223 protein-coding genes, 5 tRNA genes and 1 pseudogene (2 of these 229 cut by a window edge) are annotated in these 224802 nt (G+C 56.2%); 101 read left to right on the forward strand and 128 right to left on the reverse strand.

Features of this window, described 5'->3' with window-relative positions:
- A protein-coding gene (gene hisI, locus ACR3EQ_RS04400) for a phosphoribosyl-AMP cyclohydrolase (RefSeq protein ID WP_170615069.1) crosses the window boundary here: on the forward strand, nt 1–211 show its 3' portion. 179 nt of this gene lie to the left of the window's left edge; only the last 211 of its 390 coding nucleotides appear in the window; the start codon falls outside the window, past its left edge; it ends in the stop codon at nt 209–211.
- 6 nt (nt 212–217) lie between these two features.
- Here hisI and gluQRS read toward each other — a convergent pair whose 3' ends face one another.
- The 4 genes from gluQRS to ACR3EQ_RS04420 all read right to left on the reverse strand — a co-directional run bounded on the left by gluQRS (nt 218) and on the right by ACR3EQ_RS04420 (nt 4199).
- Nucleotides 218–1135 (reverse strand): tRNA glutamyl-Q(34) synthetase GluQRS, encoded by a 918-nt coding sequence (gene gluQRS, locus ACR3EQ_RS04405; RefSeq protein ID WP_480489833.1) that lies wholly within the window; start codon nt 1133–1135, stop codon nt 218–220.
- Entirely contained in the window at nt 1132–1746 is a 615-nt protein-coding gene (locus tag ACR3EQ_RS04410) for a methyltransferase domain-containing protein (protein WP_170615067.1), read from the reverse strand. Before ACR3EQ_RS04410 ends, gluQRS begins: the two co-directional genes overlap by 4 nt.
- 37 nt (nt 1747–1783) lie before the next feature.
- The gene (gene trmFO / locus ACR3EQ_RS04415) at nt 1784–3124 is read right to left on the reverse strand and encodes a methylenetetrahydrofolate--tRNA-(uracil(54)-C(5))-methyltransferase (FADH(2)-oxidizing) TrmFO (protein WP_480489835.1); all 1341 of its coding nucleotides are present in this window, start codon (nt 3122–3124) and stop codon (nt 1784–1786) included.
- Nucleotides 3125–3386: 262 nt separating this feature from the next.
- A complete protein-coding gene (locus tag ACR3EQ_RS04420) occupies nt 3387–4199 on the reverse strand; it encodes an enoyl-CoA hydratase (protein ID WP_480489837.1) in 813 nt (270 codons plus the stop codon).
- Between the two features lie 30 nt (nt 4200–4229).
- Between ACR3EQ_RS04420 and ACR3EQ_RS04425 the strand changes: the two genes are divergently transcribed.
- Entirely contained in the window at nt 4230–4673 is a 444-nt protein-coding gene (locus tag ACR3EQ_RS04425) for a PaaI family thioesterase (RefSeq protein ID WP_480489838.1), read from the forward strand.
- Between the two features lie 59 nt (nt 4674–4732).
- Here ACR3EQ_RS04425 and ACR3EQ_RS04430 read toward each other — a convergent pair whose 3' ends face one another.
- A complete protein-coding gene (locus ACR3EQ_RS04430) occupies nt 4733–4960 on the reverse strand; it encodes a DUF1127 domain-containing protein (RefSeq protein WP_170615063.1) in 228 nt (75 codons plus the stop codon).
- 99 nt (nt 4961–5059) lie between these two features.
- On the opposite strand from ACR3EQ_RS04430, the gene ACR3EQ_RS04435 reads away from it, so the two are divergent.
- Nucleotides 5060–6463 carry an aminotransferase-like domain-containing protein gene (locus ACR3EQ_RS04435; protein WP_170615062.1) on the forward strand — a complete coding sequence of 468 codons (1404 nt, stop codon included), beginning with the start codon at nt 5060–5062 and terminating at the stop codon, nt 6461–6463.
- Between the two features lie 3 nt (nt 6464–6466).
- Here the strand turns inward: ACR3EQ_RS04435 and ACR3EQ_RS04440 are convergent, their stop codons facing one another.
- Nucleotides 6467–6832: a nuclear transport factor 2 family protein gene (locus ACR3EQ_RS04440; RefSeq protein WP_480489840.1), complete on the reverse strand. Its 366-nt coding sequence runs from the start codon at nt 6830–6832 to the stop codon at nt 6467–6469.
- Nucleotides 6833–7074: 242 nt separating this feature from the next.
- Between ACR3EQ_RS04440 and rplM the strand changes: the two genes are divergently transcribed.
- Both rplM and rpsI read left to right on the forward strand, forming a co-directional pair.
- Nucleotides 7075–7533, forward strand: coding sequence for a 50S ribosomal protein L13 (gene rplM, locus ACR3EQ_RS04445; RefSeq protein WP_039536983.1), 459 nt, complete (start codon nt 7075–7077; stop codon nt 7531–7533).
- Between the two features lie 6 nt (nt 7534–7539).
- Nucleotides 7540–8025 (forward strand): 30S ribosomal protein S9, encoded by a 486-nt coding sequence (gene rpsI / locus ACR3EQ_RS04450; RefSeq protein ID WP_170615060.1) that lies wholly within the window; start codon nt 7540–7542, stop codon nt 8023–8025.
- Nucleotides 8026–8137: 112 nt separating this feature from the next.
- Here the strand turns inward: rpsI and ACR3EQ_RS04455 are convergent, their stop codons facing one another.
- The 9 genes from ACR3EQ_RS04455 to ACR3EQ_RS04495 all read right to left on the reverse strand — a co-directional run bounded on the left by ACR3EQ_RS04455 (nt 8138) and on the right by ACR3EQ_RS04495 (nt 16768).
- A complete protein-coding gene (locus ACR3EQ_RS04455) occupies nt 8138–8809 on the reverse strand; it encodes a YrbL family protein (protein ID WP_170615059.1) in 672 nt (223 codons plus the stop codon).
- A gap of 134 nt (nt 8810–8943) precedes the next feature.
- Nucleotides 8944–10104, reverse strand: a complete 1161-nt coding sequence (locus tag ACR3EQ_RS04460) for an ABC transporter substrate-binding protein (RefSeq protein WP_170615058.1) — start codon at nt 10102–10104, stop codon at nt 8944–8946.
- 29 nt (nt 10105–10133) lie between these two features.
- Nucleotides 10134–12020 (reverse strand): AMP-dependent synthetase/ligase, encoded by a 1887-nt coding sequence (locus ACR3EQ_RS04465; RefSeq protein WP_170615057.1) that lies wholly within the window; start codon nt 12018–12020, stop codon nt 10134–10136.
- A gap of 3 nt (nt 12021–12023) precedes the next feature.
- Nucleotides 12024–12797 (reverse strand): ABC transporter ATP-binding protein, encoded by a 774-nt coding sequence (locus ACR3EQ_RS04470; RefSeq protein WP_170615056.1) that lies wholly within the window; start codon nt 12795–12797, stop codon nt 12024–12026.
- The gene (locus ACR3EQ_RS04475) at nt 12794–13558 is read right to left on the reverse strand and encodes an ABC transporter ATP-binding protein (RefSeq protein WP_170615055.1); all 765 of its coding nucleotides are present in this window, start codon (nt 13556–13558) and stop codon (nt 12794–12796) included. The genes ACR3EQ_RS04470 and ACR3EQ_RS04475 overlap by 4 nt, the downstream gene beginning before the upstream one ends.
- The gene (locus ACR3EQ_RS04480) at nt 13555–14652 is read right to left on the reverse strand and encodes a branched-chain amino acid ABC transporter permease (protein WP_170618990.1); all 1098 of its coding nucleotides are present in this window, start codon (nt 14650–14652) and stop codon (nt 13555–13557) included. The genes ACR3EQ_RS04475 and ACR3EQ_RS04480 overlap by 4 nt, the downstream gene beginning before the upstream one ends.
- A 2-nt stretch (nt 14653–14654) precedes the next feature.
- A complete protein-coding gene (locus ACR3EQ_RS04485) occupies nt 14655–15530 on the reverse strand; it encodes a branched-chain amino acid ABC transporter permease (protein WP_170615053.1) in 876 nt (291 codons plus the stop codon).
- 273 nt (nt 15531–15803) lie between these two features.
- Entirely contained in the window at nt 15804–16328 is a 525-nt protein-coding gene (locus tag ACR3EQ_RS04490; RefSeq protein ID WP_170615052.1) for a hypothetical protein, read from the reverse strand.
- A gap of 350 nt (nt 16329–16678) precedes the next feature.
- Nucleotides 16679–16768: transfer RNA gene (locus ACR3EQ_RS04495), tRNA-Ser, on the reverse strand.
- 101 nt (nt 16769–16869) lie between these two features.
- On the opposite strand from ACR3EQ_RS04495, the gene ACR3EQ_RS04500 reads away from it, so the two are divergent.
- Entirely contained in the window at nt 16870–17211 is a 342-nt protein-coding gene (locus ACR3EQ_RS04500; RefSeq protein WP_480489843.1) for a hypothetical protein, read from the forward strand.
- Nucleotides 17208–17441: a hypothetical protein gene (locus tag ACR3EQ_RS04505; protein WP_480489845.1), complete on the forward strand. Its 234-nt coding sequence runs from the start codon at nt 17208–17210 to the stop codon at nt 17439–17441. Before ACR3EQ_RS04500 ends, ACR3EQ_RS04505 begins: the two co-directional genes overlap by 4 nt.
- Nucleotides 17442–17546: 105 nt before the next feature.
- Here the strand turns inward: ACR3EQ_RS04505 and ACR3EQ_RS04510 are convergent, their stop codons facing one another.
- The 3 genes from ACR3EQ_RS04510 to ACR3EQ_RS04520 all read right to left on the reverse strand — a co-directional run bounded on the left by ACR3EQ_RS04510 (nt 17547) and on the right by ACR3EQ_RS04520 (nt 19301).
- Nucleotides 17547–17888 carry a hypothetical protein gene (locus ACR3EQ_RS04510; protein ID WP_480489847.1) on the reverse strand — a complete coding sequence of 114 codons (342 nt, stop codon included), beginning with the start codon at nt 17886–17888 and terminating at the stop codon, nt 17547–17549.
- Between the two features lie 285 nt (nt 17889–18173).
- On the reverse strand, nt 18174–18413 hold the full coding sequence (locus ACR3EQ_RS04515) for a hypothetical protein (protein ID WP_480489849.1): 240 nt from the start codon (nt 18411–18413) through the stop codon (nt 18174–18176).
- A gap of 273 nt (nt 18414–18686) precedes the next feature.
- Nucleotides 18687–19301, reverse strand: a complete 615-nt coding sequence (locus ACR3EQ_RS04520) for a hypothetical protein (RefSeq protein ID WP_480489851.1) — start codon at nt 19299–19301, stop codon at nt 18687–18689.
- Nucleotides 19302–19440: 139 nt separating this feature from the next.
- On the opposite strand from ACR3EQ_RS04520, the gene ACR3EQ_RS04525 reads away from it, so the two are divergent.
- From ACR3EQ_RS04525 to ACR3EQ_RS04535, 3 genes are all read left to right on the forward strand, one after another.
- A complete protein-coding gene (locus tag ACR3EQ_RS04525) occupies nt 19441–19986 on the forward strand; it encodes a hypothetical protein (RefSeq protein WP_480489853.1) in 546 nt (181 codons plus the stop codon).
- A gap of 68 nt (nt 19987–20054) precedes the next feature.
- Nucleotides 20055–20252 (forward strand): hypothetical protein, encoded by a 198-nt coding sequence (locus ACR3EQ_RS04530; protein WP_170426897.1) that lies wholly within the window; start codon nt 20055–20057, stop codon nt 20250–20252.
- Between the two features lie 82 nt (nt 20253–20334).
- Entirely contained in the window at nt 20335–20703 is a 369-nt protein-coding gene (locus ACR3EQ_RS04535) for a hypothetical protein (protein WP_480489855.1), read from the forward strand.
- 734 nt (nt 20704–21437) lie between these two features.
- Here ACR3EQ_RS04535 and ACR3EQ_RS04540 read toward each other — a convergent pair.
- Together ACR3EQ_RS04540 and ACR3EQ_RS04545 are read right to left on the reverse strand one after the other, a co-directional pair.
- Nucleotides 21438–22142, reverse strand: coding sequence for a hypothetical protein (locus ACR3EQ_RS04540; RefSeq protein ID WP_480489856.1), 705 nt, complete (start codon nt 22140–22142; stop codon nt 21438–21440).
- A 100-nt stretch (nt 22143–22242) separates the two neighbouring features.
- Complete coding sequence (locus ACR3EQ_RS04545) at nt 22243–22416, reverse strand: hypothetical protein (RefSeq protein WP_480489858.1); 174 nt, start codon at nt 22414–22416, stop codon at nt 22243–22245.
- A gap of 173 nt (nt 22417–22589) precedes the next feature.
- Between ACR3EQ_RS04545 and ACR3EQ_RS04550 the strand changes: the two genes are divergently transcribed.
- The 3 genes and pseudogenes from ACR3EQ_RS04550 (at nt 22590) to ACR3EQ_RS04560 (ending at nt 26281) form a co-directional block, all read left to right on the forward strand.
- Nucleotides 22590–23462, forward strand: a complete 873-nt coding sequence (locus ACR3EQ_RS04550; protein ID WP_480489860.1) for a TauD/TfdA dioxygenase family protein — start codon at nt 22590–22592, stop codon at nt 23460–23462.
- 400 nt (nt 23463–23862) lie between these two features.
- A pseudogene (locus ACR3EQ_RS04555) lies at nt 23863–25223 on the forward strand (transposase).
- 386 nt (nt 25224–25609) lie between these two features.
- The gene (locus ACR3EQ_RS04560; RefSeq protein ID WP_480489862.1) at nt 25610–26281 is read left to right on the forward strand and encodes an SOS response-associated peptidase; all 672 of its coding nucleotides are present in this window, start codon (nt 25610–25612) and stop codon (nt 26279–26281) included.
- An 8-nt stretch (nt 26282–26289) separates the two neighbouring features.
- Here the strand turns inward: ACR3EQ_RS04560 and ACR3EQ_RS04565 are convergent, their stop codons facing one another.
- From ACR3EQ_RS04565 to ACR3EQ_RS04610, 10 genes are all read right to left on the reverse strand, one after another.
- Nucleotides 26290–26757 (reverse strand): hypothetical protein, encoded by a 468-nt coding sequence (locus ACR3EQ_RS04565; protein WP_480489863.1) that lies wholly within the window; start codon nt 26755–26757, stop codon nt 26290–26292.
- A 291-nt stretch (nt 26758–27048) separates the two neighbouring features.
- A complete protein-coding gene (locus ACR3EQ_RS04570; protein WP_480489864.1) occupies nt 27049–27504 on the reverse strand; it encodes a hypothetical protein in 456 nt (151 codons plus the stop codon).
- A 1-nt stretch (nt 27505) separates the two neighbouring features.
- Nucleotides 27506–28291, reverse strand: a complete 786-nt coding sequence (locus tag ACR3EQ_RS04575) for a hypothetical protein (protein ID WP_480489865.1) — start codon at nt 28289–28291, stop codon at nt 27506–27508.
- Nucleotides 28288–28818: a hypothetical protein gene (locus ACR3EQ_RS04580; protein WP_480489867.1), complete on the reverse strand. Its 531-nt coding sequence runs from the start codon at nt 28816–28818 to the stop codon at nt 28288–28290. The genes ACR3EQ_RS04575 and ACR3EQ_RS04580 overlap by 4 nt, the downstream gene beginning before the upstream one ends.
- A 3-nt stretch (nt 28819–28821) precedes the next feature.
- Entirely contained in the window at nt 28822–28977 is a 156-nt protein-coding gene (locus ACR3EQ_RS04585) for a hypothetical protein (RefSeq protein ID WP_480489868.1), read from the reverse strand.
- 3 nt (nt 28978–28980) lie between these two features.
- The gene (locus tag ACR3EQ_RS04590) at nt 28981–29889 is read right to left on the reverse strand and encodes a hypothetical protein (protein ID WP_480489870.1); all 909 of its coding nucleotides are present in this window, start codon (nt 29887–29889) and stop codon (nt 28981–28983) included.
- A 193-nt stretch (nt 29890–30082) separates the two neighbouring features.
- On the reverse strand, nt 30083–30490 hold the full coding sequence (locus tag ACR3EQ_RS04595; protein ID WP_480489872.1) for a zincin-like metallopeptidase domain-containing protein: 408 nt from the start codon (nt 30488–30490) through the stop codon (nt 30083–30085).
- A gap of 72 nt (nt 30491–30562) precedes the next feature.
- Complete coding sequence (locus ACR3EQ_RS04600; protein ID WP_480489874.1) at nt 30563–30955, reverse strand: ArdC-like ssDNA-binding domain-containing protein; 393 nt, start codon at nt 30953–30955, stop codon at nt 30563–30565.
- A gap of 33 nt (nt 30956–30988) precedes the next feature.
- Complete coding sequence (locus ACR3EQ_RS04605) at nt 30989–31333, reverse strand: hypothetical protein (RefSeq protein ID WP_480489876.1); 345 nt, start codon at nt 31331–31333, stop codon at nt 30989–30991.
- Nucleotides 31330–31536 carry a hypothetical protein gene (locus ACR3EQ_RS04610; protein ID WP_480489877.1) on the reverse strand — a complete coding sequence of 69 codons (207 nt, stop codon included), beginning with the start codon at nt 31534–31536 and terminating at the stop codon, nt 31330–31332. The genes ACR3EQ_RS04605 and ACR3EQ_RS04610 overlap by 4 nt, the downstream gene beginning before the upstream one ends.
- A gap of 595 nt (nt 31537–32131) precedes the next feature.
- Between ACR3EQ_RS04610 and ACR3EQ_RS04615 the strand changes: the two genes are divergently transcribed.
- Entirely contained in the window at nt 32132–32809 is a 678-nt protein-coding gene (locus tag ACR3EQ_RS04615; protein ID WP_480489879.1) for an SOS response-associated peptidase, read from the forward strand.
- A 28-nt stretch (nt 32810–32837) separates the two neighbouring features.
- Here ACR3EQ_RS04615 and ACR3EQ_RS04620 read toward each other — a convergent pair whose 3' ends face one another.
- The 3 genes from ACR3EQ_RS04620 to ACR3EQ_RS04630 form a co-directional block, all read right to left on the reverse strand.
- Nucleotides 32838–33185 carry a TSCPD domain-containing protein gene (locus ACR3EQ_RS04620; RefSeq protein ID WP_480489881.1) on the reverse strand — a complete coding sequence of 116 codons (348 nt, stop codon included), beginning with the start codon at nt 33183–33185 and terminating at the stop codon, nt 32838–32840.
- Nucleotides 33186–33189: 4 nt separating this feature from the next.
- Nucleotides 33190–33492 carry a DUF736 family protein gene (locus tag ACR3EQ_RS04625; RefSeq protein ID WP_480489883.1) on the reverse strand — a complete coding sequence of 101 codons (303 nt, stop codon included), beginning with the start codon at nt 33490–33492 and terminating at the stop codon, nt 33190–33192.
- Nucleotides 33493–34134: 642 nt separating this feature from the next.
- Nucleotides 34135–36411 (reverse strand): type IV secretory system conjugative DNA transfer family protein, encoded by a 2277-nt coding sequence (locus tag ACR3EQ_RS04630; protein WP_480489885.1) that lies wholly within the window; start codon nt 36409–36411, stop codon nt 34135–34137.
- 90 nt (nt 36412–36501) lie between these two features.
- Here ACR3EQ_RS04630 and ACR3EQ_RS04635 point away from each other — a divergent pair, with 90 nt between their 5' ends.
- The 9 genes from ACR3EQ_RS04635 (at nt 36502) to ACR3EQ_RS04675 (ending at nt 47118) form a co-directional block, all read left to right on the forward strand.
- The gene (locus ACR3EQ_RS04635) at nt 36502–37269 is read left to right on the forward strand and encodes a hypothetical protein (RefSeq protein WP_480489887.1); all 768 of its coding nucleotides are present in this window, start codon (nt 36502–36504) and stop codon (nt 37267–37269) included.
- 1027 nt (nt 37270–38296) lie between these two features.
- Nucleotides 38297–38713 carry a TerB family tellurite resistance protein gene (locus ACR3EQ_RS04640; protein WP_480489888.1) on the forward strand — a complete coding sequence of 139 codons (417 nt, stop codon included), beginning with the start codon at nt 38297–38299 and terminating at the stop codon, nt 38711–38713.
- Between the two features lie 20 nt (nt 38714–38733).
- On the forward strand, nt 38734–39111 hold the full coding sequence (locus ACR3EQ_RS04645; RefSeq protein ID WP_480489890.1) for a hypothetical protein: 378 nt from the start codon (nt 38734–38736) through the stop codon (nt 39109–39111).
- Nucleotides 39112–39972: 861 nt separating this feature from the next.
- The gene (locus ACR3EQ_RS04650) at nt 39973–40764 is read left to right on the forward strand and encodes a hypothetical protein (protein WP_480489892.1); all 792 of its coding nucleotides are present in this window, start codon (nt 39973–39975) and stop codon (nt 40762–40764) included.
- A gap of 7 nt (nt 40765–40771) precedes the next feature.
- Nucleotides 40772–42625: an AAA family ATPase gene (locus ACR3EQ_RS04655; protein ID WP_480489894.1), complete on the forward strand. Its 1854-nt coding sequence runs from the start codon at nt 40772–40774 to the stop codon at nt 42623–42625.
- A complete protein-coding gene (locus tag ACR3EQ_RS04660) occupies nt 42622–43269 on the forward strand; it encodes a 4Fe-4S single cluster domain-containing protein (RefSeq protein WP_480489896.1) in 648 nt (215 codons plus the stop codon). The genes ACR3EQ_RS04655 and ACR3EQ_RS04660 overlap by 4 nt, the downstream gene beginning before the upstream one ends.
- A gap of 80 nt (nt 43270–43349) precedes the next feature.
- Entirely contained in the window at nt 43350–43781 is a 432-nt protein-coding gene (locus tag ACR3EQ_RS04665; protein WP_480491743.1) for an FHA domain-containing protein, read from the forward strand.
- A gap of 92 nt (nt 43782–43873) precedes the next feature.
- Complete coding sequence (locus ACR3EQ_RS04670) at nt 43874–44542, forward strand: PP2C family protein-serine/threonine phosphatase (RefSeq protein ID WP_480489897.1); 669 nt, start codon at nt 43874–43876, stop codon at nt 44540–44542.
- Entirely contained in the window at nt 44539–47118 is a 2580-nt protein-coding gene (locus ACR3EQ_RS04675; protein WP_480489899.1) for a serine/threonine protein kinase, read from the forward strand. The genes ACR3EQ_RS04670 and ACR3EQ_RS04675 overlap by 4 nt, the downstream gene beginning before the upstream one ends.
- Before the next feature lie 416 nt (nt 47119–47534).
- On the opposite strand, the gene ACR3EQ_RS04680 is transcribed toward ACR3EQ_RS04675, so the two are convergent.
- Nucleotides 47535–48665: a zinc ribbon domain-containing protein gene (locus tag ACR3EQ_RS04680; protein WP_480489901.1), complete on the reverse strand. Its 1131-nt coding sequence runs from the start codon at nt 48663–48665 to the stop codon at nt 47535–47537.
- Nucleotides 48666–48958: 293 nt separating this feature from the next.
- Nucleotides 48959–49519 carry a hypothetical protein gene (locus tag ACR3EQ_RS04685; RefSeq protein WP_480489903.1) on the reverse strand — a complete coding sequence of 187 codons (561 nt, stop codon included), beginning with the start codon at nt 49517–49519 and terminating at the stop codon, nt 48959–48961.
- Between the two features lie 566 nt (nt 49520–50085).
- Between ACR3EQ_RS04685 and ACR3EQ_RS04690 the strand changes: the two genes are divergently transcribed.
- Together ACR3EQ_RS04690 and ACR3EQ_RS04695 are read left to right on the forward strand one after the other, a co-directional pair.
- Nucleotides 50086–50406 (forward strand): hypothetical protein, encoded by a 321-nt coding sequence (locus tag ACR3EQ_RS04690; protein WP_480489905.1) that lies wholly within the window; start codon nt 50086–50088, stop codon nt 50404–50406.
- 81 nt (nt 50407–50487) lie between these two features.
- Nucleotides 50488–50811, forward strand: coding sequence for a hypothetical protein (locus ACR3EQ_RS04695; RefSeq protein WP_480489907.1), 324 nt, complete (start codon nt 50488–50490; stop codon nt 50809–50811).
- Between the two features lie 334 nt (nt 50812–51145).
- Here ACR3EQ_RS04695 and ACR3EQ_RS04700 read toward each other — a convergent pair whose 3' ends face one another.
- From ACR3EQ_RS04700 to ACR3EQ_RS04755, 12 genes are all read right to left on the reverse strand, one after another.
- A complete protein-coding gene (locus tag ACR3EQ_RS04700; RefSeq protein WP_480489909.1) occupies nt 51146–52171 on the reverse strand; it encodes a chorismate transformation FkbO/Hyg5 family protein in 1026 nt (341 codons plus the stop codon).
- Between the two features lie 172 nt (nt 52172–52343).
- Complete coding sequence (locus ACR3EQ_RS04705) at nt 52344–53063, reverse strand: SDR family oxidoreductase (protein ID WP_480489911.1); 720 nt, start codon at nt 53061–53063, stop codon at nt 52344–52346.
- Entirely contained in the window at nt 53060–53488 is a 429-nt protein-coding gene (locus ACR3EQ_RS04710) for an ApeP family dehydratase (protein ID WP_480489913.1), read from the reverse strand. The genes ACR3EQ_RS04705 and ACR3EQ_RS04710 overlap by 4 nt, the downstream gene beginning before the upstream one ends.
- Complete coding sequence (locus ACR3EQ_RS04715) at nt 53488–54264, reverse strand: beta-ketoacyl synthase chain length factor (protein ID WP_480489915.1); 777 nt, start codon at nt 54262–54264, stop codon at nt 53488–53490. Before ACR3EQ_RS04715 ends, ACR3EQ_RS04710 begins: the two co-directional genes overlap by 1 nt.
- A complete protein-coding gene (locus ACR3EQ_RS04720; RefSeq protein WP_480489917.1) occupies nt 54261–55451 on the reverse strand; it encodes a beta-ketoacyl-ACP synthase in 1191 nt (396 codons plus the stop codon). The genes ACR3EQ_RS04715 and ACR3EQ_RS04720 overlap by 4 nt, the downstream gene beginning before the upstream one ends.
- A gap of 10 nt (nt 55452–55461) precedes the next feature.
- Nucleotides 55462–57633: an MMPL family transporter gene (locus ACR3EQ_RS04725; protein WP_480489919.1), complete on the reverse strand. Its 2172-nt coding sequence runs from the start codon at nt 57631–57633 to the stop codon at nt 55462–55464.
- Nucleotides 57630–58235, reverse strand: coding sequence for a hypothetical protein (locus ACR3EQ_RS04730; RefSeq protein WP_480489921.1), 606 nt, complete (start codon nt 58233–58235; stop codon nt 57630–57632). The genes ACR3EQ_RS04725 and ACR3EQ_RS04730 overlap by 4 nt, the downstream gene beginning before the upstream one ends.
- Entirely contained in the window at nt 58135–59046 is a 912-nt protein-coding gene (locus ACR3EQ_RS04735; RefSeq protein ID WP_480489923.1) for a hypothetical protein, read from the reverse strand. Before ACR3EQ_RS04735 ends, ACR3EQ_RS04730 begins: the two co-directional genes overlap by 101 nt.
- Entirely contained in the window at nt 59039–59338 is a 300-nt protein-coding gene (locus tag ACR3EQ_RS04740; protein ID WP_480489925.1) for an ApeI family dehydratase, read from the reverse strand. The genes ACR3EQ_RS04735 and ACR3EQ_RS04740 overlap by 8 nt, the downstream gene beginning before the upstream one ends.
- Nucleotides 59339–59363: 25 nt before the next feature.
- Nucleotides 59364–59765, reverse strand: coding sequence for a hypothetical protein (locus ACR3EQ_RS04745; RefSeq protein WP_480489926.1), 402 nt, complete (start codon nt 59763–59765; stop codon nt 59364–59366).
- Nucleotides 59766–59786: 21 nt separating this feature from the next.
- On the reverse strand, nt 59787–60518 hold the full coding sequence (locus tag ACR3EQ_RS04750; RefSeq protein ID WP_480489928.1) for a glycosyltransferase family 2 protein: 732 nt from the start codon (nt 60516–60518) through the stop codon (nt 59787–59789).
- A gap of 11 nt (nt 60519–60529) precedes the next feature.
- Nucleotides 60530–61264, reverse strand: coding sequence for a class I SAM-dependent methyltransferase (locus ACR3EQ_RS04755; RefSeq protein WP_480489930.1), 735 nt, complete (start codon nt 61262–61264; stop codon nt 60530–60532).
- 198 nt (nt 61265–61462) lie between these two features.
- On the opposite strand from ACR3EQ_RS04755, the gene ACR3EQ_RS04760 reads away from it, so the two are divergent.
- Entirely contained in the window at nt 61463–62260 is a 798-nt protein-coding gene (locus ACR3EQ_RS04760) for a lysophospholipid acyltransferase family protein (RefSeq protein WP_480489932.1), read from the forward strand.
- A 10-nt stretch (nt 62261–62270) separates the two neighbouring features.
- Here the strand turns inward: ACR3EQ_RS04760 and ACR3EQ_RS04765 are convergent, their stop codons facing one another.
- The 6 genes from ACR3EQ_RS04765 to ACR3EQ_RS04790 form a co-directional block, all read right to left on the reverse strand.
- Complete coding sequence (locus ACR3EQ_RS04765) at nt 62271–63611, reverse strand: AMP-binding protein (protein ID WP_480489934.1); 1341 nt, start codon at nt 63609–63611, stop codon at nt 62271–62273.
- A gap of 637 nt (nt 63612–64248) precedes the next feature.
- The gene (locus ACR3EQ_RS04770) at nt 64249–64536 is read right to left on the reverse strand and encodes a phosphopantetheine-binding protein (protein ID WP_480489936.1); all 288 of its coding nucleotides are present in this window, start codon (nt 64534–64536) and stop codon (nt 64249–64251) included.
- A 348-nt stretch (nt 64537–64884) separates the two neighbouring features.
- Complete coding sequence (locus ACR3EQ_RS04775; RefSeq protein WP_480489937.1) at nt 64885–65433, reverse strand: recombinase family protein; 549 nt, start codon at nt 65431–65433, stop codon at nt 64885–64887.
- 153 nt (nt 65434–65586) lie between these two features.
- Nucleotides 65587–67356, reverse strand: coding sequence for an alpha/beta hydrolase (locus ACR3EQ_RS04780; RefSeq protein WP_480489939.1), 1770 nt, complete (start codon nt 67354–67356; stop codon nt 65587–65589).
- 785 nt (nt 67357–68141) lie between these two features.
- Complete coding sequence (locus ACR3EQ_RS04785) at nt 68142–68468, reverse strand: hypothetical protein (protein WP_480489941.1); 327 nt, start codon at nt 68466–68468, stop codon at nt 68142–68144.
- Nucleotides 68469–68779: 311 nt separating this feature from the next.
- On the reverse strand, nt 68780–72868 hold the full coding sequence (locus tag ACR3EQ_RS04790) for a hypothetical protein (RefSeq protein WP_480489943.1): 4089 nt from the start codon (nt 72866–72868) through the stop codon (nt 68780–68782).
- A 351-nt stretch (nt 72869–73219) separates the two neighbouring features.
- Between ACR3EQ_RS04790 and ACR3EQ_RS04795 the strand changes: the two genes are divergently transcribed.
- The gene (locus ACR3EQ_RS04795) at nt 73220–73411 is read left to right on the forward strand and encodes a hypothetical protein (protein WP_480489945.1); all 192 of its coding nucleotides are present in this window, start codon (nt 73220–73222) and stop codon (nt 73409–73411) included.
- 19 nt (nt 73412–73430) lie between these two features.
- Here the strand turns inward: ACR3EQ_RS04795 and ACR3EQ_RS04800 are convergent, their stop codons facing one another.
- From ACR3EQ_RS04800 to ACR3EQ_RS04815, 4 genes are read right to left on the reverse strand one after another with little or no spacing between them, the layout of a single operon-like run.
- A complete protein-coding gene (locus ACR3EQ_RS04800) occupies nt 73431–74189 on the reverse strand; it encodes a hypothetical protein (RefSeq protein ID WP_480489947.1) in 759 nt (252 codons plus the stop codon).
- A 36-nt stretch (nt 74190–74225) separates the two neighbouring features.
- The gene (locus ACR3EQ_RS04805) at nt 74226–74573 is read right to left on the reverse strand and encodes a ProQ/FINO family protein (protein ID WP_480489949.1); all 348 of its coding nucleotides are present in this window, start codon (nt 74571–74573) and stop codon (nt 74226–74228) included.
- Nucleotides 74570–75448 (reverse strand): hypothetical protein, encoded by an 879-nt coding sequence (locus ACR3EQ_RS04810; RefSeq protein WP_480489950.1) that lies wholly within the window; start codon nt 75446–75448, stop codon nt 74570–74572. The genes ACR3EQ_RS04805 and ACR3EQ_RS04810 overlap by 4 nt, the downstream gene beginning before the upstream one ends.
- A 25-nt stretch (nt 75449–75473) precedes the next feature.
- Nucleotides 75474–75734 carry a hypothetical protein gene (locus ACR3EQ_RS04815; protein WP_480489952.1) on the reverse strand — a complete coding sequence of 87 codons (261 nt, stop codon included), beginning with the start codon at nt 75732–75734 and terminating at the stop codon, nt 75474–75476.
- 97 nt (nt 75735–75831) lie between these two features.
- Here ACR3EQ_RS04815 and ACR3EQ_RS04820 point away from each other — a divergent pair, with 97 nt between their 5' ends.
- The 11 genes from ACR3EQ_RS04820 (at nt 75832) to ACR3EQ_RS04870 (ending at nt 85322) form a co-directional block, all read left to right on the forward strand.
- Nucleotides 75832–76428 carry a hypothetical protein gene (locus ACR3EQ_RS04820; protein WP_480489954.1) on the forward strand — a complete coding sequence of 199 codons (597 nt, stop codon included), beginning with the start codon at nt 75832–75834 and terminating at the stop codon, nt 76426–76428.
- A complete protein-coding gene (locus ACR3EQ_RS04825) occupies nt 76425–77576 on the forward strand; it encodes a tyrosine-type recombinase/integrase (RefSeq protein ID WP_480489956.1) in 1152 nt (383 codons plus the stop codon). The genes ACR3EQ_RS04820 and ACR3EQ_RS04825 overlap by 4 nt, the downstream gene beginning before the upstream one ends.
- A gap of 289 nt (nt 77577–77865) precedes the next feature.
- Complete coding sequence (locus ACR3EQ_RS04830; RefSeq protein ID WP_170615051.1) at nt 77866–78708, forward strand: DUF2059 domain-containing protein; 843 nt, start codon at nt 77866–77868, stop codon at nt 78706–78708.
- Nucleotides 78708–79508 (forward strand): DUF2059 domain-containing protein, encoded by an 801-nt coding sequence (locus ACR3EQ_RS04835; protein ID WP_170615050.1) that lies wholly within the window; start codon nt 78708–78710, stop codon nt 79506–79508. Before ACR3EQ_RS04830 ends, ACR3EQ_RS04835 begins: the two co-directional genes overlap by 1 nt.
- A gap of 207 nt (nt 79509–79715) precedes the next feature.
- Nucleotides 79716–80327, forward strand: coding sequence for a 50S ribosomal protein L21 (locus ACR3EQ_RS04840; protein WP_480489958.1), 612 nt, complete (start codon nt 79716–79718; stop codon nt 80325–80327).
- An 11-nt stretch (nt 80328–80338) separates the two neighbouring features.
- Nucleotides 80339–80608, forward strand: a complete 270-nt coding sequence (rpmA, locus tag ACR3EQ_RS04845) for a 50S ribosomal protein L27 (protein ID WP_010440093.1) — start codon at nt 80339–80341, stop codon at nt 80606–80608.
- A gap of 96 nt (nt 80609–80704) precedes the next feature.
- A complete protein-coding gene (locus tag ACR3EQ_RS04850; RefSeq protein ID WP_480489960.1) occupies nt 80705–81313 on the forward strand; it encodes a LysE family translocator in 609 nt (202 codons plus the stop codon).
- Nucleotides 81310–81846, forward strand: a complete 537-nt coding sequence (locus ACR3EQ_RS04855) for a GNAT family N-acetyltransferase (RefSeq protein ID WP_170615047.1) — start codon at nt 81310–81312, stop codon at nt 81844–81846. The genes ACR3EQ_RS04850 and ACR3EQ_RS04855 overlap by 4 nt, the downstream gene beginning before the upstream one ends.
- Before the next feature lie 37 nt (nt 81847–81883).
- Nucleotides 81884–82918, forward strand: coding sequence for a GTPase ObgE (obgE, locus tag ACR3EQ_RS04860; protein WP_170806342.1), 1035 nt, complete (start codon nt 81884–81886; stop codon nt 82916–82918).
- Nucleotides 82906–84012: a glutamate 5-kinase gene (gene proB / locus ACR3EQ_RS04865; protein WP_170615045.1), complete on the forward strand. Its 1107-nt coding sequence runs from the start codon at nt 82906–82908 to the stop codon at nt 84010–84012. The genes obgE and proB overlap by 13 nt, the downstream gene beginning before the upstream one ends.
- A 47-nt stretch (nt 84013–84059) precedes the next feature.
- The gene (locus ACR3EQ_RS04870; RefSeq protein ID WP_480489962.1) at nt 84060–85322 is read left to right on the forward strand and encodes a glutamate-5-semialdehyde dehydrogenase; all 1263 of its coding nucleotides are present in this window, start codon (nt 84060–84062) and stop codon (nt 85320–85322) included.
- On the opposite strand, the gene ACR3EQ_RS04875 is transcribed toward ACR3EQ_RS04870, so the two are convergent.
- Nucleotides 85319–85915 carry a histidine phosphotransferase family protein gene (locus tag ACR3EQ_RS04875; RefSeq protein WP_170618987.1) on the reverse strand — a complete coding sequence of 199 codons (597 nt, stop codon included), beginning with the start codon at nt 85913–85915 and terminating at the stop codon, nt 85319–85321. The two genes, ACR3EQ_RS04870 and ACR3EQ_RS04875, sit on opposite strands and share 4 nt — an antisense overlap.
- A gap of 42 nt (nt 85916–85957) precedes the next feature.
- On the opposite strand from ACR3EQ_RS04875, the gene ACR3EQ_RS04880 reads away from it, so the two are divergent.
- The 5 genes from ACR3EQ_RS04880 (at nt 85958) to tsf (ending at nt 89752) form a co-directional block, all read left to right on the forward strand.
- Nucleotides 85958–86140 (forward strand): DUF3553 domain-containing protein, encoded by a 183-nt coding sequence (locus ACR3EQ_RS04880; RefSeq protein WP_170615042.1) that lies wholly within the window; start codon nt 85958–85960, stop codon nt 86138–86140.
- A gap of 109 nt (nt 86141–86249) precedes the next feature.
- On the forward strand, nt 86250–87005 hold the full coding sequence (olsB, locus tag ACR3EQ_RS04885) for an L-ornithine N(alpha)-acyltransferase (RefSeq protein WP_170615041.1): 756 nt from the start codon (nt 86250–86252) through the stop codon (nt 87003–87005).
- A gap of 4 nt (nt 87006–87009) precedes the next feature.
- Nucleotides 87010–87846, forward strand: coding sequence for a lyso-ornithine lipid O-acyltransferase (gene olsA / locus ACR3EQ_RS04890; RefSeq protein ID WP_170615040.1), 837 nt, complete (start codon nt 87010–87012; stop codon nt 87844–87846).
- Nucleotides 87847–88014: 168 nt separating this feature from the next.
- Nucleotides 88015–88800 carry a 30S ribosomal protein S2 gene (gene rpsB / locus ACR3EQ_RS04895; protein WP_170615039.1) on the forward strand — a complete coding sequence of 262 codons (786 nt, stop codon included), beginning with the start codon at nt 88015–88017 and terminating at the stop codon, nt 88798–88800.
- Between the two features lie 76 nt (nt 88801–88876).
- The gene (gene tsf / locus ACR3EQ_RS04900) at nt 88877–89752 is read left to right on the forward strand and encodes a translation elongation factor Ts (protein ID WP_170615038.1); all 876 of its coding nucleotides are present in this window, start codon (nt 88877–88879) and stop codon (nt 89750–89752) included.
- Nucleotides 89753–90135: 383 nt separating this feature from the next.
- Here the strand turns inward: tsf and ACR3EQ_RS04905 are convergent, their stop codons facing one another.
- Together ACR3EQ_RS04905 and aroQ are read right to left on the reverse strand one after the other, a co-directional pair.
- Complete coding sequence (locus ACR3EQ_RS04905; RefSeq protein WP_170615037.1) at nt 90136–90891, reverse strand: autoinducer binding domain-containing protein; 756 nt, start codon at nt 90889–90891, stop codon at nt 90136–90138.
- Complete coding sequence (aroQ, locus tag ACR3EQ_RS04910) at nt 90888–91340, reverse strand: type II 3-dehydroquinate dehydratase (protein ID WP_170615036.1); 453 nt, start codon at nt 91338–91340, stop codon at nt 90888–90890. Before aroQ ends, ACR3EQ_RS04905 begins: the two co-directional genes overlap by 4 nt.
- 175 nt (nt 91341–91515) lie before the next feature.
- On the opposite strand from aroQ, the gene ACR3EQ_RS04915 reads away from it, so the two are divergent.
- Complete coding sequence (locus tag ACR3EQ_RS04915) at nt 91516–92745, forward strand: serine hydrolase domain-containing protein (protein WP_170615035.1); 1230 nt, start codon at nt 91516–91518, stop codon at nt 92743–92745.
- A gap of 51 nt (nt 92746–92796) precedes the next feature.
- Nucleotides 92797–93666, forward strand: coding sequence for an acyl-CoA thioesterase (locus ACR3EQ_RS04920; protein WP_170615034.1), 870 nt, complete (start codon nt 92797–92799; stop codon nt 93664–93666).
- A gap of 252 nt (nt 93667–93918) precedes the next feature.
- Here ACR3EQ_RS04920 and ACR3EQ_RS04925 read toward each other — a convergent pair whose 3' ends face one another.
- The 11 genes from ACR3EQ_RS04925 to ACR3EQ_RS04975 form a co-directional block, all read right to left on the reverse strand.
- The gene (locus ACR3EQ_RS04925) at nt 93919–95148 is read right to left on the reverse strand and encodes an acyl-CoA dehydrogenase (protein ID WP_480489966.1); all 1230 of its coding nucleotides are present in this window, start codon (nt 95146–95148) and stop codon (nt 93919–93921) included.
- 125 nt (nt 95149–95273) lie between these two features.
- Nucleotides 95274–95963 (reverse strand): phosphate regulon transcriptional regulator PhoB, encoded by a 690-nt coding sequence (gene phoB / locus ACR3EQ_RS04930; RefSeq protein ID WP_170806354.1) that lies wholly within the window; start codon nt 95961–95963, stop codon nt 95274–95276.
- 12 nt (nt 95964–95975) lie between these two features.
- Complete coding sequence (gene phoU / locus ACR3EQ_RS04935) at nt 95976–96677, reverse strand: phosphate signaling complex protein PhoU (protein ID WP_170615031.1); 702 nt, start codon at nt 96675–96677, stop codon at nt 95976–95978.
- A 16-nt stretch (nt 96678–96693) separates the two neighbouring features.
- Complete coding sequence (pstB, locus tag ACR3EQ_RS04940) at nt 96694–97491, reverse strand: phosphate ABC transporter ATP-binding protein PstB (protein WP_170677121.1); 798 nt, start codon at nt 97489–97491, stop codon at nt 96694–96696.
- A gap of 12 nt (nt 97492–97503) precedes the next feature.
- Entirely contained in the window at nt 97504–98865 is a 1362-nt protein-coding gene (pstA, locus tag ACR3EQ_RS04945) for a phosphate ABC transporter permease PstA (protein ID WP_170615029.1), read from the reverse strand.
- Nucleotides 98862–100334, reverse strand: coding sequence for a phosphate ABC transporter permease subunit PstC (gene pstC, locus ACR3EQ_RS04950; RefSeq protein ID WP_480489967.1), 1473 nt, complete (start codon nt 100332–100334; stop codon nt 98862–98864). The genes pstA and pstC overlap by 4 nt, the downstream gene beginning before the upstream one ends.
- An 83-nt stretch (nt 100335–100417) precedes the next feature.
- Nucleotides 100418–101458, reverse strand: a complete 1041-nt coding sequence (locus ACR3EQ_RS04955) for a substrate-binding domain-containing protein (protein WP_170615027.1) — start codon at nt 101456–101458, stop codon at nt 100418–100420.
- A 182-nt stretch (nt 101459–101640) separates the two neighbouring features.
- Nucleotides 101641–102702: an ATP-binding protein gene (locus tag ACR3EQ_RS04960; RefSeq protein ID WP_170615026.1), complete on the reverse strand. Its 1062-nt coding sequence runs from the start codon at nt 102700–102702 to the stop codon at nt 101641–101643.
- A 34-nt stretch (nt 102703–102736) separates the two neighbouring features.
- Nucleotides 102737–103261, reverse strand: coding sequence for a gamma carbonic anhydrase family protein (locus ACR3EQ_RS04965; protein WP_170615025.1), 525 nt, complete (start codon nt 103259–103261; stop codon nt 102737–102739).
- Nucleotides 103258–103899, reverse strand: coding sequence for a guanylate kinase (gmk, locus tag ACR3EQ_RS04970; RefSeq protein ID WP_170615024.1), 642 nt, complete (start codon nt 103897–103899; stop codon nt 103258–103260). The genes ACR3EQ_RS04965 and gmk overlap by 4 nt, the downstream gene beginning before the upstream one ends.
- A 17-nt stretch (nt 103900–103916) precedes the next feature.
- Nucleotides 103917–104807 (reverse strand): YicC/YloC family endoribonuclease, encoded by an 891-nt coding sequence (locus ACR3EQ_RS04975; RefSeq protein WP_170615023.1) that lies wholly within the window; start codon nt 104805–104807, stop codon nt 103917–103919.
- A 239-nt stretch (nt 104808–105046) separates the two neighbouring features.
- Here ACR3EQ_RS04975 and ACR3EQ_RS04980 point away from each other — a divergent pair, with 239 nt between their 5' ends.
- Nucleotides 105047–105721 (forward strand): PAS domain-containing protein, encoded by a 675-nt coding sequence (locus tag ACR3EQ_RS04980; RefSeq protein ID WP_480489970.1) that lies wholly within the window; start codon nt 105047–105049, stop codon nt 105719–105721.
- A 66-nt stretch (nt 105722–105787) separates the two neighbouring features.
- On the opposite strand, the gene ACR3EQ_RS04985 is transcribed toward ACR3EQ_RS04980, so the two are convergent.
- Nucleotides 105788–107158 (reverse strand): class II 3-deoxy-7-phosphoheptulonate synthase, encoded by a 1371-nt coding sequence (locus ACR3EQ_RS04985; RefSeq protein WP_480489972.1) that lies wholly within the window; start codon nt 107156–107158, stop codon nt 105788–105790.
- A 169-nt stretch (nt 107159–107327) separates the two neighbouring features.
- Here ACR3EQ_RS04985 and ACR3EQ_RS04990 point away from each other — a divergent pair, with 169 nt between their 5' ends.
- Nucleotides 107328–108332 (forward strand): GlxA family transcriptional regulator, encoded by a 1005-nt coding sequence (locus tag ACR3EQ_RS04990; protein WP_170615020.1) that lies wholly within the window; start codon nt 107328–107330, stop codon nt 108330–108332.
- 20 nt (nt 108333–108352) lie between these two features.
- On the opposite strand, the gene ACR3EQ_RS04995 is transcribed toward ACR3EQ_RS04990, so the two are convergent.
- Complete coding sequence (locus tag ACR3EQ_RS04995) at nt 108353–109444, reverse strand: PQQ-dependent sugar dehydrogenase (RefSeq protein ID WP_170615019.1); 1092 nt, start codon at nt 109442–109444, stop codon at nt 108353–108355.
- 163 nt (nt 109445–109607) lie between these two features.
- On the opposite strand from ACR3EQ_RS04995, the gene ACR3EQ_RS05000 reads away from it, so the two are divergent.
- The 6 genes from ACR3EQ_RS05000 (at nt 109608) to ACR3EQ_RS05025 (ending at nt 115578) form a co-directional block, all read left to right on the forward strand.
- Nucleotides 109608–110789 carry an ABC transporter substrate-binding protein gene (locus tag ACR3EQ_RS05000; RefSeq protein ID WP_170615018.1) on the forward strand — a complete coding sequence of 394 codons (1182 nt, stop codon included), beginning with the start codon at nt 109608–109610 and terminating at the stop codon, nt 110787–110789.
- Between the two features lie 128 nt (nt 110790–110917).
- Nucleotides 110918–111706, forward strand: a complete 789-nt coding sequence (locus ACR3EQ_RS05005) for an ABC transporter ATP-binding protein (protein ID WP_170615017.1) — start codon at nt 110918–110920, stop codon at nt 111704–111706.
- A complete protein-coding gene (locus ACR3EQ_RS05010; RefSeq protein WP_480489975.1) occupies nt 111703–112545 on the forward strand; it encodes an ABC transporter ATP-binding protein in 843 nt (280 codons plus the stop codon). Before ACR3EQ_RS05005 ends, ACR3EQ_RS05010 begins: the two co-directional genes overlap by 4 nt.
- Before the next feature lie 273 nt (nt 112546–112818).
- The gene (locus tag ACR3EQ_RS05015; protein WP_170615015.1) at nt 112819–113829 is read left to right on the forward strand and encodes a branched-chain amino acid ABC transporter permease; all 1011 of its coding nucleotides are present in this window, start codon (nt 112819–112821) and stop codon (nt 113827–113829) included.
- Complete coding sequence (locus tag ACR3EQ_RS05020; protein ID WP_170618984.1) at nt 113826–115139, forward strand: branched-chain amino acid ABC transporter permease; 1314 nt, start codon at nt 113826–113828, stop codon at nt 115137–115139. The genes ACR3EQ_RS05015 and ACR3EQ_RS05020 overlap by 4 nt, the downstream gene beginning before the upstream one ends.
- Before the next feature lie 187 nt (nt 115140–115326).
- Nucleotides 115327–115578 carry a hypothetical protein gene (locus tag ACR3EQ_RS05025; RefSeq protein WP_170677152.1) on the forward strand — a complete coding sequence of 84 codons (252 nt, stop codon included), beginning with the start codon at nt 115327–115329 and terminating at the stop codon, nt 115576–115578.
- A 15-nt stretch (nt 115579–115593) separates the two neighbouring features.
- Here the strand turns inward: ACR3EQ_RS05025 and ACR3EQ_RS05030 are convergent, their stop codons facing one another.
- Nucleotides 115594–117141: a helicase HerA-like domain-containing protein gene (locus ACR3EQ_RS05030; protein ID WP_170615012.1), complete on the reverse strand. Its 1548-nt coding sequence runs from the start codon at nt 117139–117141 to the stop codon at nt 115594–115596.
- Between the two features lie 452 nt (nt 117142–117593).
- On the opposite strand from ACR3EQ_RS05030, the gene ACR3EQ_RS05035 reads away from it, so the two are divergent.
- Nucleotides 117594–118196, forward strand: coding sequence for an invasion associated locus B family protein (locus ACR3EQ_RS05035; RefSeq protein ID WP_170615011.1), 603 nt, complete (start codon nt 117594–117596; stop codon nt 118194–118196).
- 77 nt (nt 118197–118273) lie between these two features.
- On the opposite strand, the gene ACR3EQ_RS05040 is transcribed toward ACR3EQ_RS05035, so the two are convergent.
- From ACR3EQ_RS05040 to ACR3EQ_RS05055, 4 genes are read right to left on the reverse strand one after another with little or no spacing between them, the layout of a single operon-like run.
- Nucleotides 118274–119482: a beta-ketoacyl-[acyl-carrier-protein] synthase family protein gene (locus tag ACR3EQ_RS05040; RefSeq protein ID WP_170615010.1), complete on the reverse strand. Its 1209-nt coding sequence runs from the start codon at nt 119480–119482 to the stop codon at nt 118274–118276.
- Between the two features lie 9 nt (nt 119483–119491).
- Nucleotides 119492–119749 carry an acyl carrier protein gene (locus ACR3EQ_RS05045; protein WP_170615009.1) on the reverse strand — a complete coding sequence of 86 codons (258 nt, stop codon included), beginning with the start codon at nt 119747–119749 and terminating at the stop codon, nt 119492–119494.
- 32 nt (nt 119750–119781) lie between these two features.
- Entirely contained in the window at nt 119782–120873 is a 1092-nt protein-coding gene (gene lpxD, locus ACR3EQ_RS05050) for a UDP-3-O-(3-hydroxymyristoyl)glucosamine N-acyltransferase (protein ID WP_480489978.1), read from the reverse strand.
- 35 nt (nt 120874–120908) lie between these two features.
- A complete protein-coding gene (locus ACR3EQ_RS05055; protein WP_170615007.1) occupies nt 120909–122513 on the reverse strand; it encodes a L,D-transpeptidase scaffold domain-containing protein in 1605 nt (534 codons plus the stop codon).
- A 356-nt stretch (nt 122514–122869) separates the two neighbouring features.
- On the opposite strand from ACR3EQ_RS05055, the gene mepK reads away from it, so the two are divergent.
- A complete protein-coding gene (gene mepK / locus ACR3EQ_RS05060; protein ID WP_170615006.1) occupies nt 122870–123439 on the forward strand; it encodes a peptidoglycan L,D-endopeptidase MepK in 570 nt (189 codons plus the stop codon).
- Nucleotides 123440–123584: 145 nt separating this feature from the next.
- On the opposite strand, the gene ACR3EQ_RS05065 is transcribed toward mepK, so the two are convergent.
- From ACR3EQ_RS05065 to iscR, 10 genes are all read right to left on the reverse strand, one after another.
- Nucleotides 123585–123661 (reverse strand) — tRNA-Arg (locus tag ACR3EQ_RS05065).
- A gap of 66 nt (nt 123662–123727) precedes the next feature.
- On the reverse strand, nt 123728–124948 hold the full coding sequence (locus ACR3EQ_RS05070) for a cysteine desulfurase (protein ID WP_170615005.1): 1221 nt from the start codon (nt 124946–124948) through the stop codon (nt 123728–123730).
- A gap of 11 nt (nt 124949–124959) precedes the next feature.
- Entirely contained in the window at nt 124960–125526 is a 567-nt protein-coding gene (locus tag ACR3EQ_RS05075) for a Yip1 family protein (protein WP_480489980.1), read from the reverse strand.
- Nucleotides 125523–126008: a YIP1 family protein gene (locus ACR3EQ_RS05080; protein WP_170615003.1), complete on the reverse strand. Its 486-nt coding sequence runs from the start codon at nt 126006–126008 to the stop codon at nt 125523–125525. Before ACR3EQ_RS05080 ends, ACR3EQ_RS05075 begins: the two co-directional genes overlap by 4 nt.
- Nucleotides 126008–127288 (reverse strand): SufB/SufD family protein, encoded by a 1281-nt coding sequence (locus tag ACR3EQ_RS05085; RefSeq protein WP_480489982.1) that lies wholly within the window; start codon nt 127286–127288, stop codon nt 126008–126010. The genes ACR3EQ_RS05080 and ACR3EQ_RS05085 overlap by 1 nt, the downstream gene beginning before the upstream one ends.
- Complete coding sequence (sufC, locus tag ACR3EQ_RS05090) at nt 127288–128043, reverse strand: Fe-S cluster assembly ATPase SufC (protein WP_480489984.1); 756 nt, start codon at nt 128041–128043, stop codon at nt 127288–127290. The genes ACR3EQ_RS05085 and sufC overlap by 1 nt, the downstream gene beginning before the upstream one ends.
- 51 nt (nt 128044–128094) lie before the next feature.
- A complete protein-coding gene (locus ACR3EQ_RS05095; RefSeq protein ID WP_170615000.1) occupies nt 128095–128298 on the reverse strand; it encodes a hypothetical protein in 204 nt (67 codons plus the stop codon).
- Nucleotides 128298–129818, reverse strand: a complete 1521-nt coding sequence (sufB, locus tag ACR3EQ_RS05100) for a Fe-S cluster assembly protein SufB (RefSeq protein ID WP_170614999.1) — start codon at nt 129816–129818, stop codon at nt 128298–128300. Before sufB ends, ACR3EQ_RS05095 begins: the two co-directional genes overlap by 1 nt.
- Nucleotides 129819–129836: 18 nt before the next feature.
- Nucleotides 129837–130880 (reverse strand): cysteine desulfurase family protein, encoded by a 1044-nt coding sequence (locus ACR3EQ_RS05105; RefSeq protein WP_480489986.1) that lies wholly within the window; start codon nt 130878–130880, stop codon nt 129837–129839.
- A 59-nt stretch (nt 130881–130939) separates the two neighbouring features.
- Nucleotides 130940–131398, reverse strand: coding sequence for a Fe-S cluster assembly transcriptional regulator IscR (gene iscR / locus ACR3EQ_RS05110; protein ID WP_170614997.1), 459 nt, complete (start codon nt 131396–131398; stop codon nt 130940–130942).
- A 177-nt stretch (nt 131399–131575) separates the two neighbouring features.
- Here iscR and ACR3EQ_RS05115 point away from each other — a divergent pair, with 177 nt between their 5' ends.
- The 6 genes from ACR3EQ_RS05115 to ACR3EQ_RS05140 all read left to right on the forward strand — a co-directional run bounded on the left by ACR3EQ_RS05115 (nt 131576) and on the right by ACR3EQ_RS05140 (nt 137209).
- A complete protein-coding gene (locus ACR3EQ_RS05115; RefSeq protein ID WP_170614996.1) occupies nt 131576–132229 on the forward strand; it encodes an alpha/beta hydrolase in 654 nt (217 codons plus the stop codon).
- Nucleotides 132229–132474: a hypothetical protein gene (locus tag ACR3EQ_RS05120; protein ID WP_170614995.1), complete on the forward strand. Its 246-nt coding sequence runs from the start codon at nt 132229–132231 to the stop codon at nt 132472–132474. Before ACR3EQ_RS05115 ends, ACR3EQ_RS05120 begins: the two co-directional genes overlap by 1 nt.
- A complete protein-coding gene (locus ACR3EQ_RS05125) occupies nt 132471–133628 on the forward strand; it encodes an HD domain-containing protein (RefSeq protein WP_170614994.1) in 1158 nt (385 codons plus the stop codon). The genes ACR3EQ_RS05120 and ACR3EQ_RS05125 overlap by 4 nt, the downstream gene beginning before the upstream one ends.
- 385 nt (nt 133629–134013) lie before the next feature.
- Nucleotides 134014–134349, forward strand: coding sequence for a DMT family transporter (locus ACR3EQ_RS05130; protein WP_321252898.1), 336 nt, complete (start codon nt 134014–134016; stop codon nt 134347–134349).
- Between the two features lie 76 nt (nt 134350–134425).
- The gene (gene typA, locus ACR3EQ_RS05135; RefSeq protein WP_170614992.1) at nt 134426–136243 is read left to right on the forward strand and encodes a translational GTPase TypA; all 1818 of its coding nucleotides are present in this window, start codon (nt 134426–134428) and stop codon (nt 136241–136243) included.
- Nucleotides 136244–136708: 465 nt separating this feature from the next.
- The gene (locus ACR3EQ_RS05140) at nt 136709–137209 is read left to right on the forward strand and encodes a hypothetical protein (RefSeq protein ID WP_480489988.1); all 501 of its coding nucleotides are present in this window, start codon (nt 136709–136711) and stop codon (nt 137207–137209) included.
- Nucleotides 137210–137373: 164 nt separating this feature from the next.
- Here the strand turns inward: ACR3EQ_RS05140 and ACR3EQ_RS05145 are convergent, their stop codons facing one another.
- From ACR3EQ_RS05145 to recA, 4 genes are all read right to left on the reverse strand, one after another.
- Nucleotides 137374–137997, reverse strand: a complete 624-nt coding sequence (locus tag ACR3EQ_RS05145; protein ID WP_170614991.1) for a transglutaminase-like cysteine peptidase — start codon at nt 137995–137997, stop codon at nt 137374–137376.
- Nucleotides 137998–138368: 371 nt separating this feature from the next.
- Nucleotides 138369–138656, reverse strand: a complete 288-nt coding sequence (locus tag ACR3EQ_RS05150; protein WP_170614990.1) for a DUF1330 domain-containing protein — start codon at nt 138654–138656, stop codon at nt 138369–138371.
- Between the two features lies 1 nt (nt 138657).
- Nucleotides 138658–141327 carry an alanine--tRNA ligase gene (alaS, locus tag ACR3EQ_RS05155; protein ID WP_480489990.1) on the reverse strand — a complete coding sequence of 890 codons (2670 nt, stop codon included), beginning with the start codon at nt 141325–141327 and terminating at the stop codon, nt 138658–138660.
- Nucleotides 141328–141509: 182 nt separating this feature from the next.
- Entirely contained in the window at nt 141510–142574 is a 1065-nt protein-coding gene (recA, locus tag ACR3EQ_RS05160; protein WP_170614988.1) for a recombinase RecA, read from the reverse strand.
- A 192-nt stretch (nt 142575–142766) separates the two neighbouring features.
- Here recA and ACR3EQ_RS05165 point away from each other — a divergent pair, with 192 nt between their 5' ends.
- Nucleotides 142767–143360 (forward strand): sulfotransferase family 2 domain-containing protein, encoded by a 594-nt coding sequence (locus tag ACR3EQ_RS05165; RefSeq protein WP_480489992.1) that lies wholly within the window; start codon nt 142767–142769, stop codon nt 143358–143360.
- A gap of 5 nt (nt 143361–143365) precedes the next feature.
- Here the strand turns inward: ACR3EQ_RS05165 and ACR3EQ_RS05170 are convergent, their stop codons facing one another.
- From ACR3EQ_RS05170 to guaB, 3 genes are all read right to left on the reverse strand, one after another.
- A complete protein-coding gene (locus ACR3EQ_RS05170) occupies nt 143366–145657 on the reverse strand; it encodes an ATP-binding protein (RefSeq protein WP_480489994.1) in 2292 nt (763 codons plus the stop codon).
- 96 nt (nt 145658–145753) lie between these two features.
- Nucleotides 145754–146926 (reverse strand): RsmB/NOP family class I SAM-dependent RNA methyltransferase, encoded by a 1173-nt coding sequence (locus tag ACR3EQ_RS05175; RefSeq protein WP_480489995.1) that lies wholly within the window; start codon nt 146924–146926, stop codon nt 145754–145756.
- A 95-nt stretch (nt 146927–147021) separates the two neighbouring features.
- On the reverse strand, nt 147022–148470 hold the full coding sequence (gene guaB, locus ACR3EQ_RS05180; RefSeq protein WP_480489997.1) for an IMP dehydrogenase: 1449 nt from the start codon (nt 148468–148470) through the stop codon (nt 147022–147024).
- 216 nt (nt 148471–148686) lie between these two features.
- On the opposite strand from guaB, the gene ACR3EQ_RS05185 reads away from it, so the two are divergent.
- The 7 genes from ACR3EQ_RS05185 to ACR3EQ_RS05215 all read left to right on the forward strand — a co-directional run bounded on the left by ACR3EQ_RS05185 (nt 148687) and on the right by ACR3EQ_RS05215 (nt 158161).
- The gene (locus tag ACR3EQ_RS05185; RefSeq protein ID WP_480489999.1) at nt 148687–150732 is read left to right on the forward strand and encodes an ASKHA domain-containing protein; all 2046 of its coding nucleotides are present in this window, start codon (nt 148687–148689) and stop codon (nt 150730–150732) included.
- 24 nt (nt 150733–150756) lie between these two features.
- Nucleotides 150757–151614, forward strand: coding sequence for a class I SAM-dependent methyltransferase (locus ACR3EQ_RS05190; RefSeq protein ID WP_170614982.1), 858 nt, complete (start codon nt 150757–150759; stop codon nt 151612–151614).
- 523 nt (nt 151615–152137) lie between these two features.
- Entirely contained in the window at nt 152138–154195 is a 2058-nt protein-coding gene (locus ACR3EQ_RS05195; RefSeq protein ID WP_480490001.1) for a hypothetical protein, read from the forward strand.
- Between the two features lie 68 nt (nt 154196–154263).
- Entirely contained in the window at nt 154264–154587 is a 324-nt protein-coding gene (locus tag ACR3EQ_RS05200) for a hypothetical protein (protein WP_480490003.1), read from the forward strand.
- A complete protein-coding gene (locus ACR3EQ_RS05205; protein ID WP_480490005.1) occupies nt 154550–155674 on the forward strand; it encodes a hypothetical protein in 1125 nt (374 codons plus the stop codon). Before ACR3EQ_RS05200 ends, ACR3EQ_RS05205 begins: the two co-directional genes overlap by 38 nt.
- The gene (locus tag ACR3EQ_RS05210) at nt 155671–157722 is read left to right on the forward strand and encodes a glycosyltransferase (protein WP_480490007.1); all 2052 of its coding nucleotides are present in this window, start codon (nt 155671–155673) and stop codon (nt 157720–157722) included. Before ACR3EQ_RS05205 ends, ACR3EQ_RS05210 begins: the two co-directional genes overlap by 4 nt.
- A 4-nt stretch (nt 157723–157726) precedes the next feature.
- Nucleotides 157727–158161, forward strand: coding sequence for a hypothetical protein (locus ACR3EQ_RS05215; RefSeq protein WP_170614977.1), 435 nt, complete (start codon nt 157727–157729; stop codon nt 158159–158161).
- Nucleotides 158162–158506: 345 nt separating this feature from the next.
- On the opposite strand, the gene ACR3EQ_RS05220 is transcribed toward ACR3EQ_RS05215, so the two are convergent.
- The 6 genes from ACR3EQ_RS05220 to ACR3EQ_RS05245 all read right to left on the reverse strand — a co-directional run bounded on the left by ACR3EQ_RS05220 (nt 158507) and on the right by ACR3EQ_RS05245 (nt 164042).
- Nucleotides 158507–158580 (reverse strand) — tRNA-Gly (locus ACR3EQ_RS05220).
- Nucleotides 158581–158629: 49 nt separating this feature from the next.
- Entirely contained in the window at nt 158630–159457 is an 828-nt protein-coding gene (locus ACR3EQ_RS05225) for a polyphosphate kinase 2 family protein (RefSeq protein WP_480490009.1), read from the reverse strand.
- A gap of 126 nt (nt 159458–159583) precedes the next feature.
- Nucleotides 159584–160645: a methyltetrahydrofolate cobalamin methyltransferase gene (locus ACR3EQ_RS05230; protein ID WP_170614975.1), complete on the reverse strand. Its 1062-nt coding sequence runs from the start codon at nt 160643–160645 to the stop codon at nt 159584–159586.
- Between the two features lie 9 nt (nt 160646–160654).
- Nucleotides 160655–161581 (reverse strand): methylenetetrahydrofolate reductase, encoded by a 927-nt coding sequence (locus tag ACR3EQ_RS05235; protein WP_170614974.1) that lies wholly within the window; start codon nt 161579–161581, stop codon nt 160655–160657.
- 27 nt (nt 161582–161608) lie between these two features.
- Complete coding sequence (locus ACR3EQ_RS05240) at nt 161609–161905, reverse strand: virulence factor (protein ID WP_170614973.1); 297 nt, start codon at nt 161903–161905, stop codon at nt 161609–161611.
- Nucleotides 161906–162155: 250 nt separating this feature from the next.
- Nucleotides 162156–164042, reverse strand: a complete 1887-nt coding sequence (locus ACR3EQ_RS05245; protein ID WP_480490011.1) for a PhoX family protein — start codon at nt 164040–164042, stop codon at nt 162156–162158.
- A 180-nt stretch (nt 164043–164222) separates the two neighbouring features.
- On the opposite strand from ACR3EQ_RS05245, the gene ACR3EQ_RS05250 reads away from it, so the two are divergent.
- Complete coding sequence (locus tag ACR3EQ_RS05250) at nt 164223–165335, forward strand: Ppx/GppA phosphatase family protein (RefSeq protein ID WP_170614971.1); 1113 nt, start codon at nt 164223–164225, stop codon at nt 165333–165335.
- On the forward strand, nt 165335–166051 hold the full coding sequence (locus ACR3EQ_RS05255) for an RlmE family RNA methyltransferase (protein ID WP_170614970.1): 717 nt from the start codon (nt 165335–165337) through the stop codon (nt 166049–166051). The genes ACR3EQ_RS05250 and ACR3EQ_RS05255 overlap by 1 nt, the downstream gene beginning before the upstream one ends.
- 2 nt (nt 166052–166053) lie before the next feature.
- On the opposite strand, the gene ACR3EQ_RS05260 is transcribed toward ACR3EQ_RS05255, so the two are convergent.
- Nucleotides 166054–166242 (reverse strand): hypothetical protein, encoded by a 189-nt coding sequence (locus tag ACR3EQ_RS05260; RefSeq protein ID WP_170614969.1) that lies wholly within the window; start codon nt 166240–166242, stop codon nt 166054–166056.
- 171 nt (nt 166243–166413) lie between these two features.
- Entirely contained in the window at nt 166414–167277 is an 864-nt protein-coding gene (locus ACR3EQ_RS05265; RefSeq protein WP_170614968.1) for a YihY/virulence factor BrkB family protein, read from the reverse strand.
- 159 nt (nt 167278–167436) lie between these two features.
- Between ACR3EQ_RS05265 and ACR3EQ_RS05270 the strand changes: the two genes are divergently transcribed.
- The 4 genes from ACR3EQ_RS05270 to cls all read left to right on the forward strand — a co-directional run bounded on the left by ACR3EQ_RS05270 (nt 167437) and on the right by cls (nt 172830).
- Nucleotides 167437–168516, forward strand: a complete 1080-nt coding sequence (locus ACR3EQ_RS05270; protein WP_170614967.1) for an AI-2E family transporter — start codon at nt 167437–167439, stop codon at nt 168514–168516.
- A 236-nt stretch (nt 168517–168752) separates the two neighbouring features.
- Nucleotides 168753–170354 carry an arylsulfatase gene (locus ACR3EQ_RS05275; RefSeq protein ID WP_321252850.1) on the forward strand — a complete coding sequence of 534 codons (1602 nt, stop codon included), beginning with the start codon at nt 168753–168755 and terminating at the stop codon, nt 170352–170354.
- 65 nt (nt 170355–170419) lie between these two features.
- Nucleotides 170420–171394, forward strand: a complete 975-nt coding sequence (locus tag ACR3EQ_RS05280) for an HAD family hydrolase (protein WP_170614966.1) — start codon at nt 170420–170422, stop codon at nt 171392–171394.
- Between the two features lie 23 nt (nt 171395–171417).
- Nucleotides 171418–172830 (forward strand): cardiolipin synthase, encoded by a 1413-nt coding sequence (gene cls, locus ACR3EQ_RS05285; RefSeq protein ID WP_170614965.1) that lies wholly within the window; start codon nt 171418–171420, stop codon nt 172828–172830.
- Here the strand turns inward: cls and ACR3EQ_RS05290 are convergent.
- Nucleotides 172810–173259, reverse strand: coding sequence for an ion channel (locus ACR3EQ_RS05290; RefSeq protein ID WP_170614964.1), 450 nt, complete (start codon nt 173257–173259; stop codon nt 172810–172812). The genes cls and ACR3EQ_RS05290 overlap by 21 nt on opposite strands.
- Before the next feature lie 181 nt (nt 173260–173440).
- Between ACR3EQ_RS05290 and ACR3EQ_RS05295 the strand changes: the two genes are divergently transcribed.
- The 3 genes from ACR3EQ_RS05295 to ACR3EQ_RS05305 are packed head-to-tail and all read left to right on the forward strand — an operon-like array spanning nt 173441 to nt 177529.
- The gene (locus ACR3EQ_RS05295) at nt 173441–174088 is read left to right on the forward strand and encodes an ABC transporter ATP-binding protein (protein ID WP_170614963.1); all 648 of its coding nucleotides are present in this window, start codon (nt 173441–173443) and stop codon (nt 174086–174088) included.
- Entirely contained in the window at nt 174085–176499 is a 2415-nt protein-coding gene (locus ACR3EQ_RS05300; RefSeq protein WP_480490013.1) for an ABC transporter permease, read from the forward strand. The genes ACR3EQ_RS05295 and ACR3EQ_RS05300 overlap by 4 nt, the downstream gene beginning before the upstream one ends.
- Nucleotides 176489–177529 carry a lipocalin-like domain-containing protein gene (locus tag ACR3EQ_RS05305; RefSeq protein ID WP_170614961.1) on the forward strand — a complete coding sequence of 347 codons (1041 nt, stop codon included), beginning with the start codon at nt 176489–176491 and terminating at the stop codon, nt 177527–177529. Before ACR3EQ_RS05300 ends, ACR3EQ_RS05305 begins: the two co-directional genes overlap by 11 nt.
- Before the next feature lie 12 nt (nt 177530–177541).
- Here ACR3EQ_RS05305 and ACR3EQ_RS05310 read toward each other — a convergent pair whose 3' ends face one another.
- The 5 genes from ACR3EQ_RS05310 to ACR3EQ_RS05330 form a co-directional block, all read right to left on the reverse strand.
- A complete protein-coding gene (locus ACR3EQ_RS05310; RefSeq protein WP_170614960.1) occupies nt 177542–177973 on the reverse strand; it encodes a universal stress protein in 432 nt (143 codons plus the stop codon).
- Nucleotides 177970–180579 carry a TRAP transporter permease gene (locus tag ACR3EQ_RS05315; RefSeq protein WP_480490015.1) on the reverse strand — a complete coding sequence of 870 codons (2610 nt, stop codon included), beginning with the start codon at nt 180577–180579 and terminating at the stop codon, nt 177970–177972. Before ACR3EQ_RS05315 ends, ACR3EQ_RS05310 begins: the two co-directional genes overlap by 4 nt.
- Nucleotides 180580–180690: 111 nt before the next feature.
- Nucleotides 180691–181659 (reverse strand): TAXI family TRAP transporter solute-binding subunit, encoded by a 969-nt coding sequence (locus tag ACR3EQ_RS05320; protein ID WP_170614958.1) that lies wholly within the window; start codon nt 181657–181659, stop codon nt 180691–180693.
- A gap of 253 nt (nt 181660–181912) precedes the next feature.
- Nucleotides 181913–182338, reverse strand: a complete 426-nt coding sequence (locus ACR3EQ_RS05325; RefSeq protein WP_170614957.1) for a VOC family protein — start codon at nt 182336–182338, stop codon at nt 181913–181915.
- 31 nt (nt 182339–182369) lie between these two features.
- The gene (locus ACR3EQ_RS05330) at nt 182370–182975 is read right to left on the reverse strand and encodes an rRNA large subunit pseudouridine synthase E (protein WP_170614956.1); all 606 of its coding nucleotides are present in this window, start codon (nt 182973–182975) and stop codon (nt 182370–182372) included.
- A gap of 215 nt (nt 182976–183190) precedes the next feature.
- Here ACR3EQ_RS05330 and ACR3EQ_RS05335 point away from each other — a divergent pair, with 215 nt between their 5' ends.
- On the forward strand, nt 183191–183778 hold the full coding sequence (locus ACR3EQ_RS05335) for an HNH endonuclease (protein ID WP_170614955.1): 588 nt from the start codon (nt 183191–183193) through the stop codon (nt 183776–183778).
- Between the two features lie 3 nt (nt 183779–183781).
- Here the strand turns inward: ACR3EQ_RS05335 and ACR3EQ_RS05340 are convergent, their stop codons facing one another.
- Nucleotides 183782–184246, reverse strand: coding sequence for a disulfide bond formation protein B (locus tag ACR3EQ_RS05340; protein ID WP_170614954.1), 465 nt, complete (start codon nt 184244–184246; stop codon nt 183782–183784).
- Nucleotides 184243–184821, reverse strand: coding sequence for a YqaA family protein (locus tag ACR3EQ_RS05345; protein WP_170614953.1), 579 nt, complete (start codon nt 184819–184821; stop codon nt 184243–184245). Before ACR3EQ_RS05345 ends, ACR3EQ_RS05340 begins: the two co-directional genes overlap by 4 nt.
- A gap of 145 nt (nt 184822–184966) precedes the next feature.
- On the opposite strand from ACR3EQ_RS05345, the gene ACR3EQ_RS05350 reads away from it, so the two are divergent.
- A tRNA-Leu gene (locus ACR3EQ_RS05350) sits at nt 184967–185052 on the forward strand.
- Nucleotides 185053–185593: 541 nt separating this feature from the next.
- Here ACR3EQ_RS05350 and ACR3EQ_RS05355 read toward each other — a convergent pair.
- From ACR3EQ_RS05355 to ACR3EQ_RS05365, 3 genes are all read right to left on the reverse strand, one after another.
- A complete protein-coding gene (locus ACR3EQ_RS05355; protein ID WP_170614951.1) occupies nt 185594–185809 on the reverse strand; it encodes a hypothetical protein in 216 nt (71 codons plus the stop codon).
- A 280-nt stretch (nt 185810–186089) separates the two neighbouring features.
- Nucleotides 186090–186755, reverse strand: coding sequence for an alpha/beta fold hydrolase (locus tag ACR3EQ_RS05360; protein WP_170614950.1), 666 nt, complete (start codon nt 186753–186755; stop codon nt 186090–186092).
- Nucleotides 186752–187384 carry a DNA-3-methyladenine glycosylase family protein gene (locus ACR3EQ_RS05365; RefSeq protein ID WP_170614949.1) on the reverse strand — a complete coding sequence of 211 codons (633 nt, stop codon included), beginning with the start codon at nt 187382–187384 and terminating at the stop codon, nt 186752–186754. Before ACR3EQ_RS05365 ends, ACR3EQ_RS05360 begins: the two co-directional genes overlap by 4 nt.
- Nucleotides 187385–187480: 96 nt before the next feature.
- Between ACR3EQ_RS05365 and ACR3EQ_RS05370 the strand changes: the two genes are divergently transcribed.
- Nucleotides 187481–188707, forward strand: coding sequence for an MFS transporter (locus tag ACR3EQ_RS05370; protein WP_170614948.1), 1227 nt, complete (start codon nt 187481–187483; stop codon nt 188705–188707).
- Nucleotides 188708–188715: 8 nt separating this feature from the next.
- On the opposite strand, the gene ACR3EQ_RS05375 is transcribed toward ACR3EQ_RS05370, so the two are convergent.
- Genes ACR3EQ_RS05375 through cysS form a run of 3 tightly spaced genes read right to left on the reverse strand, consistent with a single transcriptional unit; the run spans nt 188716 to nt 192526 of the window.
- Nucleotides 188716–189492 (reverse strand): squalene/phytoene synthase family protein, encoded by a 777-nt coding sequence (locus ACR3EQ_RS05375; RefSeq protein WP_170615109.1) that lies wholly within the window; start codon nt 189490–189492, stop codon nt 188716–188718.
- Nucleotides 189493–189494: 2 nt separating this feature from the next.
- Nucleotides 189495–191129: a citramalate synthase gene (cimA, locus tag ACR3EQ_RS05380; protein ID WP_480490018.1), complete on the reverse strand. Its 1635-nt coding sequence runs from the start codon at nt 191127–191129 to the stop codon at nt 189495–189497.
- Nucleotides 191129–192526, reverse strand: a complete 1398-nt coding sequence (gene cysS / locus ACR3EQ_RS05385; RefSeq protein WP_170618970.1) for a cysteine--tRNA ligase — start codon at nt 192524–192526, stop codon at nt 191129–191131. Before cysS ends, cimA begins: the two co-directional genes overlap by 1 nt.
- 218 nt (nt 192527–192744) lie before the next feature.
- Between cysS and ACR3EQ_RS05390 the strand changes: the two genes are divergently transcribed.
- On the forward strand, nt 192745–193089 hold the full coding sequence (locus tag ACR3EQ_RS05390; protein ID WP_170614945.1) for an MmcQ/YjbR family DNA-binding protein: 345 nt from the start codon (nt 192745–192747) through the stop codon (nt 193087–193089).
- 261 nt (nt 193090–193350) lie between these two features.
- On the forward strand, nt 193351–193650 hold the full coding sequence (locus ACR3EQ_RS05395; RefSeq protein ID WP_480490020.1) for an aminotransferase class I/II-fold pyridoxal phosphate-dependent enzyme: 300 nt from the start codon (nt 193351–193353) through the stop codon (nt 193648–193650).
- A gap of 217 nt (nt 193651–193867) precedes the next feature.
- Here ACR3EQ_RS05395 and ACR3EQ_RS05400 read toward each other — a convergent pair whose 3' ends face one another.
- A complete protein-coding gene (locus tag ACR3EQ_RS05400; protein ID WP_170614943.1) occupies nt 193868–194386 on the reverse strand; it encodes a porin family protein in 519 nt (172 codons plus the stop codon).
- A 426-nt stretch (nt 194387–194812) separates the two neighbouring features.
- Between ACR3EQ_RS05400 and ACR3EQ_RS05405 the strand changes: the two genes are divergently transcribed.
- Nucleotides 194813–196357 (forward strand): trimethylamine methyltransferase family protein, encoded by a 1545-nt coding sequence (locus tag ACR3EQ_RS05405; RefSeq protein ID WP_480490022.1) that lies wholly within the window; start codon nt 194813–194815, stop codon nt 196355–196357.
- Between the two features lie 50 nt (nt 196358–196407).
- Here ACR3EQ_RS05405 and ACR3EQ_RS05410 read toward each other — a convergent pair whose 3' ends face one another.
- Nucleotides 196408–196653, reverse strand: a complete 246-nt coding sequence (locus tag ACR3EQ_RS05410) for a penta-EF hand family protein (RefSeq protein ID WP_170614941.1) — start codon at nt 196651–196653, stop codon at nt 196408–196410.
- A 527-nt stretch (nt 196654–197180) separates the two neighbouring features.
- Nucleotides 197181–200801, reverse strand: a complete 3621-nt coding sequence (locus ACR3EQ_RS05415) for a vitamin B12-dependent ribonucleotide reductase (RefSeq protein WP_170614940.1) — start codon at nt 200799–200801, stop codon at nt 197181–197183.
- 544 nt (nt 200802–201345) lie between these two features.
- On the opposite strand from ACR3EQ_RS05415, the gene ACR3EQ_RS05420 reads away from it, so the two are divergent.
- Complete coding sequence (locus ACR3EQ_RS05420) at nt 201346–201780, forward strand: hypothetical protein (protein ID WP_170614939.1); 435 nt, start codon at nt 201346–201348, stop codon at nt 201778–201780.
- A gap of 9 nt (nt 201781–201789) precedes the next feature.
- Here the strand turns inward: ACR3EQ_RS05420 and ACR3EQ_RS05425 are convergent.
- The 4 genes from ACR3EQ_RS05425 to pdxH all read right to left on the reverse strand — a co-directional run bounded on the left by ACR3EQ_RS05425 (nt 201790) and on the right by pdxH (nt 203638).
- A tRNA-Pro gene (locus ACR3EQ_RS05425) sits at nt 201790–201866 on the reverse strand.
- 43 nt (nt 201867–201909) lie between these two features.
- Nucleotides 201910–202377 (reverse strand): DUF192 domain-containing protein, encoded by a 468-nt coding sequence (locus tag ACR3EQ_RS05430; protein WP_170614938.1) that lies wholly within the window; start codon nt 202375–202377, stop codon nt 201910–201912.
- A 6-nt stretch (nt 202378–202383) separates the two neighbouring features.
- Nucleotides 202384–202890, reverse strand: a complete 507-nt coding sequence (locus ACR3EQ_RS05435) for a cold-shock protein (RefSeq protein WP_480440326.1) — start codon at nt 202888–202890, stop codon at nt 202384–202386.
- A 142-nt stretch (nt 202891–203032) separates the two neighbouring features.
- Nucleotides 203033–203638, reverse strand: a complete 606-nt coding sequence (gene pdxH, locus ACR3EQ_RS05440; protein WP_170618969.1) for a pyridoxamine 5'-phosphate oxidase — start codon at nt 203636–203638, stop codon at nt 203033–203035.
- A gap of 134 nt (nt 203639–203772) precedes the next feature.
- On the opposite strand from pdxH, the gene fabI reads away from it, so the two are divergent.
- The 5 genes from fabI (at nt 203773) to trpE (ending at nt 209787) form a co-directional block, all read left to right on the forward strand.
- On the forward strand, nt 203773–204579 hold the full coding sequence (fabI, locus tag ACR3EQ_RS05445) for an enoyl-ACP reductase FabI (protein WP_170614935.1): 807 nt from the start codon (nt 203773–203775) through the stop codon (nt 204577–204579).
- A 4-nt stretch (nt 204580–204583) separates the two neighbouring features.
- A complete protein-coding gene (gpt, locus tag ACR3EQ_RS05450; RefSeq protein WP_170614934.1) occupies nt 204584–205093 on the forward strand; it encodes a xanthine phosphoribosyltransferase in 510 nt (169 codons plus the stop codon).
- A 66-nt stretch (nt 205094–205159) separates the two neighbouring features.
- Nucleotides 205160–206335: an aminotransferase gene (locus ACR3EQ_RS05455; RefSeq protein ID WP_170618968.1), complete on the forward strand. Its 1176-nt coding sequence runs from the start codon at nt 205160–205162 to the stop codon at nt 206333–206335.
- Nucleotides 206336–206421: 86 nt separating this feature from the next.
- Entirely contained in the window at nt 206422–208263 is a 1842-nt protein-coding gene (locus ACR3EQ_RS05460; protein WP_480490024.1) for a SurA N-terminal domain-containing protein, read from the forward strand.
- A gap of 12 nt (nt 208264–208275) precedes the next feature.
- The gene (trpE, locus tag ACR3EQ_RS05465) at nt 208276–209787 is read left to right on the forward strand and encodes an anthranilate synthase component I (protein ID WP_170824516.1); all 1512 of its coding nucleotides are present in this window, start codon (nt 208276–208278) and stop codon (nt 209785–209787) included.
- A 55-nt stretch (nt 209788–209842) separates the two neighbouring features.
- Here trpE and ACR3EQ_RS05470 read toward each other — a convergent pair whose 3' ends face one another.
- Nucleotides 209843–211255: a divergent polysaccharide deacetylase family protein gene (locus tag ACR3EQ_RS05470; RefSeq protein WP_480490026.1), complete on the reverse strand. Its 1413-nt coding sequence runs from the start codon at nt 211253–211255 to the stop codon at nt 209843–209845.
- A 195-nt stretch (nt 211256–211450) separates the two neighbouring features.
- Between ACR3EQ_RS05470 and ACR3EQ_RS05475 the strand changes: the two genes are divergently transcribed.
- The 6 genes from ACR3EQ_RS05475 to lexA all read left to right on the forward strand — a co-directional run bounded on the left by ACR3EQ_RS05475 (nt 211451) and on the right by lexA (nt 216275).
- Nucleotides 211451–212032, forward strand: a complete 582-nt coding sequence (locus tag ACR3EQ_RS05475) for an aminodeoxychorismate/anthranilate synthase component II (protein WP_170614929.1) — start codon at nt 211451–211453, stop codon at nt 212030–212032.
- Nucleotides 212029–213048 (forward strand): anthranilate phosphoribosyltransferase, encoded by a 1020-nt coding sequence (gene trpD, locus ACR3EQ_RS05480; RefSeq protein ID WP_170614928.1) that lies wholly within the window; start codon nt 212029–212031, stop codon nt 213046–213048. Before ACR3EQ_RS05475 ends, trpD begins: the two co-directional genes overlap by 4 nt.
- A complete protein-coding gene (gene trpC, locus ACR3EQ_RS05485; protein ID WP_170614927.1) occupies nt 213045–213857 on the forward strand; it encodes an indole-3-glycerol phosphate synthase TrpC in 813 nt (270 codons plus the stop codon). The genes trpD and trpC overlap by 4 nt, the downstream gene beginning before the upstream one ends.
- Nucleotides 213857–214330 carry a cyclic pyranopterin monophosphate synthase MoaC gene (gene moaC, locus ACR3EQ_RS05490; RefSeq protein ID WP_170614926.1) on the forward strand — a complete coding sequence of 158 codons (474 nt, stop codon included), beginning with the start codon at nt 213857–213859 and terminating at the stop codon, nt 214328–214330. Before trpC ends, moaC begins: the two co-directional genes overlap by 1 nt.
- Nucleotides 214327–215499: a molybdopterin molybdotransferase MoeA gene (locus tag ACR3EQ_RS05495; RefSeq protein WP_170614925.1), complete on the forward strand. Its 1173-nt coding sequence runs from the start codon at nt 214327–214329 to the stop codon at nt 215497–215499. Before moaC ends, ACR3EQ_RS05495 begins: the two co-directional genes overlap by 4 nt.
- Nucleotides 215500–215576: 77 nt before the next feature.
- Nucleotides 215577–216275, forward strand: a complete 699-nt coding sequence (gene lexA, locus ACR3EQ_RS05500) for a transcriptional repressor LexA (protein WP_170614924.1) — start codon at nt 215577–215579, stop codon at nt 216273–216275.
- Nucleotides 216276–216279: 4 nt separating this feature from the next.
- Here the strand turns inward: lexA and ACR3EQ_RS05505 are convergent, their stop codons facing one another.
- A complete protein-coding gene (locus ACR3EQ_RS05505) occupies nt 216280–218313 on the reverse strand; it encodes a ComEC/Rec2 family competence protein (protein ID WP_480490029.1) in 2034 nt (677 codons plus the stop codon).
- A 78-nt stretch (nt 218314–218391) separates the two neighbouring features.
- Here ACR3EQ_RS05505 and gltX point away from each other — a divergent pair, with 78 nt between their 5' ends.
- Together gltX and gltA are read left to right on the forward strand one after the other, a co-directional pair.
- Nucleotides 218392–219792: a glutamate--tRNA ligase gene (gltX, locus tag ACR3EQ_RS05510; protein WP_170614922.1), complete on the forward strand. Its 1401-nt coding sequence runs from the start codon at nt 218392–218394 to the stop codon at nt 219790–219792.
- Nucleotides 219793–219913: 121 nt separating this feature from the next.
- Nucleotides 219914–221209 (forward strand): citrate synthase, encoded by a 1296-nt coding sequence (gene gltA, locus ACR3EQ_RS05515; protein WP_170614921.1) that lies wholly within the window; start codon nt 219914–219916, stop codon nt 221207–221209.
- A gap of 51 nt (nt 221210–221260) precedes the next feature.
- Here the strand turns inward: gltA and ACR3EQ_RS05520 are convergent, their stop codons facing one another.
- Nucleotides 221261–222325, reverse strand: a complete 1065-nt coding sequence (locus ACR3EQ_RS05520; protein ID WP_170614920.1) for a PA0069 family radical SAM protein — start codon at nt 222323–222325, stop codon at nt 221261–221263.
- A 317-nt stretch (nt 222326–222642) separates the two neighbouring features.
- Between ACR3EQ_RS05520 and ACR3EQ_RS05525 the strand changes: the two genes are divergently transcribed.
- Both ACR3EQ_RS05525 and ACR3EQ_RS05530 read left to right on the forward strand, forming a co-directional pair.
- Nucleotides 222643–223341: a corrinoid protein gene (locus tag ACR3EQ_RS05525; protein WP_170614919.1), complete on the forward strand. Its 699-nt coding sequence runs from the start codon at nt 222643–222645 to the stop codon at nt 223339–223341.
- Nucleotides 223342–223502: 161 nt separating this feature from the next.
- Nucleotides 223503–224171: a DUF1638 domain-containing protein gene (locus tag ACR3EQ_RS05530; RefSeq protein ID WP_480490031.1), complete on the forward strand. Its 669-nt coding sequence runs from the start codon at nt 223503–223505 to the stop codon at nt 224169–224171.
- A 40-nt stretch (nt 224172–224211) separates the two neighbouring features.
- Here the strand turns inward: ACR3EQ_RS05530 and ACR3EQ_RS05535 are convergent, their stop codons facing one another.
- Nucleotides 224212–224622, reverse strand: coding sequence for a SufE family protein (locus ACR3EQ_RS05535; RefSeq protein ID WP_170614917.1), 411 nt, complete (start codon nt 224620–224622; stop codon nt 224212–224214).
- 138 nt (nt 224623–224760) lie between these two features.
- Between ACR3EQ_RS05535 and ACR3EQ_RS05540 the strand changes: the two genes are divergently transcribed.
- Nucleotides 224761–224802, forward strand: the beginning of a protein-coding gene (locus tag ACR3EQ_RS05540) for a hypothetical protein (protein ID WP_170614916.1). Its footprint extends 483 nt past the window's final position; only the first 42 of its 525 coding nucleotides appear in the window; the start codon lies at nt 224761–224763; its stop codon lies off the right edge, out of view.

The raw sequence follows: 224802 nt of genomic DNA on the forward strand, positions 1-224802 counted from the left end.
TTGGTCCAGGTCCCGTCAGTCCTTCTGGGTCAAGGGTGAAACCTCGGGGAACGTCCAGGAACTGGTGGATTTCCGGGTCGATTGCGACCGGGATTGCCTGTTGGTTCTTGTGCGCCAGAAAGGACCGGCTTGTCATACCAACAGACGCAGTTGTTTCTACACTGCCGTAAGAGATGGTGAGGAAGTCGAATTGATGGCCCCGATGTCGTAGCGGCCGCTATAGTCCGACCATCGCACGAATATCACCGGGGCTGACCCCTTCGGCGCGGTATTTGGCGATCGCCCTGGCATCATCACGCTTGGCCAACCGTTTGCCGGTATCATCCCGGATCAGGCGGTGATGGTGGTAGAATGGCGTCGGAAGACCAAGCAGCGCCTGCAGCAGAACATGTATTTGGGTGGCTTCGAACAGGTCCTGTCCGCGAACAACATGCGAGACGCCCTGTGCCGCATCATCCAGAACGACGGAAAGGTGGTATGAGGTTCCCATATCACGCCGAGACAGGACTACATCACCGATGCAGGTTTCCATCTCCTCCGGAGTGAACTCAATCACTCCGGTCTCGCCGTTCGGGCCTTCACCCAATTCCGTGAAACTCGCTACCGATTTCACCGGTCCTCCTGGTATCCTGCGGTCTTTGAAAAGGCTGGCGGCTTTTTTGGTTGCTGCCGAGATGTCCAGACGAAGCGGGATGTCCGATGGCCGCCTGTCTCGGCCTGAACCTCGTTCTTTCAGAGTTCCACGACACGTTCCGGGGTAGATGATTCCATCCGGACCATGCAACGGCGCACCTTCTTGTGGAGCGCTGGCGGCAGCCAGAATGTCCCTTCGATTGCAAGTACAAGGGTAAAGCAGGCCCTGAACCCAAAGATCATCAAGCGCTTTTTCATAAATCGCCGAACGCGCGGATTGGCGTATGACTGGTTCAGGCCAATGCAGGCCCAGCCATCTCAGGTCCTCATAAATCTGGTCTTCCCACATCAACCGCGATCTGGAACGGTCGATATCTTCAATGCGCAGAAGAAACTCTCCGCCTTCGGCAATGGCCATTTCACCGGCAAGCAAGGCAGAGTACACGTGCCCCAGATGTAACGGACCTGTGGGTGACGGAGCAAACCGGGTTACAAAAGTCACGTCTTTTCTACGACATACACTTCGGACTTCAGGTCCAGGCCGGGCAGGTGCGGACCGTATTCGCGGAACAATAGGCGCGCCGCGCCCATATCCAGCCAGTCATTCAATCGAACGGTGTAAGTATGATCCGCAAGCGCATGATCGTTAAAAGAAAATGCAAGCAACCCGCCCTTGGGAAGCGCATGCATCAGCATATCCAATGTCTCGGGCGGGGCTGCGCCGATGCCGATCACGCCAATCGCTGTGATTGCCTTGTACTCACCAGCCGTCAAAGGTTTTGAGTTTGTGATGTCGAAGGTCTTCAGGTTGCGATAAACCCCTTTCGCCTTGGCCCCTTCAAGCATCTGCGGCGTCGGGTCAGCACCGTCGACGATCTGAAAACCGGCATCCCGCAATGCGACCCCGGACAGGCCTGTACCGCACCCGTAATCAAGAATTGGTGTCTGCGCCTCGGGCATTTTGGACCAAAGCGCTTCGGCGACACGTCCCGGCGTGGCATAGCCATTGGCGCCAACCTCGTCATCGTAGGACGGGGCCCATTTCTGATAATGTGCCCGGGTTTCCTGTGGGCCATCCAGATCGTAAGTGTCTTTGAGGTATTTGTCGCTCATACCGGTATGTTAGGCCCGGTTTGCCCGGCGCGTCCAGTCACCAATGCGCAAGCCAGTTCTTCCATTCAGCTTTAGCTCGGTCCGTATAGGCTTTGTAACGGTCCTTTCGCCCGCGCCGTCCGCCTTTGAGGCCGTCAACTGGGCGAAACAGGCCGAAATTTACGTTCATCGGCTGGAAAGTCTTGGCCTCGGCCCCTCCGGTGATGTGATGGATCAGGGCACCCATGGCACTGTCTTGCGGCACTTGAGGTTTCGAAAGACGCATGATTTCAGCGGCGGCCAAACGACCGGCCAACAGACCCATCGCCGCGCTTTCGACATAGCCTTCAACACCCGTGATCTGGCCAGCAAATCGGATATTTGGCTTGGATTTCAGTCGCATCTGCGAATCCAGCAATGTCGGAGAGTTGATAAAGGTATTTCTGTGAATGCCACCCAAACGCGCGAAGCTGGCGTTCTCCAACCCCGGGATCATGCGAAACACCTCGGTCTGGGCCCCGTACTTCATTTTGGTCTGGAAGCCGACGATGTTGAAAAGCGTTCCCAGCGCGTTGTCGCGGCGCAACTGAACCACCGCATGGGGTTTCACGTCCGGTTGATGCGGGTTGGTCAGGCCAACTGGCTTCATGGGCCCGTGCCGCAAGGTTTCACGACCGCGTTCCGACATGACCTCAATCGGCAGGCAGCCATCAAAATACCCTGCAGTTTCACCTTCGTGAAACTCGGTTTTGTCCGCAGCCAGCAACGCGTCGATGAACGCCTCATACTGATCGCGATCCATGGGGCAGTTCAGGTATGCCGTTCGTTCCTCTTCGGTTTCGCCCTTGTCATAGCGCGACTGCATCCAGGCCCGGCTCATATCGATGCTGTCGGCGTAGACGATGGGTGCGATGGCATCGAAAAAGGCCAGCGCCTCGGCTCCGGTCACTTTGCGGATGGCTTCACCCAATTCCGGCGACGTTAGCGGCCCGGTCGCAAAGATCCATTGTCCGTCATCGGGCAGGGCGGTGATTTCCTCTCCGGTGATTTCGATACGAGGGTGCGCCCGCAATTTGGCGGTGACCGCCTCGGCAAACGGATCGCGGTCAACCGCCAGTGCGCCACCGGCGGGCAACCGATACGCATCGGCGGTTGTCATGATCAACCCGTTTGCGGCGCGCATTTCCCAGTGCAGCAGACCGACGGCGTTCTGTTCATCGTCATCCGACCGGAAAGAGTTCGAACAAACCATCTCGGCCAGATTGCCGGTTTGATGCGCAAATGTGCCCACCGTGGGCCGCATTTCGTGAATCACGACTTCCACGCCAAGCTCCGCAGCCTGCCAGGCCGCCTCGGACCCGGCCATGCCGCCGCCCACGATATGCAGTTTCTGTGTCATAAGCTGCCACATACGGCAGAGTGCTGACCGACGCAACAGAACTACGCGCTTCGTATAACGTCCGGATCACGAGGGGGTTCTTGGGGTCGCCGCTGCGGGAATGTCTACGCCGGTGAGAGAGACCAGCTCGGAGGGACCTTCCGCCCACGGCGACCCAAAAGTATCGTTGAGGCCTTAGCCTCGACCCAGCTTTGCCACAGTGTCGCCCTTTTGAAAAGTGCAAAAATACGGACAGTGAGGAAAAAAATGTAAAACAATTGCCTCATTGGTGCCAATTTGGCGGCCGTTTTTCGATAAAAGCCGAGATACCTTCCTCGGTATCCCGATGCAGCATATTTTCCGCCATTACGTCGCCGGCATAGGAATAGGCCTGCTGGATCGGCATTTCGAGTTGCTGGTAAAACGCCTCTTTCCCAATTTTTACGGCGGTTCCGAGCTTGGTCGCCAGGTGTTCGGCCAAAGACATCGTTTCATGTTCCAACAACATTTCCGGCACTGCCCGATTCACAAGCCCCAGCTCAGCTGCCCTTTCGGAAGAAATGAAGTCGCCGGTGGTCAGCATCTCGAATGCATGCTTGCGCGGGATGTTCCGGCTAAGCGCAACCATCGGCGTTGAACAGAAAAGCCCGATGTTTACCCCATTGACGCCAAACCGCGTGCCTTCGGCCGCTATCGCCAGATCGCAAGTCGCGACAAGCTGGCAGCCCGCGGCGGTCGCGATGCCATGTACCTGCGCGATGACGGGCTGGGGCAGAGACTGGATGGACATCATCATTCGGGCACACCGCGCGAACAGGTCCTGAAAATACCCCCGCCCACGGTCCGGAGCCTGGCGACCGGCGGTCATCTGCTTCAGGTCGTGTCCTGCGCAAAATGCCTTCCCGGCACCGGAGAGGATCACTGCGCGGATCGAGGCATCGGATTTCAGTGCGTCAAGCTCGGCCTGCAGCGCCGCCAGCATTTCGTCGCTCAGGGCATTCAGGCGTTCGGGCGCGTTCATTTTCAGATGTGCGATTGCGCCGGTGTCGTTACGTTCCAGAATTGCCATCTTGCCCTCCTGCTGGCTGTGCGCCAACTCTAGGGCGACAAGGCGAGGAGTGGAAGTATGTCGTTGGCGCTGAACAAAAAAGAACTGTCTGATTATCTGGCGCAGGTCTTTCCGCAGGTTCGCGAGGATTTCATGGTCGAGGAATTGTCTGACGACTCGGTCAAAATGCGCCTGATTGTTGCTGACCGGCACCTTCGGCCCGGCGGTACCGTTTCGGGCCCTTCTATATTTGCGCTCGCCGATGTCAGTGTCTATGCAATGGTTCTGGCCAGAAAAGGGCGGCAGGCCTTGGCGGTTACGACCAGCGCTTCAATGGATTTCCTGCGCAAACCCGATGGCGGCGCGGACATGATTGCACATTGTAGTTTGCTGAAACTGGGGCGGACATTGGCTGTCGGTGATGTTCTGATGTTTTCAGAAGGCTCGGACAAACCCGTAGCGCGGGCCAGCATGACATACTCTCTGCCGCCGGAAGGATCGGCTGCGGCCGCTTTTGGATAAAAAAGGCCGGGGGCATGCCCCGGCCAGGGAAGAGGTCCCAATAATGGGACTGGGGATCTCTAGTTCATCCAGAAATAGCGTTTGGTTTCGCGATAGGCCTGATGCCGGGTCAAACCGACATCCTGCAGCAATTTATCGTCCAGCTTTCCAAGATTGACGCGGCTGCGGCGGCGTTGTTCCCATTTGGTGACCGTCGCAGCAAACCGCACTGCCAGCGCGGCGATCAGCGGCAGCCGGGGGCTGTCGGTCAGCAGCATAAGGGCGGGGTTGTGCATTGCGCGTGTCATGTCATGGTTCCTTTCAAATTGTATTGACACAAAGCGTAAATGTTCGGTACATATGATTGATACATTCAGGATTGTGTCAAAATCAAAGGAAGAATTGTAATGGATACAATTTGGCCAGAGTCATTGCCGAAATCCAAAGGTCCCAAGTATACATTGGTGGCCGACACAATCCGAAAAGCCATTGATAACAATATACTGGAAGTTGGTGCGAAACTACCTCCGGTCCGCGAGCTTGCGTATCGACTGCAAATCACGCCCGGCACTGTTGCACGCGCATATACGATTCTGACGGATGAGGGCTTGCTACACGCCGAGGTCGGGCGTGGTACATTTGTAGCCCCGCCACAATCGCCCATTCTGGACGATGTCTGGGCCAGGCAGCTGCATTTGCGGGATGACAAGTACAACGCAAATGTAAGTCTGTTCAGCCCGCGCCTGGCCGATGCAGGGCAGGTGGCTTTGATCCGGGAATGCCTCCAGAAGGTGGCTCAGTCCGATCCCGGCCTTTTCCTGAACTACCCAACGCGTGACGCGTACAAGCCGATGCGTCAGGCGGTGGTCAACTGGCTTTCAGATCTGCCGCTGGGCGCATTGACCCATGATGATATTGTACTGACACACGGCGGACAGAACGGGCTGTGCCTGGTGTTTCAGACTATCTTGCGTGGCCCCAAGCCGGTCGTTCTGGTCGAAGACTTGTCTTACGCCGGGTTCCGCCGGGCCGGAGAGTTGATGCGCGCGCAAGTTGTCGGCGTCAAAATGGACCGGTGGGGAATTGATCCGGACGCGATGGAGCATGTTTTGCGCCAGACCCCGGCACAGGCTGTTTGCGTCTCGCCCGAAGTACAAAACCCGACCGGGTCACACACGCCACTGGAACGGCGAAAAGAGGTTGTCGAGGTCGCCCGCCGCTATGACGTTCAGATTATCGAGGACGATTGTTATCGCATGGGGGACGCCCGCGAGCCAAGCTATCGCGCGTTGGCGCCAGAAAGGGGATGGCACGTTTCTTCGATCTCGAAAACTCTGACGCCGGCTCTGCGGGTCGGGTTCGCCATCGCACCAAGGGAGCGTAGCGTGGATCTGCGCCGTTCGGCAGAATACGGATATTTCGGCCTGGCGCAGCCGCTGGCCGAACTGACACGTCTGTTGCTGTCAGATCCCCGGACCCGAAAGGTGACGCAGGATGTGCGCAAACGGATGGGGGAATATGTGCGCGTGGCGGTAAACGCACTGGGCGGCTTCGATCTGAACTGGGCACCGGACGTGCCGTTTGTCTGGCTAAACCTTCCATCGGGGTGGCGCGCCGCAGCCTTCAGCCGCGCGGCGGAGCGTGAAGGAATTCAACTGCGCTCGGCAGATGAATTCGCACTGCGCGATGGTCGCGCCCCGAACGCGGTACGCATTGCCATGAACGGGCACGTGTCACTTGAACGATTTGAAGATGCGATGCACCGCTTACGGGCTCTGCTAGACAACCCACCCGAACAAATCAGTGTCTGATTGCTAAGGCAGAGGCGATGGGTCCCCGAAGAATCCGGCCAAATGCGTAATTTTTCCTTGTGCATCCAGATGAACAAAATCATGTCCCGCAACCATGACCGAGCCATCGGGCGCCACCATGTGCCACGTAAAATGGACCACGTCATGATGTGATGTCGGGCCGCTGGTAATGTCGACGCGGCCATTCGCATCCTTCAGGACATTCCCAATATGCGCGCACAATTCCTTTCGGCCCGAAACATCAGCGGTTGGATCTACATATCGACCATTTTCTGCGAAACACTGCGTCAGCAATTCAAGGCGCTTATTCGCATCAGTTTCCTGCCAGGCAGCTCCATACTTGGCTATTGTCCGGGTCAGTTCCTTCATTCGACTTCTCCGCATCCAAGAGACATGACATACCTGTGACTGTATCAGTGTGGTGAATGATGGCCATTTTGGACCAAGTTTTTTGGGGTAAAATAATACCTATTTTTTAACCTGCTGTAATTACTTAATTAAATCACGTTTGCATGTATTGACCGGGGATTGCAGTAGGTCTAAACCCCATCCATCGAATTCGGGCCGCTCCTCCAGGGGCGGTCTTTCACATCAAACAGGACTATCCTGCCATGAAAACCTTTTCTGCAACACCTGCAGACATCGACAAGAAATGGATCCTGATCGACGCCGAGGGCGTTGTTCTGGGCCGTCTTGCCTCGATCGTCGCCATGCGTCTGCGTGGCAAGCACAAAGCGTCGTTCACCCCGAACATGGACATGGGCGACAACGTCATCGTAATCAACGCTGACAAAATCCAGATGACCGGCAAGAAGCGCGAAGAAAACTTCTACTGGCATACTGGCCACCCGGGCGGCATCAAATCGCGCACCAAGCAGCAGATCCTCGAGGGTGCACACCCCGAGCGCGTCGTGACCCAGGCGGTCAAGCGCATGCTGCCGGGCAACCGTCTGGCGCGCCAGCAGATGACCAACCTGCGCGTTTATGCCGGTGCCGAGCACCCGCACGAAGCCCAGGCCCCCGAAGTTCTGGACGTTAAGTCCATGAACAAGAAAAACACCCGGAGCTAATGACCGATGGCTGATCAGATCAATACTCTCGAAGAGCTGAGCGCCGTCGCAGGCGTTGAAACCGTGGCCGAAGAAGTCATCGTGCGTGAACCCGTACGTGACGAGCTGGGCCGTTCCTACGCCACCGGCAAGCGTAAAGACGCTGTTGCCCGCGTTTGGATCAAGCCGGGTTCCGGCAAGGTTACCGTGAACGGCAAGGATCAGGACGTCTACTTTGCACGTCCCGTTCTGCAGCTGATCCTGCGCCAGCCGTTCCAGGTTGCCGGCGTGGAAGGTGAGTTCGACGTTGTCGCAACCGTCAAAGGCGGTGGCCTGACCGGTCAGGCCGGTGCGGTCAAGCACGGCATCTCGAAAGCCCTGCAGCTGTACGATCCCAGCCTGCGCGGCGCCCTGAAAGCCGCTGGCTTCCTGACCCGCGACAGCCGCGTTGTGGAACGTAAGAAGTTCGGTAAGCGCAAGGCACGCCGTTCGTTCCAGTTCTCGAAGCGTTAATAAGCTACAGAGATTCAGAATTCAGACGGTCGCAAGAAATTGCGACCGTTTTTTTGTTCAGGCGCTTGCGCCAGTTGCAGGTGATAAACCGCTGGTTTCGTTTGAACGCAGGTTAATGTTCAGCTTTGCTTTGTTGCACCGCCGCTTCGGCGAGGCCCATGAACCTTTGCCTAATCTGATCAAGTTTGCGCTTGTTCATACGGCGCGACCAGCGTCGTATGGGTATCATCTGCTTGCTGCCAAAACTGTCGATCCATACCCATCGCCCGGACCCGTCCGAGAACGACTGATAGACAATATTTCCAGCATTCTTGTTGCTGATAAGGACCTGTTCTTCGACCAACATGTCAAAGTGTTTGTTCAGTGAATCCAGATGCTCCTGCGTGAGACGCCCGCTTTGGGCCAGCTCCTTAAGGCTGGGTGACAATTGGCCGTCCGGTTCCGAGATACGCTCATACATCAGCGCAAGACCCAGATTGGTTTGGATGACGCCGCGGACTTCACAGACCGGAATAGGTTCGTCTCGGTTCTGATAGCGAACCATCAGGTCAAAGGACTCATGAAATTCGCGCAAGAACCCTTTGAACACAGTAGACCGGCGAAAATGACGGTCGAACCACGTGTCCGTCACCAGGTTCGCGTTTTCGTCCTGGGTATGCGGTTGCGGAATTTTCAGAAGCGTGTCCGGCGAGTCAGGGTGTTGATAAACAAACTGACGGTTTCCCTGCGCTATGACTTCGCAGTTTTGCAGGTTCAGCCGATTTTCGATTCGAGATGTAGCCATACCGCCAGATAATAACAGTTTCGTAACAGCGCAAGCTTAGCGGGTGCCGAGATCAGCGCCATGCCTCCAATACGCAAGACCCGCCCAAGCGGGCGGGTCGTTGTTGTTGAATTCAGGTAAGGAGTGTCCCTGAGCTATTCCTCATAAACCAGTTTCCAGGCTCCGTTTTCAACCACGTTGACATAGACTGAATCGGCGCCCTGATGATCATCGGGGCCGAATGACATGTGATTCCCGATCAACTCGTCCTGATAGTCCAACGTTTCCATCGCGGCGATGAAGCTGTCGTGCGTCAGATCAGGGCCTGCGGCCTCAAGCGCCATGACCATCATTTCCGCCGCTGAATACCCCAGCATCGCAAAGCCCACCGGGTCTTCGCCGGTAGCCGCTTTGTATTCTTCAATGAAGGCTGCGGGCGCAGGTTCATCTGCCCGCGCCCACAAGTCCTGCCAGGAGGCTGCGGCGTAAAAGCCTTCGGTCACGCCGCCGGGCACCTGGGCGACCACAGTCAGGAAGCTGGCCGAGGTGCCGAGGAATTTCATATCCTCAAGGCCCATCTTCTTGGCAGTGCCCACAACGGTAATCGCCTGCCTTACCCCAAGCGCTATCGTCACGATATCGCAGCCTTCATCCCGCAATTTGCTGAGCGAGCCGACGAAATCCGTCTCATCCGGCTTGTGCGTGGTCTCGGCGGCAAAGCTGATGCCTGCTTCTTCCGCACCTGCCTTCGTTCCTTCAAGGATTTCTTCCCCGAAGTCTGTTGGCAGATACATGCTGCACACCGCCTGAGACCCGAACTGATCGGCCAGATACTTCACACCAACACGGCTTTGATCGAAGTAGGTCGAGAAGGACGTGAATTTGTTGCGCATGGGCTCCTGCAACATCTGACGCGCGGCTGTCAGAGGGGCAACGTTGGGAATCCCCTTTGGATCCAACAGCTTGAACCCCGCCAAGTTCATTGGTGTTCCCAGCGATTGCAACATGGCAAAAACCTTGTCGCGATTCAGCAGCTTGTTATAGCCCTGCATGGCGCGTGGCATCTGATAGCCGTTGTCTTCGACGACAAAGCGGATAGTCCGGCCATGAACGCCACCTTCGGCGTTCACGCGGTCAAAGACCACATTTGCGCCCTTTGTGGCAGGAACACCAACTGCAGCGAAGATCCCGCTCAGATCATTGACCGAACCGATGACGATTTCACTATCAGTGACGCCCTGCGTTTCGGCCATCGCCAGATTCGGCGAAACCGAAAGGGCGGCGAATGCTGCCAGTCCTTTCATCACGTTCTTCATGTTCATCCTCCCTTTGGGGTACACCATGTCTATTCGTACATATTTTCAATGAGATGTGCGTACTTCTTTTCAACAAAACTCCGTTTGAGTTTCATCGTGGCGGTCAGTTCGTCATCATCGGCAGTTAGCAGAACGTCGATGAGGCGAAAGTCCTTGATCTGCTCAACGCGGGCAAAGTCGTCGTTGACCGACGAAACCTCGGCGCCGATCAGATCCCGTATTTCGGGGGCTGCACACAGGGACGCAAAGCTTGAAAACGGGATTTTCCGGCCTTGCGCGTATTTTTCTACGTTTTCCTGGTCAATCATGATCAGGGCGGTCAGATACTTGCGCTGATCCCCGATGATGACCGCGTCCGAAATGTAGTGGCTGAACTTAAGGCGGCTTTCAATTTCGGCCGGGGTGACGTTCTTGCCGCCAGCTGTGATGATGATATCTTTCAGGCGTCCCGTGATGGACACAAAGCCATCTTCGTCGATGCGGCCCATATCGCCTGTTTTAAGCCAACCGTCGGCCGTAAATGTCTCGGCCGTTTTCGCGTTGTTGCGCCAGTAACCCTGGAAGATGTTCAACCCTTTGATCTGAATTTCACCTTCGTCCGAAATCCGGATGTCGTTGTTCGCGACAGCCTTGCCGATAGAACCGATCTTGTTGTCTGTCAGCGTGTTGATGGACGCCAGCCCGGCTGTTTCCGTCATGCCGAACCCTTCGATCAACGGCACGCCGATGGCCCAGTACCAATTCAGCAGCTCTTGCGAAATCGGCGCTGCCCCTGTGCCACCGCGCCGAATTCGATCCAGCCCCAGCATGCGCCTGAGATTTCGCAGCACCAGCCCGTCCCAAAGCCAGAAGGACGCGGACACACCCATCGGAACAGGCCTGTCGGAAAGCAGGTATTCAGCGCGGCGGTAGCCGGCCTTCAGGGCCATTCCATAGGCTGCGCGCCCTATCGGCGTAGCCTCCTGCGCCATGATCTGAACGTGTGAGAAGATCTTCTCCCATACCCGCGGAACCGCCGTGAAGGTTGTGGGCGAAACCTCCTGCAGGTTGGCAAAAACCGTCTCCGGGCTTTCCGCGAAGTTCACCGTGCACTTCGCGGCCAGGGGGAAGAATACCGATACATCCCGTTCCAGAATGTGACACAGAGGCAGGAAACAAAGCTGTTCGTCACTGGCCATGGTCGGCATGGAGTGCGCTCCGGCTTCGATGGCGGCCAGAATGTTCTCGTGACTCAGCATTGCGCCTTTCGGCATTCCGGTGGTGCCGGACGTGTAGACCAGCAATGCCGTATCCGGAGGTGAGGCTTTGGCAATTTCTGCCGAAAACCGATCCGGTTCTTCTGCAGCGGCCTGTCTCCCGATCTCATACAGGTCATCGACCATCAGGCAATGTGGATGATCCAGGTCGTGCAGGCCTTCGTCCTCAAGGATGATGACCTTCAAAAGACCGGGGACGTCGCCTTGTATCTCGAGATACTTGTCCAGATGCTCTTCGTTTTCGACAATCAGAAATCGGCTGCCGCTGTCATTTATCAAATAGTTCAACTGCTTGGCCGAGTCAGTTGTATAAACCCCTGAAGCGATGCCACCGACGGCCTGAATGCCCATGTCGAACCAGGCCCATTCTTTGCGGTCCTCGGAAAGGATTGAAACGACCTCGCCCCGTTGCAGGCCAAGTTTCCGCAGTCCAAGCCCGATCCATTCGGCATGTTTCCAGTAGTCATTCCACGAGTAGGACTTCCAGATACCATAATCCTTTTCGCGGTGTGCCGTCCGGCTACCCAGTTCCAAACAACGTTTTCGGAACAACTGACCGATGGTGATGCAGCCATCCACGCAAACCGGGCGCTGACCTGGCATTGCATTGTACTGAACACCGTTGATCGTAGTCTGAGGGGGCAGGGGGCTGATATTCATCGCCTACCTCCACGTCTTTCTGCGTTTCCAACGCCGGTTTTCGCGCGCACCGTCCTCTTGCACGCCCAGATAGAAGTTCCTGATATCGTCGGATTTCATCAGATCGCCGGAAGGGCCGTCCATGACGATGCGGCCGACTTCCATCACGTATCCATAATGTGCCAGTTCCAGCGCTGCGTTTGCGTTCTGTTCAACCAGCATCATTGTCATGTTCTGTTCTTCGTTCAGACGTTTCAGGATGCCAAAAATCTCCTGCACCAAAATGGGTGATAGCCCCAGCGACGGCTCATCCAACAGCATGATCTTCGGGTTCGCCATCAGTCCGCGCCCGATTGCCAGCATTTGCTGTTGCCCCCCCGAAAGCGTCCCGGCCTCCTGATGCCGCCTTTCTTTCAGGATCGGGAAATAGGAAAAAACCAGTTCCCGGTCCTGCTCGACACGTGTTCTGTCGGTCGAAGTATAGGCTCCAAGGCTCAGGTTCTCGTCCACTGTCAGCAACGGAAAAACTTCGCGCCCTTCAGGGACGTGCACAATTCCTTTCCGAACGACGATGTGCGGTTCGGCCCCCTGAATGTCGCAACCTTCAAAGCTGATCTGCCCCTTTTCCGGGTCCATTACACCCGAGATCGTTTTCATCAGGGTCGTTTTGCCAGCACCATTCGCGCCCAGGATGGAAACGATCTGGCCCTCGTGTACCTCCAAAGATACACCGCGTATAGCCATGATAGGGCCGTAGAAGCTTTCTACATTGCGGATGGTCAGGATCGGTTCGCTCATGAAGCCTTCCCCAGGTACGCTTCGATAACGGCCGGATGCGACTGAACTTCTGCCGGTGTTCCCAAGGCCAGCCGGGCACCATCCGCCATGGCCAGAACCCGATCTGACACGCCGGACACCAACCCCATATCATGTTCCACCATCAGCACAGTGATTCCCATTTGCCGCCTGATATCGTCGATCCACCATCGCATGTCAGTTGTCTCTTCAACGGAAAGACCCGAGGCCGGTTCGTCCAGCATCAAAAGGCCGGGTTCGGTGGCCAATGCCCGCGCTACCTCGACGACTTTGCGGACACCGTAGGGCAGGCTCGATATCATCTTGTCGCGAAAGGCCTGCAGGTCGAGGAATTCAATGATCTCTTCAACCTTCTCACGGTTTTCAACCTCCTGTCTTTTTGCGGACGGTGTGAACAGAACCTGAGAAAGCAAATTAGCTTTACGATGCCGATGCCGCCCGACCAGCAGGTTTTGCAGGACCGTGGCATGCTCGAACAGTTCGATATTTTGGAATGTGCGCGCAACACCAAAACCGGCAACGCTAGAGGGTTTAACCCTCAGCAGATCATGTCCGTCGAATTTGATGGATCCGGAAACTGGATCATAAAACCGGGATATCAGGTTGAAAACGGTAGATTTTCCCGCACCATTCGGACCAACGATTGCGAAAACCTCACCCTTTTCAACTGAAAACGACAAGTCATTTACGGCCGTCAGTCCGCCAAACTTGAGGGTGACGTTTTCGAAGTTCAGAAAACTCATCTCAGACGCTCCGTTCTGAGATAGGATTTCTGCCTTTTGAACATATCTCTTCGGTAGAAGGGAAACAGCTCAAACCATGTGCGTATTTTCAGCCAACGGCCGTAAATGCCCATCGGTTCAAATAGAATGAACCCGATCAGGATCATCCCGAAAATACCAAACTCCAGTCCCGGAATGGCGACCGTGTTCCCGCCGATCAAGGCCCCGACGTATTCCTTAAAAATGGAAAGGAATTGCGGCAGGAAACCAATGACGATCGCGCCCAGAAAGGCACCGTGGATTGATCCAAGCCCGCCGATCACGATCATCATCAGCAACTGAATCGAAATCAGGACACTGAAAGTCTCGTTATTAAATGCGCCGGCAAACATGCCCATCAGCGCGCCAGCCCAGCCCGTGACCATGCAGGACAAGGCGAACGAGATCATTTTGGTTCGGGCAATATCCACGCCCATGGCCTGTGCGGATACCTCGGAATCCCGCACGGCGATAAAACTGCGCCCCAAAGGCGAGCGCAGAAGGTTGATATAGCCCAATGTGACAACAACCGAAATTGACAGAACCAGCCAGTAGAACCAGGACGGCGTTGCCCAGCGATCCACCGGATGCCCGAAAATCTCGACCCCGCCCAAATACTTACCCGAGACACCTCCGGTAATGGGTTCGGCCAGCACTATTATGTCATCCATGAGAATGGACAAAGCCATCGTGAAGATCGCCAGGTAAATCCCATGCAACCGCAGGGCAGGGATGGCAACAGTTACTCCGGCGATGCCGGTCAGAACCCCGGCCAGCGGAAACGCGACCACAAAGGGAATTCCAGCCTCGATCAGAATGACATTGGCGTAACATCCAACGGCCAGAAAGGCAGCGTGACCCAGGCTGACCTGACCGGTGTGGCCGGTCAGCAGCATCAATCCCAGTCCTGCGACCGCCCAGATCAGAACGTTTGTCAGTTCACCAAGATAGAAATCGTCCAGCCACCAGGGTGCGGCGGCGGCGATGGCAAGCAAGGCCAGATACATTCCCAACTGGTACCCGTCCTTCCACGGTCTGATGTCCTGCAAGTAACTTGTTTTGAAAACAACACGCATGATCAGACCTTCTTGATACGTACTTGGCTGAACAATCCGTTGGGTCGGAAAACCAGCACGGCCAGAAGCAAGGCGTAAGGGGCGATCTGGCTGTAACCCGCCGCGATGTAACGGCTTGCAAACGGTTCGATGACCCCAACAATCAACCCACCCGCCAAAGCGCCGGGCAAGCTTCCGAAGCCGCCGATAACCGCAGCCGCGAAGGCCTTGATGCCAAGCAATCCTGTTGTCGGGTCGACCGACCCCTTGGCGGCGAACAGAACACCCGCAATAGCTGCGACAACACCTGCCAGTGCCCATACAAAGCCCTGAACGCGCCGCACCGGGATGCCCATGTAATAGGCCGCCAGTTGGTTCTGCGAAGCCCCCTGCATCGCCAGCCCGAGCTTTGTTCTGTTGAAAAACGCATAAAGACCCCAGGTCAGAACAAAAGTGACGCCAATGACGGCCACGTCTTCCATCCCCAGAACCAGTCCGCCGAACCGGACCTCTTTGCCCGCCAACGGGTTTTGCAGAGTTTGCGGCTCGTGCCCCCAGATCAAACCGGCGGCGAACCGGATGACAAAGCCCAGAGCAATTGTCAGGATTACAACGGCAGTCTGACTTTCACCAAACAGGCGTCGGATAATCAGACGCTCGAGCAGATAGCCCAAAGCGCCCATCACCGTGAAGGAAATTGGCAGAGCAAGCCAGAAAGGCAGTCCCATATATTCGGTATTCGTCAGGCCGATGGTCACGAACGCCCCAAGCATCATGAAATCGCCCTGTGCGAAATTCACGGCCTCCGTTGCTTTGTAGATCAGCACAAAGCCAAGCGCGATCAGACCGTAGACACATCCGTTTGCCAACCCGCTGACCAGCAACTGCGCGTTGTCCAAAATCACCTCCCACGTCCGGTATGTCCGGCATCATTGGTGCCCGGTCGTTCGAAGGACGCCGCGGCTTGAAAATACTATGGCGCGATAATCACCGTTTCGTCACTCTTTTTTCGCGGCCCCAGTAGGTTGACGGCAAAATTTCCCGAGATAAGCCTTTCTGAAATTTGATTTTTCCAGCGCTCATTCTCCGCAGAGGGCCTTGGGAAAATGGGAACAAGTGCATTGTTGGATAATGCAAGACGGGGGCCGGTCCGGAAACCGACCCCATCAGATTTATTGCTGCGTGAACAGCTGCTGCAGTTCCTGAATTTTCAAAGCAATCGTTTCCGGCGAAGCCTTGATTTCATCCAGAATCTTGATCGTCTGTGTCTTGACGTCTTGAGTCAGAGTGCTTTCCTGAACCGCTGCAACCATCTTGTCATAGTCAAAGTTCTGCAGGGTCAATGCGCCTTCTTCGATCCAGGACGAAAGCAACTCTTGGCCTTCGCTGCTCAGCGATGCGACCTGCTCGCCGGCCTGATCGGCCAGGTCTGTTGCGGTCTGTCCGGCCTGCTCGGCAAGCTCTGCCGCCTGATCCGAGATGGATGAGGCGGCTTCACTGGCCTGCTCCGTTGCGTTTTGCAGCGCTTCGCTGGCGGCATCCTGCACGGCGGATGCAGCTTCGCTGGCCGCGTCGGCTGCATCCTCGGCGGCCGATTGCAACTGTTCTGCCGGTGTCGGCTCGGGTTGGTTCAGGATGTAATAGGCGCCTGCGCCAATGGCGGCGATGGCGATTCCGATAATTAAAGTGCGCGACATGAGTGTCTCCTTCAATTCTACTCGGTCGAGATGGGTCAAATCTATCCTCGGGCAAAGGGGGAAATCTCTGGATTTCTTTGCAAATTCGGATCTTGGGCCACAGCACGCTGATCCGACTGTGCAACAGCGGCAAGAATGTGCCGCTACGTTGGTCCTGGGTGTTGGCTTTCTTGAAAAAGACCGATCCGGTGATTGACGTCGGGCTGTTTAGAAAGAAACACTCTCATGTTTTTCAGGCAATGATTTTGTCTTCTTTCAACCGCGTACAGGCGAATGTTAACGCGACAAAAGCCACAACACGCCGATGCACCAACCTCCTAAGTCGGCTCAAACAATACTTGTGGGGAGTATGGCGGAGAGACAGGGATTCGAACCCTGGGTGGGCTTGCACCCACAACGGTTTTCGAGACCGCCCCGTTCGACCACTCCGGCACCTCTCCGCGGTCAGTAAGACAGGCGTTTAAGGAGATTCGGGAGGGACCGCAAGTAGGTATGTGCAGCGAATTTGGCAGCAAAATACTTTTCTTAAGTGGAGCCAGCCATGCACAGCCCGAAACCCCAACCGCGAGAAAATCTTAAGGAAACCATCGCAAATCTGCACCCGCACGTTCGACCTGAAACCATGATACAAATTGCTAATGCCGGTTCAGAAACGCTCCAGCACCTGTCCATACCTGCAACCGTCCTGCGATCTACCGCAATAGCCGTCTTCGAACATCTGACCCCGGGCAATGCCGGCACCGAGATGGGAAGGGTCTGCGACCGGCTACGCACCAAATGCGGGTGGTCGAATGCGGATCTGAAAAAACTCAGAGAACTGGTCCGCAACGAAATGATCGCTAGCGATGCGTTGCTAGCGATCAAGGAGCAGTTAGGGAAATGATCGCAGACGGTGAAACGCGCCTCTGGATCGCAGTGCTGAAACAAGCGGCCGCCGATGCCCAATCGAAGGCGTCTGTTCAGACCCTCGAAAGAGACAGGGCGCGCAGGTTCCTGGTGTCGCACGACAGTGTCTACGTCGCCGCGCTCGTCGGCGTCGATCCGGATGTCTGGATGAAATCTGTCAGCACCCTCAGGGGGCAATGGGCTGGCTCAGAAGATCACGTGTCGTAGACTTTCATTCAACTACGCTGGCAGTCCAGACGCGCCGCATCCTGGCCACCCGCAGCGTTGCGCACCCTCTACAGTCATAGGTGTTTTTTGGACTGAGACCCTGCCTCAGAACTTCCTCGGTTGCTGGATCACGTTTTCAATGATCCCTGGGCTGCGGCTGGGCTGCGCGCGCTGCATCGGCGATACGACCCGAGGCGGCCCCATAAACATCCTCGTCGGTGCATCCCGCGCCATCATCGGCGGCACAGGAGGCTCCTGTAGTGGCATGACAGGGCGATCCATGGGAGGAACCATCCCTGCGCCCTCAGGACCGGCCGCAGAGGCCGCTGTGGCGGTCGTTTGCACCTTGTTGGGCATAGTGCCGCGTTCCTCGGGTTTCAGGCGGCCCTTGGCGCTCTTGAGCGAGCCTGATGAGCCACCGCTTCGCGTGAACTTGCTATTTTGCATCGAGCGGTCCTTTCGTGCCAGCAGGCCCGGAAACGGTACCTTGCGTCGTGGCGATACCCTGAGCGGCTGTCTTCATCGCCCGCGGATCAATTGGAGCCTCACCAGTCGGTGAGTTGCTTTTCACGATCGATCGCAGCTCCGTATCCGGGATTTGGTCAGGTCTGAGCGGCTTCCCGGTCGGATCGGTCGGGTAGGGCTCCTGTCCGCCTGTCCGCCAGGGCGAACGGCCTGCGCTGCGATGGTTCCTGAGGCTACCGCTCATCCCACCGGGGCTTGAGAACGGCTTCATTTCTTTTCCTTCCGCTTGCGACGCGGGCGAGGCGGTTCTTCCGCCATGACGGCGCGCAGGTCTTCTTCACTGATGCCAGGGCCTTCGTAGGTATGGCTGATCACCGTGGTAATGGTTGCCTTGACGGGGTCGTCTTCCGGGTCGCACTGCAGTGACATGTGCTGGTTGCGCGGCTCAGTCAGGCTGCTGCCGCGCAGGGACCCTGTCTTGCCACCCAGGTTTTTGAAGTCACTCATGTCGATCTTGCCTCCATTCTGTTTTGACAAACGAAACGTGCAGCCCGCGTCCAGAGCCTGTTCGGTGGGCTGACGCGGTAGGTCAGCGTGCCATCCTTTCGCAGCCGATGGAGCGCCTTGCGAACGCTCCTGGCAACGGATGCCGGCGCGCTATGGCTAATCGCCCCATCCCAGGACACGATGGGATCGAGATCTGCGACGACGGCGATCAACTCGTTCGTCGCCATCGGGCGTCCTGCTGCCTCAAGAGCAGCAAGGAGCCTGCGCTGGAGTTCACCGTGTCCGCGGCTCATCGAGGTCTACCTCATCTGCGCTGTCATCTTCTGATGTGGGCGCATCGACGTCTTCGTCGCTCTCAGAGCCATGGTTCGATGCGAGGGCTTCCAGTTCGCGCATCTCCCGCAGGCCACGCTCGAAGTACATTGCAGCAGTGCCAGCGCGTTCAGCGATATCATCGGACACAGACGCCGTGTCGTCGCCGTACAAGACGCCCCTGACAGCAGCCTTGGCTTCTTGCTTCAGCTGCCGAAACGTGGACGAGCTGCCACCGTCGCGCGCGAATTCCCCCTTAGCCACATCAGCCTCCTCAAGTTGCACTGAGGACAGACTCTCACAGACCCGATTCACCGCATAGGCCGAGGGTCCACTTAACTCGGAAATTTCAGCGTTTTTCGGACACCCAACGGAAATCAAAGAGGAATAACCGACATGTTCAAACTCATTCGAGCCCTGTTCCGATCCCGTGAGCCTGACTATGCAGAATTGCTGCAGCGGACTGACGCGCATGTACGAGTGCAACGAGCTAATGGTGACGTGATTGAGATCAATCCGACCAACGGCGTGCAGCGACAGAAACATGATCGTCAGCCGCCCCAGCCAGAAACGCATGGTGGCAGGCCACACGGGCGACCGAACGGACGTGATGATTCACATCGAGGAAACAGACCAAGATGACCGGGGAACCGCGGTTCGCTGCGGTTTCTTTTTCGGACCCCCTAGGGAACGAGAAACAAGGGAGAAACATCCAATGTTCTTACTCGACCAAGGGTCCATCTGGATGACGGACCCATTCAGTGTTCACGATGAAGCGCGGTTCCTGCAATGGATCGACTTTTGGCCTGAAGCGGACGCTGTGCGTGCGCCTGACGGGCGTTGGGTCGTCGTGCCCAGCTCTGAGATCATTCACGAAGGGTACTACAACGACGACCCGTGGGTACAGTTGCCAGTCTGGCTCTGCAACCCACAAAGCCCAGCTCCGGAATACATGGAGGATTGGGAAGACGTCGAAGTCTGGAAGAATGCCTGGTACCTGCCTGAAGAGGCAGGTGGCGTGCGGGATGAGATGATCTTCCTGCACGAGCTGTCGAACCACGTCGCAGATCGCGAAAGCTGCGTCCTACGCATGCTGTGGAACGACTACGGCTACCTGGGCGGCAAAGCCTGGGCACTCGTCGGCGGCAGCGGTTCACCTGAGAGCCGGGTCGCCAGCGTCGATCTCGATGAAGCCTACAGCAGAGGTGCGGACCTTGAAGGAGGACGCCTGATGCTCAGCTACTACGAAGATGCCGCGTGAACACTGAGGGCGCAGCGCTGCTGCGCCTTTTTCGGACACCCTTCGGACAAACGAAAGGAGTAACCGAAATGAACGAACCAGATTTCGAGATCGGCAATCACGGCAGCGTCATATTGTTCGATGCGAAAAGTGAACGCGCAAAGGAATGGGTGGCTGAACACCTCCCATACAGCGCACTCACCTTCGCAGGACGATATGCCGTTGAAGCGAGATTTGCCGGTCCTGTGATCGACGGCCTCGTCGGAGACGGGCTGACCTATTGCTGATGTCCAGACCGCTCTGCCGAGCCGAGTGGTTTTTTCGGACACCTGTCAGGGGCATTGGAACAGCCCCCTGAAAGGAGTCAGAATGAATGACGAAAGCTTGAAGGAAACATTCGATGCCGCCCTGACATCGATCCACGAACTGACAGACGCCCTGATTGACGACCATGACGGGTCAGCCTCAGAACGCATCTACGAAGACGCTCTGAGCGTCGAAGTCAGGCCACCCTGGTACAGAGTTGGAGACGCACCTGCAGACCCGGAACACTACAGGATCCTGCTCACGACAGGTGGACCTGCTGTCAGGATTGTAGGTGAGCTGAACAGCTGGCTGGAACCGGAAACGGCTGAACTTGAAGTACAGGATTGGTTCAAACCCTGGAGCCGTTTCCCAACATCAAAAGAGGATGATGAAGCCCTGATGCAGTACGTATCATGCTTCGCCTTCGCCTGATGAAGAACTACCGCCTCACAACGGTGAGGCGGCCTTTTTTGGGCTCGATTGTCTGCTAAGCGGTCACTAAGACAGAACGCAGCGAACGGCTGCTTTGAGCCCTTAGTTCTGTCTAAGATTTCCGCCCGAAGACCGGCGCCATGGCCATAAACGCCCATGGGATTCAATCAGTGGGTGAAGTTAAAATGTCTAACAGATCACCCGAAATGTTCAGTCTCGCGCAACCTTGGTGCAGGCGATCACTAATTTTGCTTTAAAACTATTGCCGATCAACGGCTCTCAGATTTAACACTATCATCCATAGTGTTAAATGTCGGAAGTGCGGGACGAAGTGAGCGTTCGATATGAAGGAATGAGTGTCCGACAGGGGCTACGACTGCGCTGCCTTTGGCATGCTCGCATCTTTTAACAGGCGCGAAGCGCCCCGCCCAGGGGCGGGCGGTCGCTCGAATTCACGCGATAAATCTCGCTACGCTCGACCCCGTTGAATTCTCAAACGCGCTTTCATAGTGAAGAAAATCGCGTCCGCTTTTGGCTCCTTGAATGATCGTGGTTCGAGGCCAGCGCCTCTGAAAGTGGTCCACCAAATGGGATAGATTGTCACGCAAGTTGAACGATCTCAGGCGACGTTTTGAAATTTCGGAATAGTTTTGCACATCAATCGAAGCCAGGGCGGGGTGCCATGCAGGTCAAAAAATTGCCAGTCCCACTGACGATGCCGCCCGCCGGCAATCTCAGCCCCGTTCGTCGCTGCCTTGAAGGCTTTCGATCTGATGAGCCAATTGCGATTTTTCCTGGTCGCTAAGGTGTTCCGACAATTGAATAATTGTCTCGAACAACTCTGTCTCGGCACCGGTTTTCAGCCCCGCAGCGGGTGCATAAGGATGCCACCCCACTTGTGCATAGTCCCGCTCTGTTCTCGTCTTTTGAAATGCTTTAAGTTCGTAAACCTGCGCCAATTCTGATACAGACTCGTCCTCAGTATACTCAATCGTCGCTTCTGAAGGTGGTGCAAACAGGTTTTTAAACAAGAAGCGCAACGAAAGCCCAAATGGCAATTCTGCAACTCCCTCCTGCATCCCGACATTGTTGAGGATTGCGGTCGTCCTATTCAGGTCATTTGGTTGAAACCTGATCGAGTCGTCCGCCCATTCATAGGGCACCGGTCCGTCCGCCTCAAAGACGAATGAGACCGGTGTGTAATATTTATTGACGTCGATGGGCTGCGGACCGACAGCATAACCGTGTTCGGATCTGCTAATGACGACCGGCTTATCACGGTCCCAATGTGTATGTGGCGCAGTGATCAGGAATGCGTTTAACTGATCATTCTCTGGCGCCACCGCCGCCGCAAGGCAGTTTCGAATGAGCACAATCCCCGGATTGTCATTGCCATTCGCGGCGGGCTCTTTCCCATACATTTCCCGAATTTTTGCCAAGGCGCAGCCTGGCGACGAAGCAACCTTCGTCCCGACAATGTTAGAAAAGACCTCGCCGTGGCAGAAACTCCTGAGAGCATTTCCGTCCACGCGGGAGCGATTAGAAATTATGAGAGGCCGGACCGCATGCGGCGCCCAGTGCAGCAGCATCCAGAACGCCTTCGCGTTTCAGCGCTTCCACTATCTCTTGGCGGGACTTCGGGTCAAGGTCCTTAACCATCGACAAAATTTTGGACTTGGCGTCGGGGTTAGATTTGGTTTCAAGTTCGGGCATGGTAGTCCCTTTCAAATCTCACTAACGTGGTTTGCTACTATCAACACTAAAGCTATTTTGAGTCAAGCGGCCCGGAAGTTTAGTCGATCATCGACAGATTTTCGAGGCGCACAATTGACCTGGTTGAGCGCGTGATTGACGATGTGGTCATGTTTAAATGGGAGACGTAGCCAGTGGAACAGAGCAGTCTGTCAAAACACGTACCAATCGAACGGCAAAAGCGTCGCAACTATCGTAGCTTCTCCGTTGAACCGATCAGCCCTCACATCGGAGCGGAGATCCGAGGTGTCGATCTTGCCGACCTCAATGATGAATTGATCGAGGACATCAAAGCCGCGTGGCTGGATTGGATGGTTCTCGTCTTTCGTGACCAGTCGTTGGACCGAGAGGCGCACAAGGCCTTCGGTCGCTGCTTTGGCAAGCTTCATGTCCACCTGGTCAACCAAAACCGGCCAGATCACGACACAGAAATTTTCAAAGTGCAAACGACGGATCAGAACATCTATACGGCCGGCGAAGCTTGGCATTCCGACGTGACCTGTGACGAAGTTCCGCCATTGGCATCCGCGCTCTATATGACGAAAATTCCAGAATGCGGCGGCGGCGATACGCTGTTCGCCAATATGTGCATGGCGTATGAGATGCTGTCTCCCTCAATGAAGGCTTTTCTGGCGGACAAGACAGCCGTCCACAATGGCGGCAAGCCTTATGATGGGGATGGCCCGCCGAGTGATGGGTACCCAAAACACGAGCACCCGGTGGTTGCAACTCACCCCGTTACGAGGCGCAAGGTGCTTTACGTAAACGAAGGTTACACGACGCATATTGTCGGACTGAAAGGCTTCGAAAGCCGGGTTCTTCTCGAAATGTGCCATAATTTGCTCAGGACTGAGCCGAAGCTCCACTGCCGCGTTAGTTGGGAACCAAACACACTGACCTTTTGGGACAATCGCTGCACTCAGCACCATGCGGTTTGGGACTACTTCCCCTATTCTCGTTATGGCGAGCGTGTTTCTATCGTCGGCACGCAGCCACCTGTAGCCTGACGTTTTTAGCGAGACACTTAGTCTAGAGCTTTTCTCTGTGCGCTTCATTGGGTGGTTTGCCTTTGAAGACACCATGTGGTCGAGCGCAGTTGTGGAAGTTTTCTCACTCAGTTCAGGGCCAGCGCCTCCGACAAGCGGCAGCGGGTATAGAACAGCACTGCTTGACGACATCTGAGAATTTCTGTCAGCGACCTTTCAAACCCACATGTTTAACGAAATTTCCAATTCCGTTAAGCGATTTTGAGGCCAATGCGCCTGCGGTTCATCTTGGAGTTGAGTCAGTGGCTTACTCGGCCAAGTTTGGTCAATGACCGCTTCGTCCGGATGTTGTTGAAAAACTCCTGCTTGATCGAGGTACAAGTGGCTGATTCACTTCCGACATAGATGGAGGTTGATCGCGATGATGGGACCAAGGCAGGAAGCACAGGGCGCGTTGTTCTACGAGTTCTCGCTGGAAGACCACGTGCCGCGGGATCACCTGCTGATAGGTATTGACCGCTTCGTCGATCTTGGTGATCTGCGTCGGCATTTGGCGCCATTCTACAGCGCCACCGGTCGCCCCTCGATTGATCCCGAACTGATGATCCGGATGCTGCTTGTGGGCTACGCCATGGGCATTCGCTCCGAGCGGCGTTTGTGCGAGGAAGTGCATCTGAACCTGGCCTATCGGTGGTTCTGTCGCCTTGATCTGGCTGATCGCGTGCCGGATCATTCTACCTTTTCCAAGAACCGGCACGGGCGGTTCCGTGACAGTGACCTCTTCCGGCATCTGTTCGAGCAAGTGCTGGCGCGCTGTATCGCTGAGGGGCTGGTCGGTGGCGAAAGCTTCGGTGCGGATGCTTCGTTGATCAAGGCGGATGCCAGCCGCTACACCAAGGTGGACTTCTCGGATTGGTCCGCATCGGATGCGGTGAGCCGGGCAACACAGGAATATCTCAACACTCTTGATGACGCTGCCTTCGGCACAGCGACCCCAGTGAAGCCAAAGGCGATCTCGCCTGCCGACCCGGCGGCCAGGTTCACCAGCGCCAATGGTGACAGGCCCTTCTTTGCCTACAGTACGAATTACTTGGTCGACCTGGACAATGCCGTCATCGTGGATGTCGAGGCCACCACGCCGATCCGACAGGCCGAGGTTGGTGCCGTGCGCGACATGCTGGCGAGAACGCGAGGCCGTTTCGGCCTGCACCCGGGGCTTCTGGCGGCAGATACGGCCTATGGCACGGCAGACATGCTCGGCTGGCTTGTCGAAGAGCAAGACATCGAGCCACACATTCCGGTCTTCGACAAATCCGAGCGCAAGGACGGCGCGTTCCCGGCCACCGAATTCACCTACGATCCCGAGACCGATGCCTACCAGTGCCCCGGGGAAAGGAGCTAAGGCCCTACTGGCGGAACATCTCAAAGGGACGGCCGGCATTCGGCAAGGATGGCTTCAAGAAATACTATGCCCGCAAACAGGATTGCGCGGCTTGCCAGTTGAAGCTCCGGTGCACGCCTAACCAGGTGACCCGGAAGATCTCACGGTCACGACACGAGGATGCACGTCAGAAGGCGCGCGACATCGCCAAAACCGATGCCTATGTCGCGTCGAGCTACGCCAGAAAGAAGGTTGAGATGCTCTTTGCCCACCTCAAACGCATCATCGGCCTCGACCGCCTCCGCCTCAGGGGACCAAACGGCGCCAAAGATGAGTTTCACCTCGCTGCAACCGTCCAGAACCTCCGAAAGCTTGCCAAGCTGAGACCAATGCCAGCGTGATCAGTCGTCCGAACCCAGTCGCTCATTTGGCAAGCCGATAAATCAAACCGCCTTTTTCAACAGCATCTCCGCTCAACAGCCATTCACACAGAACGCAGCGAATAGCCGCTTAGTTCTGAGCTGCCGACCGCCTCAGTCGCCAGGTTCATGCCCTGAGCGCATAAGCTGTCGCCGAGAGGGCGGAAACGGCCATCCGACGCAATCTACTCTACAATTGCTTCGAACCAGAAACCTGGCAATTCGTTCTTCCGCCACGCGTTATTAGCCTACCGCTAGAGAGCAGGGTTACTCTTCGTCTTGGTGGCGTGACCAGGAACGCCACCTCTCAGGGGTGGTGATTTTTTCTTGCCCAGTCGTGTAGGCTCGCGAGTCAGCGAGGTGGCCTGATGTGTAATCTTTATTCGAACACGATCCCTGCAGATGCGATGCGCCAGCTGTTCGACGTCGCCGTCGATCGCGACAGGCTCGGCAATGCAGAGCCGCTACCCGCGATCTTCCCGAAGCACATGGCGCCCATCGTCCGCAAAGACGAGGACGAGGCGCGTGAGCTTGTTTCGCTGTCATGGGGATTCCGCACGACGAAGAAATCGAAAAAAACAGGTGCGATCCTGCAACCCAACGCCTGGAACAACGCCCGCGATAACAAAGTGCTGAAGAGCGGGCTCTGGAAATACAGCTTCGAAGAGCGGCGCTGCCTCGTCCCGGCAAGCTCGTTCTGTGAGGCCCAGGGACGCAATCCGGCGACGTATCACTGGTTCGCTCTCAAAGGCGCTGAGGCGCGGCCTCAGTTCGCCCTGGCGGGGATGTGGCAGATCTCCCGGTACGAAGGGAAGGAGGGGCCTGAGGAGGTCCCTGCATATACGATGATCACCACGTCAGCGAACAATGTTGTCCGGCCAATACACCCACAGAGGATGCCCGTGATCTTAAACCCACAAGATTACGATCAGTGGCTGGATGGGGATACTGAAGACGCCTTCGCGCTCCTCAAGCCCTACGAAGGTGACATGGAGATCGTCAAATCAGGCGTCGGGGAGAAGTCCGATAGCGCTGGTTAGCAGCAAGATCAGGAGCCCTTGCCCGCGGAACTTTCCATCTCTTCGGTCATTTCCCTGATGTACTCAAGCATCAGGAGATTGGCATTGTCGTAGTTCCAGAAAATGCCGCCGGTATCTCCGATAACAGCCGCAGCTTTTTGGTTACCCTCTGACAGATAAGCGGGAGCTACCAGTTCTACGATAATAGACCCGATGCAAGTGTCCACGTTGCGCTGGCTATTGATATACAACTTCATCCGGAAATGCACTTTCTCATCGTCATCCAGAACATCGTATCCCAGCTCAGAAAGCTTGTCCTCGGCGTAAGTTCTGGCTTCACCAATGTTTGTCCAACAACCATCTACGGCCCCATCTACGACCTCAACAGCGACGCTGTTGAAGTTCTCTGGGTTGACGACATCTTCAAGAACCCACGCGTTTGCACTCGCGGGGATCGCCAATGCTGCCGCTAACGCGAATGGTATGATCCTTAGCATAGCTTTTACCCTCCAAATGCTTGGCCTGACATGTAGTCTGCGCACTCGAAGCAGCGTGTGAATTCACGCCATTCAACAGAGCATTGGCGCTTTTCTGGCCGAAAAAGACAAAAACCCGTACTGCCGGCTGGATAGAGGGGACAAAGTGGCGACAGTACGGGCCGTTCCGTGAGTGATGTAAGAGGAATACGTGTCGGCAGGAAAAGCGGACGTGCGGCGGACTGTCACTATGGAACGGGCGAAAGCCCAACGCATTGGTGCTGTTTCGAGATCGGAACTGCGTAACAAGGCTCAGGCAGATGCGGCTGGGATCATTGGTTGCCATGCGGCACAAGGTTGCTCCGTCATCAGAACGATCTCCCGTTTGTGCATGAGCCGCGACAGGAGCCGTTCGGGGGTCAGGTTGCTCGGGAGGGCAACGTCAGGAAGCACACAGAGCACCAGGCAGGCGAAATGCTCCCCGTCCATGAGCGCGATCGCCCCATCGTCGTAACCCTCCGTGACGCGTCCGGTGGTGAGCGCCCAAGTGTCCTTCAATGCGCCACCGCCCACATATCCTTCGGAGGAGGCGAAGGACCGGTCGCTGCTCTTGAAGATGTCGCAGAGCGCAACGATGTCGCCCTCCTTGATGTCTTTCTGCCAGTCCGCAACGTGGACGAGACCGTTCTCCTTCGGATCATCAAGGATCGCCCGGGCGACGTCACGCACGGGCACGACGCCGGTGGGTGTATCGATGCCCCACAACATGTCATCTTCCCTTGGGCATACTGTCGTAGGCTTGCTGCCACGCGGCGTGATCAGGGTCCCAGCCGGGCTTGTCAGGCTCCAGCCACGCAGGAACTTTGTCGATCGCGGCAGCGACAGAAATGGCGAGGGATCGGGCAAGAGGCGGGACGCCTCTCAGATCTTCGTCGATCTGATCCGGAACGGCCTCCAGTGCTTCTCTCAATTGCGTCGTCACGAGCTTATCGTCGTCGGCAACGCCCCAACGAGGAACGGCATTCGGCTCGCGTGCTTCGAGCAGAATGTCGAGAACAAGCGACCGCAGGATTGCGAGGTAATAGACGCGGTGGTCGCGCCCGCCTTCGGGTAGCTGACCATCGTCTGTCAGCCTGAGCGTGAAAAGCCGCGCAAGCCCACGCGAGGGGGTCAAGGCTTGCTTGGCGTCGAGCCAGCGTGCGATGGAACGGCGCATCTCAAGCTGTCCTACGGCTTCATCCATCATCACGAGCAAGGACCACGGGCACTCATCCCAGGCACGGTCAAGGAAGACCTCTGCGAGCTTCATGGCCGCAGCTGGCGTGCGTGCCTCTGCATTGGCGATGTAGACGACGCGTCCGGCGTCCACAGGGATGCCCCCGTCGATCCGGGCCCTGAGGCCCGTAGGGTGATCGAAGCGTGGCCTGCGAGCCCGTATGACCTCGGACAAGGTGACGACGCCTGTCAGCCGCAAACCATCCCATGACAGATGTGCAGCCGCACGTGGAACCTGCGATGGAGTGGAAAGGGTGGAGGCAGGTACGAGCTGGTTCATGAGGCAGGCGCTGGATGTCTGAAGTTCATCATGTCGGGCTGGTAGGTGCGCCAGCGCGCGATGGCCTGTGGCGTCCAGAGTTTCTGGCAGATCGCCCAGCCCTGAGCAGCTGCCATCACGAGGTCATCGTATTTTGCGTGCTGGATGTTGGGTGGGTTGATCAGCATCCGACCGGCCGCGCCAACCCGGGCTGACAGCGACTCCGCTTCCTTCTTCAGTTCAGAAGCCAGCTCAACTTGTTTGGCAATATGGATGCGCCTCGACTGGAAGCCGCTGTCGAGCGAAAGAATAGCAGCCGTGCGCGACACCGACAGCAAGTCGTCCTGGCTGGGCTCTAGGTTATGCGCATCGGCACCTGTCACGGAAAACCCAAAGACAGGCGGGCCGATCCGATCCTTGGCGGCCTGGAAGATGGGTCGACCACTGCCACTTGCATCCAGCGCGACATGCGCCGTCGCGGCTCCACAATCGCCGAGCAGGTATTTGCGCAACGCGACGATGCGATCGACGATTTCGGTGTAGCGCAATCCCTAGTGTCGTTCGATATGCGGGATGTCGGCAATCGGCAGAGTGGTCTTCTCCTCGAAGCCGCGCCGGACAAAGATCAAAAAGGCAGCGAAGTCACCTCGTGTCGCAAGCGCAGGGTCCACAGAGATCAGCGTGTTCTGCCCGGAGAGTGACGTCATGCGCTACGCTCCTCTGACCAGTGGGGGAGGCGAGAGCGCCTCGACGCCGTCATCCAAAGCGCCGTCGAGGGCTTGCAGGTCGAAGACCGTGTCGCCGATGGACTTGAACCTGGGAGGTTGTGTGAAGTCGTTCAGATCCCCGTATTCCGAGCCAAAGGTTGCTGCGCCCAAAGTGTGATACTCGCCTTCGAGGAAATCCCGGGTCAGGCGCGGGTTCATGGAAATGGAGATTGATGTCGATGTCGCCGAGTTCACCTTCGGTTCGGTGATCAGGCGATGAAACAGGCCTGTCGCTGCCCCAGGTGATGACACGACGCATAATGCTGAATACTGCGGGTCTTTGGTGGCGCGCATTGGGGAAATAACCGCCGCAGCTTCATCGCCGCCCTGATCGAGAAAGCCCGCTTCGTCGAGGATGGCGAGGTCGAGGGTGCGACCCCGGCCTGATGCAGTAGCCGTGTAGCTGGCTATGACGCCCCCTCGCTTGGTCCGAAGACGATCTGCAGCGACGTTGTGGAGAGGGTGGCCAGCGGCCTTCAGGAACCCTGCAGCTTCCTTCACGACCTCTGAGGCTTGCTCAACGGTTCGAGCAAAACAGCCCACGGTCGGTTCGCGCGAGAAGTCGAAATCGCGCGTGGGCTCTTGCCCGGGAAGCTGGCTCAAGGTGACGGACTTTCGGTTCGCAACCCACCATGCAGCGAGGCCCGAGCAGATGGTTGTCTTCCCAGACCGGCGAGGTGCGCGAAGGGCGTGCGTGCTTATGACCACCCCATTGCGCGTGGGTGGGTTCGCGGCCATGTCCAGCCACTCGCGTTGCCAGGGATCCAAGGAGATGTCGCATTTCTCCTCAAGCCAGAGGCTTGGAAATTTTGCGTAGCGCGCCTGATCTTCGAAGAGCTTCAGAAAGGACATGCAAGGACGGTACCTATCAGGGAATCTCCGGTCGATGCAGAGGTGCCACTTAACTCGAAAAAACCATCAGTTTGTGCCGAAGCTGGTAGGTTTCATTTGATGATTGCAAAGGCCGCAGAACCGTGTTTTCGGACAGCCTGAGGAAATAGCATCTAGCAAAGAATATGCGGTTACCCTGCGGGGTCGGATATACCTAAGTGATGGATGTAACGTATGACCCAGGTGTCGCCAACGCGCTCAATGCTGGCGTCCTCGCATGTTGCGCGACGAACAGACAGTCAGCGGCGATGCGGCGGGCCTTGTCCTCAATATGGCCCGGCTGAAAGCCAAGCTGCGCCCCCATCATGGCCGCAGATATCTCGGCAACCAGTTCCTCCATGGCGTAGATCGCATTCCCAAACTTCGACCCAGCCTTTTCTTTCGTGCGATCGCACCGATCCGCGTGACCGGTCGCATGGGACAATTCATGAAAGAGCGTCGAATAGAATAACTCCGCCGCCATAAACTTCGGGAATTCGGGCATGTGGACCTGATCCTTTGAAGGGATATAGCATGCTCGGTCCCCGCCTTCCGCATACCCTACGCCCATGTTCTCAATCATCGCGGCAGCGACATGCGAAAGCTGTTCGATGGGCCGCGTTGCCAGCGGCTCGGTCTCCTCTGGTGTAGGAAACTAGTCTTCCAACCCGTCGATCTGCTGCACGTTGAACACCCGGTAGGCTTTGAGATAGCCGCGCGTCTTCGCTTCTGCCTCGCCCTCCTGTCCGTCTTCCTTCGCTTCAAATGTGCCGTATTTGACGACGAGGGATGACTTCTCGCCTTTGCGCACCATGCCACCCAAGTCTTTCGCCTGTTTGAACGTCATCCAAACTGGGTTCCGGTAACCCTCAGCCCATGCTTTGAGGCTCAAAAGAACGTAGTTGATCCCCCTGTAGCTGTCTCCAGTCACCCGCAAGGGCAGGGCCGCAGCATTTGTCTGCCAAGGGCATTCCCAAGGTTTCACACCCTGTTCCAAAGCTGCAATGATCTGGTTTGTCACCTCTTCGTAGACGTCATATTTGGGCATGACGGCCTCCTTTCCGATGTTGCTTGGGTCTGCTCAATCCGAGGGTTTGTTTTCATTCAGCCCGTCGAATAGGTCGCCGTGGTCGATCTGCCAAGACGCGGACGGAAGCGGATCAACGCCCGTGGTTTCGATGATGACTTTTGATTGCCGTTCACGTTTCGCGCCGGAATCCGCGCGGTAGCTCTCGCTTATCAGAACGTGAAATCGGTTCGCTTGGACTGGGTCGCTCGAAAGGCAATAGCGCTTTGTAGACCCTCTACGCCCAAGCCATTGCGCATGGTCGTCTTCGCAGCGCAGGTATTCGATGCAATCAAGAATGTTACGCTTGTCAGTGGCTGTGATGTGCAGCCCTTCGATCAGCCGAACAGCAGGTTTCATGAGCCACCCGCCGTCATCGCCTTTTCGATCAGGCTGGTTTCGCCGCCGCAGTCTTCGCAATCGGCATTGCCATGGACGGTGACGATCTCCCACATCTGCAGTTCCGTGTTCCACTCGACGCTGGCGTCGCGACGGACGTCCTGACTGTCACAGGTCGCGCAGTGGATGGTGATCGGTGGGGCCGGGGACCGGGATAAATCCATGACATTTCTCCTTCGTGGTGTTGCTTGGGTCTGTCGCCCAATGGGTCGGGGTTGAGGGACAGCGCGAATGCGCCTGCTCCTGAAACATCGAATGCGATGAAAGAAAGGATCAGTAGACAGCGGACAAAATCGACATGACTGGCGCGGGCAGGCGGCGGAGCCGACAACACGGGAATGTCTATTTTGCTTGCTGTCGGCGGCATCCCTGCCGCACACGTCCCGCAGCGGCGTTCGGCTTGTCCGAACCCCCAGGGACCCAAGCTCATGTGAGCTGATCTGTTGCTTTGATGTTCTTGTTGTGTTCTTTAGCGATTTATGCGAAAACCCAAAGCCTACCCCGGGTGCAAGCTAGTAAAGGACATCACCGAACGCCTCATAATTCTGGTCTGCTGGGACTGCAAGCGGATTGGTGTCTATCCTCGCGACCGTTTCGCTGATCTGGTTGGACCAGACACCTATATGCCTGATGCCAAGACACTCATCGCCGCCCGCGTCTGTGAAAAAGCGCTAGATCGAAACGCGTTGCTGTTCGACCGATGCCAAATCCAATATTATCGGCCCGATCTCAGACATCGCGATCAGGGAACTCCATAGCATGTGCAACCTCTACTCCAACACCACAGCCGTTGAGGCCATGCGAAGGCTGTTCAAGGTCGATCCACGCCATGACCAACTTGGCAACGCAGAACCGAGATCGGCGATCCATCCAAAAGGCACTGCGCCGGTTGTCGCGCTGGATGACCAGGGAAATCGCGAACTGATTGAGATGTCGTGGGGGTTTCGAACACCAAAGGTGTCGAAACGCACCGGCAAACCGATCAAACCGGCAGCCTGGAACAATGCCCGAGACGACAAGCTGATGAAATCTGGCCTTTGGAAAGCGAGTTTTCAGGAGCGTCGGTGCCTGATTCCTGCGTCGAGTTTCAACGAGACGAAGGGCCAAAGGCCAGCGACAGACTATTGGTTTGCGTTGGTTGGTGAAGAAGAAGAGCGGCCCCCATTTGCGATTGCGGGGCTTTGGCGTCGAGAGATAGAAGATCTTCTTGAGCCGGAGCATCCGCGCTGCGTGCATACAATGGTGACGACCGAAGCCAATGACCTTGTGCGTCCGATTCACGCAAAGGGTCGAATCCCAGTGATCCTGCAGCCAGAAGATTACCAAACCTGGTTGACGGGATCGCCGGAGGAGGCCGCGGCGCTTCTTCGGCCCTACCCGTCAGAAAAAAAATTCGGATTGTTCTGCAGGTCATTGGTGAAAAGCGCGATGCCGTAACGGATTTCGGCCGCTAAGTGACCGGCCGTCATGGCTGCGCTTTCACGAGCTCGTCGGCGATCAGTCCAATGATGCTGGCATAAGCGATGGAACCATCCGGGCACTCAGCCCGGGCCAGTGACTTGGCAATACCGGCTGGGCGAGGTCCGTGCTGCAATAGCAGCGAGATCAGGACGCAGGCGTCTTGCCTCTGGAATTCCAGCGCAGAACCGGATTTGAAACCAGCCGAGTAGAAAACCTCGCGCGGCCTCCCATCCTCATTGGGATCGTATCCAACGGACAGGCGGATGGTGTGCCCTTCGGGCGTCACGATGCGGCGCGTTTCCGTCAAGCGACGCTTGGGCAAATCGTGCCGTGGATCGGGCGTCTCCTTCATGCCTTTATCCTCGCATGTTTCGCTGTGTTGTCGCTGAAAAAAGCCGCCCGGGAGGGAGTCGACGGAGTTTGCCGTGAGTGGCACTCGGGTCTTTGCGACCGCTGCTCAATGCCCGGTGTGCCCAGGCCGATCCAATGCGGATCACCTGCTTGCGTGGGGTGCGGGTGGTGATCTCGAAGTCCGGGTGCGTCTCCTTGGTCTTGTGGGGGTTCTTCGTCAACGTGATGTCCACGTCGAAGGTCAGTGATGCGATCCAGCCGGTGATTGCGTCGTCGTCAGTGCGGGTGATTTTTCCATCGATTGCCATTTGGCTTCTCCTTTGTTTCGATGGGGATAAGCCGGAAGGGACCGAATGAAGGATGCAGGCGGAAAAACGGAGGGCCCTCCGGAAACCGTTTTTCTACTTGCTGAAGCTCAAAAAGTATCTCGTGATCGGAGCCGAAGGCGGAGATCTTCAATACCGAGCTGAAGGAACATTCTTCAGGCGTTCCTTTCATCCCCATCAAAAGAGAAACAAAGGAGGAGGCCAGTGGTGATTGCCAAGATCACACTGATGACATTTCGCAAATACCAGTGATCGCAAAGCGGTTTCCAGTCGTGAATCCGCGTACCACCAACCCACAAGGCGACGGGTGCGCTTGGACGGGTCAGAACATTCGCTGCTCGAAGCCGGGGCGGTTTCCTAGATTGGCAGGGCAGGCGCGCGAAGGTCGAGATTCTTGGATTACGGGTCGGAAACGGCCATATTGGAGCTGAGAATTCCCAATTAAGCGAAAACCCTTTAGGAGGATTGCAATTCCGTGTTGCTAACGGGACAACACCCAACAATTTGCTGTGGTGATATCAGGGAAATAGCTTAATTTTATTGCAGGGATCTAAAGCGAACACCCCTAAGGGCGCTCGACATTAAAGGGCATTTGGCTTTCCCACCCACCGAAGGCAGACCGCATCACGATGGCTCATCCGATTTAGATGGGCGCTTCTGGCTGCTCTGACTACGCATGGGTATTCCGCTCTCCGAGAGGCGGAAAGGCACAGGGAGGCTGACCTGTCCGCTATCGAGAAACCGGCCTATCGCGTTGAAATCAGATAGGGACATAAGATCCTGGCGGGAGACTTCTCCGCCGATCCAGTCAGCCAGCAAATCAGCGTCGTAGGGACCTGATCTCATCGCCACGATGTTCCCGGTGTTTCCAAGAATCGATTGGGCCAAGCTTCCGTTGAGGCGTTTGAGACGATTTAGAGACTGTGTTGCCAACGTCATCTCTAGACCGAATTTCCGGCACTCTGCAATGATCTCAGCGACCACCTCCCCTGAATAGCTTTGAAACTCGTCGAGATAAACGCGTACGGGCCTGCGATCGGACCGGCGCCGACGACCGCGTGCCAACGCGGCGGAGAAGAGCGCGGAAGAAAAGATACTGCCGAGGATCTGGGCCTCCGTCTCGCCAACCTGCCCCTTGGCTAAGTTGACTAGGCAGACTCCTCCTGAGTCGAGAATTTCGTTGAAATCGAGCGTGGACTCCTGGCCGCACAGGATTGGGGTGATCACGGGGTTTCCCACGATTTGGGTGAGTTTTGACACGATGTATGGAGCAATATTCTCAAGCGATGCCTCCCCACCCGCTTTCACAGCCATGCCGCGCCAAAAGCGAGCGACCTGTTCGTCGTTACAGTGTTTGAGTAGTTCTCGACGGAAACTCGCTTCTACGAACACCCGGTCCATGTCGCCAATTGTGTACCTGCCAGTGCCGCAATCGGTCAGGAGCAAAAAGGCATTTCTGAAGTAAGCCTCGAACATCGGTCCGAAGCCCTCGGGCACGTCTTTGTAGAGCGAGTATTTTAGGATCCGAATCAATTGGTTGCATATGAAGCTCCTGCGATACGCCTCATCAGCCGATTGCAGTAAGTTGAGGACGTAACGATTCTCTCGGTCGGCGGTATCGGCACACCAAACCGGGATGTCGGGGTAAAATCCGACAACCTCTAAAGCATCTTCATAGAGATCGCCGTGGGGATCAATCAGAATCACGCCGTGCCCCCTTTGGATATCGTCAGCTATCATGTTTTGAATCAACGTCGACTTTCCAGTGCCGGTGGCACCGCAAATCAGAACGTGACGAGATCGCGCCGCGTCGCCAAGACAGACGGCCGAGCCGCTCGCATCGCGTCCTAGGAAAGCACTAGCCTCCGGTTTGTGGCCCTCAACGCTTCCGACAAAGCTGCATTTCTGGAGAACGACTTGCGAAATGCACATGGCAGGTCGCCTTTGCCCGCGCACGAGGCAGCCGGTAAGATCCAAGTCTGCTTCGTCTGCTTCCCTACTAGCCGCGGGCGGCAATGAAAACAAAGTAGCCAAAGCAGATGGAAGCGGATCGAAGGCCGGTAGGCCGGGAGTCACAGAAAGTGAGAGCGTTATGCCTGTCTTTGCCGAAAGCCACTCCTCAATCAGCTCGGTCATCGTTGCGACGCGTTCGAGCTCTATACCTGATCGCAACCAACGTCCACGCGACTCAAGGATGTCGCGATAGATGTTGGAGAGCGTTCTCAATTCTCTGCAATCGAGGTGGCGTGACGTCAAAGCAAGCCGAAACCGCGCCCGGGTCTTTGTTGCTAGAAGCAGGAGCAGGGCTTCGGAAAGTGCTTCATCCGCACTACTGGCACCCAGAAACACAGCTTGACCATTGCCTTGGCGCCTTGGTCCCTCCACAAGCAGACGCGGATCAGGCGCGCCGAGCAAATTGTATGTTGTAACGGGAAATGCCCTCAACGGAACTGCTCGAAGTTTCGGGAGTGACGCTGGCGAGGTGCAGGCCCTAGAGGCGACGTCGAAACTCGGGAAGGCAAGCTCAAGGACATGTCGAAACTCGTCGGCATCGGCCGCACTATGGAGGATGGCTCCGGCGGAGAACTCCAGAACCGGACTTGTTCGATCTAACTTTCCAAAATCAAGCCAAAGGCTTTCGCCAACTTGAAGCTTATCAGCGAACTGCCAGATGGCAGAGTCGTTCGCAGACTGCGTCGGAGGGTGGAGAGGTCCCGAGGTAAACCCAAAAGAATGTGAAACAACATCTGGCGAAATGCGGGCCACGGTCTCTTCAGCTGCGAGCATCGCGTACTTGGCGCTGGCGGGAAAAGGGTTCATAGGCATCTCCTGCAGAATTTTTGATTTATGAAAGGGAGGCTTTCGGAACGGTTGAATCTCTGGTGGGCGATCCTCCAGCATGCTCAGCTCGCGAGTTGAACATTGCATTGGCACACGGTTTTCGTGTCTCATCTTCAACGCAAACTTTGAGACAAGGACCAAGCAGAATTAATGGCTATCGAACTGGACATTCCACTGGTGCGCCAACTGATCGAGACGCGCTTTGGCTCTGTGGATGCGTTCGCCGTCGAATGGGAACATCGGGTTGAGACACGCAAGCAACGGTCTGGTGGAGCGCGGGACCGAGCCACAATATATCGTTGGCTGAAACAGGGAATTCCATCAAAGCGCGACGATCTATTTGGCTTCGCGGCTGCTTTAGATGTTGATCCTTTTGCGCTTCTGCGCTTGGATTCCAGATTCGTAGAGCGCAACTTTGCTAGGGAGCGTCTTCTGTTTCAGCTTGGTAGCACAGCCAGGTCTAAGCTTCACCCATTTTGGGAGGTCTTTATACCATCTCCGGCCTGGCCGAACGAAGAACTGCCAAGCAACTTCTTTGGAAGAGGATGGTCCAAATTTCATTTCGATCACGAAGCAACCGAAATCGCAAACGTCTTTGCAGGTGTTTCAATTCAACCTGAGACCTGCAAGGATCAAATCTCACCAAGAGTTTTTATGTTTGCGTACCGGCGCGCAGAAGCTGTGGACATGCTTTGGCGTCCCTACGGTGTGGTTATTCACCGATACGATAGCACACGACTTCTATCTGAGAATGGCGCCTACGTAGAGCATCGCACGCCATACTCAACTCTAGACTTTCTAGTCGAAACATACTTTGGACGTGGGCCGGCCCAGTTCCAAATTGCTTCATTGCATGAGTTTTCTGCAAGCGTCACCATTCCATCAGAAAGCTCGCTAGCAGTTAGATTCCCTGCTTAAGTACGCGATCGATCCTTCTCGGCTGCTTTGCGGCTGCGCATCAGATAACGCATCGCTTCGTGCGCCTCCCAGACTTGCCCGTTGAACGTCAGTTCTTTGCCTTCCTATTGCGCCTCATCTCAACAGCACGACTTGTATAGCCAACGTCACGGCGGCAATTCTCTGCCAGTTGCCGGAAACAATCTGGAATTTTCAGGAGACTGGATCGAAGACTACGACGAAAACCACCCACATAGCGGTCTGTAATGGCACTCACCTCGCGGGTTTGTCATAGCCAAAACCAAAACCGGCGAAGTGTCCGTTGAAACGGGGACTGGTTCACGCATCGAGTAACTCTGTCTCAAAGCGTTTGGTTAAAATGAGACACCAAGACAGCGGGTTCGTGCAACATACACGCTTAAATCGTTAGTGAGACGAAGCAGCATGACTACGACGATGCCGGAACTGGAGCCACTCGCAAGATTGTGGTGGGCGCCCAAAAGGACAGCCAGCCATTTCTTTGCTGGAGGTAGCACAAGCTATGGGCTTCAACTTTATATTCGTCACTGGAGGATTGTCGTGCTTACGATCATCAATCTGCCTGTTAGCACAGAAAAAAGTTGACTCGCTAGCAGTCTGGGCAGTTCACTAGCCATATTTAAATAGCAAAAGAGAGAGAAATTGAATGTCTGGTAAAGAGTTGGTCGAAACTGTCTACGGAAAGCGGCACAAGTACGAAATCATGCGAACACCTGGTGGCTTATTGAGCAGTTCCAGTTTTTCGATCTATCGAGACGGTTCGTATTGGAAAGGGTCCTATGACTCCCTTGCAAGGGCTGTTGAAGTTGCCAAAGACGCAGGGTAGCGCGACCGCATGCTCCTAATTGCTAGTTCTTTTTTAGTACGGATCCTCTCGAAGCGAAAGTGTTAGCCAAACAGAGCGCCGCGCAAGCGGCTGCGGCAGCTAAGGGTGTATTAAACAAGCCAAGCTAAGGGGCAATTGCGAAACACCAGAACCACTTTTATTTTGGGGGCCTATGGGAAGCAAATGAGTTTGTTCAGTAAACTAACGGGTGGGGGAGAGACAAATCTCGACTCCAAGGCAGCAATTCTGCTGGCCTGCATTACGATGATCGCTGCGGACGGCGACATTGACGACGACGAATTGTCAATCCTTCACCGTATTAATGGACCGAACGAGACACCAGCTTGGGATAGTGCTCTGAAGGCTTGGAAAAGGCACGACTTCGACGAGTGCATCACTTTGGTGGCCAAGTTCATTGATCGAGAACACGTCAATCCGCTCATGGCCAACCTGATCGACATTGCGATGGCCGATGGGTATCTGGCAGGTGATGAGCAGCAGCTACTTGAAGCTTATATGGAAGCGCTTTCACCTGATCAGGCTCGCGTCGAGATGTACATCGAAGTCATCGGAGACAAGAACTCCGTTTCGACCATATAGTATCTCGGAACCGCGGGTAGATGGTCGAGGTTTTAACGCTGGGGATCATGGTGAGTGGCTTTCTCATCTTGGTTGGTGCCACTTTCGTAGGCAAGCGTTTGCTGGCGCTGACCATGGCCGGAGCTTTCCTGGGGCTGGCTTTCGAACCCGTACTATTGAGAGCTTCGCCGGAGCTTTTGGCTGGCGTACCCGCTTGGGTCCGCATCGCAGGAGTAACGATTGTAGGACTCTGGGCCCTGCAGGCGCTGCTTTCCTTTCTGTTTGGCAGGAAAGTTGCGGATACAGCAGTTGGAAACATCGTCTCGCAATTTGTCGTAGCAGTTGCCCGCGCGGGAGTTTGGCCGTTTCGATGGCTGCAGAGGACATTGAACTTCATAGGGCGAAACGATGGTGGCTGAAAGTACCCTGAGGTGAAGCTTCATAATAGTGGGTTCGCTGTCGGACACGTCGAGGTCTAGGATATGTAATTGGGAGAATCCAAAAATGGGAAATGGAATGCTGTCGAGGATCAACTGGGGTAGCACCCTAATCTTCATGCTCTGGCGCGTAGCATTCGGAAGTGTCGGCCTATACCTATTTTTTGCGGTTACAGGCGGTGCGAGCGGCATAAATCCTATAGCTTTGCCATTTGCGGTCCTCATTATGTCGGTTATGTCATTTGTGTTTGCGTGGATGTCTCAGCAAGGTGTCCCACTTGTGGGGTTGTTCAGCATGGTCTGCAGCATCCCGATGTACATTGGAGATCCGATGGTCTGGGTTCTTCACAAAATCCAAGCCAAGTGGGTTCCAGTCGCCGAACCGGGTTTCTTCAATCCACCGTTCGTTTGGGTTCTCAATGAGTAATTTCCGCGAAGGGGTGCCACGCGATGAGCGGTCCAAAGTGCGGTGAGTGGTCCGTCGATTCTAACCTAGAGCGCGAGCGCAGGATCGGAGTCGAACTCCGCGCTAGTATCGATAGTACGAGGCTCGCGCTCATCGCGTTGCATGCGAAATGGACTGCGGCGACCAAGAAATATGGAAGCGAGTTTCCCGGCCTACCGTCACAGGACTTAGGTCGAGCTTCTGACGACGCCGACAATGACACTCTACGTAGGGTGTTGGACCAACTGCGGTCGAAATTGACTTCTCTCGAAAGTCAACTTGCCGACGCAGAGTCTGTGCATAGGATCAGAGATCTGCTCTCGAAAGCTTCAGCGTTTGAAAAAGCCACAAAAGTCTCGGACACAAGTCGTCAATACAGAAACGCGGACACTGTGGAAATGCGGAAAGCGAAGCTTTCTGCGACCTTGTCTTTGCTTGATCCGAGCGCAGCCGGCGACCAGCGGCGCGCAATCGAACTATTAAGCGAAGAGGCACTCGCAAAAACTGACGTTTCCAAGTTCGAAAGCGCCTTGCTCGAACTCCGACTGGGGATTCAAAGATCCAATCGGAATAAGAAAGAGCGAGATCGGGTCGCAGCGAAAGTTGAGGAACTTCTTGATCACCTAACCGGATTGGAAGGTCAGGAAGTCTCGCGACTCAAACATGAACTTCTTCAAGCGCGTGAAGGCGAATCTAAACTCCGTTCCGGCATCGAAGCAGAGGTTGCTTCTGCTGCCGCGGCAGCAACTGCGAAGGAGGACCGGCACTACGCGTCCAAGGTTCTGATCGAAGAACTGGAGAAACTCGGATATTCTGCAGAAGACAACATGCAGACGGTTTTGGTAACGGGCGGTGAGTTGCAGATCAACAATGCTGATCTCAAGGAGTATGCCGTGTGTTTCGCAGTCGATAACCAACGGGGGCAATTCGATGTCCACCTAACTCGCAGTTCGGATGCCGCTGACTCGATTAGTGGCGAGCGTCGGCTACGCGATCGGAGTATGGAAGAGAAGTGGTGCGGCGATCTCGCCTCAGTGCTCGCGTCGGCGGCCGCGCGAGGCGTAGTAACCCGAATAACAGAGCGAGAGAAACCGGGCGTCGTTCCGGTCGCGGTGCGGCATGAGGCTGAGCGTCGCCGAAGCACCGTCGCTCCCCGCGCGCGCTCAATGCGGCTCCCAAGTAGCGAATGAAAAGCTTATGACGATCCAAAACCCCAAAAGCCAAAGCCGCTGGCCTTATTGGATAAGACAAGTCGAACAGTACCTCGATGTCAGTTCTCACTTTGTGATCTCCGGAAACATCCGAGACTTGCACTTGATTCCGACAAAGGACGGCGACTTGTTCTGCTCAACAGTGGAGAGCCTCGGAGAAGCGCTAGCGCCACGAGGTTTAGAAGTCATGTTGGTCTATGACCCAGTAGACGGTTTGCGCGCGCATCCAGAAGCCGGATTTGCGAGGGTGGTTGATGCAATAGGTCGTGATCATCTCACTCAGAAGGCACCCGGTCCGCTGTCCATGGGGGACCTCGCTGGACTTATATCGGGAATGCAGGTCTGCGGCGATCTAAGAGTTTGCTTGATCGTTGACTACGCTTCGCGGCTAGTATCCAGAGGTACAGACCTTACCGAAGTCGAAAGAGAATTCTTCACGAGTTGCTTGAAGTTGGCAGATACAGCTCAGGAAATTCGCGCGCCTCGAGATAACGGAGAACTGCTCTTCAACCCTGTATTCTGGTTGGTGGATTCTCCCAACGATCTTCCTGATTGGTTTGTCGTTGGAAACGAACGAGTTAAGGGAATTCCCATCGAACTGCCAAGTCGCGAGGTTCGGAATCAAGCGGCGACGCGTCTGGTTCAAGACCTTCCGGGTGCCAAAGAGCTTCCAGAGTTTCGACGCCTAAAGGTGTCAGAACGTCTCGTAGACCTGACCGATGGGATTTCGCTGACGGGTATGCTTCAAATCCGAACGATTGCGCGACAATCAGGAACTCCCGCTGATCAAATAGAGGATGCAGTAAGAAGCTTTAAGGTAGGGGTTTCGGACAATCCCTGGAAGCAATCCCACTTGCGGGAGCGTCTGCTGCAAGGCGAGGCCCAAATCGGAGGGTCGATCAAGGGACAGTCGGTCGCAGTCGAGAAGACCCTCGATATCCTAAAGCGATCGGTGCTCGGTCTAACTGGCGCTCAAGCAAGTTCATCAGCTGGCCGGCCTAGAGGCATCTTGTTCTTTGCCGGTCCGACTGGCGTAGGGAAGACTGAGCTTGCCAAAGCCGTCACAAAGCTGATCTTTGGAGATGAACAGGCATATACACGGTTCGACATGAGTGAATTCTCCTCCGAGCACTCGGAGGCAAGACTTATTGGTGCGCCACCAGGGTACGTTGGCTTTGATGGTGGCGGCGAACTCGTAAATGCGGTTCGTCAGAAACCGTTCTCTTTGATACTGTTCGACGAAATTGAGAAGGCACATCCAAGGATTCTTGATAAATTCCTACAAGTCCTTGAAGACGGTCGCTTAACGGACGGTCGTGGGCGCACAGTCTTCTTTTCAGAAACTGTTCTCGTATTCACGTCGAATCTTGGCATGTACTCAATAGACCAGCACGATAATCGAGTGCAAAATGTCTCTATGGAATGTACCTACCAGGAAATTGATGGCCGAATAAGATCGGCGATCTCGGAGCACTTTCGGTTTCAACTACAAAGACCCGAGCTGCTCAATAGATTTGGTGACAACATCGTCGTCTTCGATTTCATTAGGGCAAAAGTAGCTGACGAGATCTTTGATAGAATGCTGTCGAACGTTGCGTCGCGTATTAAGAGAGAGCTTGGCTTAGAGGTTTCGCTTTCGGAAGAGGTTATCCGAACCGTCAGACAGTACTGCACTTCCGATCTGACAAATGGCGGTCGAGGCATTGGAAACAAACTCGAGACAGCTCTAATCAATCCACTTTCGCGTGAACTTTTCCGAAGCGATCTGACGAAAGGGCGCGCGATAAGCTTGGTCGGATTGGAGATCTCTGAGAATTCCGTAGTGGCTCAACTCGAATGAAAATTCGCCTCAATAAGGCACATTTCCCGGTCCGAAGTCTTGGGCCTGGTGAACGGGTCGGGATCTGGTTCCAGGGATGCAGCATCCGATGCAGTGGCTGTGTTTCTCTTGACACGTGGGGACTGCGCCCTTCGACCGCTGTCGATGCCAATGAAGTAATCGCGTGGTGTTGGTCTCATCTTGCAGGGAGCGCTGAAGGGCTGACAGTTAGTGGCGGCGAGCCCTTCGAACAACCGGAAGCGCTTACCTACATAATTGAAGAGCTTAAGTACTTGGGGGAGGCATCAGAAATCAGCTTTGACGTACTTTGCTATACTGGCCTTCACTATGGTGAAGTGTCTCGCCGATTTGCGCAGGTTCTGAGGTTGCTGGACGCGATCGTCACCGGGCCGTTCGAACAGCACCTGCCAACTAAGAAATATCTATGTGGGTCAGATAACCAGGAGCTTCGAATACTAAGCGAGAAGGGTAGAGAGAGTTTTGAACGGGGGGGTAGGTTGTCCCAGGAGAAGCGGATGGGTGTTAGCGTAGCCGACGATTCCGTGTATCTTACCGGAATTCCACGCGAGCATGATTTGGAGAAGCTTCGCAGAGCATTGGCCTCACGCGGTGTCAGTCTTGGGAAAATGTCATGGCGCGAGTGAGAGTCTGCAAGTTCTGCCGGCACCCGAACCCGGCGGATGAGTTCTTCTGTCAAGGGCATATGGGCGACGAAAACTGTGGCATGCCCTTGCAAGGTCTGCCGATTATCGACGAAGGCCAAATTGCTGAGGAACCTTTCGAAGAAACACGATCCAAGAGTGGCTACGGCGAAACATCCCAAAATGGTCAAGACGCGGAAGAGGGGACTATCGCTATACTTGAGTGTCCTTGGGGGCCACTGAGAATAACTGGTGCGCTTGGCATTGGCAGAGACATAACTTTTTGCACTGCGGCTGCAAGTTTCTCTGGCTACATGACCGTCTCCGGGGTCCATGCACGAGTCTTCTATTCACAGGGAGAATGGTTTGTCCGGGATATGGGTTCAACGAATGGGACATTCTTGAATGGAGTACAATTAACGGTCCACGAAGACAATCTGATAAGCGATGGGGATCAATTGCATTTTTCCAAGAGCTTCAGAGCAGTTTTTCGCACTATTCAGGGGTACGAATGAAAATAAGCGGAGCCGCAGTAACGAATACTGGTGGTACTCGCGTTTCGAACGAGGACTGCTTGCTGGTAGGCTCGTGGAAGGAGCAACGTTCGATGATTGTTCCATACACCTTCGAGTTTTCGACGCCTCGAAGTGAGGTAGTGCTGGTTGCTGATGGTATGGGCGGGCATCGTGCAGGAGAGTACGCAAGCAATATGGCGGCGAATGCCTTTATTTTAAACGATCAGCCCATGACCGATACCGTCAGTCTTGAAGCTTTTATCAAGAGAATAAATCGGTCGATCTTCGATGCATCCACGGAAGACCCGAACCTAGAAGGAATGGGAACGACCGTTGCGGGCTTGGTTTGCAACGCTGAGGGTTTACTTTGGTTCAATGTTGGGGACAGCAGGGTCTTCCGACTTCGAGATGCATTCCTGATGCAATTGAGTGTTGACGATGTTGCCCCGAGAGCAGTGGTACCTGGAACTGCAAAGGCAGGATTGAACCAAGCACTCGGTGGCGCGCCCCAGTTCATTGATATTGAACCGCACATCGGAACGGAGCCTTTGGTAGATGGGTGGAGATACCTCATCTGCAGTGATGGATTGACTGACGTCGTATCGGCCTCGACCATCGAGGACATGATCTCGGATAGCGACGAAGCGTCAGTGCGGATGCTCCTTGATATCACACTCGCGGAAGGAGCTCCGGATAACGTTTCGATAATAATGATTACTGTTAGGGCCGAGACTACGGATCGCATGGGGGAAGTAGGATGACTGACCGGACGGTGCGCGAAGGAGCAGACGATGCTACAGCAGGTCGGACGGTGCGAGAAGGATCGGTTATTGGGGGGACAGTTCGAGAGCACACTGGTGGCGGAACGCTTCGCGAAGAGAGCGGTTCACCTATACCGGAAGGCTGCTCTGGTCGTGCCTGGCTACCCTCGGCGTTGGCCAGCAGGTTCGAAGTTGTAGAGGAGCTCCCGGCCCGCGGAATGGAAGCGGATCTTCTGGTTGTTGCAGGCGAAGATGGTCGCCGCTTCGTGGCGAAGATCTATCGCCGAGACAAGAAGCCTAAAGAAGAAGTCCTTCGCATACTGAAACAAGCAAGATTTGAGCATGTCGTGCGTCTGGAGGAGTTCGGCGAGGAAAACGGCACCTACTGGGAGTTGATTGAATACATCGAGCATTCCAGCCTCAGAGCGCTAATCGATCAGAAGGGCCCGAAACTGCCCGATGCGACAGTCAGGCGGATCCTACGAGAACTCAATGATGCGCTCACTCATCTACATGGACTGCCGATCGAGCATCGGGACCTCAAGCCGGACAATGTCCTAGTCAGGACCCGACAGCCTATTGATCTTGTGCTGGCCGATTTCGGAATCGCATCCTTGATGGATGCATCTGTCAGAGAGACTAGCGCTCACAGGACGATAAGTTACGCGCCGCCAGAAGCGATAGGTGTTTTTACAGACGAAGACGACAGGAGCCGTCGCAACGTCGCAGTCGTCCGGACCCGCTGGGACTACTGGTCGCTTGGAATGATCCTCGTGGAGATGTTGGTAGGAGAACATCCTTTCAAAGGCCGATCGGAAGGAGTGATTGCGCATCGTCTCGCAACTCAGAATGTCGATGATCTGGTCGAAGGCATTGAAAAAGAGGGGTGGCGAAAACTCTGCCGTGGCCTACTTCGGCGTGACCCGCTCAAGCGTTGGGGTTCCGAGCAGGTCAGCCTGTGGTTGGCGAACGAACGCGATTACCGGTTGGCCGTCGAAGACGAGGTTGAACCCAACGAGTTTCAAGCCCCGCCCATACTGTACTATGGAAAACCGTGTCCTCTCCCTAAAGAACTTCTGATACATTTGCGAAAGGATTGGCACAAAGCTGAGGAATACTTTGCGTCGGGCACGAACCTCAATGAATTGGTTGAATGGCTGCGCTTCAAGCTCGGTATGGAAGACCTAGCCGACGCAATCAAGGGTACGGACACCGACACTACCCTTAAGACAATTGAAAGTCGGACTTTTTCCTATATTCAGACGATTGCCAAATTTACTGGTGATCATCGAGTTGAATACAAGGGCCGAGAGCTTTCGCCTGAAACGATCAAGCAGACTGCGGAATGCGCTTCAAAGGGTGACAGAGCGGCTGGCACACGACTCCTTGAATTGCACGAGAAAGGAGTTGTGCTAGTCGCCGGGAAGTTTGAAACGGCATCCGAATTTTCCAAGATTGCCAGCAATTGGCATGACGCCATTTACGATTACCGCAGCAAGGTTCAGGACATCGAACGTAACGGCGCTCGGGCGCCGGCGCTTGAAGGCGACACGCTAGTTAAACTGCTCGCTGCCTCTGTACCTGTCTCTTCGGTCGTGCACGAACTGAGAAGTGCCGCCCACCGCGCCATCACATCGGACGCCCGAGAATGCTCGTGGTTCCGCAACCTCGGTGATCCTAGCAAAGCTTCCTTGGGCGCGATTGTGATCATGCCCCATGTCATTCGTGACGCCGAGGCGGGTGCCAGAAAAAGAAGGTCCGAGGCAAGAGTCAAAGAAATTGAAAGGAGAAGGTTTATCGCTAAAGCGATCGCTGGGGGCGTCATCGCGGTAGTTGTTTTGGCAATTGGGTATTACAAGTTGAAAGAGATCCAACTGAATCGACAGGCCCTCATTCTTGCCTCCGAAAAAATTGAGAGCATTATTCCCCAAGATGCACCTCCTGGCTCATTTTTCATGAGATTTGTCGATGGTTCTGGGGGGAACTTCCAAATATTTCAAAAAGACGACAAGATGTTTTTGATAAACCCCTCGGGAACAAAATGCTCGTGGGTTCTTTCAGCCGAAACAACCGGGGTTGGGAGTCAGGTCATTTACGACGGTATCGTTGATCGAAATTTTGTTGGAAAATTCTTTAAAGGGCACTGTGGCGGTGATATGAAAATTGGAATGCGACTCCTGGGTGAAAAAGCATTATCTTTACAATGGATTAAGGGAGAAGAGGTAATTGCAGATGGTACATTTGACAGAAGTGCGTACGATTCCTCTGAGCGGAACCGCATTTCAACGCAATCCGCGCGAGTATGGGCATCAGACTACAACACTAACAGCAATCGAGTTCAATTTGAGCCTTGGGCAAATTCAATAATCATTCATGTCGAGTGGGAAGGAAACTTCGTTCCCAGCGACAACGCAGAGTTCCAAATTATTTTTCCTAATGGTGGAACTGGAAATTGCCTCCAACGATATTGCTCTTTGGCAAAAGATAATAACGGATCTTATTCGAAGGGCACTTATATCTTAAATGCCAAAACGCGTCATCGGAATTTAGCATCATCGAGGTTTGTTGTACGTTGAAGTACGCAGGACGCAAAAGTAAGTGGGCATTTGACAACTTATCTCAGCGATGGCCAGAATATTTCTGGCTTAGGGAAAACAGTGTTCCGACCCCACATTGATCAGTTGAGGCGTTTGTTTTTGAGTTTCCAGCGCTCGGCGAGTTGGCCATCTTCAAATACATCAGCGGCTTCTACAATCCACGACGCAGGCATTCCGCGCTCGGCTAGAAAAGCCCCGTGGCCTTCGAGCGAAACGTCGCATTAGTGAACAAAAGGAGCGGCATCAAACCGTTGCAGGTCCAGTTACGGATCCTTATGATCACTATTCGCCACAAATTCAGTCAGTCCCGCCTACTAGCCCGACAATGACGCTAGTGCATGATCGAATTTTGGTCCATCGGGGCGGCATACTCCTAGCAGTTTGCGGTCCTTCGATCACATTTGAGAGCGCCCAATTTCTTCGAGACGCTTAGTGATAACTGAATTGGCAGCGTCTGCTTCAGATCTTTTCATCTTCACCTCGAGGTACTCGCCGCTGTGCTCAACTACCTTCAACACTGCCGCTTCTCGCCGCAACCACCAAAGGCCAAGTGCTGCGGCCAAAAATCCTAGAGTTCCTATGAAAGAACCAATGAGGTAGGAGATCACGACACCCACTAGACAGATACCGTAACCTGTTATCGGAGTATCTGCGTAAACGTGAGAACTCCACGTGTTATATAAGTCGATCGCGTACCTAGGGCTTTCCACGGGCTTATTGACCGCGACGACGGCTCGGCCCGTAACTGCGACGTTCTTCCCGGCGAAGAGAATGTCGTCATGCGGCTCTTGGCTTCTGGCGGCGATACTTGGTGGCGATGCCTGTGCATCGCTGTTTCCAAGTTGGCCGAGAATTTCGTCCAGTTTCTCGGATGCCGATCGGCCATCTGTCATCGTCCTCCCTTGACACAACAGTTCAAGTTGCTCCGAGCAGTTCCTGATCTCGCCGCGAAAATGCTCCGCGTAGTCGTCCATTGGAGGCGAAGACTGCTCAGCCAGATCTACAAGTTTGTCAAGCTCAGATATCGACCACTCCATGTGGGCGGGATCTTGTCTCATGTCCTTGTCGCTGAAAAGCTTAGTATAGTCCTGAGCTATTTCAACGTATCTCCGAGCCAAGTATAGGGCCTTTTGTTCAGTGTTTGCCTCAGTCCATCTATTGGAAACAGAGTCGGGTAGATCTGGTGTTGACTCGATTTCCCCTCCGGCAAGCTCTGCTTCTCTGGATCTCATAGCATACCGAATCTTTTTGTATTCCTCGTACTCATCAAGCTCCCCGTAACTTAATAGATTCCCAATTATACTTGGAGCCGTTAGGGAGCCCTTGTGCTCCGGTAAAACGTGCTTCACGTAATCATGAATTAGCCACTCCAAGCTCAGGCTATCCATCGAACGGTGATAAAATTCGGGATAGCCTAACTTAACGGCGTTATTTAGAACTTGACCACAAAAGCGACAGCTTTTGGCTTCTGACTTGACCATTTCGGCGCAGTTCGGGCATTTGAATTCATCAGCTTGGTTGGTCAATTTTTTAACCTCTCGAAATACAAAGTTGTATGATTATTCTCTGGAGTTTATGCTCCAAACACGCCTCCAAAAGCTCCCTGCGATTTAACGATCTCGTACTTGTATCGCTTGCCATATACATTTTCCACGACGTCCCTAGTCGACATTCGCTAACCCTCCGAAAAATGACTTTATTTTACTTCGCTGGAAGACCCAAGCAAGAGCGTTGCGCGCAAACAGACCAACGCGTCTGCAGCTTCAAACGGGATACCCACCCTGTTTCAACGGCGCGCGCGTAGCGTTTAGAGATCTGTTCATCTATTTTGATTTTGGGACCGGCAGCAGTCCGGCTGGCGGGGCCGGCAGAGCGTAGATGCGAAGCTCCCTGCTTCAGCAACGGTTGCAACCGAAAGGCTCGGCAAGACCTTAAGAAAAAAGTCCCCGCAGCATAATGCAGACGGGGCCAAGTTGATCCTCACCACAAGGATGTTTTGAACACATTCAATGAAAGCATGAACCGCGCGCCATCTGTCTCCCTTAGGAATCGCGTCGAGGTCACGAGCCAACACGGCCCGGCGGTTTCTCAATGCCACGAAAATCGGTGTGGACGGATGATTGGCCCGCGCCCCGCGCTGCGGGCGGCGGATACCAATCGGACCATGCCTGTAAAACCAAATGGCCAGATTGATCGCCTCAAGGTCTGCATCGCGGTAGATCACATCGAGCGGCATACACACGGCGTGAGTTTCCAGATCGCGATTGCGCTTTCGGGAAAGGCGTCGTCGGTTCAGCACATAGCCGCAGTCACACCATTCGCGCGCATTGTTCCACCAAAGACGCGTGCCTGGTGTGCCGTATTGCAGGAGCTGCGTCATGGAAAGAGCTCCAATTGAACTCCGGTCAGGCGTTCCAACTGGTTACGGTCGGTACGACCGGTTGGGTCTATCCGCGTAGCAATACGGCGGGTGGTGCGCAGCATCCGATGCAATTTCTTTTTTCACCATATCCGGGCAGCCATTGGAAATGAGACCTAGCGTTTCCCGATCTTTTGAGCGCAGCAATGTGCAACAGCCGAGATTGGCCGCGTGACGGCACCTATAGGGTCCATGCTGCGAAGTGTGGGTCGCTTTGTAGGGTCGGTCTCACGTTCTTTTTTCGCGCATATTGGACACTCTTCTGTAACACTAACCGCGAGAGCTGCAGCTCTCCGTCCCACCCTGGACGAAAGCATGAAGGGCGCGCAGGAGTTGTGTCCTGCAAGGCTGCATAAAAAGCTGATGCGCCACCGTTAACACCCTCTACACCAAGCAGGATTGCATCATAGGGGTCGCTTGGTGCGGTAGGAGCAGGCTCGGCGGAGCCTGTGCTTTTTCCCTGAAAACACAGCGTTTTCAGCGTCTTTTTCGGACCGCCTACGGAGAACACAATCAAAGGAAATGAAATGACCTGTGAATGCCCCGGGAACGTCGCAACGATTGCAGAAGACCTGCCGCCACCGCTGCAGACATACGAAGCAATCGCTCAGACGCTTCCCCCACAAAGCACAATCGAAATCATCACCACGAGTGTGAAATCCTTCGGAGGCACAGTGATGCAAACCATGACAAATGCTCCGCACTTTGTCGGTTCCACATCATGGGGCTGGGCCGCACTAGGCCTGTTTGCACTGCTGATCGTCCTGTGGCGCACCCGCAGAACCGTCAGCGTGACGAACAACTACTATGCCCACCCGAAGAACAAGTTCCGCAAACGCAAGGACTGAGCCCATGGCACAGCGACAGCTGTGCCTCTTTTTTCCGGACAGCCATTGGAAGTGAACCCGTTGAAATGAAAGGTTAATTCAATGCAAAATGGAAAATTCATGTCGCATCGAGAGAAATCCAAACTGTTCGCACAGCTGGATGCACTCTTTAGACAATTTGAACCCGCACGCTTGGCTATCAGCGTACGTGTGTTCACATTCCTACTAGGCGCTGCAGTGCTCTCAGCACTCGCACTGGCCGGACTTCAGATGTTCAAACCTGAACAGTTCATGGATCTGCCCGCCATCGCACAGAATGTGGCGATCTGGACCACCAACCTGCTTCCGTGGGTCGGTGCTGGATTGCTCGCAGTCTGTGCCGGTGAGTGGATCGGTGTGGCTATCACAGGAAGAGATCCTGAATAAACCAATGCGTGCCCCGCAAGGGGCACTGCACGCTTTTTTCTGCGATTTCAATAATATCCGGACACCCTACGGAAAACCCTGGCATATGGTTGGTAATATGCAAGCACCCATCCGAGGTGCCGAAAAGTAATCCCTTTTTTTCGCATGCCCAAGTGAGGACCAGAGGTCCGGGCCCCATGTAAATTTAGTTTGTTGAGCAAGGACGCGTGACGACGCTAGTCAACTCTATCTGGACCAGATCCGCGGGTGCGCGAATATAGAGCAACCGCGCTCGCCATTTGCAGGAAAAGTAGGTCAAAGAATTTTGAAGAGGCAGATTAGTGGGGTCGAATTGCTAAGAGGTTTTCTGGTTTACGCAGCCTTCAACTTCGATCAGCAGATCCTTGCGGCAAATATCAACATTCATGAAAAACAGTTTCCGCCTGTCCAGCTTCCATTTCTTCGTCAGAATGTCGCTAATCAAACCGTAGTCTGAAGCACGTCTGAAATAGACCTTGAGGTGATCCACGTCTTTCAATGTAAAGCCATGTGACTGGCCGGTCACATTTTCGTCTACGGAAGAAAGTATGCACTCAACATTTTCCATCATGATGTCGATCTGCTTAACTAGATTTCCTTCGCCAACGGTTTCAGAGCCTCGGATGCTGGCAGTACCTGACAGGAAAAGGCAGGTTCTGAGTGCATCACCCTGCTTCGGTTCCTTTAGAACCGTCGCTCTGGCAAAGCTGGGGGCTTTGGGGCCATAGTATCTGGGATAAAGGTAGGCAGGTGTCTGCAAAGGGTTTTCAATATGTCGGTACTGACAATTTCTTGACGCGACAATGTATCCGAGGATGTCGTTAGAATGCGATCCTATCCCAGTTGCCGCAGGCATTAAATTTTCGCTTAGATGAAATGCCTCAAATGCTCTAGCCCGACCTGCGCAGAACGATCGGTATCGTTCAATTTCTCCTTTTGGAACCTCGTTAATTCGCGGAATGAAATTCCAAGACCTTAATAAAGTGGTGAAACCCGAGTCCAGTAAGTACGAAAACAATTCATTGTAGGAATGATTGACAGTTGCTTCGACATTCTCGATCGTGCCTAGCTTACCAAATACAATTACGTTTTCACCAACGTCTATGTACCGGAGGTCGCTGTTGGATATACTTCCGTATTGGATGTTTCTTCCCGAATCTGCCCACCAGTTCTCGCAAAAGTCCACTTTGTGTGTCGGCGTGCCCATGGCCACGCTCATTTCACGCTCGTTGACTGGAGAGACATTTGCAGTGCAGTCGACGTAATGCACTCTGAAAACCGGTGCATCACCCGGACTTGCCGACGAATTCGATTTGCTTAAGAAATAGTCTATTCCGCGCATATTCAATCTCAGCAAAGTGGCGGCATAGTGCCGCCAGGTGATAGGTTTCATTTGTTCTATTAGAGGTCCAGCCAGGCTGGTACACCGCATTTGAAAACCGTCGACGGCAACAGATTTTATACGATTGCTACTAGAACCGTTCCGACCCGTGAGAGACATCCAAAACAGTCATTTACGATGCGCCACCATCTATGCAAATCTGTTGACCAGAGATAAAACCAGCTTCCTCACCAGCTAAAAACTCAATCAATGCCGCCACCTCATTGACATAACCCGCTCTTTTGACCGGAGTCTGGCTAACAAGTTTATCATAGTTTTCCAACGCCGCTGTTTCGTCTGTCTCGATTAAACCCGGAGACACTACATTTGCGGTAATGCCACGGGATCCGTATTCGTAAGTCAGCGATTTTATCAACGGCAGGAAACCTCCCTTTGCAGCAGCATAGTTGGCCTGCCCCCGATTCCCCTTAACCCCAGACAGGGAAGAAACAGCGATCACACGTCCCCATCGGGACCTAATCATTGGCAAAATCAAGGGGCGAAGCGCCGAAAAAAAGGTGTTAAGATTGATATCAATGACCGAGGTCCAATCGTTCGGAGACATGGCTGCAAAAGGCATATCCTTCTGCCGTCCCACACAGTGGACAAATACCTGAACCGGCTGATCGACGCTTAGTTGCGCCAAAGTCTCAGAGGCTGATTCCCCCGCGCACAGATCCACAGCAACCGCTTCAGCACTTCCACCGCTTTGATGAATCTGTTCGACGCAGGCCTGCGCTTTGTCCAACCGGGAGTTTGCATGGACAATCACATGCAAGCCGCTGGAGGCAAGCCGCTGGCAGATCGCGGCTCCAATCGGACTGGATCCACCTGTTACCAATGCTCGTTTCAAGACCGGTTCCCTTCGAGTTTCAACAGCGCCCTTCCTGCCAGCAATTCGATTTCTCCAATGCAGACAGAAAACGCGTAGATCGCGCCACCAAGATCACTGTGCAATTGTTCAGCCGATACGTTTAAGGACTTTCCGTTTCTCGGTACTACTTCTGAAAATAGGCTTACGTTCTGTAACGCGACCAGAAGTCCCCTATGCTCACCTTGCATCTGATACAATGACTGATGGGCAGCCGCAGCTTGCGCTCCAAGCTCACACAGGACCGTTGAGTATAGAACGCCGTTCATCAAAAGCGGGTAACTATCATCATTGTGATCAATGGCGCTGCATTCGATCGAGTGTTCGTCCGCCATAAGAATCTTTTCGATTAGGCGCATACGACCTGAATGCGGCATTTGATCGAGCGCGCGCTGAAATCTCGACATCAGGTTACCTCGACTAATAGCGAAGCACCCGAGTTGAAAGGCAGCGCGACTGGCCCTGATCCAATATCTAATAACCGCTCCAAAACAGGCAACATCGCTAAACACGGGTTGATATCACTAAAGTTCGACTGGTTTCTTTGTTGCTTGTCATCTCCCGAATGGTACTCGACATCCAGCCTGGCAATTGTTGATTCAGTCGCTAGTGGTGACAACGCCAAGGCCACTGCGCCCGGCACACTCACATGGTGCGAGGTAGATAACGGAAAAGGCAAAGGAGCGTCATAAAGCACCAGTCCAACAGAAGCTTTTTCCAACCGAACCTGTACCGATGCCTTAAGCAGACTGGCGGCCGCGGTCGCTGCACCAGCACAAATGCTTGTCACCGCACCTTGGGACTTTCGAACAATTGACCACTGCCCTGAGGCGGCATTGTGAACAGAATTCTGAAACTTCAGCGGGCGAACGGACATTTCCGGTCCGTTCAAAGCGTCTAGAATGGTTTTGAGGGTTTCTCCTTCTCCAAATGCCGATCCGAACACCCAAGACGCATCAGCCTCCAACTCAGGGCTGATCCCGTCAGCCACGGTTATTCCTAGTAGAGTCTGCGGACTTAGTCTTTTTCGCGAGCGGGGCGATAGCGAAGCAGGGCTAGGCTGCCAATCTTCCTCCGCATCGGCAAAAAATCTGTTTGGGAGGCTTTCCGACAGTGTTTTTCCAACTACAGATTTCAGAGTGTATAAGCTAAATCCATTTACAAAGACTGTTAGTGTATTCATAGGCCGAACACCAAAGCGCAGTTGTTGCCCCCGAACCCGAAAGAATTACTCAAAACTGCACTTATCTGGGTGTCTCGACACGTTGCCGAGACGTTCTGCATAACCGAAGGATCCAAGTTTTCCAGCCCGATGTTACCCGGTATCAAACCCTCTTCGATAGCCATCATGCTAATGATCGCCTCTACGGCACCAGCCGCACCAAGCGTATGACCTACAGCGCCCTTGACCGAAGACACTGGAACTTCCGGACCAAGCACAGTCCGTATAGCATGAGCTTCAGCTGAATCATTTACTGGTGTGGCCGTTCCATGAAGATTGACGTAGTCGATGGCATCCGCGCTAAAACCAGAAGATTTTAGGGCTTGCACAATGGCTATAGCCGCCCCAGCCCCGTCTTCTGGTGGTGTCGACATGTTGGTCCCGTCAGAGCTTTCACCATAACCACGCAGCCTGATGCAGCCCTCTGCACCTTTTTCAACAAGCACAAGGCCTGCGGCTTCACCAATCGAAAGGCCATCACGGTTTACGTCACAAGGCTTGCATGGAGCCCTTGACACCAGTTCAAGACTTTCAAACCCAGCCAAAGATGTTAAGCACAGGCTGTCCACACCGCCGGTTAAAACCGCGTCGCAGATACCCAGATCAATTAGCTGATGGGCGTCAATCAGGGCTTTTGCAGACGAAGAACAGGCGGTCGAAACAGTGTAAACGGGGCCTTCAAGCCCAAGGTAGCTCTGCAAAAAAGCGGCAATCGCGTTTTGGCTATCATGATGTTCAGGTCGATAGTTTGAAGGCATCGAGGCGCCCTCGGGCAGCTTTCGGTAGACACATTCTAGGTGATCCATACCAGCCGCTGATGTTCCCAGAACGATACCACATCTCGCCGCCCCCCATTTTTCCTTGGCTTCGCGCACAGCGACCTCAAATTCGTCGGTTTGAAGGGCCAAAAGCGCCAAGCGGTTCGCACGGTTGTCAAACCCCTTAAACTTCGACGGAAATGGTAGAGAGCTCAGTTCGGACACTTCGCCGACAAAACAATCAAAAGGAAGATCGAACTCTTTCGGAGCGGCAAGCCCCGAGCGCCCACTGCGGAGGGCTTCAACATGGATTTGATGACCGCGACCTAGACAAGTCACCAGGCTTTGGCGTGTAATCCCTGTTCTTTGAGACCAAATCTCGGCTGTCACGGTTCGTCCCCTATTCTTTCCTCGCCAAGGTCAATATCAGCATTGCTGACAACCCTACAATAACGGTGGCTCCGATCTGCTGAAGCATCGAAACATCGGAAAGGAACATCACTGTGAAGGCTACCAATGTTGATGTCGCGCACAAGCTCACCGCTGAACTTGTCGAGTCCATTTCCTCATCACCACTCATCGCCTGAAAGAACAGGCTATAGTCCACCCCAATTCCAAGGACAAGCGCCAAGGCAACCATATGGAAAATGCTGATTGATCCATATACTGCGATCAGAACAGCAGCCGTGATCGCAAACGTCGCGATTGCCGTCCGCATTATCCGCAAAGCACTCGACCAACTGCTCAAACCTTTGGCCAGCAACAAAGTCGCAATTACAATTCCGACCAACAGCCACAATGCCAGTTGGTTTCGTAATTTGGTTATTGCTTGCAGAATAGGTTCGAGCCTGTCGATCAGAACCGCGTTGTTGCCGCTCAGGTCAAAACTCGGGCGCTCAACATTCGGTGGTAAGTAAAGGGGGATAATTTCTCTCCACCCGTCTTCTGTTTGCGAAACCTGGCGCGTCAAATGCCGCATCTCAGCCTGGTCGGCGAGATCCTCGAGAGATATTCGATCAGCGTTCTGAGCCTCTAGAAATGCCTCAACTTGGAAGTCTGAAAACTCAGGCGAGAGACCTGAAGCTTTCAGCGACTGCTCGACAGCGACTTTATATGTTGCCAAATCCGGCAAGCCTTCTGTTTGCGGCTCCATCAGGTCCGCCAACATATCGTAACCTTGCAAACGACCTTGTTTGACTTCGGCATCCAGAACAGGCTTGAGCGTAGTTTCAGCCACCAACAATTCGTTCAAGTTCTCGGCGGCCACGTCGATCGCATACCGGCCTGAAGGGAGCAAAATAAGCTCGCGCATCTCTTCAATGTCGCTTTCTACATGATCTGGCGGCGCAAACAGGGAGACTTCGGCGGGGCCGGACTGAACAAATACATACCCACACCCGATCAGGATTATCACTGCTTCAACAATCGGTTTCCCAGGCAAGTACCAGACAAATCGCGACAAGCGACAAACGTGTAACCGTTTAACTTCGGGCAGATTCAAAAGCGTAGCTGAAATAGCCGAAGCCATCAAACCTGACGAAATGAAGACACCAGTTTGGACCAGCGCTGGAATACCTGAACCAAGCATCGCCAGAAACGCTAGGCTTGTCGTTGCAGCCCCCAAAAACACAAGGCGGATCACGCGCTGCCGTTGCAACCCCGGATGGCTGATAATGTGCATTGGGTAATCCAGCGACAAACCAATCAACGCGCCACCAAATCCTAATGCTATTACGTGAACAAAACCAAAAACGGCCTGAACGACGAAAACCCCGGTTCCAAAACCGATCGCCATCGGAATAAATATCAAAATCACTGACACTGATCTCACGGCAAAAACTAGCCACAACACCAATAGGCCGGCCGCGACCAAAGATGCCACGGCCGAAGCCCGAGCATTTGCATATGCTGTCTCGGCGGCGATAACACGAGTTCCCAACAATACCGCACGTGCACCTTGATCTGCCGCTAGAGCCGCTATCTCCTTTGCAAACTTAAGCGTTTCGTTGGTATCGAATGGGGTGTCTGCATGGGTGACAAATATCAATGACGCCTTTCTGTTTCTAGATTGCCAAATGCCATCCTCGACTAACATCAAACGCTTATAGGATTCTAAACGGGATAGTATTTCATAGTAACTGCCTGTTGGATCAAGCAATAAACGGTCGCCAATAGCGATACCCTCAGCGCTATCGAAAACCGCCATTGCCTCGCCAAGGCGCTGGGTCATATTTTCCGGCAGAAACGCTTCGGGCGGTGGAGGTATGATCCGAAACCTTTTGTCCCATAACCATTCAAGGAACTTTTCACTGGGCGCTTGTGGACCTACACTGATCCACGCGACTCTATCGTCTTGCAATAGGGCGTCTGCCAACGTTTTTGCCGCTTCGCGCGACCTCGAAACCGTGTCGCCTTTCACCGCGACAATCAACTCAAGTTCCACGTCCGGAGTAATCAAGGTTTCTGAAGATGTAGAGGACAGCCCAGAAAGATCTGAGCGCACATCCACACCTAACCAGATGATGGTCAACAGCAGGCCCAAAGACCACAGTATCAGTGCGGCAGGTTTCAATTGTCGCCGAACCGAATTACTCGGCTTTGAGTATTGGATACGATAACATCGATACCCAAAAGCTCAGTGCCGCACCCGACAAGAATTATCTGTTGATTTTGTCCAGGCTGCGGAGAGATAGGAAGCTTCCAACCATCGTTTCCGATTTCAAGTTCACCTACAAGCAGAGTATCGCGTTGTTGTCGCCCTCCCAGCACAATGGTCCTGAGTTGTCTTAGCAGGGGCTGCAAATTGTTGGGAATTGGTCTATGTTCGTCCGTCCCATTTCGGTGTACCCTGATCCAACCCGGACCTATCTCCAACTCTTCGCGTTTGGGTACTTCTTGTCGGCGCAAAACTGTTTCATCATCTTTAACCAAAAATACGCCACGGGCCTTCAGCGTGCTTCCAAATGCCTTGTGGGTAATTGTCTCTCGGTAAGGCAGAAGTGCGCCTGACAATCGAGGTTTGGCTCTCAAGGCAGCTTGCACACTGGCAGGTGGCGGTTGGGTGCAAACGATTTCAGTCGAGCCAGATGTCGAAGAAGTTGAACCAATTAAAAGGGTCGCGCCGGCAATGGCTTTCAAGAACCCCGGCATATTTGTTCGCCAGTTTTTGCGCATAGTTCGTCCGTTCCGAGCGCGCTACGTGCGCTCCGTCATATAATTCAGTAAACTCCGCCTGATAGGAACACGCGCCGTTCCAGGTGGCAAAGCTAAGATAGATTGGCACCTCAGCTGCCATAGCGGTTAGATAGGGTGAGGTCGGTACATTGATCTCTCCGCCCAAAAACTCAACAGTTGCTGCCGCGCGGCTTGACTTATCGGGAACGCGATCGCCCAAAAAGGCAACAAACTCTCCGTTCTCTAGCGCACTGTAGACTTGAAACATGGCGATTGGTCCGTTTGCGAGGGATATGACCCTGTCGGCCAACTTGGGATTGAGCGCATCAAGTAGGCGGGTGCTGTGTTCGGCATGTTCGGGAAACATCAGATACCGAACAGATAGCCCTGGGAGATCACGTTCCAAAGCCCTAAGTGCTTCGAAACTCCCGTAATGAGCTCCTAAAAGAACGCATCCGCGACCTTTAGAAACGCGCGCCTGCACAATCTCGCCCCCCCGGAGGGAAACAGAATATTCTGAGGTTCCTTGAGCTAGTAAACCTACTCTTTCAAAAAACACATGGCTAAATGTAAGATTGTGGCGATGGCGTTCCCAGAACGTGGGTGGGCGGTTTAGAATCCGGCTTAGGTACATCTCGGACGCTCGGGTAGTTTCACGGCGTCGGTCGGCAGCGAACACCAAGGCTATTACCCATAGCAAAGGCGAACTGACTATGCGTGGCGCTTTAAGTCCCAGAAAACGCATGAAACGAAACTGCCAGGCCGAGCCAGCCTCCTTGTTAACTGCCCATTCAGCCTGGTTATCAGTCATAATCGCGTCCAATTCGCACCCTGGCTTCGGCAATTAGATCACTACGCGCAACCCACGAGATATATCCTGAGCTTTTCGATATCCTAAAGTTGATATCGAAAGGAACTTCGGGGGTTAGCGGTCTCAGAAACTTGACCCGGGTCAAAAAATGAATCCTGTAGCCCTTCGACGCCAAGCCCTGGGTCGCAAGCCCCAACAAGACCACGCCCGGTACTATTGGATTGCCTGCAAAGTGCCCATCCAGACAATCCGAGTCACTGGCGATGCCGCGTGGGAAGGAAAACGTTATCAAACCACTCTCACGCTCCGATCAGAAATTAGTTGAGACAAAAAAGTACATCGTTGCTCAGGTTCTCAACCCAACTACTATAGCGGTTATGGATCGTGTTCTTACTAGGGTTGTACTTCATGTTTTTGGAGTCGCGGTAAGTAATATTGAATGCTTTGCCGCTGTACTGAATATCGACCGCAACGTAGTGTTTGCCCCGAACAGTCAATGTCCCAACCATTTTTCCGGCCCCATCGGACGAAAACCGCCAACCACGTTGAGCACCGCACGTCTTGAAAGCCTGCTGCACCTGTGCAGCGGAATACTGCTTGCCTCTAGCGGCTTCAATATCTGTATAGATTGGTTGAACCGGCTTCAGTGCCCACGCCGGTGTACTTACTAGTAAGGTCGCTACCACCGCAATTCGCAAAGCATTGAAAATTGATCTCATAGTTCATTACTCCTTAGTTTATTATTTTTTCAGCCCAATTGCCCGCAGAAGACCAGGCATACAAAGCTGGTTACTCAAGAGGAACACCGTGACCAACCCGAATAAACGCGAAAAATCTCGCATGGGGTCGAAGTGACTCGGCCGTAGAACGTAACCATCGTATCGGGCTTTTATCGGCACATAGGAAAATTCCGTGCCAAGTTTCGCTGCGTACATGAGAGCCGCGGTTTCGAACTTGAAACCATGTGTATGCTGCACCGGTATTTTCAGTCGCTGCCACATCGAACAAGGATAGGCCCGCATTCCACACTGCGCGTCCGGGATAGATCTATTACAGGCCCAGCCGATGAAGAAATTGCCGAATTTTATGCCGCGCCGACGATGGCTGGGCATGTGTTTCATATCCCCCGAACGATCGCCTAGAATGAACGCTGAGGGATCTTTACGATGTTCATTGATAAAATTAGGAATGTCTGTGGGATCATGCTGTTGATCGGCGTCCAAAACAACAACGACATCAGCCCCGATGCTTAGTGCGTAGTCCAGTCCTTCAACCAACCGCGCGCCCTTTCCCAGGTTTTCTTCATGGCGAATGACCTTGCAATCGCTGCCAGCCAAACAGCCAGACGTGTCGTCCGTGGAGCCGTCATCGATGACAATCACTTGATCAACGAACGGTACAGTCGCATCCACAACCTTCCTAACAGTAAGCGCTTCATTGTGCGCAGGGATCAGGGCAACGGTTTCAAGCATTCCGGATAGGGTTACTTTTTGGCGCTGTATTCAGAGAAGCAGCCCAAAAGCATCTTGTGTTCGGCCACCTCAAACCCCGCCCGCTTCAGGCTAGTTAGAATAGCCTCCGGATCCACCATCTGATCCATGGAGTCCCAGTAATACCGCATCAAACGGTACGAATTGCGATCCCAGGTAAGCAATCCTGATGCCCACGGCAGAAGATACTTAAAATATGCTTTAAATATCTGCCGGGAAACAATTCCGCTAGGCACAGTAACATCCATGATCAGCACCTGGCCATCGTGTCTCAGAACTCGATGAAACTCTTTGAAGCTTTCTTCGAGGCTATCCACGTGTCTCAACGCAAAACCCATCGTCAGAAAGTCGAATCTGTCACTATCAACCGGTAGCTGCTCGGCAGTGGATTGATGGTGGACAACCGGTACGGTTTTCAGCGATTCACGGATCATCTCGCCGGATGGCTCGACACACTCCACTTGATCAGGGCTATTGACGATGCTCAGGATAGCGCGGGCAACCTGTCCGGTTCCGGTTGCAACATCCAGAACTTGCATCTCCGGAGTAACACCGTGACGCTTCAGGGCCTCTTTTCTGTACCAATCGCCAGACCCGAACCATCCCCATTTGGCAATGAATTCATAGTGTTTTGCTGTATCGTCAAAAACGTCCCGTAGAAAAGGTTGTTTCCCATCTGCGGAGTCGTAGTAGCTTCCAACCACAATTGGTCTGTTTTCCTCAGGCAATTAGGTGCTCTCTTAGCTTGGGGTGCCGCGTCAGCAACTTGCTTTTTAGGTCCTTATTGCAAGAAAAGAAGGTACAAAAAAGCCCAAATCGGAATAAATTTTCAAGCCGGTCGGTCTTTCCATCCAAAGCTATACAGGATAAATCACGGCCGGAGTGCGCTTTTTGGGAATGTGGCCTAAGCGAATGATTTCTGAACAATGAGCAGCAAGACAGAATCCAACCATACCTTACCGGAAACAATCATTGCGTTTATGCGCACCCGCCTCAATGAGTTGTTCGTTTTCTTAATTAGCCTCATTTGCGGGCTTGTTATCTTAGTCTATTTGCGATGGACGAAGACACCGCGCCACGTTCGTTGGCTTCTGCGCTTCTGGTCCGCATCATTCATTTTTGGCGCTAGATACATTCTTGGTGTGAAGTACAAGCTGGAAGGCTTGGAAAATGTCCCCGACGAAACTGTCATATACATGGGCAACCACCAAACCGCTTGGGAATCGATCATGATGACCGTGCTGGTTCCGCACGTGAATATGGTGACCAAAAGTACAGCCCTTTCTATTCCAGTCTTTGGGTGGGGCTTGAAACATGCACCGATGATCTACATCGACCCCGACGCTCCCGGCAAAAACATCCGTGGTCTACTGCGCGGTGGCAAAACCTCAATAGCAGAGGGCCGCAGCATTGTGATCTTTCCCGAAGGATCTCGCGTGCCTATTGGGCAAACACGCGAGTATGCACGCGGGTTTGAGACACTCTACAAGCACTGCAAGGTCAAGGTTATCCCATTTGTAACGAACGCAGGTTTATCCTGGCCTCCGGGATATTCGATAAAATACCCTGGTGTGATCACCCTGAGGTTTCTGGCGCCAATAGATCCCGGTCTTCCACCACAGGAGTTTTCGAATAAGATCGAGCAAACCATTCGCACCGAGGCCGCGAAGCTGCTTAAAACCAAGCCTTCGACGTGCCCCCAGATTCCGTCACAAGTCGCCTAGATTCTGCCCTTCAGCCAATACCTGCTTTTTTAGCAAGGACCTTATAGGATTCTGAAGAAATCTTACCCGTCGGTGTACGTGGAATCTCGTTTAGAATCAGGACACGCTTTGGTACAAACGCCGGATCGAAATGCTTTAGTAAATAGTTCCGGATTCGGTATTTTACTTCACTCTCGCCAATGGTTTTATCACCCGGCACAACTGCTACCGCCAACTGATCATCAGTCTCCGCTTTCATATGTAAATATGTAGCATCAGACAGGCCCGGGGCCTCGGCCAGTATAGCATTCAAGGCGGAAAGATGGTTGCGTTTTCCACGGATGCTAACAGTATCACCCTTGCGACCGAGAAGCAGGAACTGACCGTCAGATTTCAATTCGACTTCATCACCAAGTATCACTTGATCAGGTAGATGTGGTGCCTGTGCGATACAAAAATCTCCATGCTGTCGCATTTCAAAACCTGCAGCAATCGTCCAAGCAGTTTCTTTGGACGTTCGTCTGAACGCCAGTGACCCTGTCTCCGAACTGCCGTAAATCTCAAAAACGCGCAGCTTACCGCGCGCCTCAAGCCTTTCAGCCTGAGGAACAGACAACGGAGCGGTAGCGGAAAGCACGCAGCAAATCTCAGGCGTTCTCAGAATTGTTCGTTCCAAAAACCGCAAGTGCGCAGGACTTGTAACCAGTACAATCTGTGTTCGCCCCAAAGCACGGGCCGCTGCAACCGCCGCGTCTAGATCAGCTGGGTAGAATATTGTTTCTCTATAGGTACAAAGTCCTTGTCCAAGGGTAGCAAAGACATTTGCCTCCAGCCCGAACATGTGGCGTGGAGGTGTAGTACCCAGTAGCGCAACTTTATCTGGCGAAGCATCAAGGCGTTCTGTAATCAGCTTGGTAACGGCAGCCCCAGCGTTCAGAATACTCCAAGTTTTTGCGACCCGTTCGGGGCGTTTGGTTGTCCCTGATGTGAACACACTGAGTTCGCTTTGAGATGCCGCAAGCCGACGAAAAAATTGCCCCGTTTGAGCATCTAAATCCACTGAACCTGAACTCACTATCGGAGCAGGATCTTCGATATGCAAGGAAGCTCTACTTGCACAAAACGGATTTTCTGCGCCTAACAGCGACGCCGAAACTGCTTCAGGTGCGTCTGACGGCGGCAGTACGGTAGTCTGTTCATTCAGCATTGCTGCGGCCAAGGTTAGCGAGAAACGCAGCCTATCCTGATAAAGATTGCAGATATGAGAAAACTCTCCAATCCTTAACTGAAGCGACCTTGTCGCAGAGGCAAACTGCGCGGCATTGACGGTACCATTCGTTGAGAAAAACATCGTGTGGTTGGAAGAGTACATATCCTTAGATCTTCAGTTTTGACCAGGTTTCGTGCCGCATCAAATGCAACAAGGTAACCTGCCAACGTTCTGGGCGCCCATACCAAATCTGTGCAAATAGGTGCGAAGAGCAAAACCAAATGACCTGGATCGCCAAAAGGGCCCAAAGGGAATGGTCGACTACACCTCGCGCTTCTGATGAGACCATAGCAGTAATACTGAGCATTACAGTGGTAGCGCTAAACCCGATCCATATGAAGCACTGCCGTTTTAGGTAGCGTAAAAACACTCTCGACATCGGTGGTCCCTCATGCGCGACTTCAACGAAATGCGCCAGAAATGAAGTACGCCCTTGTATTACTCGGTGGCTGAATACGTAAGCTACAGCTAGGTTTCCGTTGATGAGGGCCAAGTATGGCCAGAACGGGACGCTGGGATCAATCAAAACAGCCGTCGAAATAAGCGCCAATCCGATAATGAAAACCCAAAACGCCAACCGTTCCCGTTTGCATGGCCCAGCAAAAAATGAAGAAAGTCCCAAAAGAGACAGAAAGCCAAAAAATACATTGAACAAAGCTGGCGCGAGAACCCATACACCCAACAACAAGAACACGGCGACCCAGCTCAGATGATTTCCCCAGCCCCTTGACACACAAGACTATAGTGTGCGGTTGTCGAAAATATGCCGCGCCAATGCCCTTACGTTGGCAAAAATCTCTTCATTTCGCTCATCGTCTGAGCGCAGCTTGAAGCCGTACTTTTCGCCAATCGCAAATGCGATTTCAAGCGCGTCGATCGAATCGAGACTCAGCCCGTCTCCGAACAGGGGCGCTTCGAAATCAATTTCCCGTGCCGTGATGTCGTCAAGCTCCAAGGATTCCACAATTAGTTCGGCTACTTCGAGCTCGAGCGTGGAAAGATCATAAGCAACGTGAAGAGTATCCACTTCAATGCCTTTTTCTAGGTTCCGATAGTTTAGCTTTGTTTGCCGCAGCCATTAAGATTAGTCAACGCAGCAAGCGTCGGTAGGGTTTCAAGTCTGGCCTGTTTGCAACGGTGACTTCCAACCCTCTTTGGGCAAGGCGTACAGTCTGTTATTCACGACCTTAAATTTGAAAACCATTGACGAAGCACATGTGATTTCTCGCCATAAATATAAGAAAAACGGACGAAGTCAGCAGGCTCCAAGAGCCGCAATCTCATCTGGTATTGATGCGGATCGCGACGATAGTGCCGCCTCGTGCCTGTTTTTCGCGCCAAGAAGTCCTACGGCCTCGTAAGGCCGTAGGGTAAATCACCGGACTTTGAGCACTCTGTAGACGGTCGTCCGCCCGATCCCAAGTTCGGTGGCGATCTTTGACGGGCCATGACCAGCTTCGTGTAGATCACGGATGCGTGTGCGATCGATTCTGCGTTTGCTGCCCTTGTACTTGCCTTGGGCCTTCGCCCGGGCAATGCCTTCGCGTTGGCGCTCAAGCATCAGCTCACGTTCGAACTGCGCGATCGCACCCAGCATGGTCAGCATCAGCCGTCCTGTGGGTGTGCCTGTGTCGAGATCCATGTCGAGGACCCGCAGCGTGACACCTTTGGCCTCCAGCTGCTCGACGATTTCGAGCAAGTGCGCGACAGATCGTGCAAGCCGGTCAAGCTTCGTGACGACGAAAGTGTCGCCGTCGCGCACGAATTCCATCGCCTCATTGAACTTGGTTCGGGCATCGCGATCCATCGAGGAGACGTGCTCCTGGTAGATCCGTTGACACCCGGCTTCTTTCAACGCAGCGAGCTGCGCGGAGAGACCTGCGGTCTGGTCCACGGTGCTCGTGCGGGCATAACCGACGATCATCGGCTGTCCTCCTGTTTCATTGAAATGTTAGGGGTCGCCCCCCTCGGGTGTCCGACTATGGTTCGGACCATAAAAATGAGGGTATCAGCCGGTGGTGTGGAACAGCGCCATTACGGCCTGCCCAAACGGCACGGCAGAGCGGAGGATTCCTGTTTACTTGGGCATGATCCACCACTTGCCCTGCGCGCCGTCGCCAATACGCAGTGTTGGCATCCTGAGCTTTGGCGGCCGCACAGCCTCGAGGAAGATATTTCCTACGTCATCCAGCAAACCACGGTTGCGCGCGTAGACGTTGTGGTTCAGCGAAAATATTTCCGTCCCAACGGCTGTCACGTCGATCGTGTCGATCCCGTCAGACACCACGGGTCCGGTAATCGGCACGTCGCCAGCACGCGGACTTCCCCTGCGCAGCTTTTCAGACAGCAGAGGTGCACGGTCTGATGCACAGGCATACAGCGTCACACCGCGCGCGTGCCTGACGAAGTGATGCGCGATGCCCTCAAAGCGTTTTGCATCCACATCAGGGGCGGCGAGGATCAACTGGTCGATGGCAACGGCTTCGCGGGCTGCAAGCCGCGTTTCTGCCCTGGTCATGAGCTCTGCCAGCGCCTCGTTGCCCATGCTGTGTGCAACGACATGCAGCTTGGAAATTCCTGGCGTTGTGACGATGAGGTCAAGGAATTCGTCCAACTGTTCTACGGAACTGCGCGCGGACTCTATGTCATCGAAATAGTAATCAACGGTACCTGAGCTGGGCCAGCTGAACGCAAAAGCAGGGCCGTCAAATCCCAGGTCATGCGCAAGCTGCGCGGCCCGGTACATCGCTGGAGCGAATTTCGTATTGAAGCCGTGAATGAAAAGAAAGGCAGAAGCCTCGTAGGTCCTGGCAGTGACCGCGGCTTCGGAGGCGAGTGATTTGAATTCGTCTTGATCGCGCAGCTTCGCAGACTGGATCGTGAAGTGCTTTTCAGGGTTTTCTGGCTCATGCCAGATTTCAAAATTGAAGATCGATATGTTCCGAGGAACCTCCACCCGCCCGAGCCGGTGTGCTTCTTTTGGGATCGTTATGTCGATGGTGCCAACGTGGAGTGCTGTATCCCGATCCGCTTCAAAGTAAGGCTCAGCATTGTCCTGGCTTACGTTTACACGGTTGGTCCCGAAGAAGATGCGCTGAACCCAATACTTCGGGTGTTCAAGCGGTGTAGCTTCCTCGTCATCGGGATATTCTGTAATGGACAAGGACCCTTTGCTTAGGGTGCTTGCCAAGCTTTCTGTCTCAGCACTAAATTCTGCGGCAGCCACGGGCGAATAGTTGGTGTCTTCTCTGGTTTCCACCTCAACACTGCCGTCATCCCTGTCAGCATTTTCGCGGTCCTCAACAACTTTGCGAATGCGTTCTAATTTGGCCGCGATAGGGTCCGCGTCATCTCCTTTGCGAGCCTCTTCTGCGCTGGCTAATCGGGTTTCTGTATCGGCACCCGTGCCCACATTGATCGTTATTTGAGATTCCGCTTCTTCAGCATTGAGTGTAGCAGATCCAGATCCCGACGCCTGAACTATGACGTCATCTTCTTTTTCAGCTTCGTCTGTACTGTCTTCTTGGACTTCTGGTTTAGAACTCGTCCCAGCATCGGTACTTTTGTCTGGACTGGTCTCAACGACAACCGCTGTCTCTGAGACCAGGTTGTCCGTGTCGTCTTGTTTGCGGCTCAAGCGCTCTATCAGGAAACGGCGCAGTTTATAGTACCAAGGTGGTGCCCTGTCGTTATCTAAGTGGATTTCCAAAATACCAATCACGGCCACAATCATTAGTGAAAAGGCTAGTACCAGCACAATGCGTGGCAGGCCTGGCGGCATCACATCGAAATGCGCCACAGCGATCAGGACCAAGAATAGGAAGACCAGATAAAATGCGTATATCATTGCCGATCCAAGCGGCGGTCATTCACAGGCCGCTTTCCCTAATAAAAAATTTCTTTGGCGGGAAAGCTTCCAATTGAAACAGATTCTCGCAACAGATTTCGATCTGGCTGCATGACCGAATGAACAGCAAAAACGCTTTGGCTGGAGTAATGCCGGCAATCTGCCTGTCGCAAACCGGGGCTGCCGGCCTACGTCAGAGGGAAAAGGGAGTTTCGTATGAACAGATGGACGAATCTCGGGTTCGCTGTGCTGGTTTCAGCCTGCAGCCCACCTCCCCAGGCTCCTTTGGTCACTGACGCAAACGGTCAGACGGCCATCCAAATCAACCCGAGCGGGCTGACTTGCTACGAGTCGGCCTGTCTGGAGATCACGAGGGGCAGCGTCCGCGCGGTCGGGCACAAGAGAGCGCGCATCCCAAAAGGTATCGATGTCAGCAGCGGAACCGTCACACCAGACGAGTTCAATCGGATGCGCCAATCAGCGATGCTTGCGGGCGGACCCGGTTCCGGCAATCGGTAAACAAAGGAGGGCTCGCTATATGTTCAACGATGACGTCCAGGCACGATGCCCAGAATGCGGATCTCCCGATACGGTGATCACGAGTGAGAAAGCTGTCTGCATTGCGTGTGGGTTCAAGGAAACATTTCTGCCTGACGCCGAAGCGCGCGATGGAGCGGAAGAGGTCGTGGTCAACGCCCAGAAAATGGCTCGGGCGAGAGACGTGCTGCAGCGATGGGATTTCGCTGGGTAAGTGAGGGTCTGAAGAGGCCAGAAATCTGGAGGAGCTACTCTGCTGCGACTTGCTCAGAAGGGGTCACATCACGCATCTGAGGCGCTAATTTCGTGTCCAGGTCAGACAACAACGGTCGGACGGCTTCCAAGGCTGCTGGGTGGCCGGCCAGGACGGCAGCAAGATCAGTTGCGAAGGTGCCCAGAATGTCGATGCTGATGTTCACATCAACTTGCTGCCGTTCCGTCCAGCGCCCATCCAGAACAGCACGCGTCTTTTCGATGCTGTTCCCGGTTGCTGCTGCGGAGACGAGCGTTTTTCGGTCATTCGCATCGCGCGACATCTCGACAGCTTCAGATAGCCACTGATCGTACTGGTTCATGCGTTCAATCGAACGCTGAGCACTCAGGACGTTTGCGTGGTTCCCAGCGTGTTCGACAACGGCAGTCGGCATACATTCTGACCAATGCCGGTACAGCGAAGTCGTAGAAACATTATGACGTTCCGCTATATTCCGAAAGCTAGCCGTGCGTTCGATCAATTCGGTTTCGATTTCGTCGCGGAGGAAATGAGTACAGATTGTGCATTTCCTGCCCATCACGAACCACCTTTCTGTCTAGCGTTCGTATATACATATCTGTCAAAAGGTTAAGGGTGGCGAGGACCCAAGTCCAGTGTGGTGATTTTCAATAATCACGACGCCGCCTTAAGTTTCGAAGCGCGGTAGAAAACGCCATGTTCGGCTGCGGGATCGAAACCGACGATCACGCGACCACATTCGTCTGGTGTGATCGTAAGACTTCTGACGTGATCGCCGCGATCAAGGGATGTGACTTTGACCCCATTGTACGTGAACCACGGGTCTCCGGGTGCGGGAGAAGGTTTCCCAAATACGGGGTAGAAGTCCGCGGGGACTTTTCGCTTGTCCGTCACAACCATCAGCGTCGGCCGTCCCTTGGCATTCTTTTGCAGGCCAAACGAAACGGTCTGATGCTCCTCTGGGATGCCATCGTGCATTTCTGTCGAGAGCAGGGAAGGCGGGTAGATTGGTCCCAAGGACAACAGCCACCTATGAGCAGATTGAACGGACGAAAAGAGGCCCGACTGCACCAATCCTTTCGGAGTTAGGGAAGCGCATCTATTGCCAACGCGCAATGCGTCGGCGACGAACTCTGCCGGGGTCGTCGGCGGGAGGGGTTTATGTGGTATACCGGCCTCGTCTAAAACATGGTGGAGCGTACTCCGTTTTCGGAGGAAATAGAGGTCAGTTTCATAAAGTTCCACGCCGGGGGTGTTTGGCGCAAAACCCTGTAAAGTATACTTAACAGGTTTTTGCGCGAGACCCCTACTTTCTGGAACTTTATGAAGAAAGGCAATCGTCTCCTCCTTCCGGGCACAGTATTCCAGTGGAAAATCAACGCTGTAAGTGCGAACCACTGGGACGAACCCATACTCCGAAAGGCACATTCTGACTGCGGGGTCGTTGCATTCGCGTAATTTTCGCGGGAAGTGGATTTTTCGTTTTTCAAGCTCCTCCCAAGTCGGTACGAGGGCGGCTTTTTCACCTAGGATATCGAGCCGTTTTCCATCGTCCCAGAGGACGTCCATGTACTGGCCTTCCCCAACGTAAACTTCCCGTTCGGGGCGCGCGCCTCGCAAATGATGCTGAGCTGTTCGCTCCGATTTCCAGAACCCCGGATCAAGTCTGAACGCCGCGTGTCCGCTGATGGGCACGAACCCGTATTTTCCGAGGAACGCCTCCACCTTTTCCGCTCTTAATCGCTTCCAGGGCACCACCTCATCCACGGTGATATCCAGTGCCAGTTTAGACATGATCCATACCTCCTTCGGTTCCCTGTTATGAATGAGCCGCACCCTGTCGACCGCCTGTTCGACTTCGCGTTCCCTGATCTGTCGCAGGATCAGGTCGCCGTATTCGTCTGGGTGTGTTCGTACCTGGACGGGCATCACGCCTTCGTCCGTCATCCGGATACCCCGCCATGTATCGTCGAGCCGTGTCGCCGGGGTGAAGGGGTGCCCGCTTCGAAGGCTATACGCTCTGGCGATGTCGTTGACGGCTTCTACGGGTGGTTCCTCCCGACCGACGACCACGGCTGTTTTGGCGTCTTCCCAGCTATTCATCCCGCGCAGCGCCCCGAAGTGGCCGGTCGAGAATTCTCCTTGTCTGTGTTCTATGATTTGATCTTCGATTGACTTTGAAGAAAACACTGCGACGTTTTCTCCGAGACCTTCGACGAACTGTACGACATCGTTGACCAATCGTTTTTCGTGTTCGAACCCGAATTTCGAAAAGGACTTGTCGATGACCTGCCGCACGACGGCGTTTCGTTCCACGCGGCGTTCCCTGACCCTCAGTGGTCCAAACAGCGTTTGTGCGAGCCGTGGGTCTGCCGTTCCGTCCAGGAGCAGCAAGGGTCTGTTTCTGAAGGCGAAGTCCTTGAGCCTGTTAACGACGAACCCGCCGTCTTTTTCCCGGTAGCTGACGGGGTTGTTAGGGTCGCGTTCCAGCAGCAGCGTTTCGCATACCTTAACGGCTTTAACGAGGTCCGTGATGCCGTCCGTGACAAACATGTCTGCGTTGCCGCGACTGACGGCATCCCGCGCGCGTTCCTTGATGAGTCGCTTGGCGTATCCCCGCTCCGCATTCAAAACGGCCTCGTCAGGTACAGTCCCCAGTCGCATCGCCGGATAGATGTCGCGCATTGGTGAGTAGATGCCTTCGCGGGGATGGTGGTGATTGGCGCTGTTGACCGCCTCTGCGCTGATTTCTATGGCTTCGTGACCATGGTCGCGGGGTCGCTCGTCCCATATGACAATGTTCGGGAGAACTTTTCCTGGCAGGCCGAACCAGCCGTAATCGTGCGGTCCAAAGATGACGACGCCTTCGTCACTGCGCGCCAGGGCGCGCAGGCGCTCTTCCTGCTGGAGGTATCCGCAGCTATGTCTGAGTGGGCAGCTTTTGCACATCACGTCCCGCACATGGAGACCCGCCTCACCGGCGAGTTGCGCGAGCTCCGCGAAAACGCACATCTGCTCTTCTTGAACACTAGGGTTCGGTGCTGCCCGCCCACGGATTGCGAATCCTGGTGGGCCTTGCCGGTGCGTTGCTCTGGATGCGTTGTAGTCCTCAGCGACCTCGGCGGCTTTTTCGTGGGTTGGGGCGAGGAGCAAAGAGACGAGACCCCGTGTTCGGTGCAGGAAGCCGGGAACGCCTTCACGTCCTGCCACGGCCGCGGTTTTTCCTACCCCCTGGGCACCTGACAGCAAGACTCTTGCCTCCTCGTATCGTCCTGCGACGGCGGTGATGCGGCTTGCAGGCGGGTAGGGAAGGTTAAAAGCCTCCTGCGTCCATCCACGCGCTTCCGGGACGGGTTCACCGAAGTCTTCGTAGACACCTCTTACAACCACGGATCCTCGCGCTGCGTTCAGCGCTGCGTCTGCCCATTCTTCGACAACATCAGCATGGCCGGCGATCGCTTCCGCCCTGTCGACTTGCGGTGCCGGATAGAATGGTTCGAGGTCGTCTGGTGCGTCGAATGCGGCAAATTCAATCTTTGTCCTTGTTCCACCTGAGTGAGACAAGATGATTGGTGCAGGGAACTCTTTTCCCCAAAGGACGGTAGCGCGGGTCATACCACCGCTGACGCCTCTTACGGGGCATGGTATGCCAAGGGGAGGCATTCCCCGATAGACGTAACGGCGCCGGAAATCGAGCACGGACATGCGTTCGCGTTCAGGTGAAACGATGTCAGCATAATCTTCGAGCACCGCTCCACTCTTGTCGAACTTACGTTGAATGGCGCTGACGGCTTTCGCTTCGCTGACGCCCTGGGCGATCAGCCCTCCGACAGCATCCTGAAAGTTACTTTCAGTAACCCGTTTAGCGATTGGATCCAGGTCCCGACGCGCGACGCGCTCACGCCACTCTGCACGGTTTCGCTCCGCTCTCGTGGGTACAGGGATCATGTCTTCGGTAGCGGGTCGCGAGCCGTAAGAGGTAAACGCGCGGTCTGGCTGAACCAACCCGCCAAACAACATTGGGCCGGTGAAGTCTGGCTGTGTTGGGACTTTGAGCATCTGGTCCGCTAGGCTGCGAAACAGAATAGACGCTGGACCGTCCTCAGCGTTGCTGACGAATGCATACGAAAAACGGTCGTCCGCCCAGCAGCGGGTGTGGATCAGGTCGAGCATTCTAGGTACCAGTGCGTGGTCTGCCAGCAGAATGTCTGCTCTGAAATTGGGTTGCGTCTTGAGCGGTGTCCCGTCTGGCTTGAGCACCCCGCCTGAACTGGACATGTAGATCAGCATCAAGGCCCCTTTCAGTTCTGGAACGACGCTGAGAATGGCCGCGTGGAGGTCGTCAGGGGTTTCTATTTTTGGGGTGCTTGTCCGCCATAGCCCGTTCGTTTCCTCCTCGGATTTGAAGTCGGCATCTATGGAGCCGGTGCTGGCTTCACCGGAACGGAAGTCAAGGAAGTTTCGAGAGCGGTGTAGCTCTTTGTCCCATTTTTTGGTCCATATCTTTCGACCGACCTGCGACCGCTCCCACAACCCTGCGACAAAGACGGTTTCGCCAGGTTCAAAGGTCTCCCGCTGAATGCAATAATCTTCGAAATCCCTGAACTCCCAATCCTGTGCGATTTGGCCGTGAACGTAGTAGTTCAGGTCGGATTTGAGGATTTCTTCGCCTTCCAGCGCATACGACTTACCGAAATCTCCGTTTGCTGCGTACATTCCTGAGCGTCTGAATTTAACGGTCATGGCACTTCCTTAATCGAAGCACGCAAACGCTTGTCCGGTGGGGTGAAAAAGGCTACCTTCTCGTCGAGAAAACTTGCTCGGCAGCAGTTATTTTCTTTTGTGAGAAGGAGCCGTTTCACGTTTCGAGCGTGAGCGGCTTCTTTGTTGTAACGGTACACGACCCCTGCGGGCCGGCGGATTGCGTCCGTGAGTGCCTTAATGCTCGTACCACGTCTGTTCACACGCGCCTAAGCAGGCGCGGATGTCGCTTTCAAAGTCTGAACCGACACTGGGCTTCTGTCGAGGTTTATTCGCTGGCCTATCTGACATTCCTGGACGACAGTTCTTTCACGCAGTGACAAAGGAAACCCGATGACCACGTGGCCCCGCACCATCCCATTTGACCCCAAGAAACGATTGGAAACGCAGCAGCAGTACCTGTCGCTGCCCTCGTTGCAAAGCCAATGGACAGAGATCCGGGAATGGCTTGAGAAGCATGGGGTTGAAGCACCTGAGGACTTGCCGACCGAACCAGAGATAAGTGGGCCAGTCTGGCACCGTTGAACGCGCTGAGTGCGTCGTCTCATTTGCGGAATGCACTCGAACCAAATTGCACGACCGTGCTTTGAGGTGCGCCGGGTTTGGTCTTAGGAACCCTTTCGCGACGATCTCCAATTCGGTCTTGCTGCGTCATGCCGATTTGTTCGAGAACCGAAGCTCGAAAACCGCGAAGTTTTCGCTCGAAATCCTGCTCCTTCGTTCCTTCGATCTGCCGGATCAGCCTGTCGAGTTTAATGACCACGGTCCGCGCAGCGGGCTCCCATGCGACGGCGTCCGGTCTTGCTGGTGGGGGGATCAGAATCCACGCGCGCTTTCCGCTTTTTCCGTTGGGCTTTTCCCTTTCCGTGCGGACCGTGCCGTCGATGATCAGCGCACCTAAGGCGTCCTTGCTGGCATCGCTCAGTCGCCTGTCGTGGCGAAGCACCGCCTTGACCCTGCTGCGGCGCGCAGGGCCGCCACTGCCGACCCTCCAGATCGCCTGCAACACGATCTGTCGTTCTATGCGGTCGCGCTCCTCAGCGGCGCGTACAGCGGGCTGCAGCATGATGTCACCGCTGTTGTCGATCGTGGAATGCACATCTCCTAAGAAGATGAGGCCTTCGATCACGCCACCGGCATCCTTCGTTCCCGGATGCAGGTTCAATGCGGCAACGACTTTGGACTTCGGAACCCACCCGGCTTCGATGCTTAAGCGATCGACTACTTCGAGTGCCGCCGCTAACTCGGCTGGACCGACACCTTGCGACACCGAACCCCCGATCTGGGATCCTTTATTACCCATCAGACTTTCTTCGCGCTGGCTTAGGAAATGCAACCGTCATTGCTCAACTCCCGCAGGGGCATCGGTGACCTTCTGCTTGCGCTCACTCCGGCTCCTCAGGAGCGCCTTTGCGGCTTCGCGGTCTATATCGCTCACAGGCTCGACGGGAACACCGTTCAGGTCACGTCTGATGCTTCCATCCAAGCCGAGTTTCCTCAGGTATCCGGCGCTCCTGACATGCCGCCTCAGAGCCGCGCTCAGCCGCTCTGGTGGCAGGATGCCATCGAGGTCCTTGTGGATGCCGCGCTTCAAAGGAAGGCGCTTCTGAAAAACCGGAAAGCGGTTTAGCAAGACGCCCAGATCATCATAGGTCTGATCTTTCTTGCCCATGCGTGGCGCGTTCATAAGGACTTTCCTTTCGCAGCGAGAATACGGCGATTGATTTCGGCCCACATCTCGCGCGTTCGCGCCTCCGCTTCTTCGCGCTCCCGTTCACGCGTGGCTGGGTCACCGTCTGTCAGGCTTTGTGGTCGGGGGGCGATATCACGGATCACGCGCAAACCTGCGAAAGGCTTGTTCGGATCCGTTTCGGACGGCGGGAAGCGCCGAAGCCACTCGATCTGGTCGTCCGCCAATTGCTTTCTTCGGAACATGGTCCAACTCAGGAAGCAGGGACCGCGTCTGCGCGCACGGTTCGCAAGCATCTGCCTTTGGGACCGGCTTGAGCACCGAAAACAGATCAGCGCCCCGTAAGGATCAGTCAGCCGCAGCTTCATGAAGCCGGCGTGCACTTGGGGAAAGCCGAAGGTTGCAACGGCGACCATGTGCGGTTTCAGGGGCTTGCGATCCCACTCGTTCAGGCCGGACTTGTGTGCGACCCCAAATTCCCGGCGGCACCCAAGGCACTTATCGCCAAGGCCGGGCTCAATGGTCTCATCGATGGCCGACAGCGCTTCGTTCACTTCGACTTGCTGTATGACGGAGTAGCCCCAATCCAAATAAGGATGCGGATCAAGGCTGAACGGTTCTGCCGTGAACTTGTCCGCAGTGCCGGTTGTTTCGTGCTGGTGCCGTTCGTCCCCGTGTTTCCACTTCGGAGGCAGAATTTCATGAAACGAGACGACCCTGGACTCCACGATACGAGGATCCTGACCTGCTGCCAGCTTCTCGCGAACGTCAGCGAAATGCCGCTCGTACAGCTGTACCTCTGAAATCGTTGGGTGCAAAGGCACGCCCTGCGGCCAGCCCTCAGGTCGCCGCCGTGGATCGAAGTGTTTCATTGAACTTCTCCTTTGGGGCGTGTGCTCATGCCGCTGTTCCTGATGGGATTGGCGGAGCGAGTGCGCCCTCAAGCCAGTGGTCGGCTATCTGCTCACCTTGCAGCCACCGCTGGATCACCTGCTTCGGAAAGCGAACCCGTTGGCCCGTTCTCTGACCGCGCCTGAAATGTGGGATGCACTTGTTTCTTGCGTCGAGGTAAACGCTGGCCGAGGACGGCCACAGCGGCAAGTCAGGGTCTTCGGCAACCTCCTGAGCGGTCAACCACGTGATAGGTTCGTCATTCATTTCACTCTCCGTATTTGCGTAAAATTGGGTATTTGCGTAAACACAACTAATAAATGCGAACTAGAACTTTAATCGAAAATCAACTAAGTTGCGCAACATGGATAAAATTACGTCAACCAGAAGAAAAGAGAGCGCTGTTTCTGAAACAGACGGAAAATGGCGTGTAGAAGGAACAGGAAAGCCCGTCGATTTATCGCAAGACCGATACCGACTGGCATTTGTCGATGCAGCGAGGCTGCGTCCAAAGGAGTTTTTCGCAAAGTTTGGATTGCCCAATTCCTTATTGGAGCAAATCAACCATGAGGTCGCGGAAGACCTCGAGGAATTCAGACAAGCGGTCGGCCTCATGGCGACCATGGGCTACTTCCCGGGCCTGAGCGATCTTCCCGATCCACCCGAGATCATCAACACCCCGCAATTAGATCTGGCACGGTTGCTGGATGATATGGCGAAACCGAACAAGGTCGTGTCTAGGTTCGTGCCTTCTCCTTCCGGGAGGGTGCAGAGGCTGACAACCACGGATGGAACACTCCGTTCCGTTCTGTGGGCTAAGCTGCTCGATTACGCAGCAGGGGAGCCCCGACAGTGCGCGACCTGCGCCTATTGCAGCTCTGCCTTCATTCAGACCGACGCAAGACAGAACTTCTGCTCTGCATCGTGCCGAACGCAGGCATCGCGGGAGAAGCGGTCATGATAGAAAAGAGGGAAGGAAAGCGCGGAGCCAGCTACCGCGTTCAGGTCTGGGGGAAACCCCCAAGGAGGGGGGCGAAACGCCCATACCTTTCTGGTACGACAAAGACCTACCGGGATGCAAAGCGCATGGAGCGCAACTTCGAAGCTCAAATCGAAGCCGGTATCGGTCCTGACCGGGATACACTGTCGGCGTATCTTGATCGCTGGCAGGCGAGCCGGAAGCCGCGTGTCGCTGCTACGACATGGAAGCGACAGGGCCAGCTGATCAAGACAGTGCAATCTGCCGGGATCGCAAAGATGAAACTGCGTGACCTGCTACCAGACGACTTCGATATATTTTACGCCGACCTGCTTGAGAGCGGTCGTCAGGATGGGCAGGGAGGGCTGTCAGCCCGAACGGTCCTTCATATCCATCGGATGCTCCACAAGGCGCTCAGAGACGCGGAGAAGCGAAAGCTGATCGCATCTAACCCTGCGTCTTTGGCAGACCCGCCCAAGGTCACGAAGAAAGAGTTCGAGCTTCCCGGCGACAATGCGCTGGCTGCTGCCCTGGAGGCCTTGAGGAAGAACCGCCTCTGGCCTTCGATCCTGATCATGTTCGCGACAGGACTCAGGCGCGGAGAGGCGCTTGCCTTGCGCTGGTCCGATCTTGATGTCGAACGGAACAAGCTCACGATCCAGAGGGCGCTTGTGAGGGTCGATAGAGAGACGCTGATCAAAGAGCCAAAGACACGGTCGTCTGTCAGGGTTGTCACGGTTCCAGAGAGCGTCACACGGGAACTCCTCGCGTGGCAGAAGGACCAGAGGGTCGAGGCTGTCCGGCGCGGATACAGGAACCCGGATAACTGGATCATGACCTCTATCAAAGGAGAGCCGATGAATCCGAACACCTTCACAACAATGGTGATCGAAACTTCGGAACGGGCAGGGGTCAGGCTGTCGCCTCACAAGCTGCGTCACCTCCACGCGACAGAGCTTCTGCGGGCCGGAGTTCACGCCAAGATTGCGCAAACACGACTCGGTCACAGTACCGTGGGAACGACGCTCGACATCTATTCGCACGTCCTTGACGAGATGAATGACGAGGCAACAGAAGTCGCTTCATCCGTGATGGAACGCATCGGGAACCTGAGTACAAATGGCAGCTAAATTGGCAGCAAAAAGTGCAGCACTTTGTTGAAAGACACTGAAAACTGCATTGTTTGGTTAACGCATTTTTTGTAACGTTGACAAACGTTGTCCTAATTTGCGTAAACATACTGCAAACCAAGCGGTTTTCGAGACCGCCCCGTTCGACCACTCCGGCACCTCTCCGCGGGGGTCTGTGAGGGGGGGGATTTAGTGAGGAACGCGCAGGGGTGCAAGCGGAAAATTCCCGAATTTCGAATTGGACTGATTTTCCATTGCCTGTCATTCTAAATCACCTAGGCTCTTACTCATGATGAAGCTTGTTCGAAACGTCCTTCTGTCCGTGCTGATGCCGTTGATTGCGGTGGCAGCTATGGCGCAATCGCCTTCTGCTGCCAGCAGGGACCGGATTGAGGCCTTCCTGACAACGACCGGGTTTGATGTTGCGCTGGAAAGTATAGCTCTGACGTCGGCGTCAGCCCCCAAAATGCTTGGTATCGATCCTGAGGGGTTCGGATCGGACTGGACGCGCCTGGCGGAAGAAGTTTTTGACCTCAAGGATATGCACGAAATCGCCGTATCAATCCTTGAACAGACGTTGAGCGACGACTCGTTGAACCACGCCGTAGAGTTTTATGCGTCGGACCTCGGCCAACGGCTTGTCGAGGCTGAAAATGCCTCTCATCTGTACGAAGACGAGGACGACAAACAAAAACAGGGGCAGGAGATCATTTCAGAGCTTGTCAAAGACGGCTCGCACAGGGTCGAAACCCTGAAGCGCATGAATCGTGCCGTCGATTCAAGTGGAACCGCCCTTCGTGCGCTGCAGGAAGTGCAACTGCGCTTTCTTTTGGCGGCCAGCGCGTCTGGAGTTATCGACCTGCAGTTCAGCGCCGATGAATTGCGGGAAATGCTGCGCCGTAACGAAAGTGGGATGCGTCAGGCGATGCAATTGTCGGCTCTGGCAGGCGCCGCATATACTTATCAGGACTTCTCGGACGAGGATGTCGAAGCCTACACAAAAGCTCTTGAGCATCCGCAAATGCAGGAAGTTTATGAGCTGCTGAATGCAATTCAATACGAAATCATGGCCATGAAATTCGAAATTCTGGCGGCCCGGATGGCAGAATTGCATCCAGCTCAGGATATCTGATGCGTCTTGTTATAGGATTACTTATTGGACTGTTTGCATGCGGAACGGTCGCTGCATCCGAAAAGGTGGATCAACTTGCCGAGGCATTGCAGCTGAGCCAAATCATGGAGATCCTTCGGAAGGAAGGTCAGGCGCACCGGCAGGAACTGGATGAAACCCATCTGGACCAAAAGGGCGGCTCATTCCTGGAAGCGCAAGTCGAGGATATTTACGACACCGTCTGGATGCAGTCCCAGATAACCTCGGCCCTGACCGAGAATCTGACCAGCGTTCAGATGGATCAGGCTATTCTGTTTTTCGAAAGCGCTGTCGGCAAAACTGTGGTGTCACTGGAAAACTCGGCGCGGGATGCAATCTCGGACGAAACGATCGAGGAGATGGCCCGGCACGCGTATGAAAATGAGCCCCGCGACGACAAGTTCTTCAAGCTGGTGGATGAGTACATTCAGGTCAATGACCTGATCAATCAGAACGTTCAGAACTCTCTCAGCGCTGATTTCTTTTTCTTTCGCGGCCTTGATCTGGAAGAAAGCCAGGATGACGCCGAACTCTGGGCCCAGCTATTGGCGCAGACAAAGGAAAGGACTGAGGACGCTACCGTTTGGCTGTATTCCTTCCTTCTTCTGGCCTATCAACCCCTGACCGAGGCGCAAATGCGAGAGAACATCGCCTTTTCCCGTACAGACACAGGCCGAGCCCTGAACAAGGCGCTGTTTACGGGGTTTGACCAGATGTTTGACGAGATTTCGTATCAACTGGGCAGGGCGGTTGCGCACTCGATGAGGGCATCCGATCTTTAGCACCGCATTGGTGTTGACTTTCTCGGGCAATCTATGGATAAGCGCGCATCCCGGCCGGAATCTCCGCGCCGGGTCTCGTTATTATTTGACCTCAGGGTTTTGCCCTTAGGTCGTCACACAGCCCGAAAAGGGCGCGCTGTTCGAGGTGGCTTCGGCCAAAACGCCCACAAGGGGACCACAGAACGCGGTTTGGAAAAGGAAAGACGCATGTTTGCGGTCCTCAAGACTGGCGGCAAGCAGTACAAAGTTCAGGCGGGCGACGTGCTCCGCGTTGAAAAACTGGCTGCCGACGCAGGTGAAAAAGTTCAATTCAACGATGTTCTGATGCTGGGCGGCGACGCTCCGGTTGTCGGCGCACCGTTCATCGAAGGCGCAGGCGTTCAGGCCGAAGTGATCGAACAGGTCAAAGGTGACAAGGTCATCAAGTTCGTCAAGCGCCGTCGTAAGCACAGCTCGAAGCGTACTGTCGGCCACCGTCAGAAACTGACTCTGGTCAAAATCACCGACATCTTGGCGTCGGGTGCTGACAAGTCGGGCATCAAAGCTGCAACCGGTTCCGCTCCGGCTGGTGAAGCTGCTCCGGCGGCAAAAAAGCCTGCCAAGAAAGCTGAAGCCAAAGCAGAGGCACCCGCTGCCGCCGCTGACGATCTGACCCAGCTGAACGGTGTTGGTCCTGCCGCTGCCAAAAAGCTGGCCGAGGCCGGTATCGAGAGCTTTGCCGCTCTGGCCGCCTTGTCGGACGAGCAGATTGCTGCTATCGAAACGGTCAAAGTGAAACCCGAATGGGTTGAGCAGGCCAAAGAGCTGGCCAAAGGCTAAGGAGAGAGAGAATGGCACATAAAAAAGCTGGCGGTTCCTCCCGTAACGGTCGCGACTCAGCAGGTCGTCGCCTTGGCGTGAAACTCTATGGTGGTCAGGCCGCCATTGCAGGCAACATCATCGTGCGTCAGCGCGGCACCAAGTTCTGGCCGGGCGAAGGCGTAGGCATGGGCAAAGATCACACCATCTTTGCAACTGTCGATGGCGCCGTGAAGTTCCACAAAGGCCTCAAAAACCGCACCTTTATTTCGGTCCTGCCAGTGGCGGAGGCCGCAGAGTAAGCCGAAACCCAGAAGGTTTAATAAAAAATTCATGGGGGACCGGCAGAAAATGCCGGTCCCTTTTTCGTTTTAACGCAGTCGTGATCACCAGAACCGATGACAGTCGCCACCACCAGTTTCCTTATCTTTGCCGCCAGTCAGGTCGGCACGCCGGGACCGGCCAACATGGTCCTGCTCGGAACCGGTGCGCGTTATGGCTTTCGGGCGGCGTTGCCGTTTGTGGCCGGCGTCATATTGGGCAAACAACTGATCATTTGGCCCGTGGGTTTTGGGCTGCTGCAATTGGCTGAACAGGCGCCCCTGGTGTTTTCTGTCCTGAAATACGCTTCAGCGGCCTATATTTGCTGGCTTGCGTGGAAAATTGCGAACTTGCGTCTGTCGCGTGGTTCTACGCGTGAAGCCGCTCCGGGGTTCTGGGCGGGGCTGATTGTTCACCCGCTGAATCCCAAGGCCTGGGCGATGATCGTCGCCGGGTTTACCGGTTTTGTTGCTGCCGGAACGTCGAGTTTTGACGCGACGTTCACGATCGCTCTCTGCTTATTGTCCTGCCAGGTGATTTTGCACCCGATTTGGACATTTGCCGGAGATAGAATTGCCCATGCGGTTGAAGGTCGCCCGGTGGAAAAATATCTGATGTGGACGTTGGCGAGTTTGACAGTTGCGTCCGTATTTTTTGTGTTGTTCGGAGGAGGAACGAACTCATGAAGCTTGAGACTATAATCAATCAGCCGGTCATTGAAACCGAGCGGTTCGATCTGCGCCCGCTGCGCAGGTCGGATATGGGTCTCATCGAGTATTATGCAGGCGAAAAACGCGTGGCGCGCATGACGACGTCGATCCCGCACCCGTTGCCGCCCGGCTCGGTCGAGGCATTTGTGACCCGCTCAATGGCTGACGACCGCGACGAGGATGTCTGGGCCATGGACGCCACCAAGGATGGCGGGCCTGAGCTGATCGGTGTGATCTCACTGATGCGGCTGGATCGGAATCAGTCCGAGGTCGGATACTGGGTCGCGCCCCTGTATTGGAACACTGGCATCGCCTCTCAGGCCGTCGAGGCCCTGGTCAATGCCAACCCGCTCGAGAACGCCACCATGTTCGCCAGCGTGTTTCAGGACAATCCGGCTTCGGCCCGGGTGCTGACACATTGCGGGTTCCAGTATCTGGGTGATGCGGAAAGCTATTCGGTGGCGCGCGACGCGAATGTGCCCACCTGGACATACAGCAAAAAACTCTGACTTGTGGCCGATGGGGCCTTTGCAGTAGGGGACAGTCATGAAATTTCTCGATCTTGCAAAGGTCTACATCCGGTCCGGGGCCGGCGGTGGCGGGTGCGTCAGCTTTCGGCGCGAAAAGTACATTGAATACGGCGGTCCCGATGGCGGAGACGGCGGTAAAGGCGGGTCTGTCTGGGCCGAGGTCGTGGACGGGCTCAACACCCTGATCGATTTTCGCTATCAGCAGCATTTCTTTGCCAAGAACGGCCAGCCCGGACGCGGGCAGCAGCGCACCGGCAAAGATGGCGACGACATCGTTTTGCGCGTGCCCGTCGGTACCGAGATTCTGGACGAAGATGAAGAAACGGTCATCTGCGACCTGACCGAGGTTGGCCAGCGCGTACTGTTGGCCAAGGGCGGCAATGGTGGCTTTGGCAACCTGCACTTCAAATCGGCGACAAACCAGGCGCCACGACGGGCGAACCCGGGGCAGGCAGGTATCGACCGCACGATCTGGTTGCGGCTGAAACTGATTGCCGATGTGGGGCTGCTTGGGATGCCCAACGCCGGCAAGTCGACCTTTCTGGCGGCAACGTCGAACGCGCGCCCAAAGATCGCCGACTACCCCTTCACGACACTGCACCCGAACCTGGGGGTCGTGGGCGTCGACAATGTGGAATTCGTCGTGGCCGATATTCCTGGCCTGATCGAAGGTGCCCATGAAGGGCGCGGGATTGGCGACCGCTTTCTGGGCCATGTCGAACGGTGCGCGGTTCTGCTGCATCTGGTTGACGGAACCTCGGAAACTGTGGCCGAGGATTATCGCACCATCATTCACGAACTCGAGGCGTATGGTGGCGAACTGGCGGAAAAGCCGCGCATCACCGTACTGAACAAGGTCGACGCGCTGGATGCCGATGAAACGGAAATGGTCAAGGCCGAACTGGAAGAGGCGGTTGGCGGCCCCGTCATGACCATGTCGGGCGTCGCGCATCTGGGTGTGACCGAGGTGCTCCGCGCCCTGAGAACGCAGATCGACGAAGACCGCCTGCGCCAAAAGCCCAACGAGGAGGCACAAGCTTGGCAACCCTGACCACTGCAAAACGTTTGGTTGTCAAAATCGGGTCCGCGTTGCTGGTGGACCGCGAGACGGGCCTGCTTCGATCCGAGTGGCTACGCTCTCTGGCCGAGGATGTGGTCTGGCTCAAGAATCAGGGCACGGATGTCATTCTGGTGTCCTCGGGCTCAATCGCTCTGGGGCGTGGCGTGTTGGGCCTGCCTATGGCCAACCTGCCGTTAGAGCAGTCGCAGGCCGCTGCAGCTGTCGGTCAGATTCGGCTGGCCCGTGCGTATGAAGAAGTACTTGCGCCTCATGACATCAAAACCGCTCAGGTTCTGGTGACGCTGGAAGACAGCGCAAACCGGCGCCGTTACCTGAACTCGCGGGCGACGCTTGAGACGCTGTTGAGCCTGGGCGTGGTCCCGATCGTCAATGAAAACGATACCGTTGCAACGGATGAAATTCGCTATGGCGACAATGACCGTCTGGCCGCGCAGATTGCTGTGACGGTTGGGGCCGACCAGCTGATCCTGTTGTCTGATGTTGACGGGTTCTACACCGGAAATCCCAACGACGACCCGAAGGCGACCCGCTATGACGTGATCGAACAGATCACGCCCGAGATTGAGGCCATGGCAGGCGATGCGGGTTCCGGGCTGTCAAAGGGCGGTATGAAGACGAAACTTTTGGCTGGCAAGATGGCAATCGCCGCCGGCTGCGATATGGCGATTACCGAAGGTTCCCCGCTGAACCCGCTGAAAACGCTCGAGAACGGCGCAAATTGCACATGGTTCACGGCGACATTGGATCCGCACGCCGCGCGCAAACGCTGGATTTCGGCGATGAAGCCGCGCGGAGAAATCAAAGTGGACGAGGGGGCAGCGCGTGCGCTGGCCAACGGCAAAAGCCTGCTGCCAGCAGGTGTTATCGAAGTGACCGGTGATTTCGGGCGTGGCGATCCCGTAGCGATTCTGGATCCCGTGGCGCGGCGTCTGGCGCAGGGCCTAAGCCGTTACACTGCGCAGGAAGCCGATGCGATAAAGGGGCGCAAATCTTCGGAAATCGAGGCGACGCTCGGTTATCCGGGCAGGGCCGCCCTGATCCATCGCGACGATCTGGCGCTATAGTGACGTTCCCCGCAACGCAGAACACTCGGACCTGAAAGGCACATGACATGAAGGATTTCGACACCATTCCCGCCCTGATGGCCGATCTCGGAAAACGCGCCAAGCAAGCGTCGAACGCGCTTGGGTTTGCCAGCGCCGAACGTAAACACGCTGCGCTGATTGCAGCCGCCGATGCGGTTTGGGAAAACCGCGCGCAAATCATTGAGGCCAACCGGAAAGACCTGGAGTTTGGTCGCGAAAAGGGCCTGAGCGCCGCCATGATGGACCGCCTTATGCTGGATGAGGACCGTGTCCGCGGCATGGTCGACGGTTTGCGCGCCGTCGCTGAACAGCCAGATCCCGTGGGCGAAGTTCTGTCTGAATGGGATATGGCGTCGGGTCTGAATATTCAGCGTGTGCGCACACCGCTTGGCGTGATCGGTGTGATCTATGAAAGCCGGCCAAACGTAACCGCCGATGCCGGTGCACTTTGCCTGAAATCCGGCAATGCCGTGATTCTTCGGGGCGGTTCCGAGAGCTTTCACTCGTCGACAGCGATCCACGCCTGCCTTGTTGAGGGTCTTAAAGCCGCCAACCTGCCCGAGGACGCGATACAGTTGATCCCGACCCGGGATCGGGCTGCGGTTCAGGAACTGTTGACCATGACCGATTACGTGGATGTCATCGTCCCCCGCGGCGGCAAGGGTCTTGTAGGGCTGGTGCAACGCGAAGCACGTGTGCCTGTTTTTGCGCATCTCGAAGGCATCGTTCACATCTACGTGGACAAGGCTGCCGATCCCCAAAAAACGCTGGATGTGGTCCTGAACGCCAAGACGCGACGCACCGGCATTTGTGGCGCTGCAGAATGTCTTCTTGTTCACGAGGACGTTGCGAAGACACTGGGACGCGACGTTGTATCCGCCTTGATGGCGGCCGGTGTCGAAGTCCATGCCGAGGGCGATCTGGCCATCGAAGGCACAATCGCCGCGACCGATGAGGATTGGGGCAAGGAGTTCCTCGACAGCATTATCGCGGCAAAACCGGTTGCCGACATCGACGCGGCCATCGCGCATATCCGGGCCAATGGCTCAAACCATACCGATTGCATCATGACCGAGGACGCCGACGCAGCCGCGCGTTTTTTCGAGCGGTTGGACAGTGCTATTCTGATGCACAATGCCTCAACTCAGTTTGCCGACGGCGGGGAATTCGGAATGGGCGCTGAGATCGGGATTGCCACCGGCAAGATGCATGCACGCGGCCCGGTGGGGGCAGCGCAATTGACCAGCTTCAAGTATCTTGTTCGCGGGAACGGGACGACCCGAACCTAAAAGCGCAAAGCAACCCGGGTTGCGGAAGTTTCAACCGCAATCCGCCGTCCCATGGCCGCCGAAGTCTCATGCAGCAGGGCAAACTGCACCTGAGCTGGTGTTATCTTGCCGGGAAACCGACCGGTCGCGACGTGCTTCCACAGATCGCAATCGATATTCAGTTTGTCCGCGTTCCCGGCCACGGTCCATTTCCCGTCATGCAGGGAAATCTCGACCTCGCCTCCCATATGCATTGCACTTTCGCAGCACATCAATGCCAGAAAGGTGAGTTTCACCTGATTGCGGGGTGCGGGTTCGCCCAGGGTCCAATTGATCCGAACGCGGCCTGCGCGTTCGATATCCCGTAACAGATCTGCAATTTCGGTTCGTCCAAGCGGCTGGTCGCCCGCAGCGCCGAACGCCACGCGGAAAAAGCGAATTCTGGCACCGGCGCTGCCGACGCTGCCGGAAATCAACTCCATCTCAGGACCTTGCACGCTGCCAACCATCTCAAGCAGTTCCAGCCCGTTGGTGATCGCACCTATAGGGCTGATCAGATCGTGACAGATCCGGGAACCGATCAACTCGGCCAGGTTGACGTCCGTGCCGCCCATGCGTACCTCCTGCTGTATCTGCCGCCGGACCGGAGCCACCGCATGACAGACCTCAATGCTATTCTTGCACCGGGCATGTATGTCCGCCACCCGGATTTCCCCGATTGGGGCGTCGGACAGGTTCAGTCCAACATCGCAGGCAAGATCACCGTGAACTTTCGCGAGCAGGGGAAAGTGGTGATTGACGGGACACGTATTGCCCTGGTGCCGGTCTTTGATCTCTGAAACTGGTTTAGGAAAAGTTAACGGAACCTGCCAGAGCAGCGCATGTTGCTAAGCCGCAAAAAACTGCTGTATCAGGCGGACCAGTACCAAAAAGGATCAAACATCGCACATGCCCGACGCAGGCCCATCTTTCACAGTCAAACTTGCCGAAAACGAGGCGGAGCTTCGGGCGGCGCAGCGGCTACGCTATGACGTGTTCGTGCGCGAGTTGGGCGGCGGTGGGCGGATGGTTGACCATGATGCCGGTTTGGAGCAGGACAGCTTCGATCCGCATTTCGATCACATGCTGGCTTATGACGATACGACGGGCGAAGTGATTGGTGTCTATCGGTTGTTGCCCGGTGATCGGGCTGCTGAACTGGGGCAGTTCTACTCGGAAGATGAATATGATCTGACTGTCCTGAAAGAAAGCGGGCGCAAGCTGCTGGAACTTGGGCGATCGTGCCTGCACCCCGATTATCGGGGCGGCACGGCGATGTATTACATCTGGAATGGACTTGCGAAATACGTTGAAGACCGCAACATCGAAGTTCTGTTTGGTGTCGCCAGTTTTCACGGCACGGATGTTCAGGCGCTTGCTCAACCCCTGTCGATGCTGCATCACAACCATCTGGCACCACCTGATCTGCGGGTACGTACCCAGCCAGGTGTCTTTCAGGACATGAACCTTGTCGCCCCCGAGGATCTGGATCGGCGTGCTGCCATGGTGCAGGTGCCATCACTCATCAAAGCGTACCTGAGGCTGGGCGGATTTGTGGGCGAGGGGGCCTTTATTGATCATGCCTTCAACACCACCGATGTCTGCCTGATCCTGGACACAGCCCGCATGAACCAGCGTCAAAAGCGCATCTACAGCGGGGCGTAATCCTGTGAACGACCCGCTTTGGAATAGCGAGAATGCGCCGGATCCCATCCGATTGGGTCTGGGCGGTTGGCTTCTGGTGATCCTGCGCGGGCTGCCTTTGGCGGTTTTGGTGTTTGGTGGTCTGATCATCCTTTTGGCCCTTCGCCTGATCGAACGGCCACTTTACGACGTTCGAAGGCCGGTTACACCTTTCATCACACAGTTCGTCTGCAGGAATGCATTTCGAATACTCGGAATGGGGTATAGAACCTCAGGCGAATTGATGCGGGAACAAGGCGCGGTTGTGGCAAATCACACCTCTTGGCTGGACATTTTCGCACTCAATGCGCGCAAGCGCGTCTACTTTGTTTCCAAGGCCGAAGTTGCCAAATGGCCCGGCATTGGGTGGCTGGCCCGCGCAACCGGCACCGTGTTCATTGAACGTGACCGAAAGAAAGCGCGCGAGCAGACCAAGGTGTTCGAAACCCGACTGAAAGCCGGGCACAAGCTGTTGTTTTTCCCCGAAGGCACCTCGACTGATGGTTTGCGTGTTTTGCCATTTAAAACAACACTTTTCGAGGCGTTCTTTACAAAAGAATTGCGAGAGTTCATGTATGTCCAGCCGGTCACGGTGGTTTTCCATGCACCGGATGGGCGGCCTGCGCGGTTTTATGGCTGGTGGGGCGACATGGATTTCGGACCGCACCTTCTCAAGACACTCGGCGCACACAAGCAAGGCTCGGTTGAGTTGATCTATCACGCCCCCGCAAAAGTCAGCGACTTTGAGAACCGCAAGGCTTTGGCTGCACATTGCGAGGAGGCGGTTCGGCACGCACATAGCCTGGCGCGGCTCGAAAAATAAGGGCGAAAGACCCTTGCGCTGCCACTCAACCTGCCGTATACGCGCGCCATTCAAACCCGCAGGCGGGGTTTGGCCTTTTTGAGGGAGACATCCTCATCAAGACCGCCGGTTGGAGCATCCGCTTCTTTCACCCCCGCCGAGGCGTAAACCGGAAAAGGAAAGTAAAGCATGGCTCTTCCCGAGTTCACCATGCGTCAGCTGCTGGAAGCTGGCGTTCACTTTGGTCACCAGACACAGCGTTGGAATCCCCGCATGGGCCCGTTCATTTACGGCTCGCGCAATGGCATCCACATCATGGACCTGACCCAGACCGTTCCGATGCTGGATCAGGCTCTGCAGGCTGTTCGTGACACGGTCGCAAAAGGTGGCCGCGTTCTGTTCGTTGGCACCAAGCGTCAGGCTGCTCAGCCGATCGCTGAAGCCGCTGAAAAGTCGGCGCAGTACTATATGAACCACCGCTGGCTGGGCGGCACCCTGACCAACTGGAAAACCGTTTCCCAATCGATCAACCGTCTGAACCAGATCGACGAAGCAATGGAATCGGGCGCCGAAGGCCTGACCAAGAAAGAGCGTCTGGGCATGGAGCGTGACCAGTCCAAGCTGCAGGCTTCGCTGGGCGGTATCCGCGAGATGGGCGGCGTTCCTGATCTGCTGTTCGTCATCGACGTCAAGAAAGAAGCACTGGCCATCGCCGAAGCCAACAAGCTGGGTATCCCGGTTGTGGCAGTTGTCGACACCAACTGCTCGCCCGACGGCGTTGATTACATCATCCCCGGCAACGACGACGCTGCACGCGCAATCGCTCTGTACTGCGATCTGGCCGCACGCGCCGCACTGGACGGCATGACCGCTCAGATGGGTGCTGCGGGCGTTGACCTGGGTGCGTTCGAAGAAGCTCCGGTTGAAGAAGCCGTTGCTGAAGAGGCCGAAGCAGAAGCACCTGCTGAAGCGTAAGCTGCCCGTCACCAAAATGACATATGGGGCAGGGTAGACCTGCCCCAATTCCGTTTGAATTGAGGAGAGCCAAAAGATGGCAATCACAGCAGCAATGGTTAAAGAACTGCGCGACTCGACCGGCGCAGGCATGATGGACGCAAAAAAAGCGCTGACCGAAACCGGCGGCAACATGGACGAAGCCGTTGACTGGCTGCGCACCAAGGGCCTGGCCAAAGCGGCTAAGAAATCTGGCCGTACCGCGGCAGAAGGTCTGGTTGCAGTTCACGTGGACGGTGGCACCGGTGTCGCTGTCGAAGTGAACTCGGAAACCGACTTCGTTGCGAAGAATGGCGAGTTCCAGGAAATGGTTGGCAAAATCGCCTACGCCGCCGAAGGCGTGGACAATGTCGAGGCGCTGCTGGCTGCTGATCTGGGCGGCAAGACCGTTGCCGACACGCTGACCGACAAGATCGCCACCATCGGAGAAAACATGTCGGTTCGCCGCATGGCCAAACTGTCGGGCGACACCGTTGTGTCTTACGTGCACAACGCTGCCACCAATGGCATGGGCAAAATCGGTGTTCTGGTTGCTCTGACCGGTGGTGACGAAGCAATCGGCAAACAGGTTGCAATGCACATCGCAGCTGTAAACCCGGCGGCCCTGTCCGAAGATGATATGGACCCGGCTGTTGTCGAGAAGGAAAAGCAGGTTCAGATGGACATCGCCCGCGAATCCGGCAAGCCCGAGCAGGTGATCGAAAAGATGATCGTAGGCCGCATGAAGAAATTCGTCGCAGAATCGACTTTGCTGAACCAGCAGTTCGTTGTGAACCCTGACCTGACTGTTGAAGCCGCTGCCAAAGAAGCTGGCGCGACCATCACCGGCTTCGTCCGTCTGGAAGTGGGTGAAGGCATCGTTGTCGAAAAAGAAGACTTCGCAGCCGAAGTGGCCAAGGCTGCTCAGGGCTGAGAATGCGGGGTATCAACAGATACCCCCACTAAGAAATAGGAACCGGTTACGTGAAAGCGTGACCGGTTTTTTGTATTCCGGATGCACGTACGCAGAACGCTGCCGACTACCGCAAAATTGGAGAAAAGGTTGATTGAGGGGCCCCGCATGATGGGGATGGTCGAGGCCCCCCAAAATTTCCGACTCAACTACGTGGACCAATAGACGCATTTGAGTCAGAGCGACCGGAGAGCCCTGGTATTGCAAAGATCCGATCAATTGTTCCCTGGCTAAAGCCACCACTCACGGAACACTCTCACTTTGCAACTTATGGTAAGGATTCGGAAAGTCATGATTTCCTTACCTAAGGTAAATTGACGCAATTTAGCGTCAAAATTGATGCGTTATGCCTCCATAACGAACATCTGGTTCTGCAGCGAAGCTTTCAGGACAGCCTGCGCTGTTGTTTCAACTGCAAGTGACTCGCGCGCGAGCCTGAGGTGCTTTTCTACTGTCGCTGAAGTCAGCCCCATGAGCAGAGCAATATCCTGCGTTGTCTTGCCATCGCCGACCCATTGCAGCGCCTCACGCTGGCGCTTTGTCAGGGCCCGGTTGGGGGCGTGATAGGGCAGTGTCAGGATCTTCAGATGGGCGACATTGTTCATCAGCAGAATGTCTTCGCCGTGCTCATCCCATATCGCGTCAACATCATCCTGGCTCAGATCACTTCCGGCCGCCAGAGAGATTGCGCCCTTGGTGCGCATCGACACGGAATTGAAGCTGACAGTATATCCGGCAACAACGCCCATGGACTTGTTGAAATCCAGAACCTGCTTCTCCTGAGGAGACAACGAACCGTTGCTCTGCGAAGATTGTGCCAGATTCCAACTTTGCGCACCCTCATTGTTCAGCGCCCATTTCAACATTGGCGCATGGAAATACAGTCCACCCTGCAAAAAACCATCCAAATACGCCCGGCCGTGGTTTGTGAGGATGACAAAATCTTCGGGGTCTCCCAGCGACGTTTCTGTCCGGAACAACGTGTAGCCGTACAAAAGACGCTCGAACCCAAACTCAGCCATTTGACGGCAGTGTGCGTCCCATAGCTCTTCCAGAGTTTTCGTATAGCTCAGGAAATGAAGATATTCTTTCAGGTTCACGCCGCGCCACCTCCGTCATTGAGATGCGAAGCCAACGCATCCAAAGCCAGCACATAGCTTTGCGCCCCAAATCCGCAAATCTGACCAAGCGCCGCCTTGGCGATGTAGGACTTGTGGCGGAAGGATTCTCGCGCATGAATGTTTGACAGGTGGACCTCAATCGTCGGCAGCTCGACCGACGAAATCGCGTCCAGCAATGCAATTGAAGTGTGCGTATAGGCGCCGGCGTTCAGTACCAGCCCATCATAAACCCCACGCGCCGCGTGGATGGCATCAATAAGCGCGCCTTCGTGGTTGGACTGAAGATGTGATACTGACAGCCCAATCGACTTTCCATGCGCTATGCACAGATCTTCGACGTCTTTCAAAGTGACGCTGCCGTAAATCTCAGGTTGCCGCGTACCCAGCAAATTGAGGTTTGGCCCATTTAATACCAGAATTTTGCGCATTATTTTACTGTCCCCATAACAGTTTGATAAACGTGAAATGGGGAAGATGTCTACATGCCATTGTTGTATAAAAATATGTAATAACTCCGTTGCGATACATACAAAACGGCGGCCGACACCTGCATTGGCTGGCTGGAGCAGCGAAATCCGCAATACAACACAGGTTTGGAAATACATGGCACGCCAGTCGACACTTGACCCTGACAGGACGCAACACATCCGCCACTGGATGCAACGCTATGTCGATCAGCGCAAATACGCAGGTTCTTCGTTGTTGCTGATCCAGGGCGGTAGAGAGGCGTTTTTCCATACCTGCGGGCATCGGGATCTTGCGCGCGAACTGCCTTTTGAACGTGACACAGTGGTTCGAATTTATTCGATGACCAAACCGATCACGTCCGTCGCCATCATGATGCTGGTTGAACGCGGTTTGTTTCCTCTGAACGCGCTGGTATCTGACTTTTTGCCCGAGTTCGCGGATATGCAGGCGCTTGTGTCTGACGCAACAAGGATTGATCAGACAGAACCTGCCACGACCCCGACGGTGCACCAGCTACTGACACACACAAGTGGCCTTAGCTATTCCTTTAACCCCGGAATACTGCCGGAAGCCATGGAAGCGCAGGAACTATTTTTCAAGCCGGATCAGGGCTTTCTGGCGGACAACGTAACAAAACTCGCGACCCTGCCACTGGCGTTCCAACCAGGGACCAGGTGGGAATACTCCGTCGCGACAGACGTTCTTGGCCGGATCGTCGAAATCGTATCCGGACAGTCCTTGGACGGGTTCCTTCTGCAAAGTGTTTTTGACCCATTGGGCATGACAAAGACCGGTTTTTCAGTCCCACATGGAGCATCCAGCAGATTTGCGTCGCTTTACACCCCCTTGGCTGGCGATGCCATGGCCCTCAATTCCGCCGATGTCGGGGAAAACAGCCTGCGGCTTGTAGACGAAGCCGGGAAATCTCCGTTTGAACGCGCGACGATGTATTCCGGAGGTGGCGGTCTGGTAAGCACGATCGATGACTATGCCCGTTTCGCGGAAATGCTGCGAAATCGGGGGCAGGGGAACGGCCACCGCCTGTTGGGCCCCAAGACCGTTGAGTTTATGATGCATAACCAATTGCCGGGTGACATCGCATCGATGGGCCCGCGCAGTTTTGCGGAACAACCAATGGAGGGAATGGGGTTTGGACTTGCGGGCGCTGTTGTTATCCAACCGGGTCGCACCCGGGTTGCCGGGTCCCAAGGGGATTTCAGTTGGGGCGGAATGGCTTCTACGTTTTTCTGGATCGACTACCAGAACGATCTGACTTCGGTGTTCTTCACACAGTTGTCTCCTTCTAGTTCGTACCCGTCCCGTGCCGAGCTAAAATCACTGGTTTTGGGTACAATCATTGAATGACCGGTCGGCGACTGTTACTTCGCCTGAAGAAATACACCAGTGAGACACAATATGACCGAAGCCGAGCGTATCCTTCTTGATCTTCTCAACGTTGAAAGGCTTGAACAAGACCTGTTTCGGGGCACCGGATCCGGCGGGGAAACCCCAACAAGAGTTTTCGGCGGTCAGGTCATAGCTCAAGCACTGGCTGCGGCATACAGGACAGTGGACGACCGGCTATGCCATTCGCTTCATGCGTATTTCATACGACCCGGAAATCCTGATATTCCGATAATATATCAAGTGGATAGAGCACGAGATGGAGGTTCTTTCACGACTCGCCGGGTTGTAGCAATCCAGAACGGGAAACAAATCCTGAACTTGTCGGCGTCATTTCATATTCAGGATGATGGGTGGGATCACCAACATCCCATGCCAGAGTCGAATTCACCGAACTCGTATCCCGCGCGATCAGAGTTGTATCACAAGTTGCTGGATCAAGTTCCGAAACGGCTGCATGGCGAACTGCTTCGGGAACGTCCGATTGAAGTTCGTGAGGTCAATCACCACAGCCCGATCCATCCGGTGAAATCCGATGACCGCAACCAAATCTGGTTTCGCATGTCAGCAGCGGCTGACACTGATCCAATCACACAACATCTGTTGTTGGCCTACGCGTCAGACATGTACCTGATGACGTCAGGGATGCGGCCGCATGGCCTGAGCTGGTATACTGGCGAAGTCAACAGCGCCAGCCTAGATCATGCGTTGTGGTTCCATGCACCGGTTCACTTCGAGAACTGGCATTTGTATTCGATGGATTCACCTTGGACAGGCCGTGGTCGCAGTTTTAACCGCGGTTCGATCTTTTCTCAGAATGGCGAACTTGTGGCTTCTGTCGCACAGGAAGGCCTGATGCGGAAGGCTGTCAAACAAGGTTAGAGATCTCTTCTAACCGATTGTTATGATGTTAGACTACTTTTGATTAGCAACGTGTCACCAAGAACGTGTCACCAGGAACGCGAAGGAGGCTTTTTACCATAATACCGATTATGCGTACTAACGTATCTTGTGAAATTGACGGTCAAGCTGACGGCAACTCACAAACCTCTGAATAAAATCTTACCAACGACAACCACCCGGCTGCCAAAATAGCAGCCGACTGGCAGAATGTTCACCGTCGAAATCCGGCGCTTAGAAAAACGCCTGCAAGCCGGTTTGCGCCCGCCCCAGGATCAATGCATGGACATCGTGAGTGCCTTCATAGGTATTCACGGTCTCCAGATTGACCATGTGGCGAATAACGTGAAACTCCAGAGAGATACCGTTGCCACCGTGCATGTCGCGTGCCAGACGCGCGATATCCAGAGCTTTGCCACAATTGTTGCGCTTCACGATCGAAATCATTTCCGGCGCAGCTTCGGCCTGGTCCATCAGGCGTCCGACCCGCAGGCTGGCCTGCAGCCCCAGCGCGATTTCGGTTTGCATGTCGGCCAGTTTGCGCTGGAACAATTGCGTTTGCGCCAAGGGACGATTGAATTGCTTGCGGTCCAGTCCATACTGGCGTGCGCCATGCCAGCAGCATTCCGCTGCCCCCATGACTCCCCAGCTGATGCCGTATCTTGCGCGGTTCAGACAGCCGAATGGACCTTTCAGACCCTGAACATGGGGCAGCAATGCGTCTTCACCAACCTCTACGCCATCCAGAACGATTTCACCGGTGATTGATGCACGCAGGCTCAGCTTGTTCTGAATCTTAGGGGCGCTTAGACCCTTGAGGCCTTTTTCAAGCACAAAACCGCGAATTTTGCCGTCATGCGCATCGGATTTGGCCCAGACAACAAACACATCCGCGATCGGTGCATTGGAAATCCACATCTTGCTGCCGGTCAACCGATAGCCGCCATCGATCTCTTCTGCGCGGGTCTTCATGCCTGCCGGGTCCGAACCCGCGTCCGCCTCGGTCAGACCGAAACAACCAATCCACTCTCCGCTGGCCAGCTTGGGCAGGTATTTTTGCCGCTGTTCTTCACTGCCATAGGCATAGATCGGATACATCACCAGTGAGCTTTGCACCGACATCATCGATCGATAGCCGGAATCCACACGCTCGACTTCACGCGCCACCAGCCCGTACGAGACATAGCCGGCACCGATCCCGCCATATTCTTCGGGAATCGTGGTGCCCAGCAAACCCATTTCGCCCATCTCGCGAAAGATCTCGGGGTCTGTCTTTTCCTCCTCGAACGCCTGCGTAATCCGGGGTTGCAGCTTTTCCTGAGCATAAGCACGGGCGCTGTCCGCAATCATGCGTTCGTCTTCGTTCAGCTGATCAGACAGGCGAAAAGGATCATCCCAGGCAAATTTACCAAGATCCGGCGTATCCTTGGCGCGCAAGGTGGGTTTGGGGGTCGGGGCGTTCATGATCATTCTCCGCTCAGTCGGCTTCGCGGCAAAATAACCCGGAGCGCTGGCAAAAGACAGCAAGAGTTTAGCAATCACCCATGAGTGAATCGCATAGTTTCTGACCGGGCCGCCCTGCCCTTTGCTCAGCCCAAGGCGTAGCCAGCACCACGTACCGTGCGCACCGGATCGTCGCCCCCATGCTGTGTCAAAGCCTTGCGCAGGCGTCCGATATGCACGTCAACTGTTCTGGTATCGACATAAATGTCCCGCCCCCAGACCCGGTCCAGCAATTGCTCGCGGCTCCAGACCCGGCCTGGCTTTTCCATGAAAGTGCTGAGCAGGCGAAACTCGGTCGGGCCAAGTTTCAGCGGTTTGCTGTCGCGGCTGACTTTGTGTGTCTCGGAGTCCAGAACGATGTCGTCATACTCCAGCCGCAGACCAACCGTCGCCGGACGCACACGCCGCAGTTGGGATCGCACCCGTGCCATGAGTTCGACGACTGAATACGGCTTGACCACATAGTCATCCGCGCCGGTTTCCAGCCCACGCACCTTGTCCACCTCTTCCGTACGGGCCGAAAGCATGATGATCGGAATGGAGCGCGTATCCGGCCGGGTTTTCAGACGCCGACAGACTTCGATCCCGCTGAGATGTGGCATCATCCAGTCTAGCACGATGATGTCCGGGCTATCCTCATCGACCAGCAGCAGGGCTTCGTCACCGTTGGCGGCTTTTGAGACGCGAAACCCTTCTGCTTCAAGATTGTAGGCCAGCACTTCGCGCTGCGCGGGTTCATCCTCGACAACCAGAACTGTGGGCTGATCAGCGGACATGATCGCGATCTCCTAGACGGTTTGCGAGGTGATATCAGCCTTGGGCCGCGCCTCGGAGGGTCGTTCACCGGTCACGAGATAAACAACCTGCTCAGCGATTGCAGTGACATGGTCGCCCATACGCTCGATGTTCTTGGCGATGAAATGCAAATGCATACACGACGAAATATTGCGCGGATCCTCGGCCATGAACGTCAGGAATTCGCGGAACAGACCGTTATACATCTGGTCCACCTCTTCGTCCCGTTCGATCACGTCGGCCGCCAGTTCGGCGTCGCGCTGGATATAGGCATCCAGGGCGTCACGCAGCATACGCTCGACCTCGCGCGCCATACGGCGCAGAGCCGCAGCGCTGCCGTTGATCTCGCCTGCGTTGACCAGAACCGTGGTACGCTTGGCAATGTTCTTGGAGTAATCGCCAATGCGTTCCAGGTTGGCCGAAACCTTCAGGACCGACAACACCAGCCTCAGATCGCCGGCCGTCGGGGACCGCAGCGCAATCAGACGCGCGGTTTCTTCGTTGATCAGTTCTTCAAGCGCGTCAATGGCCTTGTCGCCCTGCCGGACTTGCTGCGCCAGTTCCTCGTCGCGCGTCTCAAGCGAGCGGGCCGAGCTCATGATTGCGGCCTCGACCAGACCACCCATCTTCATGATGTGGGCCTGGATCGTTTCAAGGTCGCGGTCGAATGCGGATGCAATATGTTGTTCAGTCATATCTGGTTACCTGTGCTCAGCCGATCCGGCCTGTAATGTAGCTTTCCGTGCGGGGATCCACCGGGTTGGTGAAGATCTGGCCGGTTTCGCCAAACTCGACCAGGTTTCCCAAATGGAAGAAAGCGGTCTTCTGGCTTACACGGGCGGCCTGCTGCATCGAATGGGTCACGATCACCACAGAATATTGCGCGCGCAGCTCATCGATCAGTTCCTCGACTTGCGCCGTTGCAATCGGGTCCAGCGCCGAACAGGGTTCGTCCATCAGCAGAACCTCGGGCTCGGTCGCGACGGCGCGGGCGATGCACAGGCGTTGCTGCTGACCACCGGACAGACCTGTACCCGGGGCATCCAGCCGGTCCTTGACCTCATCCCAGATCGCACCCCGGCGCAAGGATTTCTCAACGATCTCATCCAGTTCTGCCTTGTTCTTGGCAAGGCCGTGGATGCGAGGACCGTAAGCGACATTGTCGTAGATCGACTTGGGGAACGGGTTGGGCTTCTGGAACACCATCCCCACTTTGGCGCGCAGCTGCACCGGGTCGACACGCTTGTCATAGATGTCTTCGCCATCCAACAGGATATCACCTTCGACACGGCAAATGTCGATCGTGTCGTTCATCCGGTTCAGGCAGCGCAGGAAGGTGGATTTGCCGCACCCCGACGGGCCGATGAAGGCCGTCACCTTCTTGTCTTCGATCTCCACGTTCACGTCCTTGATGGCGTGGGCATCGCCGTAATAGACCTGAACGTTTTTCGCGGCGATCTTGATTTCTTCGGAGTCCACGGTTCTCTCCACTCGTGTCATGTCGTTCATTATTGCCTCCACTTACCAGCGGCGTTCAAAGCGGCGGCGCAGGATGACCGCAATCGTGTTCATTGTGACGAGGAAGATCAACAGAATGATGATGCCCCCCCATGCGCGTTCGTAAAAGGCCGGGTCGGCGCGCTTGGACCATTCGTAGATCTGCGCCGGCATGGCCGAGTTCGGGGACAGGAAGCCCGCAACGATGCCGTCGGGCGGGTTCGAGGCGATAAAGCCCACCATTCCGATCAGCAACAGCGGAGCCGTTTCACCCAGCGCCTGCGCCAGACCAATGATGGTTCCGGTCAGAATACCGGGTGCGGCCAGGGGCAGAACATGGTGGAACACCGCCTGCATTTTCGAGGCCCCTACCCCAAGCGCTGCATCGCGGATCGACGGCGGCACGGCCTTCAGCGACGCTCGGGTCGATATGATGATCGTCGGCAAGGTCATCAGCGTCAGCACCAAACCGCCGACCAGCGGAGCGGACGTTGGCAGGTGCATGTAGTTGATGAACACGGCAAGACCCAGGATACCGAACACGATGGACGGAACGGCAGCCAGGTTCGAGATATTCACCTCGATAATATCGGTCAGCCGGTTCTGCGGCGCGAATTCCTCAAGATAGATCGAGGCTGCAACGCCAATCGGCAGCGCCAGCGCCAGCACGACGAACATCATGAACAGCGAACCCAGCATTGAGACGCCGATCCCTGCCGCCTCGGGCCGTTGGTCGGACGCATCAGCACCAAGGATGAAGTCGGGGTTGAACGCCTTGTACAGAACACCGGCATCCCGCAACTGGTCAACGAAATCAAGTTGTTCGACCGAGATGCTCTTGTCGTTGGCAATCGAGTCGCGGGTTACTCGATCTTTCATGTAACCATCAACGCGGCTGTTGGTCAGAAACCGGAAGCTGACCGTATTGCCGATCTCATCAGGATTGGCGATGACGTAGTTCCGCAATTCCGCCTGCGCAGCTTTGGACAGGATACCGCCCATCTGTTTAGGTGTCAGTTCAGTCTGGATGCCCAGTTTTGCAACTTCGGATTCCAGCGCAGACGCGATCAGAGGCGCATAACCAAAGGTCGACACCTTCTTGATGTCCTCAATATTGCGGTTGCCCTTCTTGTCCAACTTGTCGGCCTTCAGGTCGACATCCAGCTCAAGATAGGTTTGCTGAAATGCCCCGGTGCCGGCGGTTACGATATTCGTAACCAGAACGACCAGCATCAGCAGCCCGATACCGATGGCGGCGATACCGTACATCTTGAACCGGCTTTCAGCCGCATTGCGCCGCTTGGTGCGCGCGTCCTTTTCGAACAGCGATCCGTCCTTGGTTTTCGCGGTCGGAGCAGCGCCAGGTGTTTGGGAAATATCGGTCATTCGTACTGCTCCCGGTATTTGCGTACGATGTAGAGGGCGAGGATATTCAGGCCCAGCGTGATCACAAAGAGTGTCAGACCCAGCGCGAACGCGACCAGCGTTTCAGGGCTGGCAAAGTCGGTATCACCTGTCAACTGGCTGACGATCCGAGTGGTGATGGTGGTCATCGCCTCGAATGGGTTGCCCGAGAACTTTGCTATCGCACCGGCGGCCATCACAACGATCATCGTTTCACCAATGGCACGGCTGGCGGCCAGCAGAATTGCCCCGACGATGCCCGGCAGCGCTGCGGGCAGGATCACATTGCGCACGGTTTCCGAATGCGTGGCCCCAAGGCCGAGAGAACCGTCACGCATGGATTGCGGTACAGCGTTGATGATGTCGTCCGACAGCGAGGACACGAACGGAATCAGCATGATCCCCATCACCAGACCGGCCGTCAGAACCGCGTTGGAACTGGCCATCCAGCCCACCCCCAAAGCGCCACCATCACCGAAAAGGGAAACAAGCGCGGGACCAACCGTCAGCAAGGCAAACAAACCGTAAACGATGGTCGGGATACCCGCCAGAATTTCGAGCAGAGGTTTGGCGATCGACCGGGTCGCACCGGATGCATATTCCGACAGGTAAATTGCGGCGAACAGACCGATCGGCACAGCAACCAGCAGCGCAATCAGCGAGATGTATAGCGTGCCCCAGAGCAGCGGCAGAATCGACAGCTCACTTCCGCCACGGAAGTTGGGGGCCCAGGTGGTTCCCAGGAAAAAGTCTTTCCAGGAATGCAGCTGGAAGAAGTTCATGGTCTCGAACAACATCGACAGAACGATGCCGACGGTTGTCAGGATTGCAATCGACGCGGCGAGCAGCAACAGCGCCAGAACCCCCTGCTCGACCACATTGCGAGCCCGGAAATCCTTGTGCGTTCTGATATAGGCAAAAGCGGCACCAAACAGAGCAATCGCCAGAACGACGAACTGCATTGCCACCTTCCCGGTTGACGTCATGCTGCGGTACTTCTGCGCTGCCACCAAAATTGGCTGTGTGATGTCTTGCGTCAGAACCTGTCCGGACTCTTTCAGCGTTTTGGTCAGGGCTTCGATATCGGCATTGCCATCCCGGGCCTGCGGCTCAGCCATCGCGCCAGTGGCCACAGCGCCGTCCAGACCATAAGCCACACGGCGGACCTCGCTCATGACCAAGCCGCGGTCCGAACCCTCGGGGATCGCTTGATCAGGAATAAGGCCGGAAACAGTGCTGTTCACGATCATCGGCTGCACCAGAAGCCAGATGATCAGCACACCCAATGCCGGAACCAAAGCTGTCAGAGCAACGTTGTAGCCATAGTATGATGGCAGAGAATGCAAATCACGGGCCTCTCCGGCCGCGCTTGCCAATGCTCGGGACCGGCCCGCGAAAAATCCAATCACTGCCAGTGCAAGCAGGATAACCAACAGCCAGGATAGCGCCATGAGAACTCCGTAAGTATGGCAGAGTAGGAGTCAAAAGGAACCGGGACGCGAAGAAAACGCCCCGGCTCCGTTCATATGAGTATTTAGGAGCCGCCGCCCAGAACGGTTTCGTTGGCTACTGTTTCCTGTACTTTGACCAGCTCTGGGTCGGATACCAGGCCGTATTCTGCCAGCGGGCCATCGGGGCCTGCGATCTCGTCAGCGACGAAAAACTCGGCATACTCTTTCAGGCCGGGGATTACGCCGATGTGGGCTTTCTTCACGTAGAAGAACAGCGGGCGCGAAACCGGGTATTCGCCGGATGCGATCGACTCGGTCGAAGGAACGATGCCAGACATGGTCGCGACCTGCAGCTTGTCGGTGTTGTTCTCATAGAACGCCAGACCAAAGACGCCGATGCCGTCCTTGTTGCTTTCGATACGGGCCAGGGTTTCGGTGTAGTCGCCGTCGATGTCGACCGAAACGCCGTCGGTACGCAGCGCGATACAGGCTTTTTCAGCTGCTTTCTTGTCGTCGCCGTTGGCAGCCTTGTAGACGTCAAAGTCGCCCAGATGCTCACAACCGGCCAGGATCACCTTGTCTTCGAACACTTCACGGGTGCCGTGCTTGGTGCCCGGGATGAAGGCTGCGATCGGCTGTGCCGGGAAGTTAGGGTTCACGTCGGCCCAGGTTTTGTTCGGGTTGTCGACCAGTTCGCCGTCGACGACGATTTGAGCGGACAGGGCTCTGTACCAGTCTTCCGGCGTGAACTCGAACGAGTTGCCGTTGATGTCGGATGCGAAAACGATGCCGTCATAACCGATCTGAACTTCGATGATGTCCGTCACGCCGTTCTCAGCGCAGGCTTTGATCTCTTTTTCGCGGATGGCACGCGAAGCGTTCGCAACGTCGATGGTGTTTTCGCCTACACCTTCACAAAAACGCTTCAGACCCGCCGAGGAACCGCCCGATTCAACAACCGGTGTCGGGAAGTCAAAGTTTTCACCGAAGGCTTCAGCAACGATCGAAGCGTAAGGCAGCACGGTTGACGAACCGGCAACCTGTACCTGATCACGCGCAGCAGCAGTAGTCGCCGAAACGGCCGCGATGGCCAGTGCAGAAGCCGACAGTTTTACAAAGGACATTTCAGTCTCCTTGACAAAGATATGTAGTGATCATCCCCATGATGATCTTGGGCGAACCTCTAAGAGGCGCGCGTAAGCCTTTTGTGACAGGTGTGTAACAGTTTCATGACAAGCCGGAGGAAAGTTGCATAACTTTGCGCAAAGCTGTCATGCACTCGACGCAAGGCTTCCGTGAGCAGGTTTCAGGTTTCGCTGTGCCCGATGGGAAGGATCACAGTGAACGTTGTGCCCTGCCCCAATTCGCTTTCCACACGCAACCGGCCGCGATGCCGGTTGACGATGTGTTTTACGATCGCCAGCCCAAGTCCCGTCCCCCCCAACTGACGTGACCGGTGGCTGTCGGCCCGATAAAACCGTTCCGTCAGCCGGGGCAAATGTACTGAGTCGATACCTGGCCCCTTGTCCGCCACCTGAACACGCACAGACGGGCCACGTACGGTCGCGTCACGCTCCAAAAGCTCAAGCGTGACATCAACGACGCCGCCGCTGCTGCCGTATTTGATGGCGTTCTCGATAAGGTTGGTGAAGACCTGACGCAGTTGATCGGCATCACCCGGCAGCGACACGGAATCCGGCGGCGCGTTCAGAGACAAAGCGACTTGCACATCCTCTGCCAGCGGGCGCAGCGTATTTATCGTTGATTGCAACAGCCCCGTCAGGTCCACTGCTTCCTTTGGCCGGATACGTTCCTCGCTCTCGACCCGGTTTAGCGACAACAGATCGCCCACCAGACGGTTCATCCGGTTCGCCTCATCCATCATGATCTGCAGGAACCGGTCCCGCGCGGCCTCATCCTTTCGGGCCGGGCCACGCAGTGTTTCAATGAACCCCATCAGGGCGGTCAAGGGGGTGCGCAACTCGTGACTGACATTCGCTACAAAGTCCCGCCGCATCTGGCTGGCCTGTTCCAGATGGCTCACGTCCTGGAAGATGGCCAAAACTGCCCCGCCCGAAACGGCACCGACCCCGTTTACGTATCTGCACTGGACCTCGAACGTGGTGTCCTGCGCACCGTCGTTGGACAGATGCTTTGTTTTCGCGGCCCCTTTCGTGCTCAGGCTTTGCTCCATCGCTTCGATAACCTGAGGCTGCCGCAGGATGGTTGCGAAATGCCGGCCATGAATGTTGCGGCCTAACAGAGTTATGGCATCAGTGTTGGCGGCAACGATCCGCTCTGTCTGGTCGACCATCAATGCTGGCATGGGAATGGCCGAAACAAATTCGTTTAGCTGATTTTCTGCCATTGCTGCAGCCTTTCTACTTGTCTCGTCAAAAGGCCTATGAAATCGGCTTCAGGGATTCACGAAATCTCCGCATATTTTCCTGATAGTGCTGCGCGCTGAGTGTAAGCCGCTGCGCCGTCGCCTCATCCACCTGGCGCACGACCTTTCCGGGCGATCCCATGACCAGGGAATTGTCCGGAATCTCCTTGTTTTCGGTGATCAGCGCCCCGGCCCCGATCAGGCAGTTCTTGCCGATCCTGGCCCCGTTCAGAACGATGGCACCCATCCCGATCAAGGTATTCTCACCGATTGTGCAGCCGTGCAGCATGACCTTGTGGCCAATGGTGCAATTGGCCCCGATGGTCAGCGGGAAACCGGCGTCGATATGCATGACGCAGTTTTCCTGCACATTGCTGCCCGCACCTACGCGAATTTCCTCGTGATCGGCGCGGATGGTGCAGCCGAACCAGACCGAGGCGCCTTGCTCCAGCACGACCTTCCCAATCAAATTGGCGTCGGGCGCAACCCAGGTATCCTCGTGAAGTTGCGGTGTGTGTTCGCCCAGTGCGTAGATGGTCATGACAAACCCTCGAATTCACTTTGCAATGTCCGTACATGATCCTGCAACGCGGGTTGCTGAATGCGGCGCATTCGCTCGGCGCTGACGATCGTCTTCAGCTTTTCTTCGGTTGCATTCAGATCGTCATTGATCAGCACGTAATCGTAATACCCCCAATGGCTGATTTCGTCCCAGCTTTTGAGCATCCGTTTGGCGATCACTTCTTCACTGTCCTGCCCCCGGCTTTCCAACCTGCGACGCAATTCCGGAATCGAAGGCGGAAGAATAAAGATCGAAAGCGCATGTTTGCCCAGATCCGAGTTCCGGATCTGCACCTCACCCTGCCAGTCGACATCGAACAGGACATCCTTGCCACTGTTGATCGACTCGCGAACCGGACCTGCGGGAGAACCATAGAAGTTTCCGAAAACATGCGCGTGTTCCAGCATCTGACCGTCTGAAACCTGCTGACGGAATGTGTCTTCGCTTAAAAAATAGTAGTCGCGCCCGTGTTCTTCGCCCGGTCGCGGCGCGCGGGTTGTTGCCGAAACTGAAAACTCCAGCTCTGTGTCCCAACTCATCAACCGTTTGGCCAGCGTGGATTTGCCCGCGCCCGATGGCGAGGACAGAATGATAAGAAGGCCTCGTCTATCCGCCATATCCTTACGCTCCGATCCTATTCCACGTTTTGCACTTGTTCGCGCATCTGATCTATCACAGCCTTAAGTTCGAGACCTACGGCAGTAAGCTCCGCGCTTTGCGCCTTGGAACACAAGGTGTTGGCCTCGCGATTGAATTCCTGCATCAGGAAGTCCAGCTTGCGTCCTACCGCCCCGTCCTGCGCCAGCAAAGTGCGGGCGGCGGTCACGTGAGCACCCAGTCTGTCAATCTCTTCGGTGATGTCCGCCTTAACGGCGATCAGCGCAAGCTCTTGCGCGACGCGGTCCGGGTCCGCACCCTGAGCGTTGTCCAGAACGCGGGCCAGGTTCTCCTGCAACGCCTCGGCAGCCTTGCCTTTGCGCTTTTCGGCCAACTCAGCCGCCTGAGCTGTCAGCGCCGCGACCTGATCCAGTTGCCCGTCAAGTATACCGGCCAATGCTTTTCCCTCGGCTCGCCGCATGTCGATAAAGGCGCCCAGAAGTGCAGGAAATTCAGACTGAAGATGTGCGACCAAAGGCGCGGCATCGTCCGTATCATTGCCCGCTTCCATCATGCCTTTCAACGCAAGCAAATCTGCGGCACAGGATGGCGCAAGCGTCAAGCCCCGCGCTGCAGCCATGTTTTCTGTTCGAGCCAGTGCATCCAATGCCGATTCCATCGCGGTTTCATTCAGCACAAGATCTGGTGCCGTTTCTTCGCGGCTCAGCCGCAACGACAAAGTCACATTGCCGCGGCTAAGAGATTTGGACAGTTCTCCCCGCAAAGCGGCTTCCAATCCGGTCAGCCAATCCGGCAGGCGCAGGCGCATGTCCAGACCCTTGCCATTCACGCTGCGGAGCTCCCACGTCCAGCTATGCGGCCCGAAAGCCCCCTTACCCGAGGCAAATCCGGTCATGGATCTGATCATGCCTGCCCTTTCTGTCGATGCCATTTCCTGCGTGCTTGCCGCACCTAATGCCATAGACCGCCACAGGGCAAGACCTTGCTGTGATTGCGTGAACTCCCGAAAGTTAACCATTCGTTAAAGAATTCCTCCAAAATTGAGTCAACCCGTGCCAATCTTCCTTTCGTGGTTGTTGGAACGCCTATGGCCGTAATGCGTAGCATTTTATGAAAATGGCGTTTGATTGGTACGGGGTGACGAAAATGAAGTCTCTTTTCGGGAATGGTTCCGGGTCCAAAATTGGAAAGATCGTTGCAATGGACCGTTTTGACAGTGGGCGCAGTCTTACTCCGATCCGTCAGGCCGAAGCCTACTGGACGGCTCTTTTAACCGGTGACGGCGTTCCGATGCGGTCACAGATCGACCCGCGCGGACTTGAGAATATTCTGGAATACACCTTTGTTCTTGAACGTATCGCCCCCGGTTTGGCGCGGTTCCGCCTTGCAGGCAGCCATCAGACCAAACTGGCTGGCATGGAAGTCCGCGGCATGCCCCTTACCGCATTTTTCGAGGCCTCTGCGAGGCGGCAGATTACCGAAGTTCTGGAACGGGTTTTTTCGGAACCCGCGCTGGCAGAGATGGACCTGATCTCAAAAGGACGTTTGGGCAGCGCGCGTTTGCAGGCACGCATGATCCTTTTGCCACTGAGAAGCGATCTGGGCGATGTCAGCCGGATACTGGGCGTGATGGTCAGCGACGGCACCATTGGTGCCACCCCCAGACGTTTTGCGATCAAGGAAAGTCGGATCCGCGCTGTTTCCGAAATCCAAGCCCCCCAAATCGCACAGAAACAATTGGCCGAGGGGTTTGCCGAGAAACAAGAAGGGTTCAAACACCCCGCCTCTCATTTGCGGCTTGTCGTTTCGCGAAAGGATTGAACTAATCCGATCAAATGAAAACGGCGGGCACCATGGCCCGCCGTTCTGCTTTTCTGGGAAGCACTATCAGCTGGCTTCGCGCTTAACGCGTTCGCGGCGGAGGTTGGTCAGTTCCTCAGCGACCAGAAACGCCAGCTCCAGCGACTGGGACGCGTTCAGGCGTGGGTCGCAGGCGGTATGATAGCGATCCGACAGGTCTTCTTCGGTCACGGCCCGCACGCCACCGGTGCATTCGGTCACGTCCAAACCTGTCATCTCGAAATGAACGCCGCCGGGGATGGTGCCCTCGGCCTGATGCACACCGAAGAAGTCGCGCACTTCGCGCAGGACCGAGTCGAACGGGCGGGTCTTGTAGCCCGTGGCCGACTTGATCGTATTGCCGTGCATCGGATCGCAGACCCAGGTGACCTTGGCGCCCTCTTCCTTGACGGCCTTTATCAGGCGCGGCAGATGCTCGCCCGCGTTACCCGCACCAAAGCGTGCAATCAGGGTCAGACGGCCTTCTTCATTCTCCGGGTTCAGCTTCGACATCAGAACCTTGAGGTCTTCGGCCGTTGTGGTCGGGCCGCATTTCAACCCGATCGGATTCTGAACGCCACGGCAGAACTCGACATGCGCACCGTCAGGCTGACGGGTGCGGTCGCCGATCCAGATCATGTGCCCGGAGCCAGCCAGCCAGTTGCCGGACGTGGAATCAAGACGCGTCAGGGCCTCTTCATATTCCAGCAGCAGCCCTTCGTGACTGGTGTAGAACTCAACCGTCGAAAACTCATGCGTTGTATCCGCCGTGATCCCGGCTGCGCCCATGAAATCGATGGTGTCTTGAATACGATCCGCGATCTCGGAATATTTCTGGACATCCTGTTTGTCGGTGAAGCCCAGAGTCCAGGAATGGACACGGCTCATGTCCGCGAATCCGCCGGTCGAAAATGCGCGCAACAGGTTCAGCGTGGCCGCCGCCTGCGTGTAGGCCTGAAGCATCTTGTCCGGATTCGGAATCCGCGCCTCGGGCGTAAAGGCCAGTTCGTTGATGATGTCACCACGATAGCTGGGCAGTTCGACGCCATTCACCACCTCGGTCGGGGCGCTGCGCGGCTTGGCGAACTGGCCGGCCATGCGGCCGACTTTGACCACCGGCACCTTTGCACCATAGGTCAGCACCATCGCCATCTGCAGCATCACCTTGAAGGTGTCGCGGATCGCGTCCGCGCTGAATTGTTCAAAACTTTCAGCACAATCCCCGCCCTGCAGCAGGAAGGCTTCGCCGCGACCGGCGGCACCCAGATGTTGCTTGAGGCGCCGCGCCTCACCGGCAAAAACCAGCGGGGGATACTGTGAAAGCTGGGCCTCGACCTTGGCCAGGGCGGCCGCGTCGGTATAGTCTGGCATCTGAACCCGTGGCTTGTTGCGCCAGTCCGTTTTTTGCCATTCTGTCATAGCTTTGATCTCCGCTGAAGTAGTCAGGTCGCCTCTATACAAAATGTATTGAAGAGTGACCATATCCCATTTGCGCCCCTTGACGCCGCAAACAAGCTTTGGTCATGGTGACTGATAAAGCTGACGCCGGGAAAACGATCACCCGGCGCCGAATCAAGGACATCACGCCATGAAAGAGCAACGCCAAGTTGTCACGGTGCCAGACACTGCGTCCAATCCGCAAAACTTCGTTTTCGTTTTGCTGGACAAATTCTCACTTTTGTCCTTTGCGTCTGCGCTGGACAGCCTGCGGATCGCCAACCGCATGGCCGGTCGCCAGCTTTATACGTGGTCACTGGTGGGCGAAGGCGGTGACACCGTCAGTTGTTCCGCCGGAACAACCTTCAAACTGGACGCCGATCTGATCGAACTGCGCCGCGACGAGGTTGTCCTGATCTGCGGCGGTGTCGATGTTCAGACCGCAACAACGAAAAAAGTGCTGAACTGGTTGCGTCGCGAGGCGCGCCGAGGGCTCAAGGTCGGCGGGCTGTGTACAGCGGCTTACACGATGGCAAAGGCCGGTCTTCTGGACGGAAAACGGGCGACGATCCACTGGGAAAACTCCGACAGTTTCATCGAGGAGTTCGATGAAGTGGAACTGACCAAATCGGTGTTCCTGATCGACGGCAATCGCATGACGACTGCAGGTGGTACTTCGTCCATCGACCTGATGCTCAAGCTGATCGCAGATGAATTCGGTGAGGATCTGGCAAACGCCGTGGCCGACCAGATGATCTATTCATCGATCCGCACAGATCAGGATACACAGCGGCTGTCGACCCCGACACGGATCGGTGTGCGGCACCCCAAGCTGAGTCAGGTCATTCTGATGATGGAAAAGAACATCGAAGAGCCGATTTCGCCTTCGATTCTGGCGAAAGAAGTCGGCATGTCGACCCGCCAGCTGGAGCGTCTGTTCCGTCGCTACCTGAGCCGATCACCCAAGCGGTATTATATGGAACTGCGTCTTCACAAGGCCCGCAACCTGCTGATGCAGACGGATATGAGCGTCATCAACGTGGCACTCGCCTGCGGCTTTGCCAGCCCTTCGCATTTCTCGAAATGCTACCGGGCGCACTACAACACCACCCCTTATCGTGAGCGTGGAACGCAAAGCGGGCGGTTGTCGGTCTAAGGACCGCGGGGTTGGCGCGCTCAGCGTGACATCCTGTAGACCGCGCCCTGTCCTACGGAAATGAACCAGATTGCCCCATCGGGACCTTCGACGATGTCCCTCACACGCTCGGTCATCGGGCCTTTGATCTGCTCCACTTCGCGCAGCGGAGAACCTGCCAGACGCGCGATGTAGTCAAACTTGAGCGACCCGACAAAGATATCCCCCTTCCACTTGGGCACCATATTGCCGGAATAGACCAGCAATCCCGAAGGGGCGATGGAGGGGTCCCAGTAATGTTCGGGCTGCTTCATGCCCGGCTTTGACGTGCCTTCACCGATCTTCTGACCGGAATAGTGAACACCGTACGAGATAACCGGCCAACCGTAATTGGTGCCGGGTTGAACCAGATTGACCTCGTCACCACCCTTGGCCCCATGTTCCGATACCCACAAACGGCCCCGGGCGTCCAGCCCTGCGCCCTGCGGGTTTCGATGGCCGTAAGACCAGATTTCGGGCCGTATCGCGGCCTGACCAACGAAGGGATTGTCTGCGGGAACCGTGCCATCGCGGTTGATCCGAATGACCGTTCCAAGATGATTGGACCTGTCCTGGGCCGCAGGACGGTCCCCACGCTCGCCCAGCGTCACGAACAATCTGCCATTCGTTGCTTCGACCACGCGCGAGCCGAAATGGCGGCCACCTGATCCGCCTGGAATAGCCTCGAAAATGATGCGGACGTTGGTGAGCTTTTTTCCGTCTTCCGAAAGACGAGCCACCGCGACCGCTGTGCCTGCACCACCCTGTTGAGCTTTGGAGAAGGTAAGAAAGATCTCTCTGCTACGCGCGAAATCACGGGCGATTGTGACATCCAGCAAACCGCCCTGCCCCGATGCGACCACGGCAGGCACGCCCGAGACCTGTTGGCTTCTGTCCCCGTCGAAATACAAAAGATCGCCGTCTCGCTCCGTCACCAGAAATATGTCGTCGGAGATTATCCCGATCGCCCACGGCGTATCCAGCCCGGTGGCCATTTCCTCGACACTTACCGGGCCTTGCGAGGTTTGCAGTTCATCCGCCCATGCGGTCACAGCAATCCCCAGCAGCGAAAGAATCGCGCAAACCCTGATCATCATTACCCTCCTGCTTTGGCCAGACGCCCAAGTTTTGGTTAAACCCAACAAAACAAATAGAGTTAGGACAAGCAAAAGCACTTTTTCGTTAGGACTTCCCTTTTTCGCATTGCTTGCCTAGGGTCATGGCCGGACGTTAACGTTCCAATATGGGAGTAACCTTATGAAAAAGCTGCTAACAGCAACTGCAGCAACCGCTTTGCTGGCCGGTACCGCCATGGCCGAAGATGTCAAACTTGGCATCCTGTTTGGCTTCACCGGCCCGATTGAATCTCTGGCACCTGCGATGGGGTCCGGCGCAGAAATGGCGATGGCCGAAGTCACGGAATCCGGCAAACTTCTGGATGGCGCAACCGTCACCGGAACCCGGGCCGATACCGGCTGCATCGACAACGGTCTGGCCACCTCGAACGGCGAACGCATGATTGCCGATGGCGTTGCCGGCATCATCGGCGGCGACTGCTCGGGTGTGACCGGCGCGATCCTGCAGAACGTCGCAATCCCGAACGGCATGGTCATGATCTCGCCGTCGGCAACGTCGCCCGGTCTGTCGACCATGGAAGACAACGGCCTGTTCTTCCGCACCGCACCTTCGGATGCGCGCGAAGGTCAGGTGATGGCAGACATTCTGAAAGACCGCGGCATCAACTCGATCGCTCTGACTTACACCAACAACGACTACGGCAAGGGTCTGGCGGACGCGATCCAGACTTCGTTCGAAGCAGCTGGCGGTGAAATCACCATAGTTGCGGCGCACGAAGACGGTAAAGCCGACTATTCGGCCGAAGTTGGCGCTCTGGCGTCGGCAGGTGGCGATATTCTGGTGGTTGCCGGTTATCTGGACCAGGGCGGTCTGGGCATCATCCAGTCTGCACTGGACAGCGGTGCATTCGACACGTTCGGTCTGCCCGGCGGCATGATCGGTGACTCGCTGCCCGCAAATGTCGGACCCGACCTGAACGGCTCGTTCGGTCAGATCGCCGGTTCGGGTGGTGAAGGTGCCGAGAAGTACTTTGCCATGGCCGAGGCCGGTGGCTTCGACGGCTCGTCGCCCTACTCGCCTGAATCCTATGACGCCGCCGCGTTGTTCATGCTGGCCATGCAGGCCGCAGGGTCGACCAACCCGGCGGACTACGGCGCCAAGATCATGGACGTCGCCAACGCTCCGGGTGAAAAGATCTATCCGGGTGAACTGGCCAAGGGTCTGGAACTGCTGGCCGCAGGTCAGGACATCGACTATGTCGGCGCCTCGGGCGTGGAACTGATCGGCCCCGGCGAGAGCGCTGGTTCTTACCGCGAGATCGAAGTGACCGACGGCGAAAACAAGACAGTCAACTTCCGTTGACGCTTCAGTACAAGTTATAAATCGAGCAGCCCGGGCCTTGTGTCCGGGCTGTTTCAATGACAAAAGACCGCACCTCTTCTCTGGGGATGGGACAACAAGAACGCCGAACAGGGCGGCAAGGGGATAATATGATCGTCGTCGAAGACGTGCATAAGCATTTCGGCGGGTTTCATGCGGTGGATGGGGCATCGCTGGAAATCCAAAAGGGTTCAATCACCGGTCTGATCGGGCCGAACGGGGCCGGAAAAACCACTCTGTTCAACGTGATCGCCGGGGTACTGCCCCCCACAAGCGGAAAAGTGTTCATGGATGGCGAGGACATCACCGGCCTGCCTCCGCATGAGCTGTTTCACAAGGGCTTGCTGCGCACCTTCCAGATCGCGCACGAATTCTCATCGATGAGCTGCCGCGAGAACCTGATGATGGTTCCCGGTGCCCAATCAGGGGAATCGCTGTGGAACACGTGGTTCGGACGCAAGCGCATCGCAGATGAGGAACGCGCTTTGCGCGCGAAAGCCGACGAGGTTCTGGAGTTCCTGACCATCGAGCATCTGGCCGACCACAAGGCCGGTCAGGTTTCGGGCGGGCAGAAGAAGCTGCTGGAACTGGGCCGTACCATGATGGTCGACGCCAAGATCGTGTTTCTGGACGAGGTCGGCGCGGGCGTGAACCGCACCCTGCTGATGACCATCGCTGACACGATCCTGCGTCTGAACAAAGAGCGCGGCTATACGTTTGTCGTCATCGAGCACGACATGGATTTCATCGGCAAGATCTGCGACCCGGTCATCTGTATGGCCGAGGGCAAAGTGCTGGCCGAGGGTACTCTGGACGAGATCAAGGCCAATGAGCACGTGATCGAAGCATATCTGGGCACCGGTTTGAAAAACAAGGACAAGCTGGAGGCCCAATCATGACCGCTGGCACGAGCGACAATCCCTATCAGGATGACCACGGCAACAAGGACGCCTCGATCACCAACACCCGCGGTGCCGGCACCATGACGCCGGCACACAGCAAAAGCGGCGAAACCCACAGGGTCGAAGGTGGTCCCTTTCTGATCGGCGACACGATGACGGGTGGCTACGGCAAGGGTCCGGACATTCTGCATGACTGCACCATCGCCGTCGACAAGGGCGAAATCGCCGTGATCGTTGGCCCGAACGGCGCTGGCAAGTCGACCGCGATGAAGGCCGTTTTCGGAATGCTGGACGTCCGGTCCGGTTCGGTGCGACTGGACGGCGAGGACATTACCAACCTCACCCCGCAGGACCGTGTGATCCGGGGGATGGGGTTTGTGCCGCAGACCTCGAACATCTTCACTTCGATGACGGTGGAAGAAAATCTGGAGATGGGCGCCTTCATCCGGCGCGATGATATCAGCCAGACGATGGAGCAGGTCTATGACCTGTTCCCCATCCTGCGCGACAAACGCAACCAAGCCGCCGGAGAGCTGTCGGGTGGACAGCGCCAACAGGTTGCCGTGGGCCGTGCGCTGATGACTCAGCCGAAAGCCCTGATGCTGGACGAACCCACCGCCGGGGTCTCGCCCATCGTGATGGATGAGTTGTTTGACCGGATCATCGAGGTCTCGCGCACCGGCCTGCCGATCCTGATGGTGGAACAGAATGCCCGTCAGGCGCTGGAGATCGCGGACAAGGGATATGTGCTGGTTCAGGGGCGGAATGCCTATACTGGCACGGGCAGGGAACTGCTGGCAGATCCCGAAGTCCGTAAGAGTTTCTTGGGGGGGTGAGCAATGAGTTTTTCATCCATAGGACGGATATTCGCTTTATTGACCTGCACTCTTGCGCTCATATCAATTTTTCTGGGCGTCAAGTTGTTGTTATCAATTGACGCTCAGTTCTCCGAGGTCCACGGCCTGCCTACCGGCCCCAAAATCCCACTCCTGAACCAAGGCTTCTTGCTGCTCCTAGCCGGACTAGCGCTAGGCGTCCTCTGTGACATCAGTGACAGAGTCAGAGCCAATATGAACTTGTCTAAACAACCCTCGAGCGGAGAATAGCACTTGGACTTTCTCAACGCCTTTGTGGCGCTCTCCAACTTCGTCCTTGTTCCCGCGATCGCCTATGGCAGCCAGTTGGCGCTGGGCGCTCTGGGTGTGACGCTGATCTACGGTATCCTGCGGTTCTCGAACTTTGCCCATGGCGATACGATGGCCTTTGGCGCGATGATCGCCGTGCTGGTCACATGGGGCCTGCAGGCCGCCGGGGTCAGTTTCGGGCCGCTGCCGACCGCCTTGTTGGCCCTGCCCTTTGCCATTCTGGGCTGTATCGTTCTGGTACTGATCACGGACAGGCTGGTCTATCGGTTCTATAGGGAACAAAAGGCCAAGCCGGTCATTCTGGTGATCGTATCGATGGGCGTGATGTTCATCATGAACGGGCTTGTGCGGTTCATCATCGGGCCGGATGACCAAAGGTTCTCTGACGGCGCGCGGTTCATTGTTTCGGCGCGGGATTTCAAGGCGATGACCGGCCTGCAAGAAGGGCTGGCGATCAAGACCTCTCAGGGCATTACCGTGATCGTGGCGGTTGTTGCCGTGGCGCTGCTGTTCTGGTTCCTGAACAAGACCCGCACCGGTAAATCGATGCGGGCCTATTCGGACAACGAGGATCTGGCTTTGCTGTCAGGCATCAACCCCGAACGTGTTGTGATGATCACCTGGATCATCGTGGCTGCGCTAGCGACAACGGCCGGTGTGCTTTACGGCCTCGATAAAAGCTTCAAGCCCTTTGTCTATTTCCAGCTTCTGCTGCCGATCTTTGCCTCGGCGATCGTAGGCGGGCTTGGCAACCCTCTGGGTGCCATCGCGGGCGGGTTCATCATCGCGTTTTCCGAAGTGACGATCACCTACGCGTGGAAAAAGGTACTGACCTATCTGGCGCCGGAAAGTCTGGAGCCGTCAGGCTTGGTCCAGTTCCTGTCCACCGATTACAAATTCGCCGTCAGCTTTGCGATCCTGCTGATTGTGCTGCTGTTTAAGCCCACGGGTCTGTTTAAGGGGAAAGTGATATGAGCGAGCCCGTCAAAAACACACTGTTATTTGTTGTCGTTGGCGCTCTGATCCTGCTGACCGGGTTCACGCAAAGCTGGAACGCGGCGATCCTGATCCTGAACATGGGCCTGATCTCGGCCATCATGTCCATCGGGGTGAACCTGCAATGGGGCTTTGCGGGCCTCTTCAATGTCGGCGTCATGGGCTTTGTCGCGCTGGGCGGTCTGGCTGTTGTGCTGGTTTCGACCGCGCCAACGCCGGGCGCCTGGTCCGGTGGTGGCTTTGGTGTGATCCTCGCGCTGTTGCTGGGGGCCGCAACCGTCGTTGCGGCCGTGATGGTTGCACAGAAGATGCCCAAGGGACGTACACAGACCCTCGCCATCATTGGTATTCTGGTCGTTGGTTTCTTTATCTACCGCGCCATCTTCGATCCCAACGTTGCCGCAATCGAGGCGATTGACCCTGCCGTTGCAGGCAATATCGGCGGTCTGAACTTGCCCGTTCTGCTGGCCTGGCCTGCTGGCGGTCTGCTGGCCGCCGGAGCGGCCTGGCTGATTGGCAAAACCGCGCTGGGTTTGCGCTCGGACTATCTGGCAATTGCGACGCTCGGTATCGCCGAGATCATTATCGCGATCATGAAGAACGAGGACTGGCTGGCGCGTGGGGTCAAGAACGTCTACGGCATTCCCCGCCCTTCCCCTGTGGTCGGGTATGAGGTCGACCTGCAGAATGACCCCGGCTTCGTTGCCCGTGCCGAATGGTTCGGACTGGACCCTGTGACGGCTTCAACACTGTCCGTGAAACTTGGCTATTCCTTGCTGTTCCTAATTGTCCTTTTGGTTCTGCTGTGGATGGCGCAGATGGCATTGAAAAGCCCGTGGGGTCGCATGATGCGCGCCATTCGCGACAACGAGGTCGCCGCCGAGGCGATGGGCAAAGACGTCACCCGCCGCCACCTGCAGATCTTCGTTCTGGGATCGGCCATTTGTGGCATAGCGGGCGCGATGATGACCACGCTGGACGGGCAACTGACGCCAGGCACCTACAACCCGCTGCGGTTCACCTTCCTTGTCTGGGTCATGGTGATCGTGGGCGGATCGGGCAACAACTTTGGCGCCGTCCTTGGTGCGTTCCTGATCTGGTTCCTTTGGGTTCAGGTAGAGCCCATCGGTCTGTGGCTGATGAATCTGATCACTGCGGGTATGCCTGACGGAAGTGCACTCAAAGCGCACCTGATCGACAGCGCCGCGCATATGCGGTTGTTTACCATGGGATTGATTCTATTGATTGTTCTTAGATTCAGCCCGCGTGGTTTGATCCCCGAAAAATAATTTCAAACTTCTTACAATTGAGTTAACCGCGCCGGCTGGCCGGCGCGGTTTGTTGCATCGATAGGAAAAACTGACTAGACGGGTATATCAGCCAGATGGTTTCTGGCTGTTGTTCGGCACTCACTCACACCTAAACCGCCGATCTGTAACGATTCTGTATGTTAACCTAGAAAAGTTGTGTTCCACCATGAAAGCACCAACCACCAAAGCAGCCCTGGTTCTGCCTGTTCTCGCGGCTATGACAGCCTGCGTTCCGTCCCCAGAAAGCCTTGAAACAACACCTGTCCAGGTCCAAACACCAAAAGGGGTTGTGACCTGCCAGCTCTATACTCTGAACCGGGTCATTTGGGATCGGGCCATCGATTATCCGGCAACCAAGATGTCAGTCGCCGAGGCGGACGCATACTGCCGACAGGAAGGTCAGCGCCGCCTCAATTAGGAACGGCGCATTCACTCAGCGATTGCGAAACAACCCGCCAAGTATGCCACGCACGATGCGACGGCCTGTCGTCCCTTTCAGTTCCTTGATCACCGCCTGACTCATGGCTGATGCAAACGTATCCTGTTTCCGCGAAACGCGGGAAGAGGATCGGCTGACGCGCTGCCCTGAATACCTGCGGGCCGCGGCAAACTCGCGCTCGGCAGGTGTCTGTGTTTCAAACAGCTCTTCTGCCTCGGCAGCTTCGGCTTCCTTTGCTGCTGCGTCGGCCCGGGCCTGAAGTATTTCAAACGCCGACTTTCGATCGACGGGCTGATCGTATTTTGCCCGCATCCTCGACGCATCAAGGATCGCCTGCCGTTCGCTTTGCGTGATCGGGCCAAGCTGGGACCCCGGTGGCCGGATCAATGTGCGCTCGACGATCCCGGGTATGCCCTTCTTCTGCAGCATTGACGTTACCGCCTCACCCACACCGACCTCTCGGATGGCTTCCTCGGTATCGAACTCGGGATTCTCACGATAGGTTTCCGCAGCCAACCGCAGGTTCTTGCGATCCCGCGCCGTGAAAGCCCGCAAAGCATGCTGAATGCGGTTGCCCAACTGGCCCAGAATATCCTCGGGTATGTCGGCCGGGTTTTGGGATATGAAATACACACCGACCCCCTTTGACCGGATCAGGCGCGCGACCTGTTCAACTTTGTCCACCAGAACCTTCGGGGCATCATCGAACAGCAGATGGGCTTCGTCGAAAAAGAAAACCAGTTTGGGTTTCTCGGGGTCGCCCACTTCGGGCAGTTCTTCGAACAGCTCGCTCAGCAGCCACAGCAGGAACGTTGCGTATAGTCGAGGCGCGCCCATCAACTTGTCCGAGGCCAGAATATTCACCATCCCCTGCCCGTTCTGATCGGTTCGCATCAGATCCGCCAGATCCAGCGCTGGCTCTCCGAACAGTTTGATTCCGCCCTGGTTTTCAAGAACCAGCAAACGGCGCTGAATCGCCCCGATCGACGCTGTCGATACATTGCCGTATCGCAGGGACAGCTGCGCGCGGTTTTCACCGATCCAGACCAGCAGAGCCTGCAGGTCCTTGAGGTCCAGCAGCGGCATACCTTCTTCGTCGGCCACACGAAATGCGATGTTCAGGATTCCTTCCTGTGCCTCGCTCAGTTCCATCAGACGCGACAACAGCAAGGGACCCATCTCGGTGACGGTGGTTCGGACCGGATGTCCCTGCTCGCCAAACAGGTCCCAGAACGTCACCGGACAGGCAGCGTAGGCGAAATCAGTCAGCCCGATGCGTTGCGCGCGATCCTGAAACGCCTGATGCAATTTGTGATCCGGGCTTCCTGACAAGGCCAGACCAGACAGGTCACCTTTGATATCTGACAGAAACACAGGCACGCCCGCCTTAGAGAAACCTTCGGCCAGAATTTGTAGCGTAACGGTCTTGCCTGTCCCGGTGGCCCCGGCGATCAAACCGTGTCGGTTGGCATATTTCAGCGTCAGACCCTGCGGTTCAGCGTAATCCTTGCCACCGCCACCCAGGAAAATACTGTTGTTCATGAATTATTCGCCTTGCTTATCACCGATCCCACGACAGCATACAAAGTTAACCTTTGACTGCGATAGTTTATTTGCCGCCTCATGGGCGAAGGCTCCGGGGTGGCAGACTTCCTCCCTGTCGACTGGCCGTGCCTTCGGGCACGGCATTTTTGTTTTCGGCCCGCACTAAAATGAACTGGTCAGTATATTAAAAATTCAGGTTAGCAGTTGACCCGTGCGCCCCCCTTTCGTAACGTCTGCGCATAAATAAGTCGGCCAGTCCGACGGGGAGAAAATTCTAGGAAGGGAGCCGCTCCACCGGCTCCCTTTTTCATTGGCCCGGACGTTGTAAATACCAGTGCAAATGGGCAAGAATCCGTTCACATCCGTCCAATAATGCAGCTTAGTGACTGACACCCTGTTTTAACGGTGATAGACCGGGCAAAAAGCTCAATCACGCAACCGAGGCACTCATGATCAAGAACATCCTGTCTTTCAGCCTTGTTTCCGCGGCACTCTGGTGCAGCACCGCAGCAGCGCAGGAAACATCTCAGGACGACCAAACTCCGGCAGAGACACCGCAGACGGAAGCGGCTTCCGATCTCGACCTGGGCGAAACCGGTCCGCGCGTAGGTGAACAATACGTCAAAGAGCAAAGCGGCGACTGGGAAATCAGATGCCTCAAAACAGAAGCAGGTAAGGACCCCTGCTTGCTGCGGCAGACGCTGTCCGGGCAAGAAGGCCAGCCAATTGCGGAGATATCGGTCAACAAATTGCCCGAAGGTGTCGCAGCAGTTGCAGGCGCAACAGTCATTGTACCGCTCGAAATCATGTTGCAAGCGCAACTGGCTTTGTCGATCGATGGCGCTCCGGGGAAACGTTATGACTACCACCATTGCAACCCCATCGGCTGCGTGGCCCAGCTTGGGTTCACTCAAGGCGATGTCGATGCCATGAAAGCCGGCAGCACGGCCAAAATGTCTGTCGTCTCGGTTCTGGCACCCAACCAACTTCTTGAGATTGAGATTTCTCTGGCAGGGTTCACTGCAGGATTCGACAAGTTGGAAATCAACTGAACATCATCCGGACCAACAATCAAAGACGCCGTCGAATAATCTTCGGCGGCGTTTTTGGTTTGTAAGCTATTTTGGCTTCAGATCCGCTTCAATGCCAGGACTGCATTCAATCCGCCAAAGGCAAACGCGTTGCTGAGTGCAACGTCAACTTTTGCTTCGCGCGCAATATTTGGGACCACATCCAGCGCACATTCCGGATCAGGCTCCTCATAGCCGATTGTCGGGGCAACTATCCCGTCCCGCAAAGCCATGATGCAGGCCAGCAGTTCCACCGCTCCGGTCCCGCCGATCAGATGTCCATGCATGGACTTTGTGGACGAGATCATAAGATCATCCGCATGCGGTCCAAAAACGTCCGCGACCGCTGCACATTCAGTTTTGTCGTTGGCGGCGGTGCCGGTCCCATGGGCGTTAATGTAGCCCACTTCGCTCGCGTTCAGCTTTGCATCAGCCAGGGCCCCGGCCATCGCACGGGATGCCCCCTGTTTGCTGGGCATGACAATATCGGATGCATCAGACGACATTGCAAAACCCACAACCTCGCACAGGATGTCAGCGCCGCGCGCACGCGCATGTTCATATTCTTCAAACACGAACACCCCGGCGCCCTCGCCCTGGACCATACCGTTTCGATTGGCACTGAACGGTCGACATGCGTCCTTGGACATAACGCGCAGGCCTTCCCAGGCCTTTACGCCCCCGAAACACAACATGGATTCCGAACCGCCAGTGATCATCGTGGGCGCAGCCCCGCTGCGAACCATTTGGAAAGCCTGTGCCATAGCATGATTTGACGAGGCGCACGCCGTCGAAACGGTAAAGCTCGGGCCTTTGAGGTTATGCTCCATTGACACATGGCTGGCGGCTGCGTTGTTCATCAACTTGGGAACAACAAAAGGATGTACGCGGTTCTTGCCGTCTTCGTAGACCGACCGGTAATTGTCGTCCCATGTGGAAACACCGCCACCGGCCGTTCCCAGAACGACACCGGAACGCGCCGCAAGATCGCCATGAAATTCGATCCCGGACTGATCGATGGCCTCTTTGGCAGCCGTCAATGTGAATTGGGTAAACCGATCATAGAGCGACATTTGCTGGCGATTGAACCGGCCTTCGGCCTCGAACCCCCTGACCTGCCCGCCGATCTTGATAGCCAAACGATCGACATCGCGAAACTCAAGTTCAGAGATGCCGCAGCGGCCTTCGCGCATGGCCTCCAGCGTATCGGGAACGGAATGGCCCAGCGAGTTGATCGTGCCCGCCCCGGTAATGACAACGCGTTTCATGAGGCTCAGTCAGACCTTTTCCGACACAAGCTTTTCGATACCTGCAATGATGGCTGCAACATTTGAGATGTCGAAATCGCTGGCCGTCGGTTCGTTGGCATTGAACGGCACCGAGATGTCGAACTCCTCCTCGATGGCAAAGATGCTTTCAACCAGGCCCAGACTGTCGATACCCAGGTCCTCGAGCGTACTTTCGGGCGTCACATCCGAAGGCTCCAGCACGGCTTGCTCAGCAATGATGGAGATGACGCGGTCGGTGATGCTCATATCGGTCCTCTGATTATCACGGTGGTTGTGATTTAATCGCTCGAAGACTGTTTGAAAACAGCCTTTTTCAGCGCCTCTACGTCACGCGCCATGCGCGGCAAGCGGCGTTGGGCCTTGTAGATATCGGTATGAGATTCCATTTTTATGCCCGGATAGCCCATAATTACGCGCCCTGCCGGAACATTGGACAGGATCTTGGTGCCCCCGCCGGCAATCACGCCATCCCCGATGAAAATGTTGTCCACGACGCCGGTCTGGCCGCCCAGCACAACATGATTTCCGATCTCAACGGACCCCGAAACACCGGTCTGCCCGCACAACAGGCAGTCCTGCCCAACGCGCGTGTTGTGTCCCACGTGGACCAGGTTATCCAGCTTGGAACCTGAGCCGATGACGGTGTTGCGTATGGTGCCGTTGTCAACGGTGCAGTTCGCGCCGACCTCAACATCATCGCCGATTTCCACCGCGCCCAGCGAATGGATTCTCAGCCAGTTCTGGGCCTTGGCATCCCCCGCATCTCCCATCGTTTTGCGAACGTTTTCCACGCCAGACACTTCCGGAGTGACAAAGCTGAACCCGTCGCTGCCAATGCGCGCACCCGGTTGCGCGACGAAGCGGTCACCGATCTTTGCACGTGCACCGATGCTGACCATTTCTCGCAGAACCGCAGATTCTCCCAGAACGGCGTCCATGCCGACAACGCAATGCGCGCCGATAACCGAACCGGCCCCAATGCGAGCCCGCGCACCAATGACCGTAAGTGGGCCAATCGAAACGTTTTCGGCAATCGTTGCGGTCGAGTCGACTACGGCCGAAGGGTGAATACCCGGAGCGACCCCCTGGCCTCGGTCCAGCATCGCCGTAATTCCTGCCATCGCCATCCGCGGGCGTGGCACAAAGATAGCGGCCTGCAAGCCCATCCCCTGCCAGTCCGCGCCTTCCCACACAACCGCAGCCTTTGCCGACCCACCGGACAATGCGTCGGCGTATTTGGGCGACATGGCCATGGCCAGATCATCTGCGCCTGCATCGCCCGGTTCGGCGGCACGATAGACGATCAGGCTGGTATCGCCCAGGCATTCGGCGTCCAGCGCTTCGGCGATTTGCTTGATTGTGAATTGCATAGAGGGCTTCCTTGTATCAGGACTTGCCCCAGTGATTACCCCTGAACGTCCGGCAGGACCACCCCTGCCTTTTGCAGAGCCTCCCAGATCTTGCGATCGCGGTCGTAGACATCCCGGCGGTACTGAACTTCACCCTTTGGACCGACATACGCCGTCCGATAGATGATGTGAACAGGAACCGACTGCGCGAGGTTTACCTTTGTTTCCTTGCCGGTATTCAGAACCCTGTGAAAAAAGGCCTTGGGGTCTTCTTCCTGCCGGGCCAGCAAGGCATAGGCAAACTCGAAGGGCTGCGCCAGGCGGATACAACCGTGCGAGAAAGCGCGAACTTCGCGGGCAAACAGGTTTTTGTGCGGCGTATCATGCAGATAGATGTTGTGCTTGTTTGGGAACATGAACTTCACCAGGCCCAACGCATTGTTTTTGCTGGGTGGTTGCCGCATCGCGAACGGAAAATCCCGTGCAGTGAATTGCGTAAAGTCCATGGCACCACGATTGACCTGCCGACCACTTCGGTCCGTGATCTGAATGTGGCCGACCGCATTAGGGTTGGACTGAAGTTTTGGTAAATATTCCTTGGTGATGATCGAGCGTGGTACGTACCAGCTCGGGTTGATCACCATGTGTTCCATCATGTCCGAGAATTCGGGACTGCGCCGATCATGGGTGTTCTTGCCGATGACGGCCCGCGTCTCAAATGATACCTGACCTTCATCCACGATCTTTGCCGAGAAGTCAGCCTGGTTCACCAAGATATGACGCGCGCCTCGTGAGTGCGGCAACCAGCGCTCCCGCTCAAGCGCGACGTAGACAGCTTTGAGCCTGTCGCTGGCCGGACGGTTGATTTCGGTCAGGGTTCCATTTCCGGCAACGCCATCCGCTTCGAGCCCATGGGCAGTCTGAAACGCCCGCACGGCCCCCAGCATTGCGGCATCAAATTCCGGGCTGGCGGTTGGTCTCAGGTAACCCATAGCCACCAATCGGTCACGCAGCCGAATGACATTGGGTCCGGTATCACCGTATTCGAGTTTTGCAACCGGTACAGTCGGCCCCCAACCGCCCTGCTCAACCAGGTTTTCAAGAACCTTTTTCTGTTTCAGCAAAGACCGGTATTGCAGGGACTCTGGCACCAGCTGTTCTATGTACGTCGCCCCTGTGGCTGATGCGACACCTTGCAAATGTTCCTGCGGCGACCTGCGATCGACTTCGCGCACCAAACCATCGTCAATCTGTGAAGGGCTCAACACGCCCGAGTACATATCCGTAGCATAACGCAGGAAAACCCGGCTTAAATCCGCTTCGACAGCACCCAAGTCCCTCTGGGAACGGGCAGCGCGCATCTGGTCCAGAAGAGCCTGGACATCATAACGCGCATCCGGCAACCCGTGGAACGCGGCATTGGACAGGGCCTTAATCAAAGCGGCCCGGCGTTCAGCATGTTGTTCGGTCTGCCCGGCCCAGATCGGCGAAAACCCGTTTGTTTTGTAATATTCAGCCAGCGAAGACCCCGAATCCAACGACTCGGCAACCGCCATGCGGAAGGCGGTCGGTGGGTTTGTCCTGGAATCGGCAAAGGCCGCTGTTGCTGCGAAACAGGCGGTCGCGAGGATACTGGTACAGGTCCGGAAAACAGAAAACATGAGATGGCCTTGGTTATTCAATGCTTTGCGCCGATACATTCAGCGCCGAGCCAGTATGATTGGCGGACCGCCCGATTGTCTATTCACAAATTCATCAAATCTGCGCTTCTAACATCTGCTGATGCGTGATTGCATCGCCTTGGAAAGTGATTTCCCTAACCTTCTGTAATTTATGCATCACTGCATCAGTTGCGCAAAAACCTGCCGATATTTCCCCCTTGAATTGGTGTATCCGAAAGATTTCTTGGCGGACGAATCCGTCTGTGTCATAACTTCCGCATCTGGGATGGGAAAAAATTAATACGGCGCACGTAACATCGTGTGCAGGCAGGAACTAGTACGGGACGAAAAACGAAATGACCAAGAGCAGTGCTTCGGGCTTGACCCGGCGTGCCCTATTGGGTGCGTTCGCGGCCACAGCGGTAGTAGCCGCACCGACCTATTCCAATGCAGCAGGATTCCTTCGCGGCGGCGGTGATATTCGCCGCATTCGCATGTATTCCGGGCGCACCGGTGAACGCATTGACATGATTTACTGGGTTGACGGCAATTACATCAAAGACGCCGTCAAGGAAGTGAACCACTTCATGCGCGACTGGCGTACCGATCAGTCCAAGTCCATGGACCTGCGCACAATTGACATCATGGCCGCATCTCACAACCTGCTGGATGTCAACGAACCCTATATGCTGTTGTCCGGCTACCGGTCCCCTCAGACTAACGCGATGCTGCGATCGAAATCCCGCCGCGTTGCCAAGAACTCCCTGCACATGAAGGGTCAGGCGGCTGACTTGCGGTTGTCTTCACGCTCGGTTTCGCAAATGGCCAAAGCCGCCATTTCCTGCCGCGCGGGGGGCGTCGGCAAATACTACCGCTCAAATTTTGTCCACATGGACTGCGGCGAAGTCCGCAGCTGGGGCGGCTAACCAATACGTACAATTTCGAAGTGACGAGCGCCTTTGGGCGCTCTTTTTTTGTAGATGAAGGCACGAACACGTTGGGAGTTCGGACAAAGCAATAGCTGCGGAAAGGCTATACGCCCATGAACCCGGAACATCTAATTTAGTGATGTGGCGCACCTGAGAGGATTCGAACCTCTGGCCTCTGCCTTCGGAGGGCAGCGCTCTATCCAGCTGAGCTACAGGTGCCTTGGCCGTTAGCTAACCTTGTTCCGTTCCGGGTGCAACTGCAAATCTGTCGCCCGACATCAGGTTTCACGCGAACAGATCGTGGGCCAGTTCCAGTGCATCGATCAGTGTGTCGACCTCGTCAGTGGTATTGTAAAGCCCGAAGCTGGCGCGGCATGTGGCCGTTACCCCCAGATGATCCATCAACGGACCGGCGCAGTGATGACCGGCGCGAACGGCGACGCCTTTTTTGTCCAGAATGGTCGACACATCATGCGCGTGCCCTGCCCCGTCCAGTGTAAAACTGAAAATAGCGGCCTTGTCCGGGCGTGTGCCCTGCACCTGTACCCAGTTCAGGCCGGTCAGACGCTGCATGGCATAGTCCCGCAAGGCGGATTCGTGGGCGGCAATGTTCTCCATCCCCAGATCCATCATATAATCCAACGCCACACCCAGCCCGATTGTCTGAACGATCCCGGGTGTACCAGCCTCGAACTTCATAGGCGGATCGTTATAGATCACCTGATCTTTGCTGACCTCTTTGATCATGTCGCCGCCGCCGATAAAGGGGCGCATTTCGACCATGCGGTCGGACGTGATGTAGATCGCACCTGAACCGGAGGGGCCGTACAGCTTGTGCCCCGTAATGGCATAGAAATCACAGCCAATATCCTGAACGTTGACAGGCATGTGCACGGCACCCTGACTGCCATCCACCAGAATAGGCACACCTTTTGCGTGGGCTCCTTTTGTGATCGCCTTCACGTCAACGACCGTTCCCAGCACGTTCGAGCATTGCGTTACTGCGACCAGTTTTGTGCGCGGTGTGATGGCGTCAATCACGGCCTGCGGGTCCAGTCCGCCGTCCGGGTCCACATCAACCCACTTCAGGACCACGCCCTGACGTTCCCGCAGGAAATGCCATGGAACGATATTGGCGTGATGCTCCATGACACTCAGAACGATTTCATCCCCGGCTTTCAGGCGCGGCATGGCCCAGCCATAGGCGACAAGGTTGATGCCTTCGGTTGTGCCGGAGTTCAGAACGATTTCATTCTCGTTCGCCACACCCAGAAACCGGGCAACCGTGCCGCGGACGGCCTCATACTTTTCCGTTGCAAGGTTGGACAGATAGTGCAGACCGCGATGCACGTTCGAGTATTCCTCGGCATAGGCGCGGGTAACTGCATCAATCACCACCTGTGGCTTCTGCGCCGAGGCACCATTGTCCAGATAAGTCAGGGGTTTCCCATTCACCTCTCGCGACAGGATGGGAAAATCAGAGCGGATTCTCTGAACATCATACATGGTCATATTCCCTATACGGGCCCGCTTGGGGTCAGGAGGAGGACAAAAGGTATCGCAATCAGCGCGGCCAGCACGATCAGGCCAAACGCCTTTCCCAAGGATGCGAACTGATGCGCCTCGTTTAGGAAATGCAGGGTGATATAAAAACTGACCAACGCCGTTGCCAGCAACATTGGAACCATCAGGAACGGCAGTGTCATTGCAATGACCAGCGTAGCCAGCAAGGCAAGTATCTGGAGGAACTGCAGCCAGATCATCAGAACCATGATGTCTTCAAACGTCGCGCGTCCGCCCAGAAGTCGTCCGACAAACAGAAATGACGCGACGCTCAGCAGCATTGCACCCGCTGACGTTACCAGATTCATGAGGACCGGACCGGGTGCCTGCGCCACATTCGGGCCAGACAGCCACACAAAGTAGTCAAGGCCGAACTGCACAATGGAGTTGAGCACGACAGCCAGAAAAAACGCCAGCCACAGGATCTCGCGCCCTGGGCGTAGTTTCATCAGGCGTCGGGCTGCCTCGGCCGGGCTGACCAAAGTCATCACCGCGAGGTTCCCCAGAAAACTCAGATTCATGTCTCAGGCCTCTGTGCTTGTCTGAGGCCTGACAACCAGAACCAGACAAAGACTGCAACCCAAAGTAGCCCAACTACGGACAAGGTAGGCCCCGGACCGATAAATCCGGCCACCAAACCGTTCAAAAGAACCAACGGCGCGGACGACAGCAACGCCCAGAACAAAGCCAACCGCGCGCCGTAGGCGGAACCGCTCCCACCCATAAGCCGTGCAGCCCAATGAGACACAAGGGCCACAAAATACAGAAGCAATGGCAGTATGATAACCGACCCCAACAAGGCACCGCCCAGCAGCATGTTCAGCTCGACACCTTCCAGGTGCGCGCGCCGGGCCATTCCAGGCATCTGCGCGACAAAGGCGATTGTGCAGAAGGCCATTACAAAAGCCAGCGCCCGGTCTTCCCGTGGCCCCATATCCAGAAGCCGGCGCATGACACGCCCCGGCCCCCTGTACGTGGCCACGATATCCGTCGTCACGGGCATCAGCTGCGACGCGCCAGCCAGCCTTCCAGACGGGTCACGATGGCTTGGGCAAGCACCTCGTTTTCAATCTCGTCAACCGCTTCGGCCAGAAAGGCCAGCGTCAGCATGTTGGTGGCGTCTTTGAGCGATACCCCACGCGAACGCAGGTAAAACAAGGCCGTTTCGTCAATCGCACCCGATGTGGACCCGTGCGAACAGGCCACATCATCGGCGTAGATTTCCAGTTCAGGCTTGGCCAGAAACTGGCTATCATCATCCAGCAACAAGGACTGGCTGATCTGATAGCCGTCAGTTTTCTGGGCCCCCGCTTTCACAAGGATTTTGCCCTGGAACACGCCTGTTGCGCCATTCCGCAAAACTTTCTTGAAAACCTGGCGGCTTTCGCAATTTACCGCGTCGTGCGTTACGAACACCGTGTCGTCGTGATGGAAATTACCATCTCCGACGCAGGCACCCGCCACATGAGCAACTGCGTCATCGCCCGTCAGCTCGACCACTTGCTCGTTTCGAGTCAGAACTCCGTTCACCGTCAGAGTAAAGGATTTGTAAACCGACTCGTGGCCCAGACGCGTGAACATATGCGTGGCTGCGCGGCGCTGATGATCCCGACCCTGCGCGCGCACGTGATGCAGCGTGCCGCCGTCGGCAATGTCGATCTCCATGCATTTGTTGAACCGTGAAGCTGCCGGACCGTTTTCCAGAATGGTCACCTCGGCTCCGCTTTCGACGCGCACGATGTGATGCAACATGGCGTCCGAGGTTTCAGAGGCATGCTGATAGATCAGACTGATTGGCTTGCTGGGCGTGCCAGTCACGTGAATCGCAACACCATCGGCCGCAAAGGCCGTATTCAGCGCCGCCAGAGGTCGCTGAACCGGGGTCTGCCCGCGCGCTTCAAGAACGCCGTACAACTCCTTGGCCCAATGGATATCTTTGCAGCAGATGTCTTCGATCCGATCGATCGTCACACCTTCAAGCGTCAGGTCATCGGAATCTTCAGGGCTGAACACACCGTCGATGAACACAATTTTCAAACGGTCGAGATCATGGAACAGCAACGGCTCGTCGGACCGGAACAGAGCGGCCTGAGGGGCCTCGGGCGAAATCAGCGTGTCCGGGCGGGTGTATTTCCAATACTCATCGCGCCGTCCCGGCAGGCCCATTTCCAGAACTCGCGCCAGCGCATCTTCGCGGGCGGCACGCGTGCATCCGGCGTCGGGCATGACCAAACTGGCCAGCCGCGCCTCGGTCGCGGTTTGTTTAACTTCGGGCAGCCCCATCAGTTCACCTCGGCCAGAATGTCGGCATAGCCGTTGTTTTCAACTTCCAGCGCCAGTTCCGGGCCGCCGGTTTTGACGATCCGACCGTCTGCCATGATGTGCACGACGTCGGGTTTGATATGGTCCAGCAGACGCTGATAGTGCGTAATCACCAGGAAACCACGGCCTTCGTCGCGCAGAGCGTTCACACCTTCGGCAACCAGCTTCATCGCATCCACGTCCAGACCCGAGTCCGTTTCGTCCAAGATGCACATCTTAGGCTCCAGCATCGCCATCTGCAGAATTTCGTTCCGCTTCTTCTCACCACCCGAGAAGCCGACGTTGACAGGACGCTTGAGCATATCCGCGTCGATCTTCAGCGATTTCGCCTTGGCGCGTACTTCTTTCAGGAAGTCGGCGGCCGAAAGCTCCTCCTCACCGCGCGCCTTGCGCTGAGCGTTTACGGCAGTGCGCAAGAACGTCATGTTGCCCACGCCGGGGATTTCGACTGGGTACTGGAACGCCAGAAAAATACCCGCAGCAGCACGGTCTTCCGGTTCCATTTCCAGAAGATCCTCGCCGTCCAGGGTGGCCGAGCCTTCGGTAACTTCATAGCCATCGCGGCCCGAGAGTACGTAGCTGAGTGTCGACTTGCCCGAGCCGTTCGGACCCATAATCGCATGCACTTTACCTGCCTCGACGGTCAGGTCGACGCCTTTGAGGATTTGCTTCTCCTCTTCCTCAAGTTTCACGTGCAGGTTCTTGATTTCCAGCATTTTTTGTCCTTTTGCGTACCGCAAGGGGCATCCGATAGCCCCAGTCAATGTCTATCCCAGCATTCGGCGCATGAGGCGTGCAGCAACCCATCCCAGGATCGCTCCTCCACCGACTGCCCAAACCGGGTTGATGAAGTCCATGTGATTGATGTTGACATAGGCAACACCCAGCAATCCGCCCAAAACCGGGAGTGCGTAACCCAACAGGGTCAACACGTCATCCTTTCGGATAGTCTTGCCAGGCTTACGCGCCATCAGCCAACCGAGCCTTCCAGAGAAATGGCAACCAGCTGCTGCGCTTCCATCGCGAATTCCATCGGCAGCGCCTGAAGCACGTCCTTGCAGAAACCGTTAACGACCAGCGCCACGGCCTCTTCTTCGTCCATACCGCGCTGGCGGCAGTAGAACAGCTGGTCGTCGTCCACTTTGGACGTCGTCGCTTCGTGTTCAACCCGGCTCGAGTTGTTCTTGACCTCGATATACGGCACCGTGTGGGCCCCGCATTTGTCGCCGATCAGCAAACTGTCGCACTGGGTATAGTTGCGGCTGTCCTTGGCTTTGGGGTGCATCGACACCAGCCCGCGATAAGTGTTCTGAGCCTTACCCGCGCTGATCCCCTTGGACACAATCCGCGACTTGGTGTTCTTGCCCAGATGAACCATCTTCGTACCGGTATCGGCCTGCTGATAGTTGTTGGTGATGGCGATCGAGTAGAACTCGCCCTGACTGTCATCACCGCGCAGGATGCAGGACGGATACTTCCAGGTCACGGCAGAACCGGTCTCGACCTGCGTCCACATCACCTTGGACCTGTCGCCCCGGCAATCAGCACGCTTGGTCACGAAGTTGTAAATGCCGCCCTTGCCGTTCTCGTCCCCGGGGAACCAGTTCTGAACGGTCGAGTATTTCACCTCGGCATCTTCTTCGACGATGATTTCGACCACGGCTGCGTGCAGTTGCGCGGTGTCGCGCTGCGGCGCAGTGCAGCCTTCCAGGTAGGACACATACGAGCCCTTGTCGGCGATGATCAGGGTCCGCTCGAACTGACCGGTGTTTTCCGCGTTGATGCGGAAATAGGTGCTCAGCTCCATCGGGCAGCGCACGCCCGGGGGGATGTATACGAACGATCCGTCCGAGAACACGGCAGAGTTCAGAGTGGCATAAAAGTTGTCGGATACCGGAACCACGGTGCCGAGATATTTTTTGACAAGTTCGGGATGCTCTTTGATCGCCTCTGAAATCGAACAGAAGATCACACCGGCCTTTTTCAGTTCTGCCTGAAAGGTCGTGCCGACAGAAACCGAGTCAAAAACCGCGTCCACCGCGACTTTGCGGCCCTCTGCAGGGGCGTCTTCCGCCCCTTCAACGCCAGCCAGAATCATCTGTTCTTTCAGTGGGATACCCAGCTTTTCGTATGTGGCCAACAGCTTAGGGTCGACGTCATCCAGCGACTTGGGCTTCTCTTCCATCGACTTGGGGCGGGCATAGTAATACTGATTCTGAAAGTCGATCTTGGGATAATTGACCATCGCCCAGGTCGGTTCGTCCATCTGGGTCCAGCGGTCAAACGCGGCCAGGCGCCATTCAGTCATCCATTCCGGCTCTTCATTCTTTTCTGAGATCAGGCGGACGATATCCGGGTTCACGCCCTTGGGCGCGTATTCCATTTCGATTTCGGTTTCCCAGCCGTACTTGTAGGTCCCGACCTCACGCACCGCATCCACGGTTTCCTGATCGACACCTTCTTTTACCTGGGTCTGGTCCAAAGCGGCCATATGACACCCTCCGTCAGATCACGCGGCACGCGCGCGATGCTTTTTCTCTTTTTCAAGCCACGTTTCGGCGAAACGCAGCACATCTTCTTCACTCGTCCGAGGACCCAGCGACACGCGGATCGCGCTTGCGGCCGTCACCTCGTCATATCCCATGGCGGTCAATACGGTGCTGGCCCGAACCTTTCCGCTTGAACAGGCCGAACCCGCGCTGACCGCAAATCCTGACAGATCCATCTGCATGACTTGCGTTTCGCCCTTCCAACCGGGCGACGCGAAACACAACGTGTTTGGAAGGCGCTCATGACCTTTTCCGACAAAAATAGTCGATTTGGAGCCGGCCTCAAGAGCGTTTTCTAGAATATTTCTAAATTCTGCGATTTCATCCCAAACGCCGTTGGCCAGATCCCGCGCCGCTGCTTCAGCTGCAGCCCCGAACCCTGCAATTCCTATGACATTTTCCGTCCCGGATCGACGCCCCATTTCCTGCCCGCCGCCCTTGATCTGGGCCGGCAGATCCGTTCCGCGTTTCATCACAACCGCACCAACCCCTTTGGGCCCACCCATCTTATGGGCCGAGATCAGGGCCATCTGCACATTCAGCCAGTTGAACGCCACGGGAAGTTTGCCAAAAGCTTGCGTGGCATCCGTTACGGCCAGCCCCGCAGGCAAGGATTGCACGACACCGGTTTCAGAATTGGCCAGTTGCAAGCTTGAGTTCTCGGGTTCAAGCACTTTAACTTCACCTGAAGGAAGAACCGACAAATCTTCAACGACCCATGACCTTACGGCATTATGTTCAACTGCTGATCCGTGCAGTCCGCGCCCCGACAACGCCAAAGCAGCGCCTTCTGTGGAGCCAGAGGTAAACACGATGTCCGCCCCATCAGCCCCAAATGCGGCCGCCACCTGAGCGCGTGCGCGTTCAACAAGCGCTTTAGCGGCACGTCCTTCCGCGTGGACAGATGACGGGTTTCCGCAGACATCCATCGCCGCGATCATCGCGTCGCGCGCCTCGGGCCGCAACGGCGTGGTAGCGTTATGGTCCAGATAAATGCGATTCATAGATGCATCTTTTCCAAGTTAGAAGCACAAGCCGTTTTGCCGCCCGAGATACTCATTTTTTATTCGTCCACAACCGCAAACAGACTGGGAACCGCCGGGCACGGCGCCAGATCGTTCTTGATGACATCCGAGAGACGCGTCTGATGCAGAAACACATAGACATTCGCGCTGAGACTTTCCCACAGACGGTTGGTCAGGGATTGGGCCCGGCTTCCCGATGAAGCCCCCGAAGCACCCGCGCCCTTTTGCAGAGCATCCAGGGACTCATCCACTGCAGCCAGAATTTCGACAACGCGGATTTCTGACGCAGGGCGTGCCAGTCGGTAACCGCCCCCCGGTCCGCGAACCGAAGCCACCAGTTCTGCGCGCCGGAGCTTGACGAATAACTGCTCAAGATACGGCAGGGAAATGTCTTGCCGCTCAGAGATTTCACCCAGAGTCACAAGCCCGTCTGTTGGTTGCAAAGCGATATCAGCCAGAGCAACCATTGCGTAGCGGCCTTTGGTCGACAGCTTCATTCACTTTCCTTCGTGGCAAGTTCAGTGCGAAATCATTGACGCCGCCGCTACCAATGCGTATCTCCGTCAGGCAGCGTCATACGCAATGCAACGTAATTAGAACCGTTCTAAGGTGTCCGACGATAACCGTCAAGTATTTCCGGCCGCCAGTAGTACAAAGACAGGACTAAAGCACATATGCCCGAGGTGATCTTTCCCGGACCAGAAGGCCGCCTGGAAGGCCGCTACCACCCGCAAAAGGAAAAAGACGCACCGATCGCCATCGTGTTGCACCCGCATCCTCAATTTGGCGGGACCATGAACAACAAGGTGGTCTACAATCTGCATTACGCGTTCTATAACATGGGCTTCACCGTGTTGCGGTTCAATTTCCGCGGCGTCGGCCGCAGCCAGGGTGAATACGATCAGGGCGTGGGTGAACTGAGCGATGCGGCATCCGCGCTGGATTACCTGCAATCGATGAACAACAACTCCAAGCATTGCTGGGTTGCTGGGTTTTCATTCGGCGCATGGATCGGAATGCAACTGCTAATGCGTCGCCCGGAAATCACCGGTTTCATCAGCGTGTCGCCCCCGGCGAACATGTATGACTTTTCATTCCTGGCGCCCTGCCCGTCTTCGGGCCTGATCATCAACGGCACCTCGGACAGGGTCGCACCGCCGGCCGATACCACTTCGCTTGTCAGCAAGCTGCACGAACAAAAAGGTATCACCATCACGCATACCGAGGTGGAAGGCGCAGACCACTTCTTCCAGGACCGCCATATGGACACGCTGATCGATACCACAACCGACTACGTAAAGCGCCGCCTGACCGAGAACACCCGCTGATGTCGGACACCATCGGCACTCTGGCGGCAAGGCTGGCCGAAGATACGTTGAAGGTTATGGATGAAACCGGCAATGACCGGTTCTTTGTGGAAGTTGGCGAGGTTCTTGCGGCGGCTTCCCAATCATTGGAAGAGGCGTTCCTGACCGAAATCCGGGTCCGCATGGCCGAGCGAAAGGCGCGACAATTCCTGGTCAAACACCTGTCCGCACATCGCTCGAAACTCAAGGCTATTGAAAAACAATGACTGACAGACTGTCCGCACAGATCGCGTTTCTGAAACAAGCGGACAGGCTGAAATCAGTTGATCGGGCAAATACACTGCTGGATCAGTCCCGGCACGAAAACTCAGCGGAACACAGCTGGCATCTGGCATTGTGGGCTTTGGTGATGGTGCCCTTGGCTGAGGAAGATGTCGATATTGATCGCGTCATCCGAATGCTTCTGCTGCACGATCTGGTCGAAATCATCGTTGGCGATCATCCGATCCATCTGGCGACAGATTGGTCAGCGGTGGAGCAGGCAGAACGGGCTGCCGCCGAAACGCTTTTTGGCTTGCTACCGTTCGATCAGACCTCGGAGTTCTTGTCCCTTTGGGCAGAGTTCGAGGCCGATGCGACACCTGATGCCCGTTTCGCCAAAATCCTTGATCGGTGCCAGCCGATGTTTCAGGTGCTCTGCGCACCAAATCCTGACCCCGAACACCTGACCGTTGTGCAGAACAATCTGGATGGTGGACGCGCTGCCTATCTCGAAACCGCATTTCCGTTTGCGTACCGACGGTCCCGGGCAATGCTGGATGGCGCAGACTTGCAAGAAACCGATCCTTTCTGGGACCGACTGCCGTTTCTGGCCGAAACAGATCAGTTGAAAACCGTATACCGTGCCTCGCGTCTTTTGTACGATCCAAGGTTCGAAAACTCGGCCGAGCATTCCTGGCATATCATGCTCTATGCCTGGGTCCTGTCGGAATACTCGGATCCATCTGTGTCAATCGATCGGGTTCTGCGCATGCTGTTACTGCATGATATCGTCGAAATCGACGCCGGTGATCACCCGATCCACGGGCAGGTCGATCACGCCGCGCAGGCCGCCGAGGAAGAAGCCGCAGCCGAACGTCTGTTCGGACTTTTGCCGGCGACACAACGGCAAATGTTCCATTCATTGTGGCGAGAATTTGAAGCGGCGCAAAGCCCGGACGCCCAGTTCGCAAAAGCGGTTGACCGGTTTCAGGCACCTGTTGGAAATCTGGAAACCCAAGGCGGCACCTGGGCCGACTACAACGTCACTTTTGGGCAAATCGAAAAGCGGGTGGGGGTTCCCATTCAACGCGGGGCTCCACGGCTTTGGGGCTGGCTCAGACCCAGAATAGCCGAGTTTTTCGAAGTTACGGCCGGATAAGGGTGCATCAAAAAGAAAAAGGGGCAGAAGCCCCTTTTTCTGGCGTTTCGCGGACACTTAAACCTGTGTACCCTTTAACCGTTCAACAACCTGGGCTACATCACTGTCGACGGACCCCCCGTCTGCAAGCCACCCTAGCGCCGCTACCAACACCGATAAAATAATGACGGTTCTTGCAAAATTCGTCATGACAAACTCTTCAAACTACTAAACTTAATACAAAAGCTGACATATCACATTCAGACTTCTGCAAATAGTCTGGTAATCCTGACCTTTGGTCACCTTTCGACGTCTACTGTCGTTGCCCCGCATGACAGAATATTCTTGCCGTTTGACAGGTTTTTATGCTCAAGCACACCTGAACATTCGTTGTGAGAGTTTTCCATTGCCCAAAGCCTATCTCTTCCTTCTTGTAGCCGTTTTGTCCGAAACGATCGGAACCACAGCATTGCAGGCCAGCCAGCAGTTTACACGCTTCTGGCCGTCGGTTCTGGTTGTTGTGGGGTATGGGTTCGCCTTTTACTTCATGGCACTGACACTGAAATTCATGCCGGTTGGCGTCGTTTACGCAATCTGGTCCGGGCTTGGAATATTTTTGATAGCCATCATTGGATTCGTGGTGTTCGGCCAAAGGCTGGACTGGCCAGCCGTGATCGGATTGACCTTTATTCTATCCGGAATCCTGATCATTCATCTGTTTTCCAAGACCGCAGGCCACTGAACGCGCGTTAGGGCTGGTATATTTTGTCGCGCCGCGTTATGCGCGCGACAACTTCCAGTTCAAAGGCTGACCTCTCATGGACCTGCGCAATATCGCAATCATCGCTCACGTTGACCACGGCAAGACGACCCTGGTGGATGAGCTGCTCAAACAATCCGGTGCATTCCGGGAAAACCAGGCCGTAGCCGAACGCGCCATGGACAGCAACGATCTGGAACGCGAACGTGGCATCACCATTCTGGCCAAGGCAACCTCGGTCGAATGGAAAGGCACGCGCATCAACATCGTCGACACCCCGGGCCACGCCGATTTCGGTGGCGAGGTTGAGCGTATCCTCAGCATGGTGGATGGCGTCGTCTTGCTGGTTGACGCTGCCGAAGGACCGATGCCGCAGACCAAGTTCGTGACTTCCAAGGCGCTGGCGCTGGGACTGCGTCCCATTGTGGTTCTGAACAAGGTTGATAAGCCGGATGCAGAACCCGACCGGGCTCTGGATGAATGCTTCGACCTGTTTGCCAACCTTGGCGCCGACGATGACCAGCTGGATTTCCCGGCCATGTATGCCTCGGGCCGTTCGGGCTGGGCCGACATGGAACTGGACGGGCCGCGCAAGGACCTGACCGCCCTGTTCGATCTTATCGTTGATCACGTCCCTGCCCCAAAGCAGGCAGAGAAGAAAAACGAACCCTTCCGCATGCTCGCCACCACATTGGGCAGCGACCCCTTCATCGGCCGCATCCTGACCGGTCGCGTGGAAAGTGGCACCCTGAAGGCGGGCGACAGCCTCAAGGCGCTCAGCCGGGACGGTAAATTGATCGAGAACTTCCGCGCGTCCAAAATTCTCGCCTTCCGCGGCCTGAGCCAGCAGCCGATCGATGTGGCCGAAGCCGGCGACATTGTCACCATCGCAGGTATGAGCAAGGCCACCGTGGCGGACTCGCTGGTGTCGCCTCAGGTTGACGAGGCCCTGCCCGCGCAACCGATCGACCCGCCGACCATCACAGTGACCTTCGGGATCAACGATTCTCCGCTTGCCGGACGCGACGGGAAAAAGGTCCAGTCTCGAGTGATCCGGGACCGTCTTATGAAAGAAGCCGAGTCCAACGTTGCCATTCGCGTCACCGACACGCCCGGCGGCGAAGCATTCGAGGTCGCAGGCCGCGGCGAATTGCAGATGGGCGTTCTGATTGAGAACATGCGACGTGAAGGGTTCGAACTCAGCATCTCGCGCCCGCAGGTTCTTTTCCGCGAGGAAAACGGACAACGGCTGGAGCCGGTTGAAGAAGTCACCATCGATGTGGATGACGAATATTCCGGAGCCGTAATCGAAAAGGTAACAGGTGCACGTAAAGGTGAACTGGTCGAGATGCGCCCTGCTGGTGCAGGCAAAACCCGCATCATTGCTCATGTCCCCTCTCGTGGTCTCATCGGGTATCATGGCGAATTCCTGACCGACACGCGTGGAACCGGCGTTTTGAATCGCGTCTTCCATGGTTGGGCGGCACACAAAGGCCCTATCCCGGGCCGGCGCGCCGGTGTTCTGATCTCGATGGAAAACGGCCAGGCAGTCGCCTATGCGCTGTGGAACCTCGAAGAGCGTGGCCGCATGTTCGTTGCTCCTCAGACCGACGTGTATCAGGGCATGGTGATCGGTGAGCATTCGCGCGATAACGACCTGGAAGTGAACCCTCTGAAAGGCAAGAAGCTGACCAACGTGCGCGCCAGCGGTTCGGACGACGCCGTGCGTCTGACGCCGCATGTACAGTTTTCTCTGGAAGAGGCGATTGCCTATATCGACGATGACGAACTGGTCGAAGTCACCCCCAACGCGGTCCGCCTGCGTAAGCGTTTTCTGGACCCGCATGAGCGTAAACGTATGGCAAAATCAGCCTGATCAACTGCAGGCTGCACATGTCCGACACGGAAACAATGGCGATTGTGTGGCATTTTTGCTTCCAGCAAAGATTAAAACTAAAAAGCGGAAACTTGGGCAAATTGCCCGGTTTCCTTTGAAAAGAATAACGACTCTCCCTTAAATTGCATTAATTCGCAATCGCTCCCCCAAACTACATCTTGTGGTTTGGTTTTTATCAAGGTGTATTTGCGTCAATTGTGTGATGCTCTTCATACGCGCCTTGAACTAGACGGTGCTTATGATCGGCATGGTTGAGTAAAAAGTACCAAGGAGTGCAACATGGGAACCCTGTCCCGCAACTTTCCGATTTACCTCGTGGCGACTGCTTTCTTAGTCGTTTCGGCTGACGAGTCTTTCGCTGCCGGTGTGTGCGACGTAAAAACTGCGCGCCAGTCCGGCGCATCATCTCAAGTCTTGTGCGAATGTGATGCGGTTACGAGTAGAATGATACGTTATGTCCAACGTCGCGCCGATTTCGACAAGATCGTGGCACGACTTGGCGCTGAGTGTGCGCCTCTGGCTGCACTGCTTACGGATTTTCCAACAGCGTCTACCGGAACCTCAAATCAAAGATCCGGGGACGGTCACCCAGATGAAAACCGCGATACCGGTACTCCCGGCGGAGAAAGCTCGGGCGGCGGAGTTGAAGCGACCGGTCCAAGTGGTGGTCCAGAAACCACAGGAGTAGGAACTCCCGGTGGTGAGCAGCCGGGTGGTGAACAGCCCGGCGGTGAGCAGCCAGGTGGTGAACAACCCGGTGGTGAACAGCCAGGTGGTGAACAACCCGGTGGTGAACAGCCCGGTGGCGAGCAGCCCGGTGGCGAGCAGCCCGGTGGCGAGCAGCCCGGTGGCGAGCAGCCCGGTGGTGAAGAGCCAGGTGGTGAAGAGCCGGGTGGTGAAGAACCAGGCGGTGAAGAACCAGGCGGTGAAGAAGAGCCAACTTGAGGAACCACGGAAGTTACGGCCAGACGTCCGGGTTTGATCCTAGATAGCACAGTTAGCAGCGCACACGTAGCTCTTCGTGTTTTGAAACCTACCTGAAAAACATGGGTGCAAAGAATTTGCACCCATGCAACGTTTCTCAGCAACTCAAATACGATGCGTTGGGCTCAGCTATGACCGTAAACACCCACCCAGTGGCTAGGTCGTTTTGGGTCCTGCATGCGAAGAAACAGGTACCGCGTCGCTGTCCAGTGCTTGATCCGGTTTGTGAGGTTGTCCAATACCAAATCGCCGTTGGCTGAACGATAAACCAGAACTGCATGCGGCCCCCGGCGTCTGTCCAATACTGTAGCGATTAGCAGTTTGCTTGGATCTACCCCTGCGTGGATCAAATCTCTTTTCTTCAGCAGGGCAAAGTCTTCGCAATCACCGCCTCTTGCCGTTGGCAGTGCCCATCTCTCGCGGGTGTTATACTGGGACTGATCGGTCACTTCGCGGGTCGAGTTATTCACGCGCCGATTAACCTGCTCCACAACCTTCAATTCCTGTTGACTGGACATGGATACAGAACGTTTTCCTACACAGGCCCAATTATATTGACTGCAAAGATTGATGGCGCCGGAAGGTGGCGGTGAAGATGCGACACTTGGAATAAAGCCGCCCTCGGATGCGTGTGCTGTCGGGGCCGCGATAAACGTGCAGATACTCAAGATGCAAACGGTCGTGACGCCCGCCGATATTGGGAAAACTCTGGTGCGGAAGCGCTTCGCAAGTGTAATAAATAGTGACATTCCTACACCCCAATCCTGTGTTTTTTGCACGATCGCGCATTAAACAGGGCCGCACTCCGTCTTGCGAAACGACCTGCGAACATCCCAGCTTGGGCAATCACTTTAAAAAATTGGACAGAAAAAAGGGCGAAAATTCGATCTTCAATCTGACTTTTTCGCGCTAGAAATTAGATGGCGCGGTCACAATTGCGGCGCGAAACCCTTAAGACTGCGCAACTCCATATGATTAAGGTATTGTTATTATTAGCTAAAAAAGCGCGACCCGCATAGGCGGGCCGCGCTTTTGAAATGGATTGTGGCATAGGCTGAAGATTGCCGATCTGTCGCCGTATCCTAGAGAAATCTACAAGACGAGCTTGGTAACCTGACAGTTACTCAGTGATTTCAACCACAACCAGCTCGCGCTCGCTCGCCTCACGGGCATGATTCAGCGCTTGCTGGTAGTCGTCCGAGTTGTAGCACTCGACCGCTGATTCTAGTGACGGGAAGCGGGCGACAACATTGCGAGGACGCTCTTTGCCTTCCAGTTGAACGTAACGCGCAGCACGGGCAATAAACTCACCCCCGTGCTTGGCGATGGCTGGGCCGGCCAACTCGGCGTATTTTCCATATGCCTCGGCATCAGTCACTGTTACGTGCGCAATCCAGAGTGCAGCCATTTTATCCTCCCAATACCTGTTCCGCAGCCTTGATCGCCGCATCCGAATTCGAGGCATCCTTGCCTCCGCCCTGCGCCATATCCGGACGGCCACCGCCGCCCTTTCCGCCCAGTTCAGCCACGGCAGCCCGCACCAAGTCGACTGCGGAGACTCGATCCGTCAGATCCTGCGTGACACCCGCCGCAACGGCCGCCTTGCCGCCGGCGTCGGCGATCAGCAGCACCGCCCCTGACCCGAGGCGGGTTTTGTGTTCATCAATCAGCGACGGAAGATCTTTCCCGGAAACGCCGCTCAAGGCCTGAGCCAGGAATTTGACGCCGTTCACCTGCTTGGCCTCTGCGCCACCGCCGGTCGACGGACCAGCCATGGCAAGATCACGGCGCAACTGAGCGACCTCATTTTGCAAGGACTTTCGTTCATCCAGCAGGGACTTCACACGCCCCACAACATCGTCAGGCTGAGCCTTCAGTTCCAACGCGATCTGGGCGACGCGGTGATCCTGTGCCGACAGATATCGGAACGCTTCATCCCCGGTCAGGGCTTCGATCCGGCGTACACCCGCACTACTGGCACTGTCACCAAGCACAACGAATGTGCCGATGTCCCCAGTCTGGCGCACATGCGTTCCGCCACACAGTTCGATCGACCAGGTTTCCCCTTCGCTGCCTTTGCCAGTCGGCGCCTTGCCCATCGACACCACGCGGACTTCATCGCCATATTTTTCGCCGAACAATGCCTGCGCGCCAAGTTCGCGCGCATCGTCGGGCGTCATGATCCGAGTTTCGACGGCCGAGTTCTGGCGAATGAAATCATTCACCTCTCGTTCGACTTTCTTAACCTCTTCCAGTGTCAGAGCCTTGGAATGGCTGAAGTCGAACCGCAGCCGATCCGCTGCGTTGAGCGAGCCGCGCTGCGCCACATGATCGCCCAGCGTTTCGCGCAAAGCCTCATGCAGCAGGTGCGTGGCCGAATGGTTCGCGCGAATTGCCGTGCGGCGGACGTGATCGACCTCAAGTTCGACTACGTCGCCCTTGGAAAGCGTACCTTGATCCACGGTCACCTTGTGGGCGTAGACTTTGCCGTCGGCGAATTTTCTGGTGTCATCGACCAGCGCCACATCATCACGGTCCTCCAGACGGCGAATTTCGCCCGCGTCGCCGACCTGACCGCCGGCCTCGCCATAGAACGGCGTCTGGTTCACAACGACCCAGCCGCTGTCGCCCTGCCCGATGGTGTCGACCAATGAACCATCAACAATCAGCGCAGCGATCTGACCTTCGGCCTTTTCGGTGTCGTATCCCAGGAAATCCGTGGCCCCGGCAGCATCAAGAACATCGAACCACACAGCCTGATCCGCCGATTCTCCGGACCCGGCCCAGGCGGCGCGCGCCTTGGCCTTCTGTTCGGCCATGGCCGCATCGAAACCGTCGGTATCGACTGTCCGACCCTTTTCGCGCAGCGCGTCCTGCGTCAGGTCCAGTGGAAAGCCATAGGTATCATACAGTTTGAACGCGGCATCCCCCGGCAGCGGCGCGCCTTCAGGCAGTCCGGACATCTCGTCGTCCAGCAACTTCAATCCGCGGTCCAGGGTTTGCTTGAAACGGGTTTCTTCAAGCAGCAAAGATTCCTCGATCAGCGATTGCGCCTGCCCCAGTTCGGTGTATTGCGCGCCCATCAGTTGGACCAGCGTAGGCACAAGGCGATGCATAACCGGGTCCTTGGCACCCAGCAGATGGGCATGCCGCATGGCCCGGCGCATAATTCGACGCAGAACATAACCACGCCCGTCGTTTGAAGGCATTACGCCATCGGCAATCAGGAACGAGGTTGACCGCAGGTGATCCGCGATAACGCGGTGATGCACGTTCTGGTCACCGTACGGATCCACGCCGGTTGCCGCCGCGGACGCTTCGATCAGCGTCTTGAACAAGTCGGTGTCATAGTTGTCGTGGCTGCCCTGCAGAAGCGCACCAATCCGTTCTAGCCCCATGCCGGTGTCGATCGACTGCATGTCGAGTTCAACCATCGAACCGTCTTCGAACTGTTCGTTCTGCATGAAAACGATGTTCCAGATTTCGATGAACCGGTCTCCATCTTCCTCGGCCGAACCCGGAGGACCGCCCCAGATATGATCGCCATGATCATAGAAAATCTCGGTGCACGGGCCGCACGGGCCAGTCGGCCCCATCTGCCAGAAGTTGTCATTGGTTGCGATGCGGATTATCCGGGCTTCGGGCACACCGACCTTTTTCCAAATCTCAAACGCCTCATCATCGGTGTGATACACCGTTGTCAGCAAACGGCTTTTGTCGATCCCAAATTCCTTGGTGATCAACTCCCACGCAAACGGGATTGCATCATTCTTGAAGTAATCGCCGAATGAAAAGTTCCCAAGCATCTCAAAGAACGTGTGATGCCGCGCGGTGTATCCCACATTGTCCAGATCGTTGTGCTTGCCGCCCGCACGCACACATTTCTGCGCAGTAGTGGCACGCTGATAATCGCGAGTTTCAACTCCGGTGAACAGGTTTTTGAACTGCACCATGCCCGAGTTGACAAACATCAGTGTCGGGTCGTTGCGTGGGACCAGCGGGCTGGATGCCACCACTTCGTGCCCCTGTTTTGCAAAGTAGTTCAGGAAGGTGGATCGGATATCGTTCAGCGTGGGCATAAGGCTCTCTCAGCGCGCAATCATCTTGGTCTGCGAAGGTTTAGCCCCGTGCCCTCGCAGTGTCCACAGCATTGGTTTGGCGGAACGAAACAAGGCGACCCCGGAGGACCGCCCTGTTCCGTGCTTTCTACATCCTTCTGAAAGGAACCGTGGGATTTCTGTCGTTCGCTCCGGCGCGACGATTACGCTTCGAGAATATCATCCTCGTCCGCATTGGGGGGCATTTCGAAATCCAAGCCGTGAGCCGCCCGTATCTTATCCTCGATATCCAGGGCCACACGGGCGTTGTCACGCAGGAACTGCTTGGCGTTTTCTCGGCCCTGCCCGATCCGTTCGTCGCCATAGCTGAACCACGAACCCGACTTTTCGACCACACCGGCTTTGACGCCGAGGTCCAGCAATTCACCCATCTTGCTGATGCCTTCGCCATACATGATGTCGAATTCAACCTGCTTGAAGGGCGGCGCCACCTTGTTCTTCACGACCTTGACGCGGGTCTGGTTGCCAACCACTTCATCCCGATCCTTGATCGCGCCAATACGGCGAATATCCAGACGGACCGAGCTGTAGAATTTCAGCGCGTTACCACCAGTGGTGGTTTCCGGGCTGCCAAACATGACGCCGATCTTCATCCGGATCTGGTTGATGAAGATCACCATGCACTTCGAACGACTGATCGAGCCGGTCAGTTTGCGCATTGCCTGGCTCATCAGGCGGGCCTGCACGCCGACACTGCTGTCGCCCATGTCGCCTTCGAGTTCCGACTTCGGCGTCAGTGCCGCAACCGAATCGACGACAACCATGTTCACGGCCCCTGATCGTACCAGCGTATCGGTGATCTCAAGCGCCTGCTCGCCGGTGTCAGGCTGCGAGATCAGTAGTTCATCAAGGTCGACGCCCAGCTTACGGGCATATTGCGGATCCAGCGCGTGTTCGGCATCCACAAACGCACAGACACCACCGCGCTTTTGCTGTTCGGCAATGCAGTGAAGGGTCAGCGTGGTCTTGCCCGAGCTTTCTGGGCCGTAGATTTCCACGATCCGGCCCATCGGAAGACCGCCAATACCCAACGCGATGTCCAGTCCCAGCGATCCGGTTGAGCTTGCTTCGATGTCCTGCCTGGCGTCTTCGCCCAGCTTCATGATCGACCCTTTGCCGAACTGGCGTTCGATCTGGGCCAGGGCGCTGTCCAGCGCCTTTTGCTTGTCTGCGTTTTTCTTGTCGCTCATCGTCAGAAGATCCGCCATTGTCCTGTCGCTTTCCCTTTTGTCACACCCTTGAACGGGCGGCAATCGCTGCTTTGTTCGCCTCTTGTTCCTTATGGGACCAAAAGTGGAACATTTCAACAAAAACTTATGTAACTCACTGTTCCGGAATTGTGTTAAATATCCGTTTACGCCAATCTGCGTCAAAGCCGAACGTAAGAAGGACGCAGGTAAATGCTTGTTTTTTATAAAGAACGACTGGCTTTTTTGTCTGTCCCCAAAACCGGCAGCACCGCCTATCACACCGCCCTTCGGGATCATGCGGATATCGTCGTCACTGGCCCGCCTGAACTCAAACATGCGCCCGTTCGCCGCTACGATCGCTTTTTTCAGCACATTTTCCGCAAAGTGTTCGATACCGAGATGGAAATCATGGCCGTTGTACGCGATCCCGTAGATTGGCTGGGCAGTTGGTACAGGTTTCGCAGCCGCCAGGATCGCGTTGGTCATCCGCACTCAACACGTGGCCTGACTTTTGATGAGTTCGTGCAAGCCTACATGCAAGTTCCGCGACCTGAGTTTGCGGATGTCGGCAGTCAAAGCCAGTTCTTTCGCACCCGCAGCAATGGTTTCGGCGCACGTCACGTTTTCAAATACGAGCATCAGGACAAAATTCTGGACTTTCTTCAGGACCGTCTGAGCGTCAAAATTGATCTGCAGTGGGAGAATGTGTCTCCTCCTGGCGACCTGGCCCTGTCAGAAGAAACCGAACAGATGTTCCGCAACATACATGGCGCCGAGTTCGCCCTGCATGACTCCGCGCTCTAAGTCGTTCAATTCAGTTGCTGGAAGACCGCTTCAGTCAACTGATTCAACGAAAACGGCTTGGGCAGGAAGGTCGATCTGGCGATTTCGGGACCTGAACCGCTGAACGCGCCTTCGGTATAACCTGACATGAAGATCACGCTGACATCGGGCCGGGTTTCCATCGCTTTGCGCACCCACGTCGGACCGTCCAATCCCGGCATGACGACATCGGTTACGAATGCGTCGACTTTCAGAGTGGAATCTTCGAGCAGGCGCAAAGCCTCTTCTCCGGAATCCGCCTCGAGCACCTTGTACCCCTTCAACCTCAATGCGCGCGTGGCAAAAGCGCGAACGGGCGCTTCGTCCTCGACCAGCAAGACGACTCCGTCACCCTGTTTTGCATTTTGCGGAATCCGACTATCCTGCTGCGCTGGCACTGGCTCAGCCGGGGCCACCGAAACCGGCAGAAATACAGTGAACTCGGTTCCGAAGCCCTGGGCACTGTCGACAAAGATGAAGCCGCCGGTCTGTTTTACGATTCCGTAAACAGTCGACAGGCCCAACCCGGTGCCTTCGCCAGTTCTTTTGGTTGTGTAAAACGGCTCAAAAACCTTTTGCAGCTTGTCCGCTGCAATTCCGACACCGCTGTCGATCACCTTGACCGTCACATACTCACCCGGCGGAACGGTCGCCCGGTCCCGCCTAAGCGGTTGGCTCATCTCGATCACTTCAGTTTCAATCCGGATTTCACCGCCTTCTGGCATCGCGTCCCGCGCATTGACCACCAGGTTCATAAACACCTGCTCAAGCTGCCGCTTGTCTGCCCGAACTGGCTTCAGCACCGGATCATGACTGAGCGTCAATCGGATTTTTTCCCCGACAAGACGGTTCAGAAGATGGATGAGATCGGAAATCGTGTCGCGCAGATCCAACGCTTCGGGTCTGAGCGTTTGTTTGCGGGAAAATGCCAACAACTGGCTGACAAGCGCCGCGGCGCGATTGGCGTTCTGGTTGATCTGAACAAGATCACCGTAGTTCGGATCATTCTGATCGTGCCTCAGTAACAGCAAGTCACAGTGACCCGAGATCGCCGTCAGAAGGTTGTTGAAGTCATGCGCAACGCCACCGGCCAGTTGTCCGACCGCCTGCATCTTTTGTCCCTGCACAAACTGGGCTTCAAGCGTCTTCAGTTCGGTCGCGTCGTTCAGAACCGCAATCAGGCAAACCTGCCCTTCATGCAGGACACGGCTAAGTGTAACCTGGATAAAGATATCCTTGTCCTTCCGCGTCAGTTTCCGGAACTCGGAACGCGGGCCATCCTCACCGGCGACCGTGCGTGACAGCCAATCGGGAACCGGCTGCCCCAGCCCCTGCATGATTGCGACGACATTGGTCACACCGGGCTCAATATCTCCGATCAGTTTGTTGGCCAATATGTTGGCTTCAAGAATGCATCCGTCAGGAGAGAGACAAAGAACCGGCACCGGCAAATCCGAGAATGTCATCCGGGTCCGGCTTTTGGGCGCGATTTTCAGCGGCAAAAGGGCAAGATCGCGCACCATACCCGATCGCGAAACCTGAACAAACGTTCCAGGGACAGCGCCCTCACCTGTCTTGATCTGCAGAATGCTGCCCGGCTCGGGAACGTCACCGGCAATGGCCTGATCCAACGTTTCGGGTTGTCCCCCCAACAGTGCCTGCGCAGCGCTATTGGCTTGCAGAACGGATCCGTTTCTACCTTCCGTCAGAACCGGAATATCCAAACCTTCCCAACGCGAGCTTTCGTCCAATCCGAACCGCCAACAGTACAACCCATTGCCAAAGCCAAAAACGCTGACAGGGATGGTCGAACCCAGCGTCACGGCATCCTCGTGCGCACGGCCATTTTGGGCGACCTTCGATTGCAGCCGCAACAAGAGTGCTGCGGGGTTGGCAAAGACAGATCGTAGACAATGGTCGAGACGCTGCCCCTGCGTTGCACCAAACCGCCTGACGGCTGCCTGGTTGATGATCTGAATATTACCCTGACTGTCCGCGATCAGACATGGGGACAAGTCCTTTTCAACAAACGCAGCCATAACGGATTTTGCGTTTCTTGCGCACCTGTCCGCCAACTGCCCGCGAAACACGACAATACTTCCAGCAGCTGCCAAAGATCCGCCAACAACAATCAACCCAATCGACCATTCAGACGGAACCGCATTCAGAAACGGTGCAAAGCACAATCCTAGCGCAACCAAGGCCAGCGCCAAAAGGCGCGATACGTAAGGTGTGTGACGAACGGAAGGATCAGGAAAAAACTCAGTGGTGTCAGACATAAACGACTCGGAATGTTGGATACCGAGTATGACGGACCCAATACGGTTAATTCCCGCTTAACATAACATCAATGCAGGACTCTCTCGTTAAGGTTGTTAATGGTCCGTTTCTTGTCGCGTCAAGTGTGCCGTAAAAAACCCATCCGTTCTGTGTGTCACCTGCCATGACTTCTGAAACGCTAGGCGCCAATCCGGGTGCATTGTCTGAAACGCGTTCACAATTGCCTCGTTTTCGTCGACAAGCATAGAACACGTCGCATAAGCCAGCAGCCCGCCTGAATGGGTCAGTTGTGAAATCTGCTCGAGTATTTGTGCTTGAATGACGCAAAGATCCTGCAACTTTGCTTCGGTCAACGCCCATTTTCCAGCCGGTGCCCTGCGCCAAGATCCGCTGCCGGAACATGGCGCGTCCGCCAAGACGACGTCAAATGGGGCTTGCCGCAGGATGTCGTCAGCGGACAGTCGCTCGACTTTGACCCCTGCCCGTTCTGCCCGTGTTGGAATATCCTGCATCCGGGCTTCGTTGATATCATGGACATAAACCTGAACTCCGGGCCGGGCCGCCAATGCCAGCGCTTTTCCGCCGCCGCCCGCGCAATAGTCCAGTACGCGCATCCCGGGTTCAAGGTCGATTGATGCGGCGACTGCCTGACTCGCGGCATCCTGCAATTCGACCATCCCGGACGCAAATGCCCGGCTTTGCGAGATTCTGCGGGCACCCTCGATCACCTCAAGCGCTGAGTCGCAGGCCGGGTGCGGTCTGGTCAGGATGTCGTCGGACTCAAGCACTCGAACAGCCTCAGTCACATCGGACTTGACCAGATTAACACGCAATTGAACGGGGGCCCGGGACTGCAGGGCGTGGGCGGCAGGAATTGCATCCTCACCCAAAGACGCGCTGAACCTTGGCCAAAGCCATTCCGGGATGTCAAATTCCTCAGCTTTCGAGGAAAAACCCCGGCTTGTCTCGTGTTCGGCAACAGGGGGAGGTGCATGGCGTGCACCGGAAAACAACCCGGCGATATCCTCGCCCTTGGCACGCGCCGACCCGATCATCAGACCCCGACCGGTTTCAGATCCGCCCAGTGCCGAAAACGAGCGCTTGCAGCGCAGGCCGTCAAACACGTGATCCCGCACCCCTGCCCGATCTTTCGAGCCTGCAAACCTGCTGCGCCGGGCCCATCCGGTCAATGCTTTTTCGACCGGTGCGCCATCCAGAATCTCATCCAGTATTTCGATGGCGGCCTGAATGCGGGCGGCAGGGGTCATAAGGCAACTCCGTCGTCAAACGAATGGTCGGAACAGATCATCGCAAAAACCAAAACGGCGCCCGGTAAAGGGCGCCACTTGTTGAACCATCGCAATTACATAACGCGATAATTCGGGCTTTCACGCGTGATCTGGACGTCATGAACGTGGCTTTCCTTCAGCCCCGCGCCAGTAATTTTTACAAAGGTGCAGTTGCGGCGCATTTCTTCAACCGAAGCACATCCGGTATAGCCCATTGCGGCACGCAGCCCGCCCACAAGCTGATGCACAACAGCGCTGGCCGACCCTTTGTAGGGCACCTGCCCCTCAATCCCTTCAGGCACCAGCTTGTCATTGGCGGCATCCTTCTGGAAATAGCGGTCGGCTGAACCACGTGCCATTGCACCAAGGCTGCCCATCCCCCGATAGGATTTGAAAGAGCGTCCCTGATAAAGGATCACCTCGCCGGGGCTTTCGTCGGTACCTGCAATCATCGAACCGACCATGGCGCAGGATGCGCCGGCTGCAATCGCCTTTGCGAAATCGCCGGAAAACTTGATACCGCCATCTGCGATCACCGGAACCTCGCCAGCGGCGGCGGCACAATCCATGATGGCCGTCAACTGCGGCACGCCGACCCCTGCGACCATCCGTGTCGTGCAGATCGACCCCGGACCGATCCCAACCTTGATGGCATCGGCCCCCGCGTCGATCAGTGCCTTGGTTGCCTCACCTGTCGCGACATTTCCAGCGATAATCTGGACTTCGTTTGACAGGGCCTTGACGCGCTTTACGGCATCAAGAACGCCCTGTGAATGCCCATGCGCCGTATCTACGACGATGATGTCCGCGCCCGAGTCAATCAGCTCTCCGGAACGCTGGAAACCCGCATCTCCGACCGAAGTAGCGGCTGCAACCCGCAGGCGGCCTAGATGATCCTTGCACGCCGTGGGGTTCAGAACGGCCTGCTCGGTGTCTTTCAGTGTCAGAAGGCCCGTCAGCTTGCCACTGCCATCAACAACCAGAAGCTTCTCGATCCGGCGCGCACGCATAAGGCTCTTGGCCTCTTCCAGGTCCGCAGGCTCTTTCAGCATGGCCAGATTGTCCGATGTCATCATCATGTGAATCGGAGTGTCCTCGGACGTGGCAAACCGCATGTCGCGGTTGGTCACGATACCAACAACGCGGCCATCGCCATCGACTACCGGAAATCCGGTGAAATTGTAGCGCTGGACCAACGCCTTGGCGTCCGCAAGCGTCTGATCCGCCCGCAGGGTTACGGGGTTGTACACGATGCCGGATTCAAACCGTTTGACACGCCGAACCTCGCGGGACTGTTCCTCGACTGACAGGTTCTTGTGAATGACGCCAATTCCGCCCGCCTGTGCCATTGCAATGGCCATACGCGCCTCGGTCACGGTGTCCATGGCCGAACTGAGCAATGGGATGTTCATGCTGATGTTGCGCGTCACACGCGTGGTTGTATCCGCCGTCGCAGGAAGGACACTGGATGCCCCCGGAACCAGAAGAACATCGTCAAAGGTGAGTGCCTCACGAATCTGCATTTGCTAACCCCATGCAAAACCCCGTTTGACGGCGACCCTATTGCACGGATTCAGCCCAAGGGAAAGCCCCGCGTGCCAATAGTTTGCCCCGGTTGGCGGGCGCTCTGGTAAAAAACGACGCAAGCTGCGCAAAACGTGCCGCTGAATGCCCTTTCCCTTTGCGCGCAAACTCATATCTTGCCCGGCATACGCGCGAACACAAAAGGCAGGCCTTCTATGACCACCGACCCACTTGTCGTCTTTACCCCATCGGGCAAACGCGGGCATTTCCCCGTCGGCACTCCGATCCTGACAGCGGCCCGCCAGTTGGGTGTGGACCTCGATTCGGTCTGCGGCGGGCGTGGCATCTGTTCCAAATGCCAGATCACACCCAGCTATGGTGAGTTTCCCAAGCACGGCGTCACCGTGTCCGACGGCGCGCTAAGCGAATGGAACGCGGTCGAGCAACGCTATGACGACAAGCGTGGCCTGAAACCCGGTCGCCGTCTGGGGTGCCAGGCATCGGTCCAGGGCGATGTGGTGATTGATGTCCCACCCGAAAGCCAGGTCCACCGTCAGGTTGTTCGCAAGGCAGCCGCCGCCCGCGCCATCATAATGGACCCCGCGACGCGCCTGTATTTCGTGGTGGTCGAGGAACCGGACATGCACTCTCCTACCGGCGATCTGGAGCGGTTGGAACGGTCCCTGCGTGAACAGTGGAAGATCGACGCCGTGACGGCAGACCTGTCGCTGATGTCCAAGCTTCAGCCTGTGCTGCGCAAGGGAAAGTGGGAAGTCACGGTCGCCGTCCACAAGGGCCACAACGATAGCGTCGCGCGTATCGTCGAAATCTGGCCGGGTCTGCACGAAAGCGGCCTTTACGGCCTTGCCATCGACTTGGGTTCGACCACGATCGCTGCGCACCTGACCGATCTGGAAACGGGCGAGGTCAAGGCGTCCTCGGGCCTGATGAACCCTCAGATACGCTTTGGCGAAGACCTGATGAGCCGCGTTTCCTATTCAATGATGAACCCCGGCGGCGATCGGGAGATGACGAAAGCCGTGCGTGAGGCGATCAATGACCTGACTACCTCGATCGCGGACGAGGCCGGGATCGACGCGGCCTTGATCGTGGAAACCGTGTTTGTCTGCAACCCGGTCATGCACCACCTGCTGCTTGGCCTTGATCCGGTCGAACTGGGACAGGCGCCGTTCGCACTGGCCACATCCGAAAGCATGTCCCTGCCCGCCCGCCAGATGGATCTGACCAACATGAACCCGCGCGCGCAGGTCTATATCCTGCCTTGCATCGCAGGCCATGTAGGCGCGGATTGCGCTGCGGTTGCCTTGTCCGAAGAACCCGGCAAGTCGGAAGATCTGGTCCTGATCGTGGATGTCGGCACCAATGCGGAAATCCTGTTGGGCAACACCAGCCGCGTTCTGGCCTGTTCGTCGCCGACAGGTCCTGCTTTCGAAGGTGCCCAGATCACTTCCGGCCAGCGCGCTGCCCCCGGCGCCATCGAACGCATTGAAATCGATCCCGCCACCAAGGAGCCGCGCTTTCGGATCATTGGATCGGAAAAATGGTCCGACGAAGACGGTTTCGATCTGGATGTTGCCACAACCGGAATCACCGGCATTTGCGGCTCCGGCATCATCGAGGCCGTAGCCGAGATGCGCATTGCAGGACTGTTGGACGAAGGCGGCCTGATCGGATCGGCCGAACAGACCGGCACGCCGCGTTGCATCCCCGAGGGGCGGACGCATTCGTACCTGATCCACGACGCCAGTGCCGATGGCGGCCCGCGCATTACTGTAACCCAGGGCGATATCCGGGCAATCCAACTGGCGAAATCGGCGCTCTATGCCGGTGCACGCCTTTTGATGGACGAATTGAAAGTCGACAAGGTCGACCGCGTGGTGCTGGCCGGTGCCTTTGGCGCGCATATCTCGACCAAACACGCGATGGTACTGGGAATGATCCCGGATGCGCCGCTGGAAAAGGTTTCCAGCGCAGGTAACGCCGCTGGGACCGGCGCGCGCATTGCATTGTGCAACATCTCATCCCGGTCCGAAATCGAACGTGTTGTGCGCGAAATCACCAAGATCGAAACCGCTATCGAGCCGAAATTCCAGGATCACTTCGTCGCCGCCAACGCGATCCCACACAAATCAGATCCGTTCCCGGAGCTGGCGCAAGTTGTCACCCTGCCATCGCCATCGTTCAACACAGGTGGCGGAGATGACGAAAAATCTGGCCGGCGCCGCCGCCGGAGGTCATAATCCGGCCATTGACAGGGGGCCGTCATGACTACAGCAAATGAGGAGCAAGCTGAGTATTGGGGAAAATCGGTTCTTGGGGCCAAATGGTTGATCCACGAGGACCAGCTTGACCATCTTCTTGCGCCAGTACTTGGTCTTGTGCTGGAACGAGCAGAGCTGAAGCCGGGAATGCGGGTGTTGGACATCGGTTGCGGAACCGGAGCCAGCACAATCGCTTCAGCGCAAGAAGTCGGTCGGAATGGCCGCGTTCTGGCTGCCGATTTCTCACAACCCTTTGCACATCGCACGCGCGAACGTTCCTTGGATTTGGGGCTGACGCAGGTTGAAGTAGAATGCGCGGACGCCCAGACTTTTGGTTTTTCCGAAGAGACGCAGGACGCCGTGATTTCCCGTTTTGGCGTGATGTTCTTCGAGGACCCGGTCGCCGCCTTCGCGAATATGGCAAGTGCGCTGAAACCCGGCGGGCAGATGACGTTTGCAGCATGGGGACCATTGTCGGACAACCCCTGGTTCAAGCTGCCCCATATCGCGGCCACAAATCAGCTTGGCCAACCCCCAAAAGTAGATCGCTATGCGCCCGGCCCCTTGGCCTTCCACGATATCGAACATGTGACAGATATGATGTCGCGCGCCGGACTGTGCGACGTTCGCGGTGAAACCGTATCCCTGTTCCTTCACGGGCCGGACACACTCGAGGAAACTGCGGCACTGTGTATGCGCGTCGGCCCAGCCTCGCGGGTCATTTCTCATTTTGGCGCCTCAGACGAAGATATCGAGGCGATCCGGACCGCAGTCGCCGAAGCTTTCGCGACGTACGCCACAGATGATGGCATCCGCATCCCTGCTGCCATCAACCTGTTCCAGGCCCGCCGGACCACTTGAAGGCTCGAGGATCGAAACCGGGGCAACGCGTAGCATATTGCTTGTGAACTTAGTGCCCTGACTGACCACGCAAACGGGCGATACCAGCGGGCCTGTCGTTTCACAATAACCGGAACATTTCTACTGTGAACGCTCAGACATATATCTGCCAAGTTACGACATCTAGGACACTGACGCGGTGTCCACTCAGCCCCGAGAACGATCCGGCGCAGTGAACATGGCGACCTACCGGACGCGTATTGTGCCGCGGCGAACAAAACCGATGGCCCCGTGTTCACGGTTCCCAATGGTCGCAGACAGGCAAGCAGGATAAGGCTGGCATTTTTCAACTGTCCTCCGAGCTCCGAACCGTCCGTCAAAGCAGTTTGCGACGCATCCCGGCTGCTTACTTGTCTTGGACCAGCATTTTTAATAACCTCTTCTCGTGTATTGTTAGATAATTAGAGACTGTGCCAAACGTCTTTTTTTTGCTCTTGTTTCAATAATGTAGAGCATAGCGCAATGACCGTTTTGGGGGTTGCTTATGTCTAAGGTTAGCGACACGAGTACGCTACCTGAAGTTGCTGGTGATGGCGGTGATGACGCGTCACAAATTCATGATTTTCTGCAGTCAGAAGAATGGCAGCAGAAGATTGAAAACGCGCGGAAACAGCGGAAGAAAAAACTTGCGGAACTTGATGGGAACCGCAATGAAAATTCGGGCCGCAAACCTGATCAATCGGGAAAGGATCACTCAACCAAAAGGGTGAATGACTCCGGACCACAGCACTTGTGGGACAGGCTGGAAGAAGCGCGTAGGCGAAGGCAGGCGGTGCTTGCGCGTCCCTCGGCTGAAGCCGAAAAGCATGCGCCAAGTGAGTCGGACGTCGGTGGTGGTGAGCAAGTCGGCTATGGTGCTGGAAGAGCAACTGCCGCGCCTCCTGAAGTCCTGCAAAAGAAAACAGGCTCAGCGGCATCCGGTCAAAAAAGACATCAACAGCTTGCGCCCAGTATTGCGTCTTTGAATGGCGCAAATTCAGAAAGAAACAGTGGCTTTGAACGTTTGTTTCCGGTTGGGGATGTTCCCGCCAAAGACGACGAAACGAGTGTCGAACATGAGAGTCGTGTTCGCTCGCCCTCAAGTGCAGGCCAGCCGGTCGAAGATGCCGCTGAAAACATTCGCAGAAAGCTTAGTTTCCGCTGGCCCAAACAACAACCTCCGGACAGAGGCCGATTAACTTCAATAGCCATTGGGTGTGGAATTGGTGTCGTATTTTCATTTTCGACAATGTTTGTATTGGCCCGGTGGGAATCAAATAATGGAGAAAAACCATTCGCTTCCAGTAAATTGGATGTGGACACTTCCAGGACCAGTACACTGCCGGAAAAGAGTTCTACGCAATCAACCAGTTCGCAAATAAAGGGGCCAGAATTCCCGCCACGTCTGACGGTTTGGTCGTTGACACAACCGGATGCGTCGCCGAATTCGACTTCCATCGGAAATATTTTGGCAACGACAGAGAACTCAAGCATAGTCGCGTCTGCTTTACTCCCCATGAAGGAGATGTCGCCTGATCCCAAGCTGTTCGAACCAATGCTACCGCCGGTCGCTCCTTCGCTTCGTCCGGATCTGCTGACCCTTGAGACGCCAAAGCGGCCAATCGGGACTCCCGCCACACAGAATCCACAAGGCTCCGTCCTGAATTCAGCTTGGTCACACGATCAATTAGCGCAAGCGTCTTTGCATTTCAGAGCGTCAATCGTTTTGCCTGATGTTCCTGCGATCTTCGACAGTTTGAAAGCTGTTATCGCAAATGCGACTGATCCAGGCTCAAGCGCTCCCGAGATTTCAGTCGAGCTGGTCTCATTGGTCTATGCCGAAGACCAACCTTCAACGCTGAAACAAGCTGTAGCGTTTCGGTCTGCGCCAAGCGAAACGGAATTTGCCCTGAACAGCCTTGATAATCTACCGAAATTGAATCTCGTCATTCCAGGCAAGGTAAGTCCGCCGGACGCGCCTGATTCAAATGATCGAACAGGAATTGATCTAAGAGAGCTTTCAAAAGCCCCCATACCAAGAACAGAAGAAGTGTCGCCAAAATCAGTGGTCAGATTGCAAGAAAATTTGGAACCACCTTTAACTTCGTCTGAGACGACAGATGGCGCAGCAAAGCCTCGCGAGGACACTGAATCAGCGGAAGTGATTGCCAGCAGCAGCGGCGCAGAATTTAAGCTGTTCATACCAAACAGCCTTGGCGCACGGACAGTGAACTCAGTGGTCAATAACCTCGTAGCGGCAGGTCATGAGTTAAGTGGAACAGCGCGCGTTGGCTTTGGCGTTAAACAATCCAACGTCAGGTTCTATCACAAGGAAGATGCCGCTCAGGCAACGGCGCTTGCAGAAGATGCCGGTGCTTTGTTGCGCGATTTCACGGGCTCTAAGTCCAAGACGCAAAACGGCGTCGTGGAATTATGGTTGGCCGGCAATAGTGCTACGAAATCCAAAGTGAAAAAGGTTCGTCGCAGCGCTTCTGCTTCGGATCAAGTCGATCAGCTGAAAAGGCAGGTTTTAAGCAAACTAAAAACGGCGACAAACCAATGAATACCGGCCAGTTTCTGGTGTAAGAGGCAAAAACGATGTAGGTTAACAATCGGAGATCGGGGTTTAAGATGCCTAACTCTAAACTTGTTGCGATAGTAACTGCCCTATTGTTCTTACTACCGTCTCAGCATGTGCGTGCCGAAATTACATTGGAGCAATTGCTGACGATAGATCAGTTTTTGTCCGAGAATAACATCCAGGCTTTGTGGGATTATCTTCAAAAGAACCCGGACTTGTTATTGGGTGATGACGAATTATCACTTGAGTTGCGCAGTTTTTTTGACACCGTTTCACGGGGCCAGGTGGATTACGGTTTTGCTGGCAATACCACAAACAGTGCAGAGGTTTCACAGGTTGGCAGCGCTGCGCTTGCCACTTCTTCCCAGCACTGAAATCATGACGCAATTTCAAAGCATTCGATATCCTAATAAAGTGAAGATCGCGTATGTTATTGAGCCCCGCTTTTTAGGTGGCACTTCCATGGCAGTCGCTGCCGAACTGCGCGTGGCCACCGAGTTCGCTGATCTGGTGGTGCATGCGAGGACCTCCAAGATGTTTGGCAGCAGTCAGCATGTCGCGCCCGTGCTGCAGCGAGTGTTGGACGAGCTTCGTATTCCAATGGTTTGGGACGCCCCCCGGATATGCGCTGATTTTGTTATCTTGCACAATCCGTCTTTCCTGAAGTTTCAAAACTCTTTGAGCGCAGAGATTTATGCGCAGGAAATAGTCGTTGTAACCCACGAAAACTTCTTGCGTCCGGGCGGCGAAGAAAGCTTCGACGTTTCAAACTGCCTGGATCAGATAGACTTGTCGACCCTCGCACTTAGGAAAACGCTAGCGCCAATTTCGTCGTATAACCGTGAGACTGTTACAGGCTGGTTGTCCAAATTTCGCAGGGCCCGCCATTGGAATGTCCTGGAAGATGACTGGTTCAACATCTTTTTCAGTGACAAGGACGAACCATGTGAAAAGCCAAAGGACCGACGCGGTCGACACTCGCGGCCTGGCTTCGAAAAGTTTCCATCTGTCGCCGATCTTGATTTGTGTTTTCCCAAACACGCGAAGTCCAATGTCATTCTTGGTGCCAACGCGTTGATGGACACGAACATCGTTCGTCCGCATTGGACTTTGTTTCCATTTGACGCGATCAGTCTGGAAGATTTTTTTGAGATGATAGATTTTTTTGTCTACTTTACAGCGCCGACTTGGAGAGAGAGTTTCGGGCGCGTAATTGCGGAGGCTATCGCAGCCGGCAAGGTCGTCTTGACGGATCCGGAAACCGCAAAGACATTCGGAAATGCCGTAATCCCCTGTAGCCCCGGGGATGTGGACCGGATCATTTCTGACCTGATTTCGTCCCCCAACCGGTATCATGAGAAAGTTGCCGAGGCACAGCCGCTGCTTGAGCGCTACTCGGGCCAAAAATTCAAAGAGCGATTGGGCGCCATTCTGACCGCGGACAGAGAGGCGCTGACATGATTTTTGTTGAGGCGGGTACACTTTCAGTTCGGTCTTTTGACGCACAGTTGATATTTGCTCTGAAACTCAGAAAGCGTGGTTTCGATGTTTGCATCGATGCATCCTATTTTCCTGAGGATGCAGGGCGCGGAAGACACTACGAGGCTGCAACACTTCTCGCTGATACGGAGGAACTCGAAGCGGAAGCCGTGTTTATCCTCGGCGCGGAAGAAGTAGATGACCGGCTGCTTGCCTCATTGCGACAAAAGCAACTTGGGACGGATGTTCCGGTAATCGCAACTGGCCGGTTCAGTACTCAGCAAAGCTACATTAGTGCAAAAGCCCGTCTCGCGTTTGCACTGGGGCGCGAAGCAACGGTCATTGATCTATCGGACCTTCAGCCGCGTTCTATTTCACCTTCAGCTGTCAGCCCCCTGGTAACTGAAACCCGACCGATCACCCGGCCAATTGGTGAATTGGCGAATGTAACCGTCGTGTTGGGTTCCTTGGAGTTGGACGACTCTGAAACGTTGTCCTGTCTGTCCCGGATGAGCAATCAGGGCAGCTATGGCTTTAAGCTGGTTGTGAGCGGTGCGCAGAATGAGTTCCTAAAGGCGTCAAAATTCAACGATCTCCCCAGAGTTCTTTATACTGATCTTTCGCCTCTAACCCTCGCAAATTCAACGGATATCCTCGCGATGTTTGGGAATGGCATCGCAGGCGATCGGATGGCCGAGCTTGCGCTTGAAGTGATTGCAGCCGGTGGCGTCGTGATCGACTGCACCGAAGACGAGGTTTTGACATCGTCCGGAGCGCCGGCGTTACTTGGACCCAAGACGCTTTTTGCTTTGGACGGATACCTGATAGGGAAAATTATCGGGAATACACCACACATCGCTGACCAAACACGAAAGTCTCCGTGGCTGCGGACAGTAGACATATCCCGGCTCGAGACCGCCGCAGGGCTTAGCGCCAAACCGCGACCACCCAAGCGGACGTCGCCGAGAACCTTGTTCTTACCCACTAACGGAGTTGGGTTAGGACATGCGCAGCGGTGCACTGTGATCGCCAAGGCTTTGCCAAAACACATGTCCCCGGTGTTCGCGGCCTTCCCAAGTTGTGTTCCTATGGTTCGACGCGAGGGGATCGACTGTATACCGCTGGTCGCCCGATCAGACGTAAACGACGGTTCCAACGCGAATGACATCCTGACTTACCGGCGTTTGAACGCCGCATTACAAGAAGGCGACCGGTTCGTTTTTGACGGTGGCTATGTGTTCGATTCCGTCAATCGCGTAATCCGGGAACACAGATTATCCGCAGTCTGGATCCGCCGTGGCCTTTGGCCCAAGGGTCGGTCCCGACATATCATGCTTCGTCGTGAGGGCATATTCGACCGGGTCATCGTGCCGTCAGAGGCTTTTGAGGAGCTTAACGACGCTTACAGTTACGGTGAACATGTTCACAACATAGGGCCAATTTTTCGGCAGGTAGTGCAGTCGCCCGAGGACTCCGAAAACTTACGTGCGCGCCTGGCCGAGCGGTTTGGTCACGACTTTAAGCTGCTGATTGTCAGCATGTTAGGCGGAGGAGTTGCCTCTGACAGGTCCGCTCAACTGCAAGCAATCTCAGGAATGCTTGAGTGCCGCGCAGACTGCCTTCACCTGGTCGTAACCTGGCCCGGTAGCGCGGTTCAGGCAGCCGCGTTTGGTTGGAAAAATTCAAAGGTGGTTCATACTTTAGAGGCTACAAAGCTATGTCTATCCGCCGACTTGGTAATATCTGCCGCCGGGTACAATTCGGTCCACGAGATCCTCTACCACAAGATTCCCGCAATACTTATCCCACAGTCTGCGCCTTATTTGGACGACCAGGAACGACGCGCAAGAGCACTATCTGACCGCAATCTTTGCGCAACCATTACGGAAGCGGAATTCATGAAGCTGGAACGAACGGTACAGGTTTGTCTGGATGACGGGGGCGCGGAAGACTTTCGTACAACACTGCAACAAATAGAGCTGCCTGAATCCGGTGTGTCCGCAGCTGCTGAAATCATAGCGACGAGCTGAAAAAATGGCTGAAAACAACTGGTACAAGATAGTCAACACCTTCACGCCGGAACAACCGGCTAATTTGGATGACGTTATCCTCCGAGATCGAGCTACGCGGCAATTTGGAAAAGTTCTGTTCCCCGATATGGACTTACTTCCGTCAACCGCACTTTGGGAACGCGAAGTTGAGGACCACACATATATTGGCGTCAGGATCGTTGAGCCTTCGAAGTCTCCATATACTGTTGCAAGATTACTCGCCGCCGCAGCAATCGAAAGAAATGTGGTTCCGATTATTCTGAGCCGAGTTGATTATTGCGGGCTCGAACAGTTTGGTTTTCGAATTGAACGCATCCCTGACGAGGAAACAGCGGCACGGTCAGCTGAGGCAGAGGTCGGGAAATTCTGGAACTTTGCTATTGTTATCGACGGTCACGACGTTGCCAGATTGAGTTAGGCAGTGTTGAAAACATGCCGATGTTCCTGATCTGAACATCTGGTGCAGAAATTCAAAGGGCTTCCGAGACTACCTCCAAAACAGGATCGTCAGGCTGGTTCAAAGCGCCAAAGATTGGTGTCACTGTGCCTATTTGACGACCAGGTTTATTGCGGCACTCGATCAATCGGGCCAAAAGAGGTAGCTGATTGAAGACCACAGGTCAGCGGCGCAGACACGGTCAAATTGAAGAACCAGAGAATCTGATCGAAGATAACGCTGCATAATCTGCGTTTATCAAAACTCAAAATTTGCGCAGTGAAGGCGCACTTTATTAAAATTTTATAGACGCTTATAGTATTTTCTTGGAGCGGGTAACGGGAATCGAACCCGTAACAAGAGCTTGGGAAGCTCGTGTGATACCTTTTCACCATACCCGCCTCTTTGGCTGGCATAGCATCGTCGCCGGATCGGGATCAAGCAGGATCGTTACTCGGTGCGGGCACGCAGGCTTTCAATCAGCGATTGATCTACGTCTAATGCCTTGCCCGCCGCGTCCAGTGTTTGCCGGTCAAGGTGTTGCGGGTTCAGATCAACATCTTCTGCAAACGCCTTAACAATGACGTTCATAGCATTGATTCTTGCGTATTTCTTGTTGTTCGCGGGGATCACATGCCACGGCGCTTTCAGCGTCGAGGTTTTGGCCAACATTTCATTCACGGCGACCTCGGTTATCTCCCATTTCTCACGATTACGGAAATCTTCGTAGGTCAGTTTCCAGCGTTTCAGCGGGTTTGTCAGCCGTTGGGTGAAACGTTGCATCTGCTCATCCTCTGAAATGTGAAAGAACAGCTTCACAATCCGGGTCCCGTCATCCACCAACATGCGTTCGAAATCGTTGATCTCCTGATATGCTTCGCGCCAGCGTTTTTCAGGTGTAAGCTCCTCGATCCGTTCGACCAGGACCCTGCCATACCAGCTTCGATCAAATGCGGAAATTGCGCCCGAAGGTGGCAGACGTTCCCAAAACCGAAGCAGGTAGTGCCGGTTGAGATAGTAGTTTCGGGGCGCTCCGATCGGCCAGACCTTGAAACTGCGCGGGTCCAGCGCCTGACTGATCCGACGAATGGTTCCGCCCTTCCCTGCGGCGTCCCAGCCTTCGAACACAATCACGCCTTTCAGGTCGTGGAACAAAAAAGCCTGCTGTATCTTTGCAAGCTGCGCCTGAAGCCCCTCAAGCCGCTTGAAATACTCCTTTTTGGTCAGTCTCTTGCTGAGGTCCGCATCGGACAGTTTTGGTGGAATATGTTTGGTCATGAAATCACCTGATCGCAGCGTTCCGATCACGATATTCTGCGGCAGCATGGAAAAACAGCATTGATCAATATCAAAAAGAAAAGGCCGGGTGGAGAACCCGGCCTTTTGAAAAAAGTCGCAAACGGTTCAGGCGCGGCGACGACGGCCACCACCGCGACGGCCACCTGCAGCACCGGCTGCACCGGCTTCTTCCGGGTCTTTGTTGAACCGGATCCACTCTCCGCCATGCGCGTCATTGTTGGTCAGCAGGTTGGCAGCACGAATGGCCTCCATTTCCTTACCAGCGCGTGGCTTGGTCGAGCCCAGACCGAACATCTGAACAAAGGCCTCATCATCCATGCCCTCAGGCAGGATGATTCCAGCCGCCGTGACCTGCTCTTTCTTCTCTGCGATCTTCTTCTGCGTCACCGGCAGCGCGACCGGGTTCATGATCGCCGAAGTCATGCCAGCGCCCATCGCCATCGGCAGGAACGCGTTGTTGATGCCGTGGCGGTTCGGCAGACCGAACGAGATATTCGACGCACCGCAAGTGGTGTTCACGCCCAGTTCCTCGCGCAGGCGACGGACCAGAGCGAACACCTGCTGACCAGCAGTTGCCATCGCGCCGATGGGCATGACCAGCGGGTCGACGACGATGTCATGCGCAGGGATGCCGAAATCGGCGGCGCGCTCAACAATCTTCTTGGCCACTTCGAAACGGACATCGGGGTCTTCCGAGATGCCGGTGTCATCATTCGAGATCGCAACAACCGGAACGTTGTATTTCTTGACCAGCGGCAGAACCAGTTCCAGACGCTCTTCTTCGCCAGTGACCGAGTTCAGCAGCGGGCGGCCCTGAGCTGCCTCAAGACCGGCTTCCAAGGCTCCGGGAACCGACGAGTCGATGCACAGCGGCACTTCGACCAGACCCTGCACCAGTTCGACGATCTTGCGCATCAGCGGCGGCTCGGTCTCGTTCGGGTTGGGGTTCGAGTTGTAGACAACGCCTGCATTGATATCCAGAACGGTCGCGCCTGCAGCAACCTGAGCGATGGCGTCCTTCTCAACGGTCGAGAAGTCCCCCGCTTCCAGTTCAGCGGCCAGTTTCTTGCGGCCGGTCGGGTTGATCCGCTCACCGATCACACAAAACGGTTCATCAAAGCCCAGAACGGCGGTTTTTGTTTTTGATTCTACGACTGTACGGGTCATGTCCGTTCCTTAGGAGTTTACAGGCTGTGCCGAAGCGCCGCCGTTGTCGATTGCCCAGTTGGCGTTGGTCTTGATACCACCAAGCGGGAAGAAATGTACGTTGGTGATGTTGAAGTCAGGGTTGGCGGCCTTGTGGTTGGCCAGCTCGGTCACAACATCGGTCGGCTCATAGGGCAGCAGAAGCTTGGAGACATCCATGGCACGCTTCTGCAGAACCTTCAGAGACGGGCCGACACCACAGGCAATCGCGAATTTGATCAGCGTCTGCAACTTGGCTGGTCCAGCGATACCAATGTGGATCGGCAGATCAATGCCCGCCGCTTTCAGACCGTCGGCCCATGCGATGATCGGCTTGGCGTCAAAGGCGAATTGGGTTGCCAGCGCCATCTCCGCGTCGGTGGTTTCACTGAACTTCTGTTTCCAGCGCAGCGCGTCGTCGACATTCTTGGTCGAACCGTCCGGGTCGATGTCCTTGTTTCCCTCGGGGTGGCCGGCAACGTGCAGACGTTTGAAGCCTGCCTTGTCGAACAGGCCAGTTTCCAGCAGCTGCATCGAGCTGTCAAAATCGCCGTGCGGCTTGGCAACACCACCGGCCAGCATCAGCGCCTGATCGACCCCTGCTTCGCCCTGGTACATCGAAATCCAGTTCTCAAGCGTCGCGGCATCCTTGATGATGCGCGCCGGGAAGTGCGGCATGACCGGATAGCCTTCGGCGGCAATGCGCTTGGCGGTTTGGACCATGTCTTCGATCGGTGTGCCCTCGATATGGGCGATGTAGACGCGGGTGCCTTCGGGCAGCAACGCGCGGAAATCCTCGACCTTCTCGGCGGTGCGGGGCATCACCTCGATCGAATAACCTTGCAGAAAGGCTTCGACGGTCGGATTCACCGGGGCCTTCTCGGCCACATCACGTTTCTTGAAATTCAGCAAAGCCATTGAGGCCTCCCTTTGTAAAAACCGGGCCTATGCCCAACCGTCGTTGGCGATCAGGGCCTTGATGCGGTCCTGATCGTATTCCGTTTCAAGGCGCACGGCCTCGGCTTCGGCGATTTCTGCCGGATCACCCTCGACCTCGAACGGGTCGGCCTTGCGCCATTCGGCCAGGTAGGCATCACTGTCCTTGGCATTTACCTTCATCGCAGCCCGGTCAATGGCTTGCTCGAACCGCTCCTCCAACTGCCGCTTGGCGCCACGCCGGCCTTTGCCAACGATGACCTGAGCGGGGATGTCGCGCCAAAAAACGATTGTGACGTCAGGCATCGCCTTTGATTCCTCCTTACCAGATGGACCGGTTCTAAACTTCAATATGGGCTCGGGTCGGTCGGTTTTCGACACACAACGCTTTTCAAGCGACCTTTTCGGCCCACAACGGGATACCGCGGGTTCTAACCCGTTTCGGTGCTCTGCGGGCACCTCAAAATTCTCAAGTTCTCGATGAAAACGGCACATAAACAGAAATTCCCCGGACCAAACCTGCCGTCCGGGGAATGATTCAACTCAGACGCGGGGCTTAACCGACCAGGCCACCGTCCTCGCGCGTGATGGCGATGATCGCCGAACGCGGCACCGAGTCACCGCCTTCGGGCCAGTGGCTGTTTCCATCCTCACCCGGGTGCTGAATGCCGACAAACATGGTTCGGCGATCCGGAGACCAGCTCAGACCGGTGACCTCGCATTCATTGGGGCCAACCAGAAAGCGGCGGATCTCACCTGTCACCGGGTCCCCTGCCAGCATCTGGTTGTTGCCTTGGCCGGCAAAGTCACCGTCGTTGCCGTAATTACCGTCAGTCTGGATCCAAAGCAGGCCATTGCTGTCAAACTTGAGGCCATCGGGCGAGTTGAACATGTTGTCGGCGTTTACGTTGTCGGATCCGGCATAAGCGTCACTGTGCACCGTGGGGTTGCCCGCCAGAACGTACAGATCCCAGCCAAATCCAGCGGCGGTGTGGTCCCCGCCATCCGGACGCCAGCGAACGATCTGACCATAGTTGTTTTTGTCCCGCGGGTTCGGGCCATTGGCGGATGTGTCGTCGCCCCCAGCATTCGGTTTGACGCCTCGGTTCTTGTTGTTGGTCAGGCAGCAGTAGACCTCGGGCGCATTCGGGTTCGAGGCGACCCATTCCGGGCGGTCCATCGTAGTTGCGCCCACCGCCGAGGCGCCCAGGCGCGTGTGAATACTGACCTCGGCCTGTGAAGCCAGCCCGGTGGTCTCGGGCGTCAGCTCCAGCCACTCGCCGGTACCATCATCGTTGAACTTAGCGACCGAAAGCGTCCCGTTTTCAAGCAGCGCATTGGTATCTACTCCAGCCGCATAGACGCCGTCGGATACAAAGCGATACAAGAACTCGCCACGTTCGTCATCGCCCATGTAAACTACGATGCGACCATCGTTGTTGACCACGGTGTCAGCGTTTTCGTGTTTGAAACGGCCCAGGGCGGTCAGCTTACGTGGGGTCGAGTTGGGATCTCTCGGATCGATTTCGACGACATAACCTGCGCGGTTTGGTTCGTTGGGGTTCTTTGCGACATCGAACCGGTCGTCGATCCTTGCCCAGCCGTAACCCCAATCTTTGGCGGACACGCCGTAACGCTTAAGCTCGGCACTGGTTTCGTGGTTTTCATCTTCGGCCGAGAAATAGCCGTTGAAGTTCTCTTCACAGGCCAGATAGGTGCCCCACGGTGTCATCCCGTTGCCGCAATTGTTCCATGTCCCTTTGCAAGCTGTGCCCGATGGATCGGCTTCGGTTTTCATCAGGTCATGACCAGCGGCGGGCCCGGTGATCGTCATGTCGGTCTGCGGAGTGACGCGGCGGTTATACGGGCTGTCCTTGACAATGCCCCACTTGCCGTCGGTGTTGGCAATCTCAACAACGGTGACACCATGTGCCATCATGCCTTTGGCCACGTCATCGTCAGATGCCGGCTTGGCGTCAGGGTTGTTGCCCCAAATGATATCGCGATTGGTGTATTCATTGTTCACCACCAACAGCACGTGTCCATCATGGAAGAATACATCCTGTCCGTCGGTGTTGTCGCCGAAGGCGCGTTCCTGACTTGCACCAGTGCCGCGCGTGGCGTGATCAAACTCGGGCGCATCCGACCACAGCGGATCGCCCCAGCGCACCATGACCTCTGCCTTGTAACCGGCGGGCACAACGACATCGTCCGCTGTGGATACAGGGATCGCGTCGAACGAGAAACGGTTGGCAGCGGCACGCGCGCCTGTCGGCAGAATCGAGCCCCCAACCGCAGCAAAGCTGCCCATCGCCAGAACACTTCCCATAAATCCACGGCGCGACAGGGCGCGTTCGACGACGCGGTCAAAATCACATTCCTCTGGGCGTGGGTTTATGAGTTCATCATACTCGTCAAAAGAAAGGGTGCGCTCGTCTTTCATGGCAGACTCCGTATCTGGCTGTAAGCTTGTAAAGAACCCCGAACAGGGTTCTGACAAGACAGGTTGCACTTCAGTGTGAACGATGCGTGACATTCACCTTAAATTGAGTTTTGAAATCACTTGCACGACGGCGATGTGCCGCCTAGGGTCAGGTTAACTCGAAAATCGGAGGGCGTGAAGATGGCGCCCAAGCGTCCCAAAGGTGCGGGCGCGTTCCCGAAAGCGGTCGAAAGCCCCGCGCCGGCAAAACCCGATCCGGATGCACTATATGCGGCACTGGATCTGGGAACGAATAGCTGCCGCATGCTGATAGCCCAGCCCAAGGGCAGCGGGTTTCATGTGGTAGACAGTTTCTCCAAGTCCGTGCAACTGGGTGCGGGGCTTGAACGCACCGGACGTCTGTCTCGGGCGTCTATGGCGCGTACCGTTCAGGCGCTCAGGATTTGTCAACAGAAGCTCAAACGGAACCGCGTCAAGCGAATGCGCCTGATCGCGACCGAGGCCTGTCGGCGCGCCAAGAACTCGCGCGAGTTCATCCGCCAGGTCAAACGCGAAACCGGCTTGACGCTGGAAATCATACAGCCCGAGGAAGAAGCCCGTCTGGCAGTCATCTCCTGCGCTCCGTTGGTATCGACCAAGACCGAGCAGCTGCTTGTTGTAGACATCGGTGGCGGTTCGACCGAGCTGGTGTGGATCGATATCTCATCCGTGCCGCGCCGGGATCGCCCTGCTGCAATCATGCGTCTTCACAACGGCTTTCACGCGGCTGAAAGCCCCTTTCCCGCTGCCAAGGTGGTGGATTGGATCAGCGTTCCGCTGGGCGTTGCCACTTTGCGCGATCAGTTTCACGATGTCGAAGACGACTCGGCCCGCTTTGCCCTGATGAGTTGGTTTTTCGAGGAAAACCTTGCCGACTTCGCGCCCTACAAGGACGAACAGGCGCGGGAAGGCTTCCAGATCGTCGGCACCAGTGGCACGGTGACAACCGTTGCGGCCTCGCATCTTGGTCTTAAACGGTATGACCGGACGAAAGTGGACGGTCTGCGCATGACCAGCGATCAGATTGACAAAGTCATACGTGGGTATCTAGAACTCGGCCCTCAGGGTCGGCGCCGGGATCCGCGCATCGGCGATGACCGGCAGGCCCTGATCATGTCCGGCTCGGCCATTTTGCAGGCTTTGTTACGATGCTGGCCCACCGACCGTCTTTCCGTGGCGGACCGGGGGCTGCGCGAAGGTCTGCTATATGCACAGATGAGCGCGGACGGCGTATTGGAAGACGGACCGTTCTGATGGCGAAGACACCAACTGGCAAAAATACCTCGGGTCGCGGACAGCGCGACCTTAAGGTCAAGGTCAAGACTGCACGCGGGCGCAAGCTCAGCTCGACCCGCTGGCTCGAGCGGCAGTTGAACGATCCTTATGTGAAACGCGCACAGGCCGAAGGCTATCGTGGGCGTGCCGCATTCAAGATATTGGAGCTGGACGAGAAATTCCGCTTTCTGGTTCCGGGTGCCCGTGTCGTGGATCTGGGCTGCGCACCTGGCGGCTGGCTGCAGGTCGCGGTCAAACGGGTCAACGCGCTGGGCGAGAAAAGCGGCAAGCGGATCGGTACTGTTCTGGGTGTCGATTTACAGGAGGTTGAACCGGTCGCCGGTGCGACAGCTCATGTGCTGGACTTCATGGAGGACGACGCTGACCAGAAGGTCAAAGACTGGCTGGGCGGCAAGGCTGACGTGGTAATGTCAGACATGGCCGCTGCATCCTCGGGGCACAAACAGACCGACCATTTGCGGATCATGGCGCTGTGCGAGACCGCAGCCTATTTCGCATTTGACGTTCTCGAGGAAGGCGGCACCTTTGTCGCCAAGGTTCTAGCCGGCGGCGCTGAGGGCGATCTACAAAAGCTGTTGAAACAGAAATTCGAGAAGGTGGCTAATGTCAAACCACCTGCATCGCGGTCAGATAGTTCGGAAAAATTCGTTGTCGCAACTGGATTTAGGGGCTGAACTCAATCGTCCAGGAGTATCCGGTTTCCGCTTAGGCGTTGTTCGCGGAAGGAGGCGGTGGCCATCCCCTGAATAAGCAGAGCTTCACCGTGATTGATGTAAACGGGCGGTCTGGCCTGTAGTTCCGCAATCCGCTGATCGATTGTGACGCGGCGTGTGCGCTTTGGTTCGGGCGCTGGTTGTTCTGGCATGGCTGACCTCATGAAGAATGCCGGGATTTGTACCCTGCCCTGAGATTGCCAGCGGAATTTGCCATCAACATGGCGCAATACAGGCGCTGACATGCCGAACAAAGCGGCATTTCACGCCAAATGCCTCCTATATGCGAGCAAACAGGTCGCCGGCAGCGCGCCCTTCTTTTGTTAGTCTTTCGCTTGGGACTCGTTTTCAAGATCCATCAATGCACCGTTGAATTCCGCCCCCAGGATCAACATGGCGGCGCACAGGTACAGGAAAATCAGGGCCGCCATAGCCCCAGCAAGACCGGCATAGGTCGCGCTGTAAGTCGCGAATTTGCCGATATAGATGGAGAAAGCCCATCCGCCTGCGGCCCATAACGAAAGGGTCAGAAATGCGCCCGGCAGAATCTGAGTCAACCGATGCCGACGTGTGGGCAACACCAGATGTGCGATGATCACCAAGCCCGCAGGCACGGCAACTGTGAAAATCCAGCCCAGCCTGTCCACGGACAACCACCCTGATACATCAACGGCCGTGTTTTCCGTCACCAGCCTTGTGTAAAAGGGAAGCACAACTTCTACCATTGCGATGATCAGAACGGAGGCACCGCCGAGGATGACGAGGCCGATACACAAAAGCCGGGTCTTCCAGAACGGCCAGCTGTCACTGTCATGATAGGCTTGGTTCATAGCGGCGCGCACAGCGGCCACCCCGTTTGACGCAAAATAGATGGCGAGCAAACCGCCCAGCGTTATGACGCCCGAGCCGGCGTTGTCCAGCACCGCGCGCAGTTCGGCAACGATCGGTTTGGCCACATCTTCAGGCCACGCTCCGAAAATCAGGTCGATCAGATCGTCAGTGACGTAGCCCTGCGACAACGAACCAGCCAACGCGACGGTGAAAAGGACAAAGGGAAACAAGGCCATCATCAAGGACATGGCGACATGGCTGCTCATCACAAAACCATTCTTGTCGACGAACCGCCGGATTGCCAACCACAGGGCACGAAGCGGACGATCAAACGAGGGAATCATGAACGCGTGCATGTCGCGAGTCTAACCCGCATAAGTCTTGCAAAGAACCCGCGTGCAGGCCTGTGTTGCCGAATAGACGCGTATAAATGCCTGAGCGCATTGCATAAACCCGCCGCGCTGTGCAGAATCGGACCGTGACCCTTAACAAATGTACCGGAAACTGTTCGTTCCATGGATCTGAAAGCCCAAGAATCGAGTGACCGCCCCATGCTCAGGCTGTCGGTTCTGCGAGACATTGTGATTGTCATCACTCTGATCGTGGTTGGCCTATATGCCGGTTCCGCATTCCTGATTCCGCTGACCATGGCGTTGCTGATAAACGTTCTGATCATTGCCCTCAGCGACCGGGTGATAGCCGTTACCCGCGCACCGGTCTGGCTGGCCAACATTGCCGGTGTGACCGTGGTTTTGGCAGGTCTGTTCATGATCATGTACATTGTGGGCAGCCAAGCCACGCAGTTCGCCCGTTCTGTCACCACATACGAAAGTCAGTTCGACGGCGCGGTAGAGCGCGTCACAGGGTTGGTCGGCAACGATGTCACGAAATTCATACGGGACAATCTGGTCAGCCTGGACATGACTTATGTGGCCCGGATTCTGCTGGGCAGCGCCACCTCTCTGCTCAATCACTTCTTTCTCATCAGCCTATACGTCGCCTTTCTGATGGCCGAACGACTTGCTTTTCGCAAAAAGATCCAACTGGCCGCAGGCAACCCGTTGGCCGGGGCCGAGTTCGCCGCAATTCTGGACGCAATTACCGACAGTCTTCAACGCTATGTCGGTGTCAAAACCTTTATCAGCCTGATTACCGCCGGCATCAGTTATGCGGTGTTCCGGCTTCTTGGCCTTGAATACGCTGAAACCTGGGCTGTTTTGACATTTGCGCTGAATTTCATTCCCTCGATCGGATCCATCATCGCCGTTGTCTTCCCGGCCATGATTGCACTGGTTCAGTATGAAACCATCGGCCCGTTTCTGATCATCGTTTTTGGCTGCGGCACCATCCAGTTTCTGATTGGCAACTTCCTGGACCCTGCCCTGCTGGGAAGATCGCTTAATATGTCCACGTTTCTGGTCATACTGGCCCTGACCTTCTGGACAACTGTTTGGGGCCTGATCGGAGCATTCCTGAGTGTACCGCTGACCGTCTGCATTTTGATCGTTTTCAGCCATATTCCCGCATTGCGACCGGTTGCAATTCTGATGTCACTGGACGGGCAATTGGGTGAAGATGGGTCCGACGAAAAGTAGTTAACTTGGTCCGGTCACCCCTCCGCTAAGTTTAACCTGAAATTAGTATATTTTAATCTTCCTATGTGATAGTTCTGCCTTCGCAGGTACAGTTATTCAATCATTTCCCGAGGCTCTCTCAGAAAAAGAATTCAATACGAGAATCAGCGCCTTACAAATGATGTTTCAGCAGTTTTCCGGCTGAGACCTCAATTTCGAAACGACCGGGTTCCGACCCGCCATTTCAGGAGCGTAAGATGTCATCAGAAGAACTCAGACCAACCCCACTATTACGTAGGCTAGCTGCGGCCACATTTGCCGCGTGCCTTGCAATTCCGGCATGGGCACAGAATGAAAAGCCCAATATCCTTGTGATATGGGGTGACGATATCGGTCAATCCAATATCTCGGCCTATACGATGGGTTTGATGGGTTACAGGACACCCAATATCGACCGCGTTGCCAATGAGGGTATGATTTTTACCGACTACTACGGTGAACAGTCCTGCACCGCAGGCCGGTCATCTTACATTATGGGTCAATCGGTTTTTCGCACCGGCCTGTCCAAGGTTGGCCTGCCTGGCGCAAAAGAAGGGATGCAGGTCGAAGACCCGACAATTGCGGGTTTGCTGAAGGACCACGGGTACGTCACCGGCCAGTTCGGCAAGAACCACCTTGGCGACCGGGATGAGCACCTTCCCACAAACCACGGTTTTGATAAGTTTTTTGGGAATCTCTATCACCTGAACGCCGAGGAAGAGCCCGAACATGAAGACTATCCCGGAGACGCGGTTTTGCCCGACGGGCGCACCTTCCGCGAGGCTTATGGCCCGCGCGGTGTTATCCGCTCGACCGCAGGAGGTCCGATTGAAGACACTGGTCCGCTGACGAAAAAGCGCATGGAAACGGTGGATGAGGAAACGCTCGAGGCTGCCATAGAGTTCATTCGCAAGGCCAATCAGGATGGAACACCCTTCTATGTCTGGTGGAACGGCACCCGCATGCATTTCCGCACCCATGTAAAAGAGGAAATGCGCAATCAGGCAAATGAGATCATGGGCGGCGTGGCCGATGAATATACAGCCGGCATGATCGAACATGACATCCAGGTCGGTCAGTTGCTGGACCTGCTGGACGAACTCGGCATCGCCGACAATACAATCGTCCACTATTCCACCGACAATGGCCCGCATTACAACACCTGGCCTGATGCGGCGTCGACCCCGTTCTGGGGCGAAAAGAACACCAACTGGGAAGGCGGATGGCGCGTACCATCAATGGTGCGCTGGCCCGGCAAGATCGAGCCGGGTTCTGTGACCAATGAGATCGTGCACCACATGGACTGGCTGCCGACATACCTTGCTGTCGCCGGTGATCCGGAGATCAAGGAAAAGCTGATGGCCGGCTATTCCTCGCCCGCGATGGGTCGCGATTACAAGGTGCATCTGGATGGCTACAATATTCTTCCGCTGTTGACAGGTGAAACCGCTGAAAGTCCGCGCCGGGAGGTGTTCTATTTCACCGATGACGGCGACCTTTCGGCTTTGCGGTTCGATGACTGGAAGCTGATCTTTCTCGAGCAGAAAGCATGGGCAACCCTGCGCGCCTGGATGGAACCCTTCACCCCGCTGCGCGTCCCGATCATCGTGAATCTGCGCCGCGATCCGTACGAGCGTGGCTATCGCACGTCCAACACATATTACGACTGGATGATCGACCGGGTCTATTTCCTAGTGCCTGCCCAGCAATATGTCGGGCAATTCCTGAGCACGTTCCAGGAATTCCCGCCGCGGCAGAAAGCTGCCAGCTTCAGCCTGGATCAGGTGATGGATAAACTGTCAACGCCAACCAGCAACTAAAACTGCAAACAACTCGGGGCCGCCTGCAAGGGTGGCCCCGGTCATTTTGAACGGAGTGTTGTGTAATGCTGCGATTGTCTGCCATCGTCTTTGCCTTGACCTTTCCTGTCACCGGCAGTGCTGATCCCCTGCCAAGCTGGCAAGACACCGAGACCCGCGATCAGATTATTTCATTTGTAGAATCGGTAACGGATCCGTCCGGGCCAGCATATGTCACTCCTGCCGACCGGATTGCTGTTTTCGACAATGATGGCACCCTTTGGGCCGAGCAACCTGTGTATTTTCAGTTTATTTTCGCTATGGACCGTCTGGCCGAAAAGGCCGAACAGGATCCCTCAATCCTAACAACACCCATCCTGAAAGCAGCAGCGCAAGGAGATCTGGCGGCTGTCCTGGAAGGTGGACATGATGCTTTGATCGAAGTCGTCAACGCCTCGCATTCGGGCATGACCGTCGCCGAGTTTCAGGACACGGTCGCACAATGGCTCGACGAGTCTCGCCATCCGCAAACTGATCTCCGCTATGATCAGATGACCTATCAACCCATGATCGAGCTGCTGCGCTACCTGCGTGATGAAGGGTTCAAGACATACATCGTTTCCGGCGGCGGCCTTCATTTCATGCGTGTTTTTGCCGAAAGCGCCTATGGCATTCCGCCCTGGCAGGTCCTCGGCACATACGGCAATACCAGCTATGAAACGGTCGATGGCTCACCAGTTCTGGTCAAGGCACCGGGCATCGCCTTTATCGACGACAAGGAAGGCAAGCCAATCAACATCGAACGCACAATCGGCAAACGCCCGATTTTGGCAGGAGGAAACTCGGACGGAGATTTCGCCATGATGGAGTGGACGACGTCGGGCGAAGGACCACGACTGGGCATCCTGATACATCACACGGATGACAAACGCGAATGGGCATATGACCGCGAAAGCCCGATTGGGAAACTGGCCGACGGTCTGGACAAAGGGCCCGGGATGGGATGGGTCATTGTTGATATGGCGCAAGACTGGTCGCGCATCTACACTGGGGCGAACTGAACAGGTTCGGAGCTTTCAACCTCATGTGGACACTGCTTGTTTCCGCGTTTCTGATATTTCTCTACGTCACCGCTGTGGTGTTCTCGATACGGGCTGCACAGACGGCCCGCACGCCACAAGGTGCGGTCGGCTGGGTGGTTTTTCTGATCGCAACCCCCATGCTCGCAGTGCCAATGTACCTGTTTCTGGGTCATCACCGATTTCGCGGATACCGCATTGCCCGAAAGGAAAGTGAACGGGTTGTCGAAGGCATCAAGACCTTTGCAGACTTCTCAAAGCCGGACAGAGAAAGCATGCAGATCAATCCGCGCCCCTTCGAAGCCTTGGCGCATCTGCCGGTGTCCCGTGGCAATGGCGCGTCGTTGCTGATCGACGGTCAGGCGACCTTTGACGCAATTTTTGAGGCAATCGATGCCGCCAAGAATTATGTCCTGATCCAGTTCTACATCGTACGTGATGACACGTTGGGCCAGCAATTAAAGGATCGGCTGGTTGCGGCGGCGGAACGTGGGGTGCACGTACGCTTCCTGACCGATTCCGTGGGTAGCTATGGCTTGCCCACCGCATATCTTGAATCGCTGCAGCAAGCGGGAATTGATGTTGCAAACCCCAAGGAGCGCCGTGGTCCGAAGTTTCGGTTTCAGCTGAACTACCGAAACCACCGCAAAACTGTGATCATTGATGGCGAGACCGGGTTTATAGGCGGGCATAATGTCGGCGTGGAATATCTGGGTCAGAACGCGCATTTTGGCCATTGGCGCGATACGCATGTCCGGATTACCGGTCACATCGTTCGCCAGTTGCAACTGATCTTTACCGAAGACTGGCACTGGGCCCATGAAGAGGACCTGATCGACCATCTGGATTGGGCCGGCAGTGAATCCGATCAGGACATGAACGCCCTGCTGGTTGCCACCGGCCCGGGGGACGAGACCGAGACCGGCGCGATGATGTTCTTTGCCGCCATCGCCGAAGCGAAAGAGAGGTTATGGATCGCCTCGCCGTATTTCGTCCCGGACATTGACATCATGACGGCCCTTCAACACGCCGCCCTGCGCGGTGTGGACGTGCGGATTCTGGTCCCTGACATGATCGACCATCGCCTGCCCTGGCTTGCAGCCTTTGCCTATTTCGACGAAATCCGTGACTGCGGTGTTCGTGTTTTTCGATATGCCGACGGGTTCATGCACCAGAAGGTTTTCGTGGTTGATGATACTTTGGCAGCGGTGGGAACGACCAATCTGGACAATCGGTCCTTCCGCCTGAATTTCGAAGCGATGGCCTTGTTCTTCGACGCCCGGGCCGCTGAAGCTGCTGCAAGTATGCTGCGCACAGACTTTGAGAAAAGTTACGAACTGACCCGCACCCTGCAACAACAACCGGCACATATCCGCTTTGGAGCTCCTCTGGCGCGTCTATTCGCCCCTATCCTTTAACAACAACTCCTCCTGAAACACCCGAGTCATCAACGCGACCATGAAAGCGGTGGACAAGCCAAACGCCAAAAGGCCGGTCACGGATGCGAATGCCCCGAAGATACGCAGTTCTTCACCCAGAACGATGTCGCCGTATCCAAGCGTCGTGAACGTCACCAACGAGAAGTAGAGAGCCGAGTTCCAGTCGGGCAAGACATCACCAAAGACCCAGACAATGGCCCAAAGCCAGACTTGAAGGGTGTGAATCAGAACGATGAACACCAGCGCCACGCTGATCGGCGCGGCAGTAGTGAAAAAGCGGTGCGTGTCCTGCCACTTTTCAGTCAGTTTTTCAATCAACTGCGTGCACCATGTCAGCAAAGCAATCTCGATCAGAAAGCATATGCCCAGATAGATGCTGCCCCAGATGATCTGGTCGGATAAGGACATCCGCTCGCGCCTCGTGCCGAAGGGTGAAACCGTTGGCACAGCATGGACTTTTGCCCGGCCGGGAACAACCCCGGCCATCGACCAGTGCCGCACCTGCGGCGAAAGGAACCGGGAAAGCATGCGCACTGGACACTGGCGCGTCCCGTTGCACATTGTGACAGGAACCAGTCAGGATGCCCGGATGTTGCTTGTAGTTGATCAGGTCAGGAAATCGTACGCGGGTGGCCGCCCGGTTCTGAATGGCGTTTCTCTGTCACTTGATGCAGGCCAGACATTGGCGCTGACCGGGGAAAGCGGCAGCGGCAAAAGCACCTTACTGAACCTCGCTGCCGCGTTGGACAGTTTTGATAACGGCGAAATAACTCTGGACGGCACAGCGCTGTCGGCACTGGACGATCCGGGACGCGCCGCTTTGCGGTGCGACAGTGTCGCGCTGGTTTTTCAGCAGTTCAACCTGATCCCTTCGCTGACCGTCGGGCAAAACCTGTCCTTTCACGCCCGGCTGGCCAATCGCCACGACCCGGACTGGATTGCGCATCTGGCCGACAGGCTGGGGCTGACCGATCTGGTGCACCGCTATCCGGAAAACTTGTCCGGCGGACAGCAACAAAGGGTCGCCATAGGGCGCGCATTGGGCGTTCGGCCCAAGCTTTTGCTGGCGGATGAGCCAACGGGCAATCTGGACGAGACCGCCAGCGCGGCGGTACTGGATCTGATGCTGTCACTGGTCGCAGATACTGGAACGGCACTGCTGCTGGTCACCCATTCCCATGCCATTGCCGCGCGACTGGACCAGCACGCCCACCTTGCTGGCGGACACATCGCATGACCTTTGTGGTCGTTCAGGCGCTGTGGTCTCACTGGCGTAGGCATCTGTTGCAACTGGCAACGCTGCTGATTGGAATTGCGCTGGCAACCGGTCTTTGGTCAGCAGTGCAGGCCATCAATGCCGAGGCGCGGGCCAGTTATGATCGCGCCAATTCACAACTGGCAATTGGCCAGTATGACATTCTGAGAAACCCAGCGGGCCCGATCCTCATCGAACGCTATGTCGCGCTGCGCAAGGCCGGGTGGCAGGTTGCAGCGGTTCTGGAAGGGCCGTTTCGCATCGCTGATCGAACGCTGCGCCTGATGGGCGTGGACATGATCTCCTACCCCGCCCTGCCCGCAATTACGCAGGCAGAACAAAGCGCCGAGCCGCCCGAACCGGTCGACGTGCTGACAGCCCCGGGGGTGCTTTTGATCTCGCCGGTGTTGGAACCTGTGATCGCTGAACACTCCGGACTGCCCAAAGCGATCGCGAGCGCGTCTCTGCCACCGGACGTTATCCTGACCGACATCGGCGTTGCCGAAACCCTTATGAACAGACGGGGTGAAATAAGCCGGTTGGTCATATTGCCCGTTCAACCCCGCACGGTCCCGCCTTTGTCGGAACTCGCACCCGAACTGGAACGGATCAGCCCGTCATCGCAGCTGGATACTGCGCAACTGACCGAAAGCTTTCATCTCAACCTTTCGGCCTTTGGCCTGCTGTCTTTCGCCGTGGGCCTGTTCATCGTTCACGGTACGGTTGGACTGGCCTTTGCCCAGCGACGCGGCATGATCCGGACTTTGCGGGCCTTGGGCGTCTCCATGCGTCGATTGGTTTGCCTGATCTTCGCAGAGTTGACCATGCTTGCTCTGGTCGGCGGCGGGCTGGGCCTTTTGCTTGGCTTCTTTCTGGCAGGTGCGTTACTTCCTGACGTGGCAGCCACCTTGCGCGGTTTGTATGGCGCCCCTGTCAGCGGACAGTTGTCGTTGCAGCCTCAATGGGCCGCTGTAGGCATCGCCATGGCCGTTGCCGGTACGCTGATGGCCAGTGGACACGCGCTATGGCGACTGTCTCGAATGCCGCTTCTTGCGGGTCCGGGCCTGCAGGCGTGGGGCAAGGTCACAAGCTCACGCCGGATTGCGGGCTTCACCGGCCTCGGGTTGATCGTTGCGGGCTGCCTCGCCTTGTTGGTTTTCCCCGGGCTGATCGGCGGGTTTGCCCTGTTGGCTGGTATCCTGACCGGATCGGCCCTGCTGCTGCCTGCGTTTCTTTCAGCGATCATTCATGTCCTTGAGCGCAAGGCCCGCAGTCCTGTTGCGCAATGGGTCTGGGCGGACATGAGGGCGCAGCTTCCCGGCCTTTCACTTGCCTTGATGGCTTTGCTGCTGGCGTTGGCCGCGAATATCGGTGTCGGGACGATGGTGTCCAGCTTTCGGCTGACATTTACTGGCTGGCTGGATCAGCGCCTGACGTCCGAATTGTACGTCACGGCCATAGATGACGAACAAAGCCAGGAAATCGTCGAGTGGCTCGCCCCACAGGTGGATGCCATTCTTCCGATCCGTCGGGTCGAACTGCCCCATGAAACTGGTCCCTTGTTCCTATACGGTGTGATCGATCACGCGACATACCGGAAGCACTGGCCGCTGATCGCTTCGTCGCAGGATGTCTGGGATCGCGTCATGGCCGGAGAGGTTGTTCTGATAAACGAGCAACTGGCCCGCCGTTCCGATCTGTGGCCCGGAGATCAGTTGGCCCTGACACCCGGTCGGATGCTGGAAGTTGCTGGTGTCTATTCCGACTACGGCAATCCGACGGGTCAGGCCATCGTGTCGATGGAACAGCTAAATGAAATCGCGCCCAATACTCCGGCTCGGCGTTTTGGTGTACGCGTTTCCCCGGAAGCCGCTGGCAAGCTGGCGCAGGCAATCCGAGACCGTTTCGAATTACCACGCGAAAGCGTTGTCCAACAGGCAGCGATGAAGGCGCAATCCATAACTGTGTTCGAGAAGACATTTGTTGTGACTTCGGCGCTGAACATTCTGACACTCGGCGTTGCCGGATTCGCCATCCTGACCAGCCTTCTGACATTGTGGACACAACGGCTGCCGCAGATCGCGCCGGTCTGGGCACTTGGGCTGAGCCGCGCGCACCTGGCCCGGCTGGAGTTGCTGCGCAGCGGGCTGTTGGCCATCCTGACGGCCTGCCTGGCGCTGCCGCTGGGCCTTGTTCTGGCCTGGGTTCTGCTGACTGTCATCAATGTGCAGGCTTTTGGCTGGCAGTTACCAATGTTCCTGTTTCCAAGGGAATGGCTGGGTTTGTTTGGATTGACCGTTGTCGCAGCGCTTGCCGCCGCAGCCCTGCCCGCCTTGCGACTGCTGCGCCTGCCCCCGGCGGACCTGCTGAAGGTGTTTGCCAATGAACGTTAGGACCATGCTTTTCATGTTGCTATTGGCGCTTCCCTGTCCGGCTTTGGCACAGGGCTATGCCGGGTTGGGCGGCTCCGCCGAGGGCTTTGATGTTCCTGAACCCGGCTACCAATTCAATTTTCCGCAGGATCACGGCCCGCATCCGTCCTTTCGCATCGAATGGTGGTACCTGACGGCAAATCTGCGCGGTGAAGATGGACTGGATTACGGTGTACAGTGGACCCTGTTTCGCTCAGCGCTGAAACCGGTTGAAACTGGTGGTTGGCAGAGCCCTCAGATCTGGATGGGACACGCCGCTGTCACAACGCCCGATACCCACTATTTTGCCGAGCGCCTGTCGCGTGGCGGTATCGGGCAGGCCGGGGTTTCCTCGCACCCCTTCGAGGCATGGATTGACGAGTGGCGAATGGGTGGTCCGGACCTGAATACCCTGTCGTTGACAGCAAATGGCGAAACCTTTGGATATGACCTGTCGCTGACAGCCGATGGACCGCTGGTTTTTCACGGTGAGGATGGGTATTCAGTCAAATCCGCAGATGGTCAGGCCAGCTACTACTATTCTCAGCCCGCCTACACGGTCCGGGGCACACTGCACTTGCCGGACCGGGATGTGGAAGTCACCGGTCAGGGGTGGCTGGATCGCGAATGGTCATCGCAACCTTTGGCTGCGGACCAAACCGGCTGGGACTGGTTCTCGCTCAGCTTTGACGGTGGCGACAAGCTCATGGCGTTCCGTCTTCGCGGCGCGCGCGGAGACTTCACCTCGGCCACTTGGATCGGCGCGGACGGAGAGGCTACCAGCCTGCCGAATGGGTCTGTTTCAATGACGCCGCTGGAAACCGCAATCGTCGCAGAACGCGGTATTCCGGTTCGGTGGCGTGTCACGTTACCGGATCGTGACCTGGATGTCGAAGTATCGGCCCTGACACCAAAAGCGTGGATGGGCACCCGGTTCGAATACTGGGAAGGCCCGATCAAAATAAAAGGCACCCACGAAGGTCGTGGGTACCTTGAGATGACAGGCTACTGAAGCAGCGCTGACCTAGCGGACGACATAAACTGAAACGTTCGCGTGCCGCACGACGCGGGCGGCATTGGGCCCCAGCAGATAGTCCTTGAGATCGGGCTTATGCGCGCCGATCACGATCAGATCGCTGCCCGCGCTTTCTGCTGTCTTCAGGATTTCCTGATAGGCTGTTCCGGTTGCCACCACGTGACGCACTTTTTCGTTGCGTTCTTTGCCCAGTGTGGCCTCGCACAATTCCGACAGTCTGGCATGGGCGTCCTGTAGCGCCTTTTCGTGATGATCGGGTTCAAAGAAGCCGGACACCCAGGTTTCACCAAAATCCGGAACGATCGACACGACATCCAGTTGCGCGCCCTCCATCTCGGCCAGCGCCCCGGCTTTTTTCAGGACCGGGACATCCAAATCCCCGTTGCTGATATCAACAGCGCAAAGAACGGAACGTGTCATGCGGGCACCTCTTGTCTTGCGGCGCGGCCGCGTTGCAGGAAGGCGATCAGACCCAGCAGGATCATCGCCGGGATGAAGACCAGTTGTTTCGGCGGCTGGCTGGACGGCAGACTGACCGAGGACAGGCGCACGGCCTCGTCCCCGTAATAGTCGAAATTGCCCAGATCATCCGCCACTGGCGAGCCGAACAGGGGTTCTTCCAGTTTGACCAACCCGTCTTCTTCGATCAGCAGCAAGCCCATCGCCTCGACACGCGCGGCACCGCCTTCTTCACTGCCGACCGGGACGACGATGGTTGTGTCAACCATCTGCAAGGTGTCGAAATCCGGCCCGCTGATGACCATCCGAACCTCGGTGCCCGGAGGTGTTTCACCCATTGCCTCGACAAATGCCGACGGTTCGACCGTTTCAAATGGCGGTGAAATGCGATCCATGAAGAAGTCCGGTCGGAACAGCGCAAAGGCCACAATGATCAGCGCGACGCTCTCATAGATACGGCTGTGGGTCAGGAAGTATCCCATCGTTCCAGCCGTGAAGACCAAAATCGCAATCGTCGCGGATATGGCCACGATGATGCCTTCGACCCAAGTCACATCGATCAACAGAAGATCTGTGTTGAAGATGAACACAAACGGCAGAGCCACGGTGCGCAAACTGTAGAAGAACGCGGTGAATCCGGTCTTGATTGCGTCGCCCCCCGACACGGCGGCAGCCGCAAAGCTGGCCAGACCAACCGGCGGCGTCACGTCGGCCATGATACCGAAGTAGAACACAAACAGGTGCACGGCGATCAACGGAACGATCAGGCCGCTTTGAGCGCCCAGTTCAACCACGACACCCGCCATCAGCGAGCTGACGACGATGTAGTTCGCCGTGGTTGGCAGGCCCATGCCCAGGATCAGGCTGAGTAGCCCCACCATCACCAGCATCAGGATCAGGTTGCCGCCCGAAAGGAACTCGACCAAGTCAGCCATAACCTGTCCGACACCCGTCAGCGTCACAGTCCCCACGATCACACCCGCAGTGGCCGTGGCCAGCGCGATACCGATCATGTTGCGCGCACCGTCGATAAGGCCCTGCCACAGGTCAGCAACTCCTTCCTTGAATGTCGCGGACATGTTGGTTTGTCCCCGGAACAGCGCTTTGAGCGGTTTCTGCGTCAGAAGGATCACAAACAGCAGTGCCGTGGCCCAGAAAGCCGACAGACCGGGCGACTTCTGTTCGATCATCAGGAAATAGACCAGAACGATGATTGGCAGAAGGTAATGCAGACCTGCCTTGTAAATCTCGCCAATGACCGGCAGCGTGACTTCCTTGGCATTGGGATCATCAGGCTCCAGATCCGGAACCTGCGCCGCCAGATACAAAAGGCCAACATAGATCGCGCAGACAATCAGGCTGAGGATAAGCCCGGCTTGCGTCGGCACCCAGCTGGTCACGGCATCGACCGGAAATTGCGAGCCATAGCAGAGCCCGGCAAAGATCAGGAAGAAGGACAGCATCCCGACTACGGTTCGCGCCAGATGTACGTCGCGGTCGCCCAGCGTTGGCATGTTCCGCTTCACCGCCTCAAGATGGACGATGTATACCAGTGCGATGTAGGAAATCGCGGCAGGCAGGAACGCGTGGGTGATCACCTCGACGTAAGAGATGCCCACATACTCCACCATCAGGAAGGCTGCGGCCCCCATAACGGGCGGCATGATCTGACCATTGACCGAACTGGCGACCTCGACCGATCCGGCCTGTTCGCTGGAAAAGCCGACGCGCTTCATCAGTGGGATAGTGAATGTTCCGGTGGTCACGACATTGGCGATGGACGAGCCCGAAATCAGGCCGGTCGCCGCCGAACCCACCACGGCCGCCTTGGCCGGGCCACCGCGCAGGTGGCCAAGCGCGCCAAAGGCCATTTTGATAAAGTAGTTCCCTGCCCCGGCCTTATCCAGCAATGCACCGAACAGCACGAACAGGAACACGAATTTCGTCGAAACACCAAGGGCGATGCCAAAGACACCTTCGGACGTGATCCACATGTGGCTCATCGCCTTCTTGAGGCTCGCGCCTTTCCAGCGGATTACTTCGGGCACCCATTCGGAAGAGCCGAAGAATACATAGGCAAGAAAGATTGTGGCAATGATCGCCATCGCCGGGCCAAGCGCGCGGCGCGCGGCCTCGAACAGCAGCAATAGACCACCCAGAGCGACCCATTTGTCCGTGTCGTCTGCCAGACCGCCCGCATTGACGATCTTGTCGTAGAAGAAGAAACCGTAAAGCGCGACAAACGCGCCCAGAATTCCCATGATCCAGTCCTGGATCGGGATGTAGTTTCTGGGGCTGGATTTCAACGCAGGATAGGCCGCGAAGGCCAGGAACATCGCAAAAGCAAGATGGAACTGCCGTGCGTTATTCACAATGCTGCCGGGAAGAACATAGTTTGCGATCGGTGACGCCAGAAGCACCTGAAAAATCGACCAGATCGCGGCGACAATTGCCAGAAACAGGCCCACGTTTCCGGCTGGATCACGGGCCCCTGCATCCGAAGATGCGACCAATTCCTGAAGTTCTTCTTCGGATAGCGGACGATTGCCCTGCTGATCAGCGCTCATCAAATCTCTCCCCGTTCAGCGGCCGGTTTCCGGCGCGGTTTTTTGTTCCGGTGTTTCACCGGTTGAAAAACGAGGCGCCGAAAAGCGCCTCGTCAAATTGTTTAGGACGGATTACTGAATCCAGCCTTTTTCTTTGTAGTACTTCTCGGCACCCGGATGCAGCGGAGCCGACAGGCCGTCCGCAATCATCTCTTCCGGCTTGAGGTTGGCAAATGCGGGGTGCAGCTTTTTGAAGTCATCGAAATTCTCGAAGACCGAGCTTACAACTGCATATACAGCGTCTTCCGAAACGTCAGCCGATGTGACGAATGTCGCGCCCACACCAAAGGTCTGGGTGTCGCCATCCGATCCACGATACATCCCGCCGGGGATTGTAGCAGTACGATAGAACGAGTTGTTTTCAACCAGCTTGTTGACCGCATCGCCGCTGACATTCACCAGAACTGAGTCACAAGCGGTGGTTGCTTCCTGGATCGAACCCGACGGGTGACCAACAGTGTAGACCATCGCGTCAATCTGGTTGTCGCACAGGGCAGCAGACTGTTCGGCTGCCTTCAGCTCGGTTGCCAGCTCGAAATCGCCGGTGGTCCAGCCCATTTCGCCCAGCAGGACTTCCATGGTGCCGCGCTGACCGGAACCGGGGTTACCGATGTTGACGCGCTTGCCTTTCAGGTCCTCGAAGTTGGTGATACCGGAATCGGCCCGCGCAACAACGGTGAACGGCTCGGGGTGAACCGAGAATACGGCGCGCAGGCCTTCGAACGGGCCAGCCTCTTCAAATTTCGAGGAACCGTTATATGCATGGTACTGCCAGTCGGACTGGGCCACACCAAACTCCAGTTCACCTTCGCGGATGGTGTTGATGTTGTAGACCGAACCGCCGGTCGATTCGACCGAGCAGCGTACCCCGTGTTCCTTGCGGCCCTTGTTCACCAGACGGCAGATCGCACCGCCGGTCGGATAGTAAACGCCAGTCACGCCACCGGTGCCGATTGTGATGAATTCCTCCGCAAAAGCAGCAGGCGCCATCAGCGCAGCGGTTACAAGCGCGCCAAGGCCCAGTTTGCTGTTGTTTTTCATTTTCGTGATCTCCCAAATCTTTATTGTGGTCGGAAGATCCGTAAACAACCCCTCCTAAGAGCTTGTCAACACAGCAAGTTCCCCCGTCGACAAAACGGGCTCACGCACCTGAATTTCAAAAATCTCCCAACACTTACGACGTTTCATTCCAATACATCGCTTGTCAACCCCCGCATCCCGCAAGCCCGTGCAAAGCCGCATATCTGACGGTGTTTCCCGAACTTTCCCCCGGACGATCCAAGGACAGTCCCTTTCAGCCCCACAAATGCGGTTCGGCAAACTCGACCGAATTGCCGGCCGGGTCCCGCACATACAGCGAACGGGCCCCGTTTGGCCAATCAAACTCGGCATCCAGGGGTACGTTCCAATCGAGCAGATGCTTGCGCATTGCGTCCATTTCGACCCGCGAAATGGCAAGGCACACATGCCCGGGCCCGCGCGCGCCATGCGGCGGCACCGGCAAGTCAGGATTTCGCGGTGCTTGTTCCGTTTCCTCGGCGTTGAACAACAACAACACGGAACGGCCCACGCGGAAGAACACGTGCCGGTTGTCCACGCGCTGGATTTTCTCCAACGCCAGAATGTCGCCGTAAAAACGCTCTGCCGCGTCCAGATCATTGACGTAAAGCGCCGCCTCCAGAACTGCCGACGGGCGCGGTATGTCCGGTGTGACTTTCATGAGCCCAGTGTACCTCAGGCCCTGCCTTCTGTCACCGTCGCGGTCTGCGGTCCCTCTTTCGTTGCGGTGCTGCGGAAACCTCAGGCATGGGCAGGCTTTCCCATTGCCCCGGCTGCAATCCCTCCAGCGTCCAATCCCCGATGCGGGCGCGAACCAGACGCAATGTGGGATGTCCGACCGCTGCCGTCATCCGGCGCACCTGCCGATTGCGCCCTTCGCGCAGGGTCAGTTCGATCCAGCAATCAGGAACCGTCTGACGCACCCGGATTGGCGGCGTCCTGGGCCAAAGACTTTCCGGTTCGTCAATCACCCGCGCCTTTGCGGGCCGGGTTGACCCATCATTCAGTTCGACCCCTTCGCGCAGCGCCTTCATCGCGGCAGCGTCCGGAATACCCTCGACCTGAACCCAGTAGGTCTTGGGCATCTTGTGTTTCGGGTCGGAAATCTGCGCCTGCAGCTTTCCGTGATCCGTAAGCAGCAGCAAACCCTCACTGTCCCGATCCAGTCGTCCGGCCGGATAGACACCGGGCAGATCGATGTAGTCGGACAGCGTGCTGCGCGGCGAATCTCCGTTCGCCCTGTCGGTAAACTGCGGCAGGACATCGAAAGGTTTATTGAAGCGAATGAACCAGGACATGAACTACGCCATAGCGCGCAGAAACCACCTAGCGCAAGCTGTGGATAACTGTCACGCGATTGTTACGGATTCGCATTAATCAATCCCCGAGATATTGTGGAAAATCAGGGCTTGTCAGAGTTTTAACACGATATATAGTTAAGTTAAGGCCGGGGCGGGTGTTCCCCGCTCTGATGTCAAAAAACGGGCAGTGCAGAGCGAGGAGCGATTCTGTTATGGACGGAGACTTCAGGACCGAATTTGTCAGGGAACCCGGTGCACTCAGGCGTCATCCGGCACTGGTCCTGAACGCTGATTATCGCCCCCTGTCCTATTATCCTCTGTCTCTTTGGCCATGGCAGGAGGCGATCAAGGCCGCCTGGCTCGATCGGGTCGACATCGTGGCCGAATATGACGAAGTTGTCCGCAGTCCCAGTACCGAGATACGAATACCTTCGGTCGTTGTTCTGAAAGACTATGTAAAACCCAGAAAGCGCGTGGCCTTCACGCGCTTTAATTTATTTCTGCGGGATGAATTCTGTTGCCAGTACTGCGGCAGCCGAGGCGACCTGACGTTTGACCACGTTGTTCCGCGCGCGGCGGGCGGCGTGACCAGCTGGCAGAACGTGGTGGCAGCATGCAGCCCATGTAACCTGCGAAAAGGGTCAAAATCGCTGCGGCAAGCTGGCATGTCTCTGCGCAAGCCACCCCGCCAACCCGATGCCGAGGCGCTGCGCAATATCGGGCGCAAGTTCCCGCCCAACCATCTGCACGACAGCTGGATCGACTTCCTGTACTGGGATGCGGAACTGGATCAGATCTGACGTTTACCGGGCCCGCCAAGCTGCAAGCCAGACCAGAACCAAACCGGCCGACAATACGGCATTCCATCCTGCCATGGACAGGCCAAGCATTTCCCACGGGATGTCGTCACAGCGCACCAGCGGCGCGTTCATGATCTGATCCATCAACTCGGTCGTCGACAACCCACCAATGTCGCTGGACGTGCAGCTGCTGGGACCTTCCCACCACTTCTGCTCGACGCCGGCGTGATACACACCGATACCCGCCGTGGTCGCAGCGGCCAAAGCCCCCAGAAGCGGCAGAACCGTGACCCGAGGCAAGGCAAGCGCCACGGCACCAATCAACGCTGCGGCGGCGTGCGGATACCGCTGCCAAATGCACATCTTGCAGGGTGCCAACCCGCCAAGGTACTGGAATCCCCATGCCCCCAACAGCAAGGCGACAGACCCAGCGGCCGCAATCAGCACTAATCTGTTTCGGTTGGTCATAGGTACTTCACCGCGAAAAATCCGCCGAACAACAGCAAGATGAACAGGGTAAACATCAGGCCCAGGCGCTTTTCGATGAAATCGCGTATCGGTTCGCCGAACCCCCACAAAAGCCCTGCAACAACAAAGAACCGCAAGGCCCGTGCCAGAATTGAGGTCGCAACAAACGTCCCAAAGGGCATCCCGGTCCAGCCGGACATGATCGTGATGACCTTGTAGGGGAATGGCGTAACACCTGCGGTCAGCACAGCCCAGAATCCGAAATCGTTGAAACGCTCGTTGAACTCTTCCATGGCATGGCCTTTGCCCATCGCCTCAAGGACCGGTTGGCCGATGCTTTCATAGAAGAAGGCTCCGATCGCGTATCCCAGCATCCCCCCCAGCACCGACGCCACGAGGGCAACGGTCGCGATGAGCCATGCCCGCGACGGCCGCGCCAGGATCATTGGAATCATCAGCACATCCGGCGGGATCGGAAAGAACGAGCTTTCCACAAATGCCACAATGGCCAGCGCCCAAAGAGCATGCGGATGTTCGGCCAGACGGATGGTCCAGTCATAAAGGGATCGCAACATAAAACACTAAGGTCCAAATCTCACACCCGGCAAGGCAAACCATGCACCCATCGGGGCGTCAACCGTTCAAAGGCAAACAATCCGGATACTGGTTGTTTTTTGCCTCTGGACCTTCCCCGCGTTGGGCGATAATCCAGTGTTCGTGGCCCAAGTGGCGGAATGGTAGACGCAGGGGATTCAAAATCCCCCGCCTTCACGGGCGTGAGAGTTCGAGTCTCTCCTTGGGCACCACAGATTGCGATAAGATATTGCTTTTGGGAGATATCTACAGGGATCGAAGTGTAATTTCTGATTTTCAAAAACAGATAAATGATTTCCCTTTAATCTTCCCGGCGCGTTACGGATCGGTGTGTGGACCAACTGAGGATGCGCTCTCCTGGCTTTCTTGAACGATCAACAATCGTGCCGGCAACACCCCACGCCATTGTTTCGTCAGACCAGGCAATAACGCGAACAGCACACTACTGGCGCAGCGCATGGAAAAGTTAACACAAGGTGAACAAGGCGTTTTTTGTGCGTTCAGCCTCTCCCGGACAAACTGTTTCCAAACAAACAACAGTAATTCTGTGAGAGTTGAACCGGGGTAACATGGTGCGTAGCGACAATATTGACCTCAAAGATGACCATAAAAAATGGGCTGAATGGTCGTTGGAGCCAAAGAAACGGCCGCGCAAAATGACGGATATTGCGGCCGGGTTCGTCGTCGCGTTTTCGGCATTTGTCACCTGCGACGCCCATCAATATCTGAATTTCTAAAGCGCTTGTCCTGCTCCTAAAGCTGACGCTTGCGGCTCAAAAAACCGTATTTGACAGCCCAGGACCGAAAGGACCGGCGTTTTCGCCGGTCTTGTTTTACCGATTTCTTCGAATGCGCGCCGGCTGTTCTGTTGAACTCGAACACATCGATAATCCGCTCGGCGCAGCCGCATGCTTCGCCCATACCGACTTTGGCGAAATAGAACTTTTCGAAAGATTCAGAATTCTTCATGATAATCCCCTTCACCGGCATTGAACCGGATCGGATGAAAATTGCCAAATCACTTCTTTGCCGTTCGGGATATTGGCCGGATTTTGAGGGATCGAAATACTGGTTTTGACCCGTGGACTTGGACCAGATAGCCGATCCGGGTGCGGATACGACCACCGGGCAATGCGAGCCTATGATCCGAGAAGCCGGACAGATCTCTGCTCTTGGTTTGAATCTCTGTTGAATGGAAGCGGCGGTGAAATCGCATCCATTTCTTGTTTATCGTTGATCAAAGAACGACTTACAGGCTGAGCTTGTCGCGCATGAAGGCCAGCGCCACGCTCAGCCCGTCAGGAGCGATCCCGTGGCCCGTGCCCTTCATGACATGGGCGTAAACCTCTTTGAAACCCGCCGATTGCAGGGCTTCGGCGGCCTCGGGTAGCGATTGCGGCGGCACCACGTCATCGGCGTCGCCATGCACCAGCAGGACCGGCATGCGGCTGACAGTTTCGTCCACCAGCATGTCCGGTTCCAGCAGCCGGCCCGAAAAGGCGACGATACCCGCCACCGGGTCTTCGCGCCGGGGGGCGACGTGCAGGCTCATCATGGTGCCTTGTGAAAAGCCGAACAAAACCAATTGTTCCGGCAACAGATCCTCATCCACCATCAAAGCATCAAGAAAGGCGTTGAAGTCTTCAACCGCCATCGCCATGCCCCGGCGCGCCTCTTCCTCGGACGAGCCATCGATCCACGGGATCGGAAACCACTGAAACCCGTTGGGCATTCCGGGTATCTGTTCCGGCGCATCCGGGGCCACAAACAGCGTGTCGGGCAGATGTTCGCCCAGCGGGTCGGCAAGGCCCAGCAAATCAGCCCCATTGGCGCCGTAACCGTGCACGAATACCACGACCGAGCGTGTATCCCCCGAAACCGGCTCTTTCCGGAGCGCATTCAAAACCCGTGTCATCTGATCCCTTCTCGTTCTTTCGCGACCCGGTAATAGGCCCACAATACCCGCGCCGCAACCGACCGCCACGGTGACCAGGCTTCGGCCATTTGGCGCAACTCCTTGTCCGTCGGGCGTTTTGGCAGGTCGTACAGAATTCGCGCAGCCTCCTGCAATGCCAGGTCCCCAGGCGCGATCACGTCCGCGCGGCCCAACGAGAACATCGCGTAGATCTCGGCGGTCCAGACGCCGATGCCTGGCACTTCGGTCAATGTGGCCACAACATCCGCGTTAGGAGCATCGCGCAATGCCCTGTAATCAATACGTGCTTCGGCCAGCGCGCGGGCGTATCGGATTTTCTGACGGCTCAGCCCCACGGCGCGCAGATCGTCATCGGTCGCCCACATGATCTTGCGCGGTCCAGTGAGCTTGGCATCCTGCAGCCGTTTCCAGATCGCATTGGCCGAGGCCACGCTGACTTGCTGGCTGACAATCGCACTGAGCAGCTGCGCAAATCCATCCGGGCGACGACGCAAGGGCAATGGCCCGGTTTGGTCCATCGCGTAGGCCATGCGCGGACAGGTTTCTGCCAGCCACCCTGCCCCTTCGGCAACGCATTCGGGCGTTTCGATGATGCGTCCGACGGACATGGCCTCTCCATAATGTGATACGGGCCGCACGTTAGGCACATATGCCGCATATGCAACCCGCTTGTGTGCCGGGGATTTCACCGATACCCATGCCCCATGACGATGATCACTGCCTCTCCCGACAATTCTCAGGCCAAACGCAACGTAGCGGTTCTGGTTGCCGCGCAGGCCATTCTGGGCGCGCAAATGCCGATGATGTTCATTGTCGGCGGGTTGGCGGGGCAGTCGCTGGCCAGCAACCCCTGCCTTGCAACATTGCCTATCTCACTGATCGTGCTGGGGTCGATGCTGGCCGCCACACCGATCTCGGCGATCATGCAGAAATGGGGTCGCCGGGTGGGTTTTCTTGTTGGTGCAACTGCCGGAGCTTGTGGTGGCGTTGTCGGGGCGTACGGCCTGTACCTGGGGTCTTTCCCGATCTTCCTGCTGGGCAGCCTGCTGACCGGTATCTATATGAGCGCACACGGCTTTTACCGTTTTGCCGCCGCCGATACTGCGTCAGACGGCTTTCGTCCGAAGGCGATTTCCTACGTCATGGCTGGTGGGCTTGCCGCTGCAATCATAGGACCCCAGATCGTCAAGCTGACGGCGCAAGCGTATGTCATTCCATTTCTCGGCACCTATCTGGCCGTGATTACCGTAAACGTATTCGGGTCGGCCCTGTTCTTTTTCCTCGATATTCCCACACCGGAAAAACCCGCCGAAGACGCGCCGAAGGGCAGAACGCGGATCGAAATGCTCAGAACGCCGCGCATCGCGGTGGCGGTGATTTGCGCCATGGTGTCCTATGCGCTGATGAACCTTGTAATGACATCCACTCCACTGGCGGTTGTAGGTTGCGGTTTCAGCCCGAATGACGCGGCGGATATCGTGACCAGCCATGTTCTGGCGATGTATGTCCCCAGCTTTTTCACCGGCCAACTGATAGCCCGGTTCGGGGTTGAAAAGATCGTCGCGCTCGGGCTGGCCATTCTGGCAGCGGCCGGCGTCGTTGCCCTGCAAGGCGTTGAGCTTGGCAATTTCTTTGTTGCCCTGATCCTGCTCGGGATCGGCTGGAATTTCGGCTTTATCGGCGCGACCAGCATGCTCGCGGACTCGCACGACTTGAACGAGCGTGGACGGATGCAGGGACTGAACGATCTGCTGGTATTTGGCGGTGTTACTCTGGCGTCGCTGGCATCGGGGGGACTGATGAACTGCTCGGGCGGTTCACCGGTCGAGGGATGGACGGCCGTCAATCTGGCCATGATCCCATTGTTGACGCTGGCCGGTGGCGCATTGTTGTGGCTGGTTCTTAAACCGGCCGAGGCCGAAACAGCCTGACAAACGTATTACCAGCGACCGCTGACGGACCGCCACATCAGTGACGCGCGGCGACTGACTTCCCCTTGCCACAATGTGCCATTGGCGACGCGTTCAGGCTGCGCCAACGCCTGCTTCAACACCCAGTCCGCCTGCCAGCCAGCGAATAGCGCGGGTCTGGCCTGCACTGAAACATCCGCCCGCCTTGCGCGCGCGCTGTTCAGCCGATCCAGCCCAGCCTGCGCCAATGCGCGTACGGCATCGGGTGTTCCCTTCAACAAAGGAATGCGGCCGCGCGCCTCAAGCTCGGGGATGGCGCGGAACCAGTTGGCGACCCCGACGCCATAGCCAAAATCGCGCAAAACGGCTTCATCTGCAGCGCCGAGCGCCTGCGCTGACGCGACCATCAATGTTCCCGCACTCTGGTCGATATAGGTATCGAAGTGCTCTTCATCTTCGAAAGAGTCTTTGTATATATCCCAACGCCTTACCGCCACATATTCATCCATAGCCGAGGCCAGATGAGGGCTGAGAACCCTGGATAGCGGCGTCACGACCTCATGCCGTCTTACCGTCGGGCCTTGGGCGATTTCCTGAAGCGCATCTCGCCACCATTGCAGGCGCATTTCCGCGATCATCGGCTCTTGCGTCACCCACGGCGCCCTCGCAACTTCGACATTCAGTGCGTAAATGGGAAACAGGACCGCGCGTGCAGGAACCGGGGCGGCCATTGCCGCCATGAATCGATCCGGATCCGCCCGGTGCACCAGTTGCGCACAGGCCTTGAGATCGTCGTCGAATTGCACGCTCACTCTGCCGCTTCCGAACGCGGATTGCAGTCGCGTATCAGTTTCCACTGGATCGCATCCAGCAGCGCCTCAAACGAGGCATCAACTATGTTGGCACTGACACCAACAGTTGACCATCGACGTCCCTGCCCGTCTTCGCTGTCGATGATGACCCGCGTGACCGCCTCGGTGCCGCCCTGAGTAATGCGCACCTTGAAGTCGACCAGATGCATGTCATTCAGTATCCGCGAATACTGACCCAGATCCTTGGCCAACGCCTTGGCGAGGGCGTTGACCGGGCCCCGGTCGCTGCCGTCGCCGTCCAGCGATTCACTGACCGACAGTTTCTTTTCCCCGTCGACCTTCACTACAACGACGGCCTCGGAGAGGCTGACCATCTTGTTGTATTTGTTCTTGCGCCGCTCAACCGTGACCTTGTAACGCTTGACCTCGAAGAACTGAGGCAGTTGCCCCAGTTCCGCACGGGCCAGCAATTCAAAACTCGCCTGCGCGGTGTCGTAGGAATACCCAACCGCCTCGCGCTGCTTGATCCGCTCCAGTATGCGCCCCAGCGCCGGATCGCCGGCTTCGACCGTCAGCCCGGCTTCGGTCAGGCGTTTGCGCAGGTTCGATTGCCCGGCCTGGTTTGACATCGGAATGATGCGCGAATTGCCAACAGTCGCCGGGTCGACATGTTCATAAGTCGACGGGTCCTTAAGAATCGCGCTGGCATGCAGCCCTGCTTTGTGCGCGAAGGCTGAGGCCCCGACATAAGCCGACTGCTTGCTGGGCACCCGGTTCAATATGTCGTCCAGCATCCGACTGATCCGCGTCAGACCTGACAAAGCTTCGTGACTGACGCCAACCTCATAGGTCGAGGCATAGGGTTCCTTCAGCAAAAGCGTAGGAATCAGGGCGGTCAGATTGGCGTTACCGCATCGCTCGCCCAATCCGTTCAGCGTACCCTGTATCTGGCGCGCGCCTGCATCTACAGCGGCTAGCGAACAGGCTACCGCGTTTTCCGTGTCGTTATGGGTGTGAATACCTAGACGGTCCCTAGGCAGCCCGGCAGCGATCACCTCGGAAACGATGCGCCCGACCTCCGCAGGCAAGGCACCACCATTAGTGTCACACAATACAACCCAGCGCGCACCAGCGTCCAGTGCAGCGCGACAAACCGAGATCGCATAGTCAGGATTGTCCTTGTATCCATCAAAGAAATGCTCGGCATCGAACAAAGCCTCGCGACCCTGCGCCACGACATGCGCGACCGAGGCGCGCACGTTCTCGGTGTTTTCCGCAAGGTCGATACCAAGCGCGTCGGTCACGTGATAATCATGTGATTTCCCCACCAGACAAACCGCTTGCGTCCCTGCGTTCATCACCGCCGCCAGAACGTCATCATTGTCTGCGGACCGACCCGAACGTTTGGTCATCCCGAACGCGGTCAGACAGGCCGAAGTCTTTGGTGCCACATCGAAAAACGCACTGTCCGTCGGGTTGGCACCCGGCCAGCCGCCTTCGATATAGTCAATCCCCAGCGCATCCAGCGCTTGTGTGATCTGCACCTTTTCAGCGGTCGAGAACTGAACGCCCTGTGTCTGCTGCCCATCGCGCAGGGTGGTGTCATAAAGATAGAGCCGTTCCTTGGTCATCACACACCTTCCAGCTTGGATGCGTCAAAGCCCGCGCCGGGGACCAATTCGACACTATCCTTGCCCATCCGAACTTCAATGCCTGCTGAAACGTACAGGGCTTTCAGACGATCCACTTCAGCGAAATCCTTGCTCTGCATGGCAGCAGCCCGTGCCTGAACAAGCTTTTCGGCATGGCCGGACAAATCGACGCTATCTGTATGCGCCCAGTCCCCCATCTCATCCGTCAGAAGACCAAGAAGACGGGTGCCAGCCAACAGAACAGCAGCGTCCCCTTTCGCTGCGAGCCGGTGCAGTTCCGCGACGGCACCCGCAGTATTCAGATCATCGGCCAGCGCCTCCACAAACGCGGGCGTCACGCTGGCGGCGGGCTCGATGCCCGCTGTCAGCGTCCGCCATTTCCGCAGCGTCCCCTCGGCCTCGCGCGCCTTTTTCTCGGTCCAGTCCATGGGCTTGCGGTAGTGAGTTTGCAGGAACACAAAGCGGATCACCTCGCCCGGCACACCCTGCTCCAGCAGATCATGGACGGTAAAGAAATTACCCAGCGATTTGGACATTTTCTTCCCTTCGACCTGCAGCATCTCATTGTGCAGCCAGACCCTTGCAAACTCACCATGCGGATGAGCGCATTTGCTCTGGGCGATTTCGTTCTCATGATGCGGGAACATAAGGTCATTGCCGCCCCCATGAATGTCGAAGCTTTCGCCCAAGAGTTCATAGGCCATGGCCGAGCATTCGATATGCCATCCCGGACGTCCACGGCCCCAGGGCGACTCCCAACCAGGCAACTCATCGGTCGAGGGCTTCCACAGAACAAAATCCATCGGATTCTTCTTGTAGGGCGCAACCTCGACCCGCGCGCCTGCGATCATGTCGTCGACCGACCGCCCAGACAGGTTTCCGTATTCTTCCTTCCAGCTGTCCACCGCGAACAGCACATGACCTTCGGCCGCATAAGCGTGCCCCTTTGCGATCAGGTCTTCGATCATTTCAATCATCTGATCGACAAATTGTGTCGCTCGCGGCATCTCGTTCGGCTCCAGCGCCCCCAGGGCGCCCATGTCGTGCAGATACCAGCCGATGGTTTCATCCGAACGCTCCTGCACCAACTGCTCAAGCGACCCGAACGCGCCTGCCTGCTTTCGGGCCAGTGCCGTCGCATTTATCTTGTCATCCACATCCGTGAAGTTGCGCACATAGGTCACATGTTCCGGGCCGTAGACATGCCGCAGCAATCGATAAAGTACATCGAACACCACCACGGGCCGGGCATTGCCCAGATGCGCACGGTCATAGACGGTCGGGCCGCAGACATACATCCGCACATTGTCGGCATCGATCGGCACGAAATCTTCCTTCGTCCGCGTCCGTGTGTTGTGCAGTCTGATGGTCGTCATCTGGTGGGCTCCTAAGAAACAGCAGTAGCTTGCGCGTTGGCGCGGGCTTAGCAACTTGTCTCAGGGATGAAAACGAAAGAAACCGGCCCGCTCGAGAAATCAGCAGGTAATGCAGCAGATAATGATGCAGGTCATCCGGTTCATGAGGACCGATTACCACGTAAAGCACGACAAGCCAAGGCTTGTGATCGCGCGGATGGCGGGGCACTCTGCCTTGTATGAGCCGAGATCTCGTGAACTCCATATGCCGTGACCTACCCGGAGCGGAAGTGTCCGACCCCTGGGGTGGCGGTCATGACGCGTGGAAGATTGGCGGCAAGATGTTTGCCTGCATTGGCACGGCGGGCACCGGCGTTTCAGTAAAAACCCCTGATGTCGACACTGCGCAGATGCTGATCGAAGCGGGCGTCGGCACCAAAGCGCCCTATTTCCACCGCAGCTGGTTGCTGCTGCCATGGGAAACGGATGCCGACGAGATGCGCCACCGGCTGACCGCTTCCTATGACATTGTGCGCAAATCGCTTACCAAAAAAGTACAGGCTGAGTTGCCACCTCGTAGCTGATTGACAATACAACGCGATTCAGACCCGGCCGGAAAACGAGTTCGCGCCACGCCCAGAACGGAGCGATACCGCAGCCGACGGGGGCGTTGTCCTTGCAGATCAACCTTGCCCACCAACCCAACCGGAGCGGTCTTTTCCGCCGACCCGTTTCAAAGCATCTCTGATATTTGCCGAACACGCGACCTTTGACTGATTTCGGACGAAGTCGATGATACTCAGGTTTGGGGTGGCGTCCATATTTCGCCTCGTACTGAGCCGGGTATGGCCGAACGCATCTTAGTCGTCGGCTCAATGTCCAAATCACATTTTACGACAGGTTCGCGCCGCAGTTGGATCGTCGAGATTGAAGACGTCAACACCCAACTGGTTAATCTGGCAACACACACCATGAATGGTGTTCCCGGGTCTATTCAGGACGCCGCGAGTATTGCGTTGAACTCGGGCAGTGATATGAAACAGGAATTCTCGGAACTCGCCCGCAATCGGCGAACCTTGGCTATCGAACTGTTGAGCACTCTGAACGTTGTCAGGCTGGTGCCCGAACAGGGGACATGTATTTGATGCTGAATGTTCGTGTCAACAGGCGAAGTGGTGAGGCATTTGCAAAGGCGCTGCTCGAAACGCATTCCATTGCGGTGAGGCAAGGTGAGAGCTTGGGCAGCGTTGCGGCTGGTCACATCCGGGTTGCGATGACGATCGCAAACGACCTCTTGATTGCAGCGCTGCAAACACTGCGTGATTTGGCAATGAACGCTCCCGGGAGAAGCCGAACCAGTGATCAGAACCGGAAGGTCGTTCGCAGATTGAACGTGTTGGCGCCAAGACTGCCATTTGATCGGGTCACGTTGTCAAAATTCTGACGTAGCGCCTCGCCACTGATGATAAATCTGTCATTGACCGGATAGGCAACGCCAATTCCGTAGACCGCTGCTGTGTCATTGTCGGCGGAGGTATCGATCCGTGCGGCCCCAACCACTACATACCCCAGCGCCGGTCCGAAATCGTACCCGCCGCGCAGTTTCAGCCGTGTCAGACTGTCTAATGTCCCTTCCCCCTGACCTAGGCTCAGCGACAGGTGATTGTATTCCAATTCGCTTCCCAGAACGAAGCTTCCGAAATCGTGGTCATAGCCGACATGGAGTCCAAAACTGGAATCGTCACCGCTGGATCCGTTGGGGCCATCCGCTTCAGTATACCCAAAGCTGAATCCTGCATAACCCCCGGTCCAATCCTCGGCGACTGCCGGGACGGCGCTTAACATTGTCACTGCGACAATGAGGGCCGTGCTGAATTTCATTCACGTCTCCAACATGTTACAGCCCCGATGAGCGGGAATTTCGAGGCGCTTACAAACCATTTACCCGAACATTGGGTCCGAGAACCGATATTTCAATTCTGACAACAGACAGGTTAATAAATAGTGATCCGACTATATCAGATTTCCACCCGAACGGGAAGAAATCTCACGCTGAAACCCTTTCGACAAAGAAAGGGAGCAATGGCGACCTATTTCTAAGTTTGGGTCGCAAACAGGACAGATCATGTCGCCGGGTGAAGGATAACTACGGCCAACGAAAGAGGTCCGCATGAAAAGCGACTACTGGAAAATCCGCTTGATCAGCCGCACCATTGGTGCGGACCGCGGACGTGCGGCGCGGGGAAGGCCATTCTGAGGGTGAATTAAGCCACTCTTCAGGAACAGCTCTTAACCCGGACCAAACACATGAACGACCAAACCCGTACTTCCTCTCGCAGCGGCGGACGCTCCGCGCGCCGTGCCGCCCGTGCCTCTGCCCTGCCCGATCACCTGCGCCCCGTGCGGCCCGGAATGGAGGGCGGCACCCTGAACGTGCTGACTCAGGCACAGTTGGAACGCATTCACGAAGCTGCGCTGACAGCGCTGGAAACGATTGGCCTTGCGGATGCGCCGCAAAGCGGGATCGATTATCTTGTTGCCGCAGGCTGTACCCTGGGTGATGACGGTCGCATCCGGTTCCCGCGTGCGCTGGTGGAAGATACCATCGCCAAAGCCAATCGTTCCGTGACGCTTTACAGCCGGGATGGAAAGACCGATCTGGAACTGTCAGGCACGCGTGTTCATTACGGCACGGCCGGCGCTGCTGTCAGCATGGTCGATGTACATGGTCAGGAATACCGCGATTCGACCGTGCAGGATCTGCATGACGCATCACGCATCTGCCAGCAGCTTGACAACATTCACTTTGTGCAGCGTCCGATGGTTTGCCGCGATATTGCGGACAACCTTGAGATGGATCTGAACACGGTCTACGCCACGACCTCGGGCACGTTCAAACATATCGGCACATCCTTTACCGAACCCAGCCATGTGGCCCCGGCGATAGAAATGCTGCACATGATCGCGGGCGGCGAGGACAAATGGCGCGAGCGGCCGTTCATGTCCAACTCGAACTGCTTTGTCGTTCCGCCAATGAAATTCGCAACGGAAAGCTGCGAAGTCATGGAAGAATGCATTAAGGCCGGGATGCCGGTCCTGCTGCTGTCGGCGGGAATGGCCGGGGCAACTGCGCCCTCGACGATTGCGGGCGCAATCACTCAGGCAACGGCGGAATGCCTGGCCGGTCTGGTTTACGTCAATGCCGTCAAACCCGGTGCGCCAGCCGTTTTTGGCACCTGGCCCTTTGGTCTGGACCTGCGCACCGGCGCGATGTCAATCGGTTCGGGTGAACAGGCCCTTCTGACCGCAGGCTGCGCCCAGATGCACAGGTTCTACGACCTTCCGGGCGGTGCCGCCGCCGGAGCATCGGATGCGAAACTGCCGGACATGCAGGCCGGGTGGGAGCAGATGTGCTCGAACGTTATGGCCGGATTGTCGGGCCTGAACATGGTCTACGAAGCGGCTGGAATGCACGCCTCATTGTTGGGATTCTGCTTCGAAAGCCTGATCCTCAGTGATGACCTGATCGGCCAGGCGCAGCGCTGCGTGCGCGGGATCGAAGTGACGGACGAAACTTTGGCGCTGGACCAGATGGCGGCCGTCTGCATGGGCGGACCGGGTCACTATCTTGGCACGGATGCAACGCTCAGCCGCATGCAGGCAGATTATGTCTATCCGACCTTCGGAGATCGCTCCTCACCCAAGGAATGGGTGGAACTCGGCAAACCTGATCTGATTGAGAAAGCGATCAAGCGAAAAGAGGAAATCCTGTCAGCACCGTCGCCGGCACAATTCGACCCGCTGTTGGATGCTGAACTTCGAAGCAGATTCAACATTCACTTGCCGATATGAGACACTGAAAAGCGGCCTGAAATGCTCAGGCCGCTTTCCCGCACCCGGATTTAGCCGTCACTGGATGGAAGCAAACCCGCTTCCTGTGCGACGGCAATCTCGGCCTGATCCAGCGCGCCGTCGCCATTTGCATCCATGGCCGAGAACCCGTCTGCGTCGACATCGGGCAGAATTGCCTGCACTTCTTCGATTGTCAGTACGCCATCCCCGTTTGTGTCCACTGAGGATTGAGCGACGGCCAGTGTGGGCAATCCAAGTACGATTGCTGAGAATACAGCCAGATTTTGGCGTTTCATTTCGGTGCCTCCTGAGAGTTTTGTTGTCTGTTTTCTGTCCGGACAGGCCCCAGAAACACCCGAGTGACGTCTTCTGTCACTCGCAATGGTTGAGGGTGTGCAATTAAGGCCAATCATTGCGTGTTTTGCAGAGTCGCATCTGCGGTCCACCGCCAAGAAAAACACTCGAGGTTCTGTTCGGCGGATCTTGCCCGATGACAGGAGCGCATTCCGGCAAGGCTTTGCTCAGGTCAAAAAAGAAAGGGGGCCGAAGCCCCCTGTCAGTTTCGCCTTCCAGGCTCGTATCGTTGACCGCCCGGTGTTTTTTTGCCTGCGGCCTGGACTGCGCATGGGACGAGCGCACCCGCCCCGTGAAAGAGTGGGAAGGACCGATATTCCGCCCCACCCTGTTCCCGGCCAACACGGGCATGTCGGCCGAGTAGAGAAAGGTCAGTTGGTAAGTCTCAGAGCCTTTCTCCGTATTCGTCGGGGCCGGTCACTGAGGCAGCATCCGACCCCTGCGCCCCGGGGTGCCAGGGCGCTAAACTTCAGCTACACCCGCTTGTCGCGCCACAGGTGTTGCATTTCATGCAGGTGCCATTGCGCACCAGCGTGTAGTTTCCGCATTCTCCGCACGGGTCACCCTCGTATCCCTGCATCTTTGCCTTCGTACGGGCGTCCATGCTGGTCGCAACGGCTGTCTCCGCAACCGGTGCCGCAAATTGTGCTGCAGATTCGGCCATGCCGTTCGCGCCGGACTGCCCGCCATTGAACACCATCAGGTCCTGCGGCAATCGCTTGCGAAGGTAGCCAGTCGAACTGATTTGCTTCAGTACTTCCAAGGACTTGGACGCCGCAGTTTCGCTGATTTCCGAAACGTTCGACAACCCGTCTTCCTCTCCTCGACCCAGATCATCAAAGGTTGCGCCTTCGGGCTTCACATGGGCCAGGTCGGTGCGGTCGAGATAAGACACCGCCAGTTCGCGGAAGATGTAATCCAGGATCGACGTCGCGTTCTTGATCGAGTCGTTGCCCTGTACCATCCCCGCCGGTTCAAACTTGGTGAAGGTGAAGGCATCGACGAACTCTTCCAGCGGTACGCCGTATTGCAGGCCAACCGACACGGCGATGGCAAAGTTGTTCATCATCGCACGGAAGCCAGCACCTTCCTTGTGCATATCGATGAAAATCTCGCCGAGTTTACCGTCTTCGAACTCACCCGTTCGCAGATAAACCTTGTGCCCGCCCACGATCGCCTTCTGGGTATAACCCTTGCGGCGATGCGGCAGTTTCTCGCGATGGCTGCGGATCATCTCTTTGACCACAACCTTCTCGATCACTTTCTCGGCCAGAACAACGGCTTTCTCCTGTGCCGATCCGCTCTCCAGCACTTCTGCCGCTTCGTCGTCATCCTCGACCAGCGCCGCGGCCAGAGGCTGCGACAGTTTCGAGCCGTCGCGATACAGCGCGTTGGCCTTCACACCCAACGACCACGACAATTCATATGCCTTCTGGCAATCCTCGATGGTTGCGTCATTCGGCATGTTGATCGTTTTACTGATCGCACCCGAGATGAAGCTTTGCGCCGCCGCCATCATGGTGATGTGGCTATCAACCCCAAGGAAACGCTTGCCTTTCTTGCCGCACGGGTTGGCGCAGTCGAAGATCGAATAGTGTTCTTCTTTCAGATGCGGCGCACCTTCCAGCGTCATGGTTCCGCAGACATGGTCGTTCGCCGCGTCGATATCCGCTTTGGTAAAGCCCAGATGGCGCAGCAGATCGAATGTCGGGTCATTCAGCTTGGTCGCCGGGATGCCCAGAACGCCGGTGCAGAAGTCCTCACCCAGCGTCCACTGGTTGAACACGAACCGGATATCAAAAGCGCTTTCCAGCGCGGCGTCCACTTTGGCCAATTCATTCGGACCAAAGCCATGTCCGGTCAGCGAGGTGTGGTTAATCCCCGGCGCGTTGCCGATGGTGCCGTGACCAACCGCGTAACCCACGATCTCTTCGATCTGAGACGAGGAATAGCCCAGCTTTTCCAACGCCGACGGCACCGAGCGGTTGATGATCTTGAAGTAACCACCACCGGCCAGTTTCTTGAACTTGACCAGAGCGAAGTCAGGCTCGATCCCGGTAGTGTCGCAATCCATCACCAAACCGATGGTGCCGGTCGGTGCGATCACGGTCGCCTGCGCGTTGCGATAACCGTTCTTCTCACCAAGACTCAGCGCTTCATCCCAGGCCGACATGGCCAGATCAATCAGACGCTTATCCGGGCAGTTTCCGTGGTCGAGAGGTACCGGCTTCACGGCCAGCTTCTCATAGCCCTCGGTCACACCCTGCGACGCGCGGCGGTGGTTGCGGATAACGCGCAGCATATGGTCGGCGTTACGCTCGTAACCCTTAAACGGGCCAAGCTCTCCGGCAATCTCGGCCGAGGTCGCATAAGCCACACCAGTCATGATCGCAGTCAACGCGCCGCAGATCGAACGCCCCTCATCCGAGTCATAGCTGTAGCCCATGTTCATCAACAGGCCGCCGATGTTGGCATAACCCAGACCCAAGGTGCGGAAGTCATAGGACAGTTGCGCGATTTCCTTCGACGGGAACTGCGCCATCGTCACCGAGATTTCCAGCGTCAGCGTCCACAGGCGCGAAGCGTGCATATAGTCCGCCGCCTGGAACTCACCATCCTTGAGGAAGGTCAGCAGGTTCAACGAGGCCAGGTTACAGGCCGTGTCGTCGAGGAACATGTATTCCGAGCACGGGTTCGAGCCGCGAATCTCACCATCTTCGGGGCAAGTGTGCCATTCGTTCACGGTGTCGTGAAACTGGATGCCCGGGTCAGCGCAGGCCCATGCGGCGTGGCCTACCTTTTCCCACAGATCGCGTGCTTTGACGGTCTTGGCGACCTTGCCATCCGTCCGGTTGATCAACTCCCAATCAGCGTCTTTCTCAACAGCAGTCAGGAACGCGTTGGTCACGCGGATGGAATTGTTCGAGTTCTGACCCGAAACCGAGCTATAGGCTTCCGAGTCCCAGTCTGTGTCGTAGGTCGGGAACTCGATGCTATCGTGGCCCTGCCGGGCGTAATCCAGCACACGCTTGATGTAAGTCTCTGGGATCGCGACTTTCTTCGCCTCGCGCACCGCTTTCTTCAGCCTGTCATTCTTGTTGGGGTCGTACGCGTCGTCTTGCGCGCCGTCCCAGCTGCGGATGGCCTCGAAAATGCCGTTCAGCATCTTCTCGTGCATCTTCGATCCGGCAACGATCGAGGCCACCTTCTGCTCTTCGATCACCTTCCATTCGATGAATTGCTCGATGTCCGGGTGATCTGCATCGACGATCACCATCTTTGCTGCTCGACGGGTTGTCCCGCCTGATTTGATCGCGCCAGCGGCGCGGTCGCCGATCTTGAGAAAGCCCATGAGGCCCGAGGACTTGCCACCACCCGACAGCGCCTCACCTTCTGCACGCAGATGGCTGAAGTTGGTCCCGGTACCCGAACCATATTTGAACAGGCGCGCCTCGCGCACCCACAGATCCATGATGCCGCCTTCGTTCACCAGATCATCATCAACGGACTGGATGAAGCACGCGTGCGGCTGCGGATGTTCATAAGCGGATTTGGATTTGGTCAGCTTGCCGGTTTTGTAGTCGACATAATGGTGACCCTGCGCCGGGCCGTCGATCCCGTAGGCCCAATGCAGACCGGTGTTAAACCACTGCGGGCTGTTCGGTGCTGCGCGCTGGGTCGCCAGCATATAGCGCATCTCATCAAAGTAAGCGCGCGCGTCATCCTCGGTCGAGAAATAACCGCCTTTCCAGCCCCAATACGCCCAAGCGCCGGCCAGACGGTCGAACACCTGCTTGGACGAGATTTCTCCGTCAAACTCAGCGTCTTCAGCGGGAACCGAGCGCCACAGGAATTCGGGAACGTCCTTTTCTTTGACTTTCTTCAGCTTGGACGGAACACCAGCCTTGCGGAAATATTTTTGGGCGATGACATCGCTGGCAACCTGGCTCCAGCTTGAAGGGATTTCGATATTCTCGAGACGGAAAACAATTGTCCCATCCGGGTTGCGGATTTCGGATGTTGCCGAAACAAACTCCAGATCTGCATATGCATCCTGCCCGGATTTGGTGAATTTTCTGTCAATCTTCATGTCCGCCGCCCTAGCTACAACCAGCTTAATTTTCGGTTTTCGACACCAAATCTTGTTTGCGGGGTGTCGACCGCCTGCCACCGATTTCCGGACAAAAGGGTATCGGTCGCTGCCTTTGACAGCGCATAGCCGAACAATTCGGCTGCACGTGGCATTGGTATGCTTTCCGTCCCTCGCCCGTTGCCTTATTCTGGTAAGTGCCTACCAGATATTGTGGCACGTCTTTCGGCCCATACAATCTGACGTATATACCCATATGTGGTCAACGGGCTTTTTCGATCTTTTTTCAAATCTTTTATGTTGACCTCATCCCATGAGGAACTCGCAATTCACTTGTCCACGATTCCTCCACAGGTAAGACGCTTCCACGAGGGACCCGACCGCCGGGCGGCTCAAATTGATTTCTCTTTTTTCTCGCCATGGTTATCGGCCAATGATCAAGCAACACGATGTTAATGCTCGGGCCAGAGAATCATCGTCCCGCGCGCCGGTCCCATGCCATAGTGAAATCATCGCTAAAATCTGAACCCTGTTGGTTTTACATATGAATCTGCTTCATTTGCTGCCTGTTGCCGCGCTGATCGTGTCCTGCACACCACAAGACACGTCCCCGTCATCGCGCAGCGCTGAATTCCCGGAGTATCCCCAAAAGCTGTTCAGTGCGTTTGAAACCGACTGCGCGGGCCCTGGCAACAAATATGTAAAAACCGACCGAAACACCGTCGAATGCCGCGAGTTGCTGCCCCCCGACATGACGGCCTATCTGATTCTCAACTTTGACGGTTATCCTCAGAACCTGCCGCAGATCGTGACCTATTTGCATTCCAGCAAGATCCAGGCTGGCTATCGGGTTGATGCCGAGTTGTTTTTTTTGGTTCCGCAGAAAAGTGGGAAGACCGTGAAGATTCCAGTGCAAAGCGAGATGGTTAATCGCGATTTTTCGCGGCTGTACACCGAATTTGGTGGAAACCCAATTTAATCTTGGAAGTGGTCGGGGCGGCAGGATTCGAACCTACGACCCCCTGTACCCAAAACAGGTGCGCTACCAGACTGCGCCACGCCCCGGACCGTGCGCCTTCCTAAACGTGCCGATTTGATTTGAAAAGCCCTAACAGGGCCAAATCGCAGGTCCGCGCGAAAAAACTTTGTGCCGCATCTGGGAACCGGGCGTTATCAGGTACCGCGCCGCGAGACCGGCATTAATTTCCAATACCGCAAATACCTTACCCCCGCCGTCGACAGGGGTCAGATCACCCGGAACCGCATTGTGGTGCACTTTCATTACGGACCCGGACTGATCCAGAAAAATCATGTCCAAGGGAATCAGCGTGTTCTTCATCCAGAACGCCACGGGTTGCGGCGGATCGAAGACAAACAGCATCCCCGACTGTGTCGGCAGTGATTCCCGAAACATCAATCCGCGCGCACGGTCCTGAGGCGAGATCGCAAGTTCGATATCAAACCGAATGTGAGTTTTGTCGTTCCGGACATAGATCCTGTCTTCCCGACAGGCCGCCAACGCGGTTTCAGCCCACATTACTGAAAGAATAATGAGAACCGAGAGAAACCTGATCATTGGCACTTATGCGTCCAGAGCAGCTTCCCAGGCCAGAACCTGCGCCGCCATACGTCCCCGCTTGCCGTCGATGACACGCATCGCCAGGGCCTCGCCCGGCTGAAGATCGGCCAGCCCGGACCGGCGCAGAACCTCAATGTGAAGAAAAACGTCTTCATCACGGCCAAAGACATTTGCAAAGCCAAAGCCCTTGCCCTTGTCGAACCATTTGACGCGCGCCGCCTCAAGCGGTGCGTTGGCAATCACGACCGGGTCAAGATCGGCGAAATCGGCCAGCAGCATGGCATCTGCACGTGCGGGAGGATCGACGCTCACGACTTCGACCGCCTGAACTCCGCGATCAGTGCGATGCGTCATAATCTCGATACCGGCGCCATCGGCGACCGAGCTTTGCCCGAAATTGCGCAACACGTTCACATGCAACAGAATATCCGGGCCGCCTTCGTCGGACACAACAAATCCGTACCCCTTTGCGGGATCGAACCATTTAACGTGTCCACGTACGCGGTACATGTTGTTCAGATCTTCTGGCACTGTTTTCCCATCGCGAAAATTAGCACTTCGTTAAGGGTTTGATGTGTATGGGAATGGCGCGCAAATTCAAGCTGAAAAAAATCATTGTTTTCTGCGTGTTGCATTTCACGATACGCGAACGTCATGGATTCAACCTCTGCACTTGCCACGCGGAACCCGATTGATCCCGCCGCCATCTGAACCGATCATGCAAACGAAATGCACCATCGGCCCAAAACTCGATTTCCGTCGGCTCCAACCGATACCCGCCCCAGAACGGCGGGCGTGGCGGATTGGGTCCAAGCTTCGCCGTTACTTTTGCCACTTCCGCCATCAGAACCGATCGGCTGCTCAGCGGCTGCGATTGTTTGGAAGCCCAGGCCCCCAAACGGCTTTTCAGTGATCTCGAGGCATAGTATTCATCCGCCTTCGGACCATCCTCGCGCGATATTGTACCACGAACTCGGATCTGCCGCCGCAAGGATTTCCAGTGCATGACAAAAGCCGCTTTGCCGGCACTTTCCAGTTCGACCGCCTTGGCGCTTTCATAGTTCGTGTAGAATACAAAGGCGTCCGGCTCGATTTCCTTAAGCAGAACCATGCGCACATTGGGCATCCCGTCCGAATCTACGGTCGCCAAAGCAATCGCATTCGGATCGTTAGGTTCAGACTCTCTGGCCTCGCCCAGCCACCGCTCCGCCAATTCAAACGGATCAGTTCCGGCAAAAATGCCGCTACGCTCGTTCATTTCCATCCCCTGGAAAGTAATGTTGACGACCCTAAGGCGAGAACCCGCTGCGGGCAAGACCCGCTCAGCCTTGAAGCAGCGCATCCAATGGCCTAAACCACTCTGATAAAACCGGGACAGGCGGAGATCCAAATATGTCTAATCAGTTGATGGCCGGAAAACGCGGCCTCATCATGGGACTGGCCAATGACAAATCAATCGCATGGGGAATCGCCCGCGCCCTGTCCGAAGCAGGCGCTGAGCTGGCGTTCTCGTATCAGGGCGATGCGTTGAAAAAACGGGTTGACCCACTGGCGGCCCAGTTGGGCAGCGATATCGTGTTGCCCTGTGACGTCAGTGATGAGGCATCCATTGACGGGTTGTTCGCGCAGCTTTCTGAAAAATGGGGCAAGCTGGACTTTATCGTCCATGCCATCGGATTCTCGGACAAGAACGAACTGCGCGGGCGCTATGTCGATACGTCGCGGGCTAATTTCAACCTGACGATGGACGTGTCGGTCTATTCCTTCACCGCAGTGATGCAACGCGCAGAAAAACTGATGTCCGAAGGCGGCAGCGCAATCACGCTGACCTATTACGGGGCCGAGCAGGTGATGCCGCACTACAACGTGATGGGCGTCGCCAAGGCCGCGCTGGAGGCATCGGTCAAATATCTGGCTGAAGACCTGGGTAAGGACGGGATTCGCGTAAACGCTATTTCCGCGGGTCCGATCAAAACACTGGCGGCCAGCGGTATCGGCGATTTCCGCTATATTATGAAGTGGAACGAATATAATTCGCCCCTGCGCCGGAACGTGACCATCGACGATGTCGGCAAATCCGCCCTATACCTGTTGTCCGACCTCAGCAGCGGTGTAACCGGTGAAAATCTGCACGTGGATTCGGGGTATCACATCGTCGGCATGAAAGCCGTCGATGCGCCGGATATTGAAAAGGGTTGATCAGATGAGCGCCAAAGACCGCTTGCCGCACGAAAAAGGGTTTCATATCAGCTGGGACCAGATTCACCGCGATTCCCGCGCCCTGGCGTGGCGTCTCGATGGCCAGGGGCCCGACGACGGCGCCTGGCGTGCGGTCGTGGCCATCACTCGGGGCGGTATGGCTCCTGCGATGATCGTCAGCCGGGAACTGGATATTCGCACGGTCGATACGATCAGCGTCCGCTCGTACCATCATCAGGAACAAGGCGAGGCCGAAGTGCTCAAGGCACCGGATGCCAAGCTGATGAGCGACGGAACTGGTGTGCTGATCATCGACGATCTGGTCGACAGCGGCAAAACGCTGGAACTTGTACGCGACATGTATCCCAACGCGCATTTCGCCACAGTCTACGCCAAGCCCAAAGGTCGTCCGATGGTGGACACCTTCATCACCGAGGTCAGCCAGGACACGTGGATTTTCTTCCCCTGGGACATGGCCCTGCAATATGTCGAGCCTTATCGCGGCACCGATTGATCCCACGCCGCGGTTTCTTCTGTTCAAAATACCTCGGAGCGCGGGGCAGTGCCTCGCAAAAACCGCATGACACATACACGCACCACCGCCACTTTCGCCCCTCCGGTGATGGAGGCGCGACGCTGGCTGGAAGGCGTCGAGTTTCCCGAAGACCGGCCTCTGATCAATGTCAGTCAGGCCGCGCCGGTGGACCCTCCGCCACTCGAACTGCGAAAGGCAATGGCAGAGTTCGCGATTTCCGAAAACAGCGCCCATCTTTACGGGCCTGTATTGGGCAATACCGACCTTCGCACAGAGCTGGCCCGCCAGATCGGGGCACATTATCAGTCCCATGTCGACACGGAACAGGTCGCAATCACATCAGGATGCAATCAGGCATTTTCTGCTGTGATCGCCGCGATCACGGATCAGGGGGACGAGGTTATCCTGCCAACCCCTTGGTATTTCAATCATAAAATGTGGCTCGACATGGCTGGTGTGCGGGCTGTTGATCTTCCCACGGGTGATGATCTGCTGCCGGACGTGGCCCGGGCCCGAGACCTGATCACCGAAAAGACACGCGCGATTGCGCTGGTCACTCCGAACAATCCAGGCGGCGTCGAATACCCCTCGGAACTGGTTGGGGCGTTCTATGATCTTGCGCGTGAGGCCGGCATCAAACTGTTGGTGGACGAGACCTATCGGGATTTCGACAGCCGGTCCGGTGCTCCGCATGAACTGTTCCGTCAGCCCGATTGGCAGGATACATTTGTTCATCTCTACTCGTTTTCCAAGGCCTTCCGTCTGACCGGCCACCGGGTCGGAGCCATCGCGGCAAGTCCGCAACTTTTGGCCGAGATCGAAAAGTTTCTGGACACGGTTGCTATTTGCCCGAGTCAGATCGGCCAGTTCGCCGCGCTGTGGGGGATGCAGAACCTGTCACAATGGCTTGCGTCTGAACGTGATGAAATCCTGGATCGCCGTGCAGCCATCGCGGAAGAGATGCCCAGACTGACGGCCAGGGGCTGGCGATTGCTTGGTCTGGGGGCGTATTTCGCATATCTTGAACATCCATTCGACATTCCGTCAGATGAGTTTGCCCAAAAGCTGGTGGCCGAGGCTGGTGTTCTGCTGTTGCCAGGTACCATGTTCACACCCACTGAGGATGCGGCGGGCCAACGGCAGGTTCGCATCGCTTTTGCCAACATCGACCGCGTCGGTATCGAACGTTTGTTCGACCGTCTTCAGGCGCTTTCCATCTGATCTTGCCCCCCGGCGGTCCGCGTCGTATTCAGGGCCGCAACCAACAGGGCAGTCATCTGCCGACAAAAGCATGAAAGAGGGCGTCCATGGCCGCAGGCATGAAAAACCTATCAAAGACCTTCGTCTGGATTCTCATGGGCTTGCTGATGCTTGGACTTGCAGGGTTCGGCGCCGTAAACCTCAGCGGTACGGTGCGGACGGTGGCGCAGGTCGGCGACGAAGTGGTCCCTATCAACGCATATGTGCGCGAACTGCAGCGTGAAATCCGCGCAGTCGAGGCCCAGACAGGTCAGGCCCTGCAAATGTCGCAGGCACAGGAGTTGGGGCTGGGCCAACTGGCGTTGTCCCGTCTGACGGCTCTGGCTGCGTTGAACAACGAAGTGGCTCAGCTGGGCGTTTCGATTGGCGATGAAAACCTGCAGAAGGAAATCGTCGCGATCCCGGCATTTCAGGGCGTGGACGGAAATTTCGACCGCGAAACCTACCAGTTCCAACTGGAACAGGCGGGGATGACCGATGCCGAGTTCGAATCTGATCTTCGCAAGGAATCCGCGCGGACCATTGTCCAGGGGGCGGTTGTTGGCGGCGTCGTAATGCCCGCAACGCTGTCGGACGTATTGACGGGCTATGTCGGCGCACGGCGCAGCTTTACCGTCGCGACACTTGGGGCCGATGCCCTGACCGCACCGATTGCTGAACCCACGGACGAGCAGTTGCAAACGTATTACGACGAAAACACGGATCGTTTCACCCTGCCCCGCACCAAACGCCTGACCTACGCGATCCTGTCGCCCGAAATGTTGCTCGACAGCGTTGAAGTCCAGGACGACGCCTTGCGCAGCCTCTACAATCAGCGCATCGCCGAATTCCAGCAACCGGAACGACGCCTCGTCGAACGGCTGGCCTTTTCGGACGAAGCGGCCGCTATGGATGCCCTGGCGCAGATCGAGGTTGGCGGCACGACATTTGAACAACTCGTGCGTGATCGCGAGCTCGAACTGAGCGATATTGATCTGGGCGACGTGACCCGCGAGGACCTCGGCGAAGCGGCCGATGCTGTTTTTGGGGCAGATCTTGATGTGGTGGTTGGACCTCTGCCATCCGTGTTTGGCCCTGCGCTGTTCCGGATCAACGGATCACTGGCAGCAAACAACATCCCGTTTGAAGACGCTGCCCCTGACCTGCGCGAGGAACTGGCAGCCGAGCGTGCACGGCGTCTGATCGAGGCGCAGGCCGAGGACATCAACGACATGCTTGCCGGTGGGGCCACCCTGGAAGAACTGGCCGGCGAAACCGAGATGGAACTGGGCCAGATCGACTGGACCCGTGAAAACGAAGAAGGTGTCGCCGCGTATGAGGGCTTTCGCGCCGCCGCCGAAGCCGTCCGCGAAGGCGACTTCCCCGAAATCGGCTTTCTCGAAGACGGCTCGATTTTCGCGTTGCGCCTGAATGAGGTTCTGCCGCAGCGGCCTGAACCGCTTGAGACCGCCCGTGACCGTGTGGCCGAGGCATGGGTTCAGGCTGAAACAGGCAAGGCCCTGCAGGATCAGGCCAACACTGTCTTGACCCAACTGGCGACCGACGGCGACTTTGCCGCGACAGGTTTGCCGTTCCGGGTAGAGAACGCTTTGACCCGCACCGCCTTCCTTGATGACGCTCCGGTCGGATTCATGACCCAGGTCTTTGAAATGGAGCCGGGTGAGTTGCGGGTTGTCCCCGGCAATGATGCCGCCCTGATCGTCAGGCTGGACGAACTGCTGCCGCCGGCTGAGACCGACGAACTGCGCCAGATGAAAGCCGCGCTGGAAGTCCAGATGAACCAGGCGCTGGCTCAGAACATTTTTGACGCCTATGTGCGCGATGCCCAGACTCGTGCCCGCCCGGTTATTGATCAGCGTGCGCTGAACGCCGTGCAGGCGAGCTACTAAAAGAGAGCGGACATGGCCCTGACCCCAGAATTTGACGCATTCGCGCGTGCCTACGAGGCAGGCGAGAATCAGGTCGTCTATACCCGCCTGGCCGCCGACCTGGACACGCCCGTCTCGCTGATGTTGAAACTGACGGGGGCTCAGAAGGACGCTTTTGTTCTGGAATCGGTCACGGGGGGCGAAGTCCGCGGGCGCTACTCGATCATCGGTATGAAGCCGGACCTCATCTGGCATTGCCATGGTAAGACGTCCTCGCTGAACCGCTCTGCCCGGTTCGATCCGGACGCCTTCGTGCCGCAGGACGGCAATCCTATGGACAACCTGCGGTCGCTCCTGGCCGAATCCCGCATCGACCTGCCTGAAGAACTGCCGCAGGCTGCGGCGGGCCTGTTCGGCTATCTTGGCTATGACATGGTGCGGCTGGTCGAATACCTGCCGGATGTGAACCCCGACCCGTTGGGCCTGCCGGATGCGGTGATGCTGCGCCCGTCGGTGATCGCGGTTTTGGATGGGGTCAAAGGCGACGTGACGGTCGTGTCCCCTGCCTGGGTCAGCGAAGGTCAATCCGCCAAGGCCGCCTATGCGCAGGCTGCCGAACGCGTCATGGATGCTGTCCGCGATCTGGAACGCGCGATGCCGACCGAATCCAGGGATCTGGGCGACGCGCATGAGATCGCCCCGCCCGTTTCGAACTTCACCAAATCCGGCTATATGGAAGCGGTGGAGAAGGCCAAGGAATATATCCGCGCAGGCGATATCTTTCAGGTGGTTCCGGCCCAGCGTTGGACACAGGAATTCCCGCTGCCGCCTTTTGCGCTGTATCGATCCCTGAGGCGCACAAACCCTTCGCCGTTCATGTTCTATTTCAATTTCGGCGGATTTCAGGTTGTCGGCGCAAGCCCGGAAATTCTGGTACGTGTCTTCGGGGATGAAGTTACGATCCGCCCCATCGCCGGCACCCGTCCGCGCGGAGCGACGCCGGAAGAGGACAAGGCGAACGAAGTCGATTTGCTTGCCGACAAGAAAGAGCTGGCCGAGCACCTGATGCTGCTGGATCTGGGCCGCAATGACACCGGGCGCGTTTCCAAAATCGGCACCGTGCGCCCCACGGAAGAGTTCATCATCGAACGCTACAGCCACGTGATGCATATCGTCTCGAACGTGGTTGGCGAACTGGCAGAGGACAAAGACGCGCTGGACGCGTTTTTTGCAGGGATGCCTGCGGGCACGGTCTCGGGTGCCCCGAAGGTGCGCGCGATGGAAATCATTGATGAACTGGAACCCGAAAAGCGCGGTGTATACGGCGGCGGCGTCGGGTATTTCAGCGCCGGTGGCGACATGGACATGTGCATCGCCCTGCGGACGGCAATTGTGAAGGACCAGAAACTGTACATTCAGGCCGGCGGCGGTGTTGTTTATGACAGCGACCCCGAGGCTGAATATATGGAAACGGTCCATAAATCGAACGCGATCCGGCGCGCTGCGGCGGACGCCGCCCGATTTACGGGATCAGGAAACAGCTAAAGAAAAAGGCGGCGATCCACTGACCAGCCGCCTTTTATTGAATTTTCCCTGACGTTTACTGAACTTCTTTCAACATCACGGCCGAGATCGGTGCCATTGCAACCCGGTTGCCGCGATCCTCGAGCCCCCACAGCAGCAGTGCGGAAATCGTTTCTGGTCTCAAACGTCCCAGCATCACAACCGTTCCCTGCTGCCCGGCCCGGAATGCAGCCTGATCCAGAAAGCGGCGCATGATCTTCGGGTCCTGCCTTGCTCCGTCAATGTCGCGGAATACGACACCTGAAGGTGTCCCGTTGCGGGCAGCGAGTTTCTGAACCGTGTTCAAACCGTTGTCCTGCGTGATCAGACCGCGCCCGGTTCCGGCCGCAATCGCCGCCACCTGATCCGCCACCTGACGATTACCCTGAATGCCGGTGTTTACACCTTCCAGAATACCCACCGTTTCCGGCAGCGTCTCGAACCAGACCGCCAAAGACACCTCGGCGTCCTGTGCATTTGCGGCTTCCGGCAAGTCCGCGATGGCCATTACTTCAAAACCGGCCTCGCGGTGGCGCGCCATCTTTTCAGCGGCGTCAGGATCCGACGGGCTGATCGCAAAACTCAGCGGATAGGGAAAATCACGTAAAGCTTCGGCCCCAAATGCACCTTCGTCGTCTATGAGGATGATCGACATCAAAGGCTTGGATTCGGGGTTTTCGAAGCTGGCCGCGTATGCCTCGATCGGTTTTCCGACCGGCACCTGCTCGGTCTCTTCGGCTTCCACAACAGGATCGTCCCGTTCAGTCAAGGGAACCACACGCCTGCCAATTGTCGAGCCCGCAGTTGCGGGCTGATCGCCCCCGATCTGCGGCAAGGTCGCGATACGGGGCAGATTGCGAGGAAGAGTATCCTCATCCCCTTCCACGGCAATGGGGCTGTTTTCAAACGGATTCTCAACCTTCGGTTCTTCCGGCGTGCCCGGCAGTGGTGCAGGCTCAGCTTCCGGTTCCAGAACGGCCACATCTTCGGCTGGTGGTGCCGGAGGTTCAGGCGCGGCATCGGCCACCTCAGGCAAAGATTCGACCTGTGGCGTGCCAGCGGGAATTGCAGGGGCGGGTGGTGCAACCGGTGCGTCCGGGGCAACCGCAACTTCAGGTTCGGGCGCTACGTCCGGCGTTTCGATTGCGGGCTCACTCTCTCCTACGACGGGTTGCGTATCCGGCGTGGGGTCGACATTTGTCACCCCTGCAAGGGAATCTGATTGTTCATCGACCGGTTCCGGCGCTTCAGGCGGCAGTTCGACCAGATCGGCGTCGGCCCCGGCATCCGGTGCATCGGCCGTCGACACCGGATCCTCGAGCGGCGCAGGTTCGGGTGCGTGCGTTGTGACGGCCGGTTTTGACGACAAAGGCGTGTTCAACGACAGAACCGCGCCCAAAGCCAGCACGACAACCGCACCGGCGATTATTCCTCCGACAAATCCGCCCATTTCTTTTGCCTCTCGTCTTTCTCTGCGTCGATCGCTTCTGCGCCGTCTGCTGCGGCAATTTCCTGTCAGGTCCGTCCTTTGCGGGATGTCCCCTTGACGCTGCCCCACAAGCCTGAGCATGTATGTCCCGACATTATACCGTGGCCCGTGGTTGCATCGCCAGCCCGAAATGCCCAAGCCGAGACAAGTGCCCAAATGCTGCTGCTGATCGACAACTACGACTCGTTTACTTACAACCTGGTACATTATTTGGGCGAACTCGGTGCCGAAATGGTCATTCGCCGCAATGATGCGCTGGACGTGCAGGAGGCAATGGCCATGAACCCGGCCGGCATTCTGCTCAGCCCCGGTCCCTGCGACCCGGATCAGGCCGGGATTTGCCTGGCCCTGACGCAGGCGGCCGCCGAGACACGCACTCCGTTGATGGGTGTATGTCTTGGGCATCAAACCATCGGGCAGGTCTTTGGCGGGAAAGTCGTGCGGTGCCACGAGATCGTGCATGGCAAAATGGGCATCATGCACCACACAGGCAAAGGGGTCTTCTCGGGCCTGCCTTCCCCGTTCGAAGCAACCCGATATCATTCACTGATCGTTGAGCGGGAAAGCCTTCCTGATTGCCTTGAGATCATGGCCGAGTTGGAGGACGGCACCATCATGGGTCTGCAGCATCGGGATTTGCCGATCCACGGCGTCCAATTCCACCCCGAATCCATCGCATCGGAGCATGGGCACGCACTGTTGAAAAACTTCCTGCAAGAACTGAAAGTCCCCGCATGAGCGACGCACTGAAACCGCTGATCGGGGCCGCGGCCGACCGCCCGCTGACCCGTGCCGAGGCCGAGCAGGCCTTTGGCATCCTTTTTGATGGCGAAGCCACGCCCAGTCAGATTGGCGGGTTGCTGATGGCCATGCGCACACGCGGTGAAACCGTGGATGAATACGCCGCGGCCGCCGCCGTCATGCGCGCAAAGTGCAATGCCGTCAAAGCACCACCCGGGGCAATCGACATCGTTGGCACCGGTGGCGATGGCAAGGGTACGCTGAACATCTCAACCGCAACCGCCTTTGTTGTGGCGGGCGCAGGTGTAACTGTGGCAAAACACGGCAATCGCAATCTCAGCTCTAAATCCGGTGCGGCAGATGCGCTGGGGCAACTGGGCATCAACGTGATGGTCGGTCCGCAAACAGTTGAAAAAGCTTTGAAAGAAGCTGGCATTGGCTTCATGATGGCGCCCATGCATCATCCGGCAATTGCCCATGTGATGCCAAGCCGACAGGAACTTGGCACACGAACGATCTTCAATATCCTCGGCCCGCTTACGAACCCCGCCGGAGTAAAACGGCAGCTGACCGGCGCGTTCAGCCGCGATCTGATCCGGCCCATGGCCGAAACCCTGGGCCTGTTGGGGGCGGAGCACGCCTGGCTGGTTCACGGCTCGGACGGAACCGATGAACTGACAATCACCGGCGTCAGTTGGGTTGCCTCTTTGGAAGACGGGACCGTTAAGGAGGTCGAACTGCACCCCGAGGATGCCGGACTGCCCGTGCATCAGTTCGAAGATATCCTTGGCGGCACACCGGAAGAAAACGCAGTTGCGTTCCGGGCACTACTGGATGGCGCACCATCGGCCTATCGTGATGCCGTTCTGCTGAATTCTGCTGCAGCGCTTGTCGTTGCGGATGCTGTAAGTGACTTGCGCGACGGCGTAGAAATGGCCGTTGAGAGTATCGACAGCGGCAAAGCCCGGGAAAAAATCACAACTCTTGCCCGAATTACACAGGAAGCCGCATGACCGAGACCGTTCTGGACAAAATCAAAGCCTACAAACTGGAAGAGGTTTCGGCAGATAAGGCGAATAAGGAACTGGAAACGCTGGAAAGCGAGGCACGCGAAGCACCCGAAGTTCGTGCGTTCGCCGAAGCATTGCACACCGCCGCGCGTTCTGGGTATGGGCTGATCGCAGAGATCAAGAAAGCCAGTCCGTCGAAAGGGTTGATACGCCCGGATTTTGATCCGCCCGCACTGGCCAAAGCGTACGAGGATGGTGGTGCCGCCTGCCTTTCTGTTCTGACCGATACCCCCAGTTTTCAAGGCGCGAAGGAATATCTTGTTCAGGCGCGCGAGGCCGTATCCCTGCCCGTTCTGCGCAAGGATTTCATGTACGACCCCTATCAGGTGATTGAGGCCCGCGCGCTTGGTGCCGATTGCATTCTGATCATCATGGCGTCCGTAGAGGACTCTCAGGCCGCCGAATTGGAACAGACCGCATTCGATTGGGGCATGGACGTCCTGATCGAAGTACATGACGAGGCAGAACTTGAACGCGCGGCAGCTTTGAAAAGCCCGTTGATCGGAATAAACAACCGCAATCTCAAGACGTTCGAGACCACTCTTGACACAACGCGGCGACTATCGAAGCTGGTTCCGGCCGATCGAACCATCGTCTGTGAAAGCGGTCTGGGATTGCCGGAAGATCTGGCTGATATTGCCCGATACGGCGCACGCTGCTTCCTGATCGGCGAAAGCCTGATGCGTCAGGATGATGTCGAGGCAGCGACCCGCGCCCTGTTGGCGCGTCCTCTGGTTCCCGGGGTGATGTGATGCCATTGACCCATTTTGACGCTCAGGGTCAGGCGCATATGGTGGATGTGTCGGACAAGGCCGTGACGGACCGTATCGCCGTTGCAGCCGGCCACATCAGGATGGCACAGGAAACCTTTGAAATTATTTCCGAAGGTCGGGCCAAAAAGGGTGATGTACTGGGTATTGCGCGCCTTGCGGGCATCATGGGTGCAAAAAAGACGCCAGACCTGATCCCTCTGTGCCACCCCCTGCCTGTGACGAAAGTATCGGTGGAACTGATGCTTGATCCCGATCTGCCGGGTGTTCGGATTGAGGCGACGGTTAAGACGTCCGGCCAGACCGGCGTCGAGATGGAGGCGCTGACCGCCGTGTCTACCGCTGCATTGACGGTGTATGACATGGCCAAGGCCGTGGACAAGGCGATGGAGATCGGAGGCATCCACGTTCTTCTGAAAGACGGAGGAAAATCAGGGCGTTATGAGGCGGAATGATCACCGTTGATGAAGCCCGGGAACTGCTGTTTGACCTGGTTGAACCATTGCCAGTCGAACATGTCCCGCTTGCCCAATCCGCAGGCCGCGTTCTGAATCAAGAGGTAGCAGCCACGCGTGATCAGCCTCCATTCGCGGCATCATCAATGGACGGGTACGCCGTCAAATCGACCGAAGTTGAACTTCATGCGATGTTCAAACTGGTGGGTGAATCGGCAGCAGGCCAACGTTTCGAAGGAACTGTCGGCCCGGGACAGGCCGTTCGGATTTTCACCGGCGCCCCGGTACCGGATGGTGCCGATTTCGTGGTCATTCAAGAAGATGTCGAGCGCCGGGGGGATCTGATCACCATAACGGATACACCTGGTCAGAAAACGAACATACGTCCTGCCGGAGTGGATTTCAGAGCCGGTGCCAAAATCACCGCGCCGCGCCAGATTCGTGCCGAAGACATGGCGCTGATGGCTGCCATGAACATCCCGGTCGTTCCGGTGACACGCAAACCGGTGGTTGCGTTGATCTCGACGGGCGATGAACTCGTGATGCCCGGCGAAATACCCGGCCCGGATCAGATCATCGCCTCCAACACCTTTGGCTTGCATGCATTGCTGCAGGGGTTGGGCGCCGAGGTGCGAATGCTGCCGATCGCACAGGACACGGTCTCATCACTTGAAACCGCATTCGCTCTGGCGCAAGGGGCGGATCTGGTGGTTACGATTGGTGGCGCGTCAGTTGGCGACTACGATCTGGTGTCTGACGTTTCGCAAGGTCTTGGGATGCAGCGCGCCTTCTACAAAATCCGTATGCGCCCGGGGAAACCGTTGATGGCAGGACGTTTAGGGGATGCAGCTATGGTGGGTCTGCCGGGCAACCCGGTCAGTGCCATGGTATGTGGCTACCTGTTCCTCGCTCCCATGGTTCGACGCATGCTGGGGTTGGAGCAGACGCTGCAACCGCTCAGATCCGCTAAACTGACTGAACCAGTAGGGGACAACGGCCCGCGCGAACACTATATGCGCGCCGTTCGGGACGAAAACGGTATCCGGGCCTGTGCGGATCAGGACAGTTCCCTGCTTAGTGTTCTGGCACAGGCGAATGCGCTGATCGTTCGCCCTCCGCACGATCCCGCACGCGATACAGGTGACGAGGTTCAGTACCTGCCGATCTGAAAACCGGCAAATCCGTTGACACAAAACGTGAACATGCGTAGAACAAAAGAAAACGCATGACCATCGAGGTGTGAGCAATGCTGACCAAGAAGCAATTGGATTTGCTGGAATTCATCCACAAACGCGTGCAGTCGGACGGTGTTCCGCCAAGTTTCGATGAAATGAAGGCGGCGCTGGACCTCAGATCGAAATCCGGCATTCATCGCCTGATCACTGCATTGGAAGAACGCGGGTTTATCCGACGCCTCGCCCACCGGGCGCGCGCGATCGAGATCGTGAAGCTGCCTGAAAGCCTCGGTGGCGAACCCACGGCCGCATTCTCGCCCCGCGTGATTGAAGGTGACAAACCAGCGGGCCCACGCCCTGCGAATTTCGAACCTGTTTCAGTCGACGCACTGGAATTGCCGGTAATGGGGCGGATCGCTGCTGGTGTCCCGATCGAAGCGATCAGCCATGTATCGCATCGCGTGGCGGTTCCCGGCACGATGGTGTCCGGCAAGGGCGAACACTATGCGCTTGAGGTTCGCGGTGACTCGATGATCGATGCCGGGATCAACGACGGTGACGTGGTTGTAATCCGGGAAACATCGACCGCAGACAACGGCGATATCGTAGTGGCCCTGGTTGAAGAGCAGGAAGCAACATTGAAACGGTTCTTCCGCCGTGGCCAAGCCATTGCGCTGGAAGCCGCAAACCCGGCCTATGAAACCCGTGTTCTGCCCGAGGACAAAGTCAGGGTTCAGGGGCGACTCGTCGGCCTGATCCGAACTTACTGACCGCTCAGGAGTTCCCGGGCCTGCCCGGGGACCATAGCCTTTGGCCCGACAGTTCCGAGCTTGTTCGCACAGTCTGACCCGAGATGGAAAGGCTGCCGGTCTGTCGCAGAATCCCAGCATCGATGATTTGGCATCCCCCGCTCAACGACAGTTCAAAAGCAGACACGATGATCTGGTTGGATTTGCATTCATCAAACAGTTGAACCGCCTTTTTGCCGGACAGATGTACCAGTTCAGTGCCTTTCAGGTCATATCGGGCGATTTTTTTATCCGTCTGCGGCCACCTTCCGGCTGCAAGCACCTGATCAACACCGTCACCGTCATTCTCAAGCCAGACCGACGCGACAAAGCCGCTTCCTTTCGCCTTGCTCAGCGCCCGACCGTTCTCGGTCATCACACCAACCAACGCGCCGGAATCGGCGATAAGAACCTCGGGGCGATGCCCCTGCCCCCACAACAGAAAAGCCGTGGCAACGGGCACCACACCGGCCCATCTCGCCTTGCCATGCCACAGAGATAACCACAAAGCACCCAGCGCAAACACCGGCAGCACAAAGTCTGGTGGGCTGGCGACAAAGCCCTGCGCGCCTTCCAGCCCTGACACCCATTCGGAAACGCCCAAAATCCAGCGCAGGCCGATTCCCATGACGCTTAACGCTAGTGCTTCCAGCCCAAAGGGTGACAGCAAGGCCGCAACCACGGCCGATGGGACCACGATTGTTCCCATCACAGGTACCGACAAAACGTTCGCCAGCAACCCGTAGTGCGACATCGTGTTGAAATGCGCCGCGCCGATCGGGGCAGTTGCCAGGCCTGCAATTGCAGATGACAAGAGGACTCCTGCAACCGGTCTAAGCCATTTGGGACCGGGGAGCGGGCCAAAATCTCGCAATGCACCAAACACAACAACCAAGGCTGTAGTGGCAGCAAATGACATCTGAAAGCCCGGGCTCAGCAAAGATTCCGGGCGCAGAACCAATACTGCTAATGCGGCTACCGCTACTGTGCGCAGAGAGATCGCTCGCCGGTCGATCAGCACGGCCCCAAACATGACACTAACCATGATAAAGGCTCTTTCCGTTGCGACATTTCCACCGGAAAGCAGCAGATAGATCACGGCGGCGAACAGAGCGCAAAGCGCTGCCAGCTTTCGAACTGGTGCGCGCAATGCCAATGGAGGAACCGAAGAAAGCCCGATACGGCAAATCACATAAACGAACCCGGTCAGCAGCCCCATATGCAGGCCGGATATCGCAAGTAGATGTGCCAGATTCGAGGCCCGCAGGCTTTCAAGCGTGGATTGCCCCATGCCGCTGCGGTCCCCTGTTGTAACGGCAGCGGCAAATCCTCCGACCTCACCGGGCAGGACTGAACGAACCTTGCTCGAAATCGTGGCCCGCCAGGACGCGATCCAAATTTGGCTGTCACCTACTGTCGCCGCTTCGGTGGTAAGTAATGGAACGCGCGTGTATCCAACGGCCCCCAGGCGCTGGAACCATGCATGTCGGCGGAAATCGAACCCGCCAGGTTCCACCGGACCCTGGGGTGGCGAAAGATGAGCCGTCGTCATAATCCGTTGCCCCGGAACCAGAGGCCCCACACTACCGTGCAAAGAAAGCCGGATGCGCCGGGGCCTGCTGTTCACGGGTAGATCCCCTAGTCGTACCCGGTCCAGCGTGACCCGCAGCGCATCCGAGGCAGAGCGATCCAGGGCCACGACCCGCCCCTCGACCGGGCCGTAGTAACGCCACGACAGGACCGGCTCTGCCACCATGTGGGAACGCGCGCCAGCAAGAATGAACCCGCCAGCGATCAGCGCACCCCCCAATGCCAACGCCGCCCAGCCGGACCGCAACCGAACCCCGAGGATCCCGATTGCCAAGCCAATTCCAGCCACCCAAACATACAGCTCCCGGTCCGGCTCGAACCGCAAACTGAAGTACAGGCCAATGCCTGCGGCCAGACAAACCGGAGACCAGTGGAACAAAGACCCACTCTGGTTCCGCAGCGCGACCTCAATCCGTGCAAGAACGCGCATGGTTGCCCCCGTCCTTCGGGCTCGTTAGACAGGCGCCAAACTAAACCCGACACGGTTACCAAAAGGTTAATCAACACAATGTCCGATCAGGTCGTCACCCGTTTTGCCCCTTCCCCCACCGGTTTTTTGCATATCGGTGGCGCGCGGACCGCGCTGTTCAACTGGCTGTATGCGCGGGGACGTGACGGTAAGTTCCTGCTGCGGATCGAGGATACCGACCGTGAACGTTCGACCCCGGAAGCAACAGAAGCCATCCTGCAGGGCATGGCCTGGCTGGGTCTGGATCATGACGGGGATGTGATCAGCCAGTTCGAGGGCGCGGACCGCCACGCCGAAGTTGCGCTGCAATTGCTGGCCGAAGGAAAGGCTTACAAGTGTTTCTCGACACAGGACGAGATCGCCGCCTTCCGCGAACAGGCCCGGGCCGAGGGAAAATCGACCCTGTTCCGCAGCCCCTGGCGCGACGCCGACCCGGCCTCGCACCCCGACGCTCAGTATGTGATCCGCATCAAGGCCCCGAAGGAAGGCAGCACCGTTATCCACGATCAGGTTCAGGGCGACGTAACCATACGCAACGACCAGTTGGACGACATGGTTCTGCTGCGGTCGGACGGCACCCCCGTCTATATGTTGGCCGTCGTGGTCGATGATCACGATATGGGCGTGACCCACGTCATTCGTGGCGACGACCATCTTAATAACGCTGCCCGCCAGATGATGATCTATCAGGCGATGGGCTGGGATGTCCCGGTCTGGGCCCACATCCCGCTGATTCACGGGCCTGACGGCAAGAAACTCAGCAAACGCCATGGCGCATTGGGGGCACAGGAATACCAGGCATTGGGTTATCCTGCTGCTGGAATGCGCAATTATCTGGCGCGCCTGGGCTGGAGCCACGGAGATGATGAGTTCTTCACCGATGCACAGGCCAAAGAATGGTTCGACCTGGACGGTATCGGCAAAAGCCCGGCCCGTTTCGATCTGAAAAAGCTGGAAAACCTGTGCGGCCAGCACGTCGCGATTTCGGACGATGCTGCGCTGCGGCAAGAAATCGAAGCCTACCTGGCCGCCGCCGGCGAACCTGCTCTCAGCGCGACACAAAGTGGTGATCTCGAGCGTGCGATGTATTGCCTCAAGGATCGGGCACGGACTTTCCCCGAACTGCTTGAAAAAGCACATTTTGTTCTGACGTCGCGCCCCATCGAGCTCGATGAGAAAGCGGCAAAAGCTCTTTCATCTGTATCCGATGGTATACTGAGAGAATTGACGCCGCACGTGCAAAATGTTAGCTGGACGCGAAGCGAGCTGGAGGACGCCCTGAATTCGTTTGCTGAATCTCAGGGGCTCAAGTTCGGCAAGCTGGCTGGTCCCTTGCGGGCAGTTCTGGCGGGTCGGGCTGTAACGCCTTCGGTTTTTGACATGATGCTTGTGCTGGGACGGGATGAGACCCTGGCACGGCTTTCTGATGCAGCGAAATAAACCCAATCTTCATATTCGGGTAACGCTGCTCGGCTAACACCCGGTCTGTACGCCTGCGTACAGCCGTCGCCGCAAGGTCGGACTGTGATCCGGCCAGCGCATGATTGAGGAAGGGATAAAGATGACCGACAGCAAAAAAACAGCCACTCTGAATGTCCATGGCAAGGATTATGAGTTGCCGGTTCATTCGCCGACCGCCGGGCCCGACGTCATCGATATCCGCAAACTGTACAGCGAGGCGGGTGTCTTTACTTATGATCCCGGTTTCACGTCGACAGCAAGCTGCGACAGCACGATCACTTACATCGACGGCGAAAAGGGTGAGTTGCTGCATCGGGGCTATCCAATCGACCAACTGGCAGAGAAATCGCATTTCCTCGAAGTCTGCTATCTGCTGCTCTACGGGGAACTGCCGGTCGCAAAGGATCTAGAAAAGTTCGAAACCACGATCACGCGGCACACAATGCTGCATGAGCAGATGCAGTATTTCTACCGTGGCTTCCGCCGGGACGCACATCCAATGGCGATCATGGTGGGCGTTGTTGGTGCAATGTCGGCGTTTTACCACGATTCCACCGACATTTCGGACCCACACCAGCGTGAAGTCGCGTCGCACCGTCTGATTGCCAAGATGCCGACAATTGCCGCCTGGGCGTTCAAGTACCACATAGGCCAACCCTTCGTTTACCCGCGCAATGATCTTGATTATGCGTCCAACTTCCTGAGCATGTGCTTTGCAGTGCCGGCAGAGGAATATGAAGTAAACCCGATCCTGAGCCGAGCAATGGACCGGATTTTGACGCTGCACGCAGATCACGAGCAGAACGCCTCGACCTCGACCGTGCGCCTGGCTTCGTCCTCGGGCGCGAACCCGTTTGCCTGTATCGCAGCGGGTGTTGCATGCCTTTGGGGTCCCGCACATGGCGGCGCCAACCAGGCCTGCCTTGAGATGCTGGAAGAGATCGGCAGCGTGGATCGTATTCCGGAGTACATCGCCCGCGCCAAGGACAAGAACGACCCGTTCCGCCTGATGGGCTTTGGCCACCGCGTCTACAAGAACTTTGACCCCCGCGCCAAGGTGATGAAGCAATCGGCGGACGAGGTTCTGGACCTGCTGGGTATCGAAGACAACCCAAAACTGCAGGTTGCAAAGGCGTTGGAAAAGCAGGCGCTGGATGACCCGTATTTCGCCGAGAAGAAGCTGTTCCCGAATGTCGACTTTTACTCGGGCATCATTCTTGAGGCGATGGGTTTCCCGACTTCGATGTTCACCCCGATCTTTGCGCTGTCCCGCACCGTTGGCTGGGTCAGCCAGTGGAAAGAGATGATCGCCGATCCTCAGAACAAGATCGGGCGTCCGCGCCAGCTGTATCTGGGCGAAACAATGCGCGACTATGTGGATATCGAAAACCGCTGATCGCAGCTGATTATTATACAGAACGCCCCGGCCTGCCCGGGGCGTTTTTCGTTAGAACAGGCTAAGTTGGTCCCCAGCTTGAGGCGGCCGTTCAAACAGGTCACACCGCAAAGGCGTTGTCCGGGTACTCAGTTGCAATCGTTTGGTCGCCAGCCTGAAGCGTTTGGCGATGATCTGCGCATATTCACCTTCGCCGCGCATTCTGTGACCCCAACGCGGGTCGTATTCACGTCCGCCATGCATGTCCCGCAACAATGACATGATCTTGTTCGCCCGTGCCGGCTCATGCTCCAACAGCCATTCGCGCCAAAGCTCCGAGACTTCCCGTGGCAGGCGCAGCATGATCCAGCTGGCGGACTCGGCCCCGGCCTCCTTCCCGGCCTCAAGCAGGTTTTCGAGCTCGTGGCCCGTCAGCCCGGGCACGACCGGTGAGGTCATGACACGAACCGGGACCCCTGCCCCAGTCAACTGCCGGATCATCTGCAATCGGCGCTGCGGCGATGGTGCACGAGGTTCAAGCCTGCGGGACAGTTGCGCATCCAGTGTCGTCAAAGAGACCCCGACGCACGCCAACCCGCGTTCAGCCATGGGCGCCAGAATATCCAGATCTCGTTCGATCAGCGCACCCTTGGTGACAACCGCGACCGGATGCTGGAAGTCCTTGAGAACGGACAGGCACGACCTTGTAATAAAACGGGTTTTCTCGACCGGCTGATAGGGATCGGTATTCGTACCGATTGCTATTGGCGCAACCCGGTAGCTTTTGGATGACATCTCGCGCCGCAGGATTTCGGCGGCGTTGGGGCGCGCAATCAGACGGGTTTCAAAATCCAATCCCGGCGACAATCCCAGATAGGCATGAGTCGGGCGAGCAAAACAATACACGCACCCATGTTCGCACCCGCGATAAGGGTTAATCGATCTGTCGAACGAAAGATCCGGCGACCGGTTATAGGTGATCAGGCTACGGGCGGATTCATCTCGCAATTCCGTCCGTAAGGGCGGAAGATCCTCTTCAATGTCCCAACCGTCATCGCAGGCAACGGTCTGCAAACGCTCAAACCGCCCCGTTGCGTTTGTCGCGACACCTCTGCCACGAATGTTAGGTTGCTGCATCCCGCTGTTCTCTTTTTGTTCTACTGCAATGTAGATGCAGCTTTTCCCGGACACAAGCATCGATTTCCGCCTGATTATCGCCGCGCCACAGCGATGGAATCCAGAGTCATTCCATTGGTCCGTGGCTTTGTCATAATCTGAATGAGTTGCAGGATCATTCTGCAAATTATTCATTCGGGCGGGTCAATAATTTGACCTATAAGTCGGTCCCGGATCGGCCGACGTCGCAATCGTCACAGTCGAACTGCGGCAAAATGGTCAAAACGGGAAAAACGCCACCACGGGCCAAGGGTCCGCACAGCTCAGGGAAATGCCCCATGTCCGATGAGGAAGACATCGTCCTGTCCGAACTGAATGACGACGAACTTGTCGAACAGATGTTCGACGATCTTTATGACGGCCTGAAAGAAGAAATCGAAGAAGGTGTGAACATCCTGCTGGAACGCGGATGGACCCCTTACGACATTCTGACCAAAGCGCTGGTCGGCGGCATGACCATCGTTGGCCATGACTTCCGTGACGGCATCCTGTTCGTTCCCGAAGTACTGCTGGCTGCAAACGCGATGAAGGGTGGCATGGCGATCCTCAAGCCGCTGCTGGCCGAAACCGGTGCCCCACGCGTGGGCAAGATGGTGATCGGAACCGTCAAGGGCGACATCCACGACATCGGTAAAAACCTCGTGTCGATGATGATGGAAGGTGCTGGTTTTGACGTGGTCGACATCGGCATCAACAACCCGGTCGAAAACTATTTGGAAGCGCTGGAATCGGAAGAGCCGGACATTCTGGGCATGTCGGCCCTGCTGACCACCACAATGCCCTACATGAAGGTGGTGATCGACACCCTGGTCGAACAGGGCGTTCGCGATGACTATATTGTTCTGGTAGGCGGCGCCCCCCTGAACGAAGAGTTCGGCAAAGCGATTGGCGCAGACGCCTATTGCCGCGATGCGGCCGTGGCTGTGGAAACCGCCAAGGACTTTGTGTCGCGCAAGCACAATCAAATGGCGGGCTGACAAGCTCAGGACTGAGTTCATTAAGCCGCCCGCCACCGGGCGGCTTTTTTTGTTCGCCCGATCGCAATTCTCGCCGTGTTGCCAATCGATTTCGCGACAGGGCTTGCCACATGGATGGATCGCGCCTTTTCTGATCAAAGGACTGCCCGGGAGGCAATGCAATGCAACAGGACCGCATACCTGACGATGTCAGCCTTACAACCGAAGGCTATTCCAGCGATGAAAAACAGGGACGCATTCTTTTGCTGGCTTGCGGCGCGCTAGCACGTGAAATTCTGGATCTGAAAAAGCGTAACGGCTGGGATCACATGGCGCTGACCTGCCTGCCTGCCATCCTGCATATCCACCCCGATCGCATCACTCAGGCCGTTGAGGATGCCGTCGCCAAACACCGCGACAATTATGACCAGATCTTTGTTGTCTACGCCGATTGCGGAACCGGAGGGCTGCTGCAAAAGGCGTGCGCCGAACTGGGTGTCGAAATGGTTCAGGGACCGCATTGCTATTCCTTCTTCGAAGGTAACACCCGGTTCGAGGCGCGCGGCGAGGATGAAACCACGGCTTTCTATCTGACCGACTTTCTGGCCCGCCAGTTTGATGCGTTCATTTGGAAACCTTTGGGCCTCGATCGGCACCCTGAACTGCGCGACATGTATTTCGGCAACTACACCAAGCTGGTGTACCAGGCACAAACCGACGACCCCGACCTGACCGCTCGCGCGCTCGACTGCGCCGACCGCATGGGCCTGGAATTCGAGCGGCGGTTTACCGGGTACGGAGATCTCGAAACCACGCTGGCAGACTGGGCAGCCCGGTCTTCTTCTGTTTGACAACACCTTGGCGCCCGGGCTGGTCCCTCGCCCGTCCCGATCAGGCGTTTTCCCGCGCTACGTCGCGAATCCGTTCGATCATCGAACGCAGGCCGTTGGACCGTTGCGCTGACAAATGATCATTCAGACCCAATCTCGCCAGTTCCCCGCCGGCGTCCACCATCGGCACGTCACGCACTGGCAACCCATTGTACAACGACCGCAACACCGCAATCAGGCCGCGCACGATCAGTGCATCGCTGTCGCCATCAAAACGAAAAACACCGTTGTCAATCATCGGATGCAGCCAGACCTGGCTGGCGCATCCATGAACCTTTGTGGCCGGAACCTTCAGCGCCTCGTCCAGAGGTTCCATCGCCTTGCCCTGATCGATGACATGACGATACCGGTCTTCCCAGTCCTCAAGGAACTCGAAATCCTCGACGATCTCTTCAAAGGCAGGCGTTGCCATGTTGCCGCTGTCCTTTTGTTACCTTCACTTTTTTGACCTATGCCGAGCATGCGCGTCTGTCCAGTCCCAGTCCGGCTTTTCAAAGCATGGAAATTGCGCTAACCCATTGTCGGAACTACTGCTCAGGGCTTTGAGACCATGAAAAAAACACTCACCTTTCTAATGGTCGCATCGCTGACC

Source organism: Ruegeria sp. AN11 (genome assembly GCF_056536005.1).

What these genes read in the sequence shown, in the direction of transcription:
- ACR3EQ_RS05095 (WP_170615000.1), bottom strand. Translation starts at nt 128,298, where the DNA reads ATGGCGCGTAAGCCTGGCAAGACTATCCGAAAGGATGACGTGTTGACC.
- ACR3EQ_RS05405 (WP_480490022.1), top strand. Translation starts at nt 194,813, where the DNA reads ATGAACGACCAAACCCGTACTTCCTCTCGCAGCGGCGGACGCTCCGCG.
- ACR3EQ_RS05535 (WP_170614917.1), bottom strand. Translation starts at nt 224,622, where the DNA reads ATGGCAACGCCTGCCTTTGAAGAGATCGTCGAGGATTTCGAGTTCCTT.
- ACR3EQ_RS04430 (WP_170615063.1), bottom strand. Translation starts at nt 4,960, where the DNA reads ATGACACGCGCAATGCACAACCCCGCCCTTATGCTGCTGACCGACAGC.
- ACR3EQ_RS04410 (WP_170615067.1), bottom strand. Translation starts at nt 1,746, where the DNA reads ATGAGCGACAAATACCTCAAAGACACTTACGATCTGGATGGCCCACAG.
- rpsI (WP_170615060.1), top strand. Translation starts at nt 7,540, where the DNA reads ATGGCTGATCAGATCAATACTCTCGAAGAGCTGAGCGCCGTCGCAGGC.
- ACR3EQ_RS04785 (WP_480489941.1), bottom strand. Translation starts at nt 68,468, where the DNA reads ATGAACCAGTACGATCAGTGGCTATCTGAAGCTGTCGAGATGTCGCGC.
- ACR3EQ_RS04745 (WP_480489926.1), bottom strand. Translation starts at nt 59,765, where the DNA reads ATGAGATCAATTTTCAATGCTTTGCGAATTGCGGTGGTAGCGACCTTA.
- ACR3EQ_RS04775 (WP_480489937.1), bottom strand. Translation starts at nt 65,433, where the DNA reads ATGATCGTCGGTTATGCCCGCACGAGCACCGTGGACCAGACCGCAGGT.
- pstA (WP_170615029.1), bottom strand. Translation starts at nt 98,865, where the DNA reads ATGACCGATATTTCCCAAACACCTGGCGCTGCTCCGACCGCGAAAACC.
- ACR3EQ_RS05085 (WP_480489982.1), bottom strand. Translation starts at nt 127,288, where the DNA reads ATGGGGCTGCCCGAAGTTAAACAAACCGCGACCGAGGCGCGGCTGGCC.
- ACR3EQ_RS05335 (WP_170614955.1), top strand. Translation starts at nt 183,191, where the DNA reads ATGGACGGAGACTTCAGGACCGAATTTGTCAGGGAACCCGGTGCACTC.
- trmFO (WP_480489835.1), bottom strand. Translation starts at nt 3,124, where the DNA reads ATGACACAGAAACTGCATATCGTGGGCGGCGGCATGGCCGGGTCCGAG.
- rpsB (WP_170615039.1), top strand. Translation starts at nt 88,015, where the DNA reads ATGGCTCTTCCCGAGTTCACCATGCGTCAGCTGCTGGAAGCTGGCGTT.
- ACR3EQ_RS04500 (WP_480489843.1), top strand. Translation starts at nt 16,870, where the DNA reads ATGCACAGCCCGAAACCCCAACCGCGAGAAAATCTTAAGGAAACCATC.
- ACR3EQ_RS05125 (WP_170614994.1), top strand. Translation starts at nt 132,471, where the DNA reads ATGACTGACAGACTGTCCGCACAGATCGCGTTTCTGAAACAAGCGGAC.
- ACR3EQ_RS05275 (WP_321252850.1), top strand. Translation starts at nt 168,753, where the DNA reads ATGTCATCAGAAGAACTCAGACCAACCCCACTATTACGTAGGCTAGCT.
- ACR3EQ_RS05195 (WP_480490001.1), top strand. Translation starts at nt 152,138, where the DNA reads ATGTCTAAGGTTAGCGACACGAGTACGCTACCTGAAGTTGCTGGTGAT.
- ACR3EQ_RS05235 (WP_170614974.1), bottom strand. Translation starts at nt 161,581, where the DNA reads ATGGCTTTGCTGAATTTCAAGAAACGTGATGTGGCCGAGAAGGCCCCG.
- ACR3EQ_RS05265 (WP_170614968.1), bottom strand. Translation starts at nt 167,277, where the DNA reads ATGCACGCGTTCATGATTCCCTCGTTTGATCGTCCGCTTCGTGCCCTG.
- ACR3EQ_RS04790 (WP_480489943.1), bottom strand. Translation starts at nt 72,868, where the DNA reads ATGACCGTTAAATTCAGACGCTCAGGAATGTACGCAGCAAACGGAGAT.
- ACR3EQ_RS05475 (WP_170614929.1), top strand. Translation starts at nt 211,451, where the DNA reads ATGCTGCTGCTGATCGACAACTACGACTCGTTTACTTACAACCTGGTA.
- ACR3EQ_RS04850 (WP_480489960.1), top strand. Translation starts at nt 80,705, where the DNA reads ATGACAGTCGCCACCACCAGTTTCCTTATCTTTGCCGCCAGTCAGGTC.
- ACR3EQ_RS05400 (WP_170614943.1), bottom strand. Translation starts at nt 194,386, where the DNA reads ATGAAATTCAGCACGGCCCTCATTGTCGCAGTGACAATGTTAAGCGCC.
- trpD (WP_170614928.1), top strand. Translation starts at nt 212,029, where the DNA reads ATGAGCGACGCACTGAAACCGCTGATCGGGGCCGCGGCCGACCGCCCG.
- ACR3EQ_RS05415 (WP_170614940.1), bottom strand. Translation starts at nt 200,801, where the DNA reads ATGAAGATTGACAGAAAATTCACCAAATCCGGGCAGGATGCATATGCA.
- ACR3EQ_RS04635 (WP_480489887.1), top strand. Translation starts at nt 36,502, where the DNA reads ATGGCTATCGAACTGGACATTCCACTGGTGCGCCAACTGATCGAGACG.
- ACR3EQ_RS04570 (WP_480489864.1), bottom strand. Translation starts at nt 27,504, where the DNA reads ATGTTGTGGGGCATCGATACACCCACCGGCGTCGTGCCCGTGCGTGAC.
- ACR3EQ_RS05005 (WP_170615017.1), top strand. Translation starts at nt 110,918, where the DNA reads ATGATCGTCGTCGAAGACGTGCATAAGCATTTCGGCGGGTTTCATGCG.
- ACR3EQ_RS05245 (WP_480490011.1), bottom strand. Translation starts at nt 164,042, where the DNA reads ATGAAAGACGAGCGCACCCTTTCTTTTGACGAGTATGATGAACTCATA.
- ACR3EQ_RS04590 (WP_480489870.1), bottom strand. Translation starts at nt 29,889, where the DNA reads ATGTCCTTTCTGAAGCTCTTCGAAGATCAGGCGCGCTACGCAAAATTT.
- ACR3EQ_RS04695 (WP_480489907.1), top strand. Translation starts at nt 50,488, where the DNA reads ATGCAAAATGGAAAATTCATGTCGCATCGAGAGAAATCCAAACTGTTC.
- ACR3EQ_RS05530 (WP_480490031.1), top strand. Translation starts at nt 223,503, where the DNA reads ATGCAACAGGACCGCATACCTGACGATGTCAGCCTTACAACCGAAGGC.
- ACR3EQ_RS05495 (WP_170614925.1), top strand. Translation starts at nt 214,327, where the DNA reads ATGATCACCGTTGATGAAGCCCGGGAACTGCTGTTTGACCTGGTTGAA.
- sufC (WP_480489984.1), bottom strand. Translation starts at nt 128,043, where the DNA reads ATGCTGGAAATCAAGAACCTGCACGTGAAACTTGAGGAAGAGGAGAAG.
- ACR3EQ_RS05250 (WP_170614971.1), top strand. Translation starts at nt 164,223, where the DNA reads ATGGCGCCCAAGCGTCCCAAAGGTGCGGGCGCGTTCCCGAAAGCGGTC.
- ACR3EQ_RS05120 (WP_170614995.1), top strand. Translation starts at nt 132,229, where the DNA reads ATGTCGGACACCATCGGCACTCTGGCGGCAAGGCTGGCCGAAGATACG.
- ACR3EQ_RS04990 (WP_170615020.1), top strand. Translation starts at nt 107,328, where the DNA reads ATGAAAGAGCAACGCCAAGTTGTCACGGTGCCAGACACTGCGTCCAAT.
- olsB (WP_170615041.1), top strand. Translation starts at nt 86,250, where the DNA reads ATGCCCGACGCAGGCCCATCTTTCACAGTCAAACTTGCCGAAAACGAG.
- ACR3EQ_RS04690 (WP_480489905.1), top strand. Translation starts at nt 50,086, where the DNA reads ATGACCTGTGAATGCCCCGGGAACGTCGCAACGATTGCAGAAGACCTG.
- ACR3EQ_RS04435 (WP_170615062.1), top strand. Translation starts at nt 5,060, where the DNA reads ATGGATACAATTTGGCCAGAGTCATTGCCGAAATCCAAAGGTCCCAAG.
- ACR3EQ_RS05295 (WP_170614963.1), top strand. Translation starts at nt 173,441, where the DNA reads ATGTTGCTTGTAGTTGATCAGGTCAGGAAATCGTACGCGGGTGGCCGC.
- ACR3EQ_RS05190 (WP_170614982.1), top strand. Translation starts at nt 150,757, where the DNA reads ATGACTACAGCAAATGAGGAGCAAGCTGAGTATTGGGGAAAATCGGTT.
- ACR3EQ_RS04870 (WP_480489962.1), top strand. Translation starts at nt 84,060, where the DNA reads ATGAAGGATTTCGACACCATTCCCGCCCTGATGGCCGATCTCGGAAAA.
- ACR3EQ_RS05170 (WP_480489994.1), bottom strand. Translation starts at nt 145,657, where the DNA reads ATGTCTGACACCACTGAGTTTTTTCCTGATCCTTCCGTTCGTCACACA.
- ACR3EQ_RS05025 (WP_170677152.1), top strand. Translation starts at nt 115,327, where the DNA reads ATGAAAGCACCAACCACCAAAGCAGCCCTGGTTCTGCCTGTTCTCGCG.
- ACR3EQ_RS04675 (WP_480489899.1), top strand. Translation starts at nt 44,539, where the DNA reads ATGACTGACCGGACGGTGCGCGAAGGAGCAGACGATGCTACAGCAGGT.
- ACR3EQ_RS04475 (WP_170615055.1), bottom strand. Translation starts at nt 13,558, where the DNA reads ATGAGTTTTCTGAACTTCGAAAACGTCACCCTCAAGTTTGGCGGACTG.
- ACR3EQ_RS05010 (WP_480489975.1), top strand. Translation starts at nt 111,703, where the DNA reads ATGACCGCTGGCACGAGCGACAATCCCTATCAGGATGACCACGGCAAC.
- ACR3EQ_RS05150 (WP_170614990.1), bottom strand. Translation starts at nt 138,656, where the DNA reads ATGGCTGCACTCTGGATTGCGCACGTAACAGTGACTGATGCCGAGGCA.
- ACR3EQ_RS05145 (WP_170614991.1), bottom strand. Translation starts at nt 137,997, where the DNA reads ATGTCACTATTTATTACACTTGCGAAGCGCTTCCGCACCAGAGTTTTC.
- ACR3EQ_RS04710 (WP_480489913.1), bottom strand. Translation starts at nt 53,488, where the DNA reads ATGTCGAGATTTCAGCGCGCGCTCGATCAAATGCCGCATTCAGGTCGT.
- ACR3EQ_RS05020 (WP_170618984.1), top strand. Translation starts at nt 113,826, where the DNA reads ATGAGCGAGCCCGTCAAAAACACACTGTTATTTGTTGTCGTTGGCGCT.
- ACR3EQ_RS04585 (WP_480489868.1), bottom strand. Translation starts at nt 28,977, where the DNA reads ATGACGTCACTCTCCGGGCAGAACACGCTGATCTCTGTGGACCCTGCG.
- ACR3EQ_RS05435 (WP_480440326.1), bottom strand. Translation starts at nt 202,890, where the DNA reads ATGTACCGCGTACGTGGACACGTTAAATGGTTCGATCCCGCAAAGGGG.
- ACR3EQ_RS04715 (WP_480489915.1), bottom strand. Translation starts at nt 54,264, where the DNA reads ATGAATACACTAACAGTCTTTGTAAATGGATTTAGCTTATACACTCTG.
- ACR3EQ_RS04620 (WP_480489881.1), bottom strand. Translation starts at nt 33,185, where the DNA reads ATGAAGGAGACGCCCGATCCACGGCACGATTTGCCCAAGCGTCGCTTG.
- tsf (WP_170615038.1), top strand. Translation starts at nt 88,877, where the DNA reads ATGGCAATCACAGCAGCAATGGTTAAAGAACTGCGCGACTCGACCGGC.
- gmk (WP_170615024.1), bottom strand. Translation starts at nt 103,899, where the DNA reads ATGGCGGATAGACGAGGCCTTCTTATCATTCTGTCCTCGCCATCGGGC.
- ACR3EQ_RS05255 (WP_170614970.1), top strand. Translation starts at nt 165,335, where the DNA reads ATGGCGAAGACACCAACTGGCAAAAATACCTCGGGTCGCGGACAGCGC.
- ACR3EQ_RS05055 (WP_170615007.1), bottom strand. Translation starts at nt 122,513, where the DNA reads ATGTTTTCTGTTTTCCGGACCTGTACCAGTATCCTCGCGACCGCCTGT.
- ACR3EQ_RS05325 (WP_170614957.1), bottom strand. Translation starts at nt 182,338, where the DNA reads ATGAAAGTCACACCGGACATACCGCGCCCGTCGGCAGTTCTGGAGGCG.
- ACR3EQ_RS04795 (WP_480489945.1), top strand. Translation starts at nt 73,220, where the DNA reads ATGACCACGTGGCCCCGCACCATCCCATTTGACCCCAAGAAACGATTG.
- rplM (WP_039536983.1), top strand. Translation starts at nt 7,075, where the DNA reads ATGAAAACCTTTTCTGCAACACCTGCAGACATCGACAAGAAATGGATC.
- ACR3EQ_RS05365 (WP_170614949.1), bottom strand. Translation starts at nt 187,384, where the DNA reads ATGTCCGTCGGACGCATCATCGAAACGCCCGAATGCGTTGCCGAAGGG.
- ACR3EQ_RS05525 (WP_170614919.1), top strand. Translation starts at nt 222,643, where the DNA reads ATGTCCGATGAGGAAGACATCGTCCTGTCCGAACTGAATGACGACGAA.
- ACR3EQ_RS04835 (WP_170615050.1), top strand. Translation starts at nt 78,708, where the DNA reads ATGCGTCTTGTTATAGGATTACTTATTGGACTGTTTGCATGCGGAACG.
- pdxH (WP_170618969.1), bottom strand. Translation starts at nt 203,638, where the DNA reads ATGAACGAGCGTAGCGGCATTTTTGCCGGAACTGATCCGTTTGAATTG.
- cimA (WP_480490018.1), bottom strand. Translation starts at nt 191,129, where the DNA reads ATGACCAAGGAACGGCTCTATCTTTATGACACCACCCTGCGCGATGGG.
- ACR3EQ_RS04565 (WP_480489863.1), bottom strand. Translation starts at nt 26,757, where the DNA reads ATGCTAAGGATCATACCATTCGCGTTAGCGGCAGCATTGGCGATCCCC.
- ACR3EQ_RS04615 (WP_480489879.1), top strand. Translation starts at nt 32,132, where the DNA reads ATGTGCAACCTCTACTCCAACACCACAGCCGTTGAGGCCATGCGAAGG.
- ACR3EQ_RS04595 (WP_480489872.1), bottom strand. Translation starts at nt 30,490, where the DNA reads ATGATTGAGAACATGGGCGTAGGGTATGCGGAAGGCGGGGACCGAGCA.
- lexA (WP_170614924.1), top strand. Translation starts at nt 215,577, where the DNA reads ATGCTGACCAAGAAGCAATTGGATTTGCTGGAATTCATCCACAAACGC.
- ACR3EQ_RS04625 (WP_480489883.1), bottom strand. Translation starts at nt 33,492, where the DNA reads ATGGCAATCGATGGAAAAATCACCCGCACTGACGACGACGCAATCACC.
- ACR3EQ_RS04640 (WP_480489888.1), top strand. Translation starts at nt 38,297, where the DNA reads ATGAGTTTGTTCAGTAAACTAACGGGTGGGGGAGAGACAAATCTCGAC.
- ACR3EQ_RS05360 (WP_170614950.1), bottom strand. Translation starts at nt 186,755, where the DNA reads ATGACACGGGTTTTGAATGCGCTCCGGAAAGAGCCGGTTTCGGGGGAT.
- ACR3EQ_RS04505 (WP_480489845.1), top strand. Translation starts at nt 17,208, where the DNA reads ATGATCGCAGACGGTGAAACGCGCCTCTGGATCGCAGTGCTGAAACAA.
- ACR3EQ_RS05320 (WP_170614958.1), bottom strand. Translation starts at nt 181,659, where the DNA reads ATGAAAAACAACAGCAAACTGGGCCTTGGCGCGCTTGTAACCGCTGCG.
- pstB (WP_170677121.1), bottom strand. Translation starts at nt 97,491, where the DNA reads ATGAACGACATGACACGAGTGGAGAGAACCGTGGACTCCGAAGAAATC.
- ACR3EQ_RS04840 (WP_480489958.1), top strand. Translation starts at nt 79,716, where the DNA reads ATGTTTGCGGTCCTCAAGACTGGCGGCAAGCAGTACAAAGTTCAGGCG.
- ACR3EQ_RS05225 (WP_480490009.1), bottom strand. Translation starts at nt 159,457, where the DNA reads ATGACCAAACATATTCCACCAAAACTGTCCGATGCGGACCTCAGCAAG.
- ACR3EQ_RS05315 (WP_480490015.1), bottom strand. Translation starts at nt 180,579, where the DNA reads ATGAGCGCTGATCAGCAGGGCAATCGTCCGCTATCCGAAGAAGAACTT.
- cysS (WP_170618970.1), bottom strand. Translation starts at nt 192,526, where the DNA reads ATGACGACCATCAGACTGCACAACACACGGACGCGGACGAAGGAAGAT.
- ACR3EQ_RS04975 (WP_170615023.1), bottom strand. Translation starts at nt 104,807, where the DNA reads ATGATCAGATCCATGACCGGATTTGCCTCGGGTAAGGGGGCTTTCGGG.
- ACR3EQ_RS04600 (WP_480489874.1), bottom strand. Translation starts at nt 30,955, where the DNA reads ATGCCCAAATATGACGTCTACGAAGAGGTGACAAACCAGATCATTGCA.
- ACR3EQ_RS04685 (WP_480489903.1), bottom strand. Translation starts at nt 49,519, where the DNA reads ATGACGCAGCTCCTGCAATACGGCACACCAGGCACGCGTCTTTGGTGG.
- ACR3EQ_RS04800 (WP_480489947.1), bottom strand. Translation starts at nt 74,189, where the DNA reads ATGGGTAATAAAGGATCCCAGATCGGGGGTTCGGTGTCGCAAGGTGTC.
- ACR3EQ_RS04855 (WP_170615047.1), top strand. Translation starts at nt 81,310, where the DNA reads ATGAAGCTTGAGACTATAATCAATCAGCCGGTCATTGAAACCGAGCGG.
- pstC (WP_480489967.1), bottom strand. Translation starts at nt 100,334, where the DNA reads ATGGCGCTATCCTGGCTGTTGGTTATCCTGCTTGCACTGGCAGTGATT.
- ACR3EQ_RS04610 (WP_480489877.1), bottom strand. Translation starts at nt 31,536, where the DNA reads ATGGATTTATCCCGGTCCCCGGCCCCACCGATCACCATCCACTGCGCG.
- ACR3EQ_RS04515 (WP_480489849.1), bottom strand. Translation starts at nt 18,413, where the DNA reads ATGAGTGACTTCAAAAACCTGGGTGGCAAGACAGGGTCCCTGCGCGGC.
- ACR3EQ_RS04765 (WP_480489934.1), bottom strand. Translation starts at nt 63,611, where the DNA reads ATGTACTCTTCCAACCACACGATGTTTTTCTCAACGAATGGTACCGTC.
- ACR3EQ_RS04460 (WP_170615058.1), bottom strand. Translation starts at nt 10,104, where the DNA reads ATGAAGAACGTGATGAAAGGACTGGCAGCATTCGCCGCCCTTTCGGTT.
- aroQ (WP_170615036.1), bottom strand. Translation starts at nt 91,340, where the DNA reads ATGCGCAAAATTCTGGTATTAAATGGGCCAAACCTCAATTTGCTGGGT.
- ACR3EQ_RS04665 (WP_480491743.1), top strand. Translation starts at nt 43,350, where the DNA reads ATGCCCTTGCAAGGTCTGCCGATTATCGACGAAGGCCAAATTGCTGAG.
- ACR3EQ_RS05455 (WP_170618968.1), top strand. Translation starts at nt 205,160, where the DNA reads ATGACACATACACGCACCACCGCCACTTTCGCCCCTCCGGTGATGGAG.
- ACR3EQ_RS04925 (WP_480489966.1), bottom strand. Translation starts at nt 95,148, where the DNA reads ATGAACGCCCCGACCCCCAAACCCACCTTGCGCGCCAAGGATACGCCG.
- ACR3EQ_RS05165 (WP_480489992.1), top strand. Translation starts at nt 142,767, where the DNA reads ATGCTTGTTTTTTATAAAGAACGACTGGCTTTTTTGTCTGTCCCCAAA.
- ACR3EQ_RS05000 (WP_170615018.1), top strand. Translation starts at nt 109,608, where the DNA reads ATGAAAAAGCTGCTAACAGCAACTGCAGCAACCGCTTTGCTGGCCGGT.
- ACR3EQ_RS04750 (WP_480489928.1), bottom strand. Translation starts at nt 60,518, where the DNA reads ATGCTTGAAACCGTTGCCCTGATCCCTGCGCACAATGAAGCGCTTACT.
- ACR3EQ_RS05330 (WP_170614956.1), bottom strand. Translation starts at nt 182,975, where the DNA reads ATGTCCTGGTTCATTCGCTTCAATAAACCTTTCGATGTCCTGCCGCAG.
- ACR3EQ_RS04920 (WP_170615034.1), top strand. Translation starts at nt 92,797, where the DNA reads ATGACCGAAGCCGAGCGTATCCTTCTTGATCTTCTCAACGTTGAAAGG.
- ACR3EQ_RS04965 (WP_170615025.1), bottom strand. Translation starts at nt 103,261, where the DNA reads ATGACCATCTACGCACTGGGCGAACACACACCGCAACTTCACGAGGAT.
- gltA (WP_170614921.1), top strand. Translation starts at nt 219,914, where the DNA reads ATGACCGACAGCAAAAAAACAGCCACTCTGAATGTCCATGGCAAGGAT.
- ACR3EQ_RS04780 (WP_480489939.1), bottom strand. Translation starts at nt 67,356, where the DNA reads ATGATATACGCATTTTATCTGGTCTTCCTATTCTTGGTCCTGATCGCT.
- ACR3EQ_RS05185 (WP_480489999.1), top strand. Translation starts at nt 148,687, where the DNA reads ATGACCACCGACCCACTTGTCGTCTTTACCCCATCGGGCAAACGCGGG.
- guaB (WP_480489997.1), bottom strand. Translation starts at nt 148,470, where the DNA reads ATGCAGATTCGTGAGGCACTCACCTTTGACGATGTTCTTCTGGTTCCG.
- ACR3EQ_RS05230 (WP_170614975.1), bottom strand. Translation starts at nt 160,645, where the DNA reads ATGACCCGTACAGTCGTAGAATCAAAAACAAAAACCGCCGTTCTGGGC.
- ACR3EQ_RS04425 (WP_480489838.1), top strand. Translation starts at nt 4,230, where the DNA reads ATGTCGTTGGCGCTGAACAAAAAAGAACTGTCTGATTATCTGGCGCAG.
- ACR3EQ_RS04955 (WP_170615027.1), bottom strand. Translation starts at nt 101,458, where the DNA reads ATGTCCTTTGTAAAACTGTCGGCTTCTGCACTGGCCATCGCGGCCGTT.
- ACR3EQ_RS04465 (WP_170615057.1), bottom strand. Translation starts at nt 12,020, where the DNA reads ATGAATATCAGCCCCCTGCCCCCTCAGACTACGATCAACGGTGTTCAG.
- ACR3EQ_RS05045 (WP_170615009.1), bottom strand. Translation starts at nt 119,749, where the DNA reads ATGAGCATCACCGACCGCGTCATCTCCATCATTGCTGAGCAAGCCGTG.
- ACR3EQ_RS05215 (WP_170614977.1), top strand. Translation starts at nt 157,727, where the DNA reads ATGGCTGAAAACAACTGGTACAAGATAGTCAACACCTTCACGCCGGAA.
- ACR3EQ_RS04915 (WP_170615035.1), top strand. Translation starts at nt 91,516, where the DNA reads ATGGCACGCCAGTCGACACTTGACCCTGACAGGACGCAACACATCCGC.
- ACR3EQ_RS04630 (WP_480489885.1), bottom strand. Translation starts at nt 36,411, where the DNA reads ATGCTGGAGGATCGCCCACCAGAGATTCAACCGTTCCGAAAGCCTCCC.
- ACR3EQ_RS05430 (WP_170614938.1), bottom strand. Translation starts at nt 202,377, where the DNA reads ATGATCAGGTTTCTCTCGGTTCTCATTATTCTTTCAGTAATGTGGGCT.
- ACR3EQ_RS05300 (WP_480490013.1), top strand. Translation starts at nt 174,085, where the DNA reads ATGACCTTTGTGGTCGTTCAGGCGCTGTGGTCTCACTGGCGTAGGCAT.
- typA (WP_170614992.1), top strand. Translation starts at nt 134,426, where the DNA reads ATGGACCTGCGCAATATCGCAATCATCGCTCACGTTGACCACGGCAAG.
- ACR3EQ_RS04560 (WP_480489862.1), top strand. Translation starts at nt 25,610, where the DNA reads ATGTGTAATCTTTATTCGAACACGATCCCTGCAGATGCGATGCGCCAG.
- iscR (WP_170614997.1), bottom strand. Translation starts at nt 131,398, where the DNA reads ATGAAGCTGTCGACCAAAGGCCGCTACGCAATGGTTGCTCTGGCTGAT.
- ACR3EQ_RS04700 (WP_480489909.1), bottom strand. Translation starts at nt 52,171, where the DNA reads ATGCGCGGAATAGACTATTTCTTAAGCAAATCGAATTCGTCGGCAAGT.
- sufB (WP_170614999.1), bottom strand. Translation starts at nt 129,818, where the DNA reads ATGGCCGCTTTGGACCAGACCCAGGTAAAAGAAGGTGTCGATCAGGAA.
- ACR3EQ_RS04575 (WP_480489865.1), bottom strand. Translation starts at nt 28,291, where the DNA reads ATGAACCAGCTCGTACCTGCCTCCACCCTTTCCACTCCATCGCAGGTT.
- ACR3EQ_RS04830 (WP_170615051.1), top strand. Translation starts at nt 77,866, where the DNA reads ATGATGAAGCTTGTTCGAAACGTCCTTCTGTCCGTGCTGATGCCGTTG.
- ACR3EQ_RS04455 (WP_170615059.1), bottom strand. Translation starts at nt 8,809, where the DNA reads ATGGCTACATCTCGAATCGAAAATCGGCTGAACCTGCAAAACTGCGAA.
- gltX (WP_170614922.1), top strand. Translation starts at nt 218,392, where the DNA reads ATGTCCGATCAGGTCGTCACCCGTTTTGCCCCTTCCCCCACCGGTTTT.
- ACR3EQ_RS05395 (WP_480490020.1), top strand. Translation starts at nt 193,351, where the DNA reads ATGGCCGAACGCATCTTAGTCGTCGGCTCAATGTCCAAATCACATTTT.
- ACR3EQ_RS04530 (WP_170426897.1), top strand. Translation starts at nt 20,055, where the DNA reads ATGAACGAACCAGATTTCGAGATCGGCAATCACGGCAGCGTCATATTG.
- ACR3EQ_RS04820 (WP_480489954.1), top strand. Translation starts at nt 75,832, where the DNA reads ATGGATAAAATTACGTCAACCAGAAGAAAAGAGAGCGCTGTTTCTGAA.
- ACR3EQ_RS04985 (WP_480489972.1), bottom strand. Translation starts at nt 107,158, where the DNA reads ATGACAGAATGGCAAAAAACGGACTGGCGCAACAAGCCACGGGTTCAG.
- ACR3EQ_RS04735 (WP_480489923.1), bottom strand. Translation starts at nt 59,046, where the DNA reads ATGACTGATAACCAGGCTGAATGGGCAGTTAACAAGGAGGCTGGCTCG.
- phoB (WP_170806354.1), bottom strand. Translation starts at nt 95,963, where the DNA reads ATGTCCGCTGATCAGCCCACAGTTCTGGTTGTCGAGGATGAACCCGCG.
- ACR3EQ_RS05390 (WP_170614945.1), top strand. Translation starts at nt 192,745, where the DNA reads ATGAGCCGAGATCTCGTGAACTCCATATGCCGTGACCTACCCGGAGCG.
- ACR3EQ_RS05270 (WP_170614967.1), top strand. Translation starts at nt 167,437, where the DNA reads ATGGATCTGAAAGCCCAAGAATCGAGTGACCGCCCCATGCTCAGGCTG.
- ACR3EQ_RS04440 (WP_480489840.1), bottom strand. Translation starts at nt 6,832, where the DNA reads ATGAAGGAACTGACCCGGACAATAGCCAAGTATGGAGCTGCCTGGCAG.
- obgE (WP_170806342.1), top strand. Translation starts at nt 81,884, where the DNA reads ATGAAATTTCTCGATCTTGCAAAGGTCTACATCCGGTCCGGGGCCGGC.
- rpmA (WP_010440093.1), top strand. Translation starts at nt 80,339, where the DNA reads ATGGCACATAAAAAAGCTGGCGGTTCCTCCCGTAACGGTCGCGACTCA.
- ACR3EQ_RS05175 (WP_480489995.1), bottom strand. Translation starts at nt 146,926, where the DNA reads ATGACCCCTGCCGCCCGCATTCAGGCCGCCATCGAAATACTGGATGAG.
- ACR3EQ_RS04510 (WP_480489847.1), bottom strand. Translation starts at nt 17,888, where the DNA reads ATGCAAAATAGCAAGTTCACGCGAAGCGGTGGCTCATCAGGCTCGCTC.
- ACR3EQ_RS05460 (WP_480490024.1), top strand. Translation starts at nt 206,422, where the DNA reads ATGGCCGCAGGCATGAAAAACCTATCAAAGACCTTCGTCTGGATTCTC.
- mepK (WP_170615006.1), top strand. Translation starts at nt 122,870, where the DNA reads ATGACCAAGAGCAGTGCTTCGGGCTTGACCCGGCGTGCCCTATTGGGT.
- ACR3EQ_RS04995 (WP_170615019.1), bottom strand. Translation starts at nt 109,444, where the DNA reads ATGATCAGGGTTTGCGCGATTCTTTCGCTGCTGGGGATTGCTGTGACC.
- ACR3EQ_RS04815 (WP_480489952.1), bottom strand. Translation starts at nt 75,734, where the DNA reads ATGAATGACGAACCTATCACGTGGTTGACCGCTCAGGAGGTTGCCGAA.
- ACR3EQ_RS05035 (WP_170615011.1), top strand. Translation starts at nt 117,594, where the DNA reads ATGATCAAGAACATCCTGTCTTTCAGCCTTGTTTCCGCGGCACTCTGG.
- ACR3EQ_RS05505 (WP_480490029.1), bottom strand. Translation starts at nt 218,313, where the DNA reads ATGCGCGTTCTTGCACGGATTGAGGTCGCGCTGCGGAACCAGAGTGGG.
- ACR3EQ_RS05520 (WP_170614920.1), bottom strand. Translation starts at nt 222,325, where the DNA reads ATGCAGCAACCTAACATTCGTGGCAGAGGTGTCGCGACAAACGCAACG.
- ACR3EQ_RS04660 (WP_480489896.1), top strand. Translation starts at nt 42,622, where the DNA reads ATGAAAATTCGCCTCAATAAGGCACATTTCCCGGTCCGAAGTCTTGGG.
- ACR3EQ_RS04810 (WP_480489950.1), bottom strand. Translation starts at nt 75,448, where the DNA reads ATGAAACACTTCGATCCACGGCGGCGACCTGAGGGCTGGCCGCAGGGC.
- ACR3EQ_RS04535 (WP_480489855.1), top strand. Translation starts at nt 20,335, where the DNA reads ATGAATGACGAAAGCTTGAAGGAAACATTCGATGCCGCCCTGACATCG.
- ACR3EQ_RS04875 (WP_170618987.1), bottom strand. Translation starts at nt 85,915, where the DNA reads ATGGGCGGCACGGACGTCAACCTGGCCGAGTTGATCGGTTCCCGGATC.
- ACR3EQ_RS04655 (WP_480489894.1), top strand. Translation starts at nt 40,772, where the DNA reads ATGACGATCCAAAACCCCAAAAGCCAAAGCCGCTGGCCTTATTGGATA.
- ACR3EQ_RS04960 (WP_170615026.1), bottom strand. Translation starts at nt 102,702, where the DNA reads ATGGCAGAAAATCAGCTAAACGAATTTGTTTCGGCCATTCCCATGCCA.
- ACR3EQ_RS04980 (WP_480489970.1), top strand. Translation starts at nt 105,047, where the DNA reads ATGAAGTCTCTTTTCGGGAATGGTTCCGGGTCCAAAATTGGAAAGATC.
- ACR3EQ_RS05080 (WP_170615003.1), bottom strand. Translation starts at nt 126,008, where the DNA reads ATGCCCGTGACGACGGATATCGTGGCCACGTACAGGGGGCCGGGGCGT.
- ACR3EQ_RS05420 (WP_170614939.1), top strand. Translation starts at nt 201,346, where the DNA reads ATGAATCTGCTTCATTTGCTGCCTGTTGCCGCGCTGATCGTGTCCTGC.
- ACR3EQ_RS04480 (WP_170618990.1), bottom strand. Translation starts at nt 14,652, where the DNA reads ATGCGTGTTGTTTTCAAAACAAGTTACTTGCAGGACATCAGACCGTGG.
- ACR3EQ_RS05105 (WP_480489986.1), bottom strand. Translation starts at nt 130,880, where the DNA reads ATGAATCGCATTTATCTGGACCATAACGCTACCACGCCGTTGCGGCCC.
- ACR3EQ_RS04605 (WP_480489876.1), bottom strand. Translation starts at nt 31,333, where the DNA reads ATGAAACCTGCTGTTCGGCTGATCGAAGGGCTGCACATCACAGCCACT.
- ACR3EQ_RS04545 (WP_480489858.1), bottom strand. Translation starts at nt 22,416, where the DNA reads ATGCCCGAACTTGAAACCAAATCTAACCCCGACGCCAAGTCCAAAATT.
- ACR3EQ_RS05115 (WP_170614996.1), top strand. Translation starts at nt 131,576, where the DNA reads ATGCCCGAGGTGATCTTTCCCGGACCAGAAGGCCGCCTGGAAGGCCGC.
- ACR3EQ_RS05140 (WP_480489988.1), top strand. Translation starts at nt 136,709, where the DNA reads ATGATACGTTATGTCCAACGTCGCGCCGATTTCGACAAGATCGTGGCA.
- recA (WP_170614988.1), bottom strand. Translation starts at nt 142,574, where the DNA reads ATGGCGGATCTTCTGACGATGAGCGACAAGAAAAACGCAGACAAGCAA.
- ACR3EQ_RS04645 (WP_480489890.1), top strand. Translation starts at nt 38,734, where the DNA reads ATGGTCGAGGTTTTAACGCTGGGGATCATGGTGAGTGGCTTTCTCATC.
- trpE (WP_170824516.1), top strand. Translation starts at nt 208,276, where the DNA reads ATGGCCCTGACCCCAGAATTTGACGCATTCGCGCGTGCCTACGAGGCA.
- ACR3EQ_RS05200 (WP_480490003.1), top strand. Translation starts at nt 154,264, where the DNA reads ATGCCTAACTCTAAACTTGTTGCGATAGTAACTGCCCTATTGTTCTTA.
- ACR3EQ_RS05370 (WP_170614948.1), top strand. Translation starts at nt 187,481, where the DNA reads ATGACGATGATCACTGCCTCTCCCGACAATTCTCAGGCCAAACGCAAC.
- ACR3EQ_RS05470 (WP_480490026.1), bottom strand. Translation starts at nt 211,255, where the DNA reads ATGGGCGGATTTGTCGGAGGAATAATCGCCGGTGCGGTTGTCGTGCTG.
- fabI (WP_170614935.1), top strand. Translation starts at nt 203,773, where the DNA reads ATGTCTAATCAGTTGATGGCCGGAAAACGCGGCCTCATCATGGGACTG.
- ACR3EQ_RS04650 (WP_480489892.1), top strand. Translation starts at nt 39,973, where the DNA reads ATGCGGAAAGCGAAGCTTTCTGCGACCTTGTCTTTGCTTGATCCGAGC.
- ACR3EQ_RS05240 (WP_170614973.1), bottom strand. Translation starts at nt 161,905, where the DNA reads ATGCCTGACGTCACAATCGTTTTTTGGCGCGACATCCCCGCTCAGGTC.
- ACR3EQ_RS04470 (WP_170615056.1), bottom strand. Translation starts at nt 12,797, where the DNA reads ATGAGCGAACCGATCCTGACCATCCGCAATGTAGAAAGCTTCTACGGC.
- moaC (WP_170614926.1), top strand. Translation starts at nt 213,857, where the DNA reads ATGCCATTGACCCATTTTGACGCTCAGGGTCAGGCGCATATGGTGGAT.
- ACR3EQ_RS04880 (WP_170615042.1), top strand. Translation starts at nt 85,958, where the DNA reads ATGACAGACCTCAATGCTATTCTTGCACCGGGCATGTATGTCCGCCAC.
- ACR3EQ_RS04520 (WP_480489851.1), bottom strand. Translation starts at nt 19,301, where the DNA reads ATGCGTTTCTGGCTGGGGCGGCTGACGATCATGTTTCTGTCGCTGCAC.
- ACR3EQ_RS04730 (WP_480489921.1), bottom strand. Translation starts at nt 58,235, where the DNA reads ATGCGCAAAAACTGGCGAACAAATATGCCGGGGTTCTTGAAAGCCATT.
- lpxD (WP_480489978.1), bottom strand. Translation starts at nt 120,873, where the DNA reads ATGCAATTCACAATCAAGCAAATCGCCGAAGCGCTGGACGCCGAATGC.
- ACR3EQ_RS05290 (WP_170614964.1), bottom strand. Translation starts at nt 173,259, where the DNA reads ATGTCCTTATCCGACCAGATCATCTGGGGCAGCATCTATCTGGGCATA.
- ACR3EQ_RS04760 (WP_480489932.1), top strand. Translation starts at nt 61,463, where the DNA reads ATGAGCAGCAAGACAGAATCCAACCATACCTTACCGGAAACAATCATT.
- ACR3EQ_RS05210 (WP_480490007.1), top strand. Translation starts at nt 155,671, where the DNA reads ATGATTTTTGTTGAGGCGGGTACACTTTCAGTTCGGTCTTTTGACGCA.
- cls (WP_170614965.1), top strand. Translation starts at nt 171,418, where the DNA reads ATGTGGACACTGCTTGTTTCCGCGTTTCTGATATTTCTCTACGTCACC.
- ACR3EQ_RS05355 (WP_170614951.1), bottom strand. Translation starts at nt 185,809, where the DNA reads ATGAAGAATTCTGAATCTTTCGAAAAGTTCTATTTCGCCAAAGTCGGT.
- gpt (WP_170614934.1), top strand. Translation starts at nt 204,584, where the DNA reads ATGAGCGCCAAAGACCGCTTGCCGCACGAAAAAGGGTTTCATATCAGC.
- ACR3EQ_RS05340 (WP_170614954.1), bottom strand. Translation starts at nt 184,246, where the DNA reads ATGACCAACCGAAACAGATTAGTGCTGATTGCGGCCGCTGGGTCTGTC.
- ACR3EQ_RS05075 (WP_480489980.1), bottom strand. Translation starts at nt 125,526, where the DNA reads ATGAATCTGAGTTTTCTGGGGAACCTCGCGGTGATGACTTTGGTCAGC.
- ACR3EQ_RS05280 (WP_170614966.1), top strand. Translation starts at nt 170,420, where the DNA reads ATGCTGCGATTGTCTGCCATCGTCTTTGCCTTGACCTTTCCTGTCACC.
- ACR3EQ_RS04805 (WP_480489949.1), bottom strand. Translation starts at nt 74,573, where the DNA reads ATGAACGCGCCACGCATGGGCAAGAAAGATCAGACCTATGATGATCTG.
- ACR3EQ_RS05260 (WP_170614969.1), bottom strand. Translation starts at nt 166,242, where the DNA reads ATGCCAGAACAACCAGCGCCCGAACCAAAGCGCACACGCCGCGTCACA.
- ACR3EQ_RS05070 (WP_170615005.1), bottom strand. Translation starts at nt 124,948, where the DNA reads ATGTATGATGTTCAGAGAATCCGCTCTGATTTTCCCATCCTGTCGCGA.
- ACR3EQ_RS04825 (WP_480489956.1), top strand. Translation starts at nt 76,425, where the DNA reads ATGATAGAAAAGAGGGAAGGAAAGCGCGGAGCCAGCTACCGCGTTCAG.
- ACR3EQ_RS05310 (WP_170614960.1), bottom strand. Translation starts at nt 177,973, where the DNA reads ATGACACGTTCCGTTCTTTGCGCTGTTGATATCAGCAACGGGGATTTG.
- ACR3EQ_RS05040 (WP_170615010.1), bottom strand. Translation starts at nt 119,482, where the DNA reads ATGAAACGCGTTGTCATTACCGGGGCGGGCACGATCAACTCGCTGGGC.
- alaS (WP_480489990.1), bottom strand. Translation starts at nt 141,327, where the DNA reads ATGCCCACGCTGAACGATATCCGATCCACCTTCCTGAACTACTTTGCA.
- ACR3EQ_RS05410 (WP_170614941.1), bottom strand. Translation starts at nt 196,653, where the DNA reads ATGAAACGCCAAAATCTGGCTGTATTCTCAGCAATCGTACTTGGATTG.
- ACR3EQ_RS05345 (WP_170614953.1), bottom strand. Translation starts at nt 184,821, where the DNA reads ATGTTGCGATCCCTTTATGACTGGACCATCCGTCTGGCCGAACATCCG.
- ACR3EQ_RS05305 (WP_170614961.1), top strand. Translation starts at nt 176,489, where the DNA reads ATGAACGTTAGGACCATGCTTTTCATGTTGCTATTGGCGCTTCCCTGT.
- ACR3EQ_RS04670 (WP_480489897.1), top strand. Translation starts at nt 43,874, where the DNA reads ATGATTGTTCCATACACCTTCGAGTTTTCGACGCCTCGAAGTGAGGTA.
- ACR3EQ_RS04525 (WP_480489853.1), top strand. Translation starts at nt 19,441, where the DNA reads ATGTTCTTACTCGACCAAGGGTCCATCTGGATGACGGACCCATTCAGT.
- phoU (WP_170615031.1), bottom strand. Translation starts at nt 96,677, where the DNA reads ATGACTGAACAACATATTGCATCCGCATTCGACCGCGACCTTGAAACG.
- ACR3EQ_RS05030 (WP_170615012.1), bottom strand. Translation starts at nt 117,141, where the DNA reads ATGAACAACAGTATTTTCCTGGGTGGCGGTGGCAAGGATTACGCTGAA.
- trpC (WP_170614927.1), top strand. Translation starts at nt 213,045, where the DNA reads ATGACCGAGACCGTTCTGGACAAAATCAAAGCCTACAAACTGGAAGAG.
- ACR3EQ_RS04490 (WP_170615052.1), bottom strand. Translation starts at nt 16,328, where the DNA reads ATGTCGCGCACTTTAATTATCGGAATCGCCATCGCCGCCATTGGCGCA.